The sequence below is a fragment of the Paenibacillus amylolyticus genome (genome assembly GCF_001570725.1).
Classification (GTDB): Bacteria; Bacillota; Bacilli; order Paenibacillales; family Paenibacillaceae; genus Paenibacillus; species Paenibacillus amylolyticus_A.
Map to the genome: position 1 here is coordinate 1 of NZ_BCNV01000006.1, position 230,686 is coordinate 230,686.

The window sequence follows — 230,686 nt, forward strand, 5'->3', positions numbered from 1 at the left end:
AGCTGACCAGTACTAATCGGTCGAGGGCTTATCCAAATATGCAAGTTCTGATTGCGTAAGTTTCGTTTCGAATCTAGTTTTCAGAGAACAACAACTCTGAAATGTAAGCACCGCGTTTGGTGGCGATGGCGGAGGGGTTCCACACGTACCCATCCCGAACACGACCGTTAAGCCCTCTAGCGCCGATGGTACTTGGACCGCAGGGTCCTGGGAGAGTAGGACGCCGCCAAGCGATTTCCCTTTGGGGTATTTTTTTTGCCCCCCTTGCCAAGGAATAAGGGATATATAAGGGCCCTTAGCTCAGTTGGTTAGAGCGCACCTCTGATAAGGGTGAGGCCGGTGGTTCGAGTCCACCAGGGCCCATAGCAAGACCACAACAATGAAATATACCAGTGTATGGGGCCATAGCTCAGCTGGGAGAGCGCCTGCCTTGCAAGCAGGAGGTCAGCGGTTCGATCCCGCTTGGCTCCACCATTCCCTGATAGCTCAGTTGGTAGAGCACTCGACTGTTAATCGAGTTGTCACAGGTTCGAGTCCTGTTCGGGGAGCCATATGGAGAGGTGTCCGAGCTGGCCGAAGGAGCACGATTGGAAATCGTGTAGGCGTCACAAGCGTCTCGAGGGTTCGAATCCCTCTCTCTCCGCCAGATAATTTTTTTAGCAAGGCCCGTTGGTCAAGGGGTTAAGACACCTCCCTTTCACGGAGGTAACAGGGGTTCGAATCCCCTACGGGTCATAATATGGAGGCTTAGCTCAGCTGGGAGAGCATCTGCCTTACAAGCAGAGGGTCGGGGGTTCGATCCCCTCAGCCTCCACCATATAACTTTTATAACGACGCGGGGTGGAGCAGCCCGGTAGCTCGTCGGGCTCATAACCCGAAGGCCGCAGGTTCAAATCCTGCCCCCGCAATTAACTTTCCTTGAGAAAGTATTATGGAACCGTGGTGTAGTTGGCCTAACATGCCTGCCTGTCACGCAGGAGATCGCGGGTTCGAATCCCGTCGGTTCCGCCATTTTTTAATTAAATATACACCGTGCCGGTGTAGCTCAACTGGTAGAGCAACTGACTTGTAATCAGTAGGTTGGGGGTTCAAGTCCTCTCGCCGGCACCATTTTTAGTAATTACATCTGAATTTGTGATAGAATGTATATTATAGATGAAGTTGCTAATACTAAGATACTCTTAGTGGATGAATGGCTTACTCTATGGCGATCGTGGCGAAGTGGTTAACGCACCGGTTTGTGGATCCGGCATTCGGGGGTTCAATTCCCCTCGGTCGCCCCATGATTTTTTAATGGGGATTAGCCAAGCGGTAAGGCAACGGACTTTGACTCCGTCATGCATAGGTTCAAATCCTATATCCCCAGCCATTTCATTATGAGTCATTAGCTCAGTTGGTAGAGCACCTGACTTTTAATCAGGGTGTCGAAGGTTCGAGCCCTTCATGACTCACCATTATATTTTGCGGTCGTGGCGGAATTGGCAGACGCGCACGGTTCAGGTCCGTGTGGGCTAACCCCCCGTGGAGGTTCGAGTCCTCTCGACCGCACCATATGTTTTGCGGAAGTGGCTCAGCGGTAGAGCATCGCCTTGCCAAGGCGAGGGTCGCGGGTTCGATTCCCGTCTTCCGCTCCAATATTTGCGCCCTTAGCTCAGCTGGATAGAGCGTTTGACTACGAATCAAAAGGCCGGGAGTTCGAATCTCTCAGGGCGCGCCATTATTTTCATAAGTATCGGGATGTAGCTCAGCTTGGTAGAGCACCTGGTTTGGGACCAGGGGGTCGCATGTTCAAATCGTGTCATCCCGATTTTTTTTATTTTGCGGGTGTAGTTCAATGGTAGAACTTTAGCCTTCCAAGCTAATAGCGTGGGTTCGATTCCCATCACCCGCTTCCTAGTAACATACAGAAAAGTCTTTGCTTATAGCAAGGGCTTTTTTTGTGCGTTAAAAAGAATAAGTGTATTCCTTTCAAAATAGGGTCAATTGTCATTTGATTAAGGATGGAATCTTTGTTTAAATAAACAGAACAATTCTTATCTGATTAACCGTATTTATAAAGGAGGACAAATAGTAATGAAAAGAGCTCTGGTCATTGGCGGAAATGGAACACTAGGTAAAGCTGTTGTTGCGAAGCTGAGAGATCATTCCATTGAGGTTATTACAGCGGGTAGACAATCTGGGGATGTTCAGGTGGATATGACGTCGACAGAGAGTATTACTTCTCTCTTTGAGACGGTGATTAACATTGATTACGTCATTGTTGCGGCAGGCCAGGCCCATTATGCGAAACTGGAAGAACTGACACCTGAGAACAATAGGATTAGTGTGCAGGGAAAACTGCTTGGACAGGTTAATATCGTGTTGATTGGTCAGCACTATATTAACGACAAGGGGAGTTTCACGCTAGTCAGTGGCATTATACAAGACCACCCTATTGAGAAGGGGGCATCAAGCGCTATGGTCAATGGGGCTATTGATTCGTTTGCCAGAGCGGCAGCGTTTGAGTTACCAAGAGGTATTCGTTTGAATTCAGTTAGTCCTAATCTGTTTGTAGAGTCGGCGGAAAAATATAAGGATTTCTTTATTGGATTTAATCCCGTACCTGTAGAGCGGGTTGCCAATACGTTCATCCAGAGTGCACTTGGGATTGAAACAGCCCAAAATTTTAAAATATATTAAAAGTCGGACAGTTATATATGATATTGATGATTACCTATCTCTAATTAATTGTAGGATGAGAAGGGTGTACATGAAGTGCTTTTAAATGTTAAGCATGTAGAATGATTTTTCTTGAAACAGGACTGAGTGAAGCCATTTGGAGTATAAAATATAAAGGAGATCCACCGAAAATCCGGTGAATCTCCTTTTGTTTGCTGTGGATGAAACAGACGGTATGTTTGCTATTATAGAGCAGGTAGTCCAAGAACTTCGAGCATTTCATTACGTTTGAGCGATTCGGCAATGGGGCCGTCAATGAGCCATTTCTTTGCATTGAGGACATAGACATGACCATTTTGAACAGCGGGTAGGCTTTTCCACACTTGGAGTTGTTGGATTTCGTTGAGTTCATCTTTTGTTTTTTGCAACGCTTCAGCTGACCCATCTGAGCTAATGGACACGATAAACAGATAGTCTGCTTTGATTTCAGGCAAAAGCTCAACCGAGATACTGGCATTCATCCGTTCCGGATTCTCTGCCTCTAGTTTGCTAACGAGAGCATCGGGAGTGAATCCAATTTCATAACCCGCTCCTACATAACTGGAAGCCGGGAATGGCGTGGATGGAATGGACGAGAAGAACAAACGCATATCTTTCTCTTCCAGGCGAAGGAATGCAGCTGTAGGTTTGGTCTGGTTGATATCGGCTGCGAGCTTCTGAGCTTCAGTTACTTGATCTTTATTTTTTTGTAAAAGCTGTTCAGCCCGCTCTTCAATATCCAGTGCAGTAGCTACCTGCACGATAGATTCCTGCCAATTACGGCGATCATAAGTGATCGTTGGGGCGATCTTCTCGAGTTGTTCGAGAATCTTGGCATCCAAACTGGCATTGGCAATAATGAGGTCCGGATTAGCGTTGACTACAGCTTCAAAATTGACACTTTCATTAATGGGTTCGACAGCCACGCCTTGAGCTTCAAGTTGCTCGTTCAGGTAGTCTTGTCGGCCAATAGGTGTAGCGAGTACCAGTGGTACCTCCAAGGAGAGGAGAATGTCCTCCATATTAATGGACACAATCCGTTCAGGATGTGCCGGGATTTCTTTGCTGCCACTGGCGCTCTCTACGGTCTTAGTAGCTGATTCAGCGGATGAGTCACCATCTGTCTCCGCAGCTGATTTCACGCCATCTGCAGATGGCTGCGAAGTGCTTGTAGGTGTCTGTCCACACGCAACAAGTAACATCGCGAGTATGAACAGTATCCCCGTTATTTTGACAAAATGCTGTTTGTACATCATAATCCCCCTGTATTTCTAATGATATTGATTCTCAGTACACTTTATATTGTAGCGTTCTCATGTTGGGGGAGACATAGCCTTCTGTGCTATCCAGTCATGGATTAATGTGCTGAGTGCCACCAAAAAGTTTGATGGTCTCATCAATAATTTGATCATGGGCATACGGTGAATAATCCAACCAAGGCATTTCATCTAGCAGATATACATGCTGTTTTTGCACGGGTTTCAAATGTTGCCATAGCTGAGTATGTTGGAGTTTATGCCAACGCTGCTGGGATTCCGAGTCTTGGTCCACAATCAGTAACATGCGATCTCCAACCATTTGAGGCAACTCCTGTTCATCCAATGCACGATAGACTTGCCCTGGAAGCAGATCGTGTGAAGGTGAAACACCGAGATCGTTATATAGAACAGCACCCCCATTACGTCGCCCGTAGATTAACAGATGACCCATCATGATATGAATGATGGAGACCGTATCCTTACCGATTAGATGACTAAGCTGCTCTTTGGCATGGGTTACTTTGTCATCATACTGCTCCAACCATTGCTGAGCTTCCTGTTGCTGTCCCACAATGGAGGCAACTTGTACGAAATGTTCCCGCCAGTTCAAACCTTTCCATGGGATAACGATGGTAGGTGCAATTCGTTGCAGTGTTCTTTTTAACGTCTGGGCTTCGTACTCATTACAGAGTATGAGGTCTGGGCTCGCTTGCATCAACAACTCAACATTGGTTTGCCAGATACGAGGATTCATGCGTTTGCTACGTCCCAGATGATAAGGAATATTCGAAAAAAACAGATTCCTGTGTTGATCCCGTCGGTTATCAATCAGTGCCGCATGGGGGATAATCTGCAATGCTAGCAGGTGGCCAGTCGTTCCGAAAGAAAGAGCAGCGATTTTATTGCGTTTCTGTCGTTGATAGGTAGAGGGAGACACACCAACATATTTTTTGAATTTGCGGCTAAAGTAAAACTCGTCCTGAAAACCAACCTTTGAGGCGATATGTTTGATGGTTTGGCCGGGGACGAGCAGCATCTCTTTGGCCCGGTCCATACGGATGCTATTCACGTATTCCATGGGACTGATGCCAGTACGGTTTTTGAATACCCGCGAATAGTGCCATACACTCATGCCTGCCACTCCGGCAAGAACTTCCCGAGAAAGATGCTCAGCATATCCAAGTTCAATAAGTTCAAGCGTTTGATCCAAAGCAGAGGTGTGCTCCGAATCCCCTAATGCACTCTCTTTGGGAGGAGCATACACATGGGTCAACAATTCATGCATCAAAGTCTGAATACGAAATGGACGATTTTCTTGAGGTACAGAGATGCATTCATGGAGCTGGGAGGCAATTCTGGTACATTCCTGAAAGAGTTCACGCGGTAATTCATCAGCGTAAGACGAACGAAGTAACCCTTTTTGGTATACCTCTATTACAGTAGATCCAGAAGTGGTTTTGTTCATATCTGAAATGGGCTTTAACAGATCAAAATATATCGCGAGTCCCTGTAAAGGATGAACTTCATCCGTTGTATATTCTATCGCTGTTCCTGGCAGGATTAGATAAATCTTGCCAAGTGTGGCATGATTTTGCCTATGCCCAATACGGATAGTGGCTTCACCGCCAGTACAGATGAGCAGAAGATGTGAGTCTGTTAATACGAATGGGGGAAGAAAAGACGCTTGATCTAGAACTTCGGATGTCTTGAATCTTGCATATAGGTCACGGGTATGGTCACCGTTAGATATCAGTGGAAAGACTTGCAAAGTCACCAGAATCCCTCCTTAACTTGCAATAGTAACATTACATATGATGTATTTGAGAATAATTATCAATTATCGCATATTGTCATACAAATAAGAAGTCCATATGATAATATGAAATGATATACAGAAGAGAAAGAGAAGGGGGTATATAGAATGTGGTTTTTACTTGGTTTTATTATCTTAGTTTCGATATTTGGTATTCGAACGACGAGTCGATCCAATAAATTAAAACAGCAGTTCGGATCAAGGTTACATGCAGTAGGGATTCATCAGTCAGGGCTTCCACAAGTTGCGGAAGGCAGGCGGGTGGATGTGCTGATAGGTAATGGAAACTTTTATATTCAAAGTGGTCAGCAAACGTTTGAACTCTCATTAAGAAAAATCGGGAGTGCAGGATATCCAAATAGAACAGGTAGCTCAAACTCGAGAAATTACCTCGTAATACACTATGAGATGAATGGTAGGGTACGTCCAATAGTATTAAGATTTATGAAGCCTGCGCACGCTAAAGCATTTCTATGGGAAATCGAGGGTCAGCTATTCACGCGAAACTCAAGTGATGGAATTATAAGACTTTAGAAATTTTGAGCATTGAACCGCGTAACTCTCCACTAAAAATTGAATTGATATAGGTTACCGAGCTGGAAAATAGCCAATACATAGTTCCCATCATCCAAACTGTTGAGCGAATAACCGGTAAAATCTCAACCGATGTTAATCGTAGAATTACTTAAATAACAGATCATTTAATTCACTACGCAAAAAAAGACAAGCTCCTCTCCTACGATGTCTGCAGGAAGAGGAACTTGTCTTTATAGTTAGAGCAGCGATTAATATCTTTCCAGAATCGTCTGTGTCTTCAAGCCATCGGCAGGAATCAGCCAGTTGTTGTTCTCCAGCAATTGCAGCAGTTGGGTACGCAGTCCGGATACGGCTACAGCATCATCGGTTTTGAAAGAAACCTCTACGATATTCTCAATACCTGTACCTGCTGCGTTGCGGATTGGCCATACTTCGAGTGTAAGTTCTTGACCATTCCATGTACCTTCATAACGTTGGAATGTGATCGGACCATATGCACGGGATTGCGTAAGTTGTTGTTTGCCCCAGTTGGAGGAAGTCCAGTTTTTCAATTTGCCCGGGAGCTTGTCCAGTAACATGTTCAAGGCTTCTTGCTCCGAAGGAAGTTGAACACCTGTTGCTTTGGTATCGACTTTTTTGGTGTTGGAGAAGCTCAAGGTTTGTTTGCCATATCCCCAATCAATCTCAGCCTCGTAATTATCATCCGATTTGTCGAATCCTTCTTGGTTAGCCAGAGTCAGCGCTGCGTTGATATCGCCATTGATCACAGGGTAGCGTTTTTTATAAGTCAATTCGTAGTTATTCTTGTCATCCTTTTTGCGAAAACGAACGTTCCATCCTTGTTGATCCAATCCGAGAGCATTGGTGTCAAAGTACTCTACGTTAATGTTTCTTGGCGTGGAACTCAGGCCGAGTGTCTGAATCACTTCACTGCGTGGTGTCCCATCTGTATTCAATACAAGTTCCGGCTTGGCCAGAAACTTTACTTCATAAGCAGGAACGGCATTGGCAGCAGCTGAAGCCTGGGGTGCTCCCACAAATGTCATTCCACTTCCCAATGTTACGATGCTCAGCATCAATGAGGCAGTTACCTTTTTCCACTTTTTCAAAACCAATCACTCTCCTAATCTGGATTAACGTACAGACTCACTTTATCGCCCGAATATATGAAAGCGATTAAAGGGAAGCGCACATTGCGTTAACCCTGCATAGATTTGATGAATGGCAAACGATAGTTTATAGCGGATCAGGGCGATCAGCCATGGAAAATGGGGAAGCCGTGACTCACCTCTCGCAGCACTTCTTTGAAGCGGTTTAACTGAACTGAAGGGTGGCGGTCCTTGTTATGTACCGTATAGATATGGCGCGGCGCTTGCTCTCCGGGAATGGGAAGAACTTGAATGAGCCCCTGCTGTTCCTCCCACTGTACCGCCATCCGAGACATGAATGAGACATGCCCCCCGAGTAACACGAGCTGTTTGATCGCTTCCAGGGAATCCATCTCCACCGTGCTCCGCAAACGAATGTCATGTTGCGCAAGCCATTGGTTGGTTAACCGACGCGTACTGGATTCATTGCCATGTAAGGCAAAAGGAATCTGTGCGATATGATCGGGCGTTAATGCATCCTTCTGGGCCAAACCATGATGCGGAGAGCAGATTAATACCAAGTCATCTTCACACAGCGTTTCAGCTTGCAGAGCAGGTCCGACAAATGGCTCGGAAGAGATCACACCCAGATCAATCTGATGCCGAATTAACATCTCGCGAATAACAGGTGATGGTTTGACGGATAAGACGATACGAATGCCCGGGAATTCCTGAGAAAAGGTGTTGAGCATGGCGGGCAACAGATATGTAGCTGGTACATAGCTTGCCCCAATGTGCAGGGTGCCCCGATAGAGGCTGTCATATTCCTTCACTACCCGCCTTGCCTCTTGGGTCAAAGCATTGATTTTAACGGAATAATGGAGCAGAGCCTGTCCGGCTTCGGTTAGAAAAGTCTTTCCACTGCGCGATTCAAATAATCGAACACCCATCTCTTCCTCTAATGACTTCATATGAAATGTAACGGTAGGTTGTTTGATCCCCAGTAACTCGGCCACGCTTGTCATGTGATGATGCTTATCGATCAGCTCAACAATTTGCAATTTGATCAGATTCAATGTTCCAACACTCCTTTCACTTCTACTATATAAATTGAACTAAAGGTTATTTACACAGACACTACGATGACAGAACAACCTTCCAATCGCTGTTATCCCCAGATTTTTTGATTCCCTTTCTCAAGGGAAAATCCGGTGATAAAGGCGAACGCTCCGCTTTTTCAGGTTTCTTCTGTCCTCGCCGTTATCGTGCAAATGATTAGTTCACCTACTATAGATTTAATCTATGAACATCAACAGAATTCATCTAAAAAGTTAATTCCAATTTTACATACAAGACATACAACTCGCGAAAGCGGACGTTAGACTGAGAACAGTGCAAGAGATCAAGTTACAGAAGACAGGCAGGGATGCTTATGAAATTAGAGATGACAGGAATTCAAAAATCATTTAATCAAACACCCGCACTGCTGCCGACAGATCTAACGCTTGAACATGGAAAGTTCACGACACTGCTCGGCCCATCGGGCTGTGGCAAAACAACACTGCTCCGTATGTTGGCCGGGCTGGAACAGCCGGACGCGGGGGAGATTCGTGCAGATGGTCAGTGTATCTACTCTGCGGCGAAGCGGATTGATATACCAACACACAAGCGTAATCTGGGCATGGTGTTTCAGGATTTTGCATTATGGCCGCATATGACCGTATACGAAAATGTAGCGTTTGGCCTAAAGGCCGGAAAACAGAAATCAGATCTGCGGCAAAAAGTGAACGAAGCACTTGGTATGGTTCGCCTGCAAGGCATGGAAGATCGATATCCTCATCAGCTGTCTGGTGGACAGCAGCAACGGGTTGCTTTTGCCAGAGCTGTTGCGGTCAGACCTGGTGTGATCCTGTTCGATGAGCCACTGAGTGCACTGGATGCTGTACTCCGGGAAGAGATGCGGATTGAGATGATGTCACTGGTTCGGGACATGGGATTGACTGCGCTGTACGTCACACATGATCAGATCGAGGCAATGTCGATGTCGGATGAGATTGTGGTGATGCAGAAGGGGCGGATCTTGCAAAAGGGCAGCCCGGAAACGATCTACTCGGCACCAAGTGATCCGTATGTCGCTTCGTTTATCGGAAAGTCCAACTGGCTCACGCCTAATCAATCGATGGTGCGTCCAGAGCATGCCACCTGGAACAAAACAGGTCATGATGATCTGTGTTATCCGGGGACGGTACTTAGTGTCAGCTATGTAGGTGAGCGTTATGAAGTACGAGTGCAGATGGAAGGGCTGGGCGTATGGACAGCCTATATGAACCAAAGAGTGCGCCTAGGGGAGCGGGTTCAGCTTTATGTTGCTCCCGAGCGGATATGCCGAATGGATGGTTATGACCACCCGAGTATGAAGCAAAACGAAGCGATCGCAGTGGCATATTAAATTGTTGAATGAGCACGCAGTTGGAAGCAGGAGTACACATTTTATTAGAAACCAGGGGAGATGGACGAATATGTTGGGTATGAAAACACGGAAAAAGAGTGCAATGCTGTTATTAACTGCGGTAATGAGTATCAGTTTGTTCGGATGTAGTACGGGCAACACAACTACAAGCAACGCGGCACAACCCGCGGGTGAAGGAAACACAGCAGCAGCTGCGGAAACAACGAAACCGGCTGGCGGCAAGCTTGTCTTGTACAGTGCTGGTCCACAGAAGCTGGCGGATAACATCGTGAGTGGATTTACGGACAAAACGGGGATTGAAGTCGAGATGTTCCAGGGAACGACAGGCAAAATTCTGGCTCGTATGGAAGCAGAGAAATCCAATCCGGTGGCAGACGTTGTAATCCTGGCCTCTTTACCATCAGCACAGGCTCTGAAAGCCGATGGACTGACTATGCCATACCCGGACGCAGCGAATGCAGACAAGCTGAACAAGGATTGGTCGGATGCAGAGGGCAACTACTTCAGCAGCAGCGCATCCGCACTGGGTATTGTATATAACACCAAACTGGTATCTACACCACCAACAAGTTGGGCAGAGCTTGCTACGCCTGCGTGGAAAGATGCAGTGAACATTCCCGACCCTACATTATCAGGTTCAGCACTCGACTTCATCACAGGATACCTGAGTGCGATTGGTGAAAAAGGATGGGATCTGCTGAGTGCCTATAAAGCCAATGGTGTAGCGATGGCGGGCGCCAATCAGGAAGCACTTGATCCGGTCATTACGGGTGCTAAAAGCATCGTAGCAGCAGGTGTGGATTACATGGCGTATTCCTCCAAAGCAAAAGGTGAACCCCTGGATATCGTATATCCTGAGGAAGGCACGGTAATCAGCCCAAGACCGGCAGCGATTCTGAAATCCAGTCCGAATGTAGAGAATGCCAAAGCATTCATTGACTACCTGTTGTCCGATGAAGCACAGAAGCTCGTTGCAGATGCTTATCTGATCCCAGGCCGCGAAGACATTGAAGCGACTAACCGTGCCAATGTGAAGGATATTCCACAACTTAAAGTGGACTGGAACTGGATGAGCGAGAATGGCGAAGAGACAGCGGCGCGTTTTTCGGAGACTTTTAAATAAGAAGAACAAGTATAGAAACAATTAGGCAAAAGGAATACCTGCTGTCTGTGGAAAGTCATGTGAGGTGAACGTAGTGAAACCTGTTGGAATGGACAACAACCGAATTTTTCGGAGAGTGGGCGTGATTCTGGCCCTCTTTCTGCTGACCATAAGCATTGGCGTGCCGCTCTTGCTGATCTTCTGGCAAAGTGTGTATCCAGACGGACAATGGGACTGGATGGCCCCAATTCGCACGATTACGGGTCATCATCTATCAGGTGTGCTGCTGAACTCCGTCTGGCTTGGCATCTGCGTTGTAGCGGTAACCACACTGCTGGCGCTGCCGCTGGCCTGGATGATGGCGAAGACCCGGATGGGCGAGCATCGCTGGGTCGATGTGATCCTGATGATTCCGTTCATGACCCCGCCGTATATCGGCTCGATGGGCTGGATTCTGTTTATGCAAAAAGGGGGATATCTGCAGCAATGGGTACCATCATCTGCAGGCTGGAGTGAGTTGTTCTTCAGCTTCTGGGGCATGGTGCTCATCATGAGCTTGCATCTGTTCCCATTCCTGTATCTACTGCTTCGGGATGCATTGATTCGCATCGGTGGCAATCTGGAAGAAGCGGGAGCCGTGCACGGTGCACGTGCGGGGTATCGTTTCAGACGCATTATTCTACCCCTGTTGTTGTCGTCTTACGGCATGGGCATCATGCTGGTCTTTGTCAAAACGATTGCGGAATTCGGAACACCGGCGACCTTTGGACGCAAGATTGGCTTTTATGTCATGACCTCCGAGATCCATAAGTACATCTCCAGTTGGCCGATTGACTTCGGTAAGGCGACTTCGCTGGCATCGGTGCTGCTGTCCGTCTGTCTGGTGATGTGGTATATGCAGTCTGCCATGAGTCGCAAGTTCACGTATCGTCTGGTTGGTGGCAAAGGGCAACGTTCGAAGCGATATTCTCTTCGTGGCGGAGCAGGATGGTTGTGTGGGGCGTATCTTGCGATTCTGTTGATCCTGTCGATAGGTATCCCGTATTTCTCCATCATAGCCGCTTCGACCATGAAGTTACGGGGATCAGGAATTGCTTTTGATAATCTGACCTTGGATCATTACAAGGAACTGTTATCTTGGGGATCGGTGAGCATGAAGGCCATCGGGAACAGTCTCGGGCTATCCCTTGCGGCTTCAACGGTCGCTGTTATTATCGGTACGGGGTTTGCACTCGCGATCGGCAGATCATCTTCATTCATGCAGCGTGTGATTGACTTATTCAGTCTGTTGCCTAATACGGTGCCGGGTATCGTGATGGTGGTGGGTCTGATTCTCTTCTGGAACTCACCTTGGATGCCAGTCACGTTGTATAACACCTACGGCATGGTTGTTCTCACGTACGTTGTTCTCTTCTTGCCTTACACGGTGCAGTATGTAAAATCGAGCTTTACCCAGATTGACGGAACATTGTTCCAGGCTGGGCAAGTATTTGGCGGGAAGCCGCTGTATATTCTGCGGCGAATTCTGATCCCGCTAATCCTACCCGGCATGCTGGCCGGCTGGATGATGACCTTTACGATTGCTACCCGTGAGTTGGTAGGTTCGTTGTTGATTCTTCCGCCGTCGATGCAGACGTCGGCCACGTATATTTTTGCCCAGTTTGAACAAGGTCAGGTATCACTGGGAATGGCGATGGCCGTTGTGACTGTAGGTATGACGGTGCTGATGCTGCTGGGAATCGAACTGCTGAATTCAAAGAGAAAGTGGAATGCATCATGATCAAACTGAACGTATGGGGCGGTGCAGGGGAACACGGACGTTCCGCCTATCTCCTGAGCGGGAGCAATGTTCGCCTATTGCTGGATTGTGGTGTGAAAAAAGAAGGCACGGGCCAGTATCCGCTGATTGAACCAGAGATTGTCCCGCAACTGGATGCGGTGTTTTTGTCCCACGCCCATGAGGATCATTCGGTCGCCATCCCTTTGCTGTATAAGATGGGCTACCAGGGTGAAGTGTGGACGACGAGAGAGACGAGGGCGCAGCTGCGTACGTATTTTGCCAACTGGCGTAGGTTTGTAGAGCGTATGGGCGAAGAACTTCCTTATGATGAAGCAGACGAGCAGGCTATTCGTTATCGGTATCTGGAGGATGAGGTCGTATCCCTAACTTGGTTCGAACCCATTCCTGAAGTAAAAGTGATGTGGGGCCGGAGTGGACATCTGGCTGGATCGGTGTGGTTTGGGGTTGAAATGGAAGGTAAGCGGATTTTTTATTCCGGGGACTACACTTCCGAGTCGATGCTTTTACAGGCGGATTGCCCAGCGGAGGCGTTCTCACAGGCAAACATGATTCGTGAAAATCTGTTATTTGATACTCCGAGCAGTGAACGGTGGGATGCGGAGGAACTAATCGCTATAAACAGTGGGCAAAAGGCTGGAGAATTGATAGCGTCACAGGATCGGATATCTGTTGCATCAGAGGCGTCGCCAAGAACACTTGTATCCACGGAGACACTCATGAAGCAGGAGAATTTCACATCTAACGGAGCAGATGGAGCAGGCAGAGCAAACCTAACAGACGTAGCAGAAGTATCTTCTGTCGGGCTGGTGGATCTGGCGATCGTTGATGCGGCCTATGGTACGGACCAAGATACACAGGCTGACAAACTGGAACAGCTCGAACGGGCCATTCGCCAGACAATTGCTCGATGCGGAAAGGTGCTCTTACCCATGCCTGTCGTAGGGCGTGGACAGGAGATCCTACTGTGGGCACAGCAACAATTCCCGACTGTTCCAATCGTAGTGGAGCAAGGGCTGGTGGACGGTATGAAGCAGCTTATGCATGTTCCATACTGGTTGAGGGAGCAGGGAGCGCATGTCACTGGAAGTCCGTTACAAGACGAAATAGATTTCTTTCTGACTGGACGAGGATGGGATCTGCCTACGACCACTCTAGAGCGGGAACAACTGTTGAATCAACATGCTGCTTCGCTATGGTTCATTCCGGACGGCATGATGCAGTCCTCGCTTGCCCGCTGGTATTATAGCCAATTATCAGACAGCGAGGAGAACCTAATTCTGCTCACCGGGCATGTTGCTCATGGTACATTTGCTGACAAGCTGCTACAGGTTCCTGACAACTATGGAGCATGTGAGGTGCGGAAAATACGCTATAAAGTGCATCAGGGCTGGAAGGATGTTGAGCGGATGATGCTTGGAATTCCAGCAAGGCATACGGTCCTTGTGCATGCTGAACGAGCAGAGACGGACAGATTAAAAGAAGGTTTACTCAAGAATAGCCCATCACCGGGAACAGTGATACATTCACTGTCTGCTGGTGACGAGCTATATGTGTGAATTGTGCATGAATCGAATTAATGCGTCAGATTGGAACGTCCCTGGGGACGTTCTTTTTCCATTGAATTGTTATAATTTAAGGTTCGCGATGAATGGGGTGCTCCAGTTCAGCATGACCCATCAAACTATCAACGGCTTCACCGTCCACCAGTATATCCAGGCTATTTACTTCATCAAATTGAAACATCGTTGTGGTTAAAGCTTCCAATGCGAGCAGTTCTCCACTGGTACCGAGGTTGGCTTCAGCGGGGATATGAACATCCAAAGTTACCGTACCCTCAGCATATTGGACAGAGAGCAATTCAACCTGTTCCCAAAGGGAAACAAGCTCTGAATCAGTGTTCGTTTGCAGAGCTGTAAATGTTTTTTTATATTTTTCGGAGTCATCCTTGTACTCAATTTCCTGCTCTGTTTTCTCAAGCTCCAGTACCTGAGAGTCTGCCAAGTAAACGTCGACGACTTGTGTATTCATTTTGTCCAGATCCACCTCCGGTTCGGATGGGTTTGGTGACTGCGCCTGTCCCCCCTGTACAGCAGGTTCATTCGATCCGGATTCACTCACTGGCTTCTGGGCACATCCGACTCCGATAAGGATCAAACATGATAATATAAGTGCACAACCTATCTTCTTATTCAAAGAATCACTTCCTTCATCTAATGTATTTAATGATTTATAGGCCCAAATACTCCTTGATTCCGTCGGCTATCGCTTGAGCCGCTTTCATCTGAACAACTTCAGATGACATCAGTTCTTCATCGAGCACATTACTCAGGAATCCCACTTCCAAAAGCACGGCAGGCATGGTCGTGTCTCGGATCACTTCCAAGTTGCCATTTTTCACACCACGGTCTCTGAGCCCCATGGCTTTCACTAAACGTTGATGAATAATAGTAGCTAATTCCTTGCTGTTACTGCGTTGATAATAGTATGTCTCCGTACCTGTCGCCTGAGGTGCAGACTTCACGCTATTGCCATGGATGGATACAAATACATCCGCATTTAATTGATTGGCGAGCTGAACACGCTCAGGGCGGGTTGGATAAGTATCACCCTCACGAGTCATCACCAATTCGATATTTGGCTCATTGAGCAACAGGGCTTGTACTTTGTGAGCCAATGCCAGATTGTAGTCCTTTTCGGGTTTTTTAGTAATACTGATCGTCCCTGGATCACTGCCACCGTGTCCTGGATCGATCACAACGACCTTGCGTCCTGAATCACCTATTGGAGTTACAGGAGTAGGTGCGACGTTGTCTCCTGCAACATTTAGGTCAATAATCATTTTATCGGCAATGACGTTCTGGCTATACTGGATATCCTTCACATGATTCAATTCTACAACAATTCGAACTTGCGCCGGATCTCGTTTGAACAGCGAGTATCTCACTTCCGTCACATTGGGATAACCGCTCACGTCCAGCTTGCCATTGAATCCCTGATCCAGCGGTTGGGACAGATCTCCAAAGGTGGCCCCGGGCAAGTCCACAACCAGACGATCAGGATACTTGAGGGTCGTTATTACCGGCTGAACGGCCCGATCGGTGGATAAAACGAGCTGATTATTGGTAAATTGGATATCGGTAACCTGAGCGTCAGATATGGAGTCCCCTTTTCCAGAAATGTTGCCTGGGTCGATAGCAGGTTCCTTACTAGTGTTCGTTAAGTATACGATCTTGTCTTGATTGTTCCATCTTACCTTAAGCCCCATTTGTTCACTGACAAATCGAATGGGCACCACCAGCGTTTTGTTCAAAATTTGCGGTGCTGTGTTTAAGGTGACTTGCTTGTCGGCAACCATGGCTTGCTTTTGATCCACGGTTAGCGAAATCGTCTGTTGATCTTGCTGGATTTTTACAGTGCGTGCTTGCTGGTTCCAATCGACTTTGAATTTCAAATTTTCGGCAACAACACGAATCGGGATCATCACGTTTTTATTGATAATCGTCACCTGTACATCACTTGGGAGGACTAATTCCTCTCCATCCATAACGATTTTCGACGTGCTTGCAGCGGCATTTCCCTGAGTAGGGAGCAAAACGAGTAAGAACAGGCTCAAAAACAGTAGTAAAATGGTTTTCTTCATTATGCACCTCGACTAGTATTAGATCTTTTTTTAATTCCAGAATATACCTACATAATATAAACGGTAAAATTGTAAAAATGTTTCTTTTTAACTAAATAAAAGAGACGATCCTGCTGAAGGATCGCCTCTTATTGCTTTTTATGAAAATAAAATTATTGCAATTGCAGTGCTTTAGCTGTTTTTGCCTCAACTTCATCCAAAAGTGAAGTCATGTCCATACCTGCATGATTGCCGAGCAGGATAATGGTGATATCATCGGACAGATTACGTGAAAAGGCTGTAGCAAACCCGCCACCACTACCGTTGTGGAAGACGGTACGGTTCGTGCCGTTCTCTTTCAGAATCCAGGCGTAGCCATAGTTTTTATCAGAGTAAGGTTCATACATTTGTTCAATCGTATCCTGGCTTAGAATCTGGTCCGTATACAAGGCACGATCCCATTTGAGCATATCGTCCACCGTGGAATAGATGGTTCCTGATCCGGATTGAGATACATAGTAAGGAGCAGTTACCCATGCGTTATTTTGTTGAACAAAACCACTAATGGTATGCACTTTACGGGAGGCCTCTCCCGAATTTTTCATGCCAAGTGGCTTCAGTATCGTCTGCTGCACGTAATCGGCATAACTCATGCCGGATACCTGTTCAACGACGTAAGCGAGCAGAACATACCCGCTGTTGCTGTACAGATAAGCACTCCCTGGTTCAAACTTCAGCGTTTTGTGGCGAATCTCCTCTACAGTCTCTTCCATAGAAGTTCCTTCACCCCGACCGAATGCGGATGGCAGACCTGAGGTCTGAGATAAGAGCATATGCAGCGTGATCTGATCTCCCTTCGGTATACCGGAGATGTACTTGGATATTGGATCTTGCACATCAACCTTTCCTTCTTCCGCCAGACTAAGAATGGAAGCGGCCGTGAAGGATTTGCTCAGCGATGCGATTCGAGTCTTCTGATCCGGACGATTCAGTGTCTGTTCGTCGGCAAGTCCGTAGCCTTGCTTTAGAAGTACTTCACCATCACGGGCAATCAGAGCCATGCCCGGATAGTTGATCTCGCGCAGATACGTATCTACGCTGGCAACTTCGCTCTTCAGCAGGCTGACTTGATCGGTTACCATATTCACACTCATCTGACCTGTAGCTGTACGTTGGACCTTGATATCGGCCTTAATTGCATTAGCCATTGCCCGAACAGGTACCATCAACGTACCGTTAACCGTACGTGAATTCACACCTGTCGCCAGATCAACCTGGTTTACCTTAATGAAATTGCTGCCAGCCTGATGGACCAGCTTGTCTCTGCCAACGGTAATGGTAGCCGTCTTGGTGCGATTATCCCATTTCAATGTGCCTTTAACCGATGTGACCACATCCCGCAGTGGAACAAACGTTGAACCTTTGATGATAAGTGGTGCGTTCTTCCAGGATTGTTGCTCACCATTCACTTCAATGTGAACTGCTTGCGTCGTCTGCGCTGCAGATGCCGTGGTACCAGCTTGTCCCAGAATCGGGCCTGCGCACAGGATGAGCGCTAACAGAATGCGGAACATGGATGAATATACAGTGGAAATGCGTTGCCTTTCATTTAACTTGCGTAAGATTTGAATCCTCTCCTTCCAATCGTTTCATGAATAGCCAGCTTATGAGCATTGTAAACGATCTCGCTAAGAGGGTCAAAACGAAAAGTAGGATAAGGTGAATCCATCCAACCTGACCGAAAAGATTAAATTTATTCTAATTTAGTATCTATACATAATATTTTTACAGGAATTGTCCGATAAAAGGATGGGTGAAGATTATGATGGGGGATAGTTAAAATGAAGAAAAGGATTCGAAATTGGTTTACTTTAACCGTAAAAAAACGCCTGATTGCTGCATTGCTCCTGTTCCTGGTAGTACCGAGCATTACCGTGGGATGGTTGTCTTATCAAAAAGCTGCTGACCAGGTTAAGCTGGAAATTATTCGTTCCGCACAGGCCAAAACAGAAATGCTTAGTCTGCAGATAAATCAAATGCTGGAAATGGAGAAGGATAACGCAGCACAGATGGCCGCGGGTATTACTTCAAACGATATTATTAATCAGTCCCCTGCGCTTCAAAGGCAAATGGACCGGATGTCCCAGAATCATAAGGAACTGGGTGTGCTTACCGCAGGTGCCGAAGATGGTAGCTGGATGAAATCCCCTGAATCCGAGGAACAGAATTATGATCCTCGAGAACGTTCATGGTATAAGATGGGTATGTCCCAGGATGAACCGGTAATCTCAGATACGTTCCAATCGGCTTCGACGGGCGAATGGGTTGTGACCGCAGCAGCCAAACTGGCTGATGGTAAAGGGGTATTCGGGGCCAATGTCAGTCTCAATCATCTGAAAGAATCTGTTGATCAGATACGTATTGGTAAAGAAGGAAAACTGTACATGCTGGATAACGGGGGTAAATTCCTGTTCCACTACAATATTGAATCCGGCACACAGTCGGATGAAAGCTATATTAATGAGATGTATACGCAAGAAAGTGGGACCGTGAAGTATACATATGATGGTCACGAAGTGGAAGCTGTGTATTTTACTAATCCGGTGACGGGTTGGAAGATTGTTGGTGAGATGGTTCCTTCGGAAGCAACGGAAGCCGTAATGCCTATTTTGATCCGTGCAATTACAATTGTGGCATCTGCATTGGTTATTGGGTTGATTCTGCTTATTTTCATTATCCGCAGCATTCACCGACCACTACTTCAATTAACGCAGGCAGCATCCAAAGTAAGCGCCGGGGATCTCACCGTTCGGGTTGGTTTGCAGCGCAAGGATGAGTTCGGACAGCTTGGAGAAAGCTTTGACACGATGACGACTTCACTGCGTAGTGTGCTTGGAGAGGTACATGATACGTCTAGCCAGTTGGCAGCATCTTCTGAAGAGTTGATGGCAAGTTCCGAGCAGACATCCAAAGCCACAGAACAGGTAGCTGAACTGATGCAGGATGCAGCTGCGGGAACGACTTTGCAGAACAACAGTCTTGCTGCTACTGGCCAACTCGTGGGTGAAATGTCCATTGGAGTGAAAGAAATCTCATCAAGTGCTGAAGATACTGCTCGTATCGCTCTTGATGCATCCACCAAGTCGGAAGCGGGTATGGTTACAGTAGAAGAAGCGGTTACCCATATTCAGCAGGTGAATGATGAGAGCAAAGCCATGTCTGTGGTCATTGAAGATTTGCGCGCGAAAAATGAAGAGATTCTTGTGATCGTGGCCGAGATTACGGCCATTGCCAAGCAGACGAACATTCTCGCTTTGAATGCATCTATTGAAGCTTCAAGAGCTGGTGAGCAAGGGCGTGGATTCGCGGTTGTAGCCAACGAAGTGAAGACACTGGCTCACAGTTCAGGCGCTTCAGCCGAGCGGATTAATGAACTTATGCATGAGATGCAGGAGAAAACCAATGCGGTGCAATCGACCTTTGCCCGTACAGGAGAAGGTATGGTCAAGAGTTCGCAGATGGTTACGGAAGCGGGCGAAGCCTTCCAGACTATTCGTACTGCTGTACAGTTGGTTGCTGCACAAGCTGGAGAAGTATCCGCTGCTTCCCGTCAAATTGATGGAGGCATGGGTCATATCAACAAGGCAGTAAATGATACGATGGTTCTGTCAGACAGGATTGCTTCTGGAACGGAAGATGGATCAGCGGCTGCTCAAGAGCAGTTGGCTACAATGGAAGAGGTAGCAGCATCCTCGGCGGCATTGTCACGTATGGCTGAAGATCTGCAAAGCATGATTGAACGATTTAAGTTGTAACAGGCATTGAAATGAGACAATGAGTCATGAAGAATACTTAAGGAAGGCGCTGAAATGCTCTTTCTGCAATGAGACTGCAGGGTTGCGACCCTGTGGTCTTTTTTCTATTGAACAAGGGGTATCCGGTATGTCTTCGAACAGAACATTCCTTTCAGTTATATTGACATAAACTAAACAAAATTATATTATGTCTATAAATAAACAAACAAAAATATAAATAATTTGATTGATATTCGGTTGAAATGAACATAACAATAATAAAAAGGAGCTTTTACATGAAATCATCGGAATCCTGGTTGCAAACCGCTTCGTTGGAAGAGGTCAAGCGTGGTTATATGGAGGAAGGTCCTGCCTATATATGTGTCTGCTGCGGATACAGGACGGAAGCGGGGATTATCTACCCTGAAGAAGGGGTGCTCTATGAGGCAGCTCGCTATATGCGTGTTCATATCGAGAAAGCTCATGGATCGGTATTTGAGTATTTGCTGGAGCTGGATAAAAGCGTAACCGGATTGTCTGATGTGCAACGGGGCTTGCTGGCCCAATTCTATGAAGGTAAGAAGGATGCTGAAGTACAGAAGGCCCTTGGCATCGGGAGTGCTTCCACAATCCGGAATCATCGGTTTGTATTGAAGGAGAAGGAACGGCAGGCCAAGATATTTCTGGCATTAATGGAGCTTCTCAAGAGTAAGGATATCCAAGCTCCGGCTGAGTGGGTATCACCTGTGACAAGGCATGGACATACGATCCATCGTGACTCATTTGATATTACAGAACAGGATCGGGAGAAGGTGCTGAACAAGTATTTTCCAGAGGGTACCAGTGGTCCATTGACGACGTTTCATATGCAGCAAAAGCATAAATATATCGTGCTCACTGAGATAGCCAAACGATTCGAGACAGAGCGCAAATATTCCGAGAAACGGGTCAACGAGCTGCTGAAGGAAGTTCATGATGATTACGTGGAAATACGGAGGTATCTCATCGACTATGGTTTGCTGGAACGTGAGCCAGACGGCAGTCAGTATTGGCTGGGAAGCCATGCAGATCAACAGAGCCACGGAGATGGAAAACAGGAACGCAAAGAAAAGGGGGAGCAGGAGAAGATGAATCGTCGCAAAGAATTGCAGGAACAGGCCAAAGAAGTTAAAACGGAAGCGGGTATCTACCAGATTCGGAATGAACGTAACGGTAAAGTCTATATCGACAGCACACTTAACCTGAAAACCATTAACGGACAACGGTTTATGCTACAGATGGGTAGCCATCTGAATCGAAGATTGCAGGCTGAATGGAATGAATATGGAGAGACTGCCTTTGTAATCGAGGTGCTGGAGACATTGAAGCAAGACGATAATCCCTATTACGATCCCAAAGATGCGTTGGCTAAATGTCTGAATCGCTGGTTTGAACAGTTAGAGCCTTATGGAGATCAAGGGTATCACGGAGATAAAAAGCAATCTGCTGAATAGGCGGGACATGTTCCTCACTAAAATGCTTGACCTTTTATAACCCAAAGCCCCTTTGCCAATATGATGGCAAGGGGGCTTTGGGTGTTACAGACTACTTATTATTATATAAGTTGAACTAATCTTTTACACGATAACAGCGATCGGAAGGTTGTTCTGTCATCGTAGTGTCAGTGTAAACAATCTTTGGTTCAACGATTACAGCTTGAATTGTTCCACCAGCTTCTGCAGCTTGTGAGCCAGATGTGCTAGCGAGTCAGCAGAGGATGATATCTCCTGCATGGAAGCAACCTGCTCCTCCGTAGCTGCAGAGATGTTCTCTGTTCCGTCCGCATTGGTTTCGGATATGGTGTGGATCTGGTCAATGGATTGTACCACTTCGGCTGTACTTGCAGACATCTGTTGTGAGGCTGCTGCAATGTTCTCAAGCTGATGATTGACGACACCCACAGCCTGGCTAATCTGGGCAAAAGCTTCATCTGCAAACTGAACGGCGCGAATGCCATTGCTTACATCCTGTTGCCCGATCTGTACATTGTGATTGGCCATTGAAATCTCCTGTTGAATCGCTCCAACCATCTCTACAATCTTCTGGCCGGAAAGGCTGGATTGCTCCGCGAGCTTGCGGACTTCGCTGGCAACAACGGAGAAGCCGCGTCCATGCTCACCTGCACGTGCTGCTTCAATTGAAGCATTGAGTGCAAGCAGATTGGTCTGTGCAGCGATGTCTGTAATGACAGATACCATCTCACCAATGGATGTGGAATGCTGTTCAAGTCGTCCAGCAGTATCTGCCATACCTTGTACAAAGCGACTGACGGAATCCATCTCGGATACGGCCGTCTGCATGGTGGCATTCCCTTTATCCGCGAGTTCACTTGCTTGCATGGCAGCTTCAGATACTTGCTGCGTACTGTGCGTTACCTGTCCCACACCTCCGGCCAGCTCATTCATCTGTTGTGCCGTATGCTTGAGGCTACTTGCTTGTTTCTCAAGTCCAGCTGCGGATTCTTCCGTGATCAAGGCAACTTGCTCTGTTGCTTTGGTTGTCTCCGATGAGTTGACTGCCAATTGTGTTGAAGAAGCAGTTAACTCGTCAGCCGTGTGTCGCACGTCCTGAATGACGGTTCGCAAGGATTCGCTCATTTTATTGAAGCTGGTACTCAGCTTGCCGAATTCATCCTGCCCCAATACAGCAACCTCGATGGTCAGATTACCACCACTAATTTCGTCAGATGCCTTCACCAAGCGGTTCAGCGGTTTGGTGATGGACTGCACAATCCAGAAAATGATGATGGAGCTTACAGCGATTGCAATAGCTACAACGACAAGTGTGGTATAGAGGATTGGACGAACAGACGCGGTCACTTCACCACTGTCAATCACACCGACCACGGTCCAGCCCGTCGTTTCATTGGTGGCGAAAAAGGCATGTTCCTGATTTCCATTTAGTGTATAAGTCAGGCTTCCGTTCTTCTGTGCAAAAATATCATTATAGGGTTCCATGGTTCCTTCGGTCCCTGGTTTTTCGGTAGGATGTACAATGATTTTGTTGGCATTATCAATGATATAGACATAACCCTTCTCGCCAATCTTGGTGGAATTAACCGTCTTGGAGAGGGCTTCAAGCGACAGGCTGACAGAAACGACACCATGGCCATCCGCTGAGGTCTGGGCTACCGAAGCAACAACATTGCCGGTATTGCTTGATATGTAGGGTGTAATTACGGTAGGGACATCTTTGTTCTGCGTAGCAGCCTGATACCACGGGCGTTCGCGCGGGTCGTACCCTTCTTTGTTCACTGCAGTTACAGGGGAGTTAATATACACACCCTGATCGGTACCGATGGAGGCGAGTTCTACGTCATCATGGGTTTCCTTATACGCATCGAGCAAGGTACGTATGGTATCTGTTTCGTCACCCTGGTTGGGTCCGACATTGCCTGCGTCCAGCTGACTTGCTAGGAAATCAACATTTTTGCGTGTCGCACCAATGATTTGGTCAATAGTCTGGTTAAGTACGGTAACACTGCTGATTGCGTTCTCATACATTTTCTCTTCAACCTTAGCATCGGCTGTTTGGAACGAGATAATGCCCAGACTTATTGTTGGAATGAGTAGTACGATGGCAAATGACAAAATCAGTTTTTCTCTCATCTGCAGCGTTCTTTTGGCCCCTTGTTTACGAATCTTCTTCATACACATTCCCCCTCTGTGTAACCCATCCCTATGTCTGGTGGACAAGTCAATCTGGTAAAAGATAGTTCATTCCATCCTTTCCAGATGTTTCTGGTGCTATCGTATGACAAAATTCGAGTTTATTCAACAAGATTTATGAGTTTTACGAAAATATTTTTCGGTTTTGTAGGTATTTAGGATTACATCTGTTCTATAAAAAGTAATCTGTCTCTCCCTTAGTGCACATCTTGTGGTATATTTCTGAATTAATGCGAAGTGAAAAATGAACCTGAATGCATATATATCGATATATATCGGTTTATGGAGACCAAAATTGGAGAGGGGTTGTACCGGAGTTGGACCAAAGTACATTACAGATATCTGGACAGGAGAACACAGAAGAGGTCCAGGATCAGGCTACATTCATGCAGGGGGTCAAAGATTGTATCCCAACGCTGCTTGGCTATTTGAGTATTGGCTTTGCTGCGGGTGTCATTGAAATGACAGCAGGTCTGAGTCTGGCGGAAACGGCCTTGCTCAGCCTGATTTTATATGCAGGATCGGCTCAGTTCATTGCAGCAGGCATGCTCGCATCGAATGGATCAGCAGTAGCCATCATGTTCACCATATTTTTCGTGAATCTACGTCATTTGCTGCTCAGTGCAGCTGTATCACCGTATTTTCGTCATCTGACCCCACTTAAAAATATGTGGATTGGTTCACTGCTTACGGATGAGTCTTTCGGTGTGGCGATGACGCGTGCCATTGGCAGGGAAAGGCTAAGTGAACGCTGGATGCACGGTCTGAATATTACCGCATACCTAAACTGGTTCGTGGCTAATATGGCGGGAGCGTACTTTGGACGCTGGATTACCAACCCGGAACGACTGGGTCTGGATTATGCCCTGCCAGCGATGTTTATTGGACTGGTCGTACTCCAGTTGGTGCATCGTAAAAACAAAAAAATACACATTAATGTGGCTATTATCGCCGTTGTCTGTGTAATCTTCGCCAGCATGGCTTCACTTGGCAGCATGAGTGTCATTGTGGCTGCGGTCATTGCGGCAACGATGGGAGTGTTCATGGAACGATGGAAGTAAGATGGGATGTATTTTGGATTATTATGGGCTCGGCACTGTTAACATTTATTCCGCGTGTACTGCCACTGATGCTGTTCAGCAAGATACAGATTCCAATGTGGTTGTTACGATGGCTGGAGTATGTACCTGTAGCGGTCATGGCAGCGCTGATTGGTCAGGAACTGTTCATGTCGGACAACCAGTTAGTGCCGATTACGCACAATGCAGCTTTGTGGGCATCCCTGCCTACGATTGCAGTCGCCATCTGGACACGCAGTCTGCTCGGAACCGTATTGGTCGGTATTGTGGCTATGATGATTTTGCGATATTGGATCGGATAGTTGAACTAAAGAATACTTACACTAAACACTACGATGACAGAAGGTTGCTCTGTCATCGTAGTGTCAGTGTAAATATATGTAGTTCAACTTATATAGTGATGAAAACGCTATTTTCTATTGTGGCCGAAAGGGATAAAATGGAGACTGAGGTGTTCAGTGTTTCCATTTTGCACAAGAGGAAGGAACGATTTCAATCATGAGTACAAGTCCATCCGTTATATTGTTTCAAGGAGACTCGATTACAGATGGGGGAAGATCACGCAATGATGATCCGAATCATTTTCTCGGCCACGGGTATGCGTATCTAATCTCCAGCAAACTGGGTATGGAACTGGCGGGTAAGCAAAAGACGTTCTATAACAGAGGCATCAGCGGGGATCGGGCATCCGATCTGTATGCACGCTGGAATGAGGATACGATTAGTCTGAAACCGGATCTGATTAGCATCCTCATTGGGGTTAATGATGCCTGGCGCACGATGAATGGTGAACCTAGCGGGATTACGGATCGTTTTGGACGAGCTTATCGCCATTTGCTCGAAGAAACACGGGAAGTGATGCCCGATACGGGACTGGTTTTGCTGGAGCCATTTATTCTGAAAACTGGAGCGACTGTGGAGAAATGGGAAGCCTGGGAAGAGTATATCGGTCAATATCAGAAACTGGCCCAAGGTCTTGCTGAAGAATTCGGAGCGGTGTGGGTGCCATTACAGCAGACGTTTAATGATGCTCTGAAGCAGGTGGATGCAGCCTACTGGTTGTGGGATGGCGTACATCCAACCGCAGCAGGTCATGAGCTGATTGCACGCCAATGGTTGTCTGTTGTGCAAAAATCTCCACTTGCGATTGTGTAACCAAAACGGAGGACCTGACGAAGGTTCTTCGTTTTTTTCATATAGGAAGGAGAAGGACTTCAGGTTGTGGAAAGGGTTCAATGGATAATTCTTCAAAAATGCTATCATATCCGGTAAAATGAAATCGATTACATTATTATGTTTGTATGACAATCCATTAACGAAGAGTGGTGAATCCAGTGGTAGATTCCATTCACGAAGTCGAAAATGAAAACATAAACAAGCGTGGAAACGAGAGCAAAGCAGTGAGTTCCCTAAGTGCCAACAGACTTCGAGAGAAGTTATCCCGGCCTGAATTGGCTACGCTATACACGGACTTGAAGTCATATGGTGAACGCGCTTTGATTGAACCCATGCCTTCCTTAACGTTCCGTCTATATCGCCAGTTCAGAGATACGGGTGAGCGGAAAGCCTATGAAGAGGCTTATTTCGATCGGAGGGGCCGGTTGGCTGCTGTGGCGATGCTCGCATTGGACACGATTAGGCCGGATGCACTGCAAGCGCTGGAAGAAATGTTGTGGGACGTGTGTGGTGAGTATACGTGGTGCTTACCCGCGCATCTGGGTACAGGTGAAATCAACCAGGTCCATGGGAACATCGATCTGTTCGCCGCAGAGACGGTACATATGCTGGCCGAGATTGTGTCCATTCACGCTGAGCGGCTGGACGGCCTTGTCATAGAGCGGATCAGGTCTGAAGCAGATAGGCGTATCTTCACCCCGCTTTACCGGGATCAACGGAAGTTCCACTGGAAGACAGCGGATCACAACTGGTCTGCTGTCTGTGGTGGGTGCTGTGGCATGGCCGCATTGTTGCTGCTCAAGGATGAGTCCACACTACAGGAATCGATCTCCCATACGATCAGTTGTATGAACGCATTCCTGAGCGGTTATGGCGAGGATGGCGGCTGTGCCGAAGGCATTGGATATTGGGTATATGGATTTGGTTATTTCACCTATTATGCCGAGATGCTTCGTGAATATAGTGAGGGCGAAATAAATCTGCTGACGGGTTCAAAAATAGCAGCCATCGCAGCCTTCCCGCTGCGAGTTCATCTGTCGGGCGGCACATATGTGAATTATTCGGACAGTGCTGAGCAGGAAGAGGTCCCTTCCGGATTGCTGTCCCTGCTCGCATCCCGGGTTGGGTTGCAGGTGGATCTGCCGCTTCATCTTCCACTGCTGACCGATGATCCCTGTCATCGTTGGGCCCATCTGTTGCGCAACGTAATGTGGAGCGATCCGGCAGTGTATGGTGATGAAGGTGGCTCTGCACCGGCTGAACGTGGATTTATTTTTCCAAACCTGGGCTGGATGATTGCAAAAAGCTCGCTCGATTCTCCGGATACAAAACGTCCGAACGGCGAACCCCTTCATGTGGCTATTTCCATTAAAGGCGGACATAACGATGAACCTCACAACCATAATGATCTGGGGCAGTTCATTATCCATTGCGGTGGTGAGAATATTCTGTGTGATCCAGGAGCAGGGTTGTATAGCCAAGCGTATTTTGCACCAGGCAGAGAGCAACTGTTCCACATCTCATCATCCGGGCATAGCGTTCCGCTCATAGAAGGCCAAGAGCAAAGCTCGGGTAGGCAAGCGCAAGCTCAAGTTTTAGCGGCAAAGTTGGTTGAGGGTGGCGGAGAACTGGATATTACATTGGATCTGACATCCGCATACTCTGGGGCTGCTTCACTAGCTCGTTATACGCGCCAATTTCATTGGAAGATGGCTTCTGACGGTAGCGGGAATGGAGCGGAATTGCGTCTCATTGACCGTTTTCAATGGAAGAGCAGGATGGTGTCTTCGGCAGAACGATTCTCTTCGGTGGATGATTCAGATACAGGATGTTCAAGCGTTGTAGAGCGATGGATGAGCAGAGTACAGCCTGAAGTGGTGAAGGGCGGTGACCTTCGCTGGCAAGGTACACATGGAACGGTCCATATGACGTATGATGCGAACCAGTGGCAAGTCCTTACGGAGGCAATAGACACAGTTGATCATGACAATGTTCCAGTCATATTCTATCGGACGTCACTATCATGGGCAGGTGTCATTAATGAGACGGATGTTCGGATAGAGAGTCCTAATCCGCTTGAAACGGTATGTGAGGTGCGCTTCATTATTGAACCGAAAATGGGAGAAACCGAGGTGAGCATGCGTGAGTAAATATACATCCGCGTCCACGTATCCATGGAAAGATGAACTCGAACGTTACCGTACATTGGCAGAACAAGCGGGTCCCGCTCCGGCAGAAGGCTGGAATAGGGATCGTAAGCTGGCACTTGTTGAGAGTATTGTTCGCGCTTACACACCTTATCAGGACAGCCAAGGCGCAATTATTGATCCATTCTCGGGTGTGGAGAGATATTATTCTACACCAGCCTATGCGATGGCTGCGGCGGTTCTGGTTGATGCGGGACGTACAGATCTTATTGATTCAGCAGCGGCAGCCCTGTCACAGAGCATTGATGCCGTGGTCAAAGGTAGCGCACCAGACAATCACCCCGACTTTTTTCCGGTGCTTATGTTGAGAGCTTATATGTTGTTGAAATCACATCTGCCTAAACAAGCGGAGATCTGGGCTGAAGCACTCAAGACCATCAGTCCTGAACAAGATTATGTATTTACGATGAGCAAGATGAACAATCCCAACCGCATGATCAACTGGAACGCCATTATGATCTCTGGTGAGTATCTGCGGTGGCGTGAAAAGCTGGCAAGTGAGGATACGACGTGGATGGATCGTTATCTGGAAGCCTATCATGTGCCCCGATTTACGGCCCTTGGGTTGTATCAGGATGGACCGCTGGACCGCCCCAATTGCCCATTTTCCTACGATATAGCCACCCGGTATCACCTTGGGGTGATGCTTGAAGCTGGTTACGAGGGAGCTACTGCCGATACGTTACGTGAGCAGTTGCGACATGGTGCGTTCAGCTCGCTACTGACGCTCTCACCGCTAGGTGAGATTCCACCACGTGGTCGCAGCTCCCAGCACCAGTGGAACGAAGCAGCCGCAGCTTATGTATGCTCCACACATGCAAAACTAGCTTTGCAGGCGGGAGATCAGGTGATGGCAGGGGCTTTTGCACGTGCGGCCAATCGGTGTTTTGCTGCTGTAGAGCGCTGGAAAATGGATGATGGGCGCCTGAAAATTGTACGCAATGAGTACGCGCCAGAAGATCGCCACGGGTACGAGATCTATACCAATCATACCTGTTACAACCTGTGGACGGCAGCAGCACTGGCTCATGCTTGTCTCAGTGATCCGGGAGACGATGTGAGCGAAGTATACCTTCCTTCCGAGGTGGGCAGCCGAGTTTTGCAGACGGATGGGTGGTTCGAAACCGTGATTGCTTCCATACCTGGTCAGCAGCTGGTATTACACACGGCGATGAATGATCCGTATACGATCCCTGGTTTGGTACGGATTCAGCAGATGGGGTTACCTGGTCTGATTGGTCCGTCCGCTGCCAGCCATGTGCAGGCTGGATTCACGGAATTTGCCGAAGGGGAGGTCCGTCCGCTCAGCTACTGTCCTGCCTGGAAGACACCAGATGGGGTATGGCACAGCCTCGCAGAGGGCATTCCATCCGGTGGGGCGTATGATCGTGACGTTGGATTAGACCCTGCTCAGGGAGGTGGTTCCATTGTGTACGAGAAGGTAGACTATGATTCGCAGAACCAAGTGGAGCAGCATTTGGCGGAAAGAGCGGCGGAAGATGTGGTAAACGCCTCTGAGAATTCTTTTGCCGTGACATGGGTTGGTCCATTATCCGGAATTGAAACATTGCGTACCCATTATGTGCAACAGGCGGATGTGCTGACCATAACGTATGAATTCGAAGGTAAGATCGCGGCTGCAGGGGCGCTCATTCCATTGATGTTCAGAGATGGTCGTGAACAGGCCGTGATTAATCATACGAATCATAGCGTACGAACGGCGTATCGGGGGGCCTATGTAGAATCTACAGCACTGGATCAGGGAGCCATTATCCATCTGGAGGAGCAGGCTGTGGCTTCCCGTAATGGGTTGCTGAAGGAAGCGCGAATTGAAGTGAGCGGAGCCCGTAGTCTGACATTTTCGATCCGATTGGGTGAGGTTAGTGATATTTAACTGATAGATATTGAGTTAGGGCATACGACGCTATAGATAAGTTGAGGATGAGCTGGAGCATCAAGCATAGATGTCCGGTATTGAATAGAGGAGGGATATGTTCATGAACACATCAACGTCGGTAAAATGGCTCGAGGAAGCGTGGCAACAGGGCGCTGCCAAAACGATTCGGAATGCGAAGCGGATCAAGGATACATTTCCACATATTGCTCCACAAGGTACGTATGATCGGAATGATCCGGAGTGGTGGACAGCAGGTTTCTGGCCTGGATTGTTATGGCTGGTCTATAGGGATGCTTCAGAAAGTGAAGCGGTCGCTCCGCTATATCGCATTGCTGAAAGTTGTGAGCGGCAACTGGAGGGTTGTCTGCGTGATCCCGAATCGGTGGATCACGATCTGGGGTTCATCTGGCTGCTTAGTGGCGTAGCCAACTACCGCCAGACGGGCAGCGCGGATGGACGGCGGCGTGGCATGCTTGCCGCCAACCTGCTCGCTGCCCGCTTCCACGTACGCGGTGAGTTCATCCGCGCCTGGAACTTCAGCTCGTCAGCAATGGATACGCGCGGCGTAGCCATCATTGACAGCATGATGAACCTGCCGCTGCTCTACTGGGCATCCGAGCAGAGCGGCGACCCTCGCTTCCGCTGGCTGGCGGAAGCGCATGCGGACACCGTCGCGCGCGAATTCATCCGCGCTGACGGGTCCATCTGCCACGTGGTGGAGTTCGATCCACACACGGGGCAGAAGCTGCGAGAGCATGGCGGACAGGGCCATGCTCCAGGTTCCGCCTGGGCGCGGGGCACCGCCTGGGCGTTGCACGGGTTTGCGCTGTCTTTCCGGTATACGGGCGAAGCCCGATATCTGGAGACAGCGGAGCGTGCGGCCGATTTCTTCCTCGCCATGCTTGGCGAAGAGATCGTGCCGGTGTGGGATTTTCGCGCACCTGCGGAGCATCAGGTGGCGTGGGACTCGTCCGCTGCGGCGATTGCCGCGAGCGGGTTGCTGGAGCTGGCGAAGCTGTCGCCACGCGGGGAAACCTATGCAGCCGCGGGAGAACGTATCGTCCGCGGCTTGCATGAGAACTATAGCTCCGGCGACTCAGCAGCGGAAGAAGGTCTGATCATGCAGGGAACGGTGCATTACCCGGAAGGGCGAGGGTTGAATGTGCCGATTATATACGGCGATTATTTCTACATGGAAGCGCTGGCGAAGCTGCGTGGACGTGAGGGGTTATTTTAGAAGAAAGAGATAAGAACTAGGCACAGGATGAACCGAAGGTGAGATCTGATCAGTAGGGTCGTGTTCGTGTTATTAGCCTGCGAGTTGTTGCATTAGATTCAAGCCATAAAATGAGTTATATATTCAGTAGTCAATAGCATCAGTAGCCAATCATCATCACCTGTCCGCGTGAGACTGTGTCCAATACTAGAAAGGATATCTCTTCTATTGGAGGCGGAGCACAACTAAGGGTAATCTTGAAGTAGACGAGTCAAGCCAAGCGGACAGGTAGATGATGTACATAAGTGAAGGAAGACGAAAGAAGAACCTAACATGGGAAGATCTCACTCATGCGGTTCCCGCTGGGGAACAGATTTGCAATTCTTATGTTCTATTGAAAGGATCAGGTCTTACTTCGAAGGCGTTCGTCTCAGGATAACAAAGTCGGCAGAAGACTGATCGGGATAGCGCTGCGGAATAATCTCATGAACTTTGAAATCAGGATAATCGAAGAGATAATCGAACAGATTACGGTCCTGGATCGTATCGATCCCCGGATTGCCGGTTTCTTTCAAACGCGTGTATAACACCACCCATGCTGTGGAAGAGTGCAGAACATCATAGAGGGTATTGCGAAAATCTGTTTCATCCGTAATGTGATATAACACATCCAAACAGACCGTCAGATCGGCTTGCAGGAAACCACGGTTAATCCACAGACCAGGTGTATATAGCATGAAGCTCTTGGACGAATCCTTGGCAAACTGGGAAGCACAGCGTTTTACCGAAGAGGCAGCCACATCAACGCCGAGGTAATCCTCATAGTTCATATATTGCAACTGGTTGCCATCCCCACATCCAAACTCAATGACTCGATGAATGCCTTCACGGTGGATCAGTCCGTTCACAACCTCGGCTTTGAATTCGGCCAATACCCCGTATGATCCCCTTCCGGAAGTCTCACCCGAACGATACGTTTGCTCCCAATATCCTTTGTAATCAAAAGGCTGACGCATATGTTTCCCCCGATCCTGTGAAATGAAGTTCAAGACAATCACTATACATAGGTTATGCGCAATATTCGTAGGTATGAATTAGTTAGGAAATGAAGAAAGAATGAATTAATTTCCACAGAATTCCCTGAAAATTTCCTGAAAGTCTAAACATCTGGAAAGGACTTGCCGACATTAAACATAAGGAAAAAAATGATGATAATCGGGGGGAAATGATGTTAAAGCCAAGATTGACCAAGTACATGGTGATGATGCTGGTGTTGATACTGAGTATATCCAACGTAGGCTTGGCCGCTGCGGCAGACAAAGAACTGTCCAAAATTGTGGTTTCCAAGAATGAAATGTCGCTCGAAGTTGGTGATTCCAGTTCCGTTACGGTGACAGGGGTATATTCTGATAATACGTCAGCAAACGTAACGATCAGTTCATCCTGGAGTACCAGTGATACTTCGATAGCAACTGTATATAATGGCGCAATTACAGCCAAAAAGGAAGGTACAGCGACGATTACCGCAGCTTACCAGGGTCAAAGTCAAACCGTTCAAGTGAAAGTGACGAAAAAGGTCAAAGCTCTTTCGAAAAACGTGCAAAGTCTGGATTTGCGCACGGGAGATACGAAAGAAATTATTTTGACAGCAACGTATAGTGACAATGAAACAAATAATGCAGCAGCAAGTACCGCAGAATGGTCTACCAGTGATGAGAAAGTTGCTACCGTTGTGAATGGTAAAGTAACTGGACAAAGCGCAGGTACAGCGGTTATCACAGCCAAAGTTGGCAGCCAAAGTGTGACGGTGGATGTTAACGTTGAAGTGGTTAAACGTGTAGATGTAGACAAACAACAGGTTAATCTGTTGTTGAACAAAAGTGAAAGTGTAAAAGTAACGGCTACTTATCCAGATGGTACAACCAAAGATGTAACGGATCTGGCGGAGTGGACATCCAGCAATGAGAAGGTTGCAGACGTTCTTAAAGGCGAAATTACAGGATACTCGGCAGGTTCTGCCAAGATTACAGCCAAATACGGTACAAAATCCGTATCCGTTGACGTGGATGTAGATCTGACCAGCAAACTGAGTGTGGTGAAACAAAATATTTTCTTCCGTTTGAGTGATACAACCAAAACGGCTAATGTCGTTGTAACCGCTTCTTATCCAAACAGCAGCGATGTGAATGTAACAGATCAGGCAACATGGACATCGAGCAACGAGAAGGTTGCAACGGTATTCAAGGGACAGATCACAGCGATTAGTGCAGGTTCAACAACAATCAAAGCAACCTATAGTGGCAAAACCGTAGAAGTTGCTGTGGATGTAGATACGGCAAGATATTTGGATATCAAAGATGTGACTGACAAGCTCGCCATGAGTGTTACAGGTGAGAACAAGTCCAAAAAATTGGTAGCCAATGCAGAGTATATTGATGCAAGCACAGAAATTGTAACTTCCAAAGCAACATGGACTTCAAGCAATGCAGATGTTGTATATGTATCGAACGGCGATCTGATCGCATACAAATCCGGTACGGCTACGATCACTGTAGCTTATGGCGGTAAAACGGTTAAATTTACAGTAAATGTAGACGTTCCGGACAAGTATGAAATGGATAAGAAAAAAGCATCAGTAGCTGTTGGTGGAACGACTTCTGCCAAAGTACTGGCGTTGTATGGTGAAACATCCAAAGATGTATCCGAAGATGCAACTTGGAGCAGCAGCAGCGACAAAATCGCTGAGGTAGATAGCAAAGGGGTTATCACAGGTGTTGCTACAGGTAAAGTAACCATCACAGCGAAGATTGAAGGTAAAACACTGACTCTGCCTGTCGAAGTAGGTATGGCTAGTGGACTGGAAGCAGATGTGAACTTCGTTGTTCTGTCCGCCAAAGAAACACAGACGATCCTTCTAACAGGTACGGATGAGGACGGCAATACGCTGGATGTTACATCCGAAGCAACTTGGAAATCCAGCAATGCACGTGTAGCTGACGTGAAAAAAGGCGTGATCACAGGTAACAGCAGTGGTAAAGCCAATATTACGGCAGAATACGGCTCCAAAAAAGTAACCATTCAGGTCGAAGTGGATGTCATCTCACGTATTGAAGCTTCCGAGCCGGCTCTGTCCCTGAAGTCAGGCGATACAGCTGATCTGATGGTAACTGCGATCTTGAGCGACGGTAGCGAGCGTGATGTTACGGACAAAGCTGAATGGAAAACGAACAGCTACAAAGTAGCTCAAGTGACCAAAGGTAAAGTCAAAGCTACAGGTTCTGGTAAAGCCAAAATTACTGCAAAATACGGTAGCAAGTCTGTCACGATCGCTGTAGATGTGGATACACTGAAATATTTGCAGACAGATAAAGTAACGTTGACCATGAAACCTGGTGAAAAGGTAACTGTAGCGGCTACGGCAACGTATGCCGATGGCAGTGAAGCCAATGTATCCAAACCGGCTCTCTGGAAATCTTCCCGTATTGCAACAGCATCGGTGAAAGATGGAATCATTCAGGCGAACGGCAAAGGTAAAGCAACGATTACAGTAACATTTGCAGGTGTGAAAACCAAAGTAACTGTAGTGGTTGAAGCGAAGTAAATTGATTTTAGTATTCCTTGCGGAATTTAAAAAGCAGAGATGACAGTATTTATACTGTCATCTCTGCTTTTTTTTTGTTGCTCGTGGATTACATTTTTAATTATTAATAGTAAGTTTTGAGATATTATTAAAATAAATCTGGATGTATGTTTAAGCATAGATACACTGAAAATTGATATTTACAACTAAAGTATATTATTACATATATTGAAATATATGTAATAATAAATGTGGATGTCATCCAATAAAACAATTATATGGAAAGGGATGATTTTTTGAATATTAAACGTATGCTTATGGTTATGTGTTGTACATTCTTAGTTACTTCCCTAATTACCCCTGCTATTTCAGCAAGAGAAGAATTTGATATAGTTGAAGCAAAACAAGAATTAGTTAATAGAGCCTCATTGAAGTCAAAGAATTTAGTGGAAATCAATGTTGATATTGATTACACGTTGGCGAAATTAACAGCAGAGGCTAAAGATGAAGAAGAAATTACGGAAGTGATGGAAAGTTTAGGTGTATATAAACTTGAGATTCCTAAGGAGTATAATGATGAGTTTTTAGGTGCATTAGCAATTGATAATAGTAATATTACCATGACTAAACCAAACATTTACTATGATAGTAACAGTAAGGAGTGGGTAGTCGTTGGCGGTGGTTATTGGAAAAATGATAATTGGATCGAACATAATCCATTGGTTTGGCCAGGGATAGGTAGGGTTGGAGAAACATATAATGTTGGTGGTGTGGAAGGCTTTGGAGTTGGTTACACTAGTATGGGCGGCACATACAAATCGAAAATTAATAGTGTATATGGGTATATCTCTGATGGTAATGGTAATGAAGTAACTACAAGCAATAGATCAGACGGAGACGGAAGTAAGGGATTCGGTTTCCAGATTCAAGATAAAATTAGAGTTAAGAAAACTTGGCTTGGCATAACTCCAACAACAGAATACTTTTCATATATTGGTAAACATTTTGCGGGATTAGCGAGATACTCATCGGATTTTTCAAGTTCAACTGGTGTAGCAACAACATACTATGTCCATACTTGGAATTCGACTTCCATTGACAGTGTTAAGTTTGGTGTATCTAGTAAAACTGCTGGGGTTGATGTATCTTATAAAAACGCTGGATCAAGTTTTCCTGCTTTTAGCAATGACGTTAGATTTTAAACGAATAAATGTTTATACTGTTATCTAGTCTATACTTATACAAACATTAGGAGAATGACATGATGGCCCTACCATTGGCTCTTATAATAATAATATTTGTATCCGCTGTAATTGTTCTTTTATTAAACACTCTATTGAGGAAAAAAAGTACATTGCAAATCGGTTTATTGGGAATTGAAATGGGGATTTTCGGTCTTTTTTTAACAAGCCAATTTCAACTCAACAGTTGGTAGGTATGGCAGGAATTATTTTATTAGTCGCGGGTTTTATTCTGGTGACTATTGCTGTGGCAAGAAAAAGTTAAACAATGCAGGATTAGGTAGAATAGGCATACCGTGAACGGTATGCCTATTTTTTATGTCTAATAATTAGATTGATATAAACTACATCGTGTGAGACAGTACCAGCGCACCATAGGCAAATGCGATCAAGATCAGAATGGCTGGGTGCAGCTTGGTCTTGGTCATGATCCAGAGCGAGATGCCTGCAATGATCAACGTCTGCCAGATACCGATGGAATCGGTGGATAGCTGACCGAATTCCCATGTGAGCAGAATCATGAGCACAGCGATAACAGGCTGCACGAGCAACGTCATACCTTTGACTTTCGGTGACGTGCGATGTTTGTTCAACAGACGAAGTAATAAAATTAGTGCGGTTGCCGAAGGTACAATTGTGGCAAAACTTGCGATAAATGCCCCAAACCAGCCTGCCACGTGGTACCCGACAAATGCAGCAATTTTGGTTGCAATCGGACCGGGAAGGGCGTTACCAATCGCCAGCACATCCCCGAATTGCTCTGTGGTCATCCATTGGTAATGGTTCACAATCTCTTCCTGCATTAGTGGAATGGACGCCGGGCCGCCCCCATATCCCAATATGTTTGCTACGAAAAATCCCCAAAATAATTCCCACCATGTCTGGAGCATCCTTAGGACACCCCCTTATCGGATTTGCCTTTGGATTTGAAGCGCTGGACCAGATCGAGATGGAAGACACCATATCCCAGGAAAACAGCGATCACAATCCCTGGATGGATATCCAGTAGCTGCAACAGTACAAAGGCAATCACACCGAAGAGGGCGGCAAAAGCTTTGCCGAGTCCCTTCCAGGCTTTCATGGCAAATTCGTAAGCCATCATGCCCAGCATGACAAAAATGACCGGCCGAACGGCGGCTACCATGCCCGCGACCACTTTCGACTCGCGCAGGGCGTACATGGAACCGAGCAGAGCAATAATGGCAATGCTTGTCGGCAAAATATGAGCGAGTACGGACACAATCGCGCCCAGTACACCTTTGGTTTTATAACCGAGATAGGCGGCCATCTTGGTCGCGATGGGACCCGGCAGGGCGTTGGCGATAGCCAAAATCTCGCCGAACTCCTCATCACTGACCCACTTGTAACGCGTAACGGCTTCGTAACGGATCAACGGGATCACCGAAGGGCCGCCGCCATATCCGAGAATTCCGGTTCGTACCATTCCGATGACGAGACCGTTGTAATCTTTCCAACCCATGCTGATTTCCTCCTAGAGTCTCATGCCCATCCGGCTTTTATAACGTTTTAACAACAGCTGTGATTCCACTTTGACGATACCTGGCATCTTGTAGAGCTTCTCCAGCAAGAACTGCTCCATCTCTTCCATATCCGCAAAAATACCGTGCATGTGCAGGGTACTCGGGCCTGTCATATGATAGAGGCTGGTGACGGCCGGTTCTTCGTCTAGTTTCTCTGCCACTTCATCCAGGAAGGGTGGTTCGACATCCACATTAAAAAAGGCAGAGACCTGAAGTCCAACCTTGCCAGGGTTGATCACAACGGTGAAGCGTTCAATGATTCCTTTTTCGGATAACGCATTGATGCGTGCTTGGACTGCTACACGTGACAACCCGATCTGTGTTCCCAGATCCGTATAGGATATCCGGCTGTTCTTGTGAAGCGCAGCGATGATTTTGCGATCCATCTCGTCGAGATTGTACATTTGCGGAATTTCTCCTCCCTTGGAGGAGCGTTTCTCTGACATGTTGACCATCCTTTTCTCTCGCTATATAAAATGAACAATGAAATTTTACTGAACATACAATGTGTATGTGGCATTCATAGTTTAATGACGAATCGTAACTCAAGTCAATCTATTTATCATGATTATTGAATTTAACCGATTTTGATCTTTCATTTTGTTATTTTGACCAATCGGAAATATAAAAAGGCCACTCGCGTAGTCCAATAGCGAGCAGCCGTTAAATAAGCTAGAGCGAAGCGCAAAGCACGATGCGAAGCATATTCGTTATGCTTGTGCTGTCTTGGGCAGTAAAAGGGTAACGGTGGTCCCTTCGCCAGGCTCGGAAGACACTCTTAACGTTCCTCCTGCACCACGGGCACGCTCTTCCATGCTGAACAATCCAACGCCATTGCCAGCGGTTGCTTCGCTGAATCCAGCCCCCTGGTCTTCAATAATAACCATCGTCATGTCCTCAGCATCTTCGACAGTAACACGTGCCTCGGAAACATCGGCATACTTTGCGACATTCGTTAAGGCTTCCTGAATAATCCGGTATATGGAAATCTCCCGATTCATCTCCAGTCGCTTGCGCAAATTACATTCCAGATCGACTTCGATTCCGTAGTGACGGGTGTAATTCTCAATATACGTCCGAATGGCCGGAACAACACCCAGATCATCCAGAACGGATGGTCTCAGCTCCCATGCCATACCGCGCACATCTTCCATGATGCCCGTGACCTGCTTCCGCAGTGCTTCAACACCCGGTTGAGGCTGGTCTGCCAGCAGTCGGTCCATCTGAATAACCAGAGAGAAGAGACTCTGCCCAATCCCGTCATGCAGTTCACGCGAGATCCGACGTCGTTCCTCTTCCTGAATGTTCATCACTTGGGACATCATCTTCTGTAATTCGGCTTCGACGGATTTCAGCTTGGTGACCTCACTACGTACAGCCAGGTATTGATATGGCTCACCGTCGTTATCGAGGAAAGGCACGATGGTGGTGTTGACCCAATAATAGCTGCCATCTCTGGCGCGATTGCGAATTTCCCCGTTCCAAACCTTACCTGAGGATATCGTGTCCCACAGGTTTTTCATAAAGGTTTTGCCATGGTATCCGGAATTAATGATTCGATGATCTTTACCGATCAGTTCCTCGCGCTCATACTGCGAGATTTCACAGAATTTATCATTCACATATTGGATTTTCCCTTTGCGGTCCGTGAGGGCAACGATAGAGGACTCATCCAGAGCAAATTTCAGATCACTTAGTTGATGAAGGGAACCTTTCAACCGGCTGCGAAATTCGTTATCCGTAATATGATTGTCGATTTCGTTCAGCAGGAGCCGTACGGGCTGGTCTGCGAGTCCACTTAGTCTGTTCTTGCGTGCACTACTCAAAGTTCAGCAACCCCTTTTTCATGGCGAACTTCACAAGTTCGGGTCTTGTACGCAGACCAAGTTTCTCCATCAGATTGCTTTTATGGGATTCGACCGTTTTGACACTGATGATCAGATGTTCGGCGATCTCCTTGTTGGCATAGCCTTTGGCAATCCAGGACAAAATCTCTTTCTCCCGCTCGGATAACGTGTCATACGGTCCGGCGTTTTCCTGTTTGGCTTTGTCCAGGTATTCACTCATCAGCCGCTTGGTTGCACTGGGGTACAGATAGGCGCTACCCTCTGCTACGGAACGAATCGCGGCAAGCAATTCTTCATGCGGCGCACTTTTGAGTATATATCCGGATGCTCCCGCGTGGATGGCGCGGAACAGATATTCTTCATCGTCATGCATGGTTAGTATCAAAATGGAGACATCCGGCATCAATTTCTTCAATTCAGCCGTAGCCGTCAGACCGTCTTTGCCCGGTGGCATGCTGAAATCCATCAAGACCACATCTGGTTTCAACTCTTGAGCCTTGGCAATGGCTTCATCGCCATCTGCGGCATCTCCAACGATATGTATATCATTCTTTCCTTCGAGTAAGGCGATCAGCCCGGAACGCACGACGACATGGTCGTCTACAACTAATAGTTGAATCACATGATTTCCCCCTGTCCGCTTCCTCAGTTCTATCTATATCATAACAAAAAAAGAAGCGATTCAGAGCTTAAATCTCCGAATAGCTTCTTTCTCTCAGCTTGTAGGATAGAAACATTGAACCTTAATGTTCTGTTTGGCCGAAACGTTCCTGAATCATATTGGCAATCTCCTGGACCTGTGCTTCCACGGCAAGAGGATCATAAGGCCAGAACCGTTCCCCATCCAGCTTAAACACTCGATTGTTCTTCACAGCGTCCAGGGATGACCAGACGGGTGATGTTTCATCCAGCGAACCTCCATTGGATAAATCGAGGAAAATATAATCACCTGCATAATCCGCCAGTTTCTCCTCGGATACAGTTACAGTATCTTTATCCTGATCAATCAGTTCCTTTTGCACAATGTCTGGTGCTTTCAGTCCAAGCTGTTGGTAGATGGCTTGTCCACCGCGGTTGACACCATCTCCGTTGATGTACCAATCCTTACCAAAGAGACTGAAGTTGGAAAAGGTTGTACCTTCCTTGACCAGCCCTTGAATGGAGTCCTTGGCTGACTTCACTTTTACTTCGAATTGGGACAACCAGTCTGCAGCTTCCTTTTGTTTGTTTAGGATTTCCCCAAAGGCAGTGATTTCCTCATGCACATTGTCGTATGTACCATAAGGGATGATGAGGGTTGGTGCGATTTTGCGATATTGCTCATTCAGCTTCTCATCCCCACCTACAGTGACGATCAGGTCGGGCTCAAGCGAAAGAATTTTTTCGACTGAACCGCCATCGATACGACCAATGTCTGCTACGCCTTCAATCAGATCAAGCACATAAGGGCTTTCCAGCTCATAATCCGGTGCGCCTACTGGCTTGACGCCAAGTGCGAGAAAATCAGCGAGGTAACCCTGCGTCACAATCCGCTGCGGGTTCTTGGGTATTTCAACGTCTCCATTAACGGTGGATATGATCTGCGTTTCTGCGGTGCTGTCTGCCGTTTGTTCTTCTGTAGTAACAGGTGAGGACGGTTTATTTTCTCTTGTATCATCCGCTTGGCTTGAGCAGCCAATAATTCCAATCACCAGTACCAGGAACATAAGCCCAGTCCACCATTTTGATTTAACCCCTGTCATTCTGCCTCTCCCCAATCAATAATGATTATCTTTCTCAATAAAACCTCCTTAGTATCGTAGCTTTTGGATACAAGTATCGTCCATCTCAAAATGTGACCTCTTGAGCATGGACAATGGTTACCTGTTCTTTTCACCATTCTCCCGAATCAGGATATCTACCATAAGCTGAAGCTGCTTTTCCAGAGCCAGCGCATCATTACACCAGAATTGTTCCAGCTTGAGCGGATATATCCGGCTATTTCCGTTATTCATAATCTTGTTCCAGTATGCTCGTTCCCTGAGTTTGACTTGTGCATCATGATACAGACCACCTTCATGTGAGGAAAGCACGAGAAACATATGGTTTGCCGCATAATCCGTCAATTGATCTTCCTGGATAAACTGATGATTGTGGGATTCCAGAACGTCACGCAGGATATTGGGGGCAGGTGTAAGATTGAGTCCGTAATATACGTTGTATGCCGCTCTGGCGGTTACATTCCAGATACAGATTGTGCCATCTTCCCAGAGTTCATATAACCCAACGGTTTCATCAGGCTGGATTGCAGCACCAAGTCGTTCAGCTTCACTGCTGACCAGTGCGGTGTAATGCTCTATCCAGTCTTCGGCAGCCTGCTCTCGACCTATAATTCGTCCGATGAGCTGAACGGTCTCCAGTCGATTTAACTGGTCCCAGGGCAGGACCATAACCGGAGCAATCTGTTCCAGTTGTTCGAGTTTATGGGGCAAATAGTATAGATAATCTGGCGCAATGATCAGATCAGGTGGTTCAGTTCGGAGGATTTCTTCCACACCATGTTCATCCAAATCCAGCACATCATGCAACTCGTCTTGGATCAGCGGTGACATCGCCCAGGGTAGGAATGAGGCGGCAATGGGTTGAACGCCTAAGGCTAACAGATCTCCTGTGTACTGTACGGTAGCAATTCGTCTAGCGCGGGGCTGTAGTCGGTATTCACTTGGGCTAATCCCAGTAAACTGCTTGAATTTTCGACTTAAGTATAAACCATCGGAGTACCCCACAAGCAGCGCAATTTCATTCAAGGTGGCCTTCGTGGACAACAGATATTGCTTCGTCTTGTCCATACGAACTCGGGTCAAGTGAGCCTGGAAGCTGCGTCCAACCTGTTTTTGAAAGAACCTGGAGAAGTAACTCGCATTAAACCCGGTTAATCTGGCGAGTTCTTCACGGGTGAGATGGCTGTCATAATGATGGTTAATATAGCGAAGTGCTTCACGAATTATACTGTCTACCATCTCTGTAGAAGGTTTAATTGCCAGCTTGAATAATTCAAGCAATTCACTCAGGAGATAATGGGATCTGGCTTCTTCGGTCTGGGCACTTCCTGTCCTCGTTTCGGAAAGCTCCTGGATGATTGCGAGCATTCGCAGAACTTGTGGACTTGCTCCGGTCTTCGAACCATGTGAGGGTAAGTTCACTGATGTAAGCTGATAAACACGCTTGTCAGGACTCTCTTCCGTTAATGCGTAATCCTGAAAACCGATATGATACAAGGTGAAGGAAGAAGGCGGGATATGTATAAGCTCCAGTGAGCACTGGGAATGTAGAAAAAGTAACTGCCCTTTATGTAAAACACCATGTTCATTACCATATCTATAGTTCACCGTCGCTGTGCAGGTAACCAACGAAGGCGTTTTTATGGAAATGGCACTGTTGTGCTGTGTGGATTCCCATGGAATAACACTGGCATTTGTCAGTACAAACATATCTGTGGCCTCCTTAGCTGTATATACTATCTATGAACATATGGATGTATGGACTCGATTATATCAATCTGTGTAAGTGACGTCGATGTATACAGATGAGTGAAGACAGGTGAACAGACTAAGGCTCGCTCCACTGTGAATAACTATAATAAAAAAAGTCTTGGTACTCCCCTAAGGAAATAACAAGACTTCTTCCATATTAAAGACAGATGTCGTTATCCAAACACCTTCGGCTGAAGATGTAGAGCGACTTGCTCCGTCTGCCGGACCATGTCCGGTGAGAAGGTACAAGGCAGTCTGCTGCCAACGAGCAGCACGGCACCAGGCACGCTTCCTTCCTGGAACACAGGTACCGCTATCGCACTTACCAGCCGCTCAGCAAGCATTAACGGGCAGCGACCGGGTGTATGCTCCTCGGTGGATTGTGCATCAGATCGAGCTGTGCGTCCAGTCCGAAGGGCTGTGCCTACCAGATCTTGTCCGGGACGCATTTCCATGCGTTTCACCCGTTCATTACTAGCCCCAGAGGTATACTTCCAGCGCAGCATCGTCCCGTTTAGACAGGCAAGTCCGCAGAAGTCGCTGGATGTGTTCAGGCGCAGGCCGTCGATCATCTCCTGAATGCCAGATGGCAGTTCATCATGCATGAGAGGACACTTCCTTTTTCGGATTATAACGTACGTAAAGTAGAATCAATATCATTAACCTTTGCTAGGATCATCTTAAAGTAAGGGTATTACGATGTTAGTTCTATTGTAGTCCCTTTCTCGTACATTGTAATTCAGGGAAAACCCCTATTTCCGTTCTATAATTTACTGAACATGGACATTGGAGGGTTTCTGAATCAGGTGCACCAAGGGATTGAAGAAATGCGAAGGATGAGGCATATCGGAGAAATGTGACTTTTCTCACAGCAAATTCAGGGAGTTTCTCGCCAAGGATCAGGTAATCCCCCGATAACCCTGAAGCTACTTTCGCGATATGATAGATACATAAGGAATCACCGAGGGGGACGAAGGTTATGGGTACAGTATTTGTAGAAAGAACAACCCAAAGAACAGAGCAGAAACAAACGGAGGCGGGCAAAATGACACGAGAAACAGGCGGAATCCTTTCGTTCGTTACACCTGAGCAATGGGACCTGATTGAAGCGAAAATGCAACCCAAACGGGTGAAGTCGGGGTATAGTCTCTTTCTCGAAGGCGATGAAGCCGGATATCTGTACTACATTCGTTCGGGACGAGTGAAAATGACCAAGTCGACGGAGGATGGCAAGGAAATTATTTTATCCATTCAGCAAAGCGGCGATCTCATCGGTGAATTCGGGGGCATCGGCGGATTGAATCATAGCTACAGTGCAGAGATGGCGGAAAAAGGGGAACTGGCCATTATCTCGCTTAGCGACCTGGAAAGTATACTCAGCAAACATGGCGACCTTGCCTTGAAATTCTTGCAATGGATGGCACTTTCGCAGCGAATCACTCAGTCGAGATTCCGTGATTTGCTGCTCTATGGTAAGGCGGGTGCACTCGCTTCGACTCTGATCCGTGCTAGCAACTCGTATGGCAAGACTACACCGGATGGCATCGTGCTAGACATGAAGCTGAACCATACCGAGCTTGCCGAGATGATCGGAGCGACCCGGGAGAGTGTAACGCGGATGCTGGGGGCATGGAAGGAACAAGGTACGCTGGATATGATGGACGGCAAACTGATGATTCGGGATCTGGCAGCCTTGCGCTGCATGTGCGGATGTCCGACATTCCCAAGCTGCCCGGCAGAGCTGTGCCGATTGTAAGTTAGCTTGTCCGGGTGTTCCGAGGCTTCACCTCCATTGGCGATTGGGGTCGTTACGGAGAGTAAGAAAAAGCTGGCATCCGTATCGGTGGTGTCAGCTTTTTGGTGTGCGCGGAGAATACGAAGAATTACATATGTAACGTTTGGTCTTCATTGGTTGCCCCATATTCACTGGCGAGAATCGAATAGAGCAACGAATCATGAAAGGAACCTTTGTAGAACCAGTGCTCCCGCAGCAGACCTTCACGCTGCATACCAATCTTCTTCATGACATTCTCCGAAGCCGTGTTATGCGGTCGACATTTGGCATAAATCCGGTGAATGCCAAGTTCGTTGAAACCGAAACCCAGTAAAGCACGGGCTGCTTCGGCGGCATAACCTTTCCCCTGGTAAGCAGGGTTGAGGACGTAACCGATCTCTGCATTGGTTTTCTCCATAACGTGAATACCCACTCCCCCAAGGAGAGTCCCGTCACTTTTTAAACATATCGCAAGTTCAAAGCCCTCTCGTGGTTGTGCCTGCTGTGTGTCCAACACAAACTGCACGTATGCCCGTGTATCTTCTTCCGTATTCGGTCCCCATGCTGTATGCTGTGTAACTTCCGTCATGGAGGTATAGGCATGAATTCTCTCCCAGTCGGTCTCCAGAATCTCCCGGATGATCAATCTATCCGTCTCCAATTGCATCGTTGTTCACTCCTTCGTGTTCTGATAACTTAATGTACATTGTACAACAAAAATAGCCCACAACAGATTCAACGAATGAATCGGTCATGAGCCATGATGTGATGTAGATCTATGATGTATGTGGAATGCTATTGTGGTTGTTTACATTGAACTGCGGGATACGTATACGCCAGCTTGCGAATAATTTCCTTTTGCCATTTCGTATCACCCAGATTGGTTGCCAGGTTCAGAAGATCCAAGTAATCGTCAAGCTGCAGGTCAGCCTTTTGCAGAGGTGTATTCATTCGATGTTCGTTCCCCTTTATCTATAAAATCGTAAAATCATATGCAGTAGACAGGTACATAGAGACAAGTTCAAGAATGATAATCATTATCACAGTTATATACTCATTATGCAATGAACGATGGCAAAATGCAATCCCAAGTCCGTAATGAATTCAACTTTTTTCTGAAAAAAGGCTCATCCACAGCACATAGGGGAGGTATACACCCAGATATGCAGCCGGATACAGGAACCAGCCATTCAGCAGGAAATGGTGAATCTCGGTGGTGAATGTGGTCATATGGGCATTGGTCGCATACACATCACCTGCGATGACCGTTGCCGCACTATAAAAGCAGAGCAGCGCAACAATATGGAACAGTCGGGTAACCATCCGAGAACGAAGTGCAACATAAGCCATAATTAGAGGAACAATCAACAAAGGTATTAAAAATATAAGCTTCGTCATAATCTATCATCTACTCCTTCGACATATGTAAGGTATGATCATCAGTATGGGCAAATAGACTCAACTTCTAAACTTTTTCATAAAATTTACAAAAATATAGAGGAATTCATCATATGAACAATTAAATTAAAGGAGGATAACCCATTATCAGGTAATTTGGAGGAGGAGAAAGGGAATATGAAGAAGGCGTTATGGCAGCACTGGATCGGGGCATTCCTGGTCTTTATCATGATGGCAACCGCATTGCTCGGGCCGGGTTCGCAAAGTCCGGTACAAGCTGCAGCACCACTTACGGTATCTCAGGCCATCGCTGCCCAGAGCGGTGGAGGAACGGCAACGGTTGAAGGGATCATTGTTGGACATGCTACCGGCTCGCTTACAGCCAAGTTTACATCTCCGTATGCCAATGATTTTAATGTTCTGATTGCAGATTCAGCATCAGAGCGAACCAACGCCAGATTATTGGATGTACAAGTTCCCGCATCTTTCCGTTCGCAATATGGACTGGCTTCCAATCCGAGTCTTGTAGGTAAAAAGATCATCGTAACCGGAACCTTAGGTGCCTACAACAGCTATGCAGGAGTCAAAAACCCAACGTCCATCGCGCTTTCCTCCGGAACAACCAATCCTGATCCAGAACCGAACCCAGGTACAACACTGCCGGATGGTACTGGCAAGAAAGTATTGTTCGATAATACCCATGCCCAGACAGCAGGTGCTGCCGACTGGATTATTGACGGAGCATTTTCGGATTTTGCCAATGGTCTGCGAAACGCAGGCTTTGCCGTGGATCAGCTGGAACGCAGTATCCCGTATACATTTGGTGAGCAAGCCATCACCTATAATAAATTGAAAGATTACCACGTCTTCGTCATCGGCGAAGCCAACGTGCCGTTCAAGGCGACTGAGCAGGCTGCGCTGGTGCAGTATGTACAGAACGGAGGAAGTATCTTCTTCATCTCCGATCACTATAATGCAGACCGCAACAAAAATCGCTGGGATTCTTCCGAAGTATTCAACGGTTATCGCCGTGGTGCCTTTCTGAATCCAGCCAAAGGCATGTCTTCGGCTGAAGCTGAATCACCTGCCATGCAGGGTGTGATTAGCTCCGATTGGCTGGCGACGAACTTTGGTGTTCGTTTCCGCTACAATGCTCTCGGCGATGTGAACGCATCGGATATCGTTGCACCTGCACAATCCTTCGGCATTACGGCTGGCGTTAATTCTGTAGCCATGCATGCCGGATCGACCATTGCAATTATGGACCCGAACAAGGCCAAAGGCTTGGTGTACGTACCAAGTGGTGTGTCCAAGTGGGGGAATGCCGTGGATCAGGGCGTATACAATGGTGGTGGACGAGCTGAAGGAGCTTATGCTGCCATCGCGAAGATTGGTGCGGGCAAAGCCGCATTTATCGGCGACTCTTCCCCTGTAGAAGACGCTACTCCGAAATATTTGCGTGAAGAGACTGGCGCTACCAAGAAGACTTATGATGGATTCAAAGAAGTGGATGATGCTACTTTCCTCGTGAATACCGTGAAATGGCTCGCAGTCAAAGAGAGCTATACTAGTCTTGCACAAGTGCCAGGACTGACATTGGATACGGCAACAAGCCTGCTTCCTATGGAAGCTCCGTCTGCATCGACCGAGCCACAACTTGAGCCATGGGCTGCACCCGCAGCAGGGTACAAGTGGTATGACCCGACTACATTTAAGGCAGGTTCATACGGGAAAGCTCAATAAGTGAAATAGGTAAACATCAAATCATCATGCGAATAGGGCCTGACCGTGAAGGTTTGCGGACAGGCTCTTTTTTGCTTGCTATACCCGTTACAATCAAGACCTTAATTAGCTCATACAGCCTTGCTGCCATTGCATAAATACCTGCTCCGAAGGGGAAGTTATGGGTACTAATGATGTGGTGCGAGGTACAACAGGTCCAACCCAAAAAAGGAGGCGACGAGGGATGAATCGGCAAGCAGACTGTGACAGTTCTTCGATGAGACAGAAGCTCAAGGCGGACCTCCATCGTGTGGCGGATCGAATGAACCTGACGTTATCCCGGTTTGACAATGACAGTGCCTGTCTGTTGGGACAATTTGCAGAGATTCGAGCGGAGATCAAGCAGATCGAGGTGCTCGCATCTTCGTTTTATCTGGATTGTTATCTGTCACCCTTTACCGAGAAATTTGCCGAATTAACATCGAGCGTACAACATCTATCGGACCGGAGATATGGTGCGCTGATTGTGATTGAACGCGAAATTCCGTTGGAGTCGATCATTCATTCAGGGGTGGCGGTGGATGCGAGAGTGACGCATGCGCTACTGGAATCGCTGTTCATTCCTGGTGCGCCTCTGCATGATGGGGCTGTGCTAATTCGTGGTAATCAGATCGTATCCGCGGGGAATGTGTTGCCATTGTCGCAGGCAGAAGTGCATGAACGAAAGATCGGCACCCGTCATCGGGCGGCATTGGGACTAAGTGAATTGACGGATGCGGTTGTGCTGGTTGTATCTGAGGAGACGGGGCAGGCCTCATTCGCTGTGGACGGTGATTTGCATCCAATTAATGTGGTCGAGATCCTTTCTTAAAATGTGAACCGATGCTTCTCTGACATTGCGATGTGATTTTGCACAAACTGGGTATTCATGGGTACAATAGAGGATGGTAATTAAATAGAGAACACTGCGATTGAATCGCAAAAATGGTTGGAGGAGACGGTTAGCACATGAGTTGGTTTGAAGCAATGGAGCATCACGATTATGAGGAACTGGTTCTGTGCCAGGATCGAAATTCAGGGTTAAAAGCAATTATCGCCATACACGACACAACACTCGGCCCTGCGCTGGGAGGCACACGGATGTGGACTTACGCTTCAGAAGAAGCAGCCATTGAAGATGCCCTGCGCCTTGCCCGTGGTATGACATATAAGAATGCGATATCCGGCCTCAATCTGGGCGGCGGCAAGACCGTTATCATCGGAGATCCGCGGCGTGACAAAAACGAAGCGATGTTTCGAGCTTTTGGCCGATATATTCAAGGATTGAATGGACGTTATATCACGGCTGAAGATGTGGGAACGACGGAAGAAGACATGAACTTGATCTATCAGGAAACTGATTATGTAACAGGCATCTCGGCAAGTTATGGTTCATCCGGGAATCCATCGCCTGCAACGGCTTGGGGTGTATATCGCGGGATCAAAGCAGCAGCCAAAGAAGCATTTGGAACAGATATGCTGGAAGGCAAAACGATAGCGGTCCAAGGTGTGGGCAATGTCGCGATGCATCTATGCAAATATCTGTATGAGGAAGGTGCACGTCTGATCGTTACGGATATCCATAAGGACTCGGTCAAGCAGGCTGTGGATCGCTTCGGCGCGACCGCTGTAGATCCCGCAGACATCACGGGTAAGGATTGTGATATCTATGCACCATGTGCGCTGGGTGGCACGATTAATGACGATACGCTTAAGACGCTCAAGGCAAAGGTAGTAGCGGGCTGTGCTAATAATCAGCTACTGGAGACCCGTCATGGAGATCAACTGTATGATATGGGCATCGTATACGCGCCTGACTACGTCATCAATGCTGGTGGTGTGATCAATATTGCAGATGAGCTGAATGGTTACAACGCGGATCGGGCGTGGAGCAAGATCGGAGAGATCTATACCAATCTGGAGAAAATATTCGAAAGCTCACGTACCGAAGGCATCGCAACTTATGTTGCCGCAGATCGTCTGGCTGAGCGACGGATCGAACAGATGAAGAATACGCGCAGTACATTCCTTCAGAATGGTCATCACGCTTTGAGTTCCCGGAGATTGCGTAAGTAAGCTTCATCCATATTCATCGTATAATCTGAAAACTGTCTGTTAGATAACGGCAACATCCATTCCAGAGATGGATCGTGTCGATCTGACAGGCAGTTTTTTTATGCTTTCAGAATATAAAAACAGAAAAACAGTGGCAATTTTTATCTAATACATCAATTCTAATATTGTTTTTTCCGATAAAGTAAATACATCGATCAGATGGAGATGGTTCAGGGAAGTGGGGAGAAATGGAAATGGGGAAAACGGGGGAAAAGCAAGGGATAGGGTATAGGATCAAAAATGTGTCGCTTAAAATTAAGCTACCAATTATGCTTAGCTTTCTGGTAATTGTGGTGCTGATCGGGACCACGGCCACGAGTTACATGATTTCATCTGATGTTGTGGTCAGGAAAAGCAAGGATGAGATTAACGTGTTGGCTGACCGCCTTGGGGAAGGGCTCTGGACAGCGATGCAACTTCAGCAACAATTGAGTCATGCCATATCCGTACATAGTACTTTCAAAGAACTCTTGGATTTGCGTAATACCAATGAAATGACAGATGAGACCTTCTTCACAGATGAGAATCCATACTTCAATAGAGCGAATACGATTCTTACCGACAGTATATCTGACACGATCGGCACCAAGCCGGACCTATTCGTGTTTGATAAGGAAGGAATCATGGTGGCGGGAACCATGCCGGAAGTGATTGGGCAGTCACGGGGAGATCGGGAATACTTCAAGGAGTCTATCCAAGGGAAATCCTTCATCAGTGATGCCGTCGTCTCAAAGACTAGCAAGAAGCTAATTATTGCATTCTCGGAGCCCATCATCGATGATGAGGGGAATATACTGGGTGTGTTCGCCATGTCGGTGGATAGCAACTTTTTCCTGGGGCAACTCGGAGACATTAAGATCAATGGTCAAGGCAAAGTTGAAGTGCTGAGCCGGAGCGGCATCATTATGTATGATTCAATAGACCCTTCCGTTGTGGGACAAACGCTGGAAGAGGATAAAGACGCGATGGGAATTATCGAAGCCAGAGCCACCGACAAAGTGAAAATCACTTCGATGGATCGAGACGGTACCTACTATCGTATTAATCAGATTCCGGGTGCAGATCTCTCTGTGGTGATTATTGACGATTATGATGATATAAGACGCCCGGTGGAGGATATGTTCAAACAGATGCTGGTCGTTACTGCAATCGGAATCATGCTGGCAATCTTTGTTGGGTTGCTCATATCTCGTAATATAACGAAACCAGTCATTCGCCTTACAGGTCTGTTCAAGCAACTTGCCGAAGGGAATCTGACCGTAAAAGCAGACGGCAAGTATAACAGCGAATTCAAGGATCTGGCTGAGAGTTTCAATGGCATGGTGGAGAAAAACAGGATCCTGATTACCGATATGAATAGTTCGATTCATGTCCTTCAGGCCAGCACGCAGGAGCTGGAGGAGACATCCAGACAGACGGCCAGATCCATTGATGAAACATCGGCGACGTCCATGGGGATCGCGAAGGCGATGGAGGCCCAATCGGAAGATACGGAGCAGATTGCAGGCAAATTCAACAGCTTCGGCGATAAAGTGGCTGCCATGAACAGCAGTGCACAGGATGTGAAGGCAAGAGCGGATGAGATCGAAAATGTATTTCACAACGGGAATGAAGTTGTCAATGAACTGATGCGTATCAATGAGGTGAACGAACGGGAAGTGGAGAAAATCTCTGAGATTACCGTCAAACTTCAAACCAGTTCGGGCAGTATTAGTCAGATCACGGAAGCCATCAGCCAGATCGCTAAGCAGACGAACCTGCTTGCATTGAATGCTTCAATTGAAGCATCACGGGCTGGAGAGCATGGCAGAGGATTTGCGGTAGTGGCCGAAGAGATCCGCAACCTGGCAGAGCAGAGTTCCCGCCAGTCCAAGGAAATCTCTAGCATTATCGAACAGAACCTGGCCGATGTCGCCGAGAACAACCAAAGTGTTGCGGAAATTCACACGATCTCGTCCAGGCAGGATGAGCTTGTCATTCAGACCCGTCAGGCGTTTGATGTGATTTTGGAGAAGGTGACGGTCATTAATCAACAGATCGCCACGATGGCAGGACAGATGCAAGAGATGTTGCAGAACAAGGACGACGTACTGGAGTCAGCACATAGCTTGTCGGCTTCAGGAGAGCAGGTATCTGCATCGGTTGAAGAGGTAACGGCAACCATGATGGAGCAGTCTTCGACGGTACAGCAGTTGGCGAACATGGTCGATACGATCGATCAATTGACGCAAAAGCTGGCCGAATCGGCCGCAAGATTCAAGGTGGAGTAAGCGCTAGTTGAATATGATATAGAGGGAAAAAATAACGCAAAAAAAACACTCTTCGGAGTGTTTTTTTTGTTTTGCAACCAGCACCCCTGTCCCCATCTAAGTAATGCGTAAGAAGGCAATGTTCCGTGTGATGGTGTTGTGGTATAGGTTGCACTCTTAAAACGTAATGCACTTCTGATTCAGCAGCTTCATGAATTGGTCCAGCGCACTGCTGACATAACGATCCTCACCGCGGACAAAGGTTGTCGTGGTATGTGTAAAACGATCTGCCAGATCGAATACGGAGAAATCATTCGGTTTCTTGTGAATAACGCTGCACGGCATAATGGTAAAAGCAATTCCAGACTCCACACAGCTAAGCAGGTTTTCCATCGTACTAACTTCAATGATATTACGGGCGGACAGCCCCTCTTCCTGCAAAAATTCTTCGGTCATTTCACGATACGGGCAGCCCTCGGGGAAAACAACCCACGATACTTGGCACAGGCTTTCGGGTGGTGCGTCTGTCTTTTTGGAGATGATATGAACGGTGTCCTGCATCTCGTATTCCACCTTCAAACCTTCTTTCACACAAGCCCCGCTAATAAAAGCACCATCAATCTCATAGTCCTGTATTTTCTTGCGCAGTACTTTGGGTGAAGTGGCGTTGACGAGTGAGATGGATACCTTCGGATAGGTTATTTGATACTCATTCAGAATCTCCATAAAGCGGCTGGATGCCGCCGTTTCCACAATGCCGATTTTCAGCGTGCCAGAAGGCTCCCCGGGATCGGTCATATCCTGCTTCAGATCGTGCAAAAGGTTGTGAATGCGCGTGGCGTACTCAACAAACTGTTCTCCTTTGGAGGTCAGCACAACGCCTTTGGGAAATCGGTTGAACAGCTGTATCTGATATTCCTGCTCCAGTTTTTTGATGCGTGTGGTGACATTGGATTGCGCGTAATTCAGTTCTTTGGCGGCCTGTGAGATTTTGCCTGAACGTGCCACCGCGAGAACAATATCGATATCGGAAAGTTCCATGCTATGTCCTCCTGAACGTGGATTAACTTCAATTGCTTCTGCAAATTCTGATGTTAGGTATCTCTATGAGAGATACATCTATATATTTCAATCATTTTACGATATATCAGAGCCGCCTTACAATATTCATAATGACGAAGAGAGTAGGGATATGACATGGATAACATGAATACACGTTCAACATTATTAAGCCCGGTGACGATTCATCAGTGGCAATTAAGGAACCGAATGGTGATGGCGCCGTTGACCCGAGGATTTGCTGATGATCAGGAGGGGACCGTGACGGATGAGATGGTGGCGTATTATGAGCAGCGTGCGCGAGATGGCGTGGGGCTGATCATTACCGAGGGCATTAACCCGAATCTGGCAGGCAAAGGAACTTACGGCATCCCTGGTTTATATACAGATGAACAGACGATTTCATGGAAAAGGGTGACGGATGCTGTTCACAGCCATGGCGGCACGATTATTGCTCAACTATGGCATGTGGGCAGGTTGTCCCACTCCGATCTAATCGGAACGACTCCATTGGCACCCACCAGCCTTGCGGCAGAGGGAAGAGTTCATAAGCTTCATAAGCTGTATCAGGTTCCTAAAGCGATGAGTGCACAGGATATAGCGGATACTATTGAGCATTTTCAGACGGCCGCCCGCAATGCGGTTCTGGCAGGGTTCGACGGGATCGAGCTGCATGCTGCGCATGGGTATCTGATCGACCAGTTTATCAATGAGAAGACCAACCACAGAACAGATGAATATGGAGGCGACACTGCGGGTAGATTGCGGTTCCTGCGAGATATTATTGTGGCTGTGAAAAAAGAGATCCGTGTGGATCGCATATCGGTACGATTCTCTGAGAAAAAGGATGATGATGCATCCTATGCATGGGCAGACAAAGCTGGAATGATCGATGCATATCTGAATTTGTTCCGCGAGACGGGAATTACGATCTTGCATCCCTCAACAGATCAATATACGAAAGCGTGGGAAGGGGAGCAGTCCTTTCACGAGCGGATTCGAAGTCTGTGGGACGGAATCATCATTGGTGTGGGGGATTTGGATGTTCAGACTGCGGAGCACGCTATTGGCAAGGGAAGTATAGATCTGGCTGCATTCGGCAGACCATTTATTGCAAATCCCGATCTGGTGCAGAAATTGCATGCCGGTAAGCAATTGGTCGAGTATGATGCGACTACGCATCTGAACGTGTTGGTGTAAAAAATAAAACCGAGTAAGAGAAGAAATCGAAAAAATTGAAAAAAAGAAAGAACACTACTGACATACTGTTGGCAAGAGCGGCCTTGTATGATTTAGATATACAAATACGAAGGAGGACATTACATTATGTCAGCAATTGGACCGGATTTCATTTCACTTCAGGTTAGCAATCTTGAAAGCTCTGCCGAATTTTATCAAAACTATCTCGGACTGGTACGCTCACAGGCGGGACCACCTCATGCTGTGGTCTTTGAAACAAAACCTATTGCATTTGCTCTGCGTGACCTATTGCCAGGAACAGAACTCGGTTCAGGTGCTCAGCCAGGACTTGGTGTCGCTCTGTGGCTGCATGCTCCTGATACGCAAGACATCCACGACAAGCTTGTTGCAGCAGGTGTAAAGATTACATCTGCCCCAATAGATGGGCCATTCGGGCGAACCTTTACATTTGCCGACCCAGATGGGTACCAAGTTACCCTTCACAGTAAAGCCTAATACGCAAATGTATCCATCTTAATCATAGTGATAACTTCCTGTCACAGGGAAGCCAAGTGGGTATTACAACAGTAAGGGCAGAGCTAATCTTGATGATTAGCTCTGCCCTTACTCCGTTATTCGAATGAACGATATATTCATTCTATTCATTGCTGACGATTACGGCTTTCTTTTCCGTAAAGTAATACACCAAAGCGAGCAGCGGCATGATTAGGCCAATCAGCGATGTGAGACTCCAACCTCCGTTAGCATAAGACCAGCTTCCAAGAGATGACCCAATAGCTCCGCCGACAAAAAAGATCGACATGAATATGCCATTCACGCGCCCTCTCGCTTCACTTCCTAACGAGTAGATAATGCGTTGACCTAGCACCAGATTTCCTGAGACAGCCATATCCAGTGTGATCGCCACGATCACAAGCAGAATCAATGCAAACGTGGAGTGGCTCTGGAACACATATGCAAGACCGAACGAAGCAGCAGCGATCACCATGGCAACACCCGTCAGAATACGCGTTAGCCCGCGATCAGCCAGTCTTCCGGCAATGGGAGCGGCAATAGCACCTCCGACACCAGCCAGAGCGAACCAGGCAATGCCTTGCTGTGACATGCCAAAATCGTTAGCCAGTCTCAGCGGAACCGTGGTCCAGAACAAGCTGAAAGCACCAAACAGACTGGCCTGATAGAACGCCCGGCGGCGCAGCAGAGGCATCGTTCTGAACAGTGTGCCCAAGGACACGATTAATTGACCGTATTTTAAGGTGGGTTCAGGCTGGCGAGCAGGAAGAGCACGTGACAGAAGTAGCATTAGAAGTGCTATAACAATGGCGGAGAATACAAAGACTGTCTGCCATCCGAAGAGACTGGTGATAAAGCTTGCGACAGGACGAGCCAGCATGATGCCCAGCAACAGACCACTCATTACATTGCCAACAACCCGTCCGCGTTGTTCCTCGGATGTAAGATATGTCGCATAGGGCACCAGAATCTGAGCGACAACAGAACCTATGCCAATGAATAGAGAGGCAGTCAGAAATACAACAGCCGTGGGCGATAAAGCCGCAGCAATCAGGGCAACGACCAGTACGCTGAGGAAAAGCACGACCAGGCGTCGATTCTCAGTAATGTCACTGAGCGGCACGATGAATAACAAACCAATGACATAGCCAATCTGTGTTAACGTCACAATCAATCCGGCAGCGGCAGAAGACAGACCCGTTGTAATACTAATCGGTCCGATAACGGTCTGAGCATAATACAGATTTGCCACAATCAATCCACAAGCTGAGGCCAGCAAAAAAATAATCCAGGTGGGCACAGGTGCCTGCTTCACTTGTTGTCTCATATCCATCGTAATCATCCTCCACAGTTATAAATTGATATTCCCTATAAACAGTTCATAATAAAATCGTTAATTACTAAACGATGTGTTCACTAATTACAAACATATAATAAACTAAACGTATAGTATTGTAAATAGACACTACATATTTCTGAAGAAAATTTAAATGAAAACGAAAAGGTAGCGGAGGATGGAATTGTGTGTACTTATCGCAGTTTAGTATAATGAACGTATCGTTTTTATGAATATTACTGATGATGCTATATATGATTTGCATCCAGGAGGGCTTAAAATGACTGCCAAAAGAGGACGTCCGCGTAACATGGAAACCCAGAATGCCATTCTTACAGCATCGTATGAGTTGTTGTTGGAGCACGGCTTCGGGACAGTTACGATTGAAAAAATTGCTGAACGTGCACAGGTGAGCAAAGCCACCATCTACAAGTGGTGGCCGAACAAAGGCGCCGTCATCATGGACGGATATATGTCTGCTGCAACGGCAAGATTGCCAGTACCAGATACAGGCTCGGTATTGGAAGATATACGCATACATGCGAGTAATCTGGTTCGTTTTTTGACCAGTCGGGAAGGAAAGGTGATTACGCAGATTATTGGAGAAGGGCAGTCGGATGAAGGGCTTGCCGAAGAGTACCGTACACGATACATCCAACCACGTCGGCGTGAAGCTCGGGGAATTCTGGAGAAGGGTGTAGAGCGCGGCGAATTGAAGAGTGGGATAGACATTGGATTGTACATTGATCTGATCTACGGGCCGGTGTTCTATCGCATGTTAGTGACGGGTGAAGCGATGGATGATGCGTTTGTAGATGTGTTGCTCCGTTCTTTGTTTGAAGGCATTCAGTCCAAGTAGGTATAGGGAGAGCGACGAAACAAGTGGGAGGAAGAGGGAAGAGGGCGATTCGTAGGAATCACCCTGGAAGGAACTCGTGTATATTGTACGGGGCAACTAAACCTGGAATATAGGTGAGATGGCTGTGGGCCATGAATCTGTAGCATTAGAGGAAAGGAAGGATGAGTGCTGGGTTAACACCGGGGGTTCATTCCATACCGAACTGGGCAGTTCTCGGCGTAATACAGGGGCCACTTCCTTGGCAAAACGCTCCACTTGCTCCAGCTGCTCGCTATGCGTCAGTCCATCTACGCTGATACTCAGCACCTGATGTCCGTAAGCGGCATGATAGTCCAGAATTTTCTCAATGACCTGCTCCGGACTACCGATCAACGCGGGCCCTCGTGCGATGTTGTCCTCCAGATCGGTGAAGGGAGACTGGTTATGCTGTGCGGCGGCGGTGGCATGGAACGCTTCATAATACGGCTTATATCGTCGGATGGCTTCTTCACCGGTATCGGCAAGGTAGAGACTGCCGGCACCGGAGCCAATCACTGCCTGCTGCGGATCATGACCATAATAATCGAGGCGCTCCCGATAGTGATCAATTAACGCTTTGTATTTGGCCTGAGGGTGAAAAGAGTTCGACGTGAAGAGCGGCTCGCCATATTTGGCAGCGAGTTCGGTCGAGACCGTGCTGGACGCGCTACCGTGCCAGATCGGGATGGATTGCTGAAGCGGCCTTGGCCACGTGGTCACTCCCTCAAGCGGAGGGCGATACGTTCCCTGCCAGGTTACATTTTCTTCAGACCACAGCCGTCTTAGCAGATGATAGCGTTCATCTAGTGAATCCCATTGTTGCTCTTCGCTTATGCCGAACAGCGGATAGTGCCGAGGGTCATTGCCTTTCCCGATGATCATCTCCAGCCGTCCGCCCGATAATTGATCCAGCGTGGCATAATCCTCGGCAACCCGGACCGGATCAAGTATACTAAGAACAGTGACGGTGGTTAGTAACCGGATGCGTGTGGTTGCTGCGGCTATTGCGGTTAATACGACAGGTGGCGAGGAAGATAGAAAAGGCGCGCCGTGTCGTTCACCGATTCCATAGGCATCGAATCCCAGTCGTTCAGCCAGCTTCGCTTGCTCTAATATATTGTGGAATTTCTGTTGAGTCGTCAGAGCTTCCCCGGTTACTGCATTAGGCAGATTCATCATGAGACTAAACAAGGCAAATTTCATCTGACCTTCTCCTTGAACTGAATTGATAATATCTGTGTCGTATAATCCTATTGAAATAGTAGGATATGTAAGTTGGATTAAATGTATCACGTTCTCACGGATTCTTCTAATGGATTTTTTCTATAAGCAGGGATATTCAGGCTTCCTTGCATATATGTGAAGGAAATTGCCACGATTTTTATTGACCGCTGTAAAATTTAGGATTAAAATTGTGCTTATCATATAAATTCAAAATTATGGATTTTCATTGTGGAGGTGGGATACATGGAACCTACAACTACGATACGCTCATATATTGAGGACTACATCAGGAAACAGGGATATACCCTGCAGTATTTTGCCGATATATCGGGAGTTAACGCTGGAACGCTTAGTGCGATTATTAAGGGAACTCGGCCCATCGCTATGGCTCAACTGGATTTGATTACCCAAGGCATGAAGCTGGAAGAGGGGTATTTCTACGAGGTCTATGGGGCTGAATGTTTCGTGGAATCGGCACCCCATTGGAGAAGACTGGAGCCGTTCCTGCAGCGCTGTGCTGAATTGGACAAGCTGGAATGTATTCAGAAGGTTATCCAGCAAGTGACGGATGATCGCTCGTATATCTCGGAGTTGTTCGAGATGGCGGAAGGCATGCTTGAGCGTGGACAGACGAAGGCTGCACGGATGTTGTACGAATGTGTGGCGGAATGTGAGAAATACCAGCACTCGGAACGTCTGGCTCTGTGTCAGTATCGCATCTTTACGCTATCTCTCGGTCAGGACCAGCATGAGAATCTTCGTGCGGCCGTACATTTCGAACCGTATATTAATCGGCTGGATGAGGAACGGCAACTGGATGCGATAAAAGACCTGGCGAATACATACTTGGCTCTAAGATACTGGGACAAGGTATTCACTTTGGCTGAAGATCTAGAGCAGAAGACTAAAATTTTGCAATCCTACACAAAGAAAAAAACGGATAAAAGTGATCGGATAACGGCATATCCTTTGTTTGTATATAGAGCATATTCAAATTTGCTGAAGTCTTCCGCATGTGAGAGACAAGGACGCTACGAAGAAGCTCTACAATATACAGAGCTCTACGCCAGTCTTACAAAAATTGCTGAACCGGATGAAGAAGATCAGATTTATATTGATAAATTCGAGGGTTGGACGGAAGCAAATAGCTATCTATATAAGTTAATGATGGGCGATCAAGGTGTTTTGCCGGCTTACGTGAATTATATAGAGCAAAATGAAATGGAATTGCTGCCAGCAATGATAAATATTTTGGAGGCGGCTAATAAATTTGATCATAATATTGATGATATCATTTACAAGTTCAGCGATCAGATTAATTCAGAAGTTACGCGATTAAAGGGATATACTGAACAGGTGGAATTAGATATGTACATCACGTTCTTACTTGAACGCACTATCTATCATCTCAACCGTTGTGAGTATCCAGAAGGTATGAGGCAGCTGATGAATTGTTTGGAAGAAGCCGTCAAAATAAAAAATCAAACAGACATTATCCATTGTGTAGCGTTATATGAGAGATATAGAAATATAGCAAATGCTGAAATTGAGCATCAGTATAAATTAATAATGATGGAGGTTCAGAGCTATTATGATAAAAAAGAAAATCCTGCATTTAATCTTGCTTAGCTTTATTGTTATTAACGTTAGTCAATTGGTTACTTTCGACGATGTGTCACCTATTCAAGCATTATTCCACGTGCATGGAGGCGGCGGTCTGTAGTTATTAAATCAGAAATTTGTTGGTTGCTATAAACTTACTTCCTGAAAGGGGAGTGAGTTTTTTGTTATGTGGAGATTGACCACTGTAAAACACAAGATTAGAATTACATTTATTATAATTTATTGAATAATTAATTCATTTTGGTTGATGGAGGTGGGAGAATTGAAACTTGCACCTACGATACGCACATATATTGAGAATCACATGAGGGAACATGGATTTAAATTGCAGCAATTCTCTGATATTACTGGTGTTAACGTTGGAACCTTGAGTGCTATTCTTAAAGGTAGCAGACCAATGGCAGTGAGTCAGCTAGATCAGATCACTGCAGGTATGGGATTGGAAAAGGGTTACTTCTATGAAATGTACAGTGTGGAGTTCTTTATTGAAGCGGCTCCGCATTGGAGACGTTTAAAGCCTTTCCTTCATTGTTGTGCTGAGTTTAATAAGTTAGCTTGCATTCAAAAGGTTGTCATTCAAGTTACGGATGATCGCTCCTACATTTCAGAATTATTTGAGATGGCCGAAGAATTTAATAAGAATGGGCTGAGTGAAGCTGCACTTATTTTATATGAATGTGTGGCAGAGGGAGAAAAATATCAGCATTCGGAGCGGTTGGCTTTATGTCAGTACCGTATTTTTTTGCTCCATAAAACCATTAAACAATTCGATAATCTAAGTGCAGCGATAAAATTTGAGCCATATATTGAGAAGCTCGATGAAGAGATACAATTGGATGCAATCAAGGACCTAGCAAATGTTTATAACACAATACATCATTGGGATAAAGTTGATAAATTGGCGGATGCACTGGAACGGAAAGTTGATTTTCAGCTCGAACTTCAATCTCGAAGACGGAAAAATATAAAGAGGGTTGCCTTTTATCCCATATTCACATATAAAGCGTACGCAAATTTATTAAAGGCGAGTGTATGTGAAGCACGAAAGGAATTTGAAAAGGCGCTGGAATACACAGATATTTATGCAAAAGTTGTTGAAGTTTCTAACCCGACTGAGGAAGAACAGATATTAATAGATCGTTTCAAAGGATGGGCAGAAGGAAATCGATATTTATATCGCTTAAGTAGTGGAAAGCATGAGGTTATTGAATATTATTTAGATTACCTTGAATCCAATCCTCACGAAATCTTAATAGCATTCGTAAATATTGTTCAGTCAGCTAATCAACATTTGCTTAATATTGATTTTGCATTGGATAGATTTGATTCGTATATTACAGATTTTAATACGGAGAGACATTTAGAAGGAACCTACAACCAGCAAATGTTAAATCATAGGTATATACGCTTTTATTATGAGTTAGCGAAGTACAGGCTCCACCAGCAAAAGTATATGATGGGTATTGAAGCTTTGCTGACAAGTTTGGAACTGGCTTCAAGTAGTAGAGATGACCTTATGTCTATTAAATTAATTGATCTTTATGGGAAATTTAGAAGCCAAGCAACTATTGAGCAGGAAGAACTGTACACTGGATTATTAACAAACCGAAGTATAGAAAACTATATATAAAATACTACTCTACAAAGAATATAAGCTCGTGCAATGCACTTAAACATGTTGCTTAAGGTGAGATTTAGATTTTTGCAAAGTATTCGATTATCCATTGTTTAGAGAATGTACCCTAGAATAGGTTGAAAAAGGGGTGCATGCTGTGAGTGAACTGATACAGATCAGAGACCAAATAGAACAAAGTAAACAATATCTTAGTCTCTTGGCAGAGCAACATGGCATGCAGGACTATAAAGTTCTTCAACAGTCTAGGGTTCTAGATGAACTGATTAATAGATATATTCGACTTGCTAAGAATAATTTAAAAAGAAAGTAGCTTGTTAAATTTTCCATAACGAAAAGAGGATTCTCCATTGCAGATTGATATACAAAAGCTTTATGACAAATATATAACGTTAAACATTCCTAATCCATTCACTTTAGAGCAGATCCATGATCGACTAACACAGAAATACTACGCTGAGAAGGTCGATTTAGAAGAGTTTTCTGACTTGCGTAACGACCCTTATGCCGGATTCGATCAGGCGGTTGCAGCTTATGTATTTAAGGATGAGAGGGGAACTAAGCAATTAATTAGCCTGAACAAGGATGAAGATATCCATGAGCCACTAGAATTTGCATGGATAATTGAATCTACTGTGCGAGGATTTTCTCTTGTATTAAATCTTGAAATCGACGTATTTTATGGGATGGAAGAGAGTGAGATGACTCTTGGTAATCAACGTTTTGAGGAATATCTGATCCTACTCTATTTAACAGGTTACATTGAGTTTGAAAATGATTACTTCATAAATCCTTTGCGTGCTCGTTATCGAGAGGGATACAGACTTCGTTATTTTGGCATGCAGAACGGTGATGATAACTATCTATATGAATAGATTACTTTCTGATAAAGTTATTAACTTTTTGGAGAGAAAGGTACCAAAAACACGTGGGGAAAAAATGATAATATATGCATTGCTCACTTTGGTGTCAATTGATTTGAGCTTTCTCGAATACGATATGTAGACATGCTATAAATGTCTATGCCCCACATCTTGTAGAGATGAGGAGAGTTCATGTCTCCATGCAAAATGCTTGATGTTGAAAGTATCTCGATGTAAATAAATATTTTATTCTGCAAAGGAATAAAATATGAATTTTTTGGCAATGTATCCTAAAATGTTATACAAAGAGGGGGTGCATGCTATGAGTGAACCGAGGCAGATCAAAGATAAAATCGAACGGAATAGGCAAGAGTTAAGTCGTTTGGCGGAGAATCATGGCATGCAAGACAACAAAGTCCTTCAACAATCGATGCTACTGGATGAACTGATTAATGAGTATAATCGTTTTAAATATAAGACCGGGTTTATGAATAGACAACCGATTGCATAATGCAGTCGGTTGTTTTTAGTTGGAGTATATGGGGTGGAGTAGAATGGGAGAGAGGCTCCGTTCGTTCCAAGCCTAAAGCCAATAGAGCTAATAAAGATAAACAAGACTCCAAAACCACGTAGAAGTGGAATTGGAGTCTTTGGACTGTCTCAATTCATTCGTGCCTCAAGTCGTCTTGCGACAATAGACAGTGCGTAGTTGATGACAAAATACAATACGGCTGCAAGCAGCAGGGCCGGGATGATGTAATCGAAACTTTGACCGCCAAGGATCTGCACGTTGTGCATCAGCTCCGGCAGGGAGATGATGATCGCCAGTGATGTATCCTTCAGAAGCGAGATGAACTGGCTGACCATCGGTGGGGACATGCGGCGTAGCGCCTGTGGCATGATAATGCCACCGAGAGTCTGCATGTAGCTCAGGCCCGAGGAGCGGGCAGCTTCCACCTGGCCACGCTCAACGGACTTCAGACCGCTACGGACGATCTCAGCGATCATCGCGCCTTCGAACAGACTCAGTCCAACGACCGTGGACCAGAAGACGGACATTTTGATCCCGAGCTGTGGAAGTACGATGTGGATGAAGAAAATGATGAGCAGCAGCGGTAGATTCCGGATCGTATCCACGATCACCGCCACGATCTGCGACAGAATGGGGATACGGGTAAACCGCAACGTACCCAGCACAGTGCCAAGCACGAAGCTGAATACAATAGATAGCCCTGCTACCTGCAGGGTAATCAGGAATCCTTGAAGCAGGAAACGAAGGTTGGGCCAGGCATAGGCCCCGCTAAAGTCCATATTTTATTAGCCTCCTTCTGTATGCAGGAATGGAATATCCGATATATCGCCCCAAAAATCAACACAACTACAAGTCGATCTGTTACATGGTGACCTGACCTGCTGGTTTGTTCTTCTTTGGTTTGCCCTTGGTGCTACGCGCCTCTGCATCGCTCTGTCCGAATCTTCGCTCCATATAATGCACCAGGAAGCTGAGTGGTAGTGTCAGCACCAGATAGAACAGCGCAACAATGGTGTACACACTTAGCGGCTGGAACGTATCCGAGTTAACGAGGTCGGCAAAATACATGAGATCCATGCCGGCGACGACAGCAAGAATGGATGAGTTTTTGACCAGATTGATAAACTGGTTGCCAATGGACGGCAACACAATCTTGATGGCCTGAGGCAGAATGATCAGGTTCATGGCCTGTACATAGGACAAGCCGGAGGATCTTGCTGCTTCCAGCTGTCCACGCGGCACAGTCTGAATGCCCGCTCGGATCGCTTCAGCAATGAAAGCGGCCGTGTAGATGGTTAGGCCCAGAGTACCGGAGACAAACCCATCCAGCGAAATGCCGAGTGCAGGCAGTCCAAGATAGAAGAAAAATACAACCAACAGCAGTGGGATGTTCCGGATAAATTCCACAAACCCCGTACCGATCCAGTTCAGCGGTTTTACAGGGGATATCCGAAAAATGGCCAGAATAGCGCCAAGGATAAAGCTGCCGATCAGAGCCATAATGCTCACTTGAATGGTGTTCAGGAAACCTTCCAGAAACCGATCCGAGTGTCGCATCAGTACGTTGAAATCTAATGTGCCCATATAGGCGAAGCCTCCGTTCTCCAGATGTAGAAACGGCGATTACGCCTGCTCATGCATCGCATCCAGCAGACGAAGTCGCCGCTTACTCATCATTAATCGGGGTTACTCGGGCTTCGCGCCCAGCCATTTCTCATGTAATGTGTCGTATTCCCCGCTGTCTTGCATGCTTTTGAGCAGTGTGTTGACCTCTTCGACGAAGGCGGTGTCGCCTTTGCGAATAGCCATACCATAAGGTTCACTTGTGAAATTGCCACCAACCAATTGGAAGCTGTTATCCGTCTGTTGCATACCGATAAGGATGATGTTATCTGTGGTCAGCGCTTCGCCTTTACCGGCTTTGAGAGCGGTGAATGCATCCTGATAGTTATCGAATTCAAGCACTTCAGCATCCGGGGCTTTCTCGCGAATGTTCTGAGCGGATGTGGAGCCTTTCACCGCGAGCACTTTCACACCGCTAAGGCTTTCCAGGCCAGTAATCGCACTATCATTTTTCACGAGCAGGGATTGGCCTGCTTCAAAGTAAACGTCACTGAAATCCACCTGTTCCTTACGCTCATCCGTAATCGTCATCGTGGCGATAATGATGTCGATGTCTCCATTTTGCAGCATGGGAATACGCGTCTTGGAAGTGACCTCTTTCAGCTCGACCTTCGTTTCATCTCCAAGAATCTGTTTGGCGAGTGCCTTGGCGATATCAATGTCGAACCCCTCAACGTTGCCACTTGCGGGATCTTTCAATCCGAATAGCTTCGTATCATATTTCACGCCAGCAATGAGTTTGCCGCGCTCTTTAATCTGCTCAATCGTGCCTTTCGTCTCGGCATCACCACCACCGCTCGCAGAAGGTGTATCTGTACCTGTACTACAACCTGACAATACAAGCGAGAGAATGAGGACAAGCATAAATGATGGCCATTTCAATAATTTCTTCATGAATAAAGACCCCTTTCAAAATGGAATAGTGGATTATTCTCAATGATGAATCAGACGGCTCAGGAATTGCTGTGCTCGTTCTTCTCTGGGGTTGTCAAAAAATTCAGCGGCGGTGGCCTCTTCTACAATTCGGCCTTCGTCCATGAAGATGACCCGGTCCGCAACTTCGCGGGCGAATCCCATCTCATGGGTCACGACGACCATGGTCATGCCATTATGGGCAAGGGAGCGCATAACATCGAGGACTTCCCCGATCATCTCGGGATCGAGTGCAGAGGTGGGTTCGTCAAAAAGCAAGATTTTGGGCTCCATCGCGAGTCCCCTGGCGATCGCTACCCGTTGTTGCTGTCCACCGGACAACTGAGAGGGATAACTGTCTGCCTTATCAGCAATACCCACCCGGGTCAAATACTTCATTGCTGTTGATGCTGCTTGTTCTTTGGGTTGTTTGCGCACCTTCATGGGTGCAAGGGTAATGTTATCGATGACTTTTTTGTGAGGATAGAGATTGAAGTGTTGAAATACCATGCCGATGTCACGGCGGAAGAGGTTAATATCCACCTTTTTCTGATGTAGAGGGATCCCACTGACGACAAGTTCACCTTCGGTAATGGTCTCTAGACGATTAATACAGCGGAGTAATGTGCTTTTGCCGGAGCCGGAAGGTCCGATAATGACGACGACCTCTCCTTCTTCAATGTGAAGATGGATATCTTTGAGGACATGAAAATGACCGAAATGCTTTTGGACACCCCTAAATTCAATCAAGAGTACACCCCATCCTTTCTGCAACGTTTGTGTGGAAAAGGAATAATAAGGAATTAATTGAAACTAGTTATTTAATCATACATAGTCATCCTGCTTATGGCAATTGGTTTGTGATAAAACATGACATAAGTAATGGTATCTCTAGGGCTATAGCCAGTAATTATGTTATATATCTGTCAAGTTATTAAATCTCTTGTGACGAATCCTGACAGAAAAATGAATCTAATATCCTAGTTATTTACCAACCTTTGGAATAGATGTATAGAGTATACTGAAAGTGATGTTCGATTTATGACTCTGATCAACAGAACAAATTCCATCAAGTTCTAACCGTACATGGCAAAAAAGCTCAACCCTGTGCATCATGCCATTGATATGATGGAGCGGAGAGCACCCGTCTGAACGTAAAAAAAGAAGGTCGTAACGAAATATTGATCCCATAACGATACATTACAAGTAGAGAGGATGATTCTGCACGATGAATACATATCACTCCCCATTATCGACAGGAGCAAGTGCCCAGTCCGATGTTCGAGCTTATGAAGTTAATTTGCCTGTCATTCCTGCTCAGGAATTTCAAATTACAGACTATGGAGCTGTTGGAAACGGTGTAACGGATAATACGGAGATGTTCAGACTTGCCATTGCGTCATGTGCCGAAGCAGGAGGTGGCAGAATCGTAATTCCTGCCGGGGTATGGCTCACAGGCCCGATTGTAATGCGTAGCCGTATCGAACTACATGTGGAAGCAGGGGCACTGGTGACGTTTAGCCGAGATTTTGATCGATACCCATTAATTGCGTCAAGCTTCGAAGGCTGGCAGGTCGTTCGTTGCCAATCTCCGATTGATGGGGATCAACTGGAGGATATTGCGATTACTGGTGAGGGGATATGGGATGGTGGCGGGGAAGCGTGGCGTCCGGTGAAACGCTCCAAAATGACCGCTTCACAATGGAACCGATTGGTTGACTCGGGTGGCGTTGTTGAGCAATCCAGTGGAGATGAAGAGATCTGGTGGCCATCCGCATCTGCACTTGAAGGTGGTGCCATTGCGTATCGTTTGCATCAGGAGCAAGTACGTGACGTGGCATCTTATGAAGAAGTCAGAGACTTTCTACGCCCTAACATGGTCAGCTTGCGCAGATGCAAACGGGTATTGCTGGACGGTCCAACGTTCCAGAACTCGCCTGCATGGAATCTACACCCATGGGCATCGGAGCATGTAACCATTCGTAACGTGAGTGTACGGAATCCATGGTTTTCACAGAATGGAGATGGGCTGGACATTGAATCTTGCCGTCATGTGGTGGTGGAGAAGAGTGTATTCGATGTCGGTGATGATGCGATCTGTCTGAAATCAGGCAAGGACGCCGAAGGTCGTGAACTGGGTCTCCCATCCGAGTACATCACCATTCGGGATTGCACGGTGTATCACGGTCATGGCGGGTTTGTGATTGGCAGTGAAATGTCCGGTGGTGTGCGGCATGTGCGGGTGTCGGACTGTACGTTTATCGGAACGGACATAGGACTTCGCTTCAAAAGCGCACGTGGGCGCGGCGGGGTGGTTGAGGATATTCAGATTGAGCGTATATATATGAAAGATATCATTATGGAAGCCATCTCGTTTTCCTTTTTCTATGCGAATCAGGAAGGGTCTGCTCGGGGCAGTGATCTGTCTCAGGAGATTAGCGAAGAGACGCCAGTGTTCCGGGATATTCGAATATCGGATGTGGTCTGTGCCGGTGCCGACACTGCATTGCTCGTGAGTGGGTTGCCGGAGTTGCCTTTGGATGGCGTTAGAATCGAGCGCTACAACGTGCAAGCCCGCAGTGGTGTTCAATGTGGTCATGCGAAACATCTGCATATCGCTGAATTACAGGCGCAGATCACGGAAGGTCCGCTGATTCATTTGCATCAGTGCAAAGGGGCAGAGTTAGAGAGCATTCAGGGCAAGGGGGCAGATGGGCGACTTCTGATGGTGACCGGACACGAGTCCGCAGGCATTGTATGTCGTGAAGGGGATGCCGACACAGGTGGGCGTCAGATCTCTGTTGGTCCTGAGGTACGAAGTGGTGTGATCATTCGCAGGTAAAAGGTGTGCAACAGGTAAACGGTATGTAATTAGGTTTATATAAGTTGGTCCAATTCAGCCGTAGTGGCGTAGCTATAGATCCAGTAATCAAGGCGCTTCTCGCTATAAGAGGTGAGTAATCTCTGGAGCAAGGCTACCCACTCGGCTTCTATATGATGTTATTTAATGATCTACCGGTGTTCCTTGCGATAGCGAAGCGGTGTTGTACCGGTGACCTGTTTGAATGTTTTGTTAAAATGAGCCGTATGCTCGAATCCTACCTTCTCTGCGATCATTTGTACCCGCTCTTGTGTAGACAGCAATCTTCGCTGTGCCTCCCGGACACGAACAACACGTAAATATTCGCTAAACCGAAACCCGGTAAATCGGCTGAACATCCGGCTTAGATAGGATGGGCTGATGTAAAAACGATTGGCTGCACCCTCCAGCGTAAGTGGTTCGGTATAGTTGTTATTTACATAAGTAACAATTTCACTGATTTTGTCCTGCATCGGATGCAAGGGACCTGGGCATGACTGCCGGATATTCTCTTCTACCCGATGAATACGGATCAAAAGTTGGGCAAGCAGGCTTCTGACCGCGATCTCATAGTGAGGACGGCGCTCTTTGCACTCTTGTAGCATCTGCCACAATATGCGCTCCATCTCGGGCTGTTCCGCTTCAGGCAGGCGAAGGAGTCTCGAACAATTAAAAGGCAACAGACCACATATGCCGAGTTCCATCCCCGTCGCAAAAGCAGGCGAAAAACCGATTAGAATCCGTTCAAAGCCGGGAATACTTCCTTTGGAGGTGGTATGTACATCGTGTGGATTAATCAGAATAAAATCACCCTTGCGGGCGGATAAAATCTGACCATTCATGGAGTAGACCCGTTCCCCTTCAAGCAGGTAATACAGTTCGTAGAATGGATGTGCATGAGGCTGTGGCATACCGTTCCCATCCTGTCTGCGCATATGTTCAATGGTAAATGAATGTTCCCCGATTCGATATTTGGGTCCAATCCGATCCTCTATGAGACTCATGGTACAGCACCCCTCTGCTTCACGGATTAACAACGATATCCATATCATAACGGAAAATCCATCTTTTTGTAAACGCTATCATTGGAAATGAAATATTTCTTTAATCATATCGTTAAATACCGGGAGAACGAATCTGGCATGGCCCATGTGCGCTGTCAAGGTGACAAAACTTGAATGATGTTTTAGAGTAGGGAGAGAGAGGCAAAACTCTGGTTAAGGAGTGTCTCGACTATGATTTGGAAGGAAGGAAACAGGTTATGACGACACATGAATTATCGCCATTGGTTGCTGCGCTCAATATGCAGCCTCACGTTGAAGGCGGTTGGTATAAGGAAGAATGGAAGGCATCCTATCAGATTCCACAATCCGTTCTGCCGGATACATACTCCGGCCCACGATTCTCGGCAAGTTCCACATATTTCTTGCTGCACGCACATGAGATCTCCGAGTGGCATACGGTTCTGTCCGATGAACTTTGGCTCTGGCACAGCGGCAGTCCGGTTGAACTGAAGCTGGGCGGCAACGGGGAGAACCCGGAGAACGAGGAAGTTCTTGTTCTGGGAATGGATATTGCTGCGGGGCAATCACCACAGGTGCTCGTTCCTGCCGGCGTATGGCAGACAGCACGCCCGCTGGGCGATGAGCCTGTACTGGTAACTTGCGTAGTAGCGCCAGGTTTCCACTTTGATGATTTCAAGCTGGTATCCAAAGGCGAATAGTAAGTATTTGAGATGAGAAATGAAAATCCCGATCCGAGATGCTCAGGGCATCCGAATCGGGATTTTTTTGGATTGAGCGTCACTTTTAGCAATAACTGATCACTTCGGATTCTCGTTACTCATCCAGCTGTCCATATAGAAGTCTCCGGTATAAGACGGCCGCTCTGAAATTTCCTTGAGCTTAAGCTCAGCTTCTTCGGCAGTATCATAGGCACCGATGACAGCAGTGAATTTACCAGTGGACGTTTTCAGATATGAGATATCTTCTTCAGGATATGACTCTGCCAGATGACCCATCCATTCTCCTGAAGGCATCTCTTCTGTACGAAGAGAAAATACCTCTCGAGGTGGCACAGGTTTACCGTCTGAAGTAAGTTTTACCTCCATCGATCCAGGATTCTCAAATTCGGTCACTGAATACTGTACACCTTCTTTTAACTCAACAACGAAACGGATGGCTGAGTCATCCAAAATAATATTACGATACACATCCTTCACCAAAGGTTGCGTTAGAAAATCTTTTTCGATCTGGGCAAAATCAATGAAACGGATACCTTGGAAGGTGAAAATAAGACGGTTAGGTGCTTCTTTGTGTTCTACTTTATAAGATGGCACATGAGCAACGGATTCACCTTCATCCATACCGAAATTAATTTTAAGTGTATTTTCGGTCGTCTCCGTACCAATGGTAACCCCATCTGTAACTTTGCCTCCATCACCAAACTGCAATACCTGAACAATAGATCCGACCACAGGTATTTTGGACATGGCGTTTGCTACGGAAGGGATGTTCACCACGAAGAGAAAAGCAACACATGCCGCTATGACTGAAGCATAGCGAATCATTTGAGATGAACTCTTGCGAGCAGTGGCTCTTTTCTGGGCATGATGAATAACATCCGTAAGTTGAGCAGGGATTTCAATGTTTTCGTAACGATCTTTTCCTGTCATACGTTCTCAACCTCTCCTTCAATCAAATAAAATTTTAATTTTTTGATAATACGATAGAACTTGGATTTAACTGTATTTTCCGGTATGGAGAGCACTTCAGCCATCTCTCGAAAAGGCAGATTCCCAAAGAATTTTAATATAATATAGGCTCTTTCCTCGGGGATAAGCCGATCCAGTGCGTCATATAGATCCATTTTTTCTTCCAGCGAGGCCCCTCGCTCTGGAGCCACATACTCCTGCGCATGATCTTCCATATAGGTCACTCGCTGGCTGCGTCGTATATGATCTATCGCTGTGTTAATCACAATTCGTGACATCCAGGAATCAAAATAAGTCATGGACTCCATCTTTCCATAAGCGATGAACCCTTTATAGACCGCTTCGGATACGATATCCAGCGCTTCTTGTTCATTTTTAACATAGCAGTATGCCAGTCGATATAATTTATTTTGAATCTCTGTTATTTTTTCGCTGAACTGTTCTTCTTTTGTCTTTCTATGGTTCAGTCTAATCACTCCTGATCCCCCCTGATAAACCTAAATCTTCAAGTCACCGCTCGTTCCAGGCCTGGATTCTATATAAGTGCTTGAGTTCGCTTGACACTCGTTAGACTGATGAGGAGACAAAATAGTTCTAAACTCTCAAAAAACTCTTTTTTCGGCCCTAAATAGGATAACAAGCCTCGCCTCCATTCTTAACAACGAATAGATTGCCTATAACATCACATCACAAAACACCCGCTCTTCTAAGATCGAAGGCGGGTGTAATCGAATTAAGATGTTTATATTAAAAGTTAAAGTTGTCTGGATCCGAACCAAAGCGTTTGTTCTCGTTCAGGCCGTTAATCTGCTCTACTTCCTCCGAAGTTAATTCAAAATCATAGAGATCGGCATTCGCGTGAATACGCTCAGGCGTAACAGATTTCGGTATCGTCACGATGCCGTTCTGCAGATCCCAGCGCAGAATGACTTGTGCGGGGGACTTGCTGTATTTGGCGGCGATGTCCTTCAGCAACGGATGATCCATCAGATGGCCTTGTCCAAGCGGAGACCATGCTTCGATCTGAATCTGATGTTTGTTGCAGTACTCCCGCAATTCGGTTTGAATCAGTAGTGGATGAAGCTCCACCTGATTAACCGAAGGTTTGATCGTGGCATCGATCATCAGGTCCTCCAGATGGTGAATCTGGAAATTGCTCACGCCGATCGCACGGATACGTCCTTCTTTGTGAAGTTTCTCCAGCGCTCGCCATGTATCTTTGTACTTGCCTTTAACGGGCCAGTGAATAAGATAGAGATCCAGGTACTCCAGTTCGAGTCGTTCCATACTTGCTTCGAAGGCAGCGAGTGTGGATTCATATCCCTGATCACTATTCCATACTTTAGTGGTAATGAACAGATCCTCACGGGCTACTCCGGATTCACGAATACCTTGAGCAACACCTGTTTCGTTGTTATACGCTTTGGCTGTGTCGATACTGCGGTACCCGGCTTGAATGGCCGTTTTGACAGCATGAACGACTTCGTCTCCGTCTTTAACTTTGAATACGCCAAAACCCAGCCATGGCATTTTGACTCCGTTGTAGAGCGTGGTTGTGTCCTGCACGTGTTTCATGGTCCGAAATTCCTCCTCTTATTGATCCATTGTTCCACTATGTAATTACCCTGCTGTTCCGCGGCCAATCGATATCGAAGAGCCGTCTTAATTGATTATACTAAAAACTTCCTTGTATTGGAAAATATCATGATTCATCTTGCAAAGTAAACGCCGTGATTATGCTTTTTCTTCAACCAGAGGTTTGGTTTTGACGCTTGTGGGTGATAAGATGAAGTATACGATATATGGAAGTCGAAATTTTGCTATTGGAGATTTTACATAAGAAACGAAGAAGTGCGGAATCGAGTACAGGCCGGGCCGTACGATTAACGATAAAGGAGCAAGAATACAATGGCTAAACCTAAACAAACCAAAAAAGCAGCAGCCTGGTCTCTCGTGGTGATGGGAGCAGGATTTGCTGCATCCCTGCCTTTCCAAGGCGTGCCCGTGGGCAAGTTGCTGGTAGGATCATTTGAAGCGGGACTCGTGGGTGGACTGGCGGACTGGTTCGCAGTTACGGCGCTATTCCGTCACCCGCTGGGTATCCCAATTCCGCATACGGCTTTATTGCCAAAAAATCGGAATAAAATGACCGAAGGTCTGGTCTCCGCAGTAGAGAATAACCTACTCAACAAAGACAGCATTACCGAGAAAATTGCAGATTTCAAAGCATCAGAGACGGTGCTCGATACATTGACGCGTGAGCTTCACAATGACGGGATCAAGACGATGATTGATACGCTCTGCAAACGAATTCTGGCGGGTCTGCCGTTAGAGCAGATTGCTCCCCTTGTAGCGCGTGAGATCAAGTCACAGGCGGGCGCCTTTGATCTGGGACCGATTCTGGAACGGGCTGCTCACCAGATGACAGAGCGGGGTTATGACGCCAAAGCGTTGGACTACGGACTGAAGCAAGCCGAAGAGTGGCTCGTTAAGCCCGAGACAATTATGTTTTTGGGTGAAAGCGGCATGAAAGCCATCAGCGGTATTCAGATGAACGGGTTGATGCAGTTTGCGATGAATGCATTCCTTGGTTACATGAACGAGGAGCGCCTGGGTGGCATTTTGCAAGGATATCTCTTCGATCGGGTAGAGGATATGAAACGTGAAGGTAGCGCGCTAAGGTACAAAGTGCTGGATCTGGTACGTACCCAGACCGTAAGGCTCGCGATAAGTGATAGTGTGCAAGATGGAATTAACAGCTGGAAGAACAATATGCTGGATGGCTGGAACGCCGAGGAAACCGTGCTGAACAAGCTCACCGAACTGAGAGATAAAGCGCTCGCCGCGATGGAAGATGGACAGTATGTAGATACGTATGCACTGCCTGCCATTGAGCGGGTATTGGTTGATCTGCGGGCAGATCACGAGTTGATGACGGGTATGAATGCCAAGATTGTAGATGGCGTTACTACACTGCTGGAGAAAAACCATTCCAAAATCGGTAAACTGGTGCGCGAAAATGTAGACAAAATGGATAATGCTACTTTGGTTTCGATGATTGAGGATAAGGTTGGACAGGATCTGCAATGGATTCGGATCAACGGAGCCGTTACGGGATTTGTTATCGGTATTGCGCTGACTGCGCTGCAGATGGCATTGGCATAATAGTTCAACATGGCATAAAGAGAGCCGCTCTATCGAAGAGCAGGCTCTTTTTGTCGTGAATCGGAAAAAGCACAATACTCTATAGAATTATGATGCAAAATTCAGGAAATCGGGTAATATACACGCGAACACGCGTATGAATCATTTAGGAAGAAAGATACATAAAAACGATGCTCTCAGCCGATGTGGCGATGTTGATTTTGTACTATGATTCAGGTAACACAAGGTAAAGGCATGAATGAGTGAATATTCCTGATTCTATGGGTGCACATATACATTGAAATCATAAGAAGAAGGTGATGGGTATGGGGCCAATACAAAAAAGGGTAGGTGTATTCTTTTTAATTGCGCTAGCTATCTTTATTTTGGGAGGTTGTCAGAACATGAAGGAAAGCGAGAAACAGGCACTTTTTGAGGAAGCAGAGACAAAAGCAGTAAACTATTTCAAAGACAAGTATGAGCTGAATGTTGTTATTACCAGCAAGGAGTTACTGCCCGAAATGGCACTTGATTCTATTGCGATGGAAGGGCACGTGGTCGAGCAAGAAGACCAAGAGTTTACCATTTCATATGATTATACCGATAAGAAAATCAAAAATTTTGGTATGAGTCCTGCGATCAAAGCAGCCATTATTGCGAAGGGCTATGATCCTTTTGCCAAGTAGATTGTACTGATTCTTTGGAGGTGAACATAACGTGAGTGATACACCACGAATTGATGATGAAACATACCGATTGATGTCGGAACTGGCTTACGAAAATGCTAAAGCAGGCACCGAATATGCGAATCTGCCAGGATGGCAAGTGCTTGAAGATACGCATGGTAACGGTTATTCCGGGTTTGATGCTGTAACTTTTTACAATCCGGAAACGGATCAGGCGGTCATTTCTTACCGGGGAACGGAGGGAAGTGCCGGATGGGATCGTAAAGGGCTTGATTTTCTGGCGGATGGTCAGATTGCGATCCCGGAACTGGGCAGAAAAATTGAACAGTCTACCGATTTCACACCGGATTGGTTATCAGGTGGCATTCAAAAGGTAAAAGACGTCACCGGACTGACCCATTTGGATAATGCAGTGGGTGAGCTTGATCGACAGATTGATAAAAAGTTGAATCCTTTTCCGAATCAAATGTATGAAGCAGAAGACTACGCAAAGGATATGCAGAACAAATACAAGAATTTGGACTTCTCCTTGACCGGTCATTCGCTAGGCGGCGGAAATGCCCAGTATGCAGCAGCGCATACGGGAATGACAGCAGTAACCTTCAGTGCGCCATCTGTCATATCCAGCTTGACTCCATCACTGAAACGTAAGGCAGAAGAGGGCGGATTCGATAGTCAGATCACAAATTTCGGTCACCCGGGTGACTTTGTTGCCAGTGGATTCTTTGGTGGCTATGATCGCCATGTTGGTTCCATGTATTACATCAACTCCAATTATGAAGACATGAACGACAGCATGAGCATGTTGGATAAGATCAATAACACCTTTGGTGGAAAGGAATACCACGACCTGAAGCAGTATCAGTTTGAGAATGGTTATATTTCCAATGATCTGTACGACCCTACCACGGGTGAAAAAATCAATAAAACGCCTCGTGAGCCTTCCAATATCATGACGGAGCTTGCAGATATTATGCGTAGTTTTGGAGTGCAGACCAGTAAGATGGTTGCAGGTGTGGGTGCCGTGGGAGGAGTTTCCGGTCTGATTCAGGTAACGCCGGAAGAACTGAAGAGTGTCGCATCCCGGTGGAAGCAAAATGCACAGCAATGTAATGCGGAGCTGAATCAGGTCCGAAGCCGAATGGCTCAATACCTGCATACGAGCCGCAGTCGCAGACTGGAGCCAATTGTCACCCAATTGGACGCGTCCATTCATGAGCTTGGCACATGGCATATGAAACACACCAGCCAGTTCCTGAACTTTATCGATGAGAAGGCGGATGCCTTCCGGCAGGCGGACGAAAGTCCGGTTCATTTTTAATTAGGATTCATAGGTTAGCGTTGATATCACGTACATAGGGGGAGGGAACACGAGTGGGTGGACAATTGCTGGTGGAATTGAATGATCTTCGGATTGCGGAAAAAGAACTGACACAGCTGCTTGCCCGTCTGCAAGCCGATGAACAGGAAGCGAGGGCGCTATACAGTCGCCTAAACGATTGGAAAGGGCAGTCTGCAGATCATACAAGGCAGCAGATTGAAGATTTTTTTGCGGGCCTGTCCAGACGTATTCAATCCATCGAACAGCAGAAGAAAAGCTTGCTGCAATACATTGAGATTATGATCCAGACGGATCAGCAACGCTAAAGAGTGGTAAGGCTGATGTCATATTGCGGATGGCAATCAGCGTTAAGATGAGTGTGACAGTGGAGAGGCATTGCTTGAGCGCATAAACCACGGATCGTAAAGAACATGAGTAGTCAATCAAGATCATGATAGCTAAAAAAGCCTATGGCACATCGGGTTTGAACCCGTTTGCCATAGGCTTTTTTGTTATCTGAACTTTTCTTAAGTGAGCGTAAATTGCTGCACGTTAGTTCTTAACGTTTTTTGCGACGTGTAGCCAACGCGATCCCCAAGAAGGACAAGATCAGGGCCAAAATGGATACGATCAATGTTGCTTGTTGAAGCTTCAGCGTACCCGGGTCTGTATCCGTGTTGTTCGGCTCACCTGTAACGGTGTCATTGAGTGCATCGCCGAGTGTGGTGTCATCGTTTGCTTTGCTATCATCGGTAGCTGCATTATCCCCAGCGGCTCCTTCTGTACCTGCACTATCATGTCCATCGTTGGCATGACCTCCACCTGCCGCAGCATTACCAGCAGCAGCTGGATCTTCGCTAATCGTTGTAATACTGTGCGGGTTGGCGTCACTTGGTTGGCCTGTCCATTCTACGATGCTGCCGTCGCTGTAGTATTGGAACGCATCCCAAGCCACTTCAGCTTCAGCCGTTGGGTTCTGTGCAACGAAGTTGAACTGCTGGAATTGTCCTGCCAGAATTCCTTCGTTATCGCCGTCAATTTCCCACGTAATCGATGTTACTTCATTGGAGTCGTTCTTCTCGGTGGTGATTTTCCAGCCTGCCAGTGGTTGATATTGCTTGAATGCAACACCTTCTGGAACTTTCATCGTGATTTTGGTCGTAGGCAGTTCTTTCTCGGATGGAATCTTAATCGTGTACGTCTGCCATGCGCTTGTCTGTGCAACGGATGGGCTAACGGTAACGTGAGCGCTCGCGAATCCGGCGAATAACATGAATGCTGCGGTACCTGTTGCGATAGTGGATGTTAGTTTGGAAATCCATGATGTTTTCTTCAAAATAAATAACCCCTCTCAGTTCTTATCATATATGATTCAATATAAATCGTTGTGTAACTATGGCTTGGCGGTGTCGATCTCGAATTCGGCATCTAGTGCATCCAACGTTTTGGTCAGAAGATGTACCTTGATATTCCAACGTCCAGGCATGGAGATGTAATCTTCAGCCTTGTACACACCGGTGTCATTTTTCGGAATGGTAATCTCATAGATCCCCATATCCATGTCCAGATGTGTGAGTGACAGGGTGATCTGTTCCAGATCATTGACGATACTGCCATCTGCACCTTTGACGTCCACTTCAAATTGGTTCTCTCCCGTTACATTGGGACTCACCTGAAGTGTGATCGCTGAGCCATCTTCTGTAGTCTTCGTCTCCTGATACGGTCCGACCGCTGCTGGTTGCCCTGGAGACAGGTGGGTCAACACGGCAGCGAGAGCGAGAATTACAGCGCCGGTGGCAAGTTCGGCTTTCAGGCTACCGGATAATCTGCTTCCCGTTGCTGCTCTTGCCAGTCTGGCATGACGCCATGCGAAGACAAGCATCACAATTAGCAGGACAATCTTGCCGATCAGGACAAGACCATAGGCTGTAGTGAACAAGGAGGTCAGCACGGGTGCAGGCAGAATAATGAGACTGCTGTATATTCCTGTAGCGACCAGAGCAGCTACGGCGCCAATCCCCCAGGCGGTAAACCTGCGAATGGCAACCCAGTATACTTCTCCTCGAACCTTCGATGGCAGCTTATCCGCCAGTGGAGGCAGACATATCGCCATGGCCGTCAATGCGCCAATCCAGAAAGCGGCACCGATCAGATGCACGAAATCCATGGTAATGGCGAGTCCGCGTTGATCGGCAGCAGCCGGGTGTCCTGTCATGGCATGTGTGAACAACCAGCCGAGCACGAGCACAAGTGAGCCATAGGAGGACCAGATGCGCACACGGATGGAGCGATCCCGATCATATCCAGATAGAATGGTGACTGCCAGCAGCATCACGACCAGCATCTGTACCATCCAGATCTGGCCAAAGGATGTCAGCTTGAGCGCACTTCCGATCAGTCCCCAACTCAGCTCACCCAGCGCCACGCCAGATTCGTATAACGTGTTCAGTGGCAGGCTGACGAGAGCGGCAAAAGAAGCGGCAGCATAGCTGATCCATAACAGTCTGTAGCTCCCCGGAACGTCCATAGGTTCTCTTGTCATGGAAGTCGGAGCGATCCGCAGCAACATGAACGCGAGTGTACCCAGAATGACAGAAAGTCCGAGATACTGAATCCAGTCGGTTAGGGATACGATCCATTTCAGCGGTCCACCTGTTGAACCGGAACCGGATGTAAGATCACTCAGCCCGGCAGGCGATCCAGAAGGTTCACCGATATGGAAAACATACACTCCCTGAATCGGATGCCCATCGGCAGATACAGCCTTCCAGTTGACGGCATATGTTCCGTTGCCAAGTCCGGTCTGCAGGCCAGTCTCCAGAATATGAGGGCGACCCGCATCAATCTGCACCTTTCCATCGTCTGCCTGAGTGCCGTCAGGTCCGGTAATTTTGATATCATAAAAGGCCGTCTGCAAGGATTCGTTGAACTCCAGCGTCAGCCGCTCCGGAGCAGTTACGAGTATCTCGTTCTCTCCAGGCGAAGCCTTAACAATATAAGCATGGGCAGATGCCCACTGTGGCATAACAAGGCAGCACACGAGCATCAGGCAGGTGACTAATGCCCAGTGCCGTTTGCCCCATTTCAGGGTAAAGCTTGTAAAAATCAAAAAAATCATCACCCTCAGGTTATAGATTTATAGTCACTCATGGCGTTTGGAACACAATCTAACCCATTATAACTTTGTCCAAAATGACTGCGTATGACTACATTGGGCTATAAAAAAACGATTTGGTCTGCATAATTGTGACAAAAGCATGAATGCTATGACATTCCGCACCTATGCATTCCATTTCGAAGCAGCGAGTTTATTTGCGAAGCTTGCGCCCTGCCAGCCCGCTCTCTAGTGCATAGCGGGTAAGTTGTACCCGATTTTCAAGCTGCAACTTCTGCAAAATGTTTTTTAAATGATTCTTCACCGTCTGGTCGGAAATGCCGAGCTGATCGGCGATCTCCCGATTGGTATATCCTGCGGATACCCATTGCAATATCTCAAGCTCCCGTGCCGTGAGCGGGTTATCTTGCACATCTTCACTACGTGGCGCGGGAAACTCCTGCAGAATCCGGTAGGCCAGTTCTTTGCTGAGTGGTGCATCGTCACTGACGATGGCGCGCAGGTACTCCAGCCAGGTGGAAGGCGTTAGATTTTTCAGCAAATAGCCTTGAGCACCTTGTTTCAGTGCTTCGAACAGAAAGGTCACATCATCCGATACCGTGACCATCACGATAATAACATAGGGGAATCGCAGTTTGATCTGACGGGTAGCTTCCAGCCCATCCATGTCAGGCATCTGCACGTCCATCAGGATCAGGTCAGGCATCCATTGTCCCGTTAACTCCAACGCTTCCTGTCCATTCGAAGCTGTACCAATCACTTCAAACAGACTATCCTCGGATAAAATGCTACAAATCGCTTCACGCGCATGCGCATGATCGTCAACAACCAATACACGTACATGTTCCATGTTAGGCATGCTCCTTTCCAATCGTCATTCGTGTATGCCCCGGTCTTGAATCAAGGGTAAAAGACCAACCCATCTCGGCAGCACGTTCTTTCGTAATTCGCAGTCCGTACCGATCCTTCAGATGAAGAGGATCTCCACTTAGTCCATTCCCATTATCCTGAATATAAATGAACCAGGCAATCGGGTTACCCTCCGCATGAATCTGTACGCGGGTAGCCTGCGCATGTTTGCGTACATTTAGTAAACCCTCCCGGATACAGGCCAGCAGTTCCACTTGCTCCTTGGCAGTGAACGTTACACCGCTTAGATCCCAGTGAATCTGTGCGCCAGGTACTGTCTCCTTGACGAGCACTTCAACCTGCGCATGCAGTGAGATAATCTCGGGTGCCGCCGTAGAGGAGGGAACATAACGCAGCTGGGCAATGGCTTGCCTCACATATGTATTGACTTCATGCACCGTTTTTTGAATCTCCTGGATCTCATTCTCATGTCCGCTTCCGGCCAGACTGCGGCCCGCTTTATCCGTTTTGACCGACAGCAGGAAAAGGGATTGGGATATGCCGTCGTGAAGCTCTCTGGCCAATTGATCGCGGGCTTCCAGTGCGACTTTGGCAGCCCGCTCTTGCTCCAGAGCAGCCCTGGCACCTTCAAGCATGCGGAACAATCTGCTGAGCAGAGTCACGCTCACGAGGTAAACGATGACAGGCGTTAACCAGTTTCCGGCATCCATCGAAAGGTACGGCATCAGGAACTGATGGCGAATATATTCCCAGATGCCTACTGTGAATGTGGGGATCAGCAGAATCATCCATTTGATTTGTTTATAGGACATGAATGCAGAACTCCTTTGATCTAGGATTAGCTGAATAACGTACTTTAATTATGCAGGGATGGGACCATTATAACGCAAGCTTGTCCAAGACCCTAGTCTATGTCTTTGGAGAAACCTGGGGAGGATCAGGGAGTATTTAGAAGGATATCTAAGAACGACAAGGGGTGAAATGTTGTCACGCTAGGTGAGGGTTGGTGTATCCAGCTGAGGAAGGCTGAGTCCGTTTTCCCTATCGGAGAAGGTCCTCTATACTTAATATAGAACGTGAATTCATTACAAAACATGTTAAGGAGTGACGCAACAACATGAGTCAAGAAGTATTGGAACGTCGCAGTGAATTGCTCAAAAAGAACATTCATCAGATGCTTGTTCAAGACAATCAGCACGGTATCAGTCGCCAAGACAACATGTTTTTGCAGCAGATGATTAAAGAGCTGCATCAGACCTCACATGAGATGAATACCAAATCTTAATGTAGAATCTGCACGAGAATGAAGTTGTCTGGTGTACGATTCATTCCATGAAAATGAAAATGGCGCTATCTCCGATCAGACCGGGGATAGCGCTTTGACTTTTTAAGGGGATATAGAAGAAGCTTCGTTCATCTTACAGCAACTGTTGCTGAGCGGTTCTTTTCTCAATATATCGAATGAACAACTCGGCAAGCTCCGGATCGAACTGTGATCCCGAACATGCGCGTAGCTCCCGAATAGCTTCCTCCACATTCTTCGTCTCCTGATACGGGCGTTCTGTCGTCATGGCATCAAAGGAGTCGATGACGGTCAACATCCGGCACAGCCGAGGAATCTCGTTACCCTTCAGACCATAAGGATAGCCTTTGCCATCATAGCGCTCGTGATGCAGCTCAATATACGGAATCAGATCGGCGAAGCGATCGTTCGTGATCACCATTTTTTTGCCCCAAGTGACATGCCCTTTGATTGTTTCCCATTCTTCAGCGGTGAGCTTGTCCTTCTTGTTGAGAATGGACCAGGGAATCTCCAGTTTGCCGATGTCATGAATTAATGCCCCCAGCACGAAACGCCGTTTCTCCGCATTGTCCAGCTTGAGCAATTCACTGATATCCAGTGCGTATTTATAAACCCGTTTGGAATGTTTGAACGTATCCATATCCTTGTATCTGAACAGATTGAGCTGCTGCTCGATGTCACGAACATCCTGTACCAGATCAATCTCGTGCTCCATACCATCATTGCTGCCGTGGCGATGCACGTTGTTCTTGCCTTGTTTCTTCGCGTAATACAGTGCTTTATCGGCTTGATCCACGAGCTGGGATTTGTTATACATATCCACCTGATAGGGTGCGACGCCGCCTGAGAAGGAGAGGCAACCGTGCGGAAACACTTCAACGCCTTCAAACGGTGTATCATTCAGTTGCTTCCGCAGCCTGTTCATGAACTTGTAGGATTCGTCCAGCTCCATGCCTGGCATGAGCAACGTGAACTCTTCCCCGCCATAACGAAAGGCGGTAACAGGTGTACCTTCCGTCTTTCGCATCAGAAAATCTCCCAGCAGGGCTAACAGGCTGTCACCTTGAAGGTGACCAAACCGGTCATTATACTTTTTGAAATCATCGATATCTAGTAGTCCCAGACAGAGCGGGGTTCCCTGCGTTCGAGCGTTAGTCAGTTCACTCTCTAACATGCTTTCGAAATAACTATGGTTGAACAAGCCTGTGCGTTGATCCGTGTTGGCCTTCTCCTCAATCGTCTGATACATCACGAACAACTGCCTGAATGCATGGGAGAGCAGAATGCTAAGACTCAGATACAACAACAGGCCAAGTACGCCATTGTGCACAACCAGTATGGTCAGGACCAGCGCCAGAATCAGCGTACACAGATAAACCAGCAGGGATTCGGTAACGAATGCCCGCTTCATCTGCTGTAACGCATCCTTCGTCGAGAAATGAAAGAACAAGCCGAGCGTGATCGTGTTAATAATGAAGTAGGCTGCGAGCGCTGCGAAATAAGGAAACAGGTTATATCCATTCAACGTTCCCGATTGGCCACCCGTCCACTCAAACACGGCAGATGCTCCCGTAATCATAAGACTGTAGATGCTGAAGTTGACAATGTGTTTCCACCAGGTGAGCTTGCGCTCTTTGATGAGCAGGATGATGGAGACAGGGAGCAGCACGGACAGACTGAACGCTCCGCCGAACATGAATATACAGGCAAGGTATACCGATGAGTCCATGGATTGCTGATTGCCTTTGGGTGGAATCTGGAACGTGAAATAATCCAGAATCAACGCCGCACCCAGCATGGTGTAGACCATAACCCAATCTGCCGTGGATAGATGAAGATAAGACCACTTGTTCATGTACAGAAAAACACCGATACCGGTGCAGCTAAGCAAAATAACATACAGACTGCTTCGATCTGCCTTATGGATAAGGTTACGAATAAAGTTCATAAAAAATCTCCTGCTTGGGTTTAGTCTACTCTTGATGTGTATATAATTGGTGCGCTGGTATAGAGGTATACTATATAGATGTATAACATATCAAGTTGACTACCAAAAATCCAGAAAGAAAAAACAGGCCGCGGGCAGCCTGTTTGTCTTGTTTGGCGGTATGGATACTAGCCGCCCAGCTTGTATCCCGAAGTTAATGCCACAACGACAGAAGCCACGATGATTGCGTTGATGACAATGCGGGAATATTTCACACCTTCAAATTTTTTCATGGAGGAGACCTCCCTTCCTTGGAGTCTGACTGATCTTCTTCAAGCCTGATGAGTTTTAGCCGGTTGTACAGCCTTTTTATCCCGACTCACCATCATGTACTGGATAAATAGGAATATGCCAACGTTCATGACCACATCACCGATGCTAATCACCTGAGTCCGTGGATAAGGGCTGGACAGTGGGATGATATCACCGAGAAAAGGCAGGTGTGTAGACGCATCCATCATGAAATGCTTCGATACGGCTCCGCCTTCCCGAAGCATGTCTACATAATACGGTCCCAACACAGAGGAAGCTTCCACAGAAACCGGCATGCGCCCACCGTTGACAGCCATCACGGCAAAATTAAGAAAGACCCCAATCCAGATGAGCATGAAACCGGTATGATGCCTGTTGAGCCACAGAAATGCGAGCCCTGTAATGTAGACGGCAGCAAAGAGGTAACCATTAATGGAAGCCACCCATTCGAATCGTTCCTGCAAATAAAAAATAAAGAACTGGATAAGTAGCAATACAGGGAAAATCCAACCACTTCTTAGCTTGAGTGCTGCAAACTGGTTAAGCCCATGCCGCAACCCGCCCCGAAAAAATCCAACGATCAAGCCGAGTAGAATACCGTCATATACCATGAGTAACTCCTGTTCGTGCGGAGATGTGCAATGTAATTGCGTGTTTGTGTACATATAGGATTCGACCTTATATTGGTAATTCCTGCATGAGAAGAATGATTTTTTAGAAGAAATTTGCAAAATGCTGAACAAAAAACCGTCTTTACGAATCCAGAGGTCGAAACCCTTGTGAAATTCGGTAAAGACGGCTACTTATGATGCCAAAATACAAGCTTTAATTCGGTTGGAGATGGAATTTATTTTATTCGGAACCACCGTTCAGGTAATTGAAGAAAGGCTGATCCACCCAGAAGTCATACGTCGTAATATCCGCATCAGGCGCCAGCTTCAGGAAGCCTTCACGAATAGCTTTGGCATTCTCTTTCAGAGAGAAGGACTGAGCATAGTAATTGCCAAGCGCAATCTTATTATTGGAAATGACCGGATAGTTTGCCAAAGCAGTTGGTGAATAATACAGCGGCTGCCACCAGGAGCTGAGAATCAGTGGAGATGTGCTATCGCTGTTCTTCTTGGCATATTTCAGAACAATATCGTTGAAGCGAACTTTGTCTGCCACATTGTTGAACTCGAATTGAATGTCATATTCCTTCGCAGAGGCAATATAGTTGCCGTTCTCGATCTGTGTCACTTTATAGTCAGGCGTTTCTTTCGGCTCGCCCCATTCCTTCAAATAAATGAAGGCAGATGTCTTCGGCTGGAATTGTACATCCGCATCAATACCTTCGCTACGCAGCAAACCAATCAATTGTACAGCGTGCTGGATATTATCGTGGCCGTAAGTAAGTGTCAGCTCATCGATAAAGTTGGAATCAAAGCGGCTATCTTTTAAGTTGTAACCTGTGACGAGATCATCTCGCAGGGCCTGATCCACAATTTTTCTCAGTTCAGGTGACTCGATCAGATCCGCTGTGCGATATGCAGCATACAGTTTGGAGTAGATGTCTGCATCACCGGAACGTCCAATCTCGTGTTTATATTTTCCTTGGCTGATCAGGACGCGTCCAAGCAAGGTATTAGCGAAATCTTTACTTGCTACACCACCTTTAAGTAGAGCAGGGTACAGGCTTTCGGGAATCAGACCCGTATCAATCGCTGCAGCGAGTTCCTGTGCGGCTTGTCCCTGAACACGGTTTGGGCTAATGCCAACCTTGGCAAGCGCTTTGGCTGTTTTCTCAGCAGGATATGTATAGGCGAGTTCCTTGAATCCAGCTGCTTTTACCGCGATGAAAACAGCTGCATAGGCGCTCAGTTGATCCTTGGCACGTACTTCTGTACCTGTAAGAACCCCATTATTGTATAAGGATACGGCAGCATCATAGGAAGAATCACCAGAGGCCAGATCCGTAAAGGCTGGAGCCTCAGCTGCACTGTCGCTTGCTTGAGCTGCTGTCGTGATGGCTGCAATGGCTTGAATGAAATCACCTTTGGTAATCTGTTGCGGCAATTGGATGCTGTATTTCGCTTGCAAGAATTGAGCAAAATCCGCTGCGCTTTCCGTATAAGCAACAGGAGCCTGGGCTACCGGTCCTTTGACACTTTGTGAGGTGGTTGGTTTAGCCGGAGTTGCAGATGCTGCAGAAGCAGAAGCGGGCAAGCTCAGGCTGCCGAGTGTTACCGGAGCGGCGAGCAGGGCCGCCAGTGTGATCTGGGTGATTTTTTTCAAATGAATAGCCTCCTTAGAATGGGTTGGAAAATAATCAGCTTTGGGTTATAATTCTGACAAATCCTATATGAATAGAATAATTGGATTGACTTTAGCACGGAGACGCGCTGTATGTCAACGAAAAAAAAGCTTGATATAGAGCGCTTTCCAGAGCTTGGAAGAATGCAAATCGTCAATTATATTCTAATTGAGTGTATACGCTCAAAGATTTATTGACAAGGATCGACAGTATCCGCTAGGATAAGAAAAAAGAATGTTGAAAAGGGGTATTTTCAAAATGAAAAGAGGTTTATCGTTCGTCTTATCGATCATCATGTTGGCTATTTTGTTGGCAGCTTGTGGAACTTCGGCTTCAAAAGACGAACAATCCGCCCAAGGCAGTGATTCGGAGAAATCTCTTCGGATGGCCCTCGTACTTCCCGAAAAAATAGGGGTTAACCCTTTCTTTGTACAGATGGATGAAGGCTTCAAAAAAGCAGGCGAAGAATTCAAAGTAGATACCAAGACGATTGAATCAACAGACCCGGCAGCATTTGAACAAAATCTGCGTGCTGCGGTTGCCGAAAATTATGATCTGATTATTACAGCCACTTTCCAGGCAGAAGATGCATTGAAGAAAGTCGCTGCAGAAAATCCGGACAAGTCCTTTGCGATTGTAGATACCACAGTTGATCTGCCTAACGTACGTAGCGTTGGTTTCCGTGAATATGAAGGGGCGTACCTGCTTGGTGCCGCTGCCGGATTGTCCACTAAAACAGATAAAGTCGGCATGATCGCAGCAATGGATGTTCCATTGATCAAGAAATATACGGAAGGTTTCAAAGCGGGATTGGAATCCGTGAATCCAGATGCAGAATTCTTGGTGAACTATGTAGGTGGATTTAATGACCCGGCCAAAGCAAAAGAATTGGCGCTGGTACAATTCGGCAAAGGCGCTGACTTCATCGCTGGCGCATCCGCTGTAGGTGATCTCGGCGTGTTCGAAGCAGCGAAAGAAAAAGGCTTCTATACTTCCGGTCAGGATACGGACCGCACAGTTGAAGACCCGGAACATATCGTATTGTCTCAATTGAAATCAACCGATACGGTTGCTTATGAGACCGTGAAAGATTTCGTAGAAGGCAACTTCAAAGCAGGCGCTGTTAACTACGGTTTGAAAGAAGACGGTGTAGGCCTGACTTACGTTACTCGTGATAGCGAATCTCCGCTGAATGCTTTTGTTGGACAAGAAGTGATCGACCAAGTTAAAGCAATCAACGATGATATCGTATCCGGCAAAATCGTAGTCAAAGATCCATTGCAACAATAGTTTTAAATGTTCTTTTCAATGAATGAGTGATGGAATTGATCAGCCGGCTGCCCGATCAGGCAGCCGGTTTTGCTGCTATTAAATGACCGAGACCGAGGGGAGCGAACGCGAGATATGCTGTTGGAGATGGAGCACATTACGAAGAAATACGGCGGCTTCACCGCTAACCGTGACATCCGTTTTAATTTGCGTGAGGGAGAGATTCATGCCCTTGTAGGTGAGAACGGGGCCGGTAAAACAACCCTGATGCGCATGCTGTACGGTATGGAACAGCCCACGTCAGGTACAATCAAAGTCCGTGGACGCGAGGTGAGCTTTGCCACGCCGTCCCAGGCGATGGCAAGTGGCATCGGCATGGTGCACCAGCATTTCATGCTGTTCCCTTCCTTTACGGTGGCGGAGAACATCGTGATCGGACGTGAACCGGCTAAGGCAGGTGCATTTGACCGCAAAAAAGCAGCGGCCCAGGTGAACGAGCTTGGCAGACAATATGGCATGCCGGTTGACCCGTGGAAGAAAGTGTCCGAGTGCCCACTTGGCATGCAGCAGCGTGTTGAAATTCTCAAAGTGCTGCATCAGGGCGCAGACATCATTATATTGGATGAACCTTCGGCGGTACTGACTCCGCTTGAAGTGAAGGAACTGCTGGCGAACATGAAATCTCTCGCTAAGCTGGGCAAAACCTTTGTACTGATTACACATAAGCTGCAAGAAGTCATGGATGTAGCCGACCGAATTACGGTGCTTCGGGATGGTCAGGTGACAGGTACCTTGGAAGCCAAGGATACACATGTGGAGGAATTATCTCGTCTGATGGTTGGTCGTGAACTTGTGCGTATGGACAAGCAGCCGTCGGTTCCAGCGGAGGCTGTGCTTCAGGTGGAAGGGGTCAATCTGTCCGGGGCTAAGGATCGTTCGGCGCTCAAGGATATCCACATGGAGGTTCGAAAAGGCGAGGTCGTTGGCATAGCAGGCATCTCGGGTAACGGCCAGTCAGAACTAATTCAGGTCATTGCAGGACTGCGTAAGGCAGACAATGGTCGTGTCTTGCTTTCAGGTCAGGATACTACGAACTGGCCTGTGCGACGCATTCGGGAGCATGGACTTGCTCATATCCCGGAAGATCGCTACATGTGGGGAGCGGCAAAGGACGCAAGCGTTCGTGAGAATGGACTGATGGGACACCATCATCGCCTGCAGTCACGTGGCATTATTAAAGCCAAAGCGGCAAGAACGATGGTAGAGGGCTGGATTAAACAGTTTAGCATCAAGACGGGTTCTGCGGAGACGAAGGCACAGTTTTTATCCGGAGGAAACTTGCAGAAGCTAATTGCTGCCCGTGAATTTGCACAGGATACGCCGTTTCTGATTGCAGCTGAACCGACTCGTGGTGTGGATATTGGAGCCATGGAGACGATCCATGCTGAATTGTTACGCAAACGCAGTGAGGGTGCGGGTATTCTACTCATTTCATCCGAGTTGTCCGAGATTTTGCAATTATCTGATCGGATTATTGTCATGTATGAAGGTGAGATTGCCGGAGAACTGCGAGCAGAGGAAGCGACAGAGGAACAGATCAGTTTGTTAATGGCAGGAGGGAAAGAGCGGATATGAATCGGGTAAAAGAAACACTTCGCGGACTCGTACAGCCGCTGCTTGCCGTATTCATCGGTCTGCTTGCAGGGGCTGTAGCGATTCTGATCGTTGGTGGTAATGTGGTAGATACGTATGCGGAGATGTGGAAAGGGGCCTTCGGCAACTTCTACTTCTTCACCAATACGTTGGCTCGTTCCACACCAATCATCTTGGCGGGGCTTGGCGTAGCATTGGCATTCCGTGCCGGATTTTTCAACATGGGAGCCGAAGGCCAGATGATTCTTGGCGGGCTCAGTGCCGCGCTCACGGCGCTCTATCTGCCAGGACCAGGCTGGTTCGTGTGTATTGCTGCGATTGTGGCTGGTATTGTTGCCGGGGGAATCTGGTCGCTGTTTGCAGGTTGGCTAGATGCTCGATTCGGCATGAACTTGTTGATCACTACTTTACTACTTAATTATATTGCCATTTACTTTGGCGGATACATGGTCTCCTATCCATTCAAGGATCGGACTGGATCTGCAGCAATGGCCCAGACACCGATGATTGATCAGAGTATCTGGTTGCCGAAGTTGTTCCAAGGCATGGGTCTGCATGCTGGCTTCATTATTGCCATTGTAGCGGCTATTCTGATCTACTGGTTCACACATAAAACGGTGACTGGTTACGAGATCCGCATGCTCGGCAGCAACCCGTCCTTTGCAACCTACGGTGGTGTTCGCCGCATTCGCATGATGATGTTGTCCATGGTCATTAGTGGTGGACTTGCTGGACTCGCGGGTGCGGGGGAAGTGCTCGGTACACAGTACCGTTTCCTTGATGGCTCATTGTCATCGGCGAGCTATGCATGGAGCGGCATTATGGCAACGCTACTTGCCCGCTCGCATCCACTCGGTACAGCTGTGGCAGCTATTTTGCTGGCTGCGTTACAGACAGGTGCCATGGGGATGGAACGGAATACGGATGTGCCGCTGGAAGTCGGCAGTGTCATCCAGGCTGTATTGACGTTATTTGTATCAGCTCAGATCGGTTATTCATTCCTGAAGCGGAGAAAGGAGAAAAAGTCCAATGCAACAACTGTTTGATGCAGCCATGTTTGGCTCAACCTTGCGGATTATGACTCCAATCCTGCTTGCAGCGCTCGGTGGGGCTTTATGTTCTCGTGTCGGTCTGTTTAACGTGGGTCTTGAAGGACTGGTTCTGATCGGTGCATTCTCCGCCATTGTCGGCAATTATCTGTTTGGCAATGTGCTGCTGGCTGTACTCTTTTCCATTATAATTGTGATGTTATTCTCGGCGCTCTTTGCCTTTATAAGCATTAATCTGAAGGCCAACGCCATCGTGGTCGGGATCTCGCTCAACTTCCTGGCTGCGGGGGTGACAACCTTTGCACTGCGTGCGATTTTTGATGTAAAAGGTGCATACTACGACAAAGACATGGTGGGACTTCCCAAGTGGGATATTCCGCTGATTAAGGACATTCCGTGGGTCGGCGATGTAATATCGGGACATAGTCCGCTGGTTTACCTCGGTATTGTGCTCGTTATTGGACTACAATTCTATCTGTTCAAAAGTGTATCTGGCTTCCGTCTGCGCTCGGTCGGTGAGAACCCGATTGCAGCACAGAGCATCGGGATCAAGGTACGTGGCATCCAGTATGGTGCCGTTCTGATGTGCGGCGTGTTGTGTGCTCTCGCTGGAGCACAGTTGTCGCTCGGTCAGGTAACGATGTTTACCGAAGGTATGACCGCTGGTCGTGGCTTTATCGCGCTGGTGGCAACGATGTTAGGACAAGCGAATCCGCTTGGCGTCATGGGCTCCAGTGTGCTGTTCGGCTTCATGGAAGCATTGAGTATACGTCTGCAAGGATTCTCCCTGCCAACCCATTTCACGTTGATGCTGCCGTATATTGTGACGCTGGTCGCGATGTTCTTTTTCAAAGACCGTACCTATGCACAGGATGCACTGAAAGCGGGCGGAAGCTCGCGTTAATTCCTGAATGCCTATGCTAGAGACAGTAAAAGAAGGAGGGATTCCACTTGCATAACAAGGCTGAACGTTTGAAAAAAAGTAAAAGCCCGGCATCCAAAACAGGCAACGATCACGGAGATCGGCTGCCGCCGGGACAGATGCTGACGGAGAAATTCCCGATTCTGCATGAAGGGGAAGTGCCGGAATATGACCTGTCCACGTGGGATCTGAAGGTATTCGGCGAAGTCGAAGAGGAAAAGGTCTTCTCCCTAGCTGAGTTGCAAGCGATGCCTCAGGTGAATACGGTGAGTGATATTCACTGTGTCACACGCTGGTCGAAATTCGATACGCCGTGGGAAGGGATTCGCTTTTCCGATTTTGTGAAGCTTCTGGGGGTTAAACCGGAAGCAAAATACGTCATGATCCATGCGGATCATGATTATGAGACGAATGTACCGCTCGAAGAGTTGATGCATGATGATGTATTGCTTGCATTCAAATATAACGGCGAGCCACTAACGCCCAAGCATGGTTTTCCGCTGCGTATGGTCGTGCCACAACTCTACTTCTGGAAGAGTGCGAAGTGGATACGTGGACTGGAGTTTATGACAGAAGACCGGAACGGATTCTGGGAAGTGAATGGTTTCCACCATTTTGCCGATCCGTTCAAGGAACAACGATTCTCGGGTGAAGACCTGCCAATTCCGGAAGACGAGTGGACGAAGAAGGAGTTTGATTGAGATGTTGATGCCTATTTTGCAGATTCATTCGGAAGACATGCCGGCATACGCCATCGTCTGTGGCGATCCGGCACGAGCGGAGAAGATTTCCCGCAAGCTGGAGCAGGCGAAAGAACTGGCGTTCAGTCGGGAGTATCGCACGTTTGTTGGTTTGTATGAAGGGGTACAGATGGCTGTAGTCAGCCATGGTGTAGGTTCACCGGGAGCAGCTGTCTGCTTCGAGGAATTGATTCGCGCGGGTGTAACGACTCTGATTCGTGTTGGTACAGCGGGATCGTATACAGCCGATTATCCGGCAGGTAGTGTGATTGTGAGTACAGCCGCTGTTCGATCAGACGGATTGACTCGCCAACTGGTGCCAGATGGTTTCCCTGCGGTAGCGGACATTGGGGTGACACAAGCGTTGATCGAAGCTGCTCGTGAGCAGGAGAGCGCAGATGCTGCAACATTTGCAGGCAAAGTGGGCGTTGGTATCACCGTAACGCTGGATGCGTTCTTTGCAGGCGTGGAAGAGATTCCACACCGCAAGTACAAGCAGGCTGGAGCGCTTGGGGCCGAGATGGAAATTGCGGCCCTCTACATCGTCAGCACCTTGCGTGGTGCTCGCGCCGGAGCGATTGTCGCGATCGATGGATTCGCAGACAGCGATCTGGCTGCCGAGTATGATCCGCATACGGATGCGGTTGGACAAGCGGTGGAGCACGAGATTAATGCAGCGCTACGTGCGCTAGCGGTGCTTGCTCGTCAGGATCAGGCATGATACGAAACTAGGAAATTAATCGTTAAAGTCCACCTGAGATGGACCATAAGGAAAGAGGGCATCCTGTAAGGTCATGAACATGACCAGTGGGATGCCTTTTTTGTGCTTTAAAGAGAGTGCATCCACTTAACGAACTCAGCACGTCTTATTCGGGCGGAAATCGCAAGTGCGAAATTCTAACGAATCTTAGGCACGCTAAAGCCTGGATAGGTCCCTTTTTTCCAACCAATTCGATGAATTACTGTGATATAACGTGTCTGAGATTCGTTACATTTTCATTTCGCCTATATTTGCCCTTATAAGGTGTGTACGATTCGTTAGCTCTGACGCCTGTCTCTCGTGGAGAATGATAATGCAGAAAATGGGCACGTTATATAAAGGAACATCAACATGAATACGAAAAAAAGGGAGGACTCTACGATGACACAGAACAATCAACCTCAGGACGAGGCGGAAATTCGCAACAAGCTGGATGAAGACGGGGATTCCTTGATGGAGAAAAAGAAAATTTTGAGCGGAGTGGACATTGAGCCACAGGCGGACGAATGGGCAGCGAAGCCATCACCTGTTGCTTTTAATGAAGGAAATGCTTCTTCGAAAAAATAAACAATGAGCATCACATGGGCTTGATGGAATGAAGATAAATTTAGCGAAGCAGGTACCTGATGGTATCTGCTTTTTCGTTGTATAATAATGTAAAATTCATGTGATGAAAGAGTGATGAGGATGAGTACTGGGACGATTAACATCAGAAAGGCAGAACTGAGGGACTACTCTGGCGTGTCATTGCTGATGGATGAGCTGCATCAGATGCATGTCGAGGCGCGCCCGGATATATACAGAGCGTTAGAGACCAGAATGGAGAAAAAGGAGTTTACCGAACTACTGGAAACGGACAAGCGTTACATGTATGTTGCCGAGTCTTTGGAAACGGGCTTGATTCTGGGTTACGGGAGTGCGCAGTTAAGTATTATTCAAGATAACTCATTGATGGTGGATCGCAAGATGCTGTACATCCATGAACTTGTAGTGGATACCAAGCATCGGGGTCAAGGAACAGGAAAGCTGTTAATTCAAGCTTTGATTGAACTTGGAAGAGAGCTTCAGGCAGACAGCGTAGAATTATCCGTGTCGACGTTTAACTCTGGTGCGCAGGCCTTCTATGAACAGATGGGTCTAGTCGTCCGCAGTAGCAGGATGGAGTATACCTTGTAAGGCGGGACCAGTAGAGTGAAAGGAACATTGGCATGGAGGGGAGGTGGATGAAAGGGATGAGAAGCATTAATGAAAAAGAACAACTGGGCCAGAATAGCATTCTGCAATCTACTGAGGATGTGGAATATCTTGTTCGCAGTGTGCAAAAACTGCTGGAAGAGCCTGACGCAGTAATACAATCTTGGGAAGCTGAACCCCTCAATCCGGGGCTACTTAATTTCACCACATCAGGTATTTATCGAATCCGTGGAACGGCTACCGTAGTTGGAGCATCACTGTCATGGTCACTTATTTTGAAATACATTAAACCGGACTCAGCAGAGAAGGAAGATGTTACATACCATAACTATTGGAAAAGAGAAGCAAAGGTATTCTCATCAGGGATACTCGAATATTTGCCGGGATGTATCATAGCTCCCCGTTGTTTCGCTGTACAGGATAGAGCGGATCACACCATTGGGTTGTGGATGGAAGATGTGTCTCATCATTCGAAATGTGATCATGTCTGGCCTCTGGACGATTGGGGATGGATTGCGGAACGTCTTGGTGAATTTCACGGAGCTTACCTCACGGGAACTTCTTCACTACCCCAACAAGAATGGATCTGTCCGTATTGGCTCAAATCCTGGGTTAGGGGGTGTCGTCAGTATGCCCCTTCAATCCAAGAGCCTAAATTGGAAAGTGGATTTGGTGATGATGATACTGGAGCTAGAGGAAGGCGTATTGGCGTAGGTGTTTCCGAGAGGCAAGCCATTGCAGGAAGTAAACAGGAGCAGGCCCATTCGATCTGGCAGTGGTTCAACCAATATAGCGAGCAGATGGACAAGGTTTTAAATACACTTGAACAATTGCCACGAGTTCTGTCACATCAGGATTTGGGTAAAGGCAATATATTTTTGCCATCAGAACGTCTGGACGATAGCGTACTTACTCTCATTGATTGGCAATTCATGAGTATTTCTGGTGTTGGTGAAGAACTAGGGAAGCTGTTTGGGGTCAACGCAAGTTTTGGGCATATTGCAGCAGAGGACATATCTGCAGTTAAAGAGGAAGTGTTCGATCGTTACGTAGACGGACTTCGGACAGCAGGGTGGATGGGCGATGAAAGACTTGCAAGGTATGGCTACTGTGTCGCAGTTGCAGCTCGAAGTATGTGGGAAGTTCCTGAGTGGTTAAAATGGGTGGAGCAGTCATGTACTGCTTCAGATAGTAATGAGGAGATTGATCAGAAAATAAGTACCCGTGCCCGGATCATAACTATTCAGAAAGAGATGTCATTCGAAGCAGCTGAGCTGGCTCATGTTTTATTTAATCAGGAATAAGTCAATCCATATTCAACAAAATATCAGAATGCTCTTGAATACCCCCATGGGGTATGTTACTCTTAGAAAAGAACGAAAGAAAAGGGGTGTTCATGATGGATCATCAGAGCCATCCCGAGGAACCTTTGCAATCCTCCGTGTCAGATTCAACTGAAGCTTTAGGTACAGATCAAGAAGCGGTATCCTGTCATGCCGAGGGAAGTGACGGGAAGCATGTGCGTAAGAGTCACCATTCGCAGGAGATGAAGAGTAACCTGGTTTCTCGCTTGAACCGTGTGGAAGGTCAGATTCGCGGGATCAAGGGATTGATCGAGAAGGATACGTACTGTGATGATGTGCTGACGCAGATTGCGGCGGCTCAGTCTGCTCTCAATTCGGTAGGTAAGCTTTTGCTTGAAGGCCATATGAAGAGCTGTATCGTTGAGCGCATTCAGGCTGGTGAACATGAGGTTGTGGATGAACTGCTGGTTACGATGCGGAAGTTAATGAAGTAAGCTGAATTTATTTACCAATTCAAATCTATCATTTTAATATACCCCAAGGAGGAATTTACAATGTCTAATGTTACGTTAAGCGTTACAGGAATGTCTTGCAATCACTGTGTGAAGTCGGTTGAAGAGGCTGTGAAGAATGCTGGGGCGAATGGTCAGGTTGATCTGGCGGCGGGAACCGTAGCTGTGGAATATGACGAGCAGAAAGTAAATGTAGATCAGATCAAGGCTGCGATTGAAGATCAGGGGTACGATGTAGTCTAACCGCATCACAGGCTTAAACCGAACATGCTCATGGGCGAAAAAGAGGTCAAAGGACTTTTCCCACGAGCCAGGTTTAAGCCTAATTTTCTGTCTAGTATATACCCCTTAGGGGTATGTTAATGCAACATACAATAAATTGAATCGATATGAAAGGAGCTGACATGATGAATAACTCAACGAATAAACCAACGGACAGATCATCCGAACCCACACCAATGCCACCTATGGCAGACGCGCCAGGACTAAAGACAACACTGCACATCACGGGGATGACCTGTGCTGCATGTTCCACGCGAGTGGAGAAGGGCTTGTCCCGCATGGAAGGGGTGCAGCAGGCCAATGTGAATCTGGCCATTGAACAGGCAACCGTTTCTTATGATCCGAAGACAACCAACGTGAATGCGTTGCGAGATAAAGTAGAGGCACTTGGTTACGGTACGGTGTCCGAATCGGTTGATCTGAACATCACGGGCATGACGTGTGCTGCTTGTTCTGCCCGGATCGAAAAAGGTCTTTCCCGACTGCCGGGGGTATCTCAGGCGAATGTGAATCTGGCGCTGGAAACAGGGCATATCGAATATGCGGCTGGCGCACTCAAACCTTCGGATATTACCGCCAAGATCAAGCAGATGGGCTACGGTGCTGAACTGCAATTGACGCAGGAAGAGACCAAATCGGTTCGTGAACGTGAGCTGCAACGCAAAAAGTGGAAATGGATGATATCTGCTTTGTTATCAATTCCATTATTGTGGGCAATGGTCGGGCATTTCTCGTTCACATCCGGAATCTATGTCCCCGTGCTGTTTATGAACCCTTGGTTCCAGCTGCTGCTGGCAACGCCGGTACAGTTCGTCATTGGGTGGCAGTTCTATGTGGGGGCGTACAAAGCACTACGTAACCGCAGTGCCAATATGGACGTTCTCGTCGCACTAGGTACAAGCGCAGCGTTTTTCTACAGTCTGTATCTGACGTTATCCAGCGGGTACTTACCTTCTGCAACGATGGATCATGGTGCAATGGGAACGAGCGCAGCCGCCATGCCTTCGGTAGAACTTTATTATGAGACAAGTGCAATTCTAATTACGTTAATTTTACTGGGAAAATGGTTCGAGGCTGTGGCGAAAGGTCGCTCTTCACAGGCGATCAAAAGCTTGATTGAACTGGCTCCTCGTGAAGCTCGTGTCATTCGTGATGGACAGGAAGTTATGGTTCCTGCCGCATATGTGGCGGTGGGTGATCTGATTTTGGTGAAGCCGGGGGACAGCATCGCGGTGGATGGTATCGTTGAAGAGGGGCAGTCTTCTGTGGATGAATCCATGTTAAGCGGAGAGAGCCTTCCCGTGGATAAAAAACCGGGAGATGCCGTTACAGGTGCTACGCTGAACAAAAACGGGGTATTACGACTGCGTGCGACCCGAGTGGGATCGGACACGGCTTTATCCCAAATCATCAAAGTAGTCGAGCAAGCACAGGGTTCCAAAGCACCGATTCAGCGGATCGCCGATGTCATATCAGGCATATTTGTACCAATTGTCGTTGGTATTGCGGCGCTGACATTCCTGATCTGGTATCTGTTTGCAAGTCCGGGTGACTTCGCCGGCTCCCTTGAAAAAGCGATTGCCGTGCTCGTTATTGCCTGTCCATGTGCATTGGGACTGGCAACGCCAACCTCCGTCATGGCTGGATCAGGACGTGCAGCTGAATATGGCATTCTGTTCAAAGGCGGTGAACATCTGGAGTCGGCACAACAGATTCAGACCGTGGTGCTCGACAAAACAGGTACAGTGACCCAGGGTAAACCGGTTCTTACCGATGTCGTTATGGCTCCAAATTGGACGGAATCGGATCTGCTTGAGCGTGTAGGAGCGGCTGAACAGAGTTCGGAGCATCCGCTGGCAGAGGCGATTGTTGCAGGTATCCGTGCCAAGGGTCTGGATCTGACCCCAACAGAGAAGTTCGAGAACATACCGGGATATGGTGTGCGAGCTTCATTAAAAGGGCAGGAAATTCTGGTCGGTACGCGGCGGTTACTTGCGGATGAACAGGTGAATGTCTCCGAGGAAACCGTTCAGCACATGAACCATCTGGAGGAGCAGGGACGTACAGCGATGCTGGTTGCAGTAGACGGTCAGTGGGCAGGGATCGTCGCTGTGGCTGACACCATCAAGGATACCTCTCGTGAAGCCATCGGTCGTCTTCAGGCGATGGGGATCGATGTTATCATGATTACGGGAGACAATGAGCGAACTGCTCGCGCTGTAGCAGAACAGGCAGGGATCGGTAAAGTTCTGGCTGAGGTTCTGCCGGAAGGCAAGGCTGCGGAAGTGAAGAAACTTCAGGAGAGTGGCCTGAAAGTCGCTATGGTAGGTGACGGGATTAATGATGCTCCGGCACTCGCCACAGCGGATATTGGGATGGCCATCGGAACAGGAACGGATGTAGCGATGGAAGCGGCAGATATTACGTTGATGCGTGGTGATCTGAACAGCATTGCAGATGCCATTGAGATGAGCCGGCGCACGATGGGTAACATCAAACAAAACCTGTTCTGGGCACTCGGATACAACGTTATTGGTATTCCCATTGCGGCAGTTGGCTTCTTGGCTCCATGGCTGGCAGGGGCTGCGATGGCGTTCAGCTCCGTGTCGGTTGTCCTGAATGCGCTGCGTCTGCAACGCATGAAGCTGAAGAGAAGTGAATAACTGACCTTTGTTTGGAGATATATTCAACGTCTCATTGTAATGAAGTGAGGAGAAATCAATGCGCGGTTCGCTGCGGCGGACCGTGTTTTTCTGTTGAGAAAATACGGTCTGAATCGCCAGAAAAGTAGGTCTGAAACGTTGGTATAAGTGTTCTTTTCTTTGGGAAAAGAATATCATAATGCCCATTTGTGAAAATGGATAAATTGTATTCATGAATAAAGCTTACGTTTTCTGAATTTTTCAAAAATCAGTTGACAATATGGTCATATTCACATAAAATTTAAACGATCGTTTGATTCAAACAATTGTTTAAATCAAATTAGAACTAATTGAGTAATGGAGGACACCTTTTATGTTGCAGGCATTACGTACATTGTTTAAAAAACCGCCAGTGATCGTGGGGATCGTAACAGCACTTATGTTCCAAGTGATCTTTAGCGTGATCTGGATGACCGCATATTCGGGAGTAAATGACCGTACGAAAGAACTAACGGTTGCGATTGTGAATGAGGATGGTGAAATGTCCAAAGGAATCGCAGATTCGCTCGCAGGAACACTGCCTTTCCACACCGTATCCAATCTGAGTGCGGCTGAAGCGTTGGATCAGCTGGATCATCACAAAGTACACATGGTGCTGGATATCCCGGCTGGATTCAACGAATTGCTTCAGACGGCTGGCTCAACCGCTGAGATTAAATACACCATTAATGAAGCGAACCCGGTTACGATTAAAAGCATGATGCAAGGTGTATCACAAAGTGTGACAAACACGATTAACAAACAAGCTACAGCACAAGGGGTACAGACGGTTTTGACCGCTTCAGGCGCACCTGCGGATCAGGCAGCTGAAGCTGCTACGAACCTGACTACCCGAGTGGAAGGAACGACAACGTCTATCAACCCGGTTAACGGGATGAATAATCAGATGGTGCCAATGATGATGGTACTGGCTTCGTATGTAGGAGCCATGATCATGGGGATGAATCTCCAGACAGCGATGGGCATGTTGTCCTCTACCTATTCCCGCTTGACTTTGTTTGGCGCAAGAGTAGTCATTAACGTGGGTTCCGCATTGGTTGTTTCCTTGCTGGGATCATCATTGATCGTGGCATTGGGCGGACAGATTGAACAAGGATTCGTCGCATTCTGGTTGTTCCAGGCGCTATTCCTGTGCACGTTCATGTTCTTCTCCCAGTTCTTCCTGATCTGCTTCGGACCAGCAGGAAGTCTGTTCAACATCATCTCACTGTCCTTGCAACTGGTATCCTCCGGTGCAATGGTACCGCGTGAATTGCTGAATAGCTTCTATAGCGGCATCGGGCAGTACCTGCCTGCAACATACGCCGTTCAGGGTATTCTGAGCGTTCAGTTGGGAGGCCCAGGAGTTCAGTCTGCTGCGGGCTCTATCGTGATTGTACTGTTGGTTGCCGTTGCTTTGTCACTGGTCGTGACGTTGTTGAAAAAACAACGCATGCCAGCTGGGGCACCAAGCCCTGCTCAAGCGGCGAACAACTAATACAGTCATATTATTGACTCATAGGATAGGACAAGCACCCCGATGATTTTCATCGGGGTGCTTGGTGTAATATAATAGACAGATAGATTACCTGACTACAGCCCTTGAGCTGGAGCAAATGAAATGAACGGACAAGAGGGAGCGGGACGGAATGACGGAACCGGAGTTGGATATCAAAACGAGGATACTGCTTGCAGCCAAGAAGCTTTTTGCACAGCAGGGGTATGACGGGACGAGTGTTCGTCAAATCTGTGATGAGGCGGGTGCGAATGTATCGCTGGTCTCATACCATTTTGGCGGAAAAGAAAAGGTGTTCGAGGCGTTATTCGAGCATTTTTTCCCTGGACATATGATGAACTCGCTGGCGGAAGAGTCCATGTCCTCGCCTGTGGAAGGTATCCGACGCATTATTGGTGAAGTTGTGAAGTTCACGATGACGGATCGGGAGATGAGCGATATTGTGCAGCTTGAAATTACACTGCGTACACATCGCACAGCTACCGTATTTCGTTTTCTGGACCCTGTCTGGACCCGTGTGAGGGAACTCCTGCAAGAAGGAAAAGACCAGGGATTGTTCCAGGTCGAGTCCGTGTCATATGCCATGCTTCAGGTTATGGGTGTGGCTTTGGCGCACAAACGGGCCAAGAATTCACGATTTGGCTTTGATTATCAAGATATGAATACAGACGAGCTCGCTGAGCAGACAATTGAGTTCGTACTTCGAGGATTGGGAGTGAACAGCCATGAATGAAACCATTGAGTTGATGATGAAACACCGCTCTGTACGAAAATTTAAGTCAGATCCGGTGAGTGATGAGCAGCTTGCAGCCATCGTAGCGGCTGGGCAGATGGCTTCCTCTTCAAGTAGTGTGCAAGCCTATACCGTGATTGCTGTGACGGACTTGGAGCAGAAAGCCAAGCTGGCTGAATTGGCAGGCAATCAGACCTACGTCAATGAATGTCCGGTGTTTCTCGTGTGGTGTGCTGATCTGTATCGACTGAGTGATGCTGCGAAACGTCATCTTCCTGAAAAGGAATCGTACGCCGATTCCACAGAGAATTTCATGGTAGCCACAATTGATGCTGCACTGGCTTCCCAGAATGCTGCTCTTGCAGCAGAGTCACTTGGCTTTGGAATTGTATATATTGGCGGGCTTCGTACCCGGATTGAGGAAGTAGCCGAGCTGTTGGGATTGCCGGAGGGCGTATATCCGGTGTATGGCATGTGTATTGGTGTTGCAGATCAGGAAACGGGAATTCGGCCACGTCTGCCACTGAATGCAGTGCTGCATCATAATCGCTATAATGCCGAGCAGAGCATCAAAGGTGTTGAGCAGTACGACGAGACAACGACGGCGTACATGAAAGAACGGACCAATGGTGAACGAACGACCCCATGGTCCGAACTGATGGCGAAGCGCCTGACTGAGCCAACACGGTTGCAAGTGAGACCGTTCCTGGAAGGCAAAGGATTCTTGAAGCGTTAAGTTGAACTGAAGGTAGTTACACTTGCCACTCCGATGACAGAACAACCTTCCGATCGCTGTTATCCCCAGATTTTTTGATCCAATTTTTGTGAAGGTGAAAATCTAGTGATAGCGTATGCTTCCGAAGTAGCTTTCTTTCAGAAAGCTTTTAGGCGAACACTCTGCTTCCTCAGGTTATTTCTGTCCTCTACGTTCCTGTGTAAAAATTTAGTTCAACTGATATATATAGTAAATTAGAAGTCAGTCGGTGGCGAAGCCGACTGGCTTCTTTGTGCTGTGCTTGCGCTACGAGATTGTACTTAAGTTAAGCCATAGAAACGCTTTGTGTTCTGATAAAAGAGACGGGCGGCCCGTTCGGTTCCCATGCCGGTGATCTCACTCCATGCTTGAATGACCTGTCTGGTCATGGCCGGGTGTGTCATTCGTCCCTGAAATGGTCCTTCGAAGGGCCAAGGTCCGTCGGTCTCGGCCATCACTTGTTCCGATGGATACTGCCGGGCGAGTTCACGGATCTCTTCTTCATACCGAATATCCGGCGTGAAGGAGATGAAATAGCCATTGTCCGCCATACGCCTTATGGTTTGGCGAGATCCTTTGAACCAGTGGAAATGAGCGCGTCGGAATTGATATTGCTCCAGCAGATCACAGACGATATCCGCATCATCGTATACCGCATGAAGGACAAGTGGTTTGTTGTGCTTTTTGGCGAGTTGGATGAAACGTTCGAGCAGTTCGATATACCCGCTCTGATCGAAGTGCTGTCCTGCCTGCTCGGCTTCCATACGGTTGTAATAGGGAAGCCCAACTTCTCCTATGGCTATGGCTTGTCCCATATGCTTCTCAATCCATTGGAAGAACAGGTCCATTTCTGGAACGGAGGGCAGTTCCTGTTCCGGATGGAAACCGAAGGCCGGATAGATGGTGCCTGGATGTTGTTTTGCAAGCTCCAGATTGGCCTGGGCAGAAGCAAGATTCATGGACACGGCGATGACTGCTTCGACTTGCTGAGACGGGAAAGATAGCAGCATCTCACGCTGTTCATCAGGCGTATACTGATCGAAGTGAATATGAGCATCAATTAAGGGCGCGAAAGCTTGAGCATGCACGAGGGAATTCCTCCTTGTGTTCATTTATATTTTAACTATGTTACGCAGAATTTCTTATGGCGGATCACCCATTAAAGGAAAATAATAACTTAAAAAACCCGCGCTATTATGATAGGCGGGCTTTCTGCTGTTCTTCTCTCATCCACTGTGCAATCTGCCGTTTACGCTCAAGGAATGAGGACTCCTCCGTAATTTCTTCTCGTCTTGGGCGATCAAAAGGAACATGTACTTCGTGCAGCACCGTTGCAGGTCGGTTGGATAACACATAGACCCGATCGGCAAGCAGCAATGCTTCTTCGATGTTGTGGGTGATGAACAGCACCGAGCGGCGGTTCTGTTCCCAGATATCGAGCAGCCAGCGCTGCATGTCGCTACGTGTCAGGGCATCCAGCGCGCTGAAAGGTTCGTCCAGCAGCATCAGTTCCTGCGGACTGAGCAGGGCACGCAAAAAGGCAGCACGCTGCTGCATTCCGCCCGACAGCATATGAGGATAGGCCTGCTCAAACCCAGCAAGACCCACGCTGCTTAACCACTTTCGAGCCTCTGCAAGTGCTTCGGCCCGAGGGGGAGCGCTGGAAGCTACTTCACCAGCAAGTAGTACGTTATCTTCAATGGTACGCCAAGGGAAAAGAGCAGGCTGTTGTGGCATGTAACTGATCTTGCCACGTTGGCCGGTCACATTGAGATCATTCATCAGCACTTGCCCTTCCTGGGGCTTCAGCAGACCGCCGATGATATGGAACAGGGTGCTTTTGCCGCAGCCAGAAGGCCCAACAATAGCGACAAACTCGCCTTGCTCCACAGTCAGGGACAGGCCGTTCAGAACCGATAATCTGCTCCGTCGTTCGCGGAATGAGGCATGAACATTAACAACGTCCAGTGCAGGTGGAACAAGAGCAGGAGTAGCATTGGCAGGTTGATCAGGGGTAGCCGAGTGAAACTTTTCACCATGCTTGGGCTCCATTACGCTTGCTCCTCCTCTAGGCAGGACTTGTCCGTCCTGTTGCCGATTCATATGATCATCACTTCCTAATATACAGATTACATCTTTACTATCGCTTCTGTGGCCGCCAGCGCACGAGCAGCTTCTCCAGCAGCGCAATGAGCAGGAAGAGCAGCAAGCTGAGCGCGACAATAATCATGATCGCCACGAATAGGCGGTCCGTACGATAAGCTGACTTTTGCAGCATCATATAATAACCAATACCCTTGTCTGCACCAATCCATTCGGCGATGATGGCACCCATCACGCTATAGGTAGCGGCGATTTTGACACCGGAGAACACGGATGGCAGCGCATGGGGAAGCTCCAGCTTCCAGAAGATCTGATGACGTTTCGCACCAGCCATGCGCATATAGTTCATCATCGCTGCATCTGTACGGGTCAAGCCGTCCATGGCCGCCACTGCAACGGGGAAGAAACAGACCAGGATGATCGTAATCAGCTTGGGCAGCAGCCCGAATCCGAACCAGATCAACAGGAGCGGCGCCAGCGCGATGGTCGGAATATTTTGACTAAGAATAAGTAAAGGATACAGGGCTGACTTGAGAAAAGGGACCAAATGCAGCACCATCGCAATCAGCAATCCGACCGCTGTGCCAGCCGCGAATCCGATCAGCGTTAACTGAATGGTTGCGGAGGCATGCATGCCAAGTCGCTCGGCCTGGGATGTCGCTTCGCGTGCGATATCGGACGGTGCTGGCAGCATCCATTTCTCAATATGGAACAGGGAGACGGCCCCCTGCCATATCGCTATAAAGAGAATAACCGCCACAATGGGCGGCCATACACTTTTGAAATAGGCAGGCATTAGCGATACTTCTCCGTCAGGGTATCCATGCTGAAGCCAGTAGGGCTATGGGCGATTTTGATCTGAGAGATGATGCTTGGGCTGCCAGCCTCTACGAGTACCTCGTGCATTTTACGGACAACCTCGAGCAGTTCTTCCAGTTCCCCCTCCATCGTGGTGTCGAGCGCGTTCACCTGATACTTCAGGCCAGATTGCTGAATAACTTCAATGGCACGATCTACGTAAGGATAAGAGTTCTCGCCATTTGGCGTTTTCGGAATAACCTGAATGCTAAGTAGTGTGCTTGCCATGAGAGATCACGGCTCCTTTCGTGATAAATTGCATGAATTGAACCAGATTTACACTTATAACTTCGATTGCAGTACCCTCTTCCGATCACTGTTATCCCCGGATTTCTTTAATGAATTCTAATGGAAGAAATCCGGGGATAAAGGTGAGCGCTTCGCTTCTTCAGATGGGTTCTGCACTCTTCGTTCTTGTGTGAAAAAGTTAAACTTAAGCAATTTTTATTGGGGTAAAAACTCGTTTGTATATGCTTTGCTCACATCGATCTGTTCATCCAGCAGTTGTTTGCTAAACATCCAGTCGGTGTAGTTCTGCCACACTTCCTGTTTTTGTTCACCCCAGCGTGGGGCGTCATCTGTGTACTTGGGACTGAGCCATTTCTGGCTTGCCAGTACCAATTCCTTGTCCAGATCCGGTACAGCTTTGATCAGAATGTTCGCTGCATCTTCGGGATGATCAATCGCGTATTGATATCCTTCGGAAGTGGCTTTCAGGAATGCTTTCACCAGCTCAGGATCGTTCTGTATCGTCTGCTCGTTCGTTACGAGGACAGGCGTGTAGTAATCCAGTGCATCTGAATAATCTTTCACATATAACATGTCGATCGGTTCTCCGCGCAGTTCGGCTTCAATACCCGTCCAAGCGTAGAAAATCCACGCGAAATCAATGTCCCGTTTGACTGCGGTGAAAAAGTCAGCGTCACCCATGTTAATGTTTTTCACTTTGGATACATCAGCTCCGTCGCCCTCCATAATGGATTGCATTACGGCTTCTTCAACCGGAGAGCCCCAACCGCCATAAGTTTTACCTTCAAAATCTTTGGGTGACTTGATATTCCGATCCGCCGGAGCAGCGAACCCGGATGTATTATGCTGAATAACTGCTGCAATGGAGACGAGTGGAACACCCTGTGTGCGGGCTTGAGTTACACTCTCCTGATAACTTACGCCAAAAGGCACTTCATTCGATGCAACCATCGTATCTGCTCCACCAGCACCTGGTTGAACAATCTCCACGTTCAAGCCTTCTGCCTTATAAAAACCTTGATCCACGGCCGCATACAGGCCGGTATGATTCGTATTCGGTGTCCAGTCGAGCACCACTTTAATATCTTTCAGAGCGGCAGTGTCACCTTCGTTGCTACTTTCCGTATTCGTGCTGCCGTTCTGTTCTGCCGGGGCAGCTTCTTTGCCGCCACATGCGGCCACCGTCACCAGTAGTACGCATAAGAGCAACAATCCCATTGTTTTACGCCAATTCATTTTTGATTCTCTCCTTCGGTATGTCCGGCCGATTGGCACGGGTACTCCTTGGCTTCATATCCAATCATCTTGCATAAATCGACAGATTTATACCAGTTGGATCTGGATGACTTATTTTTGTTTCGATAAATAAAACAAAAAAAGCGTCCCGTAATCCGGGACGCGTGCAGGCGTTAGAGAGGTGGCGTTCAGCCATAGGGCTGTGCCATTTCGATATACTCCGATTCCTACGCTGGCATGATCCAGATCAGGTCTAAGGGTTAGTATCTTGGTGGGATACACTCTCAGCCGGCCAATTCCGACTCCCCTGGGAAACTATGAAGTTACGGGCATTACTAGGTGTAATTATAGGCCAGCGGGTGGAACGTGTCCAGTCAGGAACTGGATAGAGTACGGTCCGAGTGGAGCATGCCATCCATCAAACGAATTACAGAGGTAATTATTGAACCGTCGTAACTGTCCACACTCCAGCTGAATTACTCAACGTTGGAAGAATTCGATCCATTCTTTCTCCGGACCATAGATGAAGAAATAACGGTAACCGTTAGGCAGTGTGATGATTTCTCCATCGATAAATTCGGCTTCGGTGGCTTGGATGCGTTTGTACTCAGAATCAAGATCATCCACGTGGATAGCAAAATGGTGCACCGTACCTTCGGAAGGCAGCTTGTCGCTGTACCCTTGAATTAACTCTATTTCCGTCTCATTGCTTCCATTGAAGCCGAGGAAGGCAAGCTGAATGACGCCGTTTGTATGTGTCACACGGTCTTTCAGTTCCAATCCAACAACCTCCGTATAGAAACGGAGTGTGGTACCCAGATCACGAACGGCAATGCCGACGTGGTCGATGCGCTTTTGAAAACTCATCGTAGTAATCCCCCTTATGATCCGTGAATGTATTTTTGACCAATATCTCCCTAGCATATTAAGGAGTATGATAGTTGTATAAAACCTAGCTGTCAAGTAGGGATTAGTGATATGTACACGTGTGAAATTGAGCTGGATAATCATCTATTTATTAAGTAGTTCACAAAATTTTCACTTATGTGGAGGGGTTCGTCATCTCTATAATTACGAAGGTAAACAGAGAGGATGAGAGAATTGCCAACAAGCAAGAAGGAACAAATTATTTTCGGATTAATGATGTGTACAGGGATGGTCGTGGTCATGATGTTCTTCAATCTATGGCACAGTGGGTTACTCGGTAAGATGTCCCCGCTTGAAATAATGCTTCAATTCATATTGTGTTTTGTCATCGCGTTTCTGGTGGAATCCTTCATTGTTGGCCCTGTGGCGAGAAAAATTGCATTCTCCTTGCCCTTCGACAAATCCAACAAGATTTTTGGTGTGCTCGCCATGTCATTTTTTATGGTGATTGGTATGGTTCTGATCATGTCCTTGTATGGGATGATTTCGGCTTATCTTGCGAATCAGTTAAGTGGGGGTTCCATATTCCATACGTACCTTCATACGATCGCTCGTAACTTCAGCCTGGCGCTCCCGTATCAATTGATTATTCTGGGACCACTCGTGCGATATGTATTCGGTAAATTCATCAAGGACAACGGGCCTGTATTGCCTGCCATCAACAAAAGTGTGTGATTCGGTTGGCCATAAGTATTTCCTGGGCAATCTTGTGCAAAAGAATAGATATTATTCTCACATTTAATGAAAGGTGATCAGAGAATAAAGATAGGACACTTTCCACCATGATTACAGCGCTAACGAATCGAAGACACCTTATTAGTCCAGTTTTTAGGGAATAAAAAATCTAACGAATCTCAGCTGCGTTATTATGTAAAAAACCTCCAACGAGACCTTGAATTTGAGATAATTATCTATAATAACGTCTCTAGGATTCGTTAGATTTCAAATATGCAGAAATGGAGGGGAATAGGGTGTGCTAGGTTCGTTACAACGGAACAACGCTACAAAAAAGATGTCTACCGTCAGGTCATGACAGTAGACATCTCGATTTTTATAATAGGTACTCTAATTCTGATTCTAATTCTTAGGACTGCATCAACACATAACTATTAAGATGCTGGATCGACCACATGTTTGTTCTGCCATTGATACGTGATCACACTAATGACAAGCAGGCCAACCGCAAAGATCGCAAGCATCCATGCAGACTGATTAACCGCCAGATGATCAAGACTCCACCCCGTCGTCAAAGGCAGAATGGCCCCGCCAACCCCGCCTGAGGCAATCAAAATGCTGGGTGTGGATTCTTCGGTTCCAGGCAGCAGTTTACTGGCGAAGACAAGGGCAATGGAGAAAATTCCTGACATCGCAAGTCCAAGCAGCAAGATGATGAGAAACGCAGACCAGATTTGGTTCGTAAATGGAAATACCATTAACAAAAGAACAGACGCGAGACAACTGTACAGGACATACACGCGGTATTGGAATTTCTCTGCGATATACCCGGCGAAGAGTCTTCCCACAGACATGGCAATCCAGAAACAGGTGACGCTAAGCGCTGCTCCGGCTTCCTTCATGTTCATTTTCTCAATCAGGATCGCTGGCATGAAGTTCGCAAGACTCATCTCCGTGCCAACGTAGAGGAAGAAGAACAGGACGAATAGTACTAGCAGAGTCAGGTTACGTCCGCGATAGGTTGGGCCGGATGAACTTGCAGGTGCGGTGTGCATCTCACCCGATGTTCCAGCAGAGTGCGTATGTACCGAAGCATGATTTGAACCTCGTCGATCTAGCATCTGGTCTAGCTCACCGAATGATCCTTTCGCCCAGAATATAAAGGTTAGTGCTGCACAGATCGCAACAACGAGAAAGGAAAGGCGCCAGTATCCGGCAGCAATCAGACCACTGGCAATGAGCGGCATGACCATCGCCCCGATTCCGAATAACACTTCCAGTCGACTCATGGCAACGGCCGTATTGTCTTTGACTGCAGCGATGATAATGGTGCCAATGACAGCTTCAACCATTCCGAATCCAAAGCCGGCAGCGGGTGCAATGACGAACATCCAGCCCCATGGTGGCAACAACATATAGGATAATTCTGCAATACAGAGCAACCCTGTGGCGATTAACAGACCTCCCCGTTTACCGAAACGTCTGTTCAGCCATGGGGATAACAATACACCACCTAGGAATCCGGCAAATTGAGCGAAGATCAGCGTTCCGCCTTGGCTATAATCTTTGCCGTAATGTTCAAGTGCAACGGGTAGAATGGAACCGAGTACAACGTGTGCCAGTCCAATCAGGAAATAGGACAGACATCCGATCCACAGTAATTTTTTCATAAAGAACTCCTTCTACTTATATACATATATTGAGAATCAGAATAAAGCGTAATCATGGAGACAAAGTCTATCATAACAGGACATGTCAAGTTGTGCCATGAATTCCTGATCGATACAGAAGGTTGCAATTTGGTCTGACGATCGTATATACTGAGACACAACAATTACAGATCGGACCATGCCGTTGAAGAGCATCCAACTCGGAGGCGTTTTCGCCAGGGGAGCGATATTTCCCCAAGTTAACCGGAACCGCCCGTTATCGCGGACCAAGAGGCTGGAAGCAGGATATCCTGATTCAGCAAGTTGGGTGGCACCGCGAGCAGAGCGCTCCTCGTCCCAAGGGATGAGGGCGCTCTTTGCATTTTTACAGCCAAAGGAGACGGTGACCATGTTAGAAATGAAGTGGATTCGGGCACATGAAGAAGAGGTTCAGGCCGCAGCAGACGGGAAAAAAATCAAGATTAACATTCGAACATTGCTGGAGCGGGATGAAGAACGCAGAGCACTTTTGCAGGAATCGGAAGAAGGACGCAGATTGCGCAATACGTTATCCGCGGACATTGGCAGACTCATGCAAGCCGGGAATCGGGAACAGGCCGAGGGTTTGCGGGCACAGGTGAAACAGCTCAATGAACAGTTGGAACACGTGGAAGCTAGGCTTGCCCCTGTGCAGGAGGAAGTAACCAAGTTGCAATGGCTGGTACCCAATATCGTATCCCCGGATACCCCGAAAGGCACGTCGGACGCGGATAATGTGGAGGTACGACGTGTGGGAGAGGTGCCGACATTCGAGTATAACACCAAAGATCACGTGGAACTGGGGGAATTGCACGATCTCATCGATATTCCGCGCGGGGTGAAGATTGGCGGGACGCGAAGCTATGTATTGAAAGGTGCTGGCTTGCTACTGCACCGTGCTGTACAGCAACTTGCGCTGGATCTGCTGCTGAAGCACGGGTTTACACCGATGGAAGTACCTCTGATGGTCAGGGAGGATGCGCTGGTGAACACCGGATTCTTCCCAACTGGTCGAGATCAGGTCTATGAACTTGAAGGGGAGAACAAGTGGCTCGTGGGAACTTCTGAAGTACCGCTGGTCTCGTATTATGCGGATGAGATTGTTGATGTTGCAGAGCCTGTGAAGCTGGCTGCGGTATCGACGTGTTTCCGCAGTGAGGTTGGCTCCGGCGGACGTGATGTACGTGGGTTGTACCGTGTGCACCAATTTGCCAAAGTCGAGCAGGTAATCCTCTGCGCCCCTGATGCGGAAGAATCCGAGCGCATGCTGCAAGAGATTACGGGACACGCGGAGGAATTGCTGCAATTACTGGAACTGCCGTATCGTGTTGTAGCTGTGTGTACTGGAGATATGTCGCAGAAAACGTACAAACAGTATGACATCGAGACATGGATGCCGAGCCGAGGTGCATATGGAGAAACCCATTCGTCGTCAAACCTGCATGATTTTCAGGCTCGCCGTTCGAACATTCGTTGCCTGGACGCCGAAGGCAAGTTGGCCTATTGTCACACCCTGAATAATACGGCGGTGGCATCGCCGCGTATCCTGATACCTTTGCTTGAGAATCATCAGCAGGAGGATGGAAGCATACGCATTCCGGTAGCCCTGCGGCCCTATATGGGCGGGGCCGAGAGCTTGATTTTGCCGGAACAGGATGAAATGAAGTAGAGAGGTTATGTGACTCTTTAGGAAGTAGAAAAGGGGATGTTCCACACGTCATGTTGCATGTGACGATGGACATCCCCTTTTAAACGGTAACACTATTTAACGAACCGATCTCCTACTATGTTGGGCTAAATTTAACTGGTCTGGTTAGTGCTTGGATCTAAGATATAGCTTACTGCCTTGATCACAAATTTCTTCTCTTATGTAAATAAATAAAATTATTTCTTACATGTTAATGCAACTTCCATTCACGCTCGTTAATGATTTCAATTTGTCCAGATTCAAGGGCTTTTTTGAAACGATTGCGGGCTGTTTTCATCAATAGAACCATCTCGTCTTCAGGACGAATCTTGGTGGATGTCGAAGTGACAATAGCTTTCATACGTTTACGGTTATTTTTAGGTGAAACCATATCAAGCAAATTCTTTTCGATCATACATATCCCACCCCCATCTTTTAGGTTTATTAAAACAGTATTACGCGACCTTCCCATATTATACAATGAAAATCATGAATTGTTCCAAGACTCTCACTTACGTTATTCAAGTTTATGCAATTCGTATCCGATATAATATAATAGAAGTAAAATATTGGATTATGGGAGTTGGGAATTAAAAATGAATAGAATCAAACTGGCGCTTCGAGGCACGCTTGCTCTAATTATGGCATTAATAATATTGGTCCCTTCGTTGGCCTTGGCGGCTACAGGTGATGTGACATCGATTGAAATAACCAATAGCAGTCCGCAGAAGATGAGTGTATCCGAAACAGCTGCGCTTCAGGTGATGGCAACGGTAGAAGGTTTTGATAACAAGCAGGATGTTACCGAAGGTGTGACATGGTCCACCAGTAATGCAGCGGTTGCGACGATGGTGAAAGGCAAAGTCAAGGCTGTGGCCGCGGGCGAAGCAACCATTTTTGCAGAGGTAGACGGGGCTAAAACCCAGTTGGTTGTGCAGGTGCAGGAGAAGATCAAAAGCATCAAAGCTTCACCGAACTCCTATAATTTTGTTAAAGGCAGTGAAAGCACCCTCCCGAAAGTAAGCATTACCCGTGCGAATGGTAAGGAAGAGGATGTGACGTCTGAGATTGTGTGGTCCGTATCCACTTCTTCGGCTGTGCTGGAAAACGGTAAAATCAAAGGCGTTACACCTGGCAGAGTATTGTTGCAAGGTAAATATGGAACAACGATCGTGAAAGTCCCCGTTGCTGTGACGGATGAGATTACCAAAGTCGAGGTTACCCCTGCCACAATGCAGCTGAACATCAAGAAGTCCAAGGCGTTGAAGGTAATCGGCACCTACGCGAATGGTAAAACCATTAACCTTTCAAAACAAGTGATATGGACCTCTTCCAATACAAATGTAGCAATCGTGAAAAATGGAGCAGTCAAGACACTGACAGAAGGACAAGCCACCTTGACAGGAACTTATCAAAATCAGACAATAAAGGCAGAGGTTACCGTTGTACCTTTACTCAAAAAGCTGATTACAGGCCAGAAAAATCTTGTCTTGTCCCCACAGGGAAGTACAACGCTGAGTGTGATGGCCCAGTATGATACAGGCAAAACAACTGTTGTGACCAACAGTGCGGTGTGGAGCAGCACGAAGCCGGGCGTAGCCACAGTAACGAATGGCAAGATCGTGGCTGTAGGCAAAGGTAAAACGTCCATCACGGCCAAATGGGGCAACAAAAAAGTGACGATTCCTGTTACGGTAAAATAAATATTTATATAATGAAGTGCTTTGCATCAATTTAAAGATAAAATCAATACATGACACGTTAAAATCATCAATATCATCAAGGTAACAGACAACCAAGGGGCGTAGACATACGCTCCTTTTTGGATATATAGAAATCTAACGAAATGAAGGAGGGAGCATGTTAATGACAGATTCAATGCAACCAGAGAACTGGCCTGCCTGGGCGACAGAGGCGGTAGAGATTGCTCCGGCGAACCCCAATTGGGGCGCGCAGGCTCAAGAAGAAATCCGGCAACTCAAACTTCTTCTACAGCAGTTTAACATCCATCAATTTGAACATATCGGAAGCACATCGATTCCCGGATTACCCGCCAAACCCATTATTGATCTGATGGCAGAGGTACAGTCATGGGATGACATGGATCTGATTGCCGATCAGCTGAATCCGTTGGGCTGGAACTACGTTCCGCCTGAACTGGATGGCAGGGAATATCGACGATTCTGGGTCAGGGTTAATGATGGCAAGAGAGCAGTACACCTTCATCTGATGTGCCCAGGAGAGGAACGTTGGGATCGTCAAATTCGGTTTCGGGATGTTCTGAGAAAACGGCCAGATCTGGTGGAAGCTTACGCCGTCCTGAAGACGAAACTTGCTGACGAGAATAAGGAAGACAGGGAATCGTATACCGCTGCCAAAACGCAATTTATTTTACAAGTGCTTGATGAAGGCGTGTGATGGATTGAAAAGCGTACTTATCAGAGTCAGGCTGATCTATTTCTTCGCAGTCATGATGACCATGGCGGCAGGACTCGCATCCAGACACTATGGTGATCGATTACCCAATTGGGTGTATGAACATTCCGGAGACGCATTGTGGGCGGGCATGATTTATTTTGGAGTACGCATGGTGTGGCCTCGTTCCAGCCTGGTATGGGCGATGTGTTTGAGCTGTATATTCAGCTGGATGATTGAGTTCTCACAGTTGATCCAGACGCCTTGGCTTATTGAGATACGCTCAACTGTATGGGGTGCTCTTATTCTGGGACATGGTTTTCTGGTGATCGATCTGATTCGATATACGGTCGGTATTCTGTGCATGGTTATAATAGATCGTTATTTCCTGAGAAATAAGATGGCTGGATCATGAACTCAAGTGAATCATGGAGGTGTGCTGAATGAATGTAGAAAAACTTTTTGCCGAATCGCCCGAATTCGAAACACAGCGGTTAAAGCTGAGGCGCCTTGCGATGGATGATCTCGATGAATATTATGCATTTGCCTCTGATCCGCGAGTGAGTCAGCAGAGCTTATGGAACTGCCATGAGACGATGGAGGATTCAATTCAATATATTCAGCGGGTACTGGATAATTATGAACGGAAAACGGTACATATCTGGGCTTTTATTTTAAAGGAAACAGGGACCTTGATCGGGAGGGGTGGCATCTTTCATATCAACGAACCCATGCAGAGTGCTGAACTGGGATACGCGATAGCCAGCAGTCAATGGGGTAAGGGTCTCGCTGCAGAAGCGATGCAACCCATCGTGGATTATTGCTTTCGGGAATTGGACTGCAATCGGTTGGAGGGGAAATGTAATGCAGGCAACATAGGCTCTGCACGCGTAATGGAGAAGCTGGGCATGTCGTACGAAGGTTTGCTACGCAAACAGTTGAAGATCAAAGGTGTATTTACAGATCAAAAAGTGTACTCCCGTATCCGGGATGATCTATAATACTTCCAATGACGCATAGGGTACATCGCAGAAATTGAAGGAGGCGGAACCATGATCTATAGTATTATTTCCCGTTCTTTGTGGGAGCAAGTGTCGAAGGGGACTGAGTATGCACCAGATAGCCTGGAGACAGACGGATTCATTCATTGTTCCACCAAGGAACAGATTCCATGGGTAGCCGGGCAATATTATGCAGGTCGTACAGATCTGGTATTGCTCAGTATTGATGAGAAAGCGTTAAAGCCGGAACTGGTGTATGAGGATCTCTACGAATTGAACGAACTATTTCCACATATCTATGGAGAGCTGAATCTGGATGCTGTTCGTAAAGTCATTCCATTTGAACCGAATGCAGACGGTACGTTCTCATTTCCTGAATAAAATAACATGTGACGTGTCTTTCTGAACGTAATCAGGCGACATCATACTTTTTCAAAAAGGCGGTTAGCGGATGGATATGAATCAGGTTTTTCTAGAGACAGCGGAGAAGCAATTTCTGTATTACAAGCAGCTCGGGGAAAAAGCTATGGCGCAACTAGATTCCGAGCAATTATTCCAATCCTGGAATGAAGACGCGAACAGCATTGCGGTTATCGTAAAACATCTATGGGGCAATATGCTGTCCCGTTGGACCGATGTACTGACAACAGATGGTGAGAAACCGTGGCGTGAACGGGACGCCGAGTTCGTGAATGATATTGCTTCCCGGGAAGAGTTACTCGTCAAATGGGAGGAAGGCTGGAATTGTCTACTTGAAGCCATTCGTTCGTTTACCCCGGAACAGTTGTCTCACATCATATACATTCGCAATGAAGGACACACCGTCATGGAGGCAATTATTCGGCAATTGGCGCATTATCCCTATCATGTAGGGCAGATTGTATTTGCTGCGAAAATGCTTAAAGAAACAGCTTGGGACAGTCTCTCGATTCCGAGAAACGGTTCAGATCAATATAATGGCGGCAAATTTGCCAAGCCAAAGGCACGAAAACATTTTACAGAAGACGAACTTCATATAGAAAAAGGTGAGGAACAACAATGACTCAAATTGCATTGATTCGCCATGGAAGCACAGCGTGGAATAAGGAAAAACGTTCGCAGGGACAGACGGATAACCCGCTGGATCAGGAGGGCAGGGAACAGGCAGTATTACTTGCCGCTAGACTCGCCGAGGAATCCTGGGATGCTATCTATGCAAGTGACTTGGAACGTGCAAGTGAGACAGCCCGCATCATTGGTGACCGCTTGGGCATTCAGGAGATTCATCTGGACTCTAGGCTTCGCGAGATGGGCGGAGGACAGGTCGAAGGAACGACGGAAGAGGAACGGTTAGCCAAGTGGGGAGCGGACTGGAGTACTCTGGATCTGGGACGGGAGCTTGCGGATGCAGGGACTGTTCGAGGCAGTGCGGTGCTTGAGGATATTGTACAGCAGCACCCCGATGGAAAAGTGATCGTTGTCAGTCACGGAGCCGTCCTGCGGAATACACTGCGAGGTCTGGTGCCTGAGCTTGATATCAGCGTGAAGCTGTCCAACACATCCATTACCCGGATCGCCAAGAAAGAGAATGTCTGGCAATGCGAATTGTACAATTGCAGCGTGCATTTGGATTCGTCCAGGGAGTCTCAATAGATGGATGCCCTGACGTTAGAACGCTAGCAAACTTAGTGGACAAAGGGGGAGGTGGCACATGAGCGAATTGTCGTATTCATGGACGGAGGAGATTCTATCTCCATTGGGTGAGACATCTGTTATCATCCATTGCGGGGATCATTTGTCTGACGCGGTGCAGCGCAGAGTGATGTCTGTATGTGCTTTGCTGGAAAAAAGCACTTTGCCAGCCATGATCGAATGGGTGCCTTCATATACGTCCGTTACAGTATTTTATGATCCGTTCATCTCCCCGTACACCGAGTTCTGCCGGATTCTGCTTCAGCAGTTGAATCAAATGAAGGAATCCGTGCAAGACAAGCCCAGAACAGTCACGATTCCCGTAAGTTACGGTGGAGAATGGGGCCCTGATCTGGACTATGTTGCGAATGAACATGGACTGACCGCAGAGGACGTTATTGCAATTCATACATCCGGGGACTATCTCGTGCACATGATTGGATTCGCACCAGGTTTTCCGTATCTCGGCGGGTTGTCCGAACGGATTGCTACGCCTAGACGGGCAACGCCAAGGCTACGGGTTGAGGCGGGTACAGTAGGTATTGGTGGCAAACAGACGGGAATCTATCCGGTGGACACACCCGGAGGATGGCAATGTATTGGACGAACGCCACTCCGGTTGTTTCGGCCGGAAGAGAACGTACCGAGTTTGCTGGCAGCAGGTGATCGGGTTCGATTTGAACAGATTACGATGCAGGACTATCTGGCGTTGCAGCGGAAGGAGGGCGAACGATGAGTATGGAAGTGATTCGCCCTGGTCTGTTATCTACCGTTCAGGATGAAGGCAGAACCGGTTATCGCCGGTATGGTATTCATCCTGGTGGGGTCATGGACACCTTTGCAGCGAGAGCAGCGAATATGCTTGTTGGTAACTCTCGTCATGCGGCAGTGCTGGAGATGACGATGACGGGGCCGGAGCTTCGATTTCAGGAGAGCCAGCTTATCTCACTATGTGGAGCTGATTTGACGGCAACCGTGGATCATCTGCATGTACCTTTGTGGCGTCCTGTGCTGGTACGGGCTGGAAGTGTACTGAAGTTTGGCCCATGTCGTCATGGCTTGCGCGGTTATCTGGCGTTTGCGGGTGGAATAGCTGTGCCTGAAGTGATGGGCAGTCGAAGTACAGACCTCAAGACAGGTCTTGGCGGTTTGGAAGGAAGAGCCCTGCGTGTGGCAGATCTGTTATCTACGGGTGAACCTTCTGACGAAGCGCAAGGTTGGATGCAGCGTATGGAAAAGCACGCAGAGAAGAGTGATCCGGGACGCCGAATATTGGCGCCTGCATGGTTCTTGTCTGAGCGTGAAAGACCTGAATATTACGGTCAACCTGTTATTCGTGTGATGGAGAGCAAGGATAGTTCGCTGTTCAGCGAGGCAAGTTTGGGGAAATTCTATGCGGAAAAGTACGTGATCTCTTCGCAATCGGATCGGATGGGCTATCGCTTACAGGGCTCCAGACTGGAGCTGGATCAGCCGCTGGATCGGTTGTCTGAAGCCGTTACCTATGGCACGTTGCAAGTGCCTCCGGATGGGCAGCCGATCATCTTGATGGCAGACCATCAGACGATTGGAGGTTATCCTGTCATTGCACAGGTAGCTCGGGTGGATATGCCAATCCTTGCTCAAGCTAGGCCAGGAACCCGAATTGCTTTTAAACAGATTACGCATGATCAGGCCCGTCAGTTGTACATGGAACAGGAACGCAACATACAGCTCATAGATAAACTGATTCGCAGAAGAATGGAAGAAATGGAGGGCGTTCAATGAATACCTCAAAAACCTTGGATATCAATTGTGATCTGGGCGAAAGTTATGGTATATATCGCACTTTATCGGACGAAGCCGTTCTGCCCTTCATTACGTCTGCCAATATAGCATGCGGATTTCATGCAGGGGACCCGGCTACGATGCGACTGACGGTGGAGGGCGCATTGGAGCATCAGGTGGCCATTGGAGCCCACCCTGGGTTGCCGGATCTGCAGGGGTTTGGCAGAAGACGTATGGACATTACCCCACGGGAAGCATATGACATGGTGGTGTATCAGATTGGTGCGCTGGAAGCCTTTGTCCGGGCAAGTGGGGGGCGAATGCATCACGTGAAACCGCACGGTGCTTTATACAATATGGCTGCAGAAGATACAAAGCTTGCTGAAGCCATCGTGGAGGCGATCTATCAAGTACAGCCTGATCTGTATTTGTATGGTTTGGCAGGAAGTGAGCTGATTCACGCTGCGGATCGCATCGGTATGCGCAGTGTGAGCGAGGTATTTGCGGATCGAACGTATGGGGCGGATGGGAAGCTAACCCCTCGCAGCCAAGCCGGAGCCGTTATTGAGGAGTCGGGACAAGCGATTGCGCAAGTGCTCCAGATGGTGAAAGACGGCGTGGTTGTATCCATGGATGGTACGCCAGTTCCCATTAAGGCTGAGACGGTCTGTATCCACGGTGACGGAGCGAATGCGTTGACATTTGCGCAAGAGATTCGTCGCGTATTGGAATCGGAAGGTATTAAGCTCTCTGCGCATACAACGGGATGATATGCCTGTTCAGCAGAACAACAGTGTTATCAAGTTGAACGGATTGAACATTGAAACTTCGGAATGACAAGGAGTGAATGAACAGAATGAAACCCATACGCAACTCAGCGAAGGCCGTCATTGTGCAGGATGCACGATTGCTGGTCATCCGATTGGAAGACCAATATGGCACCGCTTATGTGTTCCCAGGTGGAGGACAGGAGAAGGGTGAAGAACTCAAGGATGCGGTCGCACGCGAATGTCTGGAGGAGATTGGTCAGGCCGTGAACGTGGGAGAGCTGTTACATATCCGGGAGTATATCGGGAAAAATCATGAATTCGCCGAATGGGATGCAGATATCCACCAGGTTGAATTTTATTTTGCGTGCAGCCTGATCGATCCGGAGGCAACCGTTTTTGAAGGCTCCAATCCAGACGATCATCAGGTCGCCGTGGAATGGATTGCCCTTGAAGATCTGTCCCAGATTCGTTTATATCCAAAAACCATTGGCGAATTGCTGCTTAAATCAGACTCTTCCTCCATCTATCTTGGAGATTTGAATTAATTCAGCGATGAGTAAATTTCGCACTAATCCCTTGCACTAATCCCTTTATGTAAACATTTTTATGAAGAAATTTTCCAATTTTGTCACGTTAGCGTATCGGTTCATGGATTCACCATAGGTGAGGTGGGTACACTATAAGTACAGGCTTATTACAAAAGCATTTGCATTAAGCTGTCTATAGTAATACGAGAATAATGAGCTGTCATTAAACACAAAGAGATAGTAACAACTACACTTCTCTTGTACTTTTTATTATTCACCCTTAATTGGAAGAACGGTAGACGTAGTGGAGGGGATGGAATCGATTTTGAGGAAGCGAAGCGTTCGCCTTTATCACCGGATTTTCCCTTTGAGAAAAGGGAATCAAAAAAATCTGGGGATAACAGCGATCCGAAGAACGATCCGTACCCGCAACGGCCTACATAGTCCTTCCAACATTCCCCCAAACCGAAAGGAGCACTTCCCATGAACCAGACTGAATTGGAACAAAACATTGTAAAAGCATTGGAAAATAACCCTTTTTGCAGCTTCTCCACTGTGGAGGATGGTAAACCGAAATCCCGCTATATGGCGCTTTTCAACGATGGACTGAACATTCATCTGGCAACGAACCGCCGTACACACAAAGTAGAGGAACTGGAGAATAATCCGAATGTTAGCCTACTACTTGGTTATGAGGCTGGTGGCTCCAAGGAAGTGGTTGAGATCGAAGGAACTTGTGAAGTGACGAAGAACGAAGGTTTGCGAGAACAAGTGTGGAACGACGAACTGAAGGCCTGGTTCGATGGACCTAACGATCCGAACTATGTCATTCTGGACATCACACCGGCTCGTATTGAGTATACGGGCAAAGACCATGAACACCACGTGTGGGAACAATAAGTCCAATATGAAAATAACCTCTGCGAATTAGCATCCTTATGCGGAAAACCGTGCAGAGTTCAATTCAACCGTGAAAGCCATCTAGGCTTCACGGTTTTTGTTATGAATGAAGAACACTGAACTGGATATAGTTGTAAGGTTTATGTAATATACGTATTTTGAAACAAACAAGCACTAAATACCTACTAAAATGTTGAAAAAAATGTCGAAATCACGCATGATAATGTAAACTCGGCCTGGTATGTGCGGGTAATGTAAAAAATAATGCTTTTCAATGGCTGAACATTGCGTTATGATTTGGAATGTAAACGACAAGCACAGACATAAATAGATGTTCATGTGAGATAAACTTACCTGAAATTCCGATGCATGCCATCAGAGCGTCAGTACGCACAACCCATGAAATCTATCTTTTTTCTGCGCTCTTCGTTTGCCCAATAATGCATGATTCAATGTACATAACCGGGAGGGGTTATTTTGAAAACGAGTAAAAAAGTATTATCGAGCCTGACTGCCGCTTTGGTTGCATTAAACGTGCTTGCGGTATTTCCGGTACCTGTGTCGGCTGCGGATGCTGCCAAAGTGAAACTGCGGATCATGGAAACCACAGATATTCATACCAATCTGGTTAACTATGATTATTATTCCGACAAAGAGACAGACCAATATGGACTCGCCAAAACAGCAACACTGATTAAGAAAGCCCGTGACGAAGCGAAAAACAGCCTGCTGTTTGATAACGGGGATCTGATTCAGGGAAATCCGCTGGGAGACTACGCTGCCAAAATTGATCCACTGAAAAAGGGTGAGACTCACCCTGTATATAAAGCGATGAATCTGCTCGATTATGATGCAGGGAACATTGGTAACCATGAGTTCAACTATGGTCTGGATTTCCTGGACATGACGCTGGAGGGAGCAAACTTCCCTTACATTAATGCCAATGTCTATGTAGACGATGGTGATGATGATGAGACAAATGACAAAAATTATTTCACACCGTATGAGATTTTGGATAAGAAAGTGACGGACGAAACGGGTAAGGAACACACGATCAAAGTGGGTGTAATCGGATTCGTGCCACCACAAATCATGCAGTGGGACAGCGCTAACCTTGAAGGCAAAGTAATCGCCAAAGATATTATCGCTACTGCGAAAAAATTTATTCCTGAGATGAAAGCAAAAGGTGCCGACATTATTGTAGCTATTCCTCACTCCGGATTTGAGGAAATTCCTCAAACGGATCTGATGGAAAACTCCGTATTGTATCTGAGCCAAGTTGAAGGCATTAATGCCATTTTGTTTGGACATGCCCACAAAGTATTCCCAAGTGCTGATTTTGCCGGCAAAAAAGGGGTAGACCTGGAGAAGGGCACCATTAATGGCGTTCCTGCTGTAGAGCCAGGATTCTGGGGGGATCACCTGGGGATTATTGATCTGGATCTAGAACAAGTGGACGGCAAATGGAAAGTGGTGGATTCCAAAACGGAAGCACGCCCAATCTATGACACAGCCAACAAAAAACCATTGGTAGAAGCGGATCAGGACATCATTGATGCGGTTCACGAAGAGCATGAAGGCACATTGGAGTATGTTCGTGGTCCGGTGGGCGAAACGACTGCACCAATCAACAGCTTCTTCGCTCTGGTTCAGGATGATCCATCCATTCAAATCGTAACGAATGCACAGAAATGGTATGTTGAAAAACATATGCAAGGTACGGAATATGAGAAAATTCCTGTATTGTCCGCAGGTGCTCCATTCAAAGCCGGTGGACGTTCAGGGGCTTCGTATTACACGAATATTCCTACTGGCACCATTGCCATCAAAAACGTTGCTGACTTGTACGTGTATCCAAATACGGTGCATGCTGTAATGGTTAACGGCGCAGAACTGAAAGAATGGCTGGAATGGTCTGCAGGCCAATTCAACCAGATCGACCCGGCCAAAGGTGGACAACAACAACTGATCAACAATGACTTCCCGACGTACAACTTCGACGTTATTGATGGCGTAACGTATCAGATTGATGTAACCCAACCAGCCAAATACGATAGCAAAGCTACGATCGTTAATGCATCTGCAAGCCGGATCAAAGATCTGAGCTTTAACGGTAAACCGATTGACCCAGCACAAAAATTCATTGTAGCGACGAATAACTACCGTGCTTCTTCATCCAAACTGGCTAACCCGGACGGCAAACGAATCGTTCTGGCTGCACCAGATGAGAACCGTCAAGTGATCATCGACTACATCCGTGAGAATAAAACGATTAATCCAGCAGCGGACGGCAACTGGTCCCTGGCACCAATCAAACCATCTGCTGGTGTAACTGCAGCAGCGCTGAATGATCTTGAAGTGGTATTTGCTTCTTCCCCAGATGCGAAAGATCTGGTTGAAGCGAATCCGGCAATGTCATTCATTGGTACGAACAAAGAAGGTTTTGCAGAGTATGGCTTGAAACTGACAGGTGAAGCAACGACAACACCTGAAACAGGTGTGGAGCCAGCTCCGACGCCTAAACCAACTCCAACGCCGACACCTAAGCCACAACCTGAGAAGCCGGCAACCAACAACAAAGTTGTATATGTGGTGAAAAAAGGGGATAACCTGTACCGCATTGGTTTGAAATATGGTGTGGACTGGCGCAAGCTTGCGACAGCTAACAAAATCTCAAATGTGCATAACCTGAAAGTTGGACAGAAAATCGTGATTCCCGCTTCATAAGTTTAATAAGCGGTGAGGAGGAGACCGACAGTCATCAGACTGTCGGTCTTTTTTTCTGCAATTTTGAATATATTTGTTTCAATAACCGTCATATAGGAAGTCATCAAAACAGTAGAGATTAATTTCAAGACCCATGATATAATATTTACAAACTTTGGGTATATACAAGTGAACATTAATGGACATGGAATCATAAATTGGCAAGGGGGTCCTACATGAATTGCAGTGGCTGCAGTCCAATCTATCCTATAGAGGGTCAAGGTACCTTATACCTGCGTCCCATTTCCCCCGCTTTGCTGGAAGCGCTGCAAACGCCGGGAAGACATATCGAGACGTCGGATGATATGATGTGGATGCATTTTACGAATCTTGAGGCGGTTCAGAGCTTAATAGAAGAAATCGGCGAAATTGATCCCACTTTACGTGATTCCCTAACCGTTCAGATTACACCTTTATATGAACAGGCTAATGAAGAAGACTGGATCAGTCTATACATGCAGGAGTCCCGTTTCAAGCATGCGGAACTCGTTTCCATTATTTTGGAGCATCAATTCAGCAGTCATATGCAGCCCATCGTTGATGCATCGGAGCAGATAATCGGATATGAGTTTTTGCTTCGTCCTGCTGAGAATGGAAAACCCTTCAGTTCCTATGAATTATTTGAAGTTGCGCGCGAGACCGGATTACACTCTTTTCTGGATCGAACGGCGCGTATTATCGCCATTGAGACCAGCGCCCTTTTTCTGCCGCATGGTGTCAAACGCTTCGTGAATTTCCTGCCTTCCTCCATATATAATCCCGAATATTGTCTGACACATACGTTTGATGCGATTGAACGTCTTGCGCTTGATCCTAAAGATTTTGTGTTTGAAGTCGTGGAAACAGAGCAGATTCAGCATATGTCCATCTTGCAGCACATCTTTGAGGTGTATCGTTCACGCGGAATGTCGGTTGCGTTGGATGATGTGGGTGCCGGATATTCGACAATAGAGTTGATGAATCGGTTAGAACCGGATTTTGTCAAAATAGATCGAAGTCTTATTGATCGTTGTGATCAGGATTCGACCAAACAAGAGAAGATTCTTGATATTGTTGAGATGTCGAGTCGATTTGGGGGTCAAGTACTTGCCGAGGGGATCGAACGAATGGAGGAGTTTGAATTCTGTCGTTCCATCGGGATTGAGCTTGCCCAAGGTTACTTTTTTGGTAAACCCGCGGCACATCCTCTAGACGGTCCATGTTCCAACACTTGACCTAAATTCATGAAAAATTTAGTACCTCGTACTTTGTACAAGTCACTTCTGCTCAGAGGTGGCTTGTTTGGCGTACCTACACATTTTTCTCTCAAATAAATACCCTCATTCAGCCGATATATAAGATAAGCCTTGTAGATTGATCCATACATACAAAGAAAGAGGGCATTTTTAAATTAAGAGGGGGAGAAAGAAATGAGTGGAGATCCGAATAATAAACCAATGAAAGCAACAAAACCCGCTAAGCCAAAACAAAATAAAAATAAAAAGAAGAATAAAAAGAAAGGTTTTGTCTGGAATATAAGGAACAAATTATTAGTCTCCTTCCTGGCAGTTCTGCTTCTGCCAAGTCTGGCGGTCGGCTTGATCACACTTAACATGGCTGAAAACGGCGTACAAGGACAATTGGTGGATAGTGCCCTGCAAAGTGTGAGCACTGCCAATACCATTGTAGAAAGCCAAGTGAATTACAAGATTCATGACATTAATTATTTCGCGGATTCTCTTGATCCGAACCTGATTAAAGGGGAGAACGATAGTACTGAGCTTCAGGTGAAGCTGGAGCAATATCTGGGCTTGCATCCCGATGCCTTAAATATTTTTGTGGGAACGACAGAGGGGGTCATGGTTCGAGGTAAACCAACAGCGAGCAGCACGCGGGGAGATGCTTATGATCCACGGGAGCGGGAGTGGTACAAGCTTGCGATAGAGAAGCCGGGTACGACTGTGGTGTCACCTGTATCCATCAATACGGATGGCGTTGCCGTTGTGTTTATTTCCAAAACATTAAAGGATCAATCCGGTGTAATCGGTTTGTCTCTGGACCTGACAGACCTGCAAGAACAGGCATCCATTAAGGTGGGCAAAGAGGGCTACGTCATCATTATGGATGCGAACAAAAATTATGTCGTTTCTCCAGTAGTTGATGCAGGTACACAGGAAACGAGCGGTTTGCTGGATGAAATGTATGAGAGTCAAGAAGGTCAATTCGATTACGTATTCAACGATCAGCCGAAAATGATGATCTTTGCGACAAATGAAGCAACGGGCTGGAAAATTGCCGGCACGATGTTCAAGAGTGAAATAACCAATGCGAGCAAGGACATTCGCATGATTACATTTATAGTGATTCTTGCGGCCACGTTCCTTACGCTCATCTTTATTATCTGGTTTACACGCTCCATGCTGCGTCCGATCAAACGACTGCAGGAATCTGCGAGAGCTGTAAGTAAAGGTGACCTGACTGTGAAAATGGAAACAGGGCGTAAAGATGAAGTCGGTGATCTGGCGAAGTATTTCGAGCGTATGGTGGATAATCTGCGAATGATGATTCTGGGTGTACAGGAGACGACAGAGCAGGTATCCGCTTCTTCTCAAGAATTGTCTGCCAGTGCAGAACAAACCACCAAAGCAATTGAACATTCAACACTAGCCATTCAAGAACTGGCTGAAGGTGCAGAGCAACAAGTGAACAGTGTGAAAGACGGATCTGGACAGATGAGCCGAATGGCAGAAGATGTTCGAATGATGTCGGAGCGTGTGCAATCGATCACGGCAAATATGCGGAATACATCTGGTGCGGCTTCTTCGGGTAATGAGGCAGCAGGACAAGCGGTAGAGCAGATGAACAGCATCCAGGAAACGGTGGAGCAGCTGGGAACGGTAGTTCAGTCACTGAATGCCCGTTCGGTAGAGATTGGCAGCATGGTTGATGTCATTGCTTCCATCTCCAAACAAACGAACTTGCTCGCATTGAATGCTTCCATTGAAGCGGCAAGAGCGGGTGATGCGGGTCGTGGGTTTGCCGTCGTAGCGGGAGAAGTACGTAAACTGGCAGAGGAATCCGGTAGCTCGGCAGCGCAGATCGGTGAGGTGGTTCACAATATCCGTCAGGATATGGATGCCGCTCTAATCGCCATGAATGCCGCCCAGACTCGGGTGGGAGAAGGAATTCAGGCCGTGAATACGTCCGGACAATCGTTTGCCCAGATTCGGGAGGCGGTGGAAGATGCCGTTCATACATTGGATGACTTGTCCGAAACAACAAAGCAACTAGAGAATGGTGCATCCCACGTTGCCAAGGCGATGAGCGATATTTCGAATGTGACCCAGGAATCGGCTGCAAATACAGAATCCGTGTCTGCATCTTCGCAAGAGCAATTGGCGTCGGTAGAGGAGATTGCATCATCCTCGGCACATCTGAATAGCATGGCAGAACAATTACAAGGACTGCTCGGCATGTTCAAGATGGTGGAGGATACACCGAAGGATAAGGGTAACGATAAATCCTAACGTTGGGACAGCGAAACCTACTATATAGATATATAAGAAAATAAAGATAGACATTGCTCCTGCGGCCCTGTATAAATATATCGTCTGGTTCTTCCGTGCATCGTGCGGTGTAATCTTACAATATAATGATGGAATGAACGATAGAATATATCGAGACAGGGTACAGCAGGAGGCTCTATGGTATACGTAGCAATATTGATTTTTGCAGTAACAATCACCTTGGTGATTTGGCAACCTCGTGGATTGGGTATCGGCTGGACTGCCTCGGGTGGGGCATTGCTTGCCCTGCTGTGTGGAGTCGTCAGCTTGAACGACGCATCGGATGTGGCATCCATTGTGTGGAATGCAACGCTGGCTTTTGTCGGTATTATTATGATTTCTCTCATTCTCGACGAGACGGGTTTCTTCGAATGGGCTGCCCTTCACATGGCAAGGCTTGCTGGAGGAGATGGTCGCAGACTGTTCTTCTACTCCATTTTGCTGGGTGCCGCAGTATCTGCCCTCTTCGCGAATGACGGTGCGGCACTCATTCTGACGCCAATTGTACTGGCAATGGTACGTGCATTGAGGTTCGATGAGCGGATGGTGCTGGCTTTTGTAATGGCGAGTGGATTTATCGCGGATACCACATCGTTGCCGCTCGTCGTCAGCAATCTGGTTAACATTGTGTCTGCCGATTTCTTTGGTATTACATTTGTGGAATATGCGGTGCGCATGGTTGTACCGAATCTGTTCTCGATCGTAGCGAGTACGGGCATGCTGTTCTTGTTCTATCGCAAAAGCATACCCCGTCGCTACGACATCTCCGCGGCACGCGACCCGAAGGAAGCGATACGTGATCCCCGGATGTTTCGAATCGCCTGGTTCATGCTTGGGCTGTTATTGGTGGCCTACGCATCGAGTGAGTTTCTGCCGATTCCCGTGTCGGTTATCGTTGGCTCCGTTGCATTGCTGTTCGCTTTACTGGCACGTAAGAGCGAGGCTGTTGATCTGAAACGGGTAATTAAGGAAGCACCATGGTCGATTGTGGTATTCTCGGTGGGCATGTACATCGTTGTATATGGACTGCGTAATGCAGGGTTAACTGATCATCTGAGCCGCTGGCTGGATGCCATAGCAGAGCATGGTCTGCTGGCTGCTTCGCTCGGGATGGGCATCATAGCGGCCGTATTATCATCCGTCATGAATAACCTGCCAACCGTGTTGATTAACCTGCTAGCCATCCAGGGTGCACACACTGAAGGAATCATTCAAGAGGCATTGATCTATGCCAATGTCATCGGTTCTGATCTGGGTCCCAAAATGACCCCGATTGGATCACTTGCCACATTGCTGTGGCTGCACGTGTTGTCCCGCAAAGGTGTGAAGATTACATGGGGGTACTATTTCAAAGCAGGCATCATCCTGACGGTCCCTACATTGTTAATTACCCTAGCCGGATTGGCATTGTGGTTATGGATTCTGGGGTAGTAAAATTAGATTTTACATTAGGTATTAATAAGATAATCTGTTTTCATGTAAAAGCTGCTCTCACAGCTGGTGCTATGCACTGGCAGTGAGGCAGTTTTTTTATTTCCTGCTTTTGCATCTTCTATAGAAGAAATGAATTCTGTTTCTCTGTTAAGTACCTAAGCATTTACACAAGGTCAGCCTACAATAGGACTGGCCTTCTTTGCCTGCACCCCAAGCAGAGATTGAAATGTCTGGGAGCAAGAAGCGCTGACACAGCGCAGGGAAACCGCGATCGTAGTGGAGTAGACGGAATCGATTCTGAAGAAGCGAAGCGTTCGCCTGAAAGCTTTCTGTAAGAAAGCTGCACCGGAAGCATAAGCTGTCTCCCAATTTCAACAATTTAAATTGTTGATAAGAGAAATTTGGAGACAACAGCGATCAGAAGAACGATCCGTAACCGGAACGGCCACTGTGAGTGTTTAATTTATATTTATTTTATTAATGTGTAAAATCTTCACGGAAATCTGGACACAATACGGATTGAAGCAACGTCCGTTCCCGAAGCGACCTCTTCAGCGCTAGATTAAATCCCAGATATTTCAATATACAGCCGATATTTTTAACATTGCGTTTACAAAACACTGATTTTAAGATGACATACCGAAACTACAATAAGTAAAGAGTTGATGGTGAACAAACAAATTCACAAAACGCCATCACTACATTGGGGGAGGAAAACAAAACATGTTTAAAAAGTTGCCGTTTATTTTGATGACCTTAACGTTCGTACTGGTGCTCGCTGCATGCGGATCGAAAAATGACGCTGGTACAGAGGGTGCTGCAAGCAATGGATCAGGAGAAGCTGCTACTGAGCTTAGCGGTAACATTCTGGCAGTCGGATCGACAGCATTGCTACCTCTGGTAGAACAAGCTGGACAGAAATTTATGGCAGTTGATGAATATAAGAACGTAACGGTTCAAGTTCAAGGTGGCGGTAGTGGTACTGGTTTGACACAAGTATCCGACGGACAAGCTACAATCGGTAACTCTGATGTATTTGCAGAAGAGAAGCTGGAGGACGAAGCCAAAGTAAAAGAATTGGTTGACCATCAGGTAGCAGTAGTAGCTATGGCGCCAGTTAGCAACAAAGATACAGGTGTAGAAGATTTGACGAAGCAACAACTGGTTGACATCTTTTCCGGTAAAGTAACGAACTGGAAAGACGTTGGTGGTGCGGATCAAGCAATCGTTATTGTAAACCGTCCAAGTAGTTCCGGTACTCGTGCAACTTTCGAGAAGTATGCACTTGGTGCAAAAATGGATGATATCCAAGGTTCCATTCAAGAAGATTCTTCTGGTAACGTAAGAAAATTGGTAGCTGAAACGCCAGGTGCTATTGGTTACCTCGCCCTGTCTTACTTGGATGACAGCTTGCAAGTGTTGAAATACGAAGGTGTAGAAGCAACAGTTGAGAACGTAGAAGCAGGAACTTATCCAGTATGGGCTTACGAGCACATGTACACGAAAGGTACGCCAGATGCAGCAACACAAGCATTCCTGGACTACATCTTGAGTGACGAAATTCAACAAAATGACGTGACAGAACTTGGATACATTCCAATGTCAGGTATGAAAGTAAAACGCGATGCAGCAGGTAACGTGGTTGAGTAATCTTTGAACTTGCGCATACAGCGAAAGAGGCGGACTTAGGTCCCGCCTCTTTACGCGGTTTGCTCTAAAATAATCCCATATTTTGCATTAATTCTACTATAGAAGGATGGTTGTTATGGAACAGACCGAAGGGGGAACGGTAATGAATAACAAGTTGAAACCGCGCCGGCCCTTAAAAGAGAAACATTATTGGGAAGAGTGGACGGGACGGATCTATACGTCGATTTGTGTCGTTTTCCTGATCGTTGTCATGTTTTCCATTGTTTATTTTGTAGCGTCCAAGGGACTATCAACATTTTTCCAAAATGGAGTAAGCATAAGTGAATTCCTTGGTGGAAAAACGTGGAATCCAACGGGAGAACCTGCTTTCTATGGGGCATTGCCGTTCATTACAGGTTCCTTCATTACAACCTTGCTTGCAGCGCTTATTGCAAGTCCGCTTGGTCTGTGTGCAGCACTCTTCATGACAGAGATTGTACCGGGTAAGGGGAAAAAGATCTTGCAGCCTGCCATTGAGCTCTTGTCCGGTATTCCGTCTGTTGTGTACGGATTTATCGGTCTGAGTGTCATCGTACCTTTGTTACGCAGTATCTTTGGTGGAACAGGCGTCGGGATTGCAGCCGGATGTCTCGTTCTCGCTGTAATGATTCTTCCTACGGTGACAAGTATTATGGCAGATGCATTGTCCGCATTGCCCAAAGGATTGCGTGAATCCTCCTACGCACTCGGTGCCACTCGCTGGCAAACCATCTACCGTGTCATTATTCCAACGACTTTGCCAGCCTTGTTGACTGGTGTCGTATTGGGTATGGCCCGTGCTTTTGGTGAGGCACTTGCTGTGCAGATGGTTATCGGTAATGCACCGCATGTTCCAACATCCTTGCTTGAATCAGCTTCAACATTAACAAGTGTAATTACACTCAGCATGGGTAACACCACGATGGGTTCTGTTCATAACAATGCACTGTGGAGTATGGCGCTTGTCCTGTTGGTGATGACCTTTGTCTTCGTCATTCTGGTTCGCCTGCTTGAAAGGAGAAACCGGGTATGAAAATGAAGGCAAAGACGGTAGATAAAATTGCAACATCCGTTATCGTTGTATTGGCCCTGTTCATTGTTATTCTATTGCTCGGCCTGCTTGGCTTCATTATGTTTAGAGGTATTGGGCATATTAACTGGCACTTCCTGACGAGCGCTCCACAGTTACTCAAAGGTGGCGGCGGGATTGGTCCACAGCTCTTCAACTCCGTATTCTTGCTGGTCCTGACTTTAATTGTTACCATTCCACTGGGATGGGGCGGCGGAATTTACATGGCGGAATACGCCAAGCCAGGTAAGATTACCAGCTTCATTCGTCTGGTCGTTGAAGTATTGTCATCATTCCCATCCATCGTTATCGGTTTGTTTGGTCTCTTGCTACTAGTAAATCAATTTGGTCTTGGTTTCTCCCTGATCTCGGGTGCCTTGGCTCTGGCGATCTTTAACTTGCCACTGATGGTACGGACAACGGAGCAGGCCTTCCGCGCCGTTCCGAAGGAACAGAAGGAAGCAGGTCTGGCGCTTGGACTGTCCAAGTGGAAGATTATCACTTCCATTCTACTGCCTGTGGCATTGCCGAGTTTGATTACGGGTACGATCCTGGCATCGGGCCGGATCTTCGGTGAAGCAGCCGCGCTGATGTTCACCGCAGGTATGAGTAGTCCACCATTGGACTTCACAGATTGGAATCCGACGAGTCCAAGATCACCGCTTAATCCTTTCCGTCCGGCAGAGACACTTGCTGTCCATATCTGGAAAGTAAATAGTGAAGGCATTGGGCCAGATTCCAAAGAAGTGGCAGCAGGGGCATCCGCCGTGCTTGTCATTCTCGTGCTGGCGTTCAATCTAAGTGCACGCTGGATCGGTCGGGTTGTATTCCGCCGCATGACAGCTTCGAAATAAGGAGGAACCAACATGGCCATACCTTTTGGTACGGAACAGTTAAGCATATATTATGGACATTTTCAGGCGGTAAAGCAGATCAGCCTGACGTTTCCCGAAGCAAGCGTAACGGCGCTTATTGGGCCGTCTGGTTGTGGTAAATCCACGTTCCTCCGGTCGCTGAACCGGATGAACGACGAGATTGCCGGTTCCCGCACAGAGGGACATATCTGGATGGACGGTAACGATCTGAATGAGCCAGGAACCGATGTAATCAAGCTTCGTCAGAAGATTGGCATGGTATGGCAGAAGCCGAACCCTTTTCATAAGTCTATCTACAACAATATCGCGTTTGGCCCCCGCTACCGTGGTACGAAGAGTAAGAAGGCACTGGATGAAATTGTGGAAAAAAGCTTGCGCCGTGCTGCGCTCTGGGACGAAGTGAAAGACAGGCTGAACGAGTCAGCCTTGTCTCTCTCAGGTGGACAACAGCAGCGTCTATGTATCGCACGCGCCTTGTCTGTTGACCCGCAGATTCTGCTACTCGACGAGCCAGCATCTGCACTTGACCCGGTATCTACGGGTAAGGTTGAGGAATTGATTACCGAGCTTAAGAAAGATCTGCGGATCGTCATTGTTACCCATAACATGCAGCAGGCGGCACGCATCTCGGATTATACGGCTTATTTTTATCTGGGTAGCATGGTTGAGCACGGGGATACGGAGCATATTTTCACTAACCCCGACAATCGTCTGACGCAAGAATACATTATGGGTCGTTTCGGTTAATTGGATCATGGAGTGTCACATAGAGTAACATAAGAGAGATAGAGAAATAATAGAGACAAAAGAAAGCACAATGCCTGAACGTTTGTTCGGGGATTGTGCTTTTTTTAATTTCTTTTTGGAAGAATTTGCTGTATATCAAACAATCATGCTACGATAATCAGTATTGAGAGAGCGTTTACATATCTTCGAAGGGGGATGTTGATAATCACTACGGATCAGTTGTCTTACGACTACATGGCAGCCCAGATCATACAGAACTATAGCATGGAGAAACCTGTCGTTTCCTATATTCGTCACAATGAAAATCTGACGTATCATGTTGTGGATGAAGCCAGCGGGCAGAAGTATCTGCTACGGATACACAAAGCTGCCTATGCAAGTATGACAGGTATTCAGCATACGCTTCCTGCATTGGAGGCGGAGATGAACCTGCTTCATGAGTTAAATGCAACGACAACATTGCGCGTGCAGCATCCTGTACGGAATGTATTGGGAGACTGGGTCACGGTATGGACATGTGAAGCGGGTAAAGAAATCTGTTGTACAGTACTGGAGTGGATTGAGGGCAGGGACATCCAGCAGGGAGAACGCCTGACAACAGAGCAGATCTATGATCTGGGTGTCCAACTGCAGACGCTTCATCAATATGGACGTGTGCAAGATACGGCCGAAGCCACTGAGGGAACGGTTGATGGTAAAGGAGTAGTGGACGGCAACGATCATCAGCGGACAGGGAGAGAGATGAGCCAGCTAGATCGAACGAAGGTGCGCCCGGCATATGGCAACATCCATGAGAACCTAGTCATGCTAGGACAACTGGAGGAAGGCGTCCGACTTGGGATTTTTACAACGGAAGACTTCGATCTGCTTCGTGAGACGTTCGAGAACATTAATGAGCAGCTGGAAACGTACCCGCAGCATACGGAGACATGGGGCGTCATTCATGGAGATATTACGCGTAACAATCTGCTGATAACAGATCAGGGGATTTCCATGATTGATTTTTGTCTACATGGCTATGGTTACTATCTTTTCGATGCGGGAGGGGCTGCGCTGATGTTCAATCGGGAAGAACGTGACATATTCTTATCCGGTTATACGAAACAGACCGCACCACTGACGGATCGTGATATCCGATTAATGGAAGGGTTCATGTTGATCTTTACACTAGGTTATTATGCTTTTCAGATGGCAAACGTGTCGAGGCACGAATGGATGAAAGACCGCATGCCGAAGCTATGTAGCAAGTATTGCAGACCTTATGTACAGAACGAGAGTATCTTCTACGAACTGTGAATGATAATCCAGATGTGCAGACCCAGATGAGCTACTGAGCAGTGTGGTTCAAAGATGATGTTTGCCTGAGCACCCGAACGTTTTCATGGACAACATCATAAATAGTAGTAAGCACATCATTGTATGGATTACAGGAAAACGAAATGAGCTGTTGAAAGATCTTTTATCGTATTAATGTGATGAAAGCTGACAAAATATTCTGCTTTTCGTTGGCTCAATAGGAAATGAAGGAAATATACCCAAAGAAATCGTTAAGTTTGTTGACACTGATCTTCCGGTCGATTAATCTTAATGAAGAAGAAATTAACGACTTCCATTACTATTCTGTATAAGCTCAGAATGGTTCCATACAGCGGATGATAACGAGCGGGAGAGACCTGATTAGCTGAGCAAAATGGCTAGTGTTCAGGCACCGAAGGAGCAAGCTGCTGCGCACCCGGCGCAGTGGTTAATCTCTCAGGTAAATGTACCATCGTTGGACGCAACTCTGGAGAGTGCGCGAACTGCGCCACCCAAGGGGTATATGATCAGTCAGTCCGGTGATCTTGTCTGTAATCGCAGGCAATACACCTTGTCGTGAGACACTGCTGATTGTGAAACTCTCAGGTATCGAGGACAGAGAGAGGGCCTGAGGCCTTCTTCTGTCCTTTTTTGATGTCATCATTCAGTAAATAAGGAACAATATGGCTCAGATTCTGGATGGAAATGACGAATACAATTGGAGGGTTACAAGGTGCGATTTAAAGATGTTTTCTCAATTATTGGTCCGTCCATGACAGGTCCTTCAAGTTCACATACAGCTGGAGCAGCCCGGCTGGGAAGAATTGCTCGTCAGTGGCTGGGCTGCACGCCGGATCGTGCCCGGCTGACGCTGTACGGTTCATTTGCAGATACGTATCAGGGGCACGGCACGGATCTGGCATTGATCGGCGGTCTGCTGGACTATGTCACAGACGATCCGCGTATCCCGGATGCAGAGCAATACGCAGAGGAAGCGGGCATGGAGGTTGAATTTTATACAAGTGGCCTGCCTGCTCCTCACCCGAATACCGTCAAGATTGAATTGTGGCATGGAGAACGTGCCTGCTCCTTGATTGGTGCTTCTATTGGTGGCGGCAGTGTATCGGTGCATGCGATGAATGATTTTCGCGTTCAGATCAGTGGTGAGTTCCCAACACTCGTTCTGCGTCATGCGGATAAAGCGGGCGTGCTCGCCTCAGTGACGTCCACGATCAGTTCATCCGGGGTTAACATCGGCTATATGCAGGTAGATCGGAAAGCCCGGGATGGTGAAGCACTGACCGCGATGGAGATGGACGGTGTACCGAATCCTGATATGCTGAAACGTCTGCGTTCGCTCGACCATGTGCTGGACATTCGTGTCATTGATTTGAAGAGAGGAGTTGATTCGGATGAGGTTTAAACATTTGCACGAACTGAATACGATCTGTACAGCAGAATCCAAAACCATTGCTGAGCTAATGATCGAGGAACAGGTTCAGGAGACCAATACGCCAGAAGCGGATGTTGTGCAACAGATGTCTGAATATTATCAGGTGATGAAGGAAGCGGTACGCAAAGGATTAACGGAAGATACCACTTCACGCAGTGGATTAACAGGTGGAGACGGCAAAAAAATGGCCGAGTACATTCGCAAGGGTGAGACTTGCTCAGGAGATGCTTCCGCACTTGCCATGGCGTATGCCCTGTGTGTATCTGAAGTGAATGCCTCCATGGGGCGGATTGTGGCAACACCAACAGCCGGTTCCTGCGGCATTATCCCGGGTGTGTTTATCAGTTCACAAGAGCGGTTTGGCTGGACGGACGAACATTTGGTGAACGGGTTGTTCTGTGCGGGAGCGATTGGTTATGTTATTGCCAACAATTCATTTATCTCCGGTGCCGAGGGTGGCTGTCAGGCGGAAGTGGGTTCAGCTATCGGCATGGCTGCGGGTGCTATGGTTGAACTGCGTGGAGGTACACCGGAACAGGTTGTTCATGCCGTAGGCTTGGCGTTAAAAAATACACTGGGCCTGATCTGCGATCCGGTCGCAGGCCTTGTTGAAATCCCGTGCATCGTCCGTAATGGATTGGGTGCAGTTACGGCGCTGGCTGCGGCTGACATGGCCTTGGCCGGAGTGCGTAGTGCCATTCCGTCAGACGAAGTCATCGACGTCATGCTGGAAGTGGGTAGTGCGATGCCGAGCCGTCACCGGGAGACAGCCCAAGGCGGACTGGCCCAGACGCCAACCGGCCGCAAAATGATGCAGAAGCTGGCTAAACCGAAGGCAAAGCGTGCAGAGCCGGAGTTAGAGTCCTCTACTGAAAATGATGCAGAACCTAAGGCGTAATAGGATTGACAAAAAAAGCCGATACAAACCTTCCTGGTGAAGAGATGTATCGGCTTTTTTTGTCTTTTGCTTACACATAAAAACAAAAAAACATTGACGATCTATATATCGGGTTGATATATTAACTACTGTCATATATCGATATGATATATATAAGAGCGAAACAAACTAAAGGAGATGGATAGTTATGAAAGGTATTTTCCAGACGAGTCTGCTGTTTTTGAAAAATGGAGCTACCATTGTGGGTTTAATTACGGCCGTGCTGTTTCAGGTTTTTTTTAACATCATCTGGCTTAGTGGATACGATCAGGTTAATGAGAGAATGACTGAGCTAGCTGTCACTATTGTGAATGAAGACGGGGTAGCTGCTGAGCCGGTGGCCGAGTCTTTGGCAGTGGGCCTGAATTTCGAGATCAAACCATCTGAATCGATGCAAGAAGCGAGACAGATGTTAACGGACCGGGAAGTATACATGATCATTGAGATTCCATCCGGATTCATGCAACAGGCAGAAGACTTGTCGAAGCCGATGACAGTTAAGTATGTGATGAACGAATCGAACGTGGCTACCGTTAAAAGTGTGATGCAGAACGTAGCCGCACAAGTTACAGCGACATTGAATCGTGAAGTACAAGAGAATGGCATTCGCGGAGTGCTGAATCAGTCCGGTATGACTGCCGATCAGGCCGATGCGTTGGCGCTGGGGTTATCTTCACGCGTGGAGGCAGAGGTGGAGCGGCTGAATCCTGTTGATAATTTTGCTTTCTCCATGGTACCTATGTTGATTGTAACGGCTACGTTTACCGGAGCGATGTTGCTTGGTATGAACCTGCAAAAGGTTTCTGGAGAACTGAGTGGCAGGGCAGGGAAATGGGAGCGCTTCTGGGCGCGCAACATCGTTAATCTTGGTGCGGCAGTAATCGTTTCGCTCGTTGGATCTGGGATGATGCACGTTATGGGGGTATCGTCAGCAGAGGGTTGGTTAATGTTATGGCTGTTCCAGTTGCTGGTCACCATATCTTTTATACTCATGGCTCAGTTGAGCTTGTTGTTGCTTGGCAATGCTGGGGCTTGGTTAAACAGTGCGCTGTTGCCTCTGCTGATGTTGTCCTCGGGCTCGACGATTCCGCGCGATGTAATGTCTGAGTTCTACCAAGGGATCGGTCATTATCTGCCGGCGACCTACGCCGTAGAGGGGATGACGAACCTTGTACTTGGGGGAAACGGGATCGGCCGGGATGCATTGTTTCTTGGGGTAATCGGGGTTACAACGCTGACTCTGGGTGCTTTTAGCATCTGGATCAGACGTTCCAACCCGGCAATCTCTGAACCTCACAGGGAGAAACAGCCTGCTACTATACCTGCTGTTCTGGAAGCATCCGTGTCTTCATCCGATCATTGAATATGGGGTGCTGATTGTGATACGTTAAGAGGAATGGAAAGGAGCGGTGCACCGATGAACACGCAGCATGTCATCCTCGGAATACTGCACAATCAGCCATGTTCGGGATACGAGATCAAGCAGTATTTTGAACAATATTTTTCCTTTTTCTTTGATGCGAGCTTCGGCACCATATATCCTACACTCGCGAAGATGGAAAAGTCTGGGTTGCTCACGAAGGAATCGGTGAGGCAGGAAGGGAAGCCCGATAAGAACGTGTACTCTTTGACTCCTGAGGGATCAGCACAATTTCACGCCTACCTGATGAGTCCCCTGGAAGATGAGGTGTTCCGTTCTGATTTTCTGATGCGGTTGTATTTCGGAGAGTTAGCGGATGAGGCCACTGTAACGGGGTGGGTTTCGTCAGAGTTGAAACGCAAGGAATTGTTATATGACGAGCTTCAGCGTCAGATGAAGGAATTCGGCGAACGGATTTCGCCTGCACAACGTTTGTGCATGCAAGTGGGACTTGTGCAGTATGAGGCCACCATCGAATTGCTCAAGAAGCAACTGGCTCAGCCTGAGTAATCTATATAACAGGGATTGATATACGAAATAGGCGCTTTACAGATCAGGAACAGGTCTGTGAGCGCCTACTTGGTGTTATATTCCGATGAGTGGACTCCGGTTTTGCATAAGCTCAAGTATAACTTGATGTTTATGTGAGATGAGTACTCAGTACGGCATATCCATACGCAGGCAGTTCAATCGCGAGCACGCCATCTTCCTTGGCGGTACGATGGTTTCCGCCGAATAACTCAGTCCATTGCTCGTCACCAGCCTCCAGCTCGACAATAGCCGTCTCTTCTGAGCGATTGAACAGAACCAGAATGCGTTCCTTCTCATTTTGCCGCTCGAATACCAGTTGGCTACCATCGGAACGAGCCTGCAGGAAACGAATGGTGCCTTCTGCACGCAGAGCAGGATGAGCATGACGCAGAGAGATCAGCTTCTGATAAAAGTCGAACAGCTCCCGGTCTTGCTTCGCTTCATCCCATTCCATGCATTTACGGCAACCCGGATCATGCTCGCCGTCCATCCCAATCTCGTCTCCGTAATAGATGCACGGAGCGCCCATATAAGTGAACTGGAATAACGCAGCCAGCTTCATCTTGCGCTGGTCGCCTTCACACAGTGTGAGCAGCCGTGGTGTATCGTGGCTGTCCAGCAGGTTGAATGCTACTTCGCTGGCCTGAAGCGGATAGCGGGATAACTGCCGACCAATGGAGTTCGCAAACTGTTCGGCGTGCATTGTATTTTTCACAAAGAAAGCATTCACGGCATCGGTAAACGGATAGTTCATGGACGCATCGAACTGATCGCCTTGCAACCAAGAGGAGGACTCGTTCCATACTTCGCCCAGAATATAGGCTTCCGGATTAGCGGCCTTGACTACACGACGGAAATCACGCCAGAATGCCTCATCCACCTCATCTGCCACATCCAGTCGCCAGCCGTCCGCACCCACTTCCTTGATCCAGTACTCGGCAACCTCCAGCAGGTATGCCTTTACCTCGGAATTCTCCGTATTCAGCTTCGGCATGTGCGCTTCAAATCCGAAGGTCTCATACGTAGGAATGCCGTCCTTCACATCCAGCGGGAATTCTTTTACATGGAACCAGTCTTTGTATTTGGATTGTTCACCGTTATTCTGCACATCCACGAACGGCGCAAACGTCTTCCCGGAATGGTTGAACACGGCATCCAGCAGAACGCGAATTCCGCGCGCATGGCACAGCTCGACCAGTCGTTTCACGGTATCTGCGTCACCAAAGTGACGATCTACCCGCAGATAGTCCTCGGTATCGTATTTGTGATTGGTGGTTGCTTCGAAGATGGGTGTAAAGTAAATTGCATTTATGCCAAGATCACTGATGTAATCCAGATGGTCAATCACGCCCTGAAGGTCACCGCCGAAGAAATTGAACGGTGTCGGTTCGCCGCCCCACGGCTCAACCTTTTCTGGACTAATATCCGGGTTGCCATTGGCGAATCGTTCAGGGAAAATCTGATAGAACACCGCATCCTTAACCCATGCAGGAGGTGTGAACACAGCTCCGGGGTGGATATAGGGAAACTGGAACATACGACCCGGATCGTCCGGTTCTTCTTCCTGGAAGTCCGTCTCGGTCATCCAGATCTGTTCGTCCCCGTTTTGGAGTAGAAAAGAGTACTTCAGTCGGTGGTAGGGAGGTTTTACTTCGCCCTCGTAGTAATCGAACATGGAGTCAGAGGTAAACTTGGTTAAGGGAACCAGCGCTTTGGTTGCATCCCAAGCATATTTGTCACCGGTCAAGGCGTGTACCTCAGTCAGATCATTTTTTTTGGCACGCAGGCGCAGATGGATTGTATCTTGGTCATAGGCATAGGCCCAGTTCCGTTTCGGTTGATGATAGATGGCTTCCAGCAGCATAATGAAATTCCTCCCGTCAGGTGTAGAACTAATATGTACTTGGTAGACTTGATGGATATGACATTACCCAAGGTAATGGATAAGCTATAATTAGAATGCGTGGCAACGTGAGACTTCAACATTTCAATAAGACATGAATCCATAGGTTATAGGCAGCTTTTATCATTATTATGCTCAGATATATCATTAACCCAATGGGGGCAGAAAGGAAACGAATATTCGGATGAAAACCAAACTGTTATATATTGAAGACGATACGGAAATTGCGACTTGGGTCAGAGCCGATCTGGAGGAACGCGGTTATGAGGTGCAATGGCTCGGAAGTGGTGAAGGTGCCGCGGAGGCTGCTGTCGGTTGCTCCCTCATTATCCTGGATGTCATGTTGCCAGGATTGGATGGATTTACGGTGGGCCAGCGACTCAAAAAAGAATATCCCGCCGTACCCATTGTCATGCTCTCCGCCAGAACGTCCATTGACGACAAGCTGCATGGTCTCGATTTTGCTGATGACTATGTGACCAAACCATTTCATCCCGATGAACTGGCTGCCCGGATTGAGGTTCAACTGCGTAAGGCAGGAACAGCGGTCTCATCGGATGTAGCCCTGAAGCTGGATCATCTCTCCATCTATGAGAAGGACAATCGGATCGTCAATGAGGAGACGGGGGATGAGATTATTTTATCAGGAAAACAGTTTCACATCTTCACTTACCTGCTACGACATATGGGCATGATTCGAACGAAAGAGCAGATTTATGAAGCTGTCTGGAACGAGCCCTATCTGGATGGGGATAAGACTTTGATGGTACATATTCGACATCTGCGCGAAAAGCTGGAGCTTGATCCGGCCAATCCTGTTGTTATTCAGACGGTCCGCGGTGTGGGATATCGTGTGAAAAAGCCATGATCCGGCGGTTCAGAGAACGGAAAATCATGAAGAGAGAACAGAAGGGAGAACGAGGCATGGATCAAAAGCAATCTGGGCGACGCAAGCTTCGCTTTGGGCGGTCCTTGATGTCCAGATATATGATCCTGATTCTCGCGGCAGTATTATTCGTGCCCGTCGTTCTTCCGATCATATCCATCATTTATGTTGTGGTGGTGAATAACACGAATTCGAATCAAGCGGCACCATATGGTGACGTTACCCGAATCAGTAACTTGTGGTTGCGTGAAGCACAGAAACTGGATGGTGCTACAGATGGAGAGGTTAGCGCACGGTTGAAGCAGTTACATCGCAAGTATTCCAAAGCTTCCATGTATCGAGTGAATGCTCGTGGTGAGACGGTTTTTATTCTGGGTGGTGAAGATGTATCGCTGGTGAAATCCACGTCGGCGGATGGCAAATCAGACACGATATTGAAGTGGTCATTGGATTCAGGGAAAACAACAGAGACCCGAATTCCAGCTGAATGGAATGCGAACAATACCGTGCAATTCATGAAAGAAGCTACCTATCGTGATCCACTAACTGTAGTTGCCTATGTAGGCGGAGATGAACAGGACAGAGGACAGGGCTTCATGGTCATTGAAGTGCCGCGATCTCTTTTGCAAATGAAACAGAACAATTGGCCAATGGAACTCTTGTATCTTGGCATTGTCATGATCATCATATTCATGATTTTCATCATCATGTCGATTCTCTTCTTCGCACGTATTCGCAAACGATTGATTCGTCTGCAGACGGCGATGATGACCCCAGGCAATGAAGGTATTCCGCTTCCGGTAGATATCCGCCGGTCAGATGAGATCGGTCAGCTGGAGGAATCCTTCAATCAGATGGTGCATCAACTGTCCGACAGCCGCGAGCGTGAACGAGAGGAAGAACAATTGCGCAAACGTCTCATTGCGGGGCTTTCCCACGATCTGCGCACCCCGCTAACAGTAATTCGTGGACATATGCATGCTTTGCACAAGGAAGCGCTTAGTGAGCGAGGTGACCGTTCATTACATCGAATGGAAGCGAAAATGGAGGATCTCGGCGGGCTCATCGACAACATGTTATCCTACAATTTGCTCACGAGTGGGAAATATACCCTGAAGCTGGAGGAGAAAGATATGCTGCGGATCGTCAGGGAAACGGCGGCGGCCTGGTACCCGGTTTGGGAGAAAGAAGAGTTCGAGATTGATATCGACCTGCCGGAAAAGCCATTGATATGGCATATGGATGAACAGGGCATGCGTCGTATCCTCGATAATCTGTTCCAGAACGTGATCCGTCATGCCGCCAGCGGGAAATACATTGGCATCTCAACCCAGGAGATTCAGGGCGAGACCGCTATTGTTGTTCAGGATCGGGGTCCGGGAATGCAACCGAGTTCCGACACGAAGGGGACGGGTCTGGGGCTATCCATTGTAGACCTGTTGATTCGTGAGATGGGACTGCGGAAGCGGGTGGACAGTTCCAATACCGGTGTTCGGACATATATCTACAGTGGTACGGGAAACAGGGAAACAACAAACCGCTGAAATCCCTTTTTTTAAACTAAATTTAAACTGGAGACTACCTTGGCTTTAACCTTGGAAGGTTACGATAGTTCCGAGGTGATCATACAGTGAGTGAAAATATTATTCAAACGGCGAATTTATGGAAAACATACCGGGACCGTGCAGCGGTCCGTGAACTTGATCTGCATATTAAAAAGGGAGATATCTATGGCTTCCTCGGTCCCAATGGTGCCGGCAAAACAACAACGATTCGCATGCTTCTCGGCTTGATTAAACCAACCAAAGGCGTGATCCGGGTCTTCGACAAGGATATTCGCAAGGAGCGCATGGACATTTTGCGTCGTGTGGGCTCCCTGGTTGAATACCCGTCCTATTACGGACATCTGAACGCAGTAGAGAATCTGGAGACCTTGCGCCGCATTATCAATGTGCCGAAATCGAGAATTGCTGAAGTGCTGTCCATTGTAGATCTGACGAAGGATGCCAAACGTTCGGTGAAGGGATATTCCCTTGGAATGAAGCAGCGTCTGGGGATTGCCAGCGCTTTGCTTGGTGAGCCGGAGCTATTGATTCTGGACGAGCCGACAAATGGGCTTGATCCTGCCGGCATTCAGGAGATTCGGGAATTAATCAAACGCATGCCTCTGGAACATGGCATTACTGTTCTGGTGTCCAGCCACTTACTGAGTGAAGTCGAACAGATGGCAAGTCGCGTCGGTATTATCCGTGAAGGCAAGATGGTGCTTCAGGATACCATTGCGAGTCTGCATAGTCAGACGGGCAGCTCTATCCGGTTAACGGTATCGGAGCCGGAAGAGGCCATGAAGCTGGCCAGAGAACAGGGCCAATATGGTCAGCGGCAGGGTTCTGCGTTAACGTTCCCTTATATGGATAACCCTTCGGTGGCACTGCTTGTGCGCCGATTAATTGAGCAGGATCATGATGTGTATCGTGTAGAGGAACAGCGTCAGTCTCTGGAAGATCTGTTCATGCGGGTCATCGGCGAGGGGGCATCCATATGACCAGGCGTGCATTATCATCGGATTGGCTCAAGATTCGCGGGAAAGGCATCTGGTTTCTCGTCTTCCTGGCTCCGATTGGATTGATAGCCATGCAGGCGCTTAATTTCGGGCTACGGCTGGATTATCTGAAAGAACAGTACGCCGATAACCTGTGGGGTGGGCTATTGGGCAATGTGGTTATCTTTGTGCCTTTGTCTCTGATGCTGGGGGCAACCATTCTCAGCTCGATGATCGCTAATGTTGAGCATGAACAGGGATCGTGGAAGCAGCTGCTTGCGATGCCGATTCCTAGACCGGCTGTGTATCTGGCTAAGTTTCTGCTTGCTTGTCTGCTGCTGATGATCTCCTGCCTGCTGTTAACCGCTGGAATCGTGGGTCTGGGACTGATCCTCGGATTCCATGCCAGTGAGATCCCTTGGATGCAAGCGATTAAGCTGGGGCTGCTACCTTTGGCTGGTGCGCTTCCCGTGTTATCTCTGGAGTTATGGCTCACGATGGTAAACAAGAATCAGGCGCTTCCGGTCACCCTTGGTATTGTGCTAGCGATAACGGGCATGTTCGCACTCAGTATCTCACCGAACTTTCCACTCGCTTGGGCGCAGATGGCCTGGAATGGACCCAATCCATATCTGTATGCAGGCATGGGTGCAGGTCTGGGAATCTTGATTCTGTTGCTGGGTATGGTGCACTTTAGTCGGAAGGATGTGGCCTGACATGAGCTTCGCGACAACCTATTTCCGAATTCTATCTGCTGAACGGTTGAAAATGGGTAAATCGCCCATATGGCTGCTGATCCTGCTGAGTCCACTCATTGCGCTGCTCATCGGACTCTTGTCCACGCCTTCTGGGAATTGGCAGGTATTGATGGGCACCATGGTATTTCTGCATGGATTGCTCCTGTTGCCAATGCTGACCGGCGTGTTTACGTCCTTTATCTGCCGATTTGAACATGCAGGAGGAGGGTGGAAGCAGATGCTGGTTTTGCCGCTCACACGTTCAGGTGTATATGCAGGCAAACTGACGATTGTACTCATGCTTCTGGCGGGTACACAAGCATTGTTGCTGATGTCCATTCTGCTGGCAGGGTTGATTCATGGCATCACAGGGCCAGTCCCTTGGGGATTCTTGGTGAGCAAGCTCCTGCTTGGATTATTGGCCTGTGTACCACTGGCTGCCCTGCAGATATTCGTTTCATTGGTGTGGAGCAGCTTTGCCGCACCACTCGCACTGAATTTTGCACTGACCGTACCGAATATTCTCATCGTAAACTCAGCTACATTTGGGCCGTATTATCCCTGGGCACAACCGATGATTCTGATGACGCCAATGGATGGCGGAGGTTTCGGAGCCTATAATGTTCCGTTGATGACGATGCTGGCGGTCGTCGGAGGCAGTGCTGTCATTTTCATTGGGATAGGCATGATGTATTTTGCAAAAAAAGAAATTTGAATAATCTGTTATAAGCCTGGTTATCGTAAGATCAAGATCCTCTTTAAGCAAAACATGCAAAGCTCTGTTGTATGTAGGCTTGAGGAGGATTTTTTCTAATGTCTGACCCACCCATCGTGAATGGTTAACTCCCGAATGATTTTGGCCGGGGCTCCGGCTACAAGTGTATTCTCGGGTACATCTTTGGTCACCGTACTTCCTGCAGCCACGACTGCATTTCTGCCAATCGTCACTCCGGGCAAAATGAGTGCGCCTGTGCCAATCCAGGCATTATCCTGAATGATGATGCTTTTGGCGGTCTGGCTTCCGTCATCCAGCGAATCAATGCGGTGATAGGCACTGTCAAATATGCTTGTTCGAGGACCGATCATGACATTATTGCCGATCGTCACCTCTACGTTAGCCGCAATCCCCACACCGGCATTAATCATGACGTCATCTCCAATGGTTAATCGTGCTCCTTTGACCACGGTTAGCTGGGTTCCCCAAGGTTTGCCTATGATGTTAAGCCGTTTTCCCACCTGCAAGTCACCCAATTTATTCAGATAAACCTTACCCCTAATTCGTGGCAGCAAGCCCATTGAGGGCTGGATTTTACCAAAGATGGCCAAGCCTCTTAGTTTGCCATAAACAATTTTAACTCTGTTGGGCAGCATGATTCATCCGTCCTCTCCGTAGTCAAATAACGCTTTTTAACGATTATATCTTTTTTGATACAATTTGTATCGTTGAATTTCTGAATTATAATAAAGTAGAAATTTAAATTCCAACTATTACATCACACTTCATGTGAATTGAATCATAGATTGTAAGCAAAAGCACACGAGAATCTGGTAAAATAAAAAAAGCTGTTTCTAGGCAGGCTTACATGGTTATTCGAGGGTAGGCCCATTTCTACGGAAATAATTAATTCCTGCTGTTAGATGAAGATATTGGCTGAGAAAAGAGGGGTAAGCCTTGGATATTAATAAAATGGAAACCCTGAAGCGCATTATTTCTGAGGGAAGTTCTTACCAATCATTGTTTTTTAACCACCCGGATGCCATTTATGTGATGGACATCCATGGAAACTATATTGATGCTAATCCCTCGGTAGAGCGGATATCAGGGTATACACTGGATGACTTGATTCGTAAGAATCAGAGTGAGATCTGTCCTCCGGACAGTGAAAATTCACGCAAAGAATATATTAAAGAGGTACTGGCTGGACGTTCAGTCAGTAATTCCATTACTTTTTATCATAAAGACGGATCTTTGAAACACGCAGAGATAACGTATGTGCCCATCACGGAGGGTGAAGAAGTTGTTGGCATCTATGGTATTGCCAAGGATGTTACCGAGACGTTAGAAGTGGAGCGTGAGCTTCGGGAGACACAAGAGAAATATCAGGTGCTCGCTGACCATGCACAAGATCTGATTACGACCTGTGCAACGGATGGAACGTTGTTGTACGTCTCACCTTCCGTGTACAGCTTGCTGGGTTATAAGCCAGAGGAAGTTACAGGAAAGTCCTTCAAGGATTATTGTTATCCGGGAGATTATCCTGATCCTATGGAGCTTTCCGAGATTGGCAATGGCTGTAAGATGCGCGTGTTACACAAAAAAGGACATTATATCTGGATGGAGACATTGGCGAAGCCTGTGGCTGGAGTGCGGGGTAAGAATATTCAGATTGTAAGCATTAGCAGGGATATTACCCAGCACAAAGATGCGGATAGACGTCTTCGAGAAAGTCGTCAGCGTTACAGATCACTGTTCGAACATAATCCGGCAGCCGTGTATTCATTGAATATGCAAGGCCAATATAGTGCGGTGAACAGCAAGCTTGTACAAATGCTGAATGTTCCACGCAATAAGCTTATTGGTAAATCGTTTTTATCCAATCTGGATAAATGCGAAGTGCAATACGGCCAAACGAATTTTGAAATGGTGAAGCAGGGCGAACCGCAATATTATGAGACCCGAATTGTCAATTCAAGTGGTCGGAAGATCGAAGTATCCGTTACGAATGTGCCTATTATTGTGGATAAAGAAGTGGTAGGTGTCTATGGAATCGTATCCGATATTACCGAGCGTAAGGAATATACGGAACGGATTCAGGAGCTTAGCAAGCAACATGAGCTGATTCTTAACACGGTTACGGAAGGAATCTATGGTTTGGATGCAGATGGAATCACCATGTTTATGAATCCTGCAGCAGCTTCGATGTTCGGTTATGAACCGAAAGAATTCATCGGCAAAAACTCACATCCCATTATCCATCACACGCGTGCAGACGGGAGTCATTTCCCAAAAGAAGAGTGCCCAATCCACATGACCGTGCTGGATGGACAGAGACGCTCAATCAAGGAAGATGTGTTCTGGCGTAAAGATGGCAGCAGCTTTCTGGTGCAGTATCAGGTGACGCCGATTATTGAACAGGGACAGATTCAGGGCGCGGTGGTCGTGTTCAATGATGTGACTGGCGAACGTGAAATTGTACGTGCCAAAGAGACAGCTGAGCTCGCAGCTCAGGCCAAGTCAGAATTTCTGTCGATGGTCAGCCATGAGATCCGGACACCGATGAACGGGATCGTGGGTATGACCGAGTTGTTGATCGGTACCGATTTATCGGAGGAACAGCGAGAATACGCCGAGATTATTCAAGATAGCGGCGATGCTCTGCTGAACATCCTTAATGATATTTTGGACTTCAGTAAGCTGGAATCCGGTAAAATGGCGCTGGCTTATGAACCGTTCGCATTACGCAAGATGCTGGAACAGGTGGCCGAACTGTTTAAACCCCGTGCAGATGAGAAAAATCTGAAGATCAGATTTCGTCTCAATCCAAGTATCCCTGAGTTCATGGTAGGCGACTCCATACGTATCCGACAGATTCTGGTGAACCTGGTTGGCAATGCGCTTAAGTTCACAGACCGGGGAAGTATTGATGTCACCGTAGATATCATCAAGGGCAGAAAGCCCGAAGACAGCGTTCTTGATTTTGCGGTGCAGGATACGGGGATCGGCATCCCCGCTGACAAGCTGGATCAGTTATTCCAATCCTTCTCTCAGCTGCATCCGGTGATTAACCGGAAGTATGGTGGTACTGGCTTGGGCCTGGTCATCTCCAAGCGACTCGTAGAGATCATGGGAGGCAGTATTAGTGTCGAGAGTATAGAAGGAGAAGGTTCGACCTTCCGGTTTGCTGTCCCTGCGACGAGTGTAGAAGCTTCAGCGGAACAGACAGCAAGTCAGTTCCATCATGATCGCACACGTCAAAGTGACAAGGTCGCCATGCGTATTCTGGTGGCGGAAGATCATCCGGTAAACCGGAAGATTCTGCGAGAATATCTGGAGAAGCTCGGATACCAGGCAGATGTGTGTACCAATGGTGTAGAGGCGATTGATGCCATCTCTCAGAATGCTTATGATATTGTCCTGATGGATATTCATATGCCTGTGATGGATGGACTGAAGGCGACAGACCTTTTACACCGCCTGATTCCACAAGACCGCATACCGCCAATTATTGCTGTTACAGGCAATGCCAAACGTGAAGACAAGGAAGCTTGTTTGGAGATAGGTATGCGTGACTTCATTAGCAAACCGGTTATGCTGAGTGAGTTGAAGCGGGTGTTACAGCAATGGGGACCAAGGGACGAACCTCAGCTTGCACCGAATTGAACAATAGCTCGGCTGTGAAATAATAATAAATACAAACATGCCAATAATCCTCCTCAGATGGAGGATTATTGGCATGTTTGCGTTGACAGGCTTTTGAAATTGAGCTGATGCATAGAATTGGAGCTTATACGAATGGCTTATGCCAGTGTCAGACGATTGATGTTACCTGATAGAATTTCACAGGAGTTATTGAACTTCTGGCGTTCTGTTGCATCCAGATTCAATTCGATAATCTCCTGAATGCCATTTCCGCCGATAATTGCAGGAACACCGACGCAGACGTTATGTTGCTCATACTCTCCGTCCAGAATAGCTGATACGGCGATGATTTTGTGTTCGTCATTGAGGATGGAACGGGTGATGTGCGCGAGGGCGTTGCCGATCCCGAATTGGGTAGAGCCTTTGCGAGTGAAGATCTCCCAGCCGGCATCTTTCGTTTTGCGTGCGATATCGTCCAGATCCAGATGTTTGAAGCGCTCCTTGTGCTGATCCATAATATGCATAATCGGTTTACCGCCAATGGTCACATGCGACCAGGCCACGAACTGGGATTCTCCATGCTCTCCGAGAGCATAACCATGCACACTGCGTGGATCGATGGAGAAGACTTCAGATAGCAGCGTTTTGAGTCGTGAAGAGTCAATGGACGTGCCTGTACCGATGACGTGTTCGCGCGGGAGGCCGGATAATTTCCATACCATATAAGTTACTATGTCAACCGGATTGGCAGCGACGACAAAAATCCCGTTAAATCCACTGTTCATGATGGGAACCACGATGTCTTTGGCAATCGACTCCGCTTCCTCCAAAATATCCAGCCGTGTCTGTCCTGGCTTGGGATTCGCCCCGGCAGTTAAGATAATGACATCCATATTGCCGCAATCGGCATACGTCCCTGCATATACTTTGGTGCGATTATGTGTGAAGTCCATGCAATGGGAGAAATCCAGTGCCTGTGCTACAGCACGGTCATACGTCCGGTCCACCATCATAATTTCCCTGCATATCGATTGATTAATCATGGAATACGCACAACTCGAACCGACAAGACCCGCCCCGATCACCGCTACTTTACCTGATTTGCCTAACACTGCCGTTCAGCCCCCATTACATTGATATTTATCCGTCACTTACGCGTCCTATGTTAAGTATAGTCCTTTATTTTATGCTGAAATGCACTTCTACGTTACATAAGATAACACATGGAAAAGCTGTGCAGCAATGATATCCGCTATCGCGGGAGCGTATTGGAGTAACGGAGTTAACAAAATTGACATGAATAATTCACAATCCGTTGATTTGACGGCATTTGCACCTGTCGTATTCGACATGACAGCATTCATGCTCGTTGTCGGATCAAGGGTTATTTGTGCGAATCATATACCTGACAAAAGTTCTTAGGAATCCGCAGAAACAGAACAAAACCGCCAAAGGGATCTGCCGAGAAGCTGACGAATACATACGGACAAGCAAAAGATAAGCATACATGATCCATGAGACAGGTTGCCCCGATCCGATGACGGTTCCATAAAGGAACGCTGAAGCCATAATGTTTTTATTCAAGAATCAATTTCATAACTCACTAAAGGTATTATGAAATTGATTCCCAAAAGACTTCATTCCGGGAGGGAATTAATGATGATTGAAGAAGCAGGAGCAACGACGGAAACGGCCAAGAGCCTGGGCATAGGTGCCAGTACTCTTCGTAAATATGCGGCGGCACTGGAAGAGCAGGGATACCGGTTCGAACGTTCCGCCAACAAATCCAGACTATTCAAATCAGACGACATCGAGTGCATTGAACGCTTGATGACCGAACTTAGAGAGCATAATCTGCCATTAGCTGATGCTGTGGTGACTGTATTGGCTCCAGACGTACCTGTCGTAGAAGTAAATGTAGATGTACCCGCAGTGAGAATTGAAGGTCTCTCAGAGCCAGAATGTGCAGCAACATCGATGTCATCTATATACCCTGAAGAACCTGAAGTAACGGGTAATCTGAGATCTTATGAGGGTCTGGGACAGCTGGTAAGTGAGGTCACTTATGGTGCTGTGGAACAACAACAGGACGATCGGGTACAGCTGCTGCAACAGCGGGTCGACGAACTGGAATTGACTCTTCAGCATCTGGCCGATACACACATGGCTCTTCAAGAACAGATGGAAAAACAGCGTCTATGGATGAACGAGAAACTGGAAGAGGAGCGGGATCGTGAACTCGTGACCAATCTGCGCAGCTTTCAGGGAAGAAAACGTAAACCCAAAGGAGCATCCCTGCGTATGTTGTTCGGGCTGCTGCCCAAGAAGCATAAGGAAGCTTGAGCAACAGGCTTTTGCCCATCGTGATTTTACAGTATCGGCCTGATATAATAAGCTCCATACAACATGAAGACTGGTAACGGATTGCTCGGTATAGAATTAGACCGGGGAGATCTGGAAGCTGGCATGGGAGGATCTGTGGAGCTGCGACGAAGTTGGCAAAGATTGCTCGGACTATGGACTGACCGTCCTAGGCGTCAGGGGACGACCATTGCTGAGCGTTATACGATACAGGAATTGCTGGGCATGGGGAGCTATGGGCTGACATATCTGTGTACAGATGACCAGACTGGTCATGAAGTGGCGTTGAAGGAGTCCAAGCCCAGCAAGGGCAGACTCGCTGCGCACCTGTTGGAGCGGGAGGCGGACGTGATGGAACGTCTGCACCATGAGGCGATCCCTGACCTATTGGATGTGTTCACATCAGGGAGAAAAAGCTATATCGTTACCGAGTATATTCGTGGACAAACGCTTGAAGATTGCATATTTGAGCAAGGACTTCAATATTCGGAGCGGGAATGTCTGGAACTGGCAGGTCAACTGCTTGCCCCGGTGGCTCATGTGCATGAACAGGGGTATATTCATGGAGATGTACGGATTCCCAATGTTATTTTACGTGAAGGGATGTTGCATCTGATTGACTTTGGCCTGGCAAGACGCTTGGGGGAGCCGTTGTTGCCGGAGCTGAAGCGACGTATGCGAGAAGTACCAGAGCCTGAAGATGAACCGGCAACACCGGATCATGATCTGCAGGACATCGGTCACTTTCTTCTATTTATGCTGTATTCCGCCTATGAGCCAGAGAAGGGCCGAGAACCTGCCAGCTGGCAGGAGGAGCTGAAGCTTACGCCTGAATTGCACCAGATGCTGGAGCGACTCCTTGGACTCCGTCCAGGTTATGAGGGCGGGGCGCCAGAGTTACAGGCAGAGATTGAGAATGTGTTGCTGAAATTACAATGAAATAAGCTCTGTAAGCAGACCTATATTTGTTATCCGTGACCTCTTCGTATGATAGCTGTAGGGGTCTTTTTCCTTTTCGCTTTTATAGAAACAATAAAGAGGTGTTCTGCAGACCGTGTGTACGGCTGTCGAACACCCCTGGGTTACATATTCATTTATTGAAGCGTCTAATAGTCTGGCACGATCATGGCTCTTTAAAGGGACTAGTGAAAGCCGATTAGCTGGAGCTGTATTTTCTGCTTTTGTAATACCCGGAGCCACTGCGGCTATCCCGATATTTCACATCCGAAGAAGAATAGCGCTTGTAGGAACGCTTGCCTGAGGAACTGCTGTGACGTTTATATGAGCGCCTGTCCGAGGAGCTATAACGTTTGCGGTGAGATGAAGATTTCGAATCGATCAGTTTGCCAATAATCTTTTTGAACATGAGCTTTCACCCTTTCGAATTCAACTGTTTTTAACCATATACGTGGTCCGATATGAAGGGGTTTCGAGTTTTTCATGGAAAATTGTATTCATTGTACAGGAGCTTGGCGTATAATAGGATGTTGCTGTTTCCGCGGAATTTTTTATTTTGAGCGTTTAGCGTTACAATAGAGGACAGGATAAGATTTTAACGGACAAGGAGTAGTTGTTATGATTACGTTGAAGACCAAAGAACAGATTGAATATATGAAAAAAGCCGGAGAAATTCTCGCCGCGTGCCATAGAGAAATTGCAAAAATGATTCGACCGGGCATCACGACACAGGAGATCGATCAGTTTGCAGAGGCTTTTATGAAGAAGAATGGCGCTACGCCGGAACAAAAGGGATACAACGGCTACCAATATGCGACATGTGCGTCGGTTAATGATGTGATCTGTCACGGGTTTCCGGGGAAATATGCACTGAAAGACGGCGATATCGTTACAATCGACATGGTTGTTAATCTGAATGGCTGGCTGGCCGATTCGGCGTGGTCTTATGCCGTAGGTGAAGTGACTCCGGAAGCACAACATCTGCTGGACGTAACCAAAACCTCTCTGTACAAAGGCATTGAACTTGCTGTGGTTGGCAACCGGATCGGAGATATCTCCCATGCCATTCAAGTGTATGCAGAAGGTGAAGGTCTGTCAGTTGTACGTGAGTTTATTGGACACGGCATCGGTGAGAAGATGCATGAGGAACCACAAGTCCCTCACTATGGTCCACCACATCGGGGTCCACGTCTCAAGGAAGGCATGGTAATTACGATTGAACCGATGCTGAACATTGGTACGTACCGCAGCAAGCTGGATTCGGATGGATGGACTGCGCGTACGATGGATGGAAGTCTATCTGCCCAGTATGAACATACGATTGCGATTACAGCAGATGGTCCTGTGATTTTGACAGCACAATAATAGCTAAAAGCAGCTACAATGTGACGATATTTGCATATTTCAAGGCGGCCCACGTTTGTGATCCGCCTGTTTCGGTTTAAACTAATAAGAAGTGATAACACAGAGCCAGTGGTGAGTGATTTCAGCTGACAAGGGTTAACCTTGCGTCCACTTGGCAACAAGGAGGTAATTTTGGTGTCTGTAAATAAACAGATCGTACTTGCGTCTCGTCCCGAAGGTGCCCCATCCAGAGAGAATTTCAAATTTATTGATGCACCTCTTCCTGAACCGGAGGCTGGGCAAGTCCTGGTACGTACATTATATTTGTCGGTGGACCCGTACATGCGGGGCCGCATGAAAGATACAAAATCCTATGCTGCACCGTACGCATTGAATGAAGTGATCAAGGGTGGAGCCATTGGACAGGTTGTGGAATCTTCGGAACCGAATCTGCGCAAAGGAGATCTCGTATCCGGCATGTGGGGCTGGCAGCAATATGCCGCAGTGAATACGGGTGACCTTTCGCTGATTGATACGGAAGAGGCACCGATCACGGCTTACTTGGGTGCGCTAGGCCTGACGGGGCTGACGGCTTATTTTGGTATGGAGGACATCGGCAAACCCAAAGACGGCGAAACGGTAGTGGTATCGGGAGCAGCCGGTGCGGTAGGTATGATTGCAGGTCAGATTGGAAAAATCGTAGGAGCACGCGTGGTTGGCATTGCAGGCTCTGACGAGAAATGCGAGTATTTGAAAGAAAAACTGGGCTTCGACGTGGTGTTGAACTACAAGAAGGAGCAGGATATGTCAGCAGCCATTGAACGGGCTTGCCCGGATGGCGTAGACGTCTACTTCGACAACGTGGGCGGTGACATCTCGGATGCAGTGTTACGCCACATCAATCGGAATGCACGTATTCCGTTATGTGGTCAGATCTCGTCTTATAATTTGGAGAAACCGGATATCGGGATGCGCCCACAGACGCTGCTGTTAACGAATACAGCATTAATGAAAGGTTTCCTGCTGGGTGACTACACCAAATCCTTCAAAGAAGGCCGCGCGAAGTTGGCGAAATGGATCAAGGACGGTCATATCCAGTATGAAGAGAACATTGTGGACGGATTCGAACAGACGCCGGAAGCATTCATGGGTCTTTTCTCGGGAGATAATCTGGGCAAGCAGCTGGTTAAAGTTGCAGATCCTGAATAGATATCGAATGGTATACATGTACAATTAGGTTGAACACGAAAAGACACGTTCTGCCCACCGATGGTGCAGCAGAACGTGTCTTTTTATCTGTATATCTGTGCGTGGTTTGCATAGGGTGACTAGTGTTCGGCAACCAGCACTTCTTTGTAGTGTTTGTACATATATACACGCCAGCGTACAATCATGCCAAAAGCCAGCAGGAAGAACAATCCGCCCGTTTGCGGGATGCTTACATATCGCTGAATGACTTCATGCAGGATCAGACGTACGGCCAGCAATCCAAGTAAGATAAAAGCAAAGCTGCGAGAACGTGTGGCAAAAATTTCTTCGCCTATTCGTTCAAACCGTGTACTGCGAATGAGGGGATAGGAGAAGAGGAACCAGCCCACCAGAAACGCAATGAATGCCCAGAGTAGAGGAACATGTGTTGCCGGTACAACAAACATGAGAAATCCTGTGCTCATACCGAGCGGAGGAATAAGGATTTTGCGAATGGTCACCGGTCTGTGACTGGCTTTCATGCGGATGAAAATAGCAAGCAGGGCCATGACAAGCATGCCAACGGTTGCTCCGATTTGCAGGTAGTACGGACTGATTTGAGCCACGTAGAACTCCCTCTTTCTGGAATAATATGTTATCCGGAGATCCGGAACCCAGTACGAATTGCCGGAATTTTCAGTTCCTATTATATCACAAACGTAGAAAGCCGATAGAAAGCTTAGTGTATCATATACCCGATATGTATTCACAGGATGTATTTGAAAATTTTGTATTATTGTGCCCGTTGTAAGGCCGTTTATTCGATTAAGGGGAAATCATGCAATGATTGGACAAAAATGGATGTACATTAAGCTCATCGGTTCACATCGCACAGGTTGGCTTGCCAGTAATACAGATTGGTTAGTAGATGTGGTCAGCCTGATCTGTGCAAGTGTAATGCTTCTTTTGCTGGTTATCTACGGTTATATCTTATGGACGAAATATAGCAGCAGACGCAGGGAAAAGGTCAAGACAGCACTGGTGCAGGAATTACTTGCAGAAGGCTCGGTTTTACAGCGGTACCTTGACCAAGGAGAAATTGGCGTAGAATTATTGAATATGAGTGGAGATCAACAAGGCGTGTTGCAGCAGTTGTTATTGCAACGGCTCGCTCAAGGACCGGAAGAGCACGAGATCTTGCGGATTCGCCTGTTATCCTGGCAAGTCTTTGGCGGTTCGTACCGGTCCGTACTGAAGAATGGAAAGTGGAGCCAACGAGTGAACACGTTGTTATATATTGAACAGTTTCATATGGTGGAGCTTCTACCCAGATTAGAGGATATGTTACGGGTTAGCTCATGTACGTTACTTGAACGCTTCATCATTTTGCGCATATATGCCAGAACCGGTTATTTCAGAATTGTGAAGGAACTAATGCGTGAGAAATATGTATTATCCGATTCGCAGTATCTTCAGATTCTGCTGTTGCTTACCGAGTCATCCTGGACTCGTCTGAAGGAGCATTTCAAGGATGTACCTTATCAGGTCCAGTCTAATATCATCCATGCCATTCGTATTCGGGATGATCAGACGGATGGCACTGTTGCTTTACTGGAGAAGCTCATTCTCGGAGACGATGTGCAGCTACGTATTTGCTCTTATCAGGCACTGGCTCACGTGGGCAGAGGTCGTGAAGATTTGTTGAAGGGGCTACTGTTGATATGGAACGAACATGGTGAGGAAAGGCAGCGCTCTGAACGACTAACAGTGACCCAGCTTATGGGTACTGTTCACGCGGATGCTTTTATCCCTCGTCTGAAGGTGATGATGGGTGATCCTTCTTTTCAGATCAGGCAGGAAGCGGCGAACTCTCTTGCCCGGTATGAACAGGGACTTGAAGAACTTCGGGATACGGCTGTGAATCATCCGGATAAATATGCAAGGCAGATAGCGGAAGAAACGCTGGAAAGGATGCAGTATGGACGAGAGATGGATTGAGATGCTGCGGAGTTTTATTTTGGCGTGTTATGAGGGAATGTTTATGTATCTAGTGCTAGCCATTGTGATGTGCAGTGTACTGGTTGTCGCCGCTGCTCGGACATTGATCCGTGGGAGGGATCTGGACCCGCTGCAATATCATGAGATGTTAGATGAGGAACTGGCTCCGGCGGTCTCCCTGCTTGTTCCGGTGCGGAATAGCGAGGATACGATTGTAAAGCGAATTAGCTGTCTGCTGGATATTCAATATGCACGCTATGAAGTGATTATCATTAATGATGGGTCAGAGGATGGGACTATGCGGCGTCTAAAGGAAACCTATGATCTGATGCCCATTCAGAGTAAAGTTCATTATTCGAGACTCGGCCAGGAGACGGCTCAGATTAATGGGGTCTACCAATCCAGGCTGCATCATCGTCTCATTGTGATCGACAAGGCGTATGGAGGACGAATGGACTCCCTAAATGTAGGCCTGAAAATTTCGCAGTATCCCTACATCGCCTCCGTTGGACCTCACACAGTTCTGGAACGGGATGCATTGGTGAAGATCATGAAACCCGTTATGGATGCTCTCCCGGGAGAAGAGGTCGTTGCTTGCAGTGGACGAGTAGATCTCATGGCACCGGGAAATACGAATCATGCGGATTCAACCGACAACGGCGCAAGACGGACGGGCAGTACGTTGTTTGTAATGCAGACCATTGAATACGTGCGTGCTTTTCTGATTAGCGGCGTGGGACTCGTTCGGTACAATATTAATGTGCTTTTATTTACGGCTGAAGTATTCGGTGTATTCAAAAAGAACCGGGTGTTGGAAGTTGGGGGTTACAAGCGCGATGACCAGGTCGCTCACATGGAACTGGTGATGCGGTTACAGAAACATATGAAGCAGATCCGGGAGCGTGGCCGTATTATATATATTCCCGATCCAATCTGCAGGGTAGAAGTACCCGGTACATGGCGTCAGCTGTGCAGACAGCGTATCGGTTGGCACATGCAGCTTGCAAGCAGTCTGTGGACTCAGCGGAGCATGATTTTCAATCCGGCCTATGGCTGGATGGGGATGGTATCCATCCCGTATTTTATTTTGATCGAATTGTTGGGGCCTGTGTTGGAACTGGGAGCGATCCTGCTGTTCATTGCAGGCATAGGGCTGCAGTTGGTGGATATTAACCTATGTATCATTCTCGCTCTGTTGCTGACACTCTATGGTTCCTTGTTGTCCGCAAGTGTGGTGATGTTCGAAATATGGTGTTCACGCAAGGCATATACATCCCGAGAGGTGACACGTCTGCTGGTGTATGCATGTACGGAGACGTTCTGGTTCAGACCGCTGAATAACATATCCCGTATATATGGAATGTTGCAGGCTATGGGATTAAGGAAGGCAGAGGAAAAGGACAGCAGACATGGATTAGGGTAATCTACTGACCAATCCTGACAATACCTTGGAACAGAGCAAGGAGGAATACGCTTCATGAAAAAAAGTTACAGGCCAGCCACGATGTGGACGCTGGCTTGTTTTACAGTGGTATCGGTGGTGCTGGTTGTCCCCTGGATTATGTGGCAATCTCAGGCCCCGGTTCCGCTTAACATCATGATTATTGACAAGAGCAGACCTGATCAGTCTTACCAGGGGCACAAGGGATTGGTCTGGCTTCTGAATCAGCAGAAGATCGTACAGCAAACAGGGGAACACTATTCCTATGAAGAGGATTATTACGGCTATGATCTTCAGGACGGGCTTCCTCGGATGAAACGATTGTTGCCTGATGAGGTGACGGATACGGATCTGATCTATCTGACAGCGAATCGGAGTAGTCTGTCTGCACACAAGAATGAACGGAAGCAAGGCGGAATCTATGAAGGCTTAACAATATATGATGTGCAGAAGATTCGCGAGGCTGCTTATAAAGGCGTAACGATTGTCGCCGAATACAGCGCATTGGCGAATACAGCTTCCAAGATGACAAAGGAGCAGCTATATCCCATCTTGGGCGTGAACAGCAGTGGATGGCAGGGGAAATCGGTATCTAATCTGCAAAGTATAGAAGAAGTACCCCGTTGGATTCGGACGAACTATGAGCAGCAGGAGAAGAAGAAATGGCCTTATCACGGAGCTGGCATGCTGCTGGTTCATGTGGACGGACAGGTCATGGTACTTGAAAAAGGTCCGGATGTGAAGGCAGGCAATATACAGATTGCATTTACACCGGAAGGCAGTGATTGGAGCGGCATAACTCAGGATATACATTATAGCGGGTGGTTCGATATCATTGTGCCGCAAGAGAAGAACTCCATACTGGCCTGGTATAAGACGGATCTGACGGAGAAAGGCGAGCAGAAGCTGGTGGCTGCAGGAATTCCTGCGGCATTTGCTGCACTTGTCCGATATGACGACTATAATCGATCGTACTACATGGCAGGCTCCTTTGGAGAGATGAAGCACTATTCTTTCTGGCGCCGAATCCGGGGATGGGAAGTCGTCAGGTCCAAGTTTACGCCCGATCAGAAAGAGATTCCTGACATGTTCTACTGGAAGGTGTACGTGCCCGTGATGAAGCATATATTAGAGGAAGTGCAGGATGGCCGGCAGCAATGGCCGTAGGGTGGCTGTTAATTAAAAAACGTTCGGATGGAGAGTAGACAGCGAAAGGCGGTTCTACTGGAATGAGGAACGGGAGATGTACATATTAGAAGTGTGTAGATGGGATGTACCAGTACACGACAACATAAAAAGGACTGCAGCGGATCTGCAGTCCTTTTTCGTAATGCTATGAGGTCTTTACTAATTTTCATGAAGATGCCGGAGTCCGTGCAGGAATGCGGATACGGTTAGACGCAGACTTTCGTCTGGATCAAAGTTCATGCCGAAGCCACCTTGTGCCTCGATGGAGGCAAACCCATGGCACAGGCTGCGCAAACCACGAACGGCATGCAATGCTTCCGCTTCGGTTAGTGGGTAGGGCTGCAAGCTGTGCAGCAGCAACTCCAGCGTGGCTGTGCTGGCCGCGGCGAGTTGTGGCTCCTCGCGGTCCGGGGCATGAAATGAGGCTTCGTAGAGCCCAGGGTGCTCACGAACGAAGCCAATGTATGCCGCAGCGATGGCCTGAATGGCCTCATCGCCAGTGCGGTCAGCGATAGCCGCGGTTAATGCGCGGCTAAGCTGTTGTACGGACATCAGCGCCATTTCCTGGCGAAGCCCGGGCAGTCCGCTGATGTGGTTGTAGAGCGACGGCGAGCGCACATCCAGCCGCTGGGCCAACGCGGCAAGTGTCAGCGCCTGAAAGCCGTCGCTGTCAGCAAGCTGGGTGGCGGCGCTAAGCAGAGCGCCGCGATCCAGCCCTTGCCGGGGGCTCACAGCTGCCCCCCGGCAAGACCAAGCCGCTGCTGTGCATCAGCGGCTGCCGCGCGCATGGCGGCCGCGGGCTGGCGCAGCATCCGTCCGTGGCCTACAGCCAGCACGGACGGTTCCAGCTCCGCCAGGCGCTTCGCGCTGGCCAGAGCCGCTTCGCGGTTCCACGTCGCCAGCGCGGGGAACGGGAAGAGCGGGCGCACGCGGCCGGATACAGCGAGGCCGCCTTGCAGCTGATACGCGTCGCCAGCGATGAGCACGCGGCTGCGCGTATCCATGAAGGCCATATGCCCTGGCGTATGGCCTGGTGAGGCAATGGCGACCAGTGATCCAATCTGGTCACCGTCATCCAGAAAACGGTCCGGCTGGGTGCGGACCGCTTTGGGTTTGGGTACGCCGCCGCGTACCGGGGTCTGTGGCTCATCTGGAAGCAGTGAGGTATCTCCCGCCAATAACCGGGCATCACGTCTGGAGATGAAGAACTCCGCTTGGGGGAGTGCCTCTTTGAGAAGATCCAGTGCACCAATATGATCGCTATGCGCGTGAGTCAGAATGATTTTGGTAATGGGTTTGCCAAGGGACTGGGCAGTTGCCAGAATCCCTTTAAGACTGAACGGCATTCCGGCATCAATCAGGGTTAATCCATCTTCCTCTTCAACAAGATACACGTTCACAGGGAAGAGCTTCGGAAGGAATGTAACTTGAACGACATCAAACTCTCGGGTAATGCGCATCGATAAATCCTCCTTAAAACTAATGATATTAGTATAATAACTAATGGTCTTAGTTTTAGCAATACCTATGGTTCATTTTGTTCGAATAAAAAAAATTTTAAATAATGATGCACTTTACAAAAAAAGCGTTTTCAAAATGGAGATTACCGATTATAATAATCACGTAAGCCCTTTCATATGTCTATCTTATTGGAGCCCTTCGCTTAGCGAAAGGCTCACTTTTTTGTTCTTTTTGAATTGAAATGCAGATGGGATGTGGCTCCTGGCTTGATTGTATAAGGTGCTGTAAGTATTGGTATAACAGGAAAAATCACGTTTGGTCTCCAGCTTGGGCGAGAGTTGACAAACATAACTGTTATTCATATAATGACAGTTATACTTACCTTGGGTTGAAGTTCATCGGTGTTGTATGCCGGGAAGGGAGTAAGTTATGAACAGCGAATTTACCATAGCGGTGCATTGTCTTGTTTTTTTGTCGATGAGAGATGAGTGTATGGCCAATAGTGAAGATTTGTCCCAAAGTGTGGGTACGCACCCGGCCAGAGTCCGTAAGGTACTTAGTGTTCTACGCAAGCATGGTTACCTGACGACCAAGGAAGGTGCTCATGGTGGGTACTTGCTTAGCCGTCCTAGTGAAGAGATCAAGCTCGGAGAATTATACAGACTGGTAGCTGGTGGATCACTTGGTCCGAACTGGTGCTCAGGGGAGTCTGGTTCATCGTGCGTGGTATCTTCCAATATGCAGGATGTGATGGGGAACATTTATAACGGAGGCGAAGAGGCGCTCAGCGCTTATTTTGACCGTATATCCATTCAGGATGTGAAAGAGCGCATAGGTCATGGGGAAACATTAACTTTGTCGCTGAATGGATTGCCTGCAAAGGAGAAGTCCTGACGGAGTCCACAACGAATGGTCCTTCAAGACATGGCCTTGGTTAGTCAGGCATGATGGACAAGTTATGGCAAGGTCGTATGCTCCGGTGAAGATCCATTGATTTCTCAAGCGATTCCGGGCATAACGTGAACACAGATGGGGAGAGATCGTCTGCGCTGATGTTATTTTCGGAAGGCAAGTCCTTGGTAGAGATGACTTCAAGATTACCTTGCGAAAGTAAAAAGAAGAATACAAACAAAATAGATTCTGGGGAGTGGAACACATGTCAGGCATTGAAAAAAATGAAACACTTCGCGTTATTAGCGAACGCCATGCTGTCAAAAAGTACGAAAAAGGGTTTGAATTGCCTGAAGCTGATCTCAATGCGATTTTGACAGCAGCTGCTGAAGCACCATCTTCATGGAACCTGCAACACTGGAGATTCCTCGTAATTGAATCCGAAGCAGACAAAGCGAAATTGCTGCCAGTTGCTTATGGTCAAAGTCAAATCGCGGAAAGTTCAGTTACGATTGCTGTTCTTGGAGATTTGGAAGCAAACCGTAACACGGTTATCTACGATCAAGCTGTTGAAGCCGGCGCACTGACTGCTGAGGTTCGTGACGCATTGGTTGGACAGATTAACGGTGCTTACCAAAACGCACAAACGGCTCGCGATGAAGCGATCCGCAATGCATCCTTTGCTTCCCAAAATATTATGCTTGCTGCACGCTCCCTGGGTTACGATACATGTCCAATCGGTGGATATAATCCACAAAAACTGATCGAAACATTCAACATTCCTGCACGATTTGTGCCAACGTTGTTGATCACTGTAGGTAAAGCGGCACAGCCAGCTCGCCCATCAGGACGTTTGCCATTGTCTGAGGTTGTTGTTAAAGGTTCTTTCTAAGTTAAAAAGCTACATCTGATGATTGCATCAATGATATAAGTATAATTCAAACAGCCGCACTTCCCTGTTGAGGGAAAGTACGGCTGTTTGGCATATTGAGGTTGTATGGAAAAGTCCACTAACGGTGACTCCAATCGAGCGGATTCACCATTCAAGTGAGTTCTTAGCTTCCGCCATGAAATGATTACTTTTCAGGTGTTTCCGGGATTTGCGGTGCATGGAACGATTCCAGATACTCGATTGCGTTATACATCATAACGGCTGCTTCGGCACGAGTAATCGTTTGTTTGGGATTGAAGTTGCCGTCAGCATCCAGTTCATTGATTTTGAGAACGAGTGAACGTTGAATAGCACCTTGATACTCCGGAGTAAGTTCCTGTTCGTCGGCAATGTCCACAGGTTGGATTTTAATCATGGGCAGACCACCTTTGGCCTCGATGCCTTGCATCAGGAACAGCGTGTATTGTTCACGAGTGAGCCCTTTGGATGGATCGATATCCTGTGACATCTGAATTCCATTAAATTGGGCGCGGATAAATGCATCACTGTACCATACGCCATCTTTTACAGCAGAGAAGTAGTCACTTGGTACCGGCATTTTGATAAAACGAATCGTGTCCAGATTCAGATTCAGGCCGTCCGCAATCAGTTGAATGCCCTGAGCGGTATTTAACTCCAGTTCAGGTTTGAACAAGCTGTCGCTCACGCCTTTGATGAATCCATCTTTATGGAGAGATTCGATTTTGTCTGCTCCTGCGATACCTTGAATATCCGTGAATTGGGTCTGCGCAGCGTGGATTGGACCTGCACTTAGAGAGAGCGTGAGTAGAGCTCCCGCAGTTAATGTAGCAAGTATATTTTTTTTCATGATAGGTTCGCCTCACTTTTCCAGGGATGATCCCTTTATATAAAAGTTATTTGCCCCTATAGACGACCCTTCTGTTCAAAAGGTTGCTGCAATTTTCCAACTGAATTCATAATCATTTAGAAAGGGCTAAGTGAAGGCACTGCCTCTAACCTTTGGATTTATTTCGGTAATCCGTGGGAGAACGGCCCATCATTTTGCTGAACAGTCGGGAAAAGTAGTACGGGTCCTTGAATCCAAGCTCGGAACTGATCTGCTTGACGGTCCAATCGGTAAAATCCAGATAGCGGCAGGAATGCTGGATCTTGAGCCGCAGGAAATAATCGATGGGCGAATGCCCGGTAGCTTGTTTGAACAACTGAGAGTAATGGGGGACAGACAGCCGGGCGTGTGCTGCCAGTTCCTTAAGGGTGATTCCGTTCTCCAGGTGCTCCAGCATATATTGAACAGATTGTTCAGCCGCACGTTTACTGCTCATGACCCCGCCATCTGTTCCTGTCGTCTCCGGTCCATAAGCGAGCATACCCAGCATATAACCGATAATCTGGGAGGCATATGTCATCGTCTGCATGGAGTAACCCGTCTCTAGCGCGCCGTAACATTCATGAAAAAGCTCAAGCCATTTTTGAGCCTTGGCTGGTGGCATGGTAGTAATATGGTGGGCTAACAAGGGTTCTATGTAGGATAAAGCGTGTTGCCCGCGCAGATGAATCCAGAAGATGCTCCATGGGTCAGCTGCGTTGGCTCCGTACACATGAGGAACATGTGCAGGCAATATAATGAGGTTTCCCGGGCGGACATCATATGTCTTGCCGCCATCCATCGAATACCAGCCTGTGCCTTGGGCACAGTACATCAGAATGTGTGATTCACAACCATCGGGACGGTCACGGTAATGATGTTCTGCTTCGTGAAAGTAACCGATATCGGTAACATATAATCCGGACGTGACCGGATAAGCTGCGGTTTCTTGCAGCAGCGGGTCCGGAAGCACAATGAGTTTTTGCATACGAAATCCGTCAGATTTACGCTGTAGGGGTGGTCGGTTGTTAGGTCTCATACTTTGTATTATGGTGAGAGGGGATAATGGAGTCAATGACAGATATGAGAGCGCTCACCGGGGTTATACTCGATTTAGAAAGCCACGTTACAGGAAGTGAAGCAGTTGCCCGTGAATTGGGTAAGTACATACCAGTGGGAAGAATCAGACCAATGAATATATAGATAAGGGAGAGATTAGATATGGAAACAGTCACAACCCAGGAAACGCTTTTCTATACAGGTACGTATGCTTCAGCAGATGAACCAGGAATATTCCTATGTGCGTTGAATGCGGATACAGGAGAGATGCGAATCGTCAATCACATGGAGGGTGTAAGCAATCCTTCATATCTGGCGTTATGCCCGGATGGGAATTGTCTGTATGTGGCGAGTGAGACGGACGAGGGAGAGGTGTTGGTCTATCGCAGAGATGCGGCAACGAGTGAGCTGCACCTGATGGATCGAAAGCAGACCAGAGGGGCTTCTCCATGTTATGTGTCTGTCTCCAAGGATGGTCAGTGGGTGTTCTCTTCCAACTATAGCAGTGGCAGTGTCAATGTATTCCCGGTAGTCGATCAGGGGACGCTGGGTGAGATGAGTGCATGGGTGGAGCACACGGGAAGCGGAATCAACGAAGAACGCCAGGAAGGGCCGCATGCGCACTCCATTCAGCCAGATCCGTCCGGACAGTATGCTGTCGTATGTGACCTCGGTCTGGATCAGATTATTGTGTATCGCTTGGAAGAGGGACGTTTGGTTACCCATCGTGAGACGGATCAGCCACCTGGCGCAGGGCCAAGGCATCTTGTGTTCCATCCCAACTCGAAGTGGGCTTATGTAATCAATGAATTGGACAACACGGTTACGGCATTCCTGTACGATGAGCGTAGAGGGGAATTCACTGCGGTGCAGCACATTTCTACACTTCCAGAAGGGCATAAAGGAGAGGGGACGGCTGCGGACATCCGTGTATCTCCATGTGGTCGTTTCCTGTATGCATCCAATCGGGGAGATGACAGCATCGTGCTCTATCATATTGATCAGGAGAGCGGTGAGTTGGAAGCGGTAGAATGGACGTCCACCATTGGGCAGACACCGCGTAACTTCAATATTTTGCCTGGCGGGATTCTATTGGTGGCGAATCAGGACAGCAATAACCTCGTAAGTTTCCAGATCAGTGAAGAAGACGGACGCCTGACGCATAACGGGTTCAAGCTGGAACTGCCTCGTCCGGTATGTATTGCGCCTGTGGTATAAGTTGTATTACGGTGAAGTAAACATGGAATATTACATCTGAAAAGTGGTCTATAAGCTGTGAAATCATGGGGAAACACATGGTTTTACAGCTTTTTTTAGTCTTTTTATACAATTAACTTGAAAATAGTGGCAATTATCACATTTTTTTATTGACCATCGTTCGAACGTTCATTATGATCAGAATATATGGTGATGAAACCTAAAATCTGGATGTTGCACGAAGGGTGGTGCTTTCCTTGGAACCTGCAAATTCAATTCGGGAGCAATTAACCCAGTTTATCGATAAGAACAGCATGACGCTCTCCCGATTCTCGGAAGTATCTGGCATGAATACAGGAACAATTAGTCGTATTTTACATGGGAATCGTCCCATATCCGTGAGTCAGTTGATTGCGATCTCATCAGGAATGGGCGTGGCAGCAGATCATTTTTTTGCCGACTATGTGGAAGAATGTTTCGCTTATTCCGTATCCATGCGGCGGATCAGACCGTTTATTCTCCTGAGTGCGGAGCTGAATCGGCTGGACTGCATTGAGCAGATTCTTCATCGGCTACTGGACGACCTGGATTATGCGACAGAACTATTTGAGATGGCAGAACAGTTATTTGAACGAAATCAGCGGTCTGCCGCAGCGTTGTTATATAAGAGTGTGAGTGAAGTTGAGAAATATCAGCATTCTGAACGGCTTGCGATGTGCCAGTATCGGTTGTTTTTAATTGCACAAGGAGAGAACCTGGAGGAAAATCTAAGAACGGCTATCTTGTTTGAGCCCTATGTTGACCGGTTGGATGAGGGATATCAACTGGACGCGCTGAAACATTTGATTCATTCTTTCGGCTCAGTGCATAAGTGGAACAAGGTTAATGAACTTGCCAACAAAATGCTTCATTTAGCCCAAATACAGTATGAGGCACCTAGAAATCGTAAACGTAAGGATCAGGAGCTGAAACGCACAGAGCGACCACTATACTTTTATATATTGTACTCCTGGTTAATCCAATCCACTGTATATGAGGAGCATAGGGACTATGTCCGAGCACTCGACTTTGTGAAGTTATATGCTGACGGACAAAGATGGGTGAAAGAGGACGATGAAGAGTCCCGTCGTATATTGAAGCAGTTTGAAGAGTGGGCTGTAGCTAATACCTATCTCTATCGTTTAATGTCTGGAGAAGTGGATGTTATTCCGGATTATGTAGACTATATTGAGGGACGTAAAGATGAAATTTTCATCGCCCTGCGATATATAGTACAAGCTGCAAATAAATTTGACGTTAATATTGATCACATTTTGGATCGCTTCTCTGAACATATCCCCTTGCGTACGTACAAGACTGAATTTGGGGAGTACAATCATGCGATTATGGGCGAGAGTTACGCACAGTTTTTAAGTGATTTAGGAGTATATAATCTTAGCAAACATCGTCGTAATGCAATTAATCTAATTTTGGAAGGTTTGCATTTTTCAGTTAAAATAAATAGTGATCGGAATATCATCACGTGTATGACCCTGTTTGAGCAATACAGGGATCAGGCCGATTCAGTTGCAACACAAAAATTCAAATCTCTAACAAGTGAGGTGCATCGGATCAATGCAGAAAAAATGGTCGTTACTTCTATTTCTATGTAGTTCCATCATCATAAATCCTGAGATTATAGTGCTAATGGGACATGGATGGGGTGGAGGATAAACAGTTGAAATGAAAACTGTGCACCAAACAATCTTGTTTTAAATGCTGTACCTTAGAGTCGAGGGAGAAATCCTTCGGCTTTTTTATGTATAAACCATTTAATTACTAAATTAGACCTATAGATGGAATTATATGTTTAATTTAAAATGAATATAGTAAAGCGCTTACATAAAAGATGGCGCTACAAGGGCATCGGGCTTACCAATACAATTGGGGAGGCAATTGTTTATGGGAAATCGATCATCATTGTGGAAGCGCACATTACGTACAGCCGGAGTATCGCTTCTGAGTTCCGCGTTACTGGTCACTTCGCTTGGCTTGGGCGACACGCCGGTAACACATGCAGCGGGAGCAAGGCAGATGGAATATCTGGATCGCGGTGTGGTGGCTGTGAAGACCGGGACAGGTGTGTTTGTCAGTTGGCGGCTTCTGGGAACGGAAGGATCGAATGTATCGTTTAATGTCTATCGGGATGGAACCAAAGTGAACGCTACGCCCATAACGAACAGCACCAACCTTCAGGATGCGAGCGGGACAAGCAGTTCCAAATACACGGTTCGCGCTGTGGTCAGTGGAACGGAGCAGGCTGCTTCAGCGGCAGCGAGCGTATGGGGCAACAATTATCTATCTGTACCGCTCAGTGTGCCCGCAGGTGGGACAACGCCCGATGGAGTAGCCTACACCTACAGTGCCAATGATGCCAGTGCAGGTGACCTGGATGGTGATGGTGAGTATGAATTGATCGTGAAGTGGGACCCCTCCAACTCCAAGGATAACTCTCAGAGCGGTTATACGGGGGAAGTGTTTATCGATGCCTACAAATTAAACGGAACACGCCTCTGGCGAATTAGTCTGGGCAAAAATATCCGTGCGGGTGCTCACTACACCCAGTTCATGGTCTACGATCTCGACGGTGATGGCAAAGCCGAGGTTGCGATGAAAACAGCCGATGGCACCAAGGATGGTACTGGCGTGGTCATTGGGGATGCCAGCAAGGATTACCGCAATTCCAGCGGTTATGTGTTGTCTGGCCCCGAATTCCTGACGGTATTCAATGGGCAGACTGGCAAAGCGCTCTCCACGGTGAACTACGAACCGGCACGTGGCAATGTATCCGACTGGGGAGATAACTACGGCAACCGGGTGGACCGATTCCTTGCGGCCATTGCCTATTTGGATGGGGAACGCCCAAGTCTGGTCATGGCGCGTGGGTACTACACCCGGACAGTGCTCGTGGCTTATAACTGGCGAAATGGACAGCTGACCAAGCAATGGACGTTTGATTCCAATACCTCCGGTAACTCGGGTTATGCCGGGCAGGGCAATCATAATCTGAGCGTGGCGGACGTGGATGGGGATGGGAAAGACGAGATCGTTTATGGTGCCATGGCGGTGGATGATAACGGGCAAGGATTGTACACGACAGGACTTCATCATGGCGATGCCATGCATCTGAGTGACCTGGACCCGGACCGCCCTGGACTTGAGGTATTTCAGGTCCATGAGACACCGTCCAATGCCGGAGTTGAATTTCGTGATGCAGGTACGGGCCAGTTAATCTGGGGAGTCAAAACAACGAAGGATATTGGACGTGGCATGGCGGCAGACATCGATCCAAGATATAAAGGTGCCGAAGTATGGGCAGACGGCAGTCTGTATACGGCCAAAGGGCAGAAAATCGGGACAACCCTGCCGTCCTCCACGAATTTTGGGATCTGGTGGGATGGTGACCTGCTCCGTGAACTGCTGGACAGCAACCGAATCGACAAGTGGAACTATGCCAATAGCACAACAGTGAACCTGCTCACTGCATCCGGCGTTTCTTCCAATAACGGAACCAAGTCTACGCCGAATCTGCAGGCCGATCTGTTCGGGGACTGGAGAGAAGAAGTGGTATGGCGGACGAATGACAGTTCGGCGCTACGGATCTACACCACAACAGCAGTGACGGACAAACGCATCTATACGCTGATGCATGATCCGGTGTACCGTCTTGGCGTCGCTTGGCAAAATGTAGCCTACAATCAACCGCCACACACCGGTTTTTATCTAGGGGAAGGCATGAACACACCGCCGGTACCCAATATCCGGTATGCGGGTAGATGAGGAATGGACTAAGCGTAGCGGTCCAATTTCGTTCATGTTTACAATAGACAGCGAAGCATGGAATTCGCTGAAGGGAACAACGGACGATGATTCGTTGTTCCTCTTTTTTTTGCCAATAGCGCAGAAATCCGGTAAAAATCGGAAAAAACGTTTGACAGGTATATAGACTGCCTTTATTATACGTATATAACTTACTAAACAGGTAGGAATAATAAAAATGAATCTGTTTTCATTGTGAAAACGGTCATTTTACAGACAGATGCAACCATGCAACCTGAACAGAATAACGTTCTCACCGTATAGACGGAGGAACACCGCAGCGCATCATTTCCGTATGAAGCATACACAGCCCAGGGGCTGGCATGACTTTATGAGGGAGAAGTGCGCGGGGGTTCCTCCGTCTTCTTATTTTTTACGGGGCGTTCCATCCTGTTCAGCCGGCCTGAGGTAGTCATGCAGATCTATATCGGGGGAGTGTTATTCATGAAAAAGAGAATTCACAAGGGTATTTTGGTTGGTCTGGCACTGGTGTTAACAGGGGTACTGGCAGCATGCGGATCGGATAGCGGCGGGTCCAGTGCGGCAGGAACATCAGGGGGAGCAGAAGGCGGTACAGAAAAGGCCAAAGCTATCGAGCTGCTGAATGTTTCCTATGATCCAACGCGGGAACTCTATGAGCAATATAACAAAGCGTTTGCGGCGCATTGGTTGAAAGAGAAGGGCCAGGAAGTAACCATTAAGCAATCCCACGGGGGATCGGGCAAGCAGAGCCGTTCTGTTATTGACGGACTGGATGCGGATGTGGTGACACTGGCATTGGGATACGATATTGATGCGATTGAAGATAAAGGTTTGATTAACGAGGGTTGGCAGGATAAATACGAGCATAACAGCTCTCCGTATACCTCTACGATTGTATTCCTTGTACGTAAAGGTAATCCAAAAGGCATCAAGGACTGGGATGATCTGATCAAAGGGGATACCCAAGTCATCACACCGAATCCCAAAACGTCCGGCGGGGCGCGCTGGAACTATCTGGCGGCATGGGGTTATGCCCTTAAACATAATAACAATGATGAAGAGAAAGCGAAGGAATTCGTGGGTGAGCTGTTCAAGCATGCGCCTGTACTGGATTCGGGTGCTCGCGGATCTACAACAACGTTTGTTGAACGTGGCATCGGGGATGTGCTGCTTGCCTGGGAGAATGAAGCGTTCCTATCGGTAAAAGAGTTGGGTCCAGACAAATTCGATATTGTCGTGCCTTCGGTGAGTATCTTGGCTGAACCACCCGTTGCAATTGTGGACAAAAATGCAGACAAAAAAGGAAGCCGCGACGTAGCGGATGCCTATCTGAAATATTTGTACAGTGAAGAAGGACAGACGATTGCCGCTGAAAATTATTACCGCCCAACGCTGGACAGCGTGGAGGAAAAATTCAAGGATCAGTTCCCGGCGCTTGAACTATTCACGTTGAAAGATGTATTCGGCACATGGCGGGATACTCAGGCCAAACATTTTAATGACGGTGGTATCTTCGACCAGATCTATGTTCCAGGCAGCTAAGGTTGCTCAGTTCAATGAACACTCGATCAATCGCGCTGTGAGCGGCCAACCAGCCTTACCGGCTGAAGGCAGAGAGGATGAACGTACATGAGCAAGGTGATGGTGGCGCGGAGACGCACATTGCCGGGATTCGGATTAACGATGGGTTACAGTGTGTTCTACCTGAGCCTGGTTGTACTTATTCCATTGGCTGCGCTGTTGTTTAACTCAACAGGGCTGACGTGGGCAACCATGATTGAGGTTGCGACCAATCCCAGGGTGCTGGCTTCCTTCCAGGTCAGCTTCCTGACCGCAGGTGCAGCGGCCCTGATTGATCTCGTGCTGGGGTTACTCCTGGCATGGGTGCTTGTTCGGTATGAATTCCCTGGTAAAAGGCTGTTTGATGCGGTCATTGATCTGCCTTTTGCCTTGCCGACGGCGGTAGCAGGGGTCGCCCTTACGGCGATCTATGCCGGCAATGGTTGGATTGGACAGTTTGTAGAGCCCTTGGGCATTAAGCTCGCCTATTCACAGGCTGGGATTACGCTGGCGCTGATGTTTATTGGAATTCCGTTCGTGGTTCGTACGGTGCAACCGGTGTTGGAGGAGCTGGAGGCAGAGGTGGAAGAGGCGGCTGCCACACTAGGGGCAGGAAGATGGCGGATATTCCGTACGATTCTGCTGCCGGATCTGATTCCACCACTGCTGACGGGCTTTGCTCTGGCCTTTGCTCGGGGCATCGGTGAGTATGGCTCCGTTGTATTTATCTCAGGCAATATGCCGATGAAAACGGAGATTGCTCCCTTGCTGATCATGGCCAAGCTGGAGCAGTTCGATTATGCAGGAGCTACAGCTGTAGCGTTGCTTCTGCTACTGGTCTCTTTCATCCTGCTGCTAATCATTAATTCCCTGCAGCGTTGGAGCCGGAAGGCGGGCAGAGCATGACCATGAAGCATGATGCAATATGGATACGAACAGATGTCACTCACCCAAACCAAAGGAGGTGCAGCGTATGGCGGGTTCCGTTCCACTGAGCCCTGTTCCACCTGTGAAGACTGGCCGTGGAACTAACCGTGCAACAACGGAAGCTCCATGGGTCAAATGGTTGTTGATTGGACTGGCGAGCCTGGTACTCATATGGCTGCTTATTTTGCCACTGGTTATTGTGCTCATGGAGGCGTTGAAGCAGGGCTGGGGTGTGTACATCGCCGCTCTTACCGAGCCGGATGCCATGTCTGCACTGAAACTCACGTTATTGGTTGCGGCGATTACAGTGCCGCTGAATACGATATTTGGTGTGGCCGCTGCCTGGGTCATTACCAAGTTCCAGTTCAAGGGCAAGGGGCTCATGATCACCCTTATTGATCTTCCCTTTTCAATCTCGCCTGTGGTGGGCGGGTTGATCTTTGTATTGGTCTTTGGTTCCAATGGGTGGTTTGGGCCGTGGCTGTCCGAACATGATATCAAAATCATTTTTGCGCTGCCAGGCATTGTCATTGCAACGTTGTTTATTACCTTCCCTTTCGTAGCGAGAGAACTGATTCCGCTGATGGAGGACCAGGGAACCCGGGAAGAGGAAGCGGCAGTTACGCTGGGGGCCTCCGGGTGGCGAATCTTCTGGAGTGTAACTTTGCCCAATATCAAATGGGGACTGTTGTACGGTATTATTCTTTGTAATGCCCGTGCTATGGGTGAGTTCGGAGCGGTATCTGTGGTGTCCGGACATATCCGCGGGGAGACCAATACGCTGCCGCTGCATGTCGAAATTTTGTATAACGAATATCAATTCTCAGCTTCATTTGCCGTAGCTTCCCTGCTCCTGATTCTGGCTCTCGCCACGTTGCTTCTCAAGAGCTGGCTTGGACACAAAGTCGTTTCAGAAAAGTGATGATGAGAAGAAAAAAATACAGATTGACAGCTACTGGAAGCCCTGCTAATGTATAAACCAAGTATATAGGTTGGATAAGAATGATTTATAAATCCGTTGGATGATAGCGCACTTAGGAATATGGCGGGCAGTAGCCCGAGAAGAGGAGGCGGCTCTATGGCTAAGCCGTTAAAAGTGGATGAGGTATGGTTGGACCGAATTGCCGGACAGCTGAATGACATGGAGTTTGGTTCTTTGCACATCGTGGTGCACGAAGGTCAGATTGTGCAAATGGAGCGGACCGAACGCAAGCGTTTTGAGAACACGCCCTCAGGCAGCGCCTCCAAATCCGGAAGCACGGCACGAAGCAGTTCAGCCCGTTCACTACGTGGATCGAATGCGAGTGCGAAGGGATAGAGAGTGACTAGCGTGAGGGAAGCGGGGATGGGTGCATAGGAACACACACATATACTTTCCAGAAACTCATGGGAAATGTATGTTCCATATCGTCCCACCTATTGCGCGTGACTCGTCTCCTTATGCTCGTTATACCAATGATTCGCTTCAAGCAGCACCTGTTGCCCACCTGAATCCATAAATTCTTCCACAAAGGTATCAAAATACCCCACAGGCTGATCGCCAGTGATGATGGAGATATACGCTCTGTCTCTCATGCGAATCAGCTCAGATGAATATTGAATCAGGGCAGGGGTTGCAACCTCCAGGGAATTATAGATACCATTCTCCGTTAATCCTGCAGATGCAGCCCACTGTTCACGTTTATCCAAGGGTGTACCTGGAACCGTCATGCCGATGCTTGAGCCGATCATATTGGTGTAATTCTCCAATCGGTTATATGGAGGAAGTAAGTGGAATGATCTAGAAGCTTCGGCGCTCCAATCCCAATGCTTTCCTGGAAGGCCATACTCCATTTTGATCTGCTCCACCGGATTGGGGTTGGCACTTACATAATCGAGTATCTCCAAAATTTTCTCCAGTTTTCCTGGCTCTTTTGCAGCCTCAGCACCTATAGCAATAAAATTCATCAGCAGATTGTTCCCTTTGGAACCGCTTTGCCCATCCGGACCAATAACAGGAGAACCAAATACAACCTCTGCAGCTGCATTCTTCTGTAGTAGCTCATTAACATTGAACGAGGCTCCCACGGGGGTTTCTTTACCATTTCCATTGAGGACACTGTAATCTCCCTCTTGATTCCAATGATAGTAGTTGCCCATTGAGGTCATCCCAATTTTTCCGTTAATAAAAGTATGGGATAGATGTTTATAGCCGCCTTTGTTTTCACCTGTTATGAACTCAGGGTCGATAATCCCGTCCCGATACCATTTTTGCATATAAGTCAGGGCTTTTTTCATCTCAGGCTGCAAAGCGCCGATCACGAGATTGTTGTTGTTTTCATTAAAATACAGCTGCTCGGTGAAAACGGACTGTCCAAAAGCGCCAAACACCACATTTAGGCCCTCTCTGGATATGCCGTACGTATCCTGTTTACCATTCCCGTCCGGATCACCTTTGGCAAAGGCATACATGACCGTTTCAAATTCCTCTAATGTTTTCGGTACGTCCAGACCAAGCCGCTTAAGCCAGTCCTCTCGATATACGACAGGAGTTCGATAGATGTTGGTCTCATTGATGGCCGGTATTCCATATAAGCTGCCGTTTATTTTTCCATACTCCAGGTAACGTGAGTCATAATCGCGAATTCGCTGAACAATATTTGGTGCATATTGTTCAAGGATTTCTGGGGGAATTTCCGCTAGGACCCCTTGCATTTGATACTTAAGCAGATCATGCGGCTGCCTGATTCGGAACAGATCAGGTATTTTCCCTTGAGCAAGCTCCAGGTCCAGCAGTTCCTCGTACCGCTTGTTCTCAAGGTTCCACACCTCCAGATCGACATCAAACCGATCCTCAATATATGCAATCATCTCAGCGTCCTCAGGAACAGCAATATTTTGATGCATGGTCCAGGATATCGTATACTGCGGTGCTGTATCCTTCTCAGCGCTTGCTAAATGGCCCTGCTGCTGCACTTGTGCTGTTTCTCTGTTTAAAACGTTACACCCGCTCATCAATCCTATAAGAATAGATGTAGCAATCAATAGACATAGCTTTCTTGAAAGGTTGATGTTCATAGCAGCTCCTTTACTAATTTTAAATTCTATATAGCTTCAATTTAACATTTACACAAAAACGGAGAGGACAGAAAGAACCTGAAGAAGCGAAGCTACAAGTTTTCTGTAAGAAAACTACTTCGAAAGCATACGCTACGCCTAAAAGCTTTCTGAAAGAAAGCTGCATCGGAAGGTTGTTCTGTCATCGGAGTGTCCGTGTAAATATTCCTAATTGATCCTATATAGACCCCTGTTCTATTAGACTGCGCATGAAGTTTTTTGGCGTGCAGCCGTGAATTTCTTTGAACTTTTTAATGAAATAAGCAGGGGTACGGTAACCGACCGTATTTGCGACCTGCTCAACCGTAATTTCGCGTTGTGTCATTAGTTCCCGTGCGCGTTCCATTCTCTGATTCGTAACATATTCGGAATAGACAATCCCGGTTTCTTCCTTGAACAGTTTACTGAGATATTTAGGGCTGATGAATACTTGTTCTGAGACATGATCCAGCGTGAGATCGCCCGAAAGATGCTCATGAATATAGGCTTTGACAGCCGAGATGGTATCCACACTCCGTACCTCGCTGCGCTTCTCCATATGCATCACAAATTCGGTCACGAGATGAATCATCCACTCCGAATAGCGGTTGATATTGTAGAACAATGAAAATTGCTTGTACAAATTCATCGAGCTTGTCTCGGCGGGTTGCAGGCGCACCTGATTAATACATTCAGCGTAAGTAGATACCGTTTTTAATAATATGATCCGACTGTATTCGGCTGAATATAGGCCTTTCTTTATTGTCGAGACCAACTCCCGAATGGCCTGAACCGTACCTTGCACATCCCGAGCCTGCAATTTCTTCTCAAAGTTTACGAGGTATGAGTCCGCAATCTCCAAGCTGCTGGTTTCCCTGTTCAGAAGATCAAGATCCTGAATGGCGGACTGCTCTGGAAAGAAGTAGCTGTATCGAATCAAGGCATTCGCCTGATGATAGCTTGTGTGAATCTTCGTGAAGTGCTCTACCCATCCGCCTAAAGATAGTGCAAATTCCAGACCGAATCTGCTTCTCGCCTCAGCGTGAATAAAGTCTATAATGTGATCAGAGAGAGGTTCCTCGGGTTGATTGGTACAGATGATGACCGCGATTTTGTGATCCTGCATTTCCTCTGCGAGCAGTTGAGTTTCGTCTATATTTGCGATCTCAAGTTGCTGAATCATCGTGTACAACGTATGCTGCAACTGTCGTGGCTGCAGATCTTTCCACTTCTCATTGACCGGGTCAATGACGATGCAACGGAAGCGGGAGTAAGCCATCGAAATGTGAACGGAGTGCAGTTGCTCTGTAAGCTCCTCCGGTGTAAATCGGTTATTTAACATGTTCAGCATGATACTATGCTTAATCATCTTATGATTGGCTTGTAGTGTTTCCTCAAGACTGTCAACTTTGTTGGACAGACGGTTAATCGTTGTATCGATGAACCGATATTCGTCCTGCTTCAAGCTGGTTGGGTTATCCATCCGGCTCTTGATGTTATTCAGGATTCGCTTAAGAGGACTATAGTTGGCCCTGGTAAAGATGGATGACATCACGATCCCAACCGCAACAGCCAACAAGCCGAGAAGTACCGAAATTTCTTTCAAGCTATCCAATTTGTAATAGAAGCTTTCATTAGGTGTGGTTGTGTAAATCCGCCATGCATTTCCTTTAAATTGATCTTGGGTAACGACTTGCGAATCATGGTTAAATACAGGCGTGAAGCTCTCTTCTGATGAATGGAAAGAGAGTAGCGACTGCGTTAGATTCTCCTCCGTGGAGCTGCCTAACAACGTTTTGTCCGCGGCAGAAATGACGGTTCCATCCTGATCTATGATTAATGTATTCGCATAGTCAGCAGGGAGCATATTTTTAATGATCTGACTGATCGCTGATTCTTTGATATCAATCGCAATCATGGCTTTACTGTCTTGTCCAGAAGATTGAAACGGGTAACTGTGGACATAGGAAATTAGAGGACTCATGTTGCTCTGTTCCCGCGATTCGATATAAGCATCCTGAGGAACCATACGAGTCTGCATCCATAAGGAGCTTTCTTTGGTCTCTTTCATCGCAGTAATCCAATCCGTCGTATGATCCACACTCGAAGGCATGTCCTCATAGAGCATCAGGCCGTACACAGATGAGACGATGAAGTGGTTCTTCGCATCGTACACATGAATAGCTTCAATGAGATCGGAATAGTTTTGCACCATATTTTTGAGGGACTGTTCGATGTCCAGAATTTTGCTATGGTTTCCTTTTAAGCTATCTAAATCGATACTTGCAGCGTTACCCAGTGCCAGGGACAGATAGACCTGATTCACCTTCTGGATCACGGAACTCTCAATAGTATTGACAGTGCTTTTCAGCGACAGTTGATTATTGATACGGATCTCTTTGCTGTATTGATGGGAGAAGAAGGAGTATAAAATGGAGCCGAAAAGAAGCGCAATGACAAGAACGACAGCGAGGTAGGAAAGAACCATTTTGGATCTCACAGACTGAAATGGCTTACGCATTCTTTTTCCCCCTTCATTTCTCGTTTCTAAACAACTTCATCATTATATAGCAGGCCGAGGACTAGAAATCATGTTGACCGAAATTTAACAAACTTCCCCCTCTCATTTTACACACATTTAATAAAGCGTTTACATAAAAAGATATCATAATTAACGAAAGTAGTATGCACTCCATTTTTTCAGGGTGAAAAGTGTCAGAACGTACGATTTTGATATAAAGCGGAATTTGTTCTATAGATACCAAACGCCCCCTAATGCTACAGTAACGGCAGATCAGACATCTGGATAGAGACTTTCTTACTCATTTGCTGACGCAGAAGCAAAAAAAATTATTTCTATAATGGGAGCGTGTATTTGTAAGCCATGAGAAAACCACTTAAAAAGTCACTGGCACTACTTCTAATGTTGTCTATGGTAGGTCCGACGTTTGCAGAGAAGAGTTTTGCAGCCGATCAGAAGATTCAGTTCTCTGATATTAAGGGACACTGGGCGGAAGCAAATATTCAAGCATGGGGTGATGAAGGCTTAATTCGAGGTTATCTGGATCGTTCATTTAAGCCGAACACGTATATTACCAGAGCAGAATTTATGAATTTGGTAAACGGTGCATTTGGATATTCCGGACAAGCTAAAATTACCTTTAACGATGTGTCTGAGAGTGCATGGTATTACGAAGCAATTTCTATTGCAAATGCGAATGGATATATAGATGGATACACCGATGGCACAATGAAGCCGCAAGATCCGATCACCCGTCAAGAAGCAGCTAAAGTGATCGCTGGCATTTTGAATCTGGAGTTAAATGAAACAGCAGCGAATGTATTTAGCGATTCATCGTCTATTGCGGCGTGGAGCAAAGGGGCTGTAGGTGGAGCGGCAGCAGCTAAAATTATCGCCGGATATGCAGATGGAAGCTTCAAACCGCTTAATTCCATCACTCGTGCAGAAGCAGTGTCTGCGCTCGTTAAGGCTGTGGAAGCAGATGCTACTACAGCTGCCAAACCAGCTAAACCAAAAGGAACGGCGACCGTACTGAATGTTAACCCCCCGGCAGATGAAGCTCGGTTGTCCGCCGTGAAGCACGGAGCCAATGCTGGAGACGACACCTTGAAAAATATTGCGGAAACCAATCCGTTTATTGATATTTTGGACGGTTTTGATCAAGTATGGTCCTTGAACCAAGCGGATTGGAGAGATGGAACAGCAGCAACCAAACTTGGTGCTGACGGCAAGAATGCAAAGTATGGAGATGGACCGACTCCATATTATGACGGTTTTAAAAACGATCCAACCGTAGCTGTCGCTGATCAGAAGACATTTGCGAATGCAGAGATCCGAAATAAAGCGGCGTGGGAAGCTAACATCAAGTATGTAGAAGATGCCACGCAAAATCGCACGGCTGAAGAGACTTTGGCAGCTTATTATGATGACCAAAGAGATAAGATCTATAGTATGATGGAAGCTTTTGGGCCTTTGGCTAATACGTATGTAGATGTTATAAAGCCAAAGACAAGTGTTGAACGAAGTGTGGATGAGATGAATATTTTGTTGAAAGAAGAAACGGTGGAAGATGAAAGCCAAGGTATCGGAAGTGATTGGGCGGATACGGAGCTTGCAGATATGGTCGCTTTAGTTGATCTGGTGCGATTCAAAATCCCTGCCTCATCAAACCCTGCGAAATACTTCTACTCTACTCCTAGACCGTGGAGAATGAATTCAAACGGAGAAGTGAAAGAGGTCGTCGATAGCAAAGGATTACCGGTATGGGAAACAATAGGTGAAGGTGAAGGGACAGAAGTACCACTCCCTTCAGGTGGGAAGAAATCAACAGGAGAAAAACATTACCAGCAATATGAAACAAACGTTGTGCTTATCCCTGCATTAAGCTATGTCAAACGAATTGCTGAGGATGGAAGAGGAAAAGATGGTGGATTTCCAAGCGGTCATACAAGTGCATCGTACTTATCCGTACTTCCGTTTGCCTACGCTACGCCAGAACGTTTCTCAGAATTTTTAACAAGAGCAGCACAGATGGGTGAGAATCGAATTGTAACAGGGATGCACTCACCACTTGATGTAATAGGGGCAAGAATTCAAGCAACAGCAATGACTGCCTACGCATTTAATAAAGAAGAGAACCAAGACATGATGCAGAAAGCATATGAAAATGCAGGAGAAGTATTTGGAGCAGAAGCTAAGGAAAAAAATATGAGTTTGTATGAATATGCACACACCGTAACAGAAGACTATAATTTCAAGAGTGCATACGATGAAAACAAATGGGAAGATCACGACGCCAATAAAGCTTTCTATAGAGAAAAGATGACTTCCGGTCTGCCACAAACAGGAACGAAAGGTTTGGCCCCTGTTGTTCCACAAGGAGCAGAAGCTCTGTTGGAAACGCGTCAACCATACTTAACAGATGAGCAACGCAGACAAGTATTGTATACAACATCCATTGACTCTGGTTATCCTGTACTGGATGAATCCAAGGGCTGGGGTAGAATTGATCTGGTCACGGCAGCGGATGGATACGGTGCATTCTTGAACAATGTAACTGTGGATATGGACGCTTCCAAAGGGCGCTTTAATGCAGAAGATTGGTGGAGAAACGATATCACGGGTAGTGGAATGCTTACGAAAAAGGGAACAGGAACCCTTACATTGACAGGGAAAAATAGCTACACTGGCGGAACATTGCTGCAAGCAGGAACGCTGGTAGCTGAATCTGAAGCTGCTTTTGGTACAGGTGATCTGTATGTTGAAAATGGAACTGTTGTTGTGAATGTCGATGGAGCATTGAACTTGAATAGAAACTTCACCATGGATAATGGTACTTTGGAATTGGTAGTGGCTGACGGCAACAGTCAACTGAATGTCGGCAGAAAGCTCTATATTGATGGAGGAAGTCTCAAACTGGACTTGTCCAACTATAAGATCGAAGGTTCCAAAGATATTACGTTAATCACGGCAAATGGAATTACAGGTGAATTCGACAGTGTATCGGCAGATGGTTATGACGTGACTGTCACGTACGAAAACGGCCGTGTCATTGCACATGTTGTAGCGAAATAAGTGAAGTAATTGTCCATGATATAAAGTGAACTAAAGAATCTTACACATGCCACTTCGATGACAGAATAACCTTCCGATCACTGTTATCCCCAGATTTTTTTGATTCCCTTCTTCATAGGGGGAAATCTGGGGATAAAGGCGAACGCTTCGCTTCTTCACGTTATTTCTGCCCTCTCCGTTTCTTGTGTAATTATTAAGTTCGTTTTATATCGTTTAATTCTTCGCAAGAAAAGATTATAGAAAAGGGCTGAAACTACATTGTAGTTTCAGCCCTTTTCGCGTACAAACGTTGGATATAGTTAATGAAAGTCCGGCCATCTAAATTAAAAAAAGTGAGTAAGCGTAAGTTATTCGTCGGTGTTGGTACCAGATGTGCGACGTGTATTCCCTTCAATCTCCGTAGAGACTTTCTTCACTGGTTCCAGTTCCGTATGTCCTGCGTAGGGGCGGTCACTGCGAGAGCGTGTCCCGGTCAACCCGAAACCCGAAGTGAATATAATCAGTTGTAATCCCAGGGCATAAGGAGCAGCAACAGGTCCAATCAGATGGAATAAGGAGCATAGCGCGATCAGCAAGGAGAGCGTTTTGGTTACTGTACCTGGCGTATCCCGGCGTGGGCTTGCCCAGAGCAGATATCCATACATAATGGTGATCATCAGGGATACCGCGCGAATCCATGGCAAGATGCTGTCCCATGAGTCCACAGAAACGTCCAACATCCGCTGACGAAATACCAGATCTGTAACCAGAAATCCCGTGGCGGCCAGTGCGGCTGGTTCGGCTACGGGCCGAAGGATGGTCCAGACCGCTGTGCCCCAATGATCTGCATGAGTATCCCGGCTGAGTTCATCCGATAATACGGTGCATTCTCTTTCCAGTGCTCTATGCATCAGTCCGAGTCGGGCAGGATCATGTTCCTTAATACAGTCACGGATCTGGTCCTGTAGCTGAGGGGATAGGTAAGATGCAGCTTTGCAGGCTAACATAGCCGTTATCAGATCGTTATGTTCGTGTTCCGACTGTTCATATTTCCGAATTTCCTGGATGGTAAGTTGTCCCAAGAGGGCTGTACTTATGTATAATGTATCTCGTATCCTTCTCATTCGCCTTTCGTGGCTGCGGCGAACTTCAGTGGCAGACCATATGTATATCCCTAGAAGCAAAGCCATGACTCCAAGCAACACAGCCACAGCGCCTGGGCGCGATGTTAGATCTTCAATCCAACGTTGAAACACACTTGTTCCTCCTTTGCACCAACTTCACGTATCATGAAACACGCTTCACGTAAGCTTTCTCTCACTATTACACAGGAAGTAGATGAATTCAAGCAGAAAGGGGCACAATTCATGGATCAAGTGAATATTGAACACACACCACCCGCAGCAGTGGAGTATCTTTCCCTGCGGCAAATTGCCGGCCTTAGTGCAATGAGCAGGGAAGGGGCGGAGATTGGACTACCGAACAGTCTGTTTGCCGTATGTCTGCGTGAAGAAGATATGCTGATAGGTATGGGGCGAGTGATTGGAGATGGCGGTTGTTTCTTTCAGGTCGTCGATATTGCTGTACATCCGGATGTTCAGGGCATGGGTTATGGAAAACTGATCATGAGCGAGATTATGAATTATCTGCGTGAGGCTGTGCCTGCTCGCGGTTTGGTTAGTCTGTTGGCGGATGTTCCAGCTGATCGTCTGTATGCTCAATTTGGATTTGAATACACAAGCCCAAAATCCGAAGGCATGTGGTGGAGACAGGGAGAGTAGTGAACTAGTTAAATAACATATTCGGCGAACCTTTGGATATCCAAAGGTTTTTTGCTTTACAACCATATATTTACAAGTATAATGTAAATTAAAACCAATTTACGATTTACAAATTACGATATACGCATACACTCGTGAGAATGGAGGAAATGAATATGTACAATGACCAGAAAGCTCAGTTTAACCAGATGGTGGAACGATCTGTGGAGCAGGCGAACAAAAACCTTTCGGGAGCCAAGGGAGTCGTTTCCGTCCGATTAAGTCAGGAAGAGATTGATATCATTGATCAGCTTGTATTTCTTGAATTAGCCAAAAACCGTTCTGATGCGACTGCAATGTTGATTAGGGAAGGCATACGAACCCATCAGACCTTATTGGACGAGATACGCGAGTATACGGCTGAACTTGAACGGGTAAAAGCCAAGATACAACAGACCATTCGAGATTCAGGTTTGGTTACGCGTCTGCATCGTATTAGTGATGATGAATCTGTTATGTACGAGGGAGAGGCGCGTGAAAAAGATGAAAAATGAAATTCGCGGCGACAGTTATCGGGCGGTTTTGCGCCTTCCTTCTTTTGTTGTGCTTCTTGTTGGTAGATTGATTTCTGGCGCTGGGCAGATTTTATTTTCTATGGCGACGATGTGGTATATCCTCCAATTAACGGAGTCGGCACTTGCTGCCGCACTGATTCCGATGTTACCGTACTTGATCTATGCATTTTTGGGCATTCCTTTGGCTACGATCAGTGATCGCCTGCCGAAAAAGCAACTTTTGATCTGGACAGATATATTGCGTGCAGGCATAGCTTGCATATTGGCTCTTTTGTTCATGACAGGAGCCATGCTTCCGTGGCATATTTACGCAGCCAATCTGCTGATTGCAATCCTTGGTTTTTTGTTCAATCCGGCAACCCAGACAGTCATCCCCGCTATTTTGCCAGAACCTACAAAACAATTAGCTCCAGCCAATGCACTACTGAACTCTTCCTCCAAAACGATTGAATTGCTTGGATACGCCTTGGGGGGCATATTGATCGCGCTCATCTCCGTTCAGTCCATCCTTTTCATCTATGCCGTTACATTTCTGCTGTCCGCCATATCCATTTTCTTTATCCGCATCCCTGTAACCAAAGTAGTGAAACAAAAAGGAGTCTCCGGTTTTGTTAAAGATAGCATGCAGGGAATTACGTTCCTGTTTTCCCGTAAAATTTTGGCCTGCTGCATTATCTTTGGAGCCATTATCAATTTTGCGGGTGCGCCACTGCACATTTTCACGCCGATTTTTGCCAATATGGTGCTGCAAGCCGGACCACAAGGCTACGGCCTGCTTCAGTCAGCTTTTGCCGCTGGCAGTATTGCAGGCTCTCTGCTCAGTGGTAAATATGCCAAACGACTCTCACTCGCTCACTGGTTTTTGATCAGTTATCTTATCTCAGGTACAAGTTTGCTGCTCATGCCGATGTTTCCCAACCTGTATATTGCTATTGCGTGTTCATTTTTGTTGATGCTAGGACTTGCTCTTGTGAATGTTCCACTAGTTACCTCCATTCTATTATCCACCCCGGAAGAAAAAAGAGGACGTGTCATGAACAGTATGGGTGTCTTGATGAGTGGCATTAGTAATCCGCTGGGGTTGTTACTGGGTGGCTGGTTCATTGAAACGTACAATCCTTCATGGGTGTACATGGGGATTGGTACATTTGTTATTTGTATGGGCGTGGCAAGCCTATTTGTCAGACCTTTCCGTGAAGAACGGAGCAAGCGTACTCAACAACAAACGAGTGCGATATAGTGTGAAATTTGATGTCATATCATCCCTCTTTTTAGTCCGGTTAAACAAGGAATTTGACATGGTTAGGGGATATAAATGGATTGTATAAATAATTTATGTAAAATAATTCAATTAAAAAGAAGGAATATCAAAATTTATGTAGAATTTGGTTTATAAGAGGGGGAGACAAATGGGAGGTAATTTATCATGGAAAACAAGGAAATTTTATCTGTACAGGATTTGATGGCACTAGAGGTTGAAGAGGATAACAACATGTTTGAGGAAACAAGCTTGTGTACAGTGTGCAGCTGGACTAGCTCACAAACGATCGTTGTCGAAAGCTAGGAACTTCCTTACACGCTCTATTCACTGAATCATTTGAAAGATAAGTCTTTGATTTTCTCGCATTACTAAAATAATTGTACCTCCCCCTCTTACTTTATCTAAAAAGGAGTGATTCTCATTGAAATTCGCAAGCGTAATCCCCAGGAAGGACGCCTTTGAGAACGCTTTGGATCATATAATCCGGGAACTTCCCCAATCCATCCAATGGTCGAATGACGGCCATTGGATTTGTTTTAGACCGGAGGAATTAAGGCTTCCCGCGCAGGGGTGGAAAATCCATTTATCGGTTATCCCTGTGGAAGGAGCTGAATTGCTGCAACGCATTACACCTGTACTATCAGAAAATGAAGTGCAATGGAAAGTAGTGAGCAGCGGGCTGAAACTGATTGAAGCATCTAACGGTTCCATACCTCTCCCTCAGACTGGTAAGTGTGTCACCATCTACGCACGAGACGAAGAACAGTTCTTGAAGTTACTTGAACTAATGCATTCATGTACAGGTGATCTGGAAGGACCAGCTATTCCGACAGATCGGGCATACCTAGGTAGCCAGTGTGTATTTTATCGTTATGGTGCATTCACTGATCGTTTCTACTATGACCGTTACTCGGGTGCAAAAGTGTATGCCATCCAGAATCCAGAAGGTAAGCTGGAGGAGGATCAAAGAACACCGGGCAGGTATAAACCGGAGTGGGTGAGTGAACCTGAGGAATTACTGCGGATTCAGGCGATGGAGAAGAATCGGGCTGCTTCTCGTCATTCCGATTCCAATAACAATGAGTTTGGTATACGAAATATTCGTGTGAGACGTGTACTCAAGAAATCCGGCAAGGGAGGAGTATTTCTCATCTCTGGCACATCCTATGAACAGGCTGTCATGAAAGAAGCGGTCTACCGCATGCGTGTAGACGGTGGTGGACGGTCTGCTCATGACTATCTGGACAATGAGTATCGCGTGCTTGATCTGATGAAGGATACGGGGGTTACCCCAAGACCGCTTGATCTGTTTAGTACTGAAAATAACCGTTATCTGATCCTGGAGTATTTTGAAAGCATCAGCTTGCGTGAATATATCCATCGCAGACATGTAGCCGCAGATTACAACCGGGCGGATATGCATCGGATGGGTATACATATTCTCAATATGGTGCAGCAATGTCACGATAAAGGAATTGTGATTAATGATCTGACGCCCAACAATATTGTTGTGCTGACGGACGGAAGTGTACGCCTGATTGATCTTGAACTGGCTTATGTCAGAAGTGATGAGGGTCAGGCCGATCCATTGACCGGTCATACTCCGGGCTATGTGCCACGGGGACGTGAGCACAGCAGGCGATCCAGTTATGCGGATGATCTGTATGCACTGGGAGGCGTCTTCTATTACATGGCTACATCCATCGACCCCTATCTGAAATACAAGCAATTCCATCTGGAAGCTGCACAGGATTATCTGGATCATCAGAGTAATACACAGCTTCGTGGCTTGGGGAGTCTGGGCCTCGAGATCATGTCTGGCGGACATGTGGAGTTATCAGAAATTCGTGAAATACTGATTGCATTGCTGGAGCAGCAAGAGGTCAATTCAGGAGAAAGCATGGATGGACTAGAGAAAAATGAATGCAATATGGAGCCAGAAGAAGTACTCCGTCAGGCCGAGCGTAGGGTAAAGACACTGTATACTTCTCTTGATTTCAATAGCCCCTTGCAACTGTTCCCGGAAAACAGCATGAGCAAGATGTTTCATCCGGCGAATTTCAACTTTGGCTGGACAGGGATGATCTTTGGTTTTAATCAGCTTGGTCAGATTACACAAAACAGACAATACCATCAATATGCATGTGAAGTATTGAAATGGATTTTGACGAATCACCCTTACGTGCCAGATGAGACACCTGTAGCATTATACTTTGGATATGGCGCTGTTCCCTGGGCAATGGCAGAGACGGCTGAACGATTAAATGATCCATCGTTGCTTCGACGTGCAGAGGATCTGGCATTGGAAATCACCCGGGATGAGCCAGTACAGACCAATATTAGTCATGGAGCGGCGGGGTTGGGATTAATGCTGCTTGAGATATACCGTATTGGCGGCCGCCCTGAACTTCTGGCAAGAGCAGAGGAGCTGGGTGTTTATATTTTGGAACAAGAAGAGCAGACAGATGAATCATTGAGTTTGTGGAAAGTGAAAGATAAATCGGACAAAAAAGGCCATCATTCTCTTGGATTCTCTCATGGTATTGCAGGCATCGGATATTATTTGCTTGCCTTGGCGGAGCGTACAGGAAAGGAAGCCTACTATTCTGCTGTGAAGCGAATTGTAGATACACTCGATCGTACGAGTCATGGAGGACAGAATGGCGTGAGCCTGTGGCCTGCATCGCCGGAAAAACCGGATACACTCTGGGTGCACTGGTGTAATGGATCGGCAGGTATTGGGCGATTTTTGATGGCAGCGGCTGATATTTTACAAGATCCCCTCTGTACCAGACTTGGACTTCAAGCAGCGGATGCAGTGGCACAGGCAACGGTATTTGCTTCTTTTGGGCAGTGTCACGGAATTGCAGGCAATGGAGATTTTCTACTCTTGGCTAACCGCAAGTTCCCAGGCAGATATGAAACCAAACTAGCGGAGTATACACAGAGCTTGTATGTATTGCGAAGTGATCCACAGGAAGACATATGGATGTGGCCTCTGGAGGACATGGAGTCCTTCTCCCCGGATTATATGACCGGTTATATGGGAATCTATACATTCCTGCTACGCCGGTTTTATCCGTCTGTTGCATCCGAACCACTGGTTTATTCAGGTTTCGATTATAACAGGGAGGGGGAAGCGTATGATGCTAACATCCATATCTGATATCCTGCCGCAATGCCAGCAAGAATCGGGGAAGACGGGTGATCGCTATTATGCAGTTGAACCTGGAAACAACGAAACCCTATCTTCGTTCATGGTAATTGATCAGGGTGAAGGGCAGTATACATTGGATTTATGGAGTGAAGCACATTCTAATCATTATTGGGAAGATCGGATTTTATCCATTTTGGATAAAATCACATGGTCCTCTCTGTATGCCACTGTTCCTGCCTCATTTCCGTGGGAGAAGCTTGGATACCGGGCGGATATTCTTGCCCATCGGTATCGATTTTTCGGCAAGTTGAAGGACGTTCCCATGCCGGCTATGCCACATGAAGACGCGGTTTGGATGTCTGCGGAGGGGCAGGCGGATTCCCTTGCACACTTGCTCCAGGCCAGTGATCCTACCTGTCGAGGTTGGGAAGCTGCTCGTCAAGCTATCGGGGATATTTATCAGGGTGTATATGGCAAGCTGCTGAAAGGTTCCGGGCTTGTGGAACTGGAGGGAAGGAAGATTGGGGGCTGTCTGTTAAGCGATGAGTTTGGCAGTGTACTCCTTGCTCATATATTCACGATACCTTCAGCGAAACGTCAAGGTTGGGCCCGATGGCTAGCTGCATATGGTCTCCATCGGTGCAGTTCAGATCCGGATCAGTGGATTAAAGCTTCACTTGATGCAAACAACCGGGGCAGTTATCAATTGATGACGGCGCTGAATTTACAACAGGTGCCTGAACTTATACACGTATGCCGAATCACGAAAGAGAGTGAGCTTTCATGATGCCTGTCTCACTGGAAAGTACGGATTATCATGATCTGAGAAGTAAATGGTTTCGTGAGAGTCATGAACCTGGATTGTTTGTTGTTGAAGGGACATCAGATGCGGTGGAGCATGAAATTCACAAACTGAAAACGCATTGGCAGGATAAGGTTATACAAATTGCGGTTGGTGATCCGTATGCTACTCTCCCACTGATCTATCAACTAAATCCATTTCAGCCAATAGATGATCTTGTGGCATGTAAAAATGCGTTATTGAGATTCCAAAGATCAGGGTGGACGCCTGGTAATCGGAAATGGGTTCTGGTTGAAGTATCTTCCTACCTTCACCCTGCGGATCTGGGAGCCATCCACTATATCCTGTATCGACAGAAACTAAGGGGAGTAAGTGTAGTGCTTTTTTTTCATCGATATCCAACCATGGCGAATAATCCTGAGGATATACCCAAACTTCCGGTATCTATTGTCAGGGATACGCCCGATCAGACCCGACGTTTGTTGGAAGAACAGCTACAAATGGTAAGCAAGGATAATGGAAAGGAAGAAGAGGCAGCGTTGGCGCTCTACAATAGGCTGGCCTGGGTTTTGTTGTCCAAATCGGCTGATCCGGCCCGTTACAGGTCCTGTTTTCATTTTTTCGACCATAATTCTTTATTTCAACGGTTGTCGGCGACACAGCAGGCAGTACTCTGGTTTGAGTTGGGTCAGCTGTTGACCAAAAACGGGAAGCAGTATACCGAAGCACGACATTGTTATTCGAAAGCTCGGGAAATCATTGCCCATGAAGAACTAACTGAAACGTATCGTACTGGGAAATGGGCTGCGCTTGATAATGGTGAGGCATTAATTGAGATGCAGGAGGGCAATGTAGAACGCGCAATTATGCTGGAGCAACAGGCGGGCCAGCGTATACGCCAGCTTTCTGATGGACCCGATAAGCGAGTTTTTCAGATTCAGACGTTACTAAACATTGCGGGCTTGCAGCTCCGGGCGGATCTCTATGCAGAGGCAGGTAAGACGTTGCTGGCTGCGGAGAAGTTATGTGTTGATGCGTATGTAGATTGGCTGGGGCATGTACTGCAATTAAAAATGGTATTACATCAACAGCTGGGTGAGCAGGAGCAGGAATATGAACTATTGATTCAGTTGTTACGTATGAAGACAAACACTATCCATTCCAAACTGCTTGGCCGTGCGGTGGAAATCGCTGGTGCGCTGATTACTCAAGGGTTAGAGGAACGGGCATCCCGAGTGTACCGTCTATTGATGATGGGGCTGCCGGTTGCCAGTTTGCCACAGATCAGATTGATTCGTGAAACATTAGGCAGACTGGGGACCGTTACTCCCCTAGATGCATACACGCAGGACCAGTATATTGATAAACTGGAATCGCAATTGGAGGGATGGGAGCAGTTAAAGAGCTGGAATGAAAGGAGGAAATCCGGTTGGGTTATCCATTCCTGACACGAATGAGTGTGAATAAGGAACGAACGAGTATGCTCTTGGGCTATGATGACAATACATGCGAATGGTGCAGTCTTGATGATACAGGCCGGATTGATAGCCGTCAGAGCCTTTCTGAACATGGGACAGAGTCAGATCAGCACACGCATCATATTCAGTTTATGGGCAGGAACCGTGTTCTGGTGATCACACAGGACAATTCGGGGAAATGGCTTCATATATACGAGAATGAGAAGCAAGCAATTCTGGTTCAGAGCCTTTTTGTGAAGTTTCCATTTCCTGTGATGCAGGCCGCTTGGCAAGAAGGGCAATTCATTCTGCTATTTTCCATTAGACATCGTTCAGGAGCTGTCCGCATAGGTCTTTACGATCCCGAGAAGGATGAGGCGCGATGGGTTACTCCTGATTTGGACAACCCGCAATTTGTATTCTGGTCTGCATCAACACGAGAGGTTGGTGTAAACGTTGGTGGATTCGGAAGAGTGTACTCATATTCCAAAGATATCCTTCCATCATCCGAAATACCCTACACGGAGTATGCCTACCCTGTGATGGATAAGCAGGGGGATCTCATAGCCGTTTCTATTCCTGTGGAAGATGGCTTCCAGCCGGGATGGATCAGGCAGGGAGAGGATCGGGTGCATGAATGTTCAACGGATAGCCAACCCTTCTCTGAAATGATTAGAATGCAACTCGATCTACATCAACAGCTAGTCCTCTGCGAAGGGATAACCTGCGGCAGGTGGCAATATGTTCAATATACATTGGACAGAGAGAAGAGGTATGAGCTGTATGATTATCCGGGAATCTTGACACAGGCTGTGCTTAGCAGGGACAGACAGGGCTTGATCGGAAAATATGAATCTATCGTAAATCCTCCGGTGCCGGGGATATACCGGTTTTCGGAACAAACGGGTACGATTACCCGTTTCCCGGTTGAGCGAGATGAGAGGATTGGCAACCATCCTGACAAGGAACCCGATGTAATCTATGGAGGGGTTCGTTATGGACATGACAAGATTCCGTACATGGACATACACCCGGAGGGCGCAGAACAGGTGGTCATCTATCTTCATGGCGGGCCTCATAATTGCCTGTTTGACAGCTTTAGTCCGGTCATCAGCGGATTATATCAGGCAGGAGTGCGGGTCATCGGGTTGAACTATCCCGGTAGTTCAGGGTTCGGCATGGATTACAGGATGCGCATTCAGAACGATTGGGGCGGCGTGGATGCAGATGTCATCCAGTTCATGCGGGAGCAGATGTTATCTTCCTATTCACACGTATCTCTCTATGGGGTGAGCTATGGGGCTTATCTGGCATTGCTGGTAGCAGGTAAAAGTCCGGCGTTATGGAGTACTGTGGTTGCCTGTGCACCCTTTACGGATCTGGAAGGACTGTACGCAGGCGGAGGAACGAAGCTGAGGTCATTCTTGGAAACTGAAATCGGTGAGCTTTTGCATGATCAATCTGCCCTGCGGGATAGAAGCCCAACAGCTTATGTATCCGGGCTCAGTGAGGTGAATATTCAGCTCATTCACGGTCAGTTTGATCAACTGTGTCCCGTAGAACAGACGGAGAGGTTATATCTGGACATCACTAAAAACAAGCAGATGTCTGGAGCTGTAGGCAGGATTGAGCTTCATATTGTACAGGATATGGCGCATGAGGCTTATTCGGAGCGAATCTGGGCGCAGAAGGCTGTTGATTTTCTAAGCTACAGTAGAGTATCCACGTAAGATAAATACGTGATGTTGAAGCCGCAAATGCGGCTTTTTTGGCGATGTTTAAGGTCATGATATGGAAAGGAAAAGCGGTTGGGGAAGTGTTGTTCGTGGTCTGATGCGTGGCTTGAGAGGTTAAGCGAATGAACATTAGCGTTTACAAGATGTCACATCCGGTTTAAGATGGCGTGAGCCGTTTAAGGTATATAACAATAGGATTAAGTATTAAAATAACGGTAAGTTGATGAGAAGATATCTACAGAAAAGAGGGTATTTATATGAAAGTAGCCATTTTTGGAGCAACCGGAGCGATTGGCAAGACGATACTGTGGGAGCTGATGGATCGTGGGCATGAGGTGACAGCGGTAGTGCGTGACCCGTCGAAAGTCGAGATGGTGCATGAACGCTTGCGTGTGGAACAGGGAGATATGCTCAACCCAGATCAGGTGGCTGATTTTGCAGCGGGTCAGGAAGCGGTTGTGAGTGCATATGGACCGAAGTTCGGTGAAGAAGAAGAGATGTTGGAAGTGACACGATCGTTGATCGAGGGTGTGCGCCGGGCAAAAGCAGGACGTCTGGTGGTAGTTGGTGGAGCGGGAAGCCTGATGACCGATTCCGGTGAGATGCTAATGGACACGCCGGGATTCCCGGACGAAGTCAAACCACTGGCAAAAGCACATGCAGAAGCATATGACCTGATTGAAGCATCAGGTATTCATTGGACGTACATGAGCCCTGCTGCGACAATCACAACAGGACGTCGGACTGGCCAGTTCCGGGTTGGCATGACCCGTGTGATTACAGATGATATCGGGGAAAGCTCGATTTCCGTTGGCGATTTTGCAGCGGCTTTGGTGGATGAATTGGACGATCCGCAGTTTATCCAAGCACGGTTTACGGTAGGTTATTAAGCGTAGACAGGCTTGGGATGGATGAATCTGAAGGTCTCGTACACGGGATCGATAGAGCTTCCGATGATGTATCGAGTGCATCGTGGTAGCTCGATGAGGTGAATTCAAAGATAGTGATACACATATGGGATGCAGTGTTTAGGTGCGAAGTTGTTTTTTTAGGTATGAGATGAGCTTGTTACGGGGAGGGATGAACGTTGTTTATCGTAACCGCTGAACAGATGAGAGCTGTGGACGAGCATACCATCCATCGGCTCGGAATTCCGGCAGCTAATCTAATGGAGAATGCAGGCCGTGCCATAGCCGAGGAAGTCATCAAGCTGTGCAGGGAAGGGCAGGCAGAAGGCCGGCTTGAGGATTCAGTGCAGCTTGGTTATAGCACCAAGACCGATGCTAGGCGGGCATACACCGGGCCCGGTGATCGGCAAGGTTATGGTGGCGACATCATCGCCGATCCGGCGCTGGTGATGGAGCGCCCGGGAGATCAGCAGTGGTACATGCTGATCGGCAAGGGCAATAATGGCGGCGATGGGCTGGTGGCCGCGCGCCATTTGGTTGAAGCAGGGCTTGGCGTGACATTGGTCTACGCCGATGCCCCTGATGCACTGCGGGGCGAAGCCGCAGTGCAACGGGATGCCGCTGCGCAGCTTGGCATCCCTGCCGTTGTCCACGGGCGCGAAGCCGTGGACTTCAGCCGGTGCACAGGCATCGTGGATGCGCTGCTGGGCACCGGCTCGCGGGGGGCGCCGCGGGGAGCCTACGCGGCGCTGATCGAAGCGGCGAACGACAGCGGCAAGCCGGTCGTGTCCGCCGATGTGCCGAGCGGGCTGGACGCCGACACCGGAGAGGTGTACGAGCCCTGCATTCAAGCCCGGGTGACTGTATGCCTCGCGCTGCTTAAGCGCGGGCTGGTGCAGTACCCGGGCGCTTCTGCCGCGGGGCGCATTGTGGTGCGCGCCATCGGCATTCCCGCGCGGCTTGCGCCAGAGCATGGCCCCTCGGTCCGTCTGCTGACGGACGAGGTGCTGCGCGTTGCGCTGCGCGTGGACACAGGCCGTCTACGGGTACCGGACGGCCACAAAGGCACCTACGGCCACGTATTGCTGGCCGCAGGAAGTCTGCCGATGAGCGGCGCAGGCCTGCTCTCGGCCAAGGCCGCGCTGCGCGCAGGCTGCGGGCTCGCCACATGGGCGCTGCCCGCGGCACTGTTGCCGCATGTCATCGGCACCGTGCCCGAGCTCATGCTCGCTGCCGCCGCCGATGGCGACAGCGGCGAATGGAACGCGGCTTCCGCGGGCGTCGTGCTGCGCCTCGCGGAGAGCCGCGACGTGCTCGCGACCGGCCCCGGCCTCGGCCGCTTCAAGGGCGACACAGACTGGCTGCGCCGTCTGTGGCAACAAACCGATCGTCCGCTCGTCATCGACGCGGACGCCCTCAACATGCTGGCAGACGCTGGCCCACATGGGCCTCGCGACTGGGGCCAGCGAAGTGCGGCGACGATCCTGACGCCGCACCCTGGCGAGATGGGTCGACTGCTGGGCATGTCGACCCGGGAAGTGCAGCGTGACCGCATTGGACACGCTGCAAAATATGCCCGCGAGCAGGGCGTAACCCTTGTGCTCAAAGGAGCACGAACGGTCATCGCAACGCCATCCGGCGAGGCGTACATCAACACTACCGGGCACGCTGGCATGGCGACTGGCGGTGCCGGAGACGTATTGACCGGCATCATCGCCGGTCTGCTTGCCCAAGGTCTCAGCGCGGAGCAAGCCGCCGCGTTCGGCGTATATCTCCACGGACAGGCTGCCGAACGAGCAGCTCTGCTGCGCGGTGACCCATCGTCCCTGCTAGCCGGAGACATCATCGACGCACTGTGACGACGGGACAGATGTGGGACAACTCGCAGTTTTGGAATACTGCCTATGACGACTCGTTCCCAAATGCAAGTGATTCAACGAACCAGCACACCAAAAGTAGATGACTACTCATTGTTCATTTTTCAGCTCCTAGTGCTCAATGCTCATTACTCAATGTTCATTGCTCATTGCTCTAACGAACCTGAGGCACCTTATACCACGGTATTACATGGAGGAGCAAAAGCTAACGAATCTCATCTACGTTATTTCTGTGTATTTCAGAGAAAACACCTGAAAAACCGGACTAAATAAGGGAATAGAATGCCTGAGATTCGTTAGATTTTATATTCTGCAATTAATCGCCCAATAAGGTTTGCTCAGTTCGTTAAACACTTGGATCTGAAACGTTGATGTCTTGTTATCAACTTTCGTGTCTTGTTACCGACTTGCGTGTGTCTTCGGAACAATGGTTAGATGAAACAACGAGTAGTTACTGAAAAGGGGAGCCCTGTCATGATCATGACGGAGGCTCCCCTTTATTTGCTTGTATGTCCACGCTACCTGATCCTTGCTCACTTATAACCTGCCTTTAACCTGCTTGAAATTTGCAACTAATCTACCCCTAACCTACATCCGGCCTATGTCCGGTGCGAATGATCCCTGCATTCTGCTTACAGCCGGAAACGCAGCAGTTCCTGATGCATCTCGGCACTAATATCACGCAGTGACTTCACCTTGATACTCGCTTCGGCGAAGGAACGTTGTTGTTCCGATGTCGAGGCGGTAATCTCTTCACTGCTGGCAGCCGACTGCTCAGTGATGGCACTGATATTTTCAATAGCCTGTTGCACCTGCGTACTGAGTTCGTTCGAGTGCTGCATCTCCTCAGCAAGCTGACGGATGCCGGTACTAATGCGCTCCACACTTCCGCGAATGGCAGAGAAGGATTCCCGGGTCTGGCTGGTGGCTTGTTCCTGTTCCCCGAATAGCTGCATGCTCTGCGCTACCGAGTTCTTCACTTTGTCCATGGAGGCAGTGATCTCGCCCACAGCCGCGTAGATATGTTTGACCGATTGCGCAGATTGTTCTGCAAGCTTATTCACCTCGCCCGCAACAACAGCGAAGCCACGTCCGGCTTCTCCTGCACGAGCAGCCTCAATGGAGGCATTCAACGATAGCATGGTCGTCTGCTTGGCAATCTCCGATACGTATGCAGTCATCGTGGTGATTCGAACCGCGCTGTCTTCCAATTCCCGCACCGTTTGTTCTACCTCGGACATTGCCAGACGATTCACTTCGGCCAGACGGAGTTGTTCTGCGACGGCTTTATTGCCTTCTTCAACAGTAGTTAATACTTCACGACCATCGATCACGGATTGTGAAGTGGCCTCCAGATTACTGTTGAAGGTAGACTGCATTTTGTCCACGACCATCACCGTTTCACTCAGATCCTCAGCAATCTTTTGACTGCCAATTGATAGTTCTTCCGTGGTACGGGATACTTGCTGCACAATCGCTTGGGCCGTATCGTTGCCACGATCAATGTCTTGCGCCATCAGATCTACACGGTGACCTGCTGCACCAATGGATTGAATAATGCCACGGATATTATGAGTCATGATACCGAAGGAGCGGCTCAGGTCATCAAGTTCATCTTTGCCCCGAGCTTCTGGTAATTGTCCGGTAAGGTCACCATCCGCAATTTGTCCTGCTGCGTCTTTGAGCGTACGAATACGCTTGGCGATCTGACGTGAAGTATACATATTGAACAGCATCACCGCGACGAGCAATATGATGGCTCCACCGAGAGCGATTTGCCACGTTTGCTGGATATCACGTTCCAAATCAACGGTATATTGATCATATCGATCCCGAGTTATTTCATCCAACGAATAGATATCATTCTGTATACCCCGAACCCGAGTGCTATACCGTTTCGCTTCCGCCCCGTCCATCTCTGTCATGGCCGCGGTTGCTCCCTGACTCAGAGCAGTGAGTTTTATCTGGATGGACTGAATAAGCTGCAACTGCTGATCCGTTTCAAGTAATCCGTCCGTAAGCTCCTGAATCATCGTTTGACCTTCGTCCAGCAAGCGGAGCACTGTGTCCTGATTTCCTGCTGTCATGGAGAACGAATAGACATCCAGCGCCTGCTGGGTCTGAATCTGATTGGCATTTAGTTCACTTACCTTGAGCATGGCAGGTACCAGATTTTGATTTTTGGCATTCATGCCGAGCAATTCCGTGATGATAAAGGCTACCAGCGCAAGGCATAGAAGTAGCGAGATTAGAGCATTAAGTATCAGTTTTCCCTGTAGTTTCATGTGCGTACCTCCTCGAATCCGATGGGTTATTGATCAAGCGTAATTTTGATTTGACCGGAAGAGATCTGTGTTTTCAGATCTTCGAAGGTTTTCTGCTGTTCATCACTGAGCGTGATATTATGTAGTGCGGTCAGGCCCACGGCGTTCTCCGCCAACCCCTCCACGATTTCCTTTTGAGGGAAGGCATGATTGTTTTGAATAAACGAGTTAACGGCATTATAGATGGATACATCCACATTTTTCAGCATGGACGTAAGAATGGCTTTTTCCGCCAAAAAGAATTGATCGGTATCTACACCTATGGCGTATTTCCCTAATTTCTGAATCTCCGTCAGTGCACCCACGCCTGTGAGACCGGCAGCTACATAGATGACGTCAGCGCCCTTGTCCTGGATCATCTGTGCAGCGAGTTGTTCACCCAGATCGGCATTCCCGAAGTCCCCTGCGTAGACGACATCAACGGTTGCATCCGGCTTGACAGCAAGAACACCTTGCTCAAAACCCTGCTCGAAATTACGAAGGACCGGTATCTCCATTCCACCAAGGAAACCAACATGATCCTCCGTTGAAGCCATAGCGGCAATAACGCCTGCCAGATAACTTCCTTCTTCCGCCCGGAATGAAATGGAGGCAATGTTAGGCAGTTCGGACTGACTATCAATCATGAGGAACTGTTGATCAGGATATTTGGCTGCAACCTTCTCCATATCCGCTTGGACCGTATCGCTGAGGCCGATGATCAGATCGAATTTGGCTTCTGCAAACTCCTCAAAAGCAGCTTCAGCGGTTAAATTGCCGCCCGGTTCACGATAGTCAAAGACAATGCTTTTCTCGTCTCTGGCCTGAACCAGTCCATCAAAAGCAGCATCATTAAAAGAACGGTCTCCCAGACCCACTTCGGTAAGTACGATCCCGACTTTTGTTCTTGTGTCTGTTACCGTTGTTGTATTATTGGCTGAACAAGCCCCTAGGATCAGTACTGTCAGGATCATCATTAATGTGAGACCTAGACCTGCGCGTCTGTTCTTGTTTGTTTTCATGTGTGGTACCCTCATTTCTGTAGTCGCATTTTTCTGATTTGAATTGTTCTTCAGCTCTAGGGAAATACGCATATATGGATGACACGTGTGGTGAGGATTTCCCTTTATCTATATCGGACAGAAAGGTACGGTGTTTTATGGTATGTAGTGAAAATTTACGAAAATCTAAATATGTTTCATGATTTATACATTAGTTTTACATTTCTCTGGTTAAAAGGGTGCATGAATAACTACAGTATGTTGTTTACTGACGTTAAAAGTCGAAAAAAGACACAACAGCGATGACTTGAATCATCGCTGTTGTGTCTTAGAATAGCATCCTATGGATCATAGGACGAACATCCCTATAAAAATGACGCGAGTTTTACCAAGCTGCAATCGAGCCATCCGCTCGGGTTTCCGTACCCCCGCATAATACGCCATTGTTCGGGTTGCGCCAGATGATCTGACCGCGTCCAAACTGGGATGGATCGAGCGCCACTTGAATATCATGTCCCTTGCGGGTGAGTGCCTGTGCAATGTGCTGTGGGAAGCCAGGTTCCACGAGAATCGTTTTGCCCTTCGTCCACTGCCAGCGTGGAGAGTCCAGTGCGGCCTGGGGATTCAGGTGATAATCGATCGTATTCATGACCACCTGCACATGACCCTGCGGCTGCATGAAACCGCCCATGACACCGAATGGCCCAATCGCTTCGCTGCCGCGGGTGAGGAACCCCGGAATGATGGTGTGATAGGTTCGTTTACCCGGCTCCAAGGCGTTTGCATGATTCGGGTTCAGTGAGAAATTATGTCCGCGATTCTGCAATGCAATGCCTGTCCCCGGAACGACGAGTCCAGATCCGAAGCCCATGTAGTTACTCTGGATAAAGGAAACCATGTTGCCTTGACCGTCAGCCGTAGCCAGATAGACCGTTCCACTTGCTCGTGGATCGCCTGCCTCAGGTGCACGTGCGGTATCACCAATGAGTTTGCGCCGTTCTTCAGCGTATGCCTCGGACAGCAGTTCCTCCACCGTCACGCCCATTTTACGTTCTTCGGTAATATATTTCTCCCCATCGGCAAATGCCAGCTTCATGGCTTCCAGTTGCTGATGATACGCGAGAACGGATTCTTTCTCGTCAAACTCGTAACCTTTCAACAGATTAAGCGCCGCGAGAGCAATCAGCCCTTGTCCATTCGGTGGGATTTCCCATACATCGTATCCGCGATAGGAGACAGAGATGGGATCAACCCACTCGGGCTGGAATGCTGCCAGATCTTCGCGAGTCAGATAACCACCGTGTTCTGCCATAAAGGAATGAATGCGTTCCGCCAGTTCCCCTTCGTAAAAGTCTCGCGCTTCGCTCTCGCCAATCTGGCGCAAAGTCGCCGCATGATCCGGCGAGCGCCACATCTCTCCAGCTGCGGGAACACGCCCGCCGGGAGCAAATGTCTCAAACCACGCACGCCCTGCCTTCGCATCACCCTGGCGTGCATAGATCTCGGCTGCCCTTGCCCAGTGGCGGGCCAGCCCAGGCGCAAGCGGGTAACCTTCCTCCGCATAGCGGATGGCCGGTTCCAGCGCTTCCGCCAGCGTGAGCCGCCCGAAACGGCGGCTCAGCTCAGCCCAACCCGCCGGTGCGCCAGGCACCGTCACCGGAACAACCCCAAGCTTCGGCATCTCCGTATGGCCTGCCGCTTGAAGCGCCTCAATGGATATGCCCTGAGGCGCAGGGCCGCTGGCATTCAGGCCATGCAGTTTGCCCTCGGTCCAGACGAGGGCAAAAGCATCGCCGCCAATGCCATTGGACGTAGGCTCCAGCACGGTGAGTGCTACCGCAGTTGCAATGGCGGCATCAATGGCGTTGCCGCCTTTTTTCAAAACATCCAAACCGGCTTGTGCAGCCAGTGGCTGTGACGTGGCGACCATGCCTTGTTTCGCATACACAGGCACGCGATAAGACGGGTACGGTTGGTAGAGTGGATCGAAGTTCATCAGGTTGTTCAGCTCCTTGTCGCAAGATGTCAGGTTCCGGTATAACCGGATCATACTCCTAACCCTCTTCGCAACCGGACAACCGATATCCTGCCTCACCTGCCAAATCCAACCTGACATCAGTTGACGATATCACCCACATTCCACACTAGCCTATGTCGTTACCATATCGCCGCCATTCACATGAATGCATTCACCTGTGACGTAAGATGAATCGCGGGAGGCGAGATAGACGTAAGCTGCCGCCAGTTCGTAAGGCTGGCCAGCCCGACCCATAGGCGTCTCCGTTCCAAATACCTGCACATCTTCAGCGGAGAAACTGGCAGGAATGAGTGGTGTCCAGATGGGTCCGGGGGCAACGGAGTTCACACGGATTCCCTGTGCAGCAAGCGATTGGGCGAGTACACGAGTCAGCGATACGACGGCTCCTTTGGTAGAAGAGTAGTCGATCAGTTGGGTGTTGCCTTTATATGCCGTAATGGAAGCTGTATTGATGATGGAGGCACCTCTGCACAGATGGGGGAGAGCGGCCTGGATCAGAAAGAAATAGGCAAACACATTTGTCTGAAAGGTGTGATACAGCTGCTCTTCCGTAATATCAACAATGCTTGGCTGCACATACTGTACGCCATGGTTGTTAACCAGAATATCGATCTTCCCATAGGTTTCCATCGTTGTTCGAATGACAGCCTCACAGTTTTTCTTTAGGCGGAGATCAATCTCGATCAACAGACAGCGCTGTCCCAGTTCCTCAATCCGCTCGCGAGTCCTTTCGGCATCTGTTACTTCATATAGATAAGCAATGACGATATCCGCACCTTCCTTGGCAAAAGCGATGGCTGTCGCCCGGCCGATTCCACTGTCACCACCTGTGATAATCGCAACTTTGTCTTGGAGTTTGCAACTGCCGATATAAGCAGGATCTTCGCTAATGGGTTCAGGCACCATCAGGGTTTCCAGACCGGGTTGCTGGTCCTGATGCTGGGGTGGGAATGCCAGCTTTTGCTCTTTACACACCGTTTTCTCACCATAAAAAGGGTAGACAGGGTTCATGTGCTAAACATCCTCCTCGAACGTTCATTGATACGGATAAACTATGCATTCGCCCAGAAGAAGGTGCGAGGGGAGGCAGCAGAGCTGTTGTTTTTTGCACAAAATATACCATAATAAGGATAGGTCCTTAAATTGATGGAGGTGTCAGGAGCCACATGAATATTCAGGGAATTAATCATTTGTGCTTTTCCGTATCCAATCTGGAGCGGTCCATTACCTTTTTTGAACAGGCTCTCGGTGCTCAGATTCAGGTGAAGGGACGCAAACTGGCGTATTTTGAGCTTGCCGGTCTGTGGATCGCCCTGAATCAGGAGGATGTTATTCGCAACTATACGGAACGAACCTATACCCATATTGCATTTACCGTGACAGAAGAGGAGTTCGACGCATCTGTGCAGCAGCTGCGAGCAGCTGGGGCGGACATTCTTCCCGGAAGGCCCAGAGATCCGCGGGATGCGTTATCTGTTTATTTTACCGATCCGGATGGTCATCTGTTTGAACTGCATACAGGTACGATGAAGCAAAGGCTGGATTATTATCGCGATGACAAAGCTCATATGATCTTTTATCCGTGAGTTTGAGATAAAAATGGGGAGATTCGGAATTATAACTCACATATCTATTGTCTAAACATTGTCATTACCTATAATATGGACAAATGGTACCTTAATTTACCAATGTTAAATTCATTGGTTCAATTCCAAGGAGGTTTGTCATGATTCAGTTCCCTAAACCGGATGTCGAGCAATATTTTCAGACGTACCGAATTTCGCATTTTGCCGTATCGGCCGACGAGAAACGTTTGTTCATGGACAGCAATCTGAACGGTCAGCCAAATATTTGGGCGATGGATTTGCCCGGAGGGTACCCGTATCCTTTAACGTACTTGAATCAGAGCAGTCAATTTATTAAAGCAGACCCGCAAGGACGTCATCTTCTTACCGCGTTTGATCGGGATGGTGACGAGAACTATCATCTCTATGCACTTAAGCCAGAGGGTGGTGTTCCACTGCCTGTGGTTCCGGCAGAGCCGAATGATCGCTGTTATTTCTCTGAGTTGTCCGAGGATGGACAACGTCTCTATTATGTCACCAGCGCGGGTAATCCGAACTATCTGAATTCACGCCGCATCGATCTGGAGACAGGTGAAGATGAACTGTTATACAGTGGAGAAGAGGTTACGAGCAGCCTGGTTGCTGTAAGTCCTGACGAGAAGAGTTATGTCATTTTAAAAATGTATTCAAATACGTATCAGACAGCTCATCTGTATCGTAACAATGAAGAAATGGTGATTCTGCCAGCCTCAGAGCGGCAGAGTCAGGTATCCGATCTGATTTTCGCAGATGACAATCGCCTTCTGCTGATCACTAATGATGACTCATCATACTCATATGTGGCTGAGTACCGTATCGATTCCGGCGAGTTCCGTCCATTGTGTAAAATTGAAGGGGAAGATGTGGAGAACATCCGCTGGCATCAGGCTTCCGAGACCTTATATTTCTGGACACTTACAGGGCCGGAGAATCGTATGTACGTATTGGGTAAAAATTCCGATGAGCCTCGGCGCATAGAGATGCCGCTGGATACAATTGAGCAGGTGACTGTTACGAAGGCAGGTAATGTATATATTCTGGGGCGTGGAGCAATCCTGCCGCATAACATTTATCGCAAAGTGGCAGGTGCTGAATCCTGGGAGCCGCTGACTGCCAATCGGGTAACCGGACTGGACCCAAGTGATCTCGTGTACCCTGACGTCATTCGGTATAACTCCTACGACGGACTGGAGATTGAAGCGCTTTTGTTCAAAGCAAAGCCTGAGCAGGCCAATGGTTACACGGTATTTTGGCCGCATGGTGGGCCGCAGGCATCGGAAGCGAAGTTTTTCCGGCCAATGTTCCAGATGATGCTCGCTCAGGGCTATCATATCTTTGCACCGAACTTCCGTGGCAGTACCGGATATGGTGCGGAATTCGTCAAATTGGTTGAGCGAGATTGGGGCGAAGGCCCAAGACTGGACTGTGTTGCCGGAATTAACTGGCTGTTTGATCAGGGAATTACCTCGTCGGAGCGGTTGTTTGTGGTAGGTGGAAGTTACGGTGGATACATGACCCTGCTACTAGCAGGGCGCCATCCGGAGCTGTTCCGAGCCGCGGTCGATATTTTTGGGCCGAGCAACCTGTTCACATTCCTGGAATCCGTGCCGGAAGACTGGAAGCCGATGATGGATAACTGGCTGGGTGATCCGATCCGTGACCGCGAACGCCTAACGAAGGATTCACCGATTACGTATCTGGATCAGATGGTAAACCCGATGCTGGTCATTCAGGGAGCCAATGATCCAAGAGTCGTGAAGGCTGAATCCGATCAGATCGTGGCTGCGCTTCAGTCAAAGGGGCTGGATGTGGAATACATCGTTCTGGACGATGAGGGCCATGGTTTCTCCAGAAAGACAAACGAGATTCTCGTGTATCGCCGGATGTTGGAGTTTTTGCAGAAACATCAGGAGTCACCCGTCGCACAGGCTTAAGTTGAGCGGGGTTTCATCGTTGATCGAAATATATCGTGGTAGGACGAAAACCGCCAGAGATCATCATTGATCTTTGGCGGTTTTATGCATTCGCCCGGATGTTGGGCGACATATATGGAAGTATACATACGTAAGTTTGGAAGGCCGATATCCGTTGAGCACCCTGTCTAAATCTAATCATCCAGTAATGCAAGAATTGAATCAATGGACTGCTCTGCCCACTGTGCAAAAGGCAGGTCGGCTGCCCACGTCACTTGTCCTGTCGCTTTGGCTTCACCCCACCACAAGATACGTTGATAGAGCAGATGCACGCTGAGACGTGCACGGAAGTGCTGACATTTCTCCACATCTGCTGCACAGACCAGATCCCGGTAGCGGCGAAGGAACTGTGCGGCCAGTTCTGGCTTACCCTCACGGACATACCTGGTGGACATTTTGGTCAAGTCGGCTGTGCCGTCTCCGAAATAGGCAGTTGTGAAATCGAACAGACCACTAATTTGCCAGTCTGAAGAAGGATCATCCTTTTTTTGAACTAGCACATTCTCGACCTTGAAGTCTCCCATGACAAACCCGGGAACAGCTTTGGACCGAAATGCCGGTTCCGCATTCTTGAATTGCTCGTCCACCCACTGCACATCTTTATCCGTAATCACCGAGTACTGTTCAGCATCATGTAACCAGTGGCGGATAGTTCCGTACAACCAGTCCAGATAATCGCCTGCAAAGGAAACAATCTGCTTCGCTACAGGATCATATTCCCCAGCATCAGGCACCTTCCAGCGGTGCAGTTCAGCCAAAGTATGGGCAAACATACAGGCGATCTCTTCCTGATCTTGCTGTGACAGTGAGATCTGGAATGCTGGATCATACAGGTGATTCCCCGGCAGGCGCGGCATGATGGCATAACTCCAACCTAGAAGATTGATATCTTCATGTAATAAATAGGGGTCAGGGACGGGAATGGACGTATGCTTCGCCAGTTGTTCTACGAAGAACTTTTCTTCCTGTAATTGTCCTGAATATAACGGATTACCTTTCAGAATATACTCTCCACGGGAAGAGCGGATGAGCAGTGTTTGGCCCATAACGCCTTTATCCGTTCGTTGATAATCTTCAAGGGTTCCCAGATCATATTCATTCAGCGCATCTTGCAATGAAGCTGACGCCACTTCGCCGAGTTGATTGGAACCAAAATATATACGGGTTGTCATATGGCCGGACCCTCCTGGATTTTAGTTCTCATTCTGTTCGTCAGACAGGTCATACGTATCCTCATCGAGCAAGCCACGGATGAAAGCTTCAAAATTCGGCGCAAGATATGTAATCTCATAATCATTTTCCTGATCCACATGAACCACACAAGGCTCGCCTTCAGGACCACAGAAGCGATAATCCAGCATAACGACATCATGACCAGCGGACGGACAATCACAGATTACAATCCCCAGATCGGGGTATCCCCAATCTTCGATCATGAACCGACTTCCCAACTCACCGCCCAGCGCGTATATCTTATCGTGTCCGATTCCCATAATGCTTGAAATGGCAATGTGATCATCAGCCCAGGAAGTCGCTTCTTTGGTAGGAAATACAGTGCGCGCGGGGATGCCGCCGTTCTGGGTATTCATTAAATGAATATAGGAAGCGGGCAGCTTGTACCCCAGTTCCTTCTCAATAGATACAATCTCTTCTTCATCGAAAGGTTCCGATACATGATTTTCCTGCGCATAATCGCTGTGTACCCAGAACGTTCCGGGAGCGTAAGTCCCTGATGCCGCTCTTAGATGGTTCTGTGTGCCGCTCTGCTCCAATGCTGCGATATTCTCTTCATGGCGTTGTCGATCAAGCCGCATCTTCTCCGCTTGGGGGCGAATCTGGCGAAGGAATTCAAGCGTAGACTCATCATGAGGCAGAAGTTCGTCAGCTCTCTCAAAAGCCAGTAGTGCCTGTTCATAGCTCGCGATGTAACAGTATGCGTAACCCAAGCGGTATTGCCAGAGCGGGTCGTTTAACCCTTGCTCCTGTACTGACAACAAATGTTGAATAGCTTCGCGGTATCATGCGTCATTATTATAGGCTCTGGCGAGTTGACCAATCAGATCATAATCCTGCTCTGAGACGGGGATACGTTCAATACGTTCGATAATGAGTCTGAATTGGTCCTGCTCATGCCACAAGTTGATTTGTTCCAGCAGTTCTCTATCCATTAATAGGCCTCATTTCAGTCGGAGGGATGTGAATCTCTTCCAAACTATCTTACTAGGTTAAGGGACAAAAAAACACTCCCGCATGCAGATAGCCATGAAGGCATTCTATCCAAGGGAGTGCTTTAATGTGTGCTTATTTATATTGGTAATACTCGATCAGTAGAGTTTACAAATCGTCAAATCCGTTATCGTCGCCAACTTTACCATAGTTACGGGATTTGGCTTCGAAGAAGTCGGTTTTGGTTGCATTCAGTGCTTCATCGGAGAATGGTTTGATCCAAGGCATGCAGTTTACATCCACACCTTCATACGCTTTCTCCATACCCATCAGACGCAGACGTTTGTTGGCGATGTACTTGATGTAGTCTTCCAACTCGTTCAGGTCAATACCGCGTACGTTGCTGAGTGTGTAATGTGCCCAGTTGGTTTCAAGCTCAACAGCACGATGGATGGTTTTGTATACATAGTCCATGTTCTCAGGTGTGTTCAGTTCAGGGAAGTCTACCAGCAACTGTTTGTACACTTCGGCGAAGAAGTAGCAGTGTTGGTTTTCATCCCGCTGGATATACGAGATCATTTGGCTGGTTGCCATCATTTTCTGGTCACGGGCCAGATTGTAGAAGAAGGCAAACGTACTATAGAAGAAGATTCCTTCGAGTACCAGATCGGCTACCATCGCTTGGAAGAATGTCTGTGGAGACGGCTCGTCCCGGAAGTTTTGATAGATATCAGCGATGAAACGGTTGCGGTCAAGCAGTACCGGATCGTGTTTCCAGTATTCAAAAATTTCTTTTTGCTCCCGATCGGATACGATCGAAGACAGGACGTAGGAATACGATTGGTTATGAACGACTTCCTGTTGTCCGATAATGGCCGAGATCGCTTCGAGTGAAGAATCAGTAAAGTAACGTTTTACATCACCAACAAACATCGTCTGCATGGAATCAAGTACCGCAAGCAGGGAGATGTTGATTTTGAACGTACGTTGTTCTTCCTCGTCGAGTTGAGCAAACTGGGAAGCATCTTTGGACATTGGAATCTCGTCTGCGATCCAGTGGTTGAGCAGCAGTACTTTGTATAATTTGTACATATGAGGCATGCGAATGTCGTTCCAGTTCAGGATACCGGAGCATTCACCTTCAATAATACGGGTCGATTGGTTAGGGGCTTCGGTGTTGAAAATTTTCTGTACTTGCATTGTTCCGTTCACTCCTTGAAATTTCATAATGTTCTGCCGACAGAACTTTGGAAAATCATCTATATCAACATCTTGCGATGCTGTGATCGTGTTTTAGGCAAAAAAGAACCAGGGCAACGCCATTTTGCAATCAAAACAGGATGCCCTGGTGGTCACCTTGAATCTAGTAAATCTTCTCTATCGTGGATAAAACGTAACTTGCGATAAAATCAAGCTTCTTCAATCGTTAATGCCCGGCTACGAACATAATAAGTTGATTTCATGCCGGCTCTCCAGGCGTGCAGATGCAATTCCAGGAATTCTGTTGCTTTGATATCCGGTCGAACGTAGAAGTTGAAGCTTTGTCCCTGATCGACGTGACGCTGACGGGCAGCTGCCATATTAATGGAAGCATGTTGATCCACCATGAACGCCGTTTGGTAATAAGGGCTTGTTTTTTCGGACAGATCCGGAGCTGGATTGGCAATTTTGTACGTTGTTTTCTCTTCATAAGATAACAGCTCATAGAGCGGATCAATACTAGCCGTTGAACCGGCAATGATGGACGTGGAACCGTTAGGTGCAATGGCGAACAACCAAGCATTACGTACACCGTTTTGTTGTACTTCAGCTTGCAGTTCTTTCCACTGTTCGGTTGTCACGAACTCGCCTACACGCTCACCTGACGTGTACTCGCGTTGGTCAAAGTAGTGACCACTTTCCCAATCGGAACCTTTGAATTTCGGATAATGTCCTTTTTCTTTGGACAGTTCCATACTGGATTTCACGAGCAGGTAGTTAATTTTTTCATACAGATTATCGTTATATGTTACCGCTTCTTCAGACTCCCAATGAATGCCTTCGAGAGCAAGCAGGTGGTGAAGTCCAAACGTTCCCAGACCGACTGCGCGATATTGGCTGTTGGTATATTGGGCTTGCAACACTTCAATGTTGTTAATGTCGATAACGTTGTCCAGCATGCGCACCTGAATCGGAACGAGACGCTCCAATACATTATGAGGTATAGCACGTGCCAGATGGATGGAGTTCAGGTTGCAGACAACAAAGTCGCCAGGCACTTTGGAAATCACGATGCGAGTTTGTCCATCTTTGGTTACGAGTTCTTCCTTTTCAATCACAGTGGCAGACTGGTTCTGCATGATTTCGGTACACAGGTTGGAGGAGTATACCATACCGTGCGCACGGTTAGGATTCGAGCGGTTAACCGTATCCCGGTAGAACATGTATGGCGTACCTGTCTCCAGTTGGGATTTCAGTACACGCTTCATGATATCGATCGCCTGTACTGTAATCCGGGACAGCAGTGGGTGATTCACCGCTTCTTCGTATTTATCACGGAACGCACCTTCGCCAAAGGACTCATCGTAGAAATCTTCCAATCCGAGTGCACGACCATTTTCGTCTTTCCAGCCCATCACTTTCTTCGTTTCGTGCGGACAGAACAGGCTCCATTCGCCGCGAGTGGATACCCGCTCCATGAACAAGTCAGGCAGACAGATGCCGTGGAATACGTCATGCGCACGCATCCGCTCGTCGCCGTTGTTCAGCTTCAGATCGAGGAAGGCCAGGATGTCTTTGTGGAAAACGTCCAGGTAGACGGCAATGGCACCTTTACGTGTACCGAGCTGGTCTACGCTGACCGCTGTATTGTTCAGTTGGCGAATCCAAGGGATTACACCGGAACTTGTATTTTGGTGACCACGGATATCCGAACCACGAGCTCTGACTTTGCCGAGGTAAACGCCGATGCCGCCACCCATTTTGCTCAGACGTGCTACATCCGTGTTGGAATCGAAGATACCTTCGAGTGAGTCGTCCACCGTATCAATGAAGCAGCTGGAGAGTTGTCCGGCTACTTTTTTTCCTGCATTGGACATCGTAGGAGTAGCTGCGGTCATGTACATGTTGCTCATTGCCCAGTAAGCTTCCTTGACGAGATCCATACGTTTCTCGGCAGGCTCCTGATGCATTAGGAACATGGCGATAACCATATAACGTTCTTGCGGCAATTCCATTACTTTTCCATCAAAATCGTGAGCGAGGTAACGTTCTGCCAGTGTGAGCAAGCCGATGTAATCGAAGAGCAGATCGTTGCGATAGTCAATGCATTCAGCAAGTTCGTCGATCTGTTCTTTGGTGTAACATTCCAGCAATTCTTCGCGGTAGATACCTTTCTTCACGAGATCTACAAGGAGAGGATGGAATGCGCCGTAAGGCTCGTCCGCGTAAGATTTGTATCTGCGGTTGGTAGCCGCTTTTTTGTATAGGGAAGTGAGCAGGGAGCGTGCCGCTGCAAATTTCCAATTAGGCTCCTCTTTAGTTACGAGTTCCAGTGCGCTCATGATAAAAGCGTTACTGATTTCGTCTCCGGTAACTTCATCACGGCGGAGCTTGCTGTTTACCCCACGTACCAGACGTTCCTTGTCCAGCATTTCCAGTCCTTCCAGAGTACGGTCGGCATATACCGAGATGCGCATATCATCAAAGGCAAGCTGGCGGTTGTTCGGCTTGGTCACAACTTGTGGCATGAATATTCCTCGCTTTCGCATGTTTAAGAGATAAATTGGAGAAATTCTTTATATAAAGAATTGAGTGTCTTCTTACGGTGAGAAAAAGGTAAAGGTTGCGTTTGGCGGACTGAAACGGCGGTGACAGGTCATGTCTTAAATCGCTCAACTTGAGGAGCACAAAACAGCACAATGCAGAACATGCTCATATAAAAAGCATTCTCCCCGCCTCGCGGCTGAAAATGCCCATGGATGCTCTGGCTTCCTTACTGTCTTAGAGGTTCAGTATATCGACAGAAAAGGGTGCTTATGTAAGCTTTTGTCTATTGCAGATGTACCTGTAGTTTGAGGATACCGGATGCAGTCCAAACAGCCCCGTTAACCTCCGAGTCAACTCTGTTTCGAGAAAGCGATTTACACCTACAGGGACGTGCCTTTGGAGGTGATTTCATCCTGTTTTTCGCGAGAATGCAGAAGGTGACTAATAGAAGCGGAGAAATCTAGTGTTACTACATTTTGTAGCTGTCAACATACTGTAACCCAACATATTGTGTTTGTAAAGTGGGCCGATACAGTAAAACGTAATTCCGAGTATACCATTTAAGCCAGGAATCCGCAAAGGAAAAGGACTGGAAGATTTGAAGATTTATCAAAAAAAAATTTTGACCAATTTGAATGACGTCTTCACGTCAGTTTGAATTGTAACGTATTCAACTGGTAGAATAAAAACAGTCAAAAAGCGACTAAAAATAAGTGGCAGCGGTTGTTCACGGGGCCCAGAGGAGGCGGAGCAAAATGGCAATAGCAGAAGTGACTGTAATTCCAATTGGAACAGGTACAACGAGTCTGAGCGGTTATGTGGCAGACATGCAGAAGGTATTGGAACATCAACGGGGCATTACATATCAGTTAACTTCCATGAGCACCATTATTGAGGGGCCGCTTAACGAGGTCTTTACAGCAATTGCGGCTTTGCATGAAGCGCCGTTTTTGTCAGGAGCTCAGCGTGTATCCACATCCGTCAAGATCGACGACCGTCGGGATAAACCGGATGCCTCAAGCATACAGAAGTTACAATCGGTTCAGGACAAACTGACATCACTTCAGACAAGACCTAATTAACGAAGTACAACGCAGTGAAAAAAAATAGTCTCAAATCACTACTGCAAGTCCCGGTCCGGGGCTTGCAGTTTTTGCTCTTTATTGTGGTTTTCAAAGTTAGGCGATTCTTGCAAGGATTCTTTCAGAAATTCGCAGATTCTGCCGTGTCTTTCAACGAGAGACCACATATTTTATAGTATACTGTCAAGCTTTGTCGATGGTGGTATAAGAGGAAAGGAGCGATGAAAATGCCCTATAGTACAGGTCTCCTCTTTAACTCTCCAAACGGGGGTGATCGTGCCACACAATTAATTGTGACCTGTTTGAATGATTCGGTTAACATCCCATCCAACATTGAGCTTCAGGTCTTTCGCTGGGACACTTCACAGAACGCCAGAATTCCAATAGGTCATGATCTGTTCCAACTACCAGCTCAAGTGTCCAAAACTTTATTGTACACCCTGAATGCTGCTGATTATTTTGAGGTGCAGAGTGACTTTTTCAGCGCAACCAGCACGATTATTCAGGCTTATAGTTTGGACTCCGTAGGCAATATCACGCAGCGTGTGCTGCAATCGGAGATGATGTGGATAGACCGCTTTACCAATATTCCATAATTTCAATAGACGGAGGTGAATGCAGATGCCGGTTGTAAATATTACAGGAGCACTGGGTGGCAGTCAGTTCGAACCGTCCATTGCGGTTAATGTATTACTTCCCAATATTATGTGCGTTGTTGCGGTCGATACAAGTGCGGGACCGACACGGACCGGATTCTATCGTTCCATTGACGGGGGGCAGACCTGGACGACAGCAATCTTGCCACAGCCTGCCGGATACGAAGGTGCGGAAGCGCCTACGATTGATTATACCTTTCCGAGTACATTCATTGTGACGGTGCATGTGTTCAATGGGGAGAATGACGGAACGATTATCAGCTATACGTCACTTGACGATGGGGTGACCTGGACTCCGCCTGTATTTATAAACAGAGGTTACGGACTCGTTGTCCACAATGATGAACCGTTTATTGCCTGTGACCGCACACCAGGCAGTCCGTATCGAGGGAATGTTTATGTCGGCTATACCCCGCTGGCAACGGCAGCGTCTTCAATCTTTTTACAACGATCTGAGGATGTGGCGTCAACCTGGCAGATTCCGAGTCGGATTTCCAATCCAAGAGGTTTCCATGATCGGGCGACCATCGGGATTGGATTCACAGGGGAAGTCTACGCCGGTTATATCCTCACGGGTCCTGGGAGTGCGTATGCGTTACTTCGGACTTCCTATGACGGGGGTGCCACATTCCAGCCACCTATAAGTAATCAGTCCACACTAATTGCCTCTGTTGTACCTTCGCCACAGGTTCTGCCTGTACCGAATTATGCATTTCGAGTTCAAACCAACCTGAACCTGGCTGCAGATATCTCCAACAGTATCTATAGTGGTAGGGTCTACGCCGTTTGGAACGATGCCCGGAATGGTTACACGGATGTATTCATGTGCAGCTCACCAGACGGATTGCTCTGGAGTGAGCCGGTCAGTATTACAGGAGCACCCGTGGGAACACAGAATTTCTTTCCTTCCCTTACGGTATCTCCATTTACCGGTACAATAAGGGTTATTTATTATACCAACCAGTTAAATGGATTTTTGCTGGATGTATATGTGGCGGAGTCGTTTAACGGAGGGACAACCTTTACGAATCGGAGACTCACTACAACATCGTTCAACCCGAATGGGAACTCGCCAACACCGACCGTGCTCATTGGCGACTATATCACTGCTTACACCCAGGCACCTGACAATCTGGCTGCGGTATGGATGGCAACAACCCCGCCCACAGGGAAGCTGGATGTATATTTCGGGTCATAAAACAGAGATGTGTCTATAAATTAAAGGACAAAAGGACCAGCTTAATGTTCATTAAGCTGGTCCTTTTGTATATGCATGTAAAATATTAATCTGCAATTACCAGTGAAGCACCAATCAAAGTAGCATTGGTATAACCACCACCAACATTTTCAAAAGAGAAGTTGGTAATTGGTGCACCGATCACAGTAGCGTAATCGCCGTCAAGCAGATCTCCCGTCGTTGCAGGGTATAATGCTATAATATCGTTTCCGTTTTCATCCATGACATGAATGATAGAGAAAGTTGCTCCAAGAGAGCTATCTTCTTCAACGGAAATAACTTCCCCGCTAACTTGTACGAAAGTATTGTAATAGTTGGCCACATTTTTATTCAGATGACGGGTCGTTACATTGGAGTCAACGAGACCCCGTACCTTTTTGCTTAGTTCTGCCGTAATGGCCGGGAATACATCGCTATGTTTACCAAAGAAATCGTAAGAAGCCTGCTCCATAAAGGCTGTATCTTCTGTAATGTACGGAGTTAACTCATTAAAGAAATCGGCAGCTGATGACGTGGCCGATGAATTTCCAGTCGTTGCAGTTGGTGTTGTTTGCTCCAGAGGAGCGGTAATGCTCAGGGAATCAAGGATATCTTTGATCTCGTCCTGATTATAAGTATCCTTGGCGTAGGTTAACGTCATGCTATAGAGTTCTGTATTGGTTGGAATCAGATATTGGACAAGGACAACATCTGTACCCGATGTGTGTTTATACGAGCCTTCCAAGACACCAGCGCTATATTCTTTATAAGGCTTGTTTGTGTAGCTGGTTTTTTTATAATCGGAAATGCCGATAGTTGAACCGTTTTGTGTGTAATAATCAACTACATTATTGGCGTATTCTTCAGGGTTGATTGAACCTGATGGGCTAGCCTCAATCGTCAAGTTAACGTTATCTGCAAATGTTGCTGATGAAGATTGGTCCGAGAAAGCAGCTTTAATTGCCGGAACATTCATTTGACTTGTATCTACGCTTTTCCAGGATTCAGGATATGCAAAAGAAAATCCATCTCCACTATATGTAGTGTATTTCGCAGCTTTAGCTTCCGTTGAAACAGTTTCAGTTGCTTGGGTTGTTTCCGAAGTTTGGGTATCGGCTGTTGTGTTTGTTTCTGAATTGCCACAAGCGCTAAGCAATGCGGCTAGTGCCAGAATCGTAATAAGTTTCTTCATTATGTCTAATTTCTCCTAATGTGCTTCCCATCGGTTGGGATTTTTTCTAAGGTCATCATGTTGTCTGGGATAATCCAGTTTAGTTGCCCGTGATTGCTCGCTAATAAACTTAAAGAATTGCCTGGTTTCATCCTTGAGCTGATCCGGGGCATGAAGATATTTTCGGAAGAAGGCTCCATGTACAGGGTGTTGCAGATAAAAATGTTCATCGTGGTCTGGGGTGACATCGGGAAAAGGATTTGTGGTAAGTCCAATAAGGTAATCAGCGGTTGTTCCCAAAACAATCACCAGGCGACCTAAAGCATCTGGATCAGGTTTCCTGTGGTTGGTTTCATACCGGGACAATTGGACTACTGTAAGATTGGTTTGTAGTGAACATTCTTTCTGTGATAACCCCTTTATTTCCCGTAAGTGTTTAATGCGTTCGCCAAGAGTGGGCATAGACACTCCTTTCTACTTTATTAGTAAAATAATAACATTAATAAAGATTTCAGTATTCATAATTACCAAAAAGGTAATTTTTCTGTATTTAACAAATTGAAATCTCATAATATACCGTATTGGTAATCTCATTGGAAGATAGTACATTAATTTTACAAAGGTAACTGTGAGATTTATTTATGAGTTAAACACATTGGAATATCGCATTCAGACTTAAGAACTAACCCTGTGTATATGTGCAAGGGGCGATTAATCTGTGGAAAAAAGAGCCGCCCATTTTCGGCCTGAGCCCGGTCCCATGTGTGATTGGTGCATATAGTGAACTGTACCTCAAATCAAAGGAGGGGTTTACATGAGTGGAGTAGTAGGTGGATACGGCGGCGCATGGACATCGACTGGCGCGATCTTGGTTCTCTTTATCTTGTTGGTCATCATCTCTAAAGCATTCTTGATCTAATAAACCGTTTGGACCCTAATATATTCGTAAAGGAGGGTTCTGCATGAGCAAAGTAGTTGAAGGCGTAGGATACGGCGGCTGGACATCGACTGGAGCAATCCTGGTTCTGTTCATTCTTCTCGTAATCATCACTAAATCATTCTGGGTATAATATGGCGAGCTCTGCCGGGCAACCGGTGGGGTTTTTTTTCTAGAGGACAAGCATGGGAAGGGCACCCAACGGCTAAACGCCCATTTTGTCAAAATGAGGGCAATAGCCCGGTCCAGAGGTAGGCTAAATACATAGGTTAGGGGTGTAGGCAAATGTTAAGGAGGAATGAACAATGAGCGAAGTAAAACCAAACTCACCGAACGGACAGGGGCATGTATACGGACATATGGGAGGAAATGGACACATGTATGGATATCAATACACAGGTCACGAGATGCACGGATATGGCTGCGGCACAATGCCGATGGGCTACGGTTACGGACACCAGCCTAATCAGGCTCCAATGATGCATGGTTATCACCACGGTTGTGGAGTATCCTATGGTCATGGCGGCGGAAGCTGGGGCTCCATGGGTACGATCCTCGTGCTGTTCATCTTGCTGGTCATTATCTCCAAAACCATGTTTATCTAATTAGTTGTCAGTGCAACGCGGCTTTGCTGAATGTGGATCGTTACGATAGGGGCTCTAAATAAACTCCGAGTTTGAGTTCCATGTTGAGGCCATAACGTACCTATGATTCAGAGCGGGACAGCGCAGGATTTTATCCTGCGGTGTCCCTTTTTTATAAGAATTAAGTGAAGGAGCGTGGGGATGAAAATGGGAAAAGGGGAGGTCTGCTCGAATTAGCAAACTCCACAGACTCTATTCCATGAATATATGCAAAAATTGACGGCTTAACGAATCGTAGACATCTTATTATCTGAATTTGGGTATGTTTAGAGCCTATACTGATGAATTGACATCGATTAACGTGGCTGAGATTCGTTAGATTTTACATAGCACAGAAATTCTCAATATAAGGTGTGCAGGATTCGTTAGCGTCTGGTGAGCGCAAGGAGAGACTTTTCTCAGTGAAGGAACGGTGTCCAACAGTATGTAGATGATGCTGAAATGTATATGTAGACATGGATAAACACCCGGAACCCAATTCCGGGTGCTTGTGTATGTTTTCAATCTTCTCAAGAATAAGTGATATCCAAAACAACAAAAGCCCTACCTCTCTTTTGTCCTTGCGGCTCCGATGACCGCGCCAGTGTGAATGGGAACATCTTGTGAAACTCTGTACTACCGGGTTATTGTTATGCAGGTTCTTCAATCTTCATAGGTTGATTGTGCTTATTCGCTGCGGTCGCAGCATGAAGAAAATATTCCGGGGTTTAAAGAAGACAGAAATCATATGAGGTTGTTTGATACAACTCTTATACTATACCACAGGCTGTAATTTTTTGCAATAAAAAGGAAAGCTGCGAACAGAGCAACATGTTTTCAGACTGTTTTAAGTTAGAAGGTGAAAAGTTGGTTTGAAAAGATACAGAAAATTTTTCAAACTTTTTCTCCTTAGTGGTAATCCTCTTCAAAAGTTTCTGCGTAGGTTATAATAAGAGGGAAGAAACAGAAAGGGGCCCTCGCATGACTGAATCGATGGAGGACAGCAGGTTAATGCGGCAGATTGCGGAACGAGATGCTTCCGCACTGGAGCTTTTATATGACCGTTATGAGCGAGCGGTATACTCTTTTGCCTACCGGATTGTTGGTGATCCCATGACGGCAGAGGAGACCGTTCAGGAACTTTTCCTGCGGGTCTGGAATAATGCTGAACGATACGATGCCTCACAGGGGAAGCTGACCACATGGATGTTTGCGATTACGCGTAACATTGCAGTGGACATGCTGAGGCGGAAATCAAAAGGAGCAGCGGCTACTTCAGTTGAACACGAGACACTGGCGGCCTATGCCGATGAAGATACGAACACGGAAGAAGAAGTACAACGTAAATGGGAAGGCACCCGGATTAAAGAGGCGTTGTCCCAGTTGAACGGTGATCAGCAACAAGTTATCGAATCGATTTATTATGCGGGATTAACCCAGCAGGAAGTATCCAGCCGATTCGGGATTCCGCTGGGTACAGTAAAGAGCCGTGTCAGGCTTGCCATGCGGCAGCTCCAAAAGTTGCTGGCCGATGCTGAATTGCATCCGGACGCGGGAAGGGAGGGCATACATCCATGATAGAACGACATGAGGAGTGGTCTGATCTGGCACCGATGTATGTGCTGGGCGGACTGGAAGCAGAGGAAGTGGCGGCGTTTGAAGCGCATATGGCCAATTGCGAACCTTGTCGCCAGGAGGTGAGGGAATTGCAGGAAGTGACTGGCTTCCTGCCACTTGCGGCGGAACCTGTAGCACCGCCGCCTGGCATGCGAGCACGTGTGCTGGGCAACGTGCTCGGACATGTGCAGGAGAGCGCCGAGGCGAAGCCAGCGGCTGCTCCTGCACAGCCTGAAGCACCTGTGGTGCTTCAGGAGGACCTTGCGCCGCAGCACGAACGTGCGGCGCAGCCCGGGCCAGGCCTGCCGCCGGTAACGGCGGAGCCTGCGGCCCGGGTGAAAGAGGCTGCCCAGGCACAGCCATGGCAGCCACAAGCACGCGCGCGTGCGCGCAGCAGCAGCGCCTGGCGCATAGCCAGTGCCGCCCTTGCGGCAGCGGCACTGTTGCTGGGCGTGTACACGGCGCAGCTGCAGAGCCAGATCGACTCGCTGACGCAGCAGGCGGCGGGCTCGTCGGCTACGCAAGAGCAACTGGTGCAGGCACAGGCGCAGAATGCGCAGCTGCAGGAGCAGCTGGCATCAGCTCTGGAACCTGCACAGGGCATGCAGACGGGCGAGGCAGTGAAGCTTAATCCTGCAACGCAGGATATTGTAGCTCAGGGTCTCGCAACCATCGTGATTGACAGCAAGGGCACTCACCTGGTTGTGCAGGCTGAGAACTTGCCGAACCTGGAAGGCAACGAGGCATTTCAGGTCTGGTTGATCAAGGGGGATACCCCTCAGAATGCGGGGACTTTCCTTAGTCGTGACGGCACGGGAGCGGTATACTACACATTGGATTCGGCGAACGACTATGATACGGTTGCGATCACGCTTGAACCGGATGCCATGGGAGATGAGCCGCGCGGTACGATGATTTTGGCTGCCAAGATCAAAGGATAAATATAGGATATATCATAAAAGGCTGCTCCTTCGTGGAGCGGCCTTTTCTTGTTGTCCGGATTGCCACCAAGTTACCGTGGAAAGGGTCAAATATTTTGAAACGTTTCGATAGATGGAGTTTTGGTGTCTAATCAGCAGATTTTATTAATTTTTTTGGTTTGAATAACCGATAAACAAATAGGAGGCTATACCCTTAATCTCCCCGTGACATCAAGGGAGAACTGGTTGCACATAGAGAGCGAGGGGTTCAGTTGGAAGTATACCGTTCATTTATTTTTCGTCTGCTACGCAATTATCTGATCGGTTCACTGGCAGCTGTTTTTGTTGTCGGTACAATGGTTATGGTATCCACCTTGCAGATACCCAATATTCAATTTGTTCGACTCATCTTCATTGTGTTGATCTCACTCTTGTTCATGCTTGTTGCAGAATTAATTACACTGTGGGCGCAGCTTGGACCTATAAGGCAATTTTTTGCTTCCGAGCATCACGAGAAAGATGAACTGAACCGCATGTATGAGAGTGTTCATCGTTTCCCCGGACAGACCATATATCGGATTATGGGTCCGCACATGCTTGGTTTTTCAATTCCGGCAGCCGGATTAACAATATGGATGATATCCACGGGGTGGCTTGAGTTCCCTTATGGGTACGTTGTGGTGGCAGCTGCGTGTGCAATTTTGATCGCCGTCATGCATGCACTGATTGAGTATTATCTGACGGTGCGGGCAGTTAGACCCTTGCTGCTTGAGATTCGTCATCGAGGCAAAGTCCAGTATGGGATGGAACCTTCACTGGGAGGACGCATCCTGGTGTCGATTCAGCGTAAATTTCAGCTAAGTACGGCACTGATCGGATTATTTCCTTTATTTTTGTTTTTTCTGGCTACATATATTCGGCTTCAGTATATGGATAGTGAGTTTGCAAAAGAGTACATCCTGTGGGGCGTATTTATCGTCATTCTAGGCGCTGGGTTTGCACTGGTTGGTAGCTGGCTGTTGATTCGGGATGTTCGTGATCCGGTTGCTGAACTGACACATGAGATGAACCGAATTCAAGGGGGAGATCTTGGCAGAAGAGCCCCAGATCTGTATGCGGATGAATTTTCGGCGTTGATCTCCGGCTTCAATATGATGATTAATCGGCTTGAGATGAGACAGGAACGTAATCGGCAGCTGCTGCAAAGTTATTTTTCTACGTTGGCGGCTGCATTGGACGCCCGAGATAAATATACGGCAGGGCATTCGATGCGTGTAGCAGAGTATTCGCTGATGATCGGCAAGCTGAGCGGAATGGATGAAGAACAGGCGGATTTATTGTACAAATCAGCCCTGCTCCATGATATCGGGAAAATCGGCATACCTGATGAGGTGTTGCTGAAGGATGGAAAACTAAGCGATGAAGAATTCGCAATTATTCGGACACATCCCGTACAGGGGGAGAGCATTCTGCTCCAGATTGAACCCATTGATGCCATGGCTGACTTTTTGCCTGGTGTACGATCCCATCATGAAAGATACGATGGCAAAGGGTATCCGGACGGAATGGCAGGCGATGAGATTCCGCTATTTGGCCGCATCATTGCGGTTGCGGATGCCTTTGATGCCATGACGTCTGATCGACCATACCGGAATGGGATGAGTCACGAGAAAGCACTAACGATTTTGGAAGAAGGAAAAGGGACCCAATGGGACCCCTATTTTGCAGGTTTGTTTATTGATGAATGGAGACGACAACAGCATATTCAGAAACCGTCGAAGTGAGGGATCAGCTGATCCCCTCTGTCCACTTCGATTCTTTTCTGCGTCTCCGGTATTGAGAGAGGCCAGTTATGATGGTGAGAACACATTCGCCGAGTATGACTGCACCCAGGGCATCGTAGATCACATGCTGTTTGATCATTAGCGTGGATACGATAATGGTTGCTGCCCCGGCGGCCACCAGAATCTTGATGGGTTTGCGGATGCTTGGAACCGAGAGAACGGCACGCATAACGAGATAAGAGTGAAGAGAATGAATACTTGGAAAACAATTATAAGGGCGATCCTGGCTATAGAGCCATCCGAGAACAGATGCTCCCAGACCTGTCCCCGTTAGTTCCGGACGCGGTACCATGGTCTGAAAGTTGAAGTAGATCAGATAACAGATCCAGACACAGATATTCATGGATAACAAAACACGGTAATACGTCAGGCGATCCTTGGCACACAGGTAAGCCAGCACACCAAATACAAATGGGTACCAGCCCAAATATGGAATGGACATGGCAGGTACATAGGGGATGATCCGGTCAAGCGAGGAATCAAGCACTACGAACCCGCGTTCCGGACTATTTAAAATATCGTAGAACAGTCCCATGACGGCCAAAGACAGCATTAAACTTAGTGACAGCCAATAGGATTTACTTTTTAACAACTGCACAACACCTTACTCCTTTCATTCATGCTCTCTAGGAGCATGACCCCAGCAAATAACTATATAAGTTGCACTATACATTCATTTACACGAGAACGGAGAGGACAGAAATAACCTGAAGAAGCGGAGCTAAAAGCTTTCTGAAAGAAAGCTGAATCGGAAGCATACGCTTCGCCTTTATCCACGGATTTTCCCTTTCAGAAAAGGGAATCGAAAAAATTTGGGGATAACAGCGATCAGAAGGTTGTTCTGTCATCGGAGTGGCAAGTGTAATTATTCTTTAGTTCAATCTATATAGTAGTTTAAATTTAAACAACAATATATTCTACTACGTCCAGCGCACAAATTGAATCCTGATTTGTGTATTTTTGTGTATTTTTTTGACGAAGAAGGAATGCGTAAGCTTCAATGGGCATGATATGATAGAAACACATACGGACGAAGGTAATTTGGCCAGTAAAGTCGGGACAACAGGAGTGAGTGAATGCAATTTTCAAAAATGTTCGTATTGAATATGGGGATGCTTATAACGATTGCCTATCTTGCTAGTGTGTTCTATAAATATATCGTAATACGTATCTCTTCTCGAATGAAGCAAATCAGCTCCGTGCTTGTCCTTATTTTTGCAGGTTGGATCAGTACGGTTTTTGGCCTTCAACTTACCGATGAAGTGATCTTTGATCTTCGTTATGTCCCTTTAATTGTTGCCGTTTTAACGTATAGACAACCCTATAGCGTAATTATCGTAGGTGTCGGGATTGGACTGTCGAGGCTGACTTTTGGCATCACGGACGCTACTGTAGCAGCGGTAATTAATATGTCTCTTCTTGGACTGATATGTGCGGGTTTAAATATATGGATGAGACGCAGCAGCTTTAGACTAATCAGTAAAGGCGTATTAGTGATACTCATCGTCAACGTATTTAATAGCATAGGCATAGCTATTTTTGGGGTAATCCCGGCTACATATTTTTTCTCGCATATTATGCCGTATACGCTTCCTACAGGTATTGCGCTCAGTTTGATGTTTGCATTTATTTTACGTGATTTTCAGAATGAACAGAATCGCATTTTGCTTATCCAAAGTACAAATCGGCTCTTGTCTGTGCAAAAGGAAGAGTTACAAAAAGCCCAGATTGTACTGGAGGATCGAGCCAAACAATTGATGATTGCCTCCCAATACAAATCGGAATTCCTGGCGAATATGTCACATGAGCTGCGTACACCACTGAACAGTGTCATTAACTTCGCCCAGATGATCAGTGAGAACGCTGATACGATGGATCAGGAGGAGATCGTACGTTTTTCTACCATGATTGATCACTCTGGCCAGGAACTGCTCACGCTCATTAACGATATTCTGGATCTGTCCAAAGTGGAAGCGGGACGGCTGGATATTGTGCTGGAGGATATCAGTGTCGCACAACTTACAGAAGATGCCATGAGTCACTTTCAGCTGGTTGCCGAGAAAAAAGGCATTCAGTTGCAAATGGATAAAAAGCCAGGACTGCCCGAGACACTCTGGTCTGATCCTCAGCGGGTTCAACAGATTTTGCGGAATCTGATGTCGAACGCCATCAAGTTCACTCACCGTGGGAAGGTCACGCTGACCGTAAGCACCAAGCTGATTAAGAATGCAGGTATTCAGAATCGATGGCTCGTTTTCTCCGTTCAGGACACAGGCATTGGTATTTCTGAGGACAAGCATCATTCCATATTTGAAGCATTTCAGCAAGCAGATGGATCGATTAGCCGCAAGTTTGGCGGGACTGGACTCGGTCTTTCGATCAGTCGGGATCTGGCCAGATTACTGGGAGGATCGATTGAACTTGAGAGCGTTGAAGGCAAGGGCAGCACCTTCCATCTCTATCTTCCGTTGAACCGTGAAAAAATGAGTTGACAACCTTCGCGCCGTGAGTAGAATTTGGGGTGACAACTAGCATCGACCGGCGTTCGAGACCCGGTCTAAGGAGTGTATCCCCATACAGAAGACGGTCAACGTTAACCCTCCCCCGTTAGCAAGCAAACCACGGCGCAAGGGTTCGACACAACGCACGAATTTATCGATTGCAACATGGGAGGGTGTACCGGCAATTATTTTACAGACATTGCTGGGAGGCCCATTTTTAACCGGGTTTCTGCTGTACCTTGGGGCCGGGTCGAGACATATCGGCTTTGTGCTCGCGATTACCACGTTCGTGAACATTGCCCAGATCGGAGCAGCTTACTGGATGCAGCGTATTCGCAGCCGAAAACGCATGCTGCTGCTATTTGTGGGCACACATCGTATCTTATGGAGTGCGACGGGACTGATCCCGTTTATATTTCCCAAAGAGTGGTGGGTAAGCGTATATATTGGTGTGTATACGGTTGCTTTTATATCAAATACCATCGGCGGCATGATCTGGACTTCACTGATTGGCGATATCGTACCTGCCAAGGTGAGAGGGCGTTATTTTGGAATTCGAAATACGATTCTGAATGCACTTGGAAGCGTATGCTTATTCGCAGGCGGGATTGTTTTGGATCGTTATCCCGGAGAAATGGGCTTTTTGATCCTATTTATTCCGGTTTGGATCTGTGCAATCGCGAATACAGTCATCTATTTCTTCTATCCGGACGTGCCTTTTGAACGTTCTACCGAAAAGGTTTTCTGGCGGATGTTTATCAAGCCGTTCCAAGATCGTTCTTTTCTTAAAGCAACGCTGTTCCTGGCTGTCTGGTTATTGATTCAGACCTTGATTGTTCCGCTTTATTCCTATGTGATGTTGGATCTATTGAATATTAATTATCAGACCGTGTCCCTGATCACGGTAGTCCAGACGCTGGTTATGATGGCCGGTTTCTATGTCTGGGGCAATCTGAATGCCAGATTGAGCAACAAAACTCTTTTATTTTGGACATTGCCTGTCATTGCACTCTCCTGTCTGTCGTGGGGGTTAATGTCGTTCATGCCTGTATTGGTCGCGCTCTTTCTATCTCATATCTTCCTTGGGATCGGTGTAGGTGGATTCAATCAGCTGGCATTTAACTTTACGATCGGAGATACACCGAAAAGCGAAAGACCCATGTTTGTCGCCGTGTATTCGGCTCTGACGGGAGTGACCTCGTTTCTTGGGCCGCTGATGGGCGGCTGGCTGTATGAAAAGATGGAAACCTGGTCCGATGCACTGGCCTGGATCTCTGCCTACGGATTTCAGGTGGGGGTTGGTGTAGTGATGCTGGTTCTTACATTTACCCTTGGACGTCGTGTACTGTTAAAATAGATATTGAATATTTACACTGGCACTTCGATGACAGAACAACCTTGTAAATGTTTAGATTGATCATATGTATCTGGTATGACTTCAAAAAAAGGTAGCGAAGTGGAGGGATGTATTTGAATCGTCTCGAACGGAAAGCCATGGTGATTGGAGCCACTGGGCTTGTAGGCGAATTACTGGTTCATCATCTGCTGGAGCACTCGGCATACAGCCTGGTTCGTGTTCTGGTTAGACGTCCGCTTGAGCTGCAGCATCCCAAACTGGAACAGCATGTGGTGGACTGGGAACAGCTGGAGAGCCAAGGCCACTTATTCGATGGAATCGATGACCTGTACTGTTGTTTGGGTACAACGATCAAAAAAGCAGGCAGTCAGGAGAATTTCCGTCAGGTGGATTACCATTACCCGGTTCGTGCAGCTACGATTGCGAAGCAGCACGGAGTATTACAGATGCTTGTAATCTCCTCAATGGGAGCGAGCGCAGGTTCCCGTGTCTTTTACAGTCGGACCAAGGGGGAAATGGAGGATGCATTGTCCGATATCGGTTTTCAGTCATTGCATATCTTCCGCCCGTCCTTAATCCTGGGAGATCGAAACGAGAAGCGGTTCGGTGAACAGATGGCTGCTCATGCGATGAAGCTTCTGGATCGCTGGATGAAAGGCAGAGTGGACAAATACCGGGCGGTCCATGCTGCGACCATTGCACAGGCCATGACGAATATTGCGTTGGTGCAAACCAAGGGAAACCATGTGTATCCGAATGATGTCATTCATGTCCTTGGTGTAGACGGAGGTTAGGAAACCTTTAAACTAGCTGTTTGCTTCATGTGGCTAGGGAGGGGCGTTTCTCGCTTGAGGTAGATCGTGGTATAATAGGCAACAAAATGAGTTCGAACCCTGACTCCTTGTGGCAGCAGGATAACGAACATGAAGGAGAACTCGTCCATGAAAAAACCAATCTCTACCGATCAGGCGCCAGGCGCCATTGGTCCATACAGTCAAGCCGTTGATGCAGGCGATTTCATCTACACTTCCGGACAACTTGGTCTGAATCCTCAAACGGGAGAGTTCGGCGCAGATGTACAGGAGCAGACACGTCTGTCTTTGAGCAATGTGAAGGCTATCCTTGAAGCAGCAGGTACAAGTATGGATAAAATCGTGAAAACAACGGTGTTCCTGAAAGACATGAACGACTTCGTTCCTGTGAATGAAGTGTATAGCACGTTCTTCGAACAGCCTTATCCTGCACGCAGTGCAGTGGAAGTTGCTCGTTTGCCAAAAGATGCACTGGTGGAGATTGAAGTTATTGCCCTGAAATAGGACAACCTAGACTCGCGCCGGTATACATAAAAAGCCGATTTCAGGTCGAATGACCAGAATCGGCTTTTTGCATTTTTACGTTATATTTAAGCGCTATATAGAAGGGGAAAACTCAATCACGATCCTGATTACGGGCGAAGAACAGCCATACCGCGTAGATGGCCAGTACGATCGCAATGATGATTGCCGTATAATATACGGAAGTGACATCCTTTTGTTTAAGTGCAATGGCAATATACGCCCATGTGAATACAAGAGGGTACACACTGTCCCGATAACGGAAGCTAACGAGAACAGCTAGCACCATACCGACAATCAGCATGATGATCGTCCAGGTCGGTTCGCTGATACCAAAACCATCCCAGCCTATTTTATATAACAGCACCGCTGCATTTACAATGGTTGCCACGCTAATCCATCCGAGATAGATGCTGAAGGGCAGCTTTACAAGCCAGATCTCAGCCGTGGTCGGAACAGTAATGGTACGTGTTTTTACATACAGCACGATCAGAGACAATAGAAGCAGTACAATGATCAGTAAAGCAAGACCGGTCTGCAAGTTTTGAAAAGCAAAAATCCATGCTACATTGAAGGCACAGCTTGCCAGAAACCAATACCCGAGACGGGTAATCGAATCCCTTTTCCAGGAAGCGGGCAAGAACTGATAGATCACAAACCCTGCTAGCAGCAGGTAGATCAGACCCCATATAGAGAAGGCATAGCCTGAAGGTGTGAGTAGCACAGGGTACATATCCGATACTTCTTTGTTGGTCTTGCCTCCGATTGGCAGAGCGTTGGAAAGGTAGTTCACGATAATTACAGCGATAAAACCAATGGCGTTTAACCACTTGTACGGATTGTTACGTGACATTGAGTTTCCTCCTTGGTTTAACGAAATGAATGAACCACGGGTCAGTCTACAATGAATATACCCAGTTCTCGCACATTCTAATAACAACCGCAAAAAAATTCACAAGATGACCTTTCAAATTCTTGTGCTCTGCCGCTACGTTGGAATGGTACTCTGTCCCAATGTACGCGAAGCGAAGCAAGAATATGTCCACACGATATTATGCCCCAATTGTCCAACGGAGGAGGAGAAGAATGCTTTCGAGAGAAACGATGGAAAAACAGCAGACTTGGTTCTATGTAGTTGCACTGTTCGTAGGAGCAGCGGTAGGGCTGAGTAATCCGGCATGGGGGAATATTTTGGGCTACACCGTGTCTCCGATACTTGCCATTCTGTTATATAGCATGTTCGTACAGATTCCCTTTCTACAGTTAAAAGAATCCTGGTCCAACCTGCGATTTATGGGCGCGTTACTAGTGGCTAATTTTATCGTTGTACCTGTAGTCGTTTGGTTGCTTACACTTGTCTTTCCGCAATCACCCGACGTTCTGATTGGAGTCTATCTGGTGCTGTTAACGCCTTGTATAGATTACGTCATTGTGTTCACACAGCTCGGCAGGGGCAATGAGAAACTGATGCTCGCGGCAACACCTCTCCTGTTTGTGATACAAATGATCCTGTTGCCGTTTTATTTATGGCTATTAATGGGTACCGAGGTAGCGCAGATCATGCAGGTAGGTCCGTTTGTGGAGGCTTTTCTGTTCCTGATCGTTATTCCACTGTTGCTCGCTGTCGTTACACAAGTCTTCTCAAGAGGTAAAGTGAGCGGGGAGCGTGTCATGAAAGCCACGGCATGGCTCCCGGTTCCGATGATGGCACTCGCGCTGATCGTGGTTGTCGCCTCCCAGATTGGCAAAGTCTACAATGATATGATGATCATCGTGAACGTGATCCCGATCTACGTTGCTTTTATGATCATTATGCCTTGGATATCACGAATCATTGCTAAGCAGTTTCGATTAAATATAGGCGCAGGGCGTGCGTTAATTTTCAGTTCAGCCACACGGAACTCGCTGGTCGTTCTGCCGCTGGCATTGGCACTTCCACCAGAATGGGCAACCATAGCTGCGGCTGCTATCGTTACACAGACGATAGTGGAGCTTGCAGGGGAGCTAATCTACATTCGACTTGTACCTGCGATGATTTTGCGGGATCGGTGAGCAGACTAGGACGTATCTATGTTATGATTTAATATAATTAATAAAACCATTTTTGGTAAATAAAAGGGGGAGATGAGTATCCCTACTTATCGGAAGATCATGTTCTACATGGATATTATACTTGTACCGTTTATCGTTATCTTTTTTTCCATAGCAGCTCATACAACAGGAAATAAAATTTATTATCTCTACTTTGGTGTAGCTGTAGCCGCAATCTTTCGAAGCATATCCTATCTTAGAAAAGAAAGAGCCAACAAATCGTCATGATCTATAAAAGTAAAAATGTAAAAAAGACTCTTATTTTTTTATTAAAAGTGATAACAACTCGCTTAAGGCCGGTAAGAAGAATTTAGATATAATGTTAGACATGTTATATACAATTCTTTCACTACTCCATTTTATTCAGCAAAAAACCAACTACTTTCGAACTCCAATTGTACACCCATCGCATTCCTATTGTGCTTATATTTCAAGTTTTATTTAATTGTATGGTTTTGAAAATCAAAAACACCGTCCAGCTATTTGCTAGCATGAACGGTGTTTTAATGATTATTTATTCAAAACGAAATGTAATGGGATTATTCCCGGCAATTCCACCAAAATTGAGCTCTCTAACATTTCCTTCTTCATCCAGAGAATATTCATTGTTTTCTGCACCTTGTTCGTTTAACTTTAATTCGTAAATTCCCATATTCCAATAGTCGAATTCATCACTATCGGAGACAGGTTCTACAACTCTGGTATAATTTTTTTGTTTCGCCGCTTCAAACAATTTTGCAAGGTTCATTTTTAACCCTCCTGTTTTTCAGTCAACTGATTCTATCATACTATTAGTGTATTTTTCCAATTACGATACTGTAATACTGTTTAATATAATTACCCAAAATGTTCGTATGTTAGATTTGTAGGTTATGGTAAAATATTCTTTAGGAAGCAGGAGATTTTATCATATTGAAAATTTGAGGTGATTCTTTTTGTCTAAGTATAGTTTCACGTTGGATTCATTTAAGAATATTCAAGAGTTAATTCGCTTTATGGACCAGAAATCGTCAGCAATCCTTGTTATTTTTGGATTTATTTTAACCGCATTTGTGAATAACGCGAGCAAACTTCATTTTGTGAATCCCTTTCTAATCTCGCCTTGGAATGGGTTCTTATCATCATGTACGCTTCTGGTCGGAGTTTCAACCCTTGCGTTGTTACTGTATAAAATCCGAATTATTATTAATGAAATTTTAAAACCGCGTGTTGCCAAACACTATCTTCCAGAACACTACTCCTTATTTTATTATGGACACATCAAGCTTATGGAAAAGGAACGGTACTTGGAAGAAGTAGAAAATATGCCCGAGAATCAAGCTGAACAAGAGCTTGCTGCACAAGTATATGAAGTTTCGCAAATTTTATCTTCAAAAACTGAGTCGTTAAATAAAGTTATGAGTCGTATGTTCTATCTTATAGGGCTTCTCCTTACTTTTATTTTCTTATCCCAACTTGTATAAAAGGATGTGTAGTTATGGGTTTGAAAGAGGATATCGTAAATAAAGTTAAAGAAATTATGGATACAAATTTCGAAGTCACTGATATTTCCTATGTGCCCGATATCAATGACACCAAGCTCACCTTTGGAAACACTGGGCTTCGGTTTGAAGCGACCACATTGTTCATAGACATGCGAGGTTCTACAAAAATTTTAAATCAACATAACCGCAGAACGGTTGCCAAAATTCATATGGCTTATTTTCACACTGTCACTAAAATAGCAAAAAGCCTAGGTGGCGAAGTCCGTTCCTTTAACGGGGATAGCATGCTTGTTTTCTTTCAAGGAACAAGCAAGCTTACTTTAAGCAATGCAGTTAAAGCTGCGATGAAAATGAAATACATGATCTCACATTCAGAAAGTGGAATCAATAACTACCTTTCTAAATATTCTGCAATTGATTTTGGAATAGGTGTTGATGACGGAAAAATATTAGCCACTAAAATTGGAATTGCAGGTGAAAATAATAGAGACATCTTTTGGGTTGGTAATGCAGTAAACAAATCAACTCGGCTGGGAGATGAGGCAAAAGCTCCTAATCATATTAGTATTTCAAGTTACGTTTATAATAATTTAACGGATGAAGTAAAAATTCACACATACACAAATGATTGGGGTGTTAAACAAGCTGTAAATATGTGGACATCACATACTTTTCAATATAACGACAGGTGGGAGACTTACTACAGTACCAATTATTATTGGGGCGTATAAGTACTTGATTAATTAGAGTTTTCAAAAAATGAAAAATGGACATCTCCTCCATAGATCTTTTCTTTAAATTCAGATAATAATTCTTGTGATTGTATTTTCCACCAGCCATTTACTAACGCTTTATCTTCGGGAGATTCCATTTTTAAACCCTCATAAACATCCTCTGTAAATAATATGGGTGGAGTTGTAAATGAGTATGTTGAAATACCAGGATAATGTATAAATGAAGTGAAGTTTGGATTTTTATGATTAATTACAGTAGTAAATGTCTTGTCTAGATCATCTAGAAAATTGGTAATGTTTCTTTTATACCAAGCTGTTTCCTTTGAGTATTTATACTCATGACGCTCTTCAATTATTGTTTCCGTTTTGGATATGGTTGTTGTTTTATTCGCCGCATCCGTAAGTTTAGATGCAATATTTGCAGGCCTTCCAAGCCAAACGAGCGATTTATTAGAAATATTTTCAGATCCTCTCTTAATAATTCCATTTTTAGAAACTATCATTTTTCCGTAATCGATACCAATTCCACATTTAATGTCATTCTTGTTAAAGTGTTTGTTTAGTAAATACTCGCTAATTGAGTGCATGAGTATCGCGGTGTTCAATGCGTTGGTACAGCATTGATAAAAGTCAAATACGACCATCACGCGGTCACCGACAATCCCTCTGACCTTACCTCCATATTGCTCCGCTGCTTTAACCATGGATCGGATAAACGCAGAATAAAGCTTCGTGACTATTTCTTTGCGGTGAGTTAGGTTAAGTTCGGTCGAGCGACGAATATCGATGTATAGTACGCACGTCTCAATGAGTTTTACCTTTTGCTGCATTGTTTCCAGATTTGGATACGTAATTAGCAGATCGTCGACTGTAGGGACAAACATCGTGTTTGTAACAACAATTTCGTAGTCCGACGATAAGATGAGTTCGATCTCTTCATCCAATGATTTTTTTAGATCCATGATGCTCCCCATGGATATCACTCCTTAAAGATTATAGATTTTACCGATAACTCTTATACTCAACCATCACAGCAAAAGAAATATGCTATGTGGGAAAAAATGTATCATATTTTAGCGAATCTTTCTATTATTTAATTATGAACAGAGGATAAATTACATAAGCAAGACTTACTCAATTTTAGCTGAGCTTAATAACATACTTCCTTTTTGAGTTGAAGCTCCTACGTACCAGCCTCCAATAATGTTTTACGATATTCCGCTGGCGTGATGCCCTCCATTTTTTTGAACACTTTGCTGAAATACTTTTCGTCCTGAAACCCAACCATCTCCGAGATTTTAGCGACTCGCAGGGAAGGATTTTGCAGTAACAGCTTAGCGTTGTTGATCCGCAGTTTGCCCAGATATTCCGACCAGTTCAGACCAAATTGCTGTTTGAATTTGCGTGAGATATACTCCCGGCTCAAGTAGAAACGCGCGGCAATCTGCTGTAAGGACAGGTCCTCCTGATAATGGGCGTCCATATAACGTGCAATCTCACTCATGGGATCAGGATTGGCGGGGTGATGGGCAGTGAGCACCTTTCCGGCTGCAAGCAGCCGTTGTTCTAACAATGAACGAAGCAGCGGGAAAGATATCAGTCCTTCAGCGTCAAAAGGTAACTCGGCAAAGGGAATAGACTGCTCCTCCGTCACTTCCTCCTCTTTGGATGGCAAACCTGCCATATCATCAAGCCAGCGGCTCAGCATCCATTCGAGCTCATCGATCCATTGCTGGATCTGCTCGGCACTGACAACCTCAAGGGCAATAATCGGGTCAAGCCATTCGGCGACCGCAGCAGATACACTGGAAGCTCGGCAGCTCATCGCTGCCATACGCATGGGCTCTTCATGGGCGGCTAAACGACGGCTTTTATTCCCATTCGATGATTCAACAGAAGCATGGATTCGCTGCTTGGTCTGCAAAGCATTACGTCGCCACAACCTTGAACTTGCTTCCAGATAGGCTGCTGAGATTCCGCCAGGGTAAGACTCACAGGTGGAGATGCCAAAATGAAGCTGACGCTGAATCGTCTGCTCCAATCCCTGATTGACCTTGTCCAGAATATGTTCCAATGGAGTGGATGGACCCCAATGCAGCAGAACAATCTCGTCCGGTTGATCCAACTGGCGAAACATTACACCTTCATCAGGTGTGGATAACATCTCTGCACAGATATTGAGTACCGAGAACACAAGCAGATCTGGTTGACTGCGGTATTTTGCCAGACAATCTGCATCCAGATGGGACAGGCTGGTTACAGCGACATGACAGACAGGGATTCTAGAGGGGAGATTTAACTCATCCTGCAATCGCTGCATGTGTGATGGACTGCTGCCTCTTCCGACGGCAAGTTCGGTAAGCAGACGATCCTGATAGTGGGGGCGCATTCGATTAACCACAATGGATTGTCTGGTAGATTGTATCCGAATGGCGTCCTCCTCTGACCAAGCAGTAACGGCTTTTAATAGAGAGGCGTTCAGC

General features: G+C 47.3%; 203 protein-coding genes, 17 tRNA genes, 1 rRNA gene and 3 riboswitches (1 of these 224 cut by a window edge). Of the genes, 147 read left to right on the forward strand and 74 right to left on the reverse strand.

Annotated elements, in window-relative coordinates; genetic code table 11:
* The first annotated feature begins 115 nt into the window (after positions 1 to 115).
* The 19 genes from rrf to PAHA3_RS23615 all read left to right on the forward strand — a co-directional run bounded on the left by rrf (position 116) and on the right by PAHA3_RS23615 (position 2,679).
* A 5S ribosomal RNA gene (gene rrf / locus PAHA3_RS23525) occupies positions 116 to 232 on the forward strand.
* 57 nt (positions 233 to 289) lie between these two features.
* Positions 290 to 363 (forward strand) — tRNA-Ile (locus PAHA3_RS23530).
* A 35-nt stretch (positions 364 to 398) separates the two neighbouring features.
* Positions 399 to 474: transfer RNA gene (locus PAHA3_RS23535), tRNA-Ala, on the forward strand.
* A 1-nt stretch (position 475) separates the two neighbouring features.
* Positions 476 to 551: transfer RNA gene (locus PAHA3_RS23540), tRNA-Asn, on the forward strand.
* A 3-nt stretch (positions 552 to 554) separates the two neighbouring features.
* Positions 555 to 646: transfer RNA gene (locus PAHA3_RS23545), tRNA-Ser, on the forward strand.
* Between the two features lie 17 nt (positions 647 to 663).
* Positions 664 to 735 (forward strand) — tRNA-Glu (locus PAHA3_RS23550).
* Between the two features lie 6 nt (positions 736 to 741).
* Positions 742 to 817: transfer RNA gene (locus PAHA3_RS23555), tRNA-Val, on the forward strand.
* A 17-nt stretch (positions 818 to 834) separates the two neighbouring features.
* Positions 835 to 908, forward strand: a tRNA-Met gene (locus PAHA3_RS23560).
* 25 nt (positions 909 to 933) lie between these two features.
* Positions 934 to 1,011 (forward strand) — tRNA-Asp (locus tag PAHA3_RS23565).
* 23 nt (positions 1,012 to 1,034) lie between these two features.
* Positions 1,035 to 1,110, forward strand: a tRNA-Thr gene (locus PAHA3_RS23570).
* 97 nt (positions 1,111 to 1,207) lie between these two features.
* Positions 1,208 to 1,283 (forward strand) — tRNA-His (locus tag PAHA3_RS23575).
* A gap of 11 nt (positions 1,284 to 1,294) precedes the next feature.
* Positions 1,295 to 1,369: transfer RNA gene (locus PAHA3_RS23580), tRNA-Gln, on the forward strand.
* 9 nt (positions 1,370 to 1,378) lie between these two features.
* A tRNA-Lys gene (locus PAHA3_RS23585) sits at positions 1,379 to 1,454 on the forward strand.
* A 9-nt stretch (positions 1,455 to 1,463) separates the two neighbouring features.
* A tRNA-Leu gene (locus tag PAHA3_RS23590) sits at positions 1,464 to 1,551 on the forward strand.
* Positions 1,552 to 1,559: 8 nt separating this feature from the next.
* Positions 1,560 to 1,634 (forward strand) — tRNA-Gly (locus tag PAHA3_RS23595).
* A 6-nt stretch (positions 1,635 to 1,640) separates the two neighbouring features.
* Positions 1,641 to 1,717, forward strand: a tRNA-Arg gene (locus PAHA3_RS23600).
* Between the two features lie 16 nt (positions 1,718 to 1,733).
* A tRNA-Pro gene (locus PAHA3_RS23605) sits at positions 1,734 to 1,807 on the forward strand.
* Between the two features lie 13 nt (positions 1,808 to 1,820).
* Positions 1,821 to 1,891, forward strand: a tRNA-Gly gene (locus PAHA3_RS23610).
* Positions 1,892 to 2,073: 182 nt separating this feature from the next.
* A complete protein-coding gene (locus PAHA3_RS23615; protein WP_062837128.1) occupies positions 2,074 to 2,679 on the forward strand; it encodes a short chain dehydrogenase in 606 nt (201 codons plus the stop codon).
* 224 nt (positions 2,680 to 2,903) lie between these two features.
* Here the strand turns inward: PAHA3_RS23615 and PAHA3_RS23620 are convergent, their stop codons facing one another.
* Together PAHA3_RS23620 and PAHA3_RS23625 are read right to left on the reverse strand one after the other, a co-directional pair.
* Positions 2,904 to 3,950: an ABC transporter substrate-binding protein gene (locus PAHA3_RS23620; RefSeq protein WP_062837129.1), complete on the reverse strand. Its 1,047-nt coding sequence runs from the start codon at positions 3,948 to 3,950 to the stop codon at positions 2,904 to 2,906.
* A 97-nt stretch (positions 3,951 to 4,047) separates the two neighbouring features.
* Complete coding sequence (locus PAHA3_RS23625) at positions 4,048 to 5,730, reverse strand: helix-turn-helix domain-containing protein (protein WP_062837130.1); 1,683 nt, start codon at positions 5,728 to 5,730, stop codon at positions 4,048 to 4,050.
* A 147-nt stretch (positions 5,731 to 5,877) separates the two neighbouring features.
* Here PAHA3_RS23625 and PAHA3_RS23630 point away from each other — a divergent pair, with 147 nt between their 5' ends.
* Positions 5,878 to 6,303, forward strand: a complete 426-nt coding sequence (locus tag PAHA3_RS23630; RefSeq protein WP_062837131.1) for a hypothetical protein — start codon at positions 5,878 to 5,880, stop codon at positions 6,301 to 6,303.
* Positions 6,304 to 6,554: 251 nt separating this feature from the next.
* Here the strand turns inward: PAHA3_RS23630 and PAHA3_RS23635 are convergent, their stop codons facing one another.
* Both PAHA3_RS23635 and PAHA3_RS23640 read right to left on the reverse strand, forming a co-directional pair.
* Entirely contained in the window at positions 6,555 to 7,415 is an 861-nt protein-coding gene (locus PAHA3_RS23635; RefSeq protein ID WP_062837132.1) for a hypothetical protein, read from the reverse strand.
* Positions 7,416 to 7,561: 146 nt separating this feature from the next.
* Positions 7,562 to 8,470 carry a LysR family transcriptional regulator gene (locus tag PAHA3_RS23640; RefSeq protein WP_082762976.1) on the reverse strand — a complete coding sequence of 303 codons (909 nt, stop codon included), beginning with the start codon at positions 8,468 to 8,470 and terminating at the stop codon, positions 7,562 to 7,564.
* A 356-nt stretch (positions 8,471 to 8,826) separates the two neighbouring features.
* Between PAHA3_RS23640 and PAHA3_RS23645 the strand changes: the two genes are divergently transcribed.
* From PAHA3_RS23645 to PAHA3_RS30980, 4 genes are all read left to right on the forward strand, one after another.
* Complete coding sequence (locus PAHA3_RS23645; RefSeq protein WP_062837347.1) at positions 8,827 to 9,843, forward strand: ABC transporter ATP-binding protein; 1,017 nt, start codon at positions 8,827 to 8,829, stop codon at positions 9,841 to 9,843.
* Positions 9,844 to 9,913: 70 nt separating this feature from the next.
* Entirely contained in the window at positions 9,914 to 10,987 is a 1,074-nt protein-coding gene (locus PAHA3_RS23650; protein WP_062837133.1) for an ABC transporter substrate-binding protein, read from the forward strand.
* A gap of 88 nt (positions 10,988 to 11,075) precedes the next feature.
* Complete coding sequence (locus tag PAHA3_RS23655; RefSeq protein WP_062837348.1) at positions 11,076 to 12,746, forward strand: ABC transporter permease; 1,671 nt, start codon at positions 11,076 to 11,078, stop codon at positions 12,744 to 12,746.
* Complete coding sequence (locus tag PAHA3_RS30980) at positions 12,743 to 14,323, forward strand: MBL fold metallo-hydrolase (RefSeq protein ID WP_062837134.1); 1,581 nt, start codon at positions 12,743 to 12,745, stop codon at positions 14,321 to 14,323. The genes PAHA3_RS23655 and PAHA3_RS30980 overlap by 4 nt, the downstream gene beginning before the upstream one ends.
* Positions 14,324 to 14,399: 76 nt before the next feature.
* Here PAHA3_RS30980 and PAHA3_RS23665 read toward each other — a convergent pair whose 3' ends face one another.
* The 3 genes from PAHA3_RS23665 to PAHA3_RS23675 all read right to left on the reverse strand — a co-directional run bounded on the left by PAHA3_RS23665 (position 14,400) and on the right by PAHA3_RS23675 (position 17,960).
* On the reverse strand, positions 14,400 to 14,921 hold the full coding sequence (locus tag PAHA3_RS23665) for a GerMN domain-containing protein (protein ID WP_167350940.1): 522 nt from the start codon (positions 14,919 to 14,921) through the stop codon (positions 14,400 to 14,402).
* Between the two features lie 73 nt (positions 14,922 to 14,994).
* Positions 14,995 to 16,407, reverse strand: coding sequence for an N-acetylmuramoyl-L-alanine amidase family protein (locus tag PAHA3_RS23670; protein WP_062837136.1), 1,413 nt, complete (start codon positions 16,405 to 16,407; stop codon positions 14,995 to 14,997).
* 152 nt (positions 16,408 to 16,559) lie between these two features.
* Positions 16,560 to 17,960 (reverse strand): serine hydrolase, encoded by a 1,401-nt coding sequence (locus tag PAHA3_RS23675; protein WP_062837137.1) that lies wholly within the window; start codon positions 17,958 to 17,960, stop codon positions 16,560 to 16,562.
* 267 nt (positions 17,961 to 18,227) lie between these two features.
* Here PAHA3_RS23675 and PAHA3_RS23680 point away from each other — a divergent pair, with 267 nt between their 5' ends.
* Positions 18,228 to 20,201 (forward strand): methyl-accepting chemotaxis protein, encoded by a 1,974-nt coding sequence (locus PAHA3_RS23680; RefSeq protein ID WP_062837138.1) that lies wholly within the window; start codon positions 18,228 to 18,230, stop codon positions 20,199 to 20,201.
* A 275-nt stretch (positions 20,202 to 20,476) separates the two neighbouring features.
* Entirely contained in the window at positions 20,477 to 21,673 is a 1,197-nt protein-coding gene (locus PAHA3_RS23685; protein WP_062837139.1) for a DUF2087 domain-containing protein, read from the forward strand.
* Positions 21,674 to 21,868: 195 nt separating this feature from the next.
* Here PAHA3_RS23685 and PAHA3_RS23690 read toward each other — a convergent pair whose 3' ends face one another.
* Positions 21,869 to 23,869, reverse strand: coding sequence for a methyl-accepting chemotaxis protein (locus tag PAHA3_RS23690; RefSeq protein WP_062837140.1), 2,001 nt, complete (start codon positions 23,867 to 23,869; stop codon positions 21,869 to 21,871).
* A gap of 404 nt (positions 23,870 to 24,273) precedes the next feature.
* On the opposite strand from PAHA3_RS23690, the gene PAHA3_RS23695 reads away from it, so the two are divergent.
* The 6 genes from PAHA3_RS23695 to PAHA3_RS23720 all read left to right on the forward strand — a co-directional run bounded on the left by PAHA3_RS23695 (position 24,274) and on the right by PAHA3_RS23720 (position 31,483).
* Entirely contained in the window at positions 24,274 to 24,948 is a 675-nt protein-coding gene (locus PAHA3_RS23695) for an AzlC family ABC transporter permease (protein WP_062837349.1), read from the forward strand.
* Positions 24,939 to 25,268, forward strand: a complete 330-nt coding sequence (locus PAHA3_RS23700) for an AzlD domain-containing protein (RefSeq protein WP_062837141.1) — start codon at positions 24,939 to 24,941, stop codon at positions 25,266 to 25,268. Before PAHA3_RS23695 ends, PAHA3_RS23700 begins: the two co-directional genes overlap by 10 nt.
* A 196-nt stretch (positions 25,269 to 25,464) precedes the next feature.
* Positions 25,465 to 26,121 (forward strand): SGNH/GDSL hydrolase family protein, encoded by a 657-nt coding sequence (locus PAHA3_RS23705; protein ID WP_062837142.1) that lies wholly within the window; start codon positions 25,465 to 25,467, stop codon positions 26,119 to 26,121.
* 179 nt (positions 26,122 to 26,300) lie between these two features.
* Positions 26,301 to 28,292 carry a heparinase II/III domain-containing protein gene (locus PAHA3_RS23710; protein ID WP_062837143.1) on the forward strand — a complete coding sequence of 664 codons (1,992 nt, stop codon included), beginning with the start codon at positions 26,301 to 26,303 and terminating at the stop codon, positions 28,290 to 28,292.
* Entirely contained in the window at positions 28,285 to 30,243 is a 1,959-nt protein-coding gene (locus PAHA3_RS23715; RefSeq protein ID WP_062837144.1) for a hypothetical protein, read from the forward strand. The genes PAHA3_RS23710 and PAHA3_RS23715 overlap by 8 nt, the downstream gene beginning before the upstream one ends.
* A 103-nt stretch (positions 30,244 to 30,346) precedes the next feature.
* Complete coding sequence (locus PAHA3_RS23720) at positions 30,347 to 31,483, forward strand: glycoside hydrolase family 88 protein (RefSeq protein WP_062837145.1); 1,137 nt, start codon at positions 30,347 to 30,349, stop codon at positions 31,481 to 31,483.
* Positions 31,484 to 31,872: 389 nt separating this feature from the next.
* Here PAHA3_RS23720 and PAHA3_RS23725 read toward each other — a convergent pair whose 3' ends face one another.
* Entirely contained in the window at positions 31,873 to 32,478 is a 606-nt protein-coding gene (locus PAHA3_RS23725) for a methyltransferase (RefSeq protein WP_062837146.1), read from the reverse strand.
* Positions 32,479 to 32,690: 212 nt separating this feature from the next.
* Here PAHA3_RS23725 and PAHA3_RS23730 point away from each other — a divergent pair, with 212 nt between their 5' ends.
* A complete protein-coding gene (locus PAHA3_RS23730; RefSeq protein WP_062837147.1) occupies positions 32,691 to 35,063 on the forward strand; it encodes an Ig-like domain-containing protein in 2,373 nt (790 codons plus the stop codon).
* 257 nt (positions 35,064 to 35,320) lie between these two features.
* The gene (locus tag PAHA3_RS23735; RefSeq protein ID WP_062837148.1) at positions 35,321 to 36,244 is read left to right on the forward strand and encodes a hypothetical protein; all 924 of its coding nucleotides are present in this window, start codon (positions 35,321 to 35,323) and stop codon (positions 36,242 to 36,244) included.
* Between the two features lie 383 nt (positions 36,245 to 36,627).
* Here the strand turns inward: PAHA3_RS23735 and PAHA3_RS23740 are convergent, their stop codons facing one another.
* The 8 genes from PAHA3_RS23740 to PAHA3_RS23775 all read right to left on the reverse strand — a co-directional run bounded on the left by PAHA3_RS23740 (position 36,628) and on the right by PAHA3_RS23775 (position 43,788).
* Positions 36,628 to 37,173: a chromate transporter gene (locus tag PAHA3_RS23740; protein ID WP_062837149.1), complete on the reverse strand. Its 546-nt coding sequence runs from the start codon at positions 37,171 to 37,173 to the stop codon at positions 36,628 to 36,630.
* 2 nt (positions 37,174 to 37,175) lie between these two features.
* Complete coding sequence (locus PAHA3_RS23745) at positions 37,176 to 37,763, reverse strand: chromate transporter (protein WP_062837150.1); 588 nt, start codon at positions 37,761 to 37,763, stop codon at positions 37,176 to 37,178.
* Positions 37,764 to 37,775: 12 nt separating this feature from the next.
* Positions 37,776 to 38,270, reverse strand: coding sequence for an Lrp/AsnC family transcriptional regulator (locus PAHA3_RS23750; protein ID WP_062837151.1), 495 nt, complete (start codon positions 38,268 to 38,270; stop codon positions 37,776 to 37,778).
* 264 nt (positions 38,271 to 38,534) lie between these two features.
* Entirely contained in the window at positions 38,535 to 39,650 is a 1,116-nt protein-coding gene (locus PAHA3_RS23755) for a PAS domain-containing sensor histidine kinase (RefSeq protein WP_062837152.1), read from the reverse strand.
* Entirely contained in the window at positions 39,643 to 40,293 is a 651-nt protein-coding gene (locus tag PAHA3_RS23760) for a response regulator (RefSeq protein ID WP_017691068.1), read from the reverse strand. Before PAHA3_RS23760 ends, PAHA3_RS23755 begins: the two co-directional genes overlap by 8 nt.
* Before the next feature lie 121 nt (positions 40,294 to 40,414).
* Complete coding sequence (locus PAHA3_RS23765) at positions 40,415 to 41,413, reverse strand: ABC transporter substrate-binding protein (RefSeq protein WP_062837153.1); 999 nt, start codon at positions 41,411 to 41,413, stop codon at positions 40,415 to 40,417.
* 117 nt (positions 41,414 to 41,530) lie between these two features.
* Positions 41,531 to 43,141 carry an AraC family transcriptional regulator gene (locus tag PAHA3_RS23770; RefSeq protein WP_062837154.1) on the reverse strand — a complete coding sequence of 537 codons (1,611 nt, stop codon included), beginning with the start codon at positions 43,139 to 43,141 and terminating at the stop codon, positions 41,531 to 41,533.
* Positions 43,142 to 43,356: 215 nt separating this feature from the next.
* Positions 43,357 to 43,788, reverse strand: a complete 432-nt coding sequence (locus PAHA3_RS23775) for a GAF domain-containing protein (RefSeq protein ID WP_062837155.1) — start codon at positions 43,786 to 43,788, stop codon at positions 43,357 to 43,359.
* Positions 43,789 to 44,162: 374 nt separating this feature from the next.
* Between PAHA3_RS23775 and PAHA3_RS23780 the strand changes: the two genes are divergently transcribed.
* Entirely contained in the window at positions 44,163 to 44,939 is a 777-nt protein-coding gene (locus PAHA3_RS23780; RefSeq protein WP_235599550.1) for a Crp/Fnr family transcriptional regulator, read from the forward strand.
* 127 nt (positions 44,940 to 45,066) lie between these two features.
* Here the strand turns inward: PAHA3_RS23780 and PAHA3_RS23785 are convergent, their stop codons facing one another.
* The 3 genes from PAHA3_RS23785 to PAHA3_RS23790 form a co-directional block, all read right to left on the reverse strand.
* Positions 45,067 to 45,624, reverse strand: a complete 558-nt coding sequence (locus tag PAHA3_RS23785; RefSeq protein ID WP_062837156.1) for a GNAT family N-acetyltransferase — start codon at positions 45,622 to 45,624, stop codon at positions 45,067 to 45,069.
* 128 nt (positions 45,625 to 45,752) lie between these two features.
* A complete protein-coding gene (locus PAHA3_RS30615) occupies positions 45,753 to 45,908 on the reverse strand; it encodes a hypothetical protein (RefSeq protein ID WP_167350941.1) in 156 nt (51 codons plus the stop codon).
* Positions 45,909 to 46,061: 153 nt separating this feature from the next.
* Positions 46,062 to 46,355, reverse strand: coding sequence for a hypothetical protein (locus PAHA3_RS23790; protein ID WP_062837157.1), 294 nt, complete (start codon positions 46,353 to 46,355; stop codon positions 46,062 to 46,064).
* Positions 46,356 to 46,583: 228 nt separating this feature from the next.
* Here PAHA3_RS23790 and PAHA3_RS23795 point away from each other — a divergent pair, with 228 nt between their 5' ends.
* From PAHA3_RS23795 to PAHA3_RS23810, 4 genes are all read left to right on the forward strand, one after another.
* Positions 46,584 to 48,098, forward strand: a complete 1,515-nt coding sequence (locus PAHA3_RS23795; protein ID WP_235599559.1) for a DUF6359 domain-containing protein — start codon at positions 46,584 to 46,586, stop codon at positions 48,096 to 48,098.
* A 223-nt stretch (positions 48,099 to 48,321) separates the two neighbouring features.
* Entirely contained in the window at positions 48,322 to 48,948 is a 627-nt protein-coding gene (gene cdaS, locus PAHA3_RS23800) for a sporulation-specific diadenylate cyclase CdaS (protein WP_062837159.1), read from the forward strand.
* A gap of 137 nt (positions 48,949 to 49,085) precedes the next feature.
* Positions 49,086 to 50,192 carry a Glu/Leu/Phe/Val family dehydrogenase gene (locus PAHA3_RS23805; RefSeq protein WP_062837160.1) on the forward strand — a complete coding sequence of 369 codons (1,107 nt, stop codon included), beginning with the start codon at positions 49,086 to 49,088 and terminating at the stop codon, positions 50,190 to 50,192.
* 362 nt (positions 50,193 to 50,554) lie between these two features.
* Positions 50,555 to 52,501, forward strand: a complete 1,947-nt coding sequence (locus PAHA3_RS23810) for a methyl-accepting chemotaxis protein (protein ID WP_235599551.1) — start codon at positions 50,555 to 50,557, stop codon at positions 52,499 to 52,501.
* Positions 52,502 to 52,657: 156 nt separating this feature from the next.
* Here PAHA3_RS23810 and PAHA3_RS23815 read toward each other — a convergent pair whose 3' ends face one another.
* Positions 52,658 to 53,521: a LysR family transcriptional regulator gene (locus PAHA3_RS23815; RefSeq protein ID WP_062837162.1), complete on the reverse strand. Its 864-nt coding sequence runs from the start codon at positions 53,519 to 53,521 to the stop codon at positions 52,658 to 52,660.
* A gap of 165 nt (positions 53,522 to 53,686) precedes the next feature.
* Between PAHA3_RS23815 and PAHA3_RS23820 the strand changes: the two genes are divergently transcribed.
* Both PAHA3_RS23820 and PAHA3_RS23825 read left to right on the forward strand, forming a co-directional pair.
* Complete coding sequence (locus PAHA3_RS23820; protein ID WP_235599552.1) at positions 53,687 to 54,739, forward strand: oxidoreductase; 1,053 nt, start codon at positions 53,687 to 53,689, stop codon at positions 54,737 to 54,739.
* Positions 54,740 to 54,865: 126 nt separating this feature from the next.
* Positions 54,866 to 55,234: a VOC family protein gene (locus tag PAHA3_RS23825; protein WP_062837164.1), complete on the forward strand. Its 369-nt coding sequence runs from the start codon at positions 54,866 to 54,868 to the stop codon at positions 55,232 to 55,234.
* A 142-nt stretch (positions 55,235 to 55,376) separates the two neighbouring features.
* Here the strand turns inward: PAHA3_RS23825 and PAHA3_RS23830 are convergent, their stop codons facing one another.
* Entirely contained in the window at positions 55,377 to 56,585 is a 1,209-nt protein-coding gene (locus PAHA3_RS23830) for an MFS transporter (protein ID WP_062837165.1), read from the reverse strand.
* Positions 56,586 to 56,868: 283 nt separating this feature from the next.
* Here PAHA3_RS23830 and PAHA3_RS23835 point away from each other — a divergent pair, with 283 nt between their 5' ends.
* A complete protein-coding gene (locus PAHA3_RS23835) occupies positions 56,869 to 57,447 on the forward strand; it encodes a TetR/AcrR family transcriptional regulator (protein WP_062837166.1) in 579 nt (192 codons plus the stop codon).
* A gap of 96 nt (positions 57,448 to 57,543) precedes the next feature.
* Here the strand turns inward: PAHA3_RS23835 and PAHA3_RS23840 are convergent, their stop codons facing one another.
* Positions 57,544 to 58,668 carry an LLM class flavin-dependent oxidoreductase gene (locus tag PAHA3_RS23840; RefSeq protein WP_062837167.1) on the reverse strand — a complete coding sequence of 375 codons (1,125 nt, stop codon included), beginning with the start codon at positions 58,666 to 58,668 and terminating at the stop codon, positions 57,544 to 57,546.
* Between the two features lie 264 nt (positions 58,669 to 58,932).
* Between PAHA3_RS23840 and PAHA3_RS23845 the strand changes: the two genes are divergently transcribed.
* From PAHA3_RS23845 to PAHA3_RS23860, 5 genes are all read left to right on the forward strand, one after another.
* Positions 58,933 to 60,318 carry a helix-turn-helix transcriptional regulator gene (locus tag PAHA3_RS23845; protein ID WP_062837168.1) on the forward strand — a complete coding sequence of 462 codons (1,386 nt, stop codon included), beginning with the start codon at positions 58,933 to 58,935 and terminating at the stop codon, positions 60,316 to 60,318.
* Between the two features lie 256 nt (positions 60,319 to 60,574).
* Positions 60,575 to 61,942: a hypothetical protein gene (locus tag PAHA3_RS23850; RefSeq protein WP_062837169.1), complete on the forward strand. Its 1,368-nt coding sequence runs from the start codon at positions 60,575 to 60,577 to the stop codon at positions 61,940 to 61,942.
* 142 nt (positions 61,943 to 62,084) lie between these two features.
* A complete protein-coding gene (locus PAHA3_RS31255) occupies positions 62,085 to 62,258 on the forward strand; it encodes an aspartyl-phosphate phosphatase Spo0E family protein (protein ID WP_167350942.1) in 174 nt (57 codons plus the stop codon).
* A gap of 37 nt (positions 62,259 to 62,295) precedes the next feature.
* On the forward strand, positions 62,296 to 62,820 hold the full coding sequence (locus PAHA3_RS23855) for a hypothetical protein (RefSeq protein WP_062837170.1): 525 nt from the start codon (positions 62,296 to 62,298) through the stop codon (positions 62,818 to 62,820).
* A gap of 310 nt (positions 62,821 to 63,130) precedes the next feature.
* The gene (locus tag PAHA3_RS23860) at positions 63,131 to 63,319 is read left to right on the forward strand and encodes an aspartyl-phosphate phosphatase Spo0E family protein (RefSeq protein WP_062837171.1); all 189 of its coding nucleotides are present in this window, start codon (positions 63,131 to 63,133) and stop codon (positions 63,317 to 63,319) included.
* Between the two features lie 149 nt (positions 63,320 to 63,468).
* Here the strand turns inward: PAHA3_RS23860 and PAHA3_RS23865 are convergent, their stop codons facing one another.
* The 4 genes from PAHA3_RS23865 to PAHA3_RS23880 all read right to left on the reverse strand — a co-directional run bounded on the left by PAHA3_RS23865 (position 63,469) and on the right by PAHA3_RS23880 (position 66,649).
* Positions 63,469 to 64,119, reverse strand: a complete 651-nt coding sequence (locus PAHA3_RS23865; RefSeq protein ID WP_062837172.1) for an amino acid ABC transporter permease — start codon at positions 64,117 to 64,119, stop codon at positions 63,469 to 63,471.
* Between the two features lie 82 nt (positions 64,120 to 64,201).
* On the reverse strand, positions 64,202 to 64,924 hold the full coding sequence (locus PAHA3_RS23870) for an amino acid ABC transporter permease (RefSeq protein WP_062837173.1): 723 nt from the start codon (positions 64,922 to 64,924) through the stop codon (positions 64,202 to 64,204).
* Positions 64,925 to 65,026: 102 nt separating this feature from the next.
* On the reverse strand, positions 65,027 to 65,857 hold the full coding sequence (locus tag PAHA3_RS23875; RefSeq protein WP_062837174.1) for a transporter substrate-binding domain-containing protein: 831 nt from the start codon (positions 65,855 to 65,857) through the stop codon (positions 65,027 to 65,029).
* Positions 65,858 to 65,896: 39 nt separating this feature from the next.
* Positions 65,897 to 66,649, reverse strand: a complete 753-nt coding sequence (locus PAHA3_RS23880) for an amino acid ABC transporter ATP-binding protein (RefSeq protein ID WP_305778495.1) — start codon at positions 66,647 to 66,649, stop codon at positions 65,897 to 65,899.
* Positions 66,650 to 67,103: 454 nt separating this feature from the next.
* Between PAHA3_RS23880 and PAHA3_RS23885 the strand changes: the two genes are divergently transcribed.
* Positions 67,104 to 68,717: a glycoside hydrolase family 28 protein gene (locus PAHA3_RS23885; RefSeq protein WP_062837176.1), complete on the forward strand. Its 1,614-nt coding sequence runs from the start codon at positions 67,104 to 67,106 to the stop codon at positions 68,715 to 68,717.
* A 170-nt stretch (positions 68,718 to 68,887) separates the two neighbouring features.
* On the opposite strand, the gene PAHA3_RS23890 is transcribed toward PAHA3_RS23885, so the two are convergent.
* Positions 68,888 to 69,739, reverse strand: a complete 852-nt coding sequence (locus tag PAHA3_RS23890) for an AraC family transcriptional regulator (RefSeq protein WP_082762979.1) — start codon at positions 69,737 to 69,739, stop codon at positions 68,888 to 68,890.
* 257 nt (positions 69,740 to 69,996) lie between these two features.
* Here PAHA3_RS23890 and PAHA3_RS23895 point away from each other — a divergent pair, with 257 nt between their 5' ends.
* The gene (locus PAHA3_RS23895; RefSeq protein WP_062837177.1) at positions 69,997 to 70,458 is read left to right on the forward strand and encodes a cupin domain-containing protein; all 462 of its coding nucleotides are present in this window, start codon (positions 69,997 to 69,999) and stop codon (positions 70,456 to 70,458) included.
* 99 nt (positions 70,459 to 70,557) lie between these two features.
* Here the strand turns inward: PAHA3_RS23895 and PAHA3_RS23900 are convergent, their stop codons facing one another.
* The 3 genes from PAHA3_RS23900 to PAHA3_RS23910 all read right to left on the reverse strand — a co-directional run bounded on the left by PAHA3_RS23900 (position 70,558) and on the right by PAHA3_RS23910 (position 73,023).
* Complete coding sequence (locus tag PAHA3_RS23900) at positions 70,558 to 71,409, reverse strand: hypothetical protein (RefSeq protein ID WP_062837178.1); 852 nt, start codon at positions 71,407 to 71,409, stop codon at positions 70,558 to 70,560.
* A complete protein-coding gene (locus PAHA3_RS23905) occupies positions 71,406 to 71,924 on the reverse strand; it encodes a sigma-70 family RNA polymerase sigma factor (RefSeq protein WP_062837179.1) in 519 nt (172 codons plus the stop codon). Before PAHA3_RS23905 ends, PAHA3_RS23900 begins: the two co-directional genes overlap by 4 nt.
* A gap of 271 nt (positions 71,925 to 72,195) precedes the next feature.
* Positions 72,196 to 73,023 carry an aldo/keto reductase gene (locus tag PAHA3_RS23910; RefSeq protein WP_062837180.1) on the reverse strand — a complete coding sequence of 276 codons (828 nt, stop codon included), beginning with the start codon at positions 73,021 to 73,023 and terminating at the stop codon, positions 72,196 to 72,198.
* Positions 73,024 to 73,356: 333 nt separating this feature from the next.
* On the opposite strand from PAHA3_RS23910, the gene PAHA3_RS23915 reads away from it, so the two are divergent.
* The 4 genes from PAHA3_RS23915 to PAHA3_RS23930 all read left to right on the forward strand — a co-directional run bounded on the left by PAHA3_RS23915 (position 73,357) and on the right by PAHA3_RS23930 (position 76,925).
* On the forward strand, positions 73,357 to 74,613 hold the full coding sequence (locus tag PAHA3_RS23915; protein ID WP_062837181.1) for a DUF445 domain-containing protein: 1,257 nt from the start codon (positions 73,357 to 73,359) through the stop codon (positions 74,611 to 74,613).
* Between the two features lie 383 nt (positions 74,614 to 74,996).
* Positions 74,997 to 75,278 (forward strand): hypothetical protein, encoded by a 282-nt coding sequence (locus PAHA3_RS23920; RefSeq protein ID WP_062837182.1) that lies wholly within the window; start codon positions 74,997 to 74,999, stop codon positions 75,276 to 75,278.
* A gap of 31 nt (positions 75,279 to 75,309) precedes the next feature.
* Positions 75,310 to 76,599, forward strand: a complete 1,290-nt coding sequence (locus tag PAHA3_RS23925; RefSeq protein WP_082762980.1) for a hypothetical protein — start codon at positions 75,310 to 75,312, stop codon at positions 76,597 to 76,599.
* 53 nt (positions 76,600 to 76,652) lie between these two features.
* A complete protein-coding gene (locus tag PAHA3_RS23930; RefSeq protein ID WP_062837183.1) occupies positions 76,653 to 76,925 on the forward strand; it encodes a hypothetical protein in 273 nt (90 codons plus the stop codon).
* A gap of 233 nt (positions 76,926 to 77,158) precedes the next feature.
* Here the strand turns inward: PAHA3_RS23930 and PAHA3_RS23935 are convergent, their stop codons facing one another.
* The 4 genes from PAHA3_RS23935 to PAHA3_RS23950 all read right to left on the reverse strand — a co-directional run bounded on the left by PAHA3_RS23935 (position 77,159) and on the right by PAHA3_RS23950 (position 81,396).
* Positions 77,159 to 77,935 (reverse strand): YcnI family copper-binding membrane protein, encoded by a 777-nt coding sequence (locus PAHA3_RS23935; RefSeq protein ID WP_062837184.1) that lies wholly within the window; start codon positions 77,933 to 77,935, stop codon positions 77,159 to 77,161.
* 57 nt (positions 77,936 to 77,992) lie between these two features.
* A complete protein-coding gene (locus tag PAHA3_RS23940) occupies positions 77,993 to 79,708 on the reverse strand; it encodes a copper resistance CopC/CopD family protein (protein WP_062837185.1) in 1,716 nt (571 codons plus the stop codon).
* 199 nt (positions 79,709 to 79,907) lie between these two features.
* Positions 79,908 to 80,564: a response regulator gene (locus PAHA3_RS23945; protein WP_062837186.1), complete on the reverse strand. Its 657-nt coding sequence runs from the start codon at positions 80,562 to 80,564 to the stop codon at positions 79,908 to 79,910.
* A gap of 1 nt (position 80,565) precedes the next feature.
* Positions 80,566 to 81,396 carry a sensor histidine kinase gene (locus PAHA3_RS23950; RefSeq protein WP_062837187.1) on the reverse strand — a complete coding sequence of 277 codons (831 nt, stop codon included), beginning with the start codon at positions 81,394 to 81,396 and terminating at the stop codon, positions 80,566 to 80,568.
* 305 nt (positions 81,397 to 81,701) lie between these two features.
* On the opposite strand from PAHA3_RS23950, the gene PAHA3_RS30620 reads away from it, so the two are divergent.
* The gene (locus PAHA3_RS30620; protein WP_167350943.1) at positions 81,702 to 81,869 is read left to right on the forward strand and encodes a hypothetical protein; all 168 of its coding nucleotides are present in this window, start codon (positions 81,702 to 81,704) and stop codon (positions 81,867 to 81,869) included.
* Between the two features lie 133 nt (positions 81,870 to 82,002).
* Here PAHA3_RS30620 and PAHA3_RS23955 read toward each other — a convergent pair whose 3' ends face one another.
* The 3 genes from PAHA3_RS23955 to PAHA3_RS23965 form a co-directional block, all read right to left on the reverse strand.
* Complete coding sequence (locus tag PAHA3_RS23955; RefSeq protein ID WP_062837188.1) at positions 82,003 to 83,835, reverse strand: bifunctional diguanylate cyclase/phosphohydrolase; 1,833 nt, start codon at positions 83,833 to 83,835, stop codon at positions 82,003 to 82,005.
* A 311-nt stretch (positions 83,836 to 84,146) separates the two neighbouring features.
* Positions 84,147 to 84,737 carry a DUF5317 domain-containing protein gene (locus PAHA3_RS23960; protein WP_062837189.1) on the reverse strand — a complete coding sequence of 197 codons (591 nt, stop codon included), beginning with the start codon at positions 84,735 to 84,737 and terminating at the stop codon, positions 84,147 to 84,149.
* A gap of 241 nt (positions 84,738 to 84,978) precedes the next feature.
* Complete coding sequence (locus PAHA3_RS23965) at positions 84,979 to 86,400, reverse strand: hypothetical protein (protein WP_062837190.1); 1,422 nt, start codon at positions 86,398 to 86,400, stop codon at positions 84,979 to 84,981.
* Between the two features lie 277 nt (positions 86,401 to 86,677).
* On the opposite strand from PAHA3_RS23965, the gene PAHA3_RS23970 reads away from it, so the two are divergent.
* From PAHA3_RS23970 to nfsA, 15 genes are all read left to right on the forward strand, one after another.
* Entirely contained in the window at positions 86,678 to 87,709 is a 1,032-nt protein-coding gene (locus PAHA3_RS23970) for a BMP family lipoprotein (RefSeq protein ID WP_062837191.1), read from the forward strand.
* Positions 87,710 to 87,823: 114 nt separating this feature from the next.
* Positions 87,824 to 89,323, forward strand: a complete 1,500-nt coding sequence (locus tag PAHA3_RS23975; RefSeq protein WP_062837192.1) for an ABC transporter ATP-binding protein — start codon at positions 87,824 to 87,826, stop codon at positions 89,321 to 89,323.
* Positions 89,320 to 90,387 carry an ABC transporter permease gene (locus tag PAHA3_RS23980; protein WP_062837193.1) on the forward strand — a complete coding sequence of 356 codons (1,068 nt, stop codon included), beginning with the start codon at positions 89,320 to 89,322 and terminating at the stop codon, positions 90,385 to 90,387. Before PAHA3_RS23975 ends, PAHA3_RS23980 begins: the two co-directional genes overlap by 4 nt.
* Positions 90,371 to 91,294: an ABC transporter permease gene (locus PAHA3_RS23985; protein ID WP_062837194.1), complete on the forward strand. Its 924-nt coding sequence runs from the start codon at positions 90,371 to 90,373 to the stop codon at positions 91,292 to 91,294. Before PAHA3_RS23980 ends, PAHA3_RS23985 begins: the two co-directional genes overlap by 17 nt.
* A gap of 47 nt (positions 91,295 to 91,341) precedes the next feature.
* On the forward strand, positions 91,342 to 92,013 hold the full coding sequence (locus PAHA3_RS23990) for a sulfite oxidase-like oxidoreductase (protein ID WP_062837195.1): 672 nt from the start codon (positions 91,342 to 91,344) through the stop codon (positions 92,011 to 92,013).
* A 1-nt stretch (position 92,014) separates the two neighbouring features.
* Positions 92,015 to 92,773, forward strand: a complete 759-nt coding sequence (locus tag PAHA3_RS23995; RefSeq protein ID WP_062837196.1) for a nucleoside phosphorylase — start codon at positions 92,015 to 92,017, stop codon at positions 92,771 to 92,773.
* Between the two features lie 420 nt (positions 92,774 to 93,193).
* Positions 93,194 to 93,379: a hypothetical protein gene (locus tag PAHA3_RS24000; RefSeq protein ID WP_017691007.1), complete on the forward strand. Its 186-nt coding sequence runs from the start codon at positions 93,194 to 93,196 to the stop codon at positions 93,377 to 93,379.
* A gap of 120 nt (positions 93,380 to 93,499) precedes the next feature.
* Positions 93,500 to 93,988 (forward strand): GNAT family N-acetyltransferase, encoded by a 489-nt coding sequence (locus PAHA3_RS24005; RefSeq protein ID WP_062837197.1) that lies wholly within the window; start codon positions 93,500 to 93,502, stop codon positions 93,986 to 93,988.
* 56 nt (positions 93,989 to 94,044) lie between these two features.
* Positions 94,045 to 95,310: a phosphotransferase gene (locus PAHA3_RS24010; protein WP_167350944.1), complete on the forward strand. Its 1,266-nt coding sequence runs from the start codon at positions 94,045 to 94,047 to the stop codon at positions 95,308 to 95,310.
* Positions 95,311 to 95,405: 95 nt separating this feature from the next.
* Entirely contained in the window at positions 95,406 to 95,804 is a 399-nt protein-coding gene (locus PAHA3_RS30985) for a metal-sensitive transcriptional regulator (protein ID WP_235599553.1), read from the forward strand.
* A gap of 60 nt (positions 95,805 to 95,864) precedes the next feature.
* Positions 95,865 to 96,065, forward strand: coding sequence for a copper ion binding protein (locus PAHA3_RS24020; RefSeq protein WP_062837199.1), 201 nt, complete (start codon positions 95,865 to 95,867; stop codon positions 96,063 to 96,065).
* Positions 96,066 to 96,280: 215 nt separating this feature from the next.
* The gene (locus PAHA3_RS24025; protein WP_371327958.1) at positions 96,281 to 98,767 is read left to right on the forward strand and encodes a heavy metal translocating P-type ATPase; all 2,487 of its coding nucleotides are present in this window, start codon (positions 96,281 to 96,283) and stop codon (positions 98,765 to 98,767) included.
* Positions 98,768 to 99,119: 352 nt separating this feature from the next.
* Entirely contained in the window at positions 99,120 to 100,283 is a 1,164-nt protein-coding gene (locus PAHA3_RS24030; protein WP_062837200.1) for a YhgE/Pip domain-containing protein, read from the forward strand.
* 151 nt (positions 100,284 to 100,434) lie between these two features.
* Positions 100,435 to 101,034 (forward strand): TetR family transcriptional regulator, encoded by a 600-nt coding sequence (locus tag PAHA3_RS24035; protein ID WP_062837201.1) that lies wholly within the window; start codon positions 100,435 to 100,437, stop codon positions 101,032 to 101,034.
* Positions 101,027 to 101,770, forward strand: a complete 744-nt coding sequence (gene nfsA, locus PAHA3_RS24040; RefSeq protein WP_062837202.1) for an oxygen-insensitive NADPH nitroreductase — start codon at positions 101,027 to 101,029, stop codon at positions 101,768 to 101,770. The genes PAHA3_RS24035 and nfsA overlap by 8 nt, the downstream gene beginning before the upstream one ends.
* 299 nt (positions 101,771 to 102,069) lie before the next feature.
* On the opposite strand, the gene PAHA3_RS24045 is transcribed toward nfsA, so the two are convergent.
* The 6 genes from PAHA3_RS24045 to PAHA3_RS24070 form a co-directional block, all read right to left on the reverse strand.
* The gene (locus PAHA3_RS24045; RefSeq protein WP_062837203.1) at positions 102,070 to 102,900 is read right to left on the reverse strand and encodes a TatD family hydrolase; all 831 of its coding nucleotides are present in this window, start codon (positions 102,898 to 102,900) and stop codon (positions 102,070 to 102,072) included.
* Positions 102,901 to 102,982: 82 nt separating this feature from the next.
* A complete protein-coding gene (locus PAHA3_RS24050) occupies positions 102,983 to 103,840 on the reverse strand; it encodes an ABC transporter ATP-binding protein (protein ID WP_082762983.1) in 858 nt (285 codons plus the stop codon).
* An 88-nt stretch (positions 103,841 to 103,928) separates the two neighbouring features.
* Positions 103,929 to 104,687 carry an ABC transporter permease gene (locus tag PAHA3_RS24055; protein ID WP_062837205.1) on the reverse strand — a complete coding sequence of 253 codons (759 nt, stop codon included), beginning with the start codon at positions 104,685 to 104,687 and terminating at the stop codon, positions 103,929 to 103,931.
* Positions 104,687 to 104,977 (reverse strand): thiamine-binding protein, encoded by a 291-nt coding sequence (locus PAHA3_RS24060; protein ID WP_017690996.1) that lies wholly within the window; start codon positions 104,975 to 104,977, stop codon positions 104,687 to 104,689. Before PAHA3_RS24060 ends, PAHA3_RS24055 begins: the two co-directional genes overlap by 1 nt.
* Before the next feature lie 216 nt (positions 104,978 to 105,193).
* Complete coding sequence (locus PAHA3_RS24065) at positions 105,194 to 106,234, reverse strand: ABC transporter substrate-binding protein (protein ID WP_062837206.1); 1,041 nt, start codon at positions 106,232 to 106,234, stop codon at positions 105,194 to 105,196.
* A gap of 206 nt (positions 106,235 to 106,440) precedes the next feature.
* Positions 106,441 to 106,553, reverse strand: a riboswitch (TPP riboswitch).
* 161 nt (positions 106,554 to 106,714) lie between these two features.
* Entirely contained in the window at positions 106,715 to 107,101 is a 387-nt protein-coding gene (locus PAHA3_RS24070; protein ID WP_062837207.1) for a VOC family protein, read from the reverse strand.
* A gap of 225 nt (positions 107,102 to 107,326) precedes the next feature.
* Here PAHA3_RS24070 and PAHA3_RS24075 point away from each other — a divergent pair, with 225 nt between their 5' ends.
* Complete coding sequence (locus tag PAHA3_RS24075) at positions 107,327 to 107,836, forward strand: hypothetical protein (RefSeq protein ID WP_371327956.1); 510 nt, start codon at positions 107,327 to 107,329, stop codon at positions 107,834 to 107,836.
* A 434-nt stretch (positions 107,837 to 108,270) separates the two neighbouring features.
* Here the strand turns inward: PAHA3_RS24075 and PAHA3_RS24080 are convergent, their stop codons facing one another.
* Positions 108,271 to 109,506 (reverse strand): MFS transporter, encoded by a 1,236-nt coding sequence (locus PAHA3_RS24080; RefSeq protein ID WP_062837209.1) that lies wholly within the window; start codon positions 109,504 to 109,506, stop codon positions 108,271 to 108,273.
* A 388-nt stretch (positions 109,507 to 109,894) separates the two neighbouring features.
* On the opposite strand from PAHA3_RS24080, the gene serS reads away from it, so the two are divergent.
* On the forward strand, positions 109,895 to 111,193 hold the full coding sequence (gene serS / locus PAHA3_RS24085) for a serine--tRNA ligase (protein ID WP_062837210.1): 1,299 nt from the start codon (positions 109,895 to 109,897) through the stop codon (positions 111,191 to 111,193).
* A gap of 229 nt (positions 111,194 to 111,422) precedes the next feature.
* Here serS and PAHA3_RS24090 read toward each other — a convergent pair whose 3' ends face one another.
* A complete protein-coding gene (locus PAHA3_RS24090) occupies positions 111,423 to 111,626 on the reverse strand; it encodes a hypothetical protein (protein ID WP_062837211.1) in 204 nt (67 codons plus the stop codon).
* Positions 111,627 to 111,807: 181 nt separating this feature from the next.
* Between PAHA3_RS24090 and PAHA3_RS24095 the strand changes: the two genes are divergently transcribed.
* The 25 genes from PAHA3_RS24095 to PAHA3_RS24215 all read left to right on the forward strand — a co-directional run bounded on the left by PAHA3_RS24095 (position 111,808) and on the right by PAHA3_RS24215 (position 137,982).
* Positions 111,808 to 112,914 (forward strand): Ig-like domain-containing protein, encoded by a 1,107-nt coding sequence (locus PAHA3_RS24095; RefSeq protein ID WP_062837212.1) that lies wholly within the window; start codon positions 111,808 to 111,810, stop codon positions 112,912 to 112,914.
* 163 nt (positions 112,915 to 113,077) lie between these two features.
* On the forward strand, positions 113,078 to 113,629 hold the full coding sequence (locus PAHA3_RS24100; RefSeq protein ID WP_062837213.1) for a GrpB family protein: 552 nt from the start codon (positions 113,078 to 113,080) through the stop codon (positions 113,627 to 113,629).
* 4 nt (positions 113,630 to 113,633) lie between these two features.
* On the forward strand, positions 113,634 to 114,041 hold the full coding sequence (locus PAHA3_RS24105; RefSeq protein WP_082762984.1) for a ribosomal maturation YjgA family protein: 408 nt from the start codon (positions 113,634 to 113,636) through the stop codon (positions 114,039 to 114,041).
* 28 nt (positions 114,042 to 114,069) lie between these two features.
* Positions 114,070 to 114,627 carry a GNAT family N-acetyltransferase gene (locus tag PAHA3_RS24110; protein WP_062837215.1) on the forward strand — a complete coding sequence of 186 codons (558 nt, stop codon included), beginning with the start codon at positions 114,070 to 114,072 and terminating at the stop codon, positions 114,625 to 114,627.
* A 51-nt stretch (positions 114,628 to 114,678) separates the two neighbouring features.
* Positions 114,679 to 115,008: a DUF952 domain-containing protein gene (locus tag PAHA3_RS24115; protein ID WP_062837216.1), complete on the forward strand. Its 330-nt coding sequence runs from the start codon at positions 114,679 to 114,681 to the stop codon at positions 115,006 to 115,008.
* A gap of 70 nt (positions 115,009 to 115,078) precedes the next feature.
* A complete protein-coding gene (locus PAHA3_RS24120; RefSeq protein ID WP_062837217.1) occupies positions 115,079 to 115,669 on the forward strand; it encodes a DUF1572 family protein in 591 nt (196 codons plus the stop codon).
* Positions 115,666 to 116,259, forward strand: coding sequence for a histidine phosphatase family protein (locus tag PAHA3_RS24125; protein ID WP_062837218.1), 594 nt, complete (start codon positions 115,666 to 115,668; stop codon positions 116,257 to 116,259). The genes PAHA3_RS24120 and PAHA3_RS24125 overlap by 4 nt, the downstream gene beginning before the upstream one ends.
* 58 nt (positions 116,260 to 116,317) lie before the next feature.
* Complete coding sequence (gene pxpB / locus PAHA3_RS24130) at positions 116,318 to 117,034, forward strand: 5-oxoprolinase subunit PxpB (protein WP_062837219.1); 717 nt, start codon at positions 116,318 to 116,320, stop codon at positions 117,032 to 117,034.
* Positions 117,031 to 118,065: a biotin-dependent carboxyltransferase family protein gene (locus PAHA3_RS24135; RefSeq protein WP_062837220.1), complete on the forward strand. Its 1,035-nt coding sequence runs from the start codon at positions 117,031 to 117,033 to the stop codon at positions 118,063 to 118,065. The genes pxpB and PAHA3_RS24135 overlap by 4 nt, the downstream gene beginning before the upstream one ends.
* Complete coding sequence (locus PAHA3_RS24140; RefSeq protein ID WP_062837221.1) at positions 118,062 to 118,835, forward strand: LamB/YcsF family protein; 774 nt, start codon at positions 118,062 to 118,064, stop codon at positions 118,833 to 118,835. Before PAHA3_RS24135 ends, PAHA3_RS24140 begins: the two co-directional genes overlap by 4 nt.
* 86 nt (positions 118,836 to 118,921) lie before the next feature.
* Entirely contained in the window at positions 118,922 to 119,380 is a 459-nt protein-coding gene (locus tag PAHA3_RS24145) for an NUDIX domain-containing protein (RefSeq protein WP_062837222.1), read from the forward strand.
* A 465-nt stretch (positions 119,381 to 119,845) separates the two neighbouring features.
* The gene (locus PAHA3_RS24150) at positions 119,846 to 120,262 is read left to right on the forward strand and encodes a pyridoxamine 5'-phosphate oxidase family protein (RefSeq protein WP_062837223.1); all 417 of its coding nucleotides are present in this window, start codon (positions 119,846 to 119,848) and stop codon (positions 120,260 to 120,262) included.
* Between the two features lie 477 nt (positions 120,263 to 120,739).
* On the forward strand, positions 120,740 to 122,989 hold the full coding sequence (locus PAHA3_RS24155) for a bifunctional 2',3'-cyclic-nucleotide 2'-phosphodiesterase/3'-nucleotidase (RefSeq protein ID WP_062837224.1): 2,250 nt from the start codon (positions 120,740 to 120,742) through the stop codon (positions 122,987 to 122,989).
* 215 nt (positions 122,990 to 123,204) lie between these two features.
* Positions 123,205 to 124,242, forward strand: a complete 1,038-nt coding sequence (locus PAHA3_RS24160) for an EAL domain-containing protein (protein WP_062837225.1) — start codon at positions 123,205 to 123,207, stop codon at positions 124,240 to 124,242.
* Between the two features lie 222 nt (positions 124,243 to 124,464).
* Positions 124,465 to 126,534: a methyl-accepting chemotaxis protein gene (locus PAHA3_RS24165; RefSeq protein ID WP_167350945.1), complete on the forward strand. Its 2,070-nt coding sequence runs from the start codon at positions 124,465 to 124,467 to the stop codon at positions 126,532 to 126,534.
* A gap of 177 nt (positions 126,535 to 126,711) precedes the next feature.
* Positions 126,712 to 128,004 (forward strand): arsenic transporter, encoded by a 1,293-nt coding sequence (locus tag PAHA3_RS24170; RefSeq protein WP_062837227.1) that lies wholly within the window; start codon positions 126,712 to 126,714, stop codon positions 128,002 to 128,004.
* A 726-nt stretch (positions 128,005 to 128,730) separates the two neighbouring features.
* Positions 128,731 to 129,657: a phosphate ABC transporter substrate-binding protein gene (locus PAHA3_RS24175; RefSeq protein WP_062837228.1), complete on the forward strand. Its 927-nt coding sequence runs from the start codon at positions 128,731 to 128,733 to the stop codon at positions 129,655 to 129,657.
* A 142-nt stretch (positions 129,658 to 129,799) separates the two neighbouring features.
* The gene (gene pstC / locus PAHA3_RS24180; protein ID WP_139331924.1) at positions 129,800 to 130,708 is read left to right on the forward strand and encodes a phosphate ABC transporter permease subunit PstC; all 909 of its coding nucleotides are present in this window, start codon (positions 129,800 to 129,802) and stop codon (positions 130,706 to 130,708) included.
* Positions 130,709 to 130,710: 2 nt separating this feature from the next.
* A complete protein-coding gene (gene pstA, locus PAHA3_RS24185; protein ID WP_062837355.1) occupies positions 130,711 to 131,598 on the forward strand; it encodes a phosphate ABC transporter permease PstA in 888 nt (295 codons plus the stop codon).
* A 12-nt stretch (positions 131,599 to 131,610) separates the two neighbouring features.
* Positions 131,611 to 132,366, forward strand: a complete 756-nt coding sequence (pstB, locus tag PAHA3_RS24190; RefSeq protein WP_062837230.1) for a phosphate ABC transporter ATP-binding protein PstB — start codon at positions 131,611 to 131,613, stop codon at positions 132,364 to 132,366.
* 195 nt (positions 132,367 to 132,561) lie between these two features.
* The gene (locus PAHA3_RS24195) at positions 132,562 to 133,662 is read left to right on the forward strand and encodes a phosphotransferase enzyme family protein (protein ID WP_062837231.1); all 1,101 of its coding nucleotides are present in this window, start codon (positions 132,562 to 132,564) and stop codon (positions 133,660 to 133,662) included.
* 357 nt (positions 133,663 to 134,019) lie between these two features.
* A riboswitch (glycine riboswitch) is annotated at positions 134,020 to 134,143 on the forward strand.
* A 4-nt stretch (positions 134,144 to 134,147) separates the two neighbouring features.
* Positions 134,148 to 134,283: riboswitch (glycine riboswitch) on the forward strand.
* A 112-nt stretch (positions 134,284 to 134,395) separates the two neighbouring features.
* Positions 134,396 to 135,085, forward strand: a complete 690-nt coding sequence (gene sdaAB, locus PAHA3_RS24200; protein WP_062837232.1) for an L-serine ammonia-lyase, iron-sulfur-dependent subunit beta — start codon at positions 134,396 to 134,398, stop codon at positions 135,083 to 135,085.
* Positions 135,075 to 136,013: an L-serine ammonia-lyase, iron-sulfur-dependent, subunit alpha gene (gene sdaAA / locus PAHA3_RS24205; protein WP_062837233.1), complete on the forward strand. Its 939-nt coding sequence runs from the start codon at positions 135,075 to 135,077 to the stop codon at positions 136,011 to 136,013. The genes sdaAB and sdaAA overlap by 11 nt, the downstream gene beginning before the upstream one ends.
* A gap of 187 nt (positions 136,014 to 136,200) precedes the next feature.
* The gene (locus PAHA3_RS24210) at positions 136,201 to 137,415 is read left to right on the forward strand and encodes a YhgE/Pip domain-containing protein (protein WP_062837234.1); all 1,215 of its coding nucleotides are present in this window, start codon (positions 136,201 to 136,203) and stop codon (positions 137,413 to 137,415) included.
* 54 nt (positions 137,416 to 137,469) lie between these two features.
* Positions 137,470 to 137,982, forward strand: a complete 513-nt coding sequence (locus PAHA3_RS24215; RefSeq protein ID WP_062837235.1) for a PadR family transcriptional regulator — start codon at positions 137,470 to 137,472, stop codon at positions 137,980 to 137,982.
* Between the two features lie 130 nt (positions 137,983 to 138,112).
* Here the strand turns inward: PAHA3_RS24215 and PAHA3_RS24220 are convergent, their stop codons facing one another.
* Positions 138,113 to 139,867 (reverse strand): alpha-glycosidase, encoded by a 1,755-nt coding sequence (locus PAHA3_RS24220; protein WP_062837236.1) that lies wholly within the window; start codon positions 139,865 to 139,867, stop codon positions 138,113 to 138,115.
* A 223-nt stretch (positions 139,868 to 140,090) separates the two neighbouring features.
* On the opposite strand from PAHA3_RS24220, the gene PAHA3_RS24225 reads away from it, so the two are divergent.
* From PAHA3_RS24225 to PAHA3_RS24245, 5 genes are all read left to right on the forward strand, one after another.
* Complete coding sequence (locus PAHA3_RS24225) at positions 140,091 to 140,774, forward strand: response regulator transcription factor (RefSeq protein WP_062837237.1); 684 nt, start codon at positions 140,091 to 140,093, stop codon at positions 140,772 to 140,774.
* A 26-nt stretch (positions 140,775 to 140,800) separates the two neighbouring features.
* On the forward strand, positions 140,801 to 142,336 hold the full coding sequence (locus PAHA3_RS24230; protein ID WP_235599554.1) for a HAMP domain-containing sensor histidine kinase: 1,536 nt from the start codon (positions 140,801 to 140,803) through the stop codon (positions 142,334 to 142,336).
* 86 nt (positions 142,337 to 142,422) lie between these two features.
* Positions 142,423 to 143,337 (forward strand): ABC transporter ATP-binding protein, encoded by a 915-nt coding sequence (locus PAHA3_RS24235; RefSeq protein ID WP_062837239.1) that lies wholly within the window; start codon positions 142,423 to 142,425, stop codon positions 143,335 to 143,337.
* Positions 143,334 to 144,050 carry an ABC transporter permease gene (locus PAHA3_RS24240; protein ID WP_062837240.1) on the forward strand — a complete coding sequence of 239 codons (717 nt, stop codon included), beginning with the start codon at positions 143,334 to 143,336 and terminating at the stop codon, positions 144,048 to 144,050. Before PAHA3_RS24235 ends, PAHA3_RS24240 begins: the two co-directional genes overlap by 4 nt.
* Position 144,051: 1 nt before the next feature.
* Entirely contained in the window at positions 144,052 to 144,786 is a 735-nt protein-coding gene (locus PAHA3_RS24245; protein WP_062837241.1) for an ABC transporter permease, read from the forward strand.
* Between the two features lie 95 nt (positions 144,787 to 144,881).
* On the opposite strand, the gene PAHA3_RS24250 is transcribed toward PAHA3_RS24245, so the two are convergent.
* Complete coding sequence (locus PAHA3_RS24250) at positions 144,882 to 145,442, reverse strand: acyltransferase (RefSeq protein WP_062837242.1); 561 nt, start codon at positions 145,440 to 145,442, stop codon at positions 144,882 to 144,884.
* Positions 145,443 to 145,743: 301 nt separating this feature from the next.
* On the opposite strand from PAHA3_RS24250, the gene PAHA3_RS24255 reads away from it, so the two are divergent.
* On the forward strand, positions 145,744 to 148,452 hold the full coding sequence (locus tag PAHA3_RS24255; protein ID WP_062837243.1) for a PAS domain-containing hybrid sensor histidine kinase/response regulator: 2,709 nt from the start codon (positions 145,744 to 145,746) through the stop codon (positions 148,450 to 148,452).
* Between the two features lie 137 nt (positions 148,453 to 148,589).
* Here PAHA3_RS24255 and PAHA3_RS24260 read toward each other — a convergent pair whose 3' ends face one another.
* Positions 148,590 to 149,543 (reverse strand): L-lactate dehydrogenase, encoded by a 954-nt coding sequence (locus tag PAHA3_RS24260; protein ID WP_062837244.1) that lies wholly within the window; start codon positions 149,541 to 149,543, stop codon positions 148,590 to 148,592.
* 547 nt (positions 149,544 to 150,090) lie between these two features.
* Here PAHA3_RS24260 and PAHA3_RS24265 point away from each other — a divergent pair.
* Together PAHA3_RS24265 and PAHA3_RS24270 are read left to right on the forward strand one after the other, a co-directional pair.
* Positions 150,091 to 150,774: a hypothetical protein gene (locus PAHA3_RS24265; RefSeq protein ID WP_153028294.1), complete on the forward strand. Its 684-nt coding sequence runs from the start codon at positions 150,091 to 150,093 to the stop codon at positions 150,772 to 150,774.
* Between the two features lie 63 nt (positions 150,775 to 150,837).
* On the forward strand, positions 150,838 to 151,731 hold the full coding sequence (locus tag PAHA3_RS24270) for a serine/threonine protein kinase (protein WP_082762985.1): 894 nt from the start codon (positions 150,838 to 150,840) through the stop codon (positions 151,729 to 151,731).
* Between the two features lie 217 nt (positions 151,732 to 151,948).
* Here PAHA3_RS24270 and PAHA3_RS24275 read toward each other — a convergent pair whose 3' ends face one another.
* A complete protein-coding gene (locus PAHA3_RS24275) occupies positions 151,949 to 152,158 on the reverse strand; it encodes a hypothetical protein (RefSeq protein ID WP_017690946.1) in 210 nt (69 codons plus the stop codon).
* Between the two features lie 209 nt (positions 152,159 to 152,367).
* Here PAHA3_RS24275 and map point away from each other — a divergent pair, with 209 nt between their 5' ends.
* Complete coding sequence (map, locus tag PAHA3_RS24280) at positions 152,368 to 153,114, forward strand: type I methionyl aminopeptidase (protein ID WP_062837247.1); 747 nt, start codon at positions 152,368 to 152,370, stop codon at positions 153,112 to 153,114.
* A 174-nt stretch (positions 153,115 to 153,288) separates the two neighbouring features.
* Positions 153,289 to 154,302: an NADP-dependent oxidoreductase gene (locus PAHA3_RS24285; protein WP_062837248.1), complete on the forward strand. Its 1,014-nt coding sequence runs from the start codon at positions 153,289 to 153,291 to the stop codon at positions 154,300 to 154,302.
* Between the two features lie 119 nt (positions 154,303 to 154,421).
* On the opposite strand, the gene PAHA3_RS24290 is transcribed toward PAHA3_RS24285, so the two are convergent.
* Positions 154,422 to 154,907: a CcdC family protein gene (locus tag PAHA3_RS24290; RefSeq protein ID WP_201028110.1), complete on the reverse strand. Its 486-nt coding sequence runs from the start codon at positions 154,905 to 154,907 to the stop codon at positions 154,422 to 154,424.
* A gap of 217 nt (positions 154,908 to 155,124) precedes the next feature.
* Between PAHA3_RS24290 and PAHA3_RS24295 the strand changes: the two genes are divergently transcribed.
* The 3 genes from PAHA3_RS24295 to PAHA3_RS24305 are packed head-to-tail and all read left to right on the forward strand — an operon-like array spanning position 155,125 to position 158,887.
* Positions 155,125 to 156,279, forward strand: a complete 1,155-nt coding sequence (locus PAHA3_RS24295; RefSeq protein ID WP_062837249.1) for a HEAT repeat domain-containing protein — start codon at positions 155,125 to 155,127, stop codon at positions 156,277 to 156,279.
* A complete protein-coding gene (locus PAHA3_RS24300) occupies positions 156,260 to 157,702 on the forward strand; it encodes a glycosyltransferase family 2 protein (RefSeq protein ID WP_062837250.1) in 1,443 nt (480 codons plus the stop codon). Before PAHA3_RS24295 ends, PAHA3_RS24300 begins: the two co-directional genes overlap by 20 nt.
* Positions 157,703 to 157,756: 54 nt before the next feature.
* Complete coding sequence (locus tag PAHA3_RS24305; protein WP_062837251.1) at positions 157,757 to 158,887, forward strand: hypothetical protein; 1,131 nt, start codon at positions 157,757 to 157,759, stop codon at positions 158,885 to 158,887.
* Between the two features lie 180 nt (positions 158,888 to 159,067).
* On the opposite strand, the gene PAHA3_RS24310 is transcribed toward PAHA3_RS24305, so the two are convergent.
* Together PAHA3_RS24310 and PAHA3_RS24315 are read right to left on the reverse strand one after the other, a co-directional pair.
* Positions 159,068 to 159,640: a TetR/AcrR family transcriptional regulator gene (locus tag PAHA3_RS24310; RefSeq protein WP_062837252.1), complete on the reverse strand. Its 573-nt coding sequence runs from the start codon at positions 159,638 to 159,640 to the stop codon at positions 159,068 to 159,070.
* Positions 159,637 to 160,368, reverse strand: a complete 732-nt coding sequence (locus PAHA3_RS24315; protein ID WP_062837253.1) for an MBL fold metallo-hydrolase — start codon at positions 160,366 to 160,368, stop codon at positions 159,637 to 159,639. The genes PAHA3_RS24310 and PAHA3_RS24315 overlap by 4 nt, the downstream gene beginning before the upstream one ends.
* A 430-nt stretch (positions 160,369 to 160,798) precedes the next feature.
* Between PAHA3_RS24315 and PAHA3_RS24320 the strand changes: the two genes are divergently transcribed.
* Positions 160,799 to 161,263, forward strand: coding sequence for an RrF2 family transcriptional regulator (locus PAHA3_RS24320; protein WP_062837254.1), 465 nt, complete (start codon positions 160,799 to 160,801; stop codon positions 161,261 to 161,263).
* A gap of 262 nt (positions 161,264 to 161,525) precedes the next feature.
* The gene (locus PAHA3_RS24325) at positions 161,526 to 162,152 is read left to right on the forward strand and encodes a nitroreductase family protein (protein ID WP_062837255.1); all 627 of its coding nucleotides are present in this window, start codon (positions 161,526 to 161,528) and stop codon (positions 162,150 to 162,152) included.
* A gap of 184 nt (positions 162,153 to 162,336) precedes the next feature.
* Here the strand turns inward: PAHA3_RS24325 and PAHA3_RS24330 are convergent, their stop codons facing one another.
* Positions 162,337 to 163,020, reverse strand: a complete 684-nt coding sequence (locus PAHA3_RS24330) for an S-layer homology domain-containing protein (RefSeq protein WP_062837256.1) — start codon at positions 163,018 to 163,020, stop codon at positions 162,337 to 162,339.
* Positions 163,021 to 163,165: 145 nt separating this feature from the next.
* Positions 163,166 to 164,026, reverse strand: a complete 861-nt coding sequence (locus PAHA3_RS24335; protein ID WP_062837257.1) for an AraC family transcriptional regulator — start codon at positions 164,024 to 164,026, stop codon at positions 163,166 to 163,168.
* Positions 164,027 to 164,259: 233 nt separating this feature from the next.
* Here PAHA3_RS24335 and PAHA3_RS24340 point away from each other — a divergent pair, with 233 nt between their 5' ends.
* From PAHA3_RS24340 to PAHA3_RS24370, 7 genes are all read left to right on the forward strand, one after another.
* A complete protein-coding gene (locus PAHA3_RS24340) occupies positions 164,260 to 165,315 on the forward strand; it encodes a lactonase family protein (protein ID WP_062837258.1) in 1,056 nt (351 codons plus the stop codon).
* 236 nt (positions 165,316 to 165,551) lie between these two features.
* Positions 165,552 to 166,946 carry a helix-turn-helix domain-containing protein gene (locus tag PAHA3_RS24345; protein ID WP_235599555.1) on the forward strand — a complete coding sequence of 465 codons (1,395 nt, stop codon included), beginning with the start codon at positions 165,552 to 165,554 and terminating at the stop codon, positions 166,944 to 166,946.
* 289 nt (positions 166,947 to 167,235) lie between these two features.
* Positions 167,236 to 169,113 carry a rhamnogalacturonan lyase gene (locus tag PAHA3_RS24350; protein WP_082762987.1) on the forward strand — a complete coding sequence of 626 codons (1,878 nt, stop codon included), beginning with the start codon at positions 167,236 to 167,238 and terminating at the stop codon, positions 169,111 to 169,113.
* A 483-nt stretch (positions 169,114 to 169,596) separates the two neighbouring features.
* Positions 169,597 to 170,676: a sulfate ABC transporter substrate-binding protein gene (locus PAHA3_RS24355; RefSeq protein ID WP_062837359.1), complete on the forward strand. Its 1,080-nt coding sequence runs from the start codon at positions 169,597 to 169,599 to the stop codon at positions 170,674 to 170,676.
* Positions 170,677 to 170,763: 87 nt separating this feature from the next.
* Entirely contained in the window at positions 170,764 to 171,600 is an 837-nt protein-coding gene (cysT, locus tag PAHA3_RS24360) for a sulfate ABC transporter permease subunit CysT (protein WP_017690928.1), read from the forward strand.
* A gap of 67 nt (positions 171,601 to 171,667) precedes the next feature.
* Complete coding sequence (cysW, locus tag PAHA3_RS24365; protein ID WP_062837259.1) at positions 171,668 to 172,543, forward strand: sulfate ABC transporter permease subunit CysW; 876 nt, start codon at positions 171,668 to 171,670, stop codon at positions 172,541 to 172,543.
* Positions 172,544 to 172,699: 156 nt separating this feature from the next.
* On the forward strand, positions 172,700 to 172,939 hold the full coding sequence (locus PAHA3_RS24370; protein WP_036607453.1) for a YezD family protein: 240 nt from the start codon (positions 172,700 to 172,702) through the stop codon (positions 172,937 to 172,939).
* Between the two features lie 98 nt (positions 172,940 to 173,037).
* Here the strand turns inward: PAHA3_RS24370 and PAHA3_RS24375 are convergent, their stop codons facing one another.
* The gene (locus PAHA3_RS24375) at positions 173,038 to 174,507 is read right to left on the reverse strand and encodes an extracellular solute-binding protein (protein WP_371327957.1); all 1,470 of its coding nucleotides are present in this window, start codon (positions 174,505 to 174,507) and stop codon (positions 173,038 to 173,040) included.
* A gap of 388 nt (positions 174,508 to 174,895) precedes the next feature.
* Positions 174,896 to 177,217: an AraC family transcriptional regulator gene (locus PAHA3_RS24380; protein ID WP_062837261.1), complete on the reverse strand. Its 2,322-nt coding sequence runs from the start codon at positions 177,215 to 177,217 to the stop codon at positions 174,896 to 174,898.
* Between the two features lie 363 nt (positions 177,218 to 177,580).
* Here PAHA3_RS24380 and PAHA3_RS31180 point away from each other — a divergent pair, with 363 nt between their 5' ends.
* Entirely contained in the window at positions 177,581 to 180,292 is a 2,712-nt protein-coding gene (locus PAHA3_RS31180; protein ID WP_062837262.1) for an S-layer homology domain-containing protein, read from the forward strand.
* A gap of 347 nt (positions 180,293 to 180,639) precedes the next feature.
* Here PAHA3_RS31180 and PAHA3_RS24390 read toward each other — a convergent pair whose 3' ends face one another.
* Positions 180,640 to 181,527, reverse strand: coding sequence for a hypothetical protein (locus PAHA3_RS24390; protein ID WP_062837263.1), 888 nt, complete (start codon positions 181,525 to 181,527; stop codon positions 180,640 to 180,642).
* Positions 181,528 to 181,638: 111 nt separating this feature from the next.
* On the opposite strand from PAHA3_RS24390, the gene PAHA3_RS24395 reads away from it, so the two are divergent.
* The 10 genes from PAHA3_RS24395 to PAHA3_RS24435 all read left to right on the forward strand — a co-directional run bounded on the left by PAHA3_RS24395 (position 181,639) and on the right by PAHA3_RS24435 (position 193,786).
* On the forward strand, positions 181,639 to 182,052 hold the full coding sequence (locus PAHA3_RS24395; RefSeq protein ID WP_062837264.1) for a GNAT family N-acetyltransferase: 414 nt from the start codon (positions 181,639 to 181,641) through the stop codon (positions 182,050 to 182,052).
* Positions 182,053 to 182,207: 155 nt separating this feature from the next.
* The gene (locus tag PAHA3_RS24400; RefSeq protein ID WP_062837265.1) at positions 182,208 to 182,585 is read left to right on the forward strand and encodes a hypothetical protein; all 378 of its coding nucleotides are present in this window, start codon (positions 182,208 to 182,210) and stop codon (positions 182,583 to 182,585) included.
* Positions 182,575 to 183,846 carry an MFS transporter gene (locus PAHA3_RS24405; protein ID WP_062837266.1) on the forward strand — a complete coding sequence of 424 codons (1,272 nt, stop codon included), beginning with the start codon at positions 182,575 to 182,577 and terminating at the stop codon, positions 183,844 to 183,846. The genes PAHA3_RS24400 and PAHA3_RS24405 overlap by 11 nt, the downstream gene beginning before the upstream one ends.
* 186 nt (positions 183,847 to 184,032) lie before the next feature.
* Positions 184,033 to 184,170, forward strand: a complete 138-nt coding sequence (locus PAHA3_RS30625) for a hypothetical protein (protein WP_161799395.1) — start codon at positions 184,033 to 184,035, stop codon at positions 184,168 to 184,170.
* 118 nt (positions 184,171 to 184,288) lie between these two features.
* Positions 184,289 to 187,033, forward strand: coding sequence for a lanthionine synthetase LanC family protein (locus PAHA3_RS24410; protein WP_062837267.1), 2,745 nt, complete (start codon positions 184,289 to 184,291; stop codon positions 187,031 to 187,033).
* On the forward strand, positions 187,014 to 187,811 hold the full coding sequence (locus PAHA3_RS24415; protein WP_153028295.1) for a hypothetical protein: 798 nt from the start codon (positions 187,014 to 187,016) through the stop codon (positions 187,809 to 187,811). Before PAHA3_RS24410 ends, PAHA3_RS24415 begins: the two co-directional genes overlap by 20 nt.
* Entirely contained in the window at positions 187,808 to 189,274 is a 1,467-nt protein-coding gene (locus PAHA3_RS24420; RefSeq protein WP_062837269.1) for a tetratricopeptide repeat protein, read from the forward strand. The genes PAHA3_RS24415 and PAHA3_RS24420 overlap by 4 nt, the downstream gene beginning before the upstream one ends.
* Positions 189,256 to 191,013 carry an alpha/beta hydrolase family protein gene (locus PAHA3_RS24425; protein ID WP_062837270.1) on the forward strand — a complete coding sequence of 586 codons (1,758 nt, stop codon included), beginning with the start codon at positions 189,256 to 189,258 and terminating at the stop codon, positions 191,011 to 191,013. Before PAHA3_RS24420 ends, PAHA3_RS24425 begins: the two co-directional genes overlap by 19 nt.
* Positions 191,014 to 191,276: 263 nt before the next feature.
* Complete coding sequence (locus tag PAHA3_RS24430; protein ID WP_062837271.1) at positions 191,277 to 191,909, forward strand: NAD(P)-dependent oxidoreductase; 633 nt, start codon at positions 191,277 to 191,279, stop codon at positions 191,907 to 191,909.
* Between the two features lie 197 nt (positions 191,910 to 192,106).
* On the forward strand, positions 192,107 to 193,786 hold the full coding sequence (locus PAHA3_RS24435) for a bifunctional ADP-dependent NAD(P)H-hydrate dehydratase/NAD(P)H-hydrate epimerase (RefSeq protein ID WP_062837272.1): 1,680 nt from the start codon (positions 192,107 to 192,109) through the stop codon (positions 193,784 to 193,786).
* A gap of 650 nt (positions 193,787 to 194,436) precedes the next feature.
* Here PAHA3_RS24435 and PAHA3_RS24440 read toward each other — a convergent pair.
* The 4 genes from PAHA3_RS24440 to PAHA3_RS24455 form a co-directional block, all read right to left on the reverse strand.
* Positions 194,437 to 196,089: a methyl-accepting chemotaxis protein gene (locus PAHA3_RS24440; RefSeq protein ID WP_062837273.1), complete on the reverse strand. Its 1,653-nt coding sequence runs from the start codon at positions 196,087 to 196,089 to the stop codon at positions 194,437 to 194,439.
* Positions 196,090 to 196,115: 26 nt separating this feature from the next.
* A complete protein-coding gene (locus PAHA3_RS24445) occupies positions 196,116 to 197,129 on the reverse strand; it encodes a BMP family lipoprotein (RefSeq protein ID WP_082762990.1) in 1,014 nt (337 codons plus the stop codon).
* 364 nt (positions 197,130 to 197,493) lie between these two features.
* A complete protein-coding gene (locus PAHA3_RS24450; RefSeq protein WP_062837361.1) occupies positions 197,494 to 199,104 on the reverse strand; it encodes a gamma-glutamyltransferase family protein in 1,611 nt (536 codons plus the stop codon).
* Between the two features lie 153 nt (positions 199,105 to 199,257).
* Positions 199,258 to 200,157: a glucose 1-dehydrogenase gene (locus tag PAHA3_RS24455; protein ID WP_062837274.1), complete on the reverse strand. Its 900-nt coding sequence runs from the start codon at positions 200,155 to 200,157 to the stop codon at positions 199,258 to 199,260.
* Positions 200,158 to 200,312: 155 nt separating this feature from the next.
* On the opposite strand from PAHA3_RS24455, the gene fosB reads away from it, so the two are divergent.
* Positions 200,313 to 200,732: a metallothiol transferase FosB gene (fosB, locus tag PAHA3_RS24460; RefSeq protein ID WP_062837275.1), complete on the forward strand. Its 420-nt coding sequence runs from the start codon at positions 200,313 to 200,315 to the stop codon at positions 200,730 to 200,732.
* A 140-nt stretch (positions 200,733 to 200,872) separates the two neighbouring features.
* Positions 200,873 to 202,684, forward strand: coding sequence for a S9 family peptidase (locus PAHA3_RS24465; RefSeq protein ID WP_062837276.1), 1,812 nt, complete (start codon positions 200,873 to 200,875; stop codon positions 202,682 to 202,684).
* 173 nt (positions 202,685 to 202,857) lie between these two features.
* Here PAHA3_RS24465 and PAHA3_RS24470 read toward each other — a convergent pair whose 3' ends face one another.
* The 5 genes from PAHA3_RS24470 to PAHA3_RS24485 all read right to left on the reverse strand — a co-directional run bounded on the left by PAHA3_RS24470 (position 202,858) and on the right by PAHA3_RS24485 (position 208,617).
* Positions 202,858 to 203,895, reverse strand: coding sequence for a phosphotransferase family protein (locus tag PAHA3_RS24470; protein ID WP_062837277.1), 1,038 nt, complete (start codon positions 203,893 to 203,895; stop codon positions 202,858 to 202,860).
* Positions 203,896 to 203,916: 21 nt separating this feature from the next.
* Positions 203,917 to 204,720, reverse strand: a complete 804-nt coding sequence (locus PAHA3_RS24475; protein ID WP_235599556.1) for an SMI1/KNR4 family protein — start codon at positions 204,718 to 204,720, stop codon at positions 203,917 to 203,919.
* Positions 204,721 to 204,741: 21 nt separating this feature from the next.
* Positions 204,742 to 204,891 carry a hypothetical protein gene (locus PAHA3_RS31000; protein ID WP_235599557.1) on the reverse strand — a complete coding sequence of 50 codons (150 nt, stop codon included), beginning with the start codon at positions 204,889 to 204,891 and terminating at the stop codon, positions 204,742 to 204,744.
* A gap of 166 nt (positions 204,892 to 205,057) precedes the next feature.
* A complete protein-coding gene (locus PAHA3_RS24480) occupies positions 205,058 to 206,089 on the reverse strand; it encodes a ribonucleotide-diphosphate reductase subunit beta (protein ID WP_062837278.1) in 1,032 nt (343 codons plus the stop codon).
* Between the two features lie 209 nt (positions 206,090 to 206,298).
* Positions 206,299 to 208,617 carry a ribonucleoside-diphosphate reductase subunit alpha gene (locus PAHA3_RS24485; protein WP_062837279.1) on the reverse strand — a complete coding sequence of 773 codons (2,319 nt, stop codon included), beginning with the start codon at positions 208,615 to 208,617 and terminating at the stop codon, positions 206,299 to 206,301.
* 774 nt (positions 208,618 to 209,391) lie between these two features.
* Here PAHA3_RS24485 and PAHA3_RS24490 point away from each other — a divergent pair.
* The 3 genes from PAHA3_RS24490 (at position 209,392) to PAHA3_RS24500 (ending at position 211,572) form a co-directional block, all read left to right on the forward strand.
* A complete protein-coding gene (locus tag PAHA3_RS24490; RefSeq protein ID WP_062837280.1) occupies positions 209,392 to 209,718 on the forward strand; it encodes an MTH1187 family thiamine-binding protein in 327 nt (108 codons plus the stop codon).
* A 221-nt stretch (positions 209,719 to 209,939) separates the two neighbouring features.
* Positions 209,940 to 210,314 (forward strand): hypothetical protein, encoded by a 375-nt coding sequence (locus tag PAHA3_RS24495; protein WP_062837281.1) that lies wholly within the window; start codon positions 209,940 to 209,942, stop codon positions 210,312 to 210,314.
* A gap of 25 nt (positions 210,315 to 210,339) precedes the next feature.
* Entirely contained in the window at positions 210,340 to 211,572 is a 1,233-nt protein-coding gene (locus tag PAHA3_RS24500; RefSeq protein WP_062837282.1) for an exo-alpha-sialidase, read from the forward strand.
* Between the two features lie 85 nt (positions 211,573 to 211,657).
* On the opposite strand, the gene PAHA3_RS24505 is transcribed toward PAHA3_RS24500, so the two are convergent.
* Complete coding sequence (locus tag PAHA3_RS24505; RefSeq protein ID WP_062837283.1) at positions 211,658 to 212,782, reverse strand: PsbP-related protein; 1,125 nt, start codon at positions 212,780 to 212,782, stop codon at positions 211,658 to 211,660.
* Between the two features lie 15 nt (positions 212,783 to 212,797).
* Positions 212,798 to 213,223: a helix-turn-helix domain-containing protein gene (locus tag PAHA3_RS24510; RefSeq protein WP_062837284.1), complete on the reverse strand. Its 426-nt coding sequence runs from the start codon at positions 213,221 to 213,223 to the stop codon at positions 212,798 to 212,800.
* Positions 213,224 to 213,575: 352 nt separating this feature from the next.
* Between PAHA3_RS24510 and PAHA3_RS31005 the strand changes: the two genes are divergently transcribed.
* The 6 genes from PAHA3_RS31005 to PAHA3_RS24530 all read left to right on the forward strand — a co-directional run bounded on the left by PAHA3_RS31005 (position 213,576) and on the right by PAHA3_RS24530 (position 218,642).
* On the forward strand, positions 213,576 to 213,680 hold the full coding sequence (locus tag PAHA3_RS31005) for a hypothetical protein (protein ID WP_017690880.1): 105 nt from the start codon (positions 213,576 to 213,578) through the stop codon (positions 213,678 to 213,680).
* A 43-nt stretch (positions 213,681 to 213,723) separates the two neighbouring features.
* Complete coding sequence (locus PAHA3_RS30750) at positions 213,724 to 213,831, forward strand: sporulation protein YjcZ (RefSeq protein WP_201028111.1); 108 nt, start codon at positions 213,724 to 213,726, stop codon at positions 213,829 to 213,831.
* 172 nt (positions 213,832 to 214,003) lie between these two features.
* The gene (locus PAHA3_RS31010; RefSeq protein WP_062837285.1) at positions 214,004 to 214,303 is read left to right on the forward strand and encodes a hypothetical protein; all 300 of its coding nucleotides are present in this window, start codon (positions 214,004 to 214,006) and stop codon (positions 214,301 to 214,303) included.
* Positions 214,304 to 215,302: 999 nt separating this feature from the next.
* Complete coding sequence (locus PAHA3_RS24520) at positions 215,303 to 215,899, forward strand: RNA polymerase sigma factor (RefSeq protein WP_062837286.1); 597 nt, start codon at positions 215,303 to 215,305, stop codon at positions 215,897 to 215,899.
* Positions 215,896 to 216,879 carry an anti-sigma factor gene (locus PAHA3_RS30755; RefSeq protein ID WP_062837287.1) on the forward strand — a complete coding sequence of 328 codons (984 nt, stop codon included), beginning with the start codon at positions 215,896 to 215,898 and terminating at the stop codon, positions 216,877 to 216,879. Before PAHA3_RS24520 ends, PAHA3_RS30755 begins: the two co-directional genes overlap by 4 nt.
* A 251-nt stretch (positions 216,880 to 217,130) precedes the next feature.
* Positions 217,131 to 218,642 carry an HD domain-containing phosphohydrolase gene (locus PAHA3_RS24530; protein WP_062837288.1) on the forward strand — a complete coding sequence of 504 codons (1,512 nt, stop codon included), beginning with the start codon at positions 217,131 to 217,133 and terminating at the stop codon, positions 218,640 to 218,642.
* Between the two features lie 4 nt (positions 218,643 to 218,646).
* On the opposite strand, the gene PAHA3_RS24535 is transcribed toward PAHA3_RS24530, so the two are convergent.
* Positions 218,647 to 219,300 carry a phosphatase PAP2 family protein gene (locus tag PAHA3_RS24535; RefSeq protein ID WP_062837289.1) on the reverse strand — a complete coding sequence of 218 codons (654 nt, stop codon included), beginning with the start codon at positions 219,298 to 219,300 and terminating at the stop codon, positions 218,647 to 218,649.
* A 478-nt stretch (positions 219,301 to 219,778) separates the two neighbouring features.
* Between PAHA3_RS24535 and PAHA3_RS24540 the strand changes: the two genes are divergently transcribed.
* The 4 genes from PAHA3_RS24540 to PAHA3_RS24555 all read left to right on the forward strand — a co-directional run bounded on the left by PAHA3_RS24540 (position 219,779) and on the right by PAHA3_RS24555 (position 223,876).
* Positions 219,779 to 221,194 (forward strand): ATP-binding protein, encoded by a 1,416-nt coding sequence (locus tag PAHA3_RS24540; RefSeq protein ID WP_062837290.1) that lies wholly within the window; start codon positions 219,779 to 219,781, stop codon positions 221,192 to 221,194.
* Between the two features lie 208 nt (positions 221,195 to 221,402).
* Complete coding sequence (locus PAHA3_RS24545; protein ID WP_235599558.1) at positions 221,403 to 222,560, forward strand: MFS transporter; 1,158 nt, start codon at positions 221,403 to 221,405, stop codon at positions 222,558 to 222,560.
* A 107-nt stretch (positions 222,561 to 222,667) separates the two neighbouring features.
* Positions 222,668 to 223,354: an oxidoreductase gene (locus PAHA3_RS24550; RefSeq protein WP_062837292.1), complete on the forward strand. Its 687-nt coding sequence runs from the start codon at positions 222,668 to 222,670 to the stop codon at positions 223,352 to 223,354.
* Between the two features lie 147 nt (positions 223,355 to 223,501).
* On the forward strand, positions 223,502 to 223,876 hold the full coding sequence (locus PAHA3_RS24555) for a RidA family protein (protein ID WP_017690870.1): 375 nt from the start codon (positions 223,502 to 223,504) through the stop codon (positions 223,874 to 223,876).
* Positions 223,877 to 223,988: 112 nt separating this feature from the next.
* Here PAHA3_RS24555 and PAHA3_RS24560 read toward each other — a convergent pair whose 3' ends face one another.
* Positions 223,989 to 224,747: a tryptophan-rich sensory protein gene (locus PAHA3_RS24560; protein ID WP_062837293.1), complete on the reverse strand. Its 759-nt coding sequence runs from the start codon at positions 224,745 to 224,747 to the stop codon at positions 223,989 to 223,991.
* Between the two features lie 233 nt (positions 224,748 to 224,980).
* Here PAHA3_RS24560 and PAHA3_RS24565 point away from each other — a divergent pair, with 233 nt between their 5' ends.
* Positions 224,981 to 225,946: an arsenic resistance protein gene (locus tag PAHA3_RS24565; protein ID WP_062837294.1), complete on the forward strand. Its 966-nt coding sequence runs from the start codon at positions 224,981 to 224,983 to the stop codon at positions 225,944 to 225,946.
* Positions 225,947 to 226,499: 553 nt separating this feature from the next.
* Here PAHA3_RS24565 and PAHA3_RS24570 read toward each other — a convergent pair.
* Entirely contained in the window at positions 226,500 to 226,733 is a 234-nt protein-coding gene (locus PAHA3_RS24570) for a hypothetical protein (RefSeq protein ID WP_062837295.1), read from the reverse strand.
* Between the two features lie 208 nt (positions 226,734 to 226,941).
* On the opposite strand from PAHA3_RS24570, the gene PAHA3_RS24575 reads away from it, so the two are divergent.
* Complete coding sequence (locus PAHA3_RS24575) at positions 226,942 to 227,448, forward strand: Pycsar system effector family protein (RefSeq protein WP_153028296.1); 507 nt, start codon at positions 226,942 to 226,944, stop codon at positions 227,446 to 227,448.
* A 14-nt stretch (positions 227,449 to 227,462) separates the two neighbouring features.
* Positions 227,463 to 228,200 carry an adenylate/guanylate cyclase domain-containing protein gene (locus PAHA3_RS24580; RefSeq protein ID WP_062837297.1) on the forward strand — a complete coding sequence of 246 codons (738 nt, stop codon included), beginning with the start codon at positions 227,463 to 227,465 and terminating at the stop codon, positions 228,198 to 228,200.
* Between the two features lie 8 nt (positions 228,201 to 228,208).
* Here PAHA3_RS24580 and PAHA3_RS24585 read toward each other — a convergent pair whose 3' ends face one another.
* On the reverse strand, positions 228,209 to 229,177 hold the full coding sequence (locus tag PAHA3_RS24585) for an adenylate/guanylate cyclase domain-containing protein (RefSeq protein ID WP_062837298.1): 969 nt from the start codon (positions 229,175 to 229,177) through the stop codon (positions 228,209 to 228,211).
* Between the two features lie 209 nt (positions 229,178 to 229,386).
* Positions 229,387 to 230,686: the 3' portion of a response regulator transcription factor gene (locus PAHA3_RS24590; RefSeq protein ID WP_062837299.1), read on the reverse strand. Its footprint extends 329 nt past the window's final position; the window shows 1,300 of its 1,629 coding nt (coding positions 330-1,629); the start codon falls outside the window, past its right edge — the gene reads right to left on this strand; its stop codon occupies positions 229,387 to 229,389.

What these genes read in the sequence shown, in the direction of transcription:
- PAHA3_RS23615 (WP_062837128.1), top strand. Translation starts at nt 2,074, where the DNA reads ATGAAAAGAGCTCTGGTCATTGGCGGAAATGGAACACTAGGTAAAGCT.
- PAHA3_RS23620 (WP_062837129.1), bottom strand. Translation starts at nt 3,950, where the DNA reads ATGTACAAACAGCATTTTGTCAAAATAACGGGGATACTGTTCATACTC.
- PAHA3_RS23630 (WP_062837131.1), top strand. Translation starts at nt 5,878, where the DNA reads ATGTGGTTTTTACTTGGTTTTATTATCTTAGTTTCGATATTTGGTATT.
- PAHA3_RS23645 (WP_062837347.1), top strand. Translation starts at nt 8,827, where the DNA reads ATGAAATTAGAGATGACAGGAATTCAAAAATCATTTAATCAAACACCC.
- PAHA3_RS23650 (WP_062837133.1), top strand. Translation starts at nt 9,914, where the DNA reads ATGTTGGGTATGAAAACACGGAAAAAGAGTGCAATGCTGTTATTAACT.
- PAHA3_RS23655 (WP_062837348.1), top strand. Translation starts at nt 11,076, where the DNA reads ATGGACAACAACCGAATTTTTCGGAGAGTGGGCGTGATTCTGGCCCTC.
- PAHA3_RS30980 (WP_062837134.1), top strand. Translation starts at nt 12,743, where the DNA reads ATGATCAAACTGAACGTATGGGGCGGTGCAGGGGAACACGGACGTTCC.
- PAHA3_RS23670 (WP_062837136.1), bottom strand. Translation starts at nt 16,407, where the DNA reads ATGAAGAAAACCATTTTACTACTGTTTTTGAGCCTGTTCTTACTCGTT.
- PAHA3_RS23675 (WP_062837137.1), bottom strand. Translation starts at nt 17,960, where the DNA reads ATGTTCCGCATTCTGTTAGCGCTCATCCTGTGCGCAGGCCCGATTCTG.
- PAHA3_RS23680 (WP_062837138.1), top strand. Translation starts at nt 18,228, where the DNA reads ATGAAGAAAAGGATTCGAAATTGGTTTACTTTAACCGTAAAAAAACGC.
- PAHA3_RS23685 (WP_062837139.1), top strand. Translation starts at nt 20,477, where the DNA reads ATGAAATCATCGGAATCCTGGTTGCAAACCGCTTCGTTGGAAGAGGTC.
- PAHA3_RS23690 (WP_062837140.1), bottom strand. Translation starts at nt 23,869, where the DNA reads ATGAAGAAGATTCGTAAACAAGGGGCCAAAAGAACGCTGCAGATGAGA.
- PAHA3_RS23695 (WP_062837349.1), top strand. Translation starts at nt 24,274, where the DNA reads ATGCAGGGGGTCAAAGATTGTATCCCAACGCTGCTTGGCTATTTGAGT.
- PAHA3_RS23700 (WP_062837141.1), top strand. Translation starts at nt 24,939, where the DNA reads ATGGAAGTAAGATGGGATGTATTTTGGATTATTATGGGCTCGGCACTG.
- PAHA3_RS23705 (WP_062837142.1), top strand. Translation starts at nt 25,465, where the DNA reads ATGAGTACAAGTCCATCCGTTATATTGTTTCAAGGAGACTCGATTACA.
- PAHA3_RS23720 (WP_062837145.1), top strand. Translation starts at nt 30,347, where the DNA reads ATGAACACATCAACGTCGGTAAAATGGCTCGAGGAAGCGTGGCAACAG.
- PAHA3_RS23725 (WP_062837146.1), bottom strand. Translation starts at nt 32,478, where the DNA reads ATGCGTCAGCCTTTTGATTACAAAGGATATTGGGAGCAAACGTATCGT.
- PAHA3_RS23730 (WP_062837147.1), top strand. Translation starts at nt 32,691, where the DNA reads ATGTTAAAGCCAAGATTGACCAAGTACATGGTGATGATGCTGGTGTTG.
- PAHA3_RS23735 (WP_062837148.1), top strand. Translation starts at nt 35,321, where the DNA reads ATGGAAAGGGATGATTTTTTGAATATTAAACGTATGCTTATGGTTATG.
- PAHA3_RS23740 (WP_062837149.1), bottom strand. Translation starts at nt 37,173, where the DNA reads ATGCTCCAGACATGGTGGGAATTATTTTGGGGATTTTTCGTAGCAAAC.
- PAHA3_RS23745 (WP_062837150.1), bottom strand. Translation starts at nt 37,763, where the DNA reads ATGGGTTGGAAAGATTACAACGGTCTCGTCATCGGAATGGTACGAACC.
- PAHA3_RS23750 (WP_062837151.1), bottom strand. Translation starts at nt 38,270, where the DNA reads ATGTCAGAGAAACGCTCCTCCAAGGGAGGAGAAATTCCGCAAATGTAC.
- PAHA3_RS23765 (WP_062837153.1), bottom strand. Translation starts at nt 41,413, where the DNA reads ATGACAGGGGTTAAATCAAAATGGTGGACTGGGCTTATGTTCCTGGTA.
- PAHA3_RS23770 (WP_062837154.1), bottom strand. Translation starts at nt 43,141, where the DNA reads ATGTTTGTACTGACAAATGCCAGTGTTATTCCATGGGAATCCACACAG.
- PAHA3_RS23775 (WP_062837155.1), bottom strand. Translation starts at nt 43,788, where the DNA reads ATGCATGATGAACTGCCATCTGGCATTCAGGAGATGATCGACGGCCTG.
- PAHA3_RS23780 (WP_235599550.1), top strand. Translation starts at nt 44,163, where the DNA reads ATGGGTACAGTATTTGTAGAAAGAACAACCCAAAGAACAGAGCAGAAA.
- PAHA3_RS23785 (WP_062837156.1), bottom strand. Translation starts at nt 45,624, where the DNA reads ATGCAATTGGAGACGGATAGATTGATCATCCGGGAGATTCTGGAGACC.
- PAHA3_RS30615 (WP_167350941.1), bottom strand. Translation starts at nt 45,908, where the DNA reads ATGAATACACCTCTGCAAAAGGCTGACCTGCAGCTTGACGATTACTTG.
- PAHA3_RS23790 (WP_062837157.1), bottom strand. Translation starts at nt 46,355, where the DNA reads ATGACGAAGCTTATATTTTTAATACCTTTGTTGATTGTTCCTCTAATT.
- PAHA3_RS23795 (WP_235599559.1), top strand. Translation starts at nt 46,584, where the DNA reads ATGATGGCAACCGCATTGCTCGGGCCGGGTTCGCAAAGTCCGGTACAA.
- cdaS (WP_062837159.1), top strand. Translation starts at nt 48,322, where the DNA reads ATGAATCGGCAAGCAGACTGTGACAGTTCTTCGATGAGACAGAAGCTC.
- PAHA3_RS23805 (WP_062837160.1), top strand. Translation starts at nt 49,086, where the DNA reads ATGAGTTGGTTTGAAGCAATGGAGCATCACGATTATGAGGAACTGGTT.
- PAHA3_RS23810 (WP_235599551.1), top strand. Translation starts at nt 50,555, where the DNA reads ATGATTTCATCTGATGTTGTGGTCAGGAAAAGCAAGGATGAGATTAAC.
- PAHA3_RS23815 (WP_062837162.1), bottom strand. Translation starts at nt 53,521, where the DNA reads ATGGAACTTTCCGATATCGATATTGTTCTCGCGGTGGCACGTTCAGGC.
- PAHA3_RS23820 (WP_235599552.1), top strand. Translation starts at nt 53,687, where the DNA reads ATGAATACACGTTCAACATTATTAAGCCCGGTGACGATTCATCAGTGG.
- PAHA3_RS23825 (WP_062837164.1), top strand. Translation starts at nt 54,866, where the DNA reads ATGTCAGCAATTGGACCGGATTTCATTTCACTTCAGGTTAGCAATCTT.
- PAHA3_RS23830 (WP_062837165.1), bottom strand. Translation starts at nt 56,585, where the DNA reads ATGGATATGAGACAACAAGTGAAGCAGGCACCTGTGCCCACCTGGATT.
- PAHA3_RS23835 (WP_062837166.1), top strand. Translation starts at nt 56,869, where the DNA reads ATGACTGCCAAAAGAGGACGTCCGCGTAACATGGAAACCCAGAATGCC.
- PAHA3_RS23840 (WP_062837167.1), bottom strand. Translation starts at nt 58,668, where the DNA reads ATGAAATTTGCCTTGTTTAGTCTCATGATGAATCTGCCTAATGCAGTA.
- PAHA3_RS23845 (WP_062837168.1), top strand. Translation starts at nt 58,933, where the DNA reads ATGGAACCTACAACTACGATACGCTCATATATTGAGGACTACATCAGG.
- PAHA3_RS23860 (WP_062837171.1), top strand. Translation starts at nt 63,131, where the DNA reads ATGAGTGAACCGAGGCAGATCAAAGATAAAATCGAACGGAATAGGCAA.
- PAHA3_RS23865 (WP_062837172.1), bottom strand. Translation starts at nt 64,119, where the DNA reads ATGGACTTTAGCGGGGCCTATGCCTGGCCCAACCTTCGTTTCCTGCTT.
- PAHA3_RS23870 (WP_062837173.1), bottom strand. Translation starts at nt 64,924, where the DNA reads ATGGGCACATTAGATTTCAACGTACTGATGCGACACTCGGATCGGTTT.
- PAHA3_RS23875 (WP_062837174.1), bottom strand. Translation starts at nt 65,857, where the DNA reads ATGAAGAAATTATTGAAATGGCCATCATTTATGCTTGTCCTCATTCTC.
- PAHA3_RS23885 (WP_062837176.1), top strand. Translation starts at nt 67,104, where the DNA reads ATGAATACATATCACTCCCCATTATCGACAGGAGCAAGTGCCCAGTCC.
- PAHA3_RS23890 (WP_082762979.1), bottom strand. Translation starts at nt 69,739, where the DNA reads ATGAGTCTCATAGAGGATCGGATTGGACCCAAATATCGAATCGGGGAA.
- PAHA3_RS23895 (WP_062837177.1), top strand. Translation starts at nt 69,997, where the DNA reads ATGACGACACATGAATTATCGCCATTGGTTGCTGCGCTCAATATGCAG.
- PAHA3_RS23900 (WP_062837178.1), bottom strand. Translation starts at nt 71,409, where the DNA reads ATGACAGGAAAAGATCGTTACGAAAACATTGAAATCCCTGCTCAACTT.
- PAHA3_RS23910 (WP_062837180.1), bottom strand. Translation starts at nt 73,023, where the DNA reads ATGAAACACGTGCAGGACACAACCACGCTCTACAACGGAGTCAAAATG.
- PAHA3_RS23915 (WP_062837181.1), top strand. Translation starts at nt 73,357, where the DNA reads ATGGCTAAACCTAAACAAACCAAAAAAGCAGCAGCCTGGTCTCTCGTG.
- PAHA3_RS23920 (WP_062837182.1), top strand. Translation starts at nt 74,997, where the DNA reads ATGAAGGAAAGCGAGAAACAGGCACTTTTTGAGGAAGCAGAGACAAAA.
- PAHA3_RS23945 (WP_062837186.1), bottom strand. Translation starts at nt 80,564, where the DNA reads ATGGAACATGTACGTGTATTGGTTGTTGACGATCATGCGCATGCGCGT.
- PAHA3_RS23950 (WP_062837187.1), bottom strand. Translation starts at nt 81,396, where the DNA reads ATGTCCTATAAACAAATCAAATGGATGATTCTGCTGATCCCCACATTC.
- PAHA3_RS30620 (WP_167350943.1), top strand. Translation starts at nt 81,702, where the DNA reads ATGAGTCAAGAAGTATTGGAACGTCGCAGTGAATTGCTCAAAAAGAAC.
- PAHA3_RS23955 (WP_062837188.1), bottom strand. Translation starts at nt 83,835, where the DNA reads ATGAACTTTATTCGTAACCTTATCCATAAGGCAGATCGAAGCAGTCTG.
- PAHA3_RS23960 (WP_062837189.1), bottom strand. Translation starts at nt 84,737, where the DNA reads ATGGTATATGACGGTATTCTACTCGGCTTGATCGTTGGATTTTTTCGG.
- PAHA3_RS23970 (WP_062837191.1), top strand. Translation starts at nt 86,678, where the DNA reads ATGAAAAGAGGTTTATCGTTCGTCTTATCGATCATCATGTTGGCTATT.
- PAHA3_RS23975 (WP_062837192.1), top strand. Translation starts at nt 87,824, where the DNA reads ATGCTGTTGGAGATGGAGCACATTACGAAGAAATACGGCGGCTTCACC.
- PAHA3_RS23980 (WP_062837193.1), top strand. Translation starts at nt 89,320, where the DNA reads ATGAATCGGGTAAAAGAAACACTTCGCGGACTCGTACAGCCGCTGCTT.
- PAHA3_RS23985 (WP_062837194.1), top strand. Translation starts at nt 90,371, where the DNA reads ATGCAACAACTGTTTGATGCAGCCATGTTTGGCTCAACCTTGCGGATT.
- PAHA3_RS23995 (WP_062837196.1), top strand. Translation starts at nt 92,015, where the DNA reads ATGTTGATGCCTATTTTGCAGATTCATTCGGAAGACATGCCGGCATAC.
- PAHA3_RS24000 (WP_017691007.1), top strand. Translation starts at nt 93,194, where the DNA reads ATGACACAGAACAATCAACCTCAGGACGAGGCGGAAATTCGCAACAAG.
- PAHA3_RS24005 (WP_062837197.1), top strand. Translation starts at nt 93,500, where the DNA reads ATGAGTACTGGGACGATTAACATCAGAAAGGCAGAACTGAGGGACTAC.
- PAHA3_RS24010 (WP_167350944.1), top strand. Translation starts at nt 94,045, where the DNA reads ATGAGAAGCATTAATGAAAAAGAACAACTGGGCCAGAATAGCATTCTG.
- PAHA3_RS30985 (WP_235599553.1), top strand. Translation starts at nt 95,406, where the DNA reads ATGGATCATCAGAGCCATCCCGAGGAACCTTTGCAATCCTCCGTGTCA.
- PAHA3_RS24020 (WP_062837199.1), top strand. Translation starts at nt 95,865, where the DNA reads ATGTCTAATGTTACGTTAAGCGTTACAGGAATGTCTTGCAATCACTGT.
- PAHA3_RS24025 (WP_371327958.1), top strand. Translation starts at nt 96,281, where the DNA reads ATGCCACCTATGGCAGACGCGCCAGGACTAAAGACAACACTGCACATC.
- PAHA3_RS24030 (WP_062837200.1), top strand. Translation starts at nt 99,120, where the DNA reads ATGTTGCAGGCATTACGTACATTGTTTAAAAAACCGCCAGTGATCGTG.
- PAHA3_RS24035 (WP_062837201.1), top strand. Translation starts at nt 100,435, where the DNA reads ATGACGGAACCGGAGTTGGATATCAAAACGAGGATACTGCTTGCAGCC.
- nfsA (WP_062837202.1), top strand. Translation starts at nt 101,027, where the DNA reads ATGAATGAAACCATTGAGTTGATGATGAAACACCGCTCTGTACGAAAA.
- PAHA3_RS24045 (WP_062837203.1), bottom strand. Translation starts at nt 102,900, where the DNA reads ATGAACACAAGGAGGAATTCCCTCGTGCATGCTCAAGCTTTCGCGCCC.
- PAHA3_RS24050 (WP_082762983.1), bottom strand. Translation starts at nt 103,840, where the DNA reads ATGGAGCCCAAGCATGGTGAAAAGTTTCACTCGGCTACCCCTGATCAA.
- PAHA3_RS24055 (WP_062837205.1), bottom strand. Translation starts at nt 104,687, where the DNA reads ATGCCTGCCTATTTCAAAAGTGTATGGCCGCCCATTGTGGCGGTTATT.
- PAHA3_RS24060 (WP_017690996.1), bottom strand. Translation starts at nt 104,977, where the DNA reads ATGGCAAGCACACTACTTAGCATTCAGGTTATTCCGAAAACGCCAAAT.
- PAHA3_RS24065 (WP_062837206.1), bottom strand. Translation starts at nt 106,234, where the DNA reads ATGAATTGGCGTAAAACAATGGGATTGTTGCTCTTATGCGTACTACTG.
- PAHA3_RS24070 (WP_062837207.1), bottom strand. Translation starts at nt 107,101, where the DNA reads ATGAGTTTTCAAAAGCGCATCGACCACGTCGGCATTGCCGTTCGTGAT.
- PAHA3_RS24075 (WP_371327956.1), top strand. Translation starts at nt 107,327, where the DNA reads ATGAGAGAATTGCCAACAAGCAAGAAGGAACAAATTATTTTCGGATTA.
- PAHA3_RS24080 (WP_062837209.1), bottom strand. Translation starts at nt 109,506, where the DNA reads ATGAAAAAATTACTGTGGATCGGATGTCTGTCCTATTTCCTGATTGGA.
- serS (WP_062837210.1), top strand. Translation starts at nt 109,895, where the DNA reads ATGTTAGAAATGAAGTGGATTCGGGCACATGAAGAAGAGGTTCAGGCC.
- PAHA3_RS24090 (WP_062837211.1), bottom strand. Translation starts at nt 111,626, where the DNA reads ATGATCGAAAAGAATTTGCTTGATATGGTTTCACCTAAAAATAACCGT.
- PAHA3_RS24095 (WP_062837212.1), top strand. Translation starts at nt 111,808, where the DNA reads ATGAATAGAATCAAACTGGCGCTTCGAGGCACGCTTGCTCTAATTATG.
- PAHA3_RS24100 (WP_062837213.1), top strand. Translation starts at nt 113,078, where the DNA reads ATGACAGATTCAATGCAACCAGAGAACTGGCCTGCCTGGGCGACAGAG.
- PAHA3_RS24110 (WP_062837215.1), top strand. Translation starts at nt 114,070, where the DNA reads ATGAATGTAGAAAAACTTTTTGCCGAATCGCCCGAATTCGAAACACAG.
- PAHA3_RS24115 (WP_062837216.1), top strand. Translation starts at nt 114,679, where the DNA reads ATGATCTATAGTATTATTTCCCGTTCTTTGTGGGAGCAAGTGTCGAAG.
- PAHA3_RS24120 (WP_062837217.1), top strand. Translation starts at nt 115,079, where the DNA reads ATGGATATGAATCAGGTTTTTCTAGAGACAGCGGAGAAGCAATTTCTG.
- PAHA3_RS24125 (WP_062837218.1), top strand. Translation starts at nt 115,666, where the DNA reads ATGACTCAAATTGCATTGATTCGCCATGGAAGCACAGCGTGGAATAAG.
- pxpB (WP_062837219.1), top strand. Translation starts at nt 116,318, where the DNA reads ATGAGCGAATTGTCGTATTCATGGACGGAGGAGATTCTATCTCCATTG.
- PAHA3_RS24135 (WP_062837220.1), top strand. Translation starts at nt 117,031, where the DNA reads ATGAGTATGGAAGTGATTCGCCCTGGTCTGTTATCTACCGTTCAGGAT.
- PAHA3_RS24140 (WP_062837221.1), top strand. Translation starts at nt 118,062, where the DNA reads ATGAATACCTCAAAAACCTTGGATATCAATTGTGATCTGGGCGAAAGT.
- PAHA3_RS24145 (WP_062837222.1), top strand. Translation starts at nt 118,922, where the DNA reads ATGAAACCCATACGCAACTCAGCGAAGGCCGTCATTGTGCAGGATGCA.
- PAHA3_RS24150 (WP_062837223.1), top strand. Translation starts at nt 119,846, where the DNA reads ATGAACCAGACTGAATTGGAACAAAACATTGTAAAAGCATTGGAAAAT.
- PAHA3_RS24160 (WP_062837225.1), top strand. Translation starts at nt 123,205, where the DNA reads ATGAATTGCAGTGGCTGCAGTCCAATCTATCCTATAGAGGGTCAAGGT.
- PAHA3_RS24165 (WP_167350945.1), top strand. Translation starts at nt 124,465, where the DNA reads ATGAAAGCAACAAAACCCGCTAAGCCAAAACAAAATAAAAATAAAAAG.
- PAHA3_RS24170 (WP_062837227.1), top strand. Translation starts at nt 126,712, where the DNA reads ATGGTATACGTAGCAATATTGATTTTTGCAGTAACAATCACCTTGGTG.
- PAHA3_RS24175 (WP_062837228.1), top strand. Translation starts at nt 128,731, where the DNA reads ATGTTTAAAAAGTTGCCGTTTATTTTGATGACCTTAACGTTCGTACTG.
- pstC (WP_139331924.1), top strand. Translation starts at nt 129,800, where the DNA reads ATGAATAACAAGTTGAAACCGCGCCGGCCCTTAAAAGAGAAACATTAT.
- pstA (WP_062837355.1), top strand. Translation starts at nt 130,711, where the DNA reads ATGAAGGCAAAGACGGTAGATAAAATTGCAACATCCGTTATCGTTGTA.
- pstB (WP_062837230.1), top strand. Translation starts at nt 131,611, where the DNA reads ATGGCCATACCTTTTGGTACGGAACAGTTAAGCATATATTATGGACAT.
- PAHA3_RS24195 (WP_062837231.1), top strand. Translation starts at nt 132,562, where the DNA reads ATGTTGATAATCACTACGGATCAGTTGTCTTACGACTACATGGCAGCC.
- sdaAA (WP_062837233.1), top strand. Translation starts at nt 135,075, where the DNA reads ATGAGGTTTAAACATTTGCACGAACTGAATACGATCTGTACAGCAGAA.
- PAHA3_RS24210 (WP_062837234.1), top strand. Translation starts at nt 136,201, where the DNA reads ATGAAAGGTATTTTCCAGACGAGTCTGCTGTTTTTGAAAAATGGAGCT.
- PAHA3_RS24215 (WP_062837235.1), top strand. Translation starts at nt 137,470, where the DNA reads ATGAACACGCAGCATGTCATCCTCGGAATACTGCACAATCAGCCATGT.
- PAHA3_RS24220 (WP_062837236.1), bottom strand. Translation starts at nt 139,867, where the DNA reads ATGCTGCTGGAAGCCATCTATCATCAACCGAAACGGAACTGGGCCTAT.
- PAHA3_RS24225 (WP_062837237.1), top strand. Translation starts at nt 140,091, where the DNA reads ATGAAAACCAAACTGTTATATATTGAAGACGATACGGAAATTGCGACT.
- PAHA3_RS24230 (WP_235599554.1), top strand. Translation starts at nt 140,801, where the DNA reads ATGAAGAGAGAACAGAAGGGAGAACGAGGCATGGATCAAAAGCAATCT.
- PAHA3_RS24240 (WP_062837240.1), top strand. Translation starts at nt 143,334, where the DNA reads ATGACCAGGCGTGCATTATCATCGGATTGGCTCAAGATTCGCGGGAAA.
- PAHA3_RS24245 (WP_062837241.1), top strand. Translation starts at nt 144,052, where the DNA reads ATGAGCTTCGCGACAACCTATTTCCGAATTCTATCTGCTGAACGGTTG.
- PAHA3_RS24250 (WP_062837242.1), bottom strand. Translation starts at nt 145,442, where the DNA reads ATGCTGCCCAACAGAGTTAAAATTGTTTATGGCAAACTAAGAGGCTTG.
- PAHA3_RS24265 (WP_153028294.1), top strand. Translation starts at nt 150,091, where the DNA reads ATGATTGAAGAAGCAGGAGCAACGACGGAAACGGCCAAGAGCCTGGGC.
- PAHA3_RS24270 (WP_082762985.1), top strand. Translation starts at nt 150,838, where the DNA reads ATGAAGACTGGTAACGGATTGCTCGGTATAGAATTAGACCGGGGAGAT.
- PAHA3_RS24275 (WP_017690946.1), bottom strand. Translation starts at nt 152,158, where the DNA reads ATGTTCAAAAAGATTATTGGCAAACTGATCGATTCGAAATCTTCATCT.
- map (WP_062837247.1), top strand. Translation starts at nt 152,368, where the DNA reads ATGATTACGTTGAAGACCAAAGAACAGATTGAATATATGAAAAAAGCC.
- PAHA3_RS24295 (WP_062837249.1), top strand. Translation starts at nt 155,125, where the DNA reads ATGATTGGACAAAAATGGATGTACATTAAGCTCATCGGTTCACATCGC.
- PAHA3_RS24300 (WP_062837250.1), top strand. Translation starts at nt 156,260, where the DNA reads ATGGACGAGAGATGGATTGAGATGCTGCGGAGTTTTATTTTGGCGTGT.
- PAHA3_RS24305 (WP_062837251.1), top strand. Translation starts at nt 157,757, where the DNA reads ATGAAAAAAAGTTACAGGCCAGCCACGATGTGGACGCTGGCTTGTTTT.
- PAHA3_RS24315 (WP_062837253.1), bottom strand. Translation starts at nt 160,368, where the DNA reads ATGCGCATTACCCGAGAGTTTGATGTCGTTCAAGTTACATTCCTTCCG.
- PAHA3_RS24320 (WP_062837254.1), top strand. Translation starts at nt 160,799, where the DNA reads ATGAACAGCGAATTTACCATAGCGGTGCATTGTCTTGTTTTTTTGTCG.
- PAHA3_RS24325 (WP_062837255.1), top strand. Translation starts at nt 161,526, where the DNA reads ATGTCAGGCATTGAAAAAAATGAAACACTTCGCGTTATTAGCGAACGC.
- PAHA3_RS24330 (WP_062837256.1), bottom strand. Translation starts at nt 163,020, where the DNA reads ATGAAAAAAAATATACTTGCTACATTAACTGCGGGAGCTCTACTCACG.
- PAHA3_RS24335 (WP_062837257.1), bottom strand. Translation starts at nt 164,026, where the DNA reads ATGCAAAAACTCATTGTGCTTCCGGACCCGCTGCTGCAAGAAACCGCA.
- PAHA3_RS24340 (WP_062837258.1), top strand. Translation starts at nt 164,260, where the DNA reads ATGGAAACAGTCACAACCCAGGAAACGCTTTTCTATACAGGTACGTAT.
- PAHA3_RS24350 (WP_082762987.1), top strand. Translation starts at nt 167,236, where the DNA reads ATGGGAAATCGATCATCATTGTGGAAGCGCACATTACGTACAGCCGGA.
- PAHA3_RS24355 (WP_062837359.1), top strand. Translation starts at nt 169,597, where the DNA reads ATGAAAAAGAGAATTCACAAGGGTATTTTGGTTGGTCTGGCACTGGTG.
- cysT (WP_017690928.1), top strand. Translation starts at nt 170,764, where the DNA reads ATGAGCAAGGTGATGGTGGCGCGGAGACGCACATTGCCGGGATTCGGA.
- cysW (WP_062837259.1), top strand. Translation starts at nt 171,668, where the DNA reads ATGGCGGGTTCCGTTCCACTGAGCCCTGTTCCACCTGTGAAGACTGGC.
- PAHA3_RS24370 (WP_036607453.1), top strand. Translation starts at nt 172,700, where the DNA reads ATGGCTAAGCCGTTAAAAGTGGATGAGGTATGGTTGGACCGAATTGCC.
- PAHA3_RS24375 (WP_371327957.1), bottom strand. Translation starts at nt 174,507, where the DNA reads ATGCATCAAAATATTGCTGTTCCTGAGGACGCTGAGATGATTGCATAT.
- PAHA3_RS24380 (WP_062837261.1), bottom strand. Translation starts at nt 177,217, where the DNA reads ATGCGTAAGCCATTTCAGTCTGTGAGATCCAAAATGGTTCTTTCCTAC.
- PAHA3_RS31180 (WP_062837262.1), top strand. Translation starts at nt 177,581, where the DNA reads ATGAGAAAACCACTTAAAAAGTCACTGGCACTACTTCTAATGTTGTCT.
- PAHA3_RS24395 (WP_062837264.1), top strand. Translation starts at nt 181,639, where the DNA reads ATGGATCAAGTGAATATTGAACACACACCACCCGCAGCAGTGGAGTAT.
- PAHA3_RS24400 (WP_062837265.1), top strand. Translation starts at nt 182,208, where the DNA reads ATGTACAATGACCAGAAAGCTCAGTTTAACCAGATGGTGGAACGATCT.
- PAHA3_RS24405 (WP_062837266.1), top strand. Translation starts at nt 182,575, where the DNA reads ATGAAAAATGAAATTCGCGGCGACAGTTATCGGGCGGTTTTGCGCCTT.
- PAHA3_RS30625 (WP_161799395.1), top strand. Translation starts at nt 184,033, where the DNA reads ATGGAAAACAAGGAAATTTTATCTGTACAGGATTTGATGGCACTAGAG.
- PAHA3_RS24415 (WP_153028295.1), top strand. Translation starts at nt 187,014, where the DNA reads ATGCTAACATCCATATCTGATATCCTGCCGCAATGCCAGCAAGAATCG.
- PAHA3_RS24420 (WP_062837269.1), top strand. Translation starts at nt 187,808, where the DNA reads ATGATGCCTGTCTCACTGGAAAGTACGGATTATCATGATCTGAGAAGT.
- PAHA3_RS24430 (WP_062837271.1), top strand. Translation starts at nt 191,277, where the DNA reads ATGAAAGTAGCCATTTTTGGAGCAACCGGAGCGATTGGCAAGACGATA.
- PAHA3_RS24440 (WP_062837273.1), bottom strand. Translation starts at nt 196,089, where the DNA reads ATGAAACTACAGGGAAAACTGATACTTAATGCTCTAATCTCGCTACTT.
- PAHA3_RS24445 (WP_082762990.1), bottom strand. Translation starts at nt 197,129, where the DNA reads ATGAAAACAAACAAGAACAGACGCGCAGGTCTAGGTCTCACATTAATG.
- PAHA3_RS24450 (WP_062837361.1), bottom strand. Translation starts at nt 199,104, where the DNA reads ATGAACTTCGATCCACTCTACCAACCGTACCCGTCTTATCGCGTGCCT.
- PAHA3_RS24455 (WP_062837274.1), bottom strand. Translation starts at nt 200,157, where the DNA reads ATGAACCCTGTCTACCCTTTTTATGGTGAGAAAACGGTGTGTAAAGAG.
- fosB (WP_062837275.1), top strand. Translation starts at nt 200,313, where the DNA reads ATGAATATTCAGGGAATTAATCATTTGTGCTTTTCCGTATCCAATCTG.
- PAHA3_RS24465 (WP_062837276.1), top strand. Translation starts at nt 200,873, where the DNA reads ATGATTCAGTTCCCTAAACCGGATGTCGAGCAATATTTTCAGACGTAC.
- PAHA3_RS24470 (WP_062837277.1), bottom strand. Translation starts at nt 203,895, where the DNA reads ATGACAACCCGTATATATTTTGGTTCCAATCAACTCGGCGAAGTGGCG.
- PAHA3_RS31000 (WP_235599557.1), bottom strand. Translation starts at nt 204,891, where the DNA reads ATGGATAGAGAACTGCTGGAACAAATCAACTTGTGGCATGAGCAGGAC.
- PAHA3_RS24480 (WP_062837278.1), bottom strand. Translation starts at nt 206,089, where the DNA reads ATGCAAGTACAGAAAATTTTCAACACCGAAGCCCCTAACCAATCGACC.
- PAHA3_RS24485 (WP_062837279.1), bottom strand. Translation starts at nt 208,617, where the DNA reads ATGCCACAAGTTGTGACCAAGCCGAACAACCGCCAGCTTGCCTTTGAT.
- PAHA3_RS24490 (WP_062837280.1), top strand. Translation starts at nt 209,392, where the DNA reads ATGGCAATAGCAGAAGTGACTGTAATTCCAATTGGAACAGGTACAACG.
- PAHA3_RS24495 (WP_062837281.1), top strand. Translation starts at nt 209,940, where the DNA reads ATGAAAATGCCCTATAGTACAGGTCTCCTCTTTAACTCTCCAAACGGG.
- PAHA3_RS24500 (WP_062837282.1), top strand. Translation starts at nt 210,340, where the DNA reads ATGCCGGTTGTAAATATTACAGGAGCACTGGGTGGCAGTCAGTTCGAA.
- PAHA3_RS24505 (WP_062837283.1), bottom strand. Translation starts at nt 212,782, where the DNA reads ATGAAGAAACTTATTACGATTCTGGCACTAGCCGCATTGCTTAGCGCT.
- PAHA3_RS24510 (WP_062837284.1), bottom strand. Translation starts at nt 213,223, where the DNA reads ATGCCCACTCTTGGCGAACGCATTAAACACTTACGGGAAATAAAGGGG.
- PAHA3_RS31005 (WP_017690880.1), top strand. Translation starts at nt 213,576, where the DNA reads ATGAGTGGAGTAGTAGGTGGATACGGCGGCGCATGGACATCGACTGGC.
- PAHA3_RS30750 (WP_201028111.1), top strand. Translation starts at nt 213,724, where the DNA reads ATGAGCAAAGTAGTTGAAGGCGTAGGATACGGCGGCTGGACATCGACT.
- PAHA3_RS31010 (WP_062837285.1), top strand. Translation starts at nt 214,004, where the DNA reads ATGAGCGAAGTAAAACCAAACTCACCGAACGGACAGGGGCATGTATAC.
- PAHA3_RS24520 (WP_062837286.1), top strand. Translation starts at nt 215,303, where the DNA reads ATGACTGAATCGATGGAGGACAGCAGGTTAATGCGGCAGATTGCGGAA.
- PAHA3_RS30755 (WP_062837287.1), top strand. Translation starts at nt 215,896, where the DNA reads ATGATAGAACGACATGAGGAGTGGTCTGATCTGGCACCGATGTATGTG.
- PAHA3_RS24540 (WP_062837290.1), top strand. Translation starts at nt 219,779, where the DNA reads ATGCAATTTTCAAAAATGTTCGTATTGAATATGGGGATGCTTATAACG.
- PAHA3_RS24550 (WP_062837292.1), top strand. Translation starts at nt 222,668, where the DNA reads ATGTATTTGAATCGTCTCGAACGGAAAGCCATGGTGATTGGAGCCACT.
- PAHA3_RS24555 (WP_017690870.1), top strand. Translation starts at nt 223,502, where the DNA reads ATGAAAAAACCAATCTCTACCGATCAGGCGCCAGGCGCCATTGGTCCA.
- PAHA3_RS24560 (WP_062837293.1), bottom strand. Translation starts at nt 224,747, where the DNA reads ATGTCACGTAACAATCCGTACAAGTGGTTAAACGCCATTGGTTTTATC.
- PAHA3_RS24565 (WP_062837294.1), top strand. Translation starts at nt 224,981, where the DNA reads ATGCTTTCGAGAGAAACGATGGAAAAACAGCAGACTTGGTTCTATGTA.
- PAHA3_RS24570 (WP_062837295.1), bottom strand. Translation starts at nt 226,733, where the DNA reads ATGAACCTTGCAAAATTGTTTGAAGCGGCGAAACAAAAAAATTATACC.
- PAHA3_RS24580 (WP_062837297.1), top strand. Translation starts at nt 227,463, where the DNA reads ATGGGTTTGAAAGAGGATATCGTAAATAAAGTTAAAGAAATTATGGAT.
- PAHA3_RS24585 (WP_062837298.1), bottom strand. Translation starts at nt 229,177, where the DNA reads ATGGGGAGCATCATGGATCTAAAAAAATCATTGGATGAAGAGATCGAA.